Below are 224,950 nucleotides of genomic sequence, written 5' to 3' on the forward strand. Positions count from 1 at the left end.
GGCGGGACGGCGCTTGCCGGCCAGACACTGCTGGTCGAGCCGACCGGCGCGCAGACCCACATCGTCTTCGATCTCGCCGGCCATCCGGTGGTCGCGATCGTCGACGGCGAATATCCGGCCCGCTACGGCGCGCGGTTCGAAGCCAACATCCCGGCCGAACAGGTACATGTGTTCGACCGCGAAACGGGCGTGGCCCTCTAGTCAGGCATTGCCCGCAACAGACCTTAGAAGCTTTCGAGCCTGATGTCGGCCGGCCGCGAGTGGGTGAGGATGTAGCGGCCGTTCGGCAGGTCGTTGCCGTCGAGTTTCCAGGCAATCGCGGCTTCATCAAGCCCGTAATGGACCCAGCGCGCCTTGAGTCGCTCGCGGAGCACCTCTTCCGAGGGGCCGACAAAAATGGTGAAGTCGAACATCTCGGCGAGCTGCGACCAGGGCGCTTCGTCGATCAGCAGGTAGTTGCCTTCCGCCAGAACGATATGGGTGTCGGGGGAGATGGGGCGGGCCGAGGCGATGGCGATCTCGCGCGATCGATCGAAGACCGGTACCAGCACTTCCTCGTCTCCCTGCCGCACCGCTTTTAGGATGTCGGCAAAACCGCGCACGTCGAAAGTCTGCGGCGCGCCCTTGCGGGGCAACAGGCCGCGGGCTTCGAGGAGGCCATTGTCGAGGTGGAAGCCGTCCATCGGCAGGATTTCGGCGGTTTCCCCTCTCGCCAGCAGGGCTTCGTGCAGGGCGTCGGCGAGCGTGGATTTTCCGCCGCCCGGCGGGCCGGCGACCGCAACGATGAAACGTCGCCTGTCGCTCGCCCGCTCGATGACGGTGTTGGTGATGTCGTCCAGTGTCATTGCGTCGACGCCTCGTATTTCATCTTGTCGAAATGAACTTCTAGCGTCCCGCAATGCGTTCAGGCAATCCACGAAGGCATGGATGCGGCGCGCGCGGATGAGGTCTTATCGAGCGTTCTCCCTGGCCGTCTTCAGGGCGTCCCAAACCCTGTAAGGTGTCGCGGGCATATCGAAATCCTCGACGCCGGCCGAGCGAAGCGCATCTAGGACGGCGTTCATCAGCGTCGGCAGCGCCCCGGTCGTGCCGGCCTCACCGCCGCCCTTGACGCCGAGCACGTTGGTGGGCGAGGGCGTCGGCAGGTCGAAGAAACGCGGTGTCGGCATGAAGTCGGCGCGCGGCATGAAATAATCCATGAAGCTGGCAGTCAGCATCTGGCCGCTGTCGCGGTCATAAACGATATGCTCGCCGAAGACTTGGCCCGCGCCCTGGGCAAGACCGCCATGCATCTGGCCTTCGAGCAGCGTGTGATTGATGACATGCCCGGCATCGTCGACGCCGATATAGGAGGTGACTTTGGTCTCGCCGGTATTCGGGTCGATCTCCACTTCGGCCACATGCACGCCGCCGGGGAAATTTCGCTCCGGCTGGATCGAGGCGAGCGTATCCAGTGCGTTGCCATCCGGCGTGAGGTTGCGGGCGGCCAGTTCCAGAAGCGAGATCGACATGTTGGTGCCGGCCACCTTGTAGTGGCCGTCATCGAATTCGATGTCGGTCTCAGAGGCTTCCAGCGCCTCGGCGGCGAGCTTCAGGCCCTTTTTCACCACCTCGCGGGAGGTGATCGTCAGCGAGGCGCCGTGCGAGGCCATGGTCCGCGACCCCATCGTGCCGGCACCCTTGAGCTTGTGAGGCGCATGAACGCTGTTGGCGCGCAGGTTGATCAGGTTCTCGTCGATGCCGAGTTCCTTGGCAACCAGCCGCGGCAGCACCGTCTCGTGGCCCTGGCCCGCGGAACCGGACAGCGTGTAGAGCGTCAGCGTGCCGTCCGCCTCGAAGCGGATCTCGGTTTCTTCCGGCATATGGCCGCCGCCGGACGGTTCGACGAAGACGCCCATGCCGATACCGCGCAGATGGCCGCGGTTCTCGGACTCCGTCCGGCGGGCTTCGAAACCTTTCCAATCGGAAACCGATACAGCCTCTTCCAGCATCGCGACATAGCCGCCGCTGTCGTAGACCGTGGTCGGTGTCGTGTAGGGATAGGCGTCGTCGGGGATCAGGTTCTTCCGGCGGATTTCGATCCGGTCCATGCCGAGATCGGTTGCGGCCTGATCCACCAGCCGCTCGACGAAATAGTTGATGTCCGGACGGCCCGCGCCGCGATAGGCGGCGATCGGCGAGGTATTGGTGAAGGCGAGGCGGTTGAGGCCGAAGATAGCGGGAATGCGGTAGCAGCCGGTGCCGGTCAGCATCGGGTTCAGGACGTTGATCAGCGCGCCGGCCGGCGAATGGTAGGCGCCGAGATCGCAGACGACGTTCATCCTTATGCCGAGGAATTCGCCGGCTTCGCTGAGCGCCATCTCCCCGGTGAACCGGACGGCGCGGCCGTGATAATCGGCAAGGAAGCTTTCGGTGCGGCTGGCGGTCCAGCGCACCGGCCGACAGAGTTTCCTGGCTGCTAGCATGATCGCCGCATATTCCGGATAGGCCGCGCCACGGATGCCGAAGCTGCCGCCGACATCACCCATGTGGTGCCGCACCTTTTCCGGCGGATGGCCGGAGAAGCGGGCAAGGCCATCGGCAAGGCCCGTGCCCTGGCTGGCGGAATAGACGTCGAAGACCTCCGTTTCGGCGTCGTATGCCGCCATGAAGGATTTGAGTTCGAGCGGGTTGGCGGCGACGCGCTGCGACTCGACCGTCAGCGTCGAGATATGCGCGGCCTTGGCGAAGGCTTCATCGGCTACCGCCGTGTCACCGAAACTGTGCAGGAAAACCAGGTTGCCCGGCACCTCGTCGAAAAGCTGCGGCGCGCCATCTTCCAGCGCGGCCTCCGGATCGATGATCGCCGGCAGGTCCTCGTAATCGACCGCGATCAGCTCGACCGCATCGGCAGCCGCCTCGGCGCTGTCGGCCACGACCATGGCAACCGGTTCGCCGACGAAACGGACGCGGTCGGTCGACAAAGCATAACGGTGTGGTGCCTTGATCTTCATGCCATCGACGCCGGGGAAGGAGACCAGCGGGCCGGGGGCGATCAGGTTCGCTTCGAGCGCATCCTTGCCGGTCAGCACGATATGAACGCCCGGTGCATCAAGCGCCGCCTCGACATCGATCGAAACGATGCGCGCATGCGGCTGGTCGGCTCTCAAGAATGCGGCGTAAAGCTGGTTATCCAGCACCTTGTCTGCGGTATATGCGCCCTGGCCGGTAACAAGTCTTATGTCTTCCCGGCGACCGGTGAAGACCTCGTGATCACTGCTCAAAACCACTCTCCCACGCCATGCAATTTTCTGCCGGAGATATCTCTACCGCCTCTGAGCCGCGAATGGAAAGCCGCCTCTGGTATACCTTTTCTACTTCGTCACATCGATCACCACACGCCCGCGGATTTTCCCCGCAATAATATCCTCGGCGAGTTGCGGCAGGTTGGACATCGGCTCCGTCGTGGTGATTTCGGAAAGCTTGGCCGGATCGAGATCGCGGGCGAGCCGCGCCCATGCCGACAGCCGTTGTTCGCGAGTGGCGATGACGCTGTCGACCCCGATCAGCGTCACGGCGCGCAGGATATGCGGCAGCACGGTGCCCGGAAGGTCGGCCCCGCCGGCAAGGCCGCAGGCGGCGATGGCGCAGCCGCGCATCGTCTGGGAGAGCGCGGTGACGAGCGTCGTCGAGCCGATGCTATCCACGCCGCCCGTCCAGCGTTCCTTTTGCAGCGGGCCGCCTTTTTCGGCAAGCACGGCGCGGTCGATGAAGTTGGAGGCGCCGAGCGAGGCGAGGTAGTCGTGGGTTTCCGGCCGTCCCGTAGAGGCGGTGACATTGTAGCCGCGGGCTGCCAGCAGGGCGATGGCGACCGAACCGACGCCGCCGGCAGCACCCGTCACCAGCACTTCGCCCTCGCCGGGCTTGATCGAACCCCATTTTTCCAAGGCGTCGACGCAGAGCGCCGCGGTATAACCTGCGGTGCCGATTGCCATCGCCTGTTCCATCGAAAAGGCATCGGGCAGGCGGATCAGCCATTCCGGCTTGACGCGCTGGTAGCGGCCGAAGGCGCCCCATTCGGTTTCGGAAAGGCCCCAGCCGTTCAGCACGACCTTGTCGCCGGCCTTCCATTCCGGCGAGAGAGATTCGACGACGGTGCCGGAGAGGTCGATGCCGCCGATCATCGGCATGCGCCTGGCGATGCGGCCCTTGCCTGATATCGCCAAGCCGTCCTTGTAGTTCAGCGTCGAATAGGCGATCTCGACCAGCACGTCATTGTCGGGCAGATCGGCGATCGAGATCTCCCTGAAGGCGCCTTTCGGCTTGCCGTCGACGGCGTCGATGACCATGGCGGTGAAGGTCTCGGTCATGTCTCTCTCCCGATATCGTGGCGATGTTGGTTTTTAAGCGGAGGCCTGTGCGGCGTCATCGCGCTTGGCGCGCGCGTCGAGCACGGCGGAATAACTTTCGCGCACATAGGCCAGCAGCCGGGCCAGCGCATCTGCTGCCTTGGCATCCTCGCGGCTGCGCACCGCATCGACGATTTCCTGATGCAGCGAGGCGACGTGGCGCCGTTCGCGAACCCGGAAGACGATCATGTTGGTGATCGGAATGAAGGCCTCGATGACGGTGTACATCATCAGTTTCAGCGGGCCGTTGCCGGTCGATTCCACCAGCGCTCTGTGGAAACGCACGTCCGAAGCGCAGAAATCCTCGTCGCTAACAGCCTCGTCGAGCTGCACCGCGATTTCCGCTTCCATCGCAGCGAGGTCGGCTTCGCCGCGATTTGCGGCGGCCAGCCGGCAGCAGACGGCTTCCGTTTCCAGCCTGGCGGTGATGATCTCTTCGATGTCGAAGGCACCGATGCCGACCAGAAGGGTGGCGGCGCCCGTGATTGCCTTGGAAAGACCTTCCGGGTCCGGCCGCTTGACGAAATTACCGCCGGTCGGGCCGCGTTTGGAATGGATGAGGTTCTGGGCGGCGAGGCGTTTCAGGGCCTCGCGCACCGTCGGGCGGGAAATGCCGAAGCTTCGGGCAAGTTCCTCCTCGGTCGGCAGGCGCTCATCGATCTTCAGTCGGCCGTCCATGATTGCCGAACGGATATTGTCCGATACCTGTCTCGCGATGCCCGTGCGGACGACCTCGTCGTATTTGAGGATCATGTCACCCTTCCCATGGTTCCTGCCATAGTGATGCCACGGGAGGGGCAAAAAGGCTACTGCTTTTTAAATATAGGTTTGACAAATAGGGGAATGGGAATAACCTCGCACCCAACAAGCAAGGGGAACGAGAGAATGGGCGTAATCGCATTCGGCCGAGCCGGAGCGCAGGGCTGCGACGCCGGGTTTTGCGGGGGAGGCGGGCTTTGTCCTCTGACCGCGTGAACCGTCTTGTTTCCAGTCTCGAAAACAGGCTGGATGCCGCTGCGATCCTCACCGGCGATGCGATTTCGGATGGTTATGCCGCGGATGCGACCGCCCGAGGCAGCCGGCCAGCAGCCGTCCTGCGTCCGCGCAATACCGAAGACGTTTCCGCCATTCTTTCCACCGCCAACGACCTTCGCCAGCCGATCGTCGTGCAGGGCGGCCGCACCGGGCTTTCCGGTTCTTCCCGGCCCGTCGAGGGCGAAATTTCCATCTCGCTCGAACGGATGAACGGGATCGAGTCGATCGACGTCGCGGCACAGACGATGATCGTCAAGGCGGGCACCCCGCTGCAGGTCGTCCAGCAGGCGGCGAGCGACGCGGGCCTGTTCTTCGGCGTCGATATCGGTGCGCGCGGTACCGCCACGATCGGCGGCAATATCGGCACCAATGCCGGCGGCATCCGGGTCCTGCGCTACGGCATGTACCGGGCGCAGGTCATGGGGCTGGAGGCGGTGTTGCCGGACGGCACGATCCTCTCCTCGCTGAAGGGCCTGCCGAAGGACAATTCCGGCTACGACCTCGATCCACTGTTCATCGGCACCGAAGGCACGATCGGGGTCGTGACACGCGCCTGCCTGAAACTGCATCCGAAGCCGCAGATCGAGCGCAACGCCTTCATCGCCCTGCCGTCGCTGAAGGCGGCGCAGGAACTGCTGGCGCGGCTGCGCGTGGAACTCTCCGGCCTCATCTCCGCCTTCGAGGCGATCTTTCCGAATGTCTACGAAGGCACGGTCGACCATATGGGAATCCGCCCGCCGGTCGAAAAAGGGGCCGGCATGTATGCGATGGTCGAGATCCAGGGCCAGGCGCCGGATCAGGACAACGAGCGTTTCGAGGCGGCACTTGCCGCCGCGCTGGAGGACGGGCTTGCCACCGACGTGGTGCTCTCCAACTCACTGCGCGAGTTCAACGGGCTGTGGGGCATTCGCGACGGCATCAACGACTACCTGTTCGGCAATGGAGTGACGATCGGCTTCGATATTTCCGTGCCGCTGTCCCGCATGCAGGAATTTCTCGACAGGGCCGCTCTCGCCATCGACGAGATCGATCCGGATGCGCGGACCTATATCTTCGGCCACCTGGGCGACGGCAACCTGCACTACTGCATGTTCAGCCAGCATGAGAAAAAGGTCGCCGAGGCGATATTTTCCGGCATAGAAGCGGTCGGCGGTGGTGTTTCCGCCGAGCACGGCATCGGCACCGACAAGGTGAAATACTTGAAATACGCCCGCAGCGAAGCCGAGATCGCCACAATGCGCCGGCTGAAAACCGCATTCGATCCGAACTACATTCTCAATCGCGGCCGGGTCTTCGAGGCGCCGGTGTCCATGCAGCAGGCGGAGCGCGCGTAGATGTCGATCCATACCGCGCCGGATACGAGCCCCTCGAACAGCAAGGTCAGCCTCGACGACCGCTACACGCTGGAAAAAGGCCGCATCCTGGTGTCGGGCACGCAGGCTCTGGTGCGCCTGCCGATGATCCAGCGCCAGCGGGACCTGGCGCGAGGCCTGAATACGGCCGGTTACGTGTCCGGTTACCGTGGCTCGCCGCTCGCCGGATTCGACCGTGAGATGGCGCGCGCGAAAAAGTTTCTCGATGCCGCGCATATAAAATTCCATCCGGCTCTCAACGAGGACATGGCGGCGACTGCCGTCTGGGGCACCCAGCAGACCGGCATGTTTCAGGGCTCGCGTTATGACGGCGTGTTCGGCATGTGGTACGGCAAGGGGCCGGGCGTCGACCGCAGCATGGATGTGATCCGCCACGCCAACGCGATCGGCACCAACCCGAATGGCGGCGTGCTGCTGCTGGTCGGTGACGACCACGGCGCGGTTTCCTCCACCCTGCCGCACCAGAGCGAGCACAATCTCATCTCGGCCATGGTGCCGCTGCTGTCGCCGGCCGGCGTCGGCGAATATATCGAATACGGCCTGCTCGGTTTTGCGATGAGCCGCTATTCCGGCGCCTGGATAGGCTTCAAGTGCCAGACCGAGATTGTCGAATGCTCGGCAACGGTCGATCTCGATCCGGACAAGCCGCAGATAGTTATCCCCGACGAGACCTTTGCGCCCGACGGCTTGTCGCTGCGCTGGCCGGACGGACCGCATGCGATGGAGTTGCGGCTCGAGCGCAAGATGCTCGCCGTGCAGGCTTTCGCCCGCGCCAACCGGCTGGACCGCGCCATCTGGGGAACCACCGGCCGCGCTCGGCTTGGGATCGTCTCGACCGGCAAGTCCTGGCTCGATCTTCTGGGTGCTCTGGCGCTGCTCGGCATCAACGAAGCCCGCGCCGCCGAACTCGGCATCGCGCTCTACAAGGTCGGCATGGTCTGGCCACTGGAGCCGCAGGGGATCGCGGAGTTCGCTTCCCGCGTCGACGAACTGCTCGTGGTCGAGGAAAAGCGCTCGATCCTCGAGGACCAGATCAAGGCACAGCTTTTCAACCTGTCCACGGAGCGGCGCCCACGCGTCTTTGGCAAGGCCGGCGAGAACGGCGCGGCGCTGCTGCAGGCGATCGGCGAGATCGGTACGCTGTCGGTCGCCAAGGCCATCCTTTCCCGGCTCGGTTATCTCGATGAGGCGCTGCAGGCCAAGGCCCGGTTCATCGAGGAAATGTCGATCGCCATGGGCGTCGAGGCGACGGCCCTGAAGCGCGACGCCTATTTCTGCTCCGGCTGTCCGCACAGCGTCTCGACCCGCTTGCCGGAGGGAAGCCGTGCCTCGACCGGCATCGGCTGCCACATGATGATCATCGGCAACGAGGACCGCAATACTTCGACCTTTACCCAGATGGGCGGTGAGGGCGGGTCCTGGATCGGCCTGTCGCCCTTCACCGACGAGAAACATATCTTCGTCAACATGGGCGACGGCACCTATTTTCATTCCGGCCTGCTCGCCATCCGCGCTGGGATCGCGGCACGAGTCAACGCCACCTACAAGATCCTCTATAACGACGCGGTCGCCATGACAGGTGGCCAGAAACATGACGGCGATGTCACCGTGCCGGGCATTGTCGGGCAGATGCTGGCGGAAGGTGCTGCGCGTGTCGTGGTGGTCGCCGAGCGGCCGGAGGTCTGGCAGGGCAATCTTCCGCGCGAAGTCTCCATCCATCACCGCGACGAACTCGACGCCGTCCAGCGGGAGCTGCGCGACATCCCCGGCGTCACCGTGCTGGTCTACGATCAGGTCTGCGCCGCCGAAAAGCGCCGCCGCCGCAAGCGCGGCGCCTATCCGGTCTCGGACAAGCGCGCCTTCATCAACGAACTGGTCTGCGAGGGCTGCGGCGACTGTTCCGCCGTCTCCAACTGCATCTCCATCGAGCCGCAGGAAACCGAATTCGGCCGCAAGCGCCGCATCAACCAGTCGAGCTGCAATACCGATCTTTCCTGCATCAAGGGCTTCTGTCCGAGCTTCGTTACCGTCGAGGGCGGCAGCATCCGCAAGCCGGCGGCGAAGTCGAAGGTGGTGAAGACCGATGACCTGCCGCTACCCACGTTCACCGCGACTTTCGAGACGCCCTACAGCATGCTGCTCGCCGGCATCGGCGGCACCGGTGTCATCACGGTCAGCGCCATTTTAGCTCAAGCAGCGCTTCTTGATGGTTTGGCTCTGGTGACCCTCGACCAGACCGGGCTCGCCCAGAAGAACGGCTCGGTCGTTTCGCATATACGGCTGGCAAAGGACCCGGCGCAGATCAATGCGGTGCGCGTCGGCCCCGGCGAAAGCGACCTCGTGCTCGGCTTCGATATCGTCGTTGCCGCCCAGAAGAACTCGCTTGCCTCGTTTGCGAAGAACAAGACGCGCGCGGTCATCGACGACCATTTTGCGCCGACGGCGTCCTTCGTGAAGGACACGACGATTGATTTCCGGCAGGAGGCGACGCTGAAATCGCTGCGCCGTGCCGCCGGAGATGAAGCTGTCGAGACGGTTGCCGCGACCGACATGGCAACCGCGCTGCTGGGTGACGCGATCGCTGCGAACATGTTCCTGCTCGGCCATGCCTGGCAGCGCGGGCTGGTGCCGATCAGCCTTGCCGCCATCGACAAGGCGATCGAGCTCAACGGCACCGGCATCGCCATGAACCGCGCCGCCTTCGGCTGGGGTCGTCGTGCCGCCGTCGATCCCGAAGCCGTCGCCCGCGAGGCTGGCCTCGTGAAGCCGGAACGGACGGCCGAGACGCTGGAGGAGATGGTTGCCAAGCGCGTCACCTTCCTGACCGATTACCAGAATGCCGCCTATGCCGAGCGCTACAAGGGTTTGGTGGATGTCGCGAAATCGGCCGAGGCGCAGTTGCGCGGCGTGACCGGTTTTGCCGAGGCGGTGGCCAAAAACGCTTTTAAGCTGATGGCTTACAAGGACGAATACGAGGTCGCCCGCCTGCATCGCGACCGGAGTTTTGAAAAGAAGCTTGCGGAGCAGTTCGAAGGCGATTTCAAGATCAAGCATCATCTTGCGCCGCCGATGATCGCTAGGATCGATCAGCGCACCGGCCATCCCGCCAAGATCGCCTTTGGCGCCTGGATCCGCCCCGCCTTCGGCGTACTGGAAAAACTGAAACTCCTGCGCGGCACGCCCTTCGATCCCTTTGGCCGCACGGCCGAGCGGCGGATGGAGCGGCAGCTGATCGAGGACTATTTCGATCTCGTGGCAGAGCTTTCGGCCGGGCTCAATATCGGCAACCATGCGCTTGCCGTCGAGCTCGCCGGCCTGCCGGATATGGTTCGCGGCTTCGGCCATGTAAAGCTCGCATCCGTCGAGCGTTTCGAAAAGCGTAAAACCGATCTCGTTGCGAAATGGCGGGCGAGGGAGCCGCTCACCCATGTCGCATAACCGTTCCCGTATCCGAGAGTGACCCGCATGGCAGAGAAGATCATCATCGATACCGACCCCGGCCAGGACGACGCGCTGGCCATCCTGCTGGCGCTCGCCAGCCCGGAAATCGACGTGCTGGGGATCGTTGCTGCCGCAGGCAACGTCCCGTTGTCGCTGACGACGAAGAACATCCGCAAGATCTGCGAACTCGCCGGCCGTGCGGACATCAAGGTATTCGCCGGCTGCAGCCAGCCGATGACCGGGCCGCTCGTCACCGCCGAACATGTCCACGGTGCGACGGGTCTCGACGGCGCCGATCTTCCCGAACCGACCATGCCGCTTCAGGAACAGCAGGGTATCGATTTCATCGTCGAGACGCTCACAAGCGAACCGGCCGGTACCGTCACCGTCTGCACGCTCGGCCCGCTCACCAATCTCGGCAAGGCTTTGACCCGGGCGCCCGAAATCGCCGCGCGCATCAAACAGATCGTGCTGATGGGAGGCGGGCTGTTCGAGGGCGGCAACATCACGCCGGCAGCGGAATTCAACATCTATGTCGATCCGCAGGCTGCGGCCGTCGTGTTCGGTTCTGGCGTGCCGATCGTGATGATGCCGCTCGACGTCACCCACCAGACGCTGACGACCCGCGCTCGCGTTGCCGCAATCCAGGCAATCGGCACGCCGCTTTCCGACGCCGTGGTGGGCTGGCTGGATTACTTCGAGCGCTTCGACGTGGCGAAATACGGCAGCGACGGCGGGCCGCTGCACGATCCGAACGTGATCGCCTACCTCGTAAAGCCCGGGCTCTATTCCGGCCGGCTCTGCAACGTGGAGATCGAGACGGAGTCGGAACTCACCAAGGGCATGACGGTCGCCGACTGGTGGGGCGTTTCCGGCCGGCCGAAGAACGCGATGTTCATGCGCGACGTCGATGCCGACGGCTTTTATGCGCTGCTGACCGAGCGGCTCTCATGGTTCGGACGCGCGGAGAATATGGCTCCGCCGAAGCTGCGGCTGGTCTGATCAGTCGCGCTTCCGCGGGATGATCAGCGCGTCGAGGATGCGCACGCCTTTGCCCTCGGGCAAGACCGCGACCGGATTGAGATCGATCGCCTTGATATCGTCGCCGTATTGCGCGGCAAACTCCGATACCTTGACCAGCAGCTCGGCGAGTGCCCTGCGATCTGCCTTCGGCGCGCCGCGATAGCCTTCCAGCAGCGATGCCAGTTTCGTTTCCCCGATCATCGCCTCGGCGCGGGCAAGGTCAATCGGCAGGAGGTCGAAGGCGCTGTCCTTCACCAGTTCGACCAGCACGCCGCCGATGCCGACGACGAGGCCGAAACCGAAGGGTTCGTGGCGCACGAGGCCGACCAGTGCCTCGACACCGCCCGTCACCATCTCCTGCACCGAGACGCCGCGCAGCGCGGCGTCGGGAGCATAGGTACGGGCGCCTGCCATGATGGCGTCGAAAGCGGCGCGAGCTTCGCTCTCCGAGCCGATTCCGAGTTTCACGCCGCCGGCTTCGGTCTTGTGCAGGATATCCGGAGACTCGATCTTCATGACCACCGGGAATCCGAGTTGTCTGGCTGCTTCGGTAGCGGCGTCCGCGCTGCTGACGAGTTGTTCCTTTGGGACCGGCAGTCCTTCGGCGGCGAGCAATTGCTTCGCCTCGCGCTCGGTCAAAGCGCCAGGGGGGAAGGTTTTCCTGGTCGCTGCCACCTTGTCAGGCCAGGAGACGGCCGTATTCCGGATGATCAGGCTGCGGACGGCCGTCAGCGCGCTTCTTGTGCCGCGCAGGACTGGCACATTCGGCAGTTTCGCCTCAACATCCGGGTGATGGCCGGAGGAGAGGTTGCTCATGAACACGACCGGCACCTTGCCCGTCCCTGCATAATCGGAAACCGCCTCGGCGATGCCGAGATATTCGGAGGCGCAGAAATCGTCCAAGCCAACGGGTGCGTCCTGGGTCGCGACGATCAGGCCGACCGAAGCATCGTCGGCAAGCGCGTGCAGGACATCGCGATAGATCCCGCTATCGGCAAAGACGACGCCCGTCGTGTCGAGCGGGTTCTGGGGTGTGGCAAAGGGCGGCAGCAACGCCTCTAACCGTGCGACCGTTTCAGGCTGCAGGCCGGGCAGCGATAGGCCGATCTCATCGGCGATATCGGAGACATGTGCCACACCGCCGCCGGAAACGCCGACGATCGCGACGCCCGGCTTGGCGGGACGGTCCTTCAGGTCCAGGCAGAGCGTCGCCGTTTCCATGAAGCCGTCCATGTCCGAGACCTCGATAATGCCGGTCCGGCGGAAGAAGGCGCGATAGGCGTCGTTGCTGCCGGCGAGCGAACCGGTATGGGCGGCGGTCGCCTGGGCTCCGCGTTCGGAGCGGCCGGCGCGAAGGGCGATCACCGGCTTGTTGGCGGCGTGCATCTTCTCCATCGCGGCCACCAGTCTTTCCGGCTCGCGGATAGCCTCGAGGACGATGCCGACGGCGCTGGTCTCGTCATCCGTTGCGAGGAATTCGAGGTAGTCGGGAATATCGGTCGCGGCGCTATTGCCGGAGGAGACGATGTGGCTGAGGCCGAACCGGCCGGTATTGCCCAGAGCAATCGCACTGGCCCCGGAATGGGAAAGGATCGCGAAGCGGCCCTTTTCGAGATTGATCGAGAGGCTGGAGGAATAGAGTGCGGCACCGGAGCTCAGGTTGAAGAGGCCGAGGCAGCTCGGGCCGCAGATCGCCATGCCATAGCGCTCAGCGATCTCGATCAGTTGCCGCTGGCGTTCACGACCGGCCTCGTCCAACTCGGCGAAACCGGAGGCCAGCACGACCGCCGCCTTGACGCCGGTGCTGCCGGCCTCTTCGAGGGCCGCGATCACCTTGTCGGCGGCGATGCCGATCACCGCGACATCGGGTGCATTGGTCAGTGCGGAGAGGGAGGGCGAGGCGGGAAGCCCGAAGATTGTCCCGCGCCTCGGATGCACCGGAATGATCCGTCCCTGATAGCCGAAGCGCATCAGGTTCTTCATCACGTAGCTGGAGGAGGCGTCGGCGCGCTCGGTGGCGCCGACGACCGCGACGGAGCGCGGTGCCATCAGGGCTCGCATCGCTTCCGCAGTATTGGCCCTCATGACCAAAACCTCAGTCGAGGCCCTTAAAGGGGTCGTCACGGAAGGCGAGATATTCCTTCAGCGACATCTTGGCGAGGTTTGCCATCCACTCGCGGCCCTGGCGGGTGACGTGGAGGGCGGCAATCGCTTCGATATTGTACTGGAACGACGGCATCAGGCCGGCGACCATCTGCTGATTGTTGATTGAGGCCTTGGTATATCTCAGCGCCGGCACCGGCATGCGGGCAAGCTTGCGGGCGAGATTCTCGGTCTTTTCCTTGAGCTGGTCGGCCGGCACCACCTTGTTGATCAGGTGCATGCGCAGCGCCTCTTGCGCATCCACCATGTCGCCGGTGAACATCAGCCAGCGCACGTCGCGAGTGGCGAGCAGCCAGGGCATCATCAGCGCCGGCGGGCCGGAATTGTGGCGCACTTCCGGTTCGCCGAACTTGGCGTTGTCGGCGGCGATCGCCAGATCGCAGCACATCATCAGCTCGAGTGCGCCTGCAAGCGCGTAACCGTTGACTGACGCAATGACGGGGATCGGCGCGCGCCAGATGTTGAGCAGGGCTTCGGCATTTTCCGACATGTCCACGCGCCAGAAGTCGATATCGACATCGAAATCGCCGCCCTGCAGATCGTATCCGGAGGAGAAGGCGCGCCCGGTGCCGGTGATGACGAGCGCATTGACGTCCGGATCGGCGACGGCTGCGGCAACCGCCGCGTCGATCTCGCGGATCACCGTCTTGTTCATGGCGTTCATCTTGTCGGGGCGATTGATGGTGATCGTCGCGAACTTGTCAGTCAAATCCTTCTCGTAAAGGATCGTCTCGTAGCTGTTCATTTGCGGGTTCATGGGCAGTTCCCCTTGTTCTTGAACTATTTGCCGGCCTTCTTCAGCGCCGCGTAGGCGACGGCCATCTTTGCGGCGAGACGCGCGTTGTTCTTCACCAGCTCGATATTGGCCTTGAGGCTCTCGCCCTTGGAAAGCTCGTTGATGCGGGCGAGAAGGAAGGGCGTCAGTTCCTTGCGTCCGATGCCGCGCTCTTCCGCCTCGCGCACGGCGTCCGAGATCGTTCCGTCGATGAATTCCGGCGTCAGGGCTGCGGCTTCCGGGATCGGGTTGGCGATCAAGAGGCCGGTGCCGGTGCCGAGCTGGTGGTGCAGATACATGGCCTTGGTGATCTCTTCGGCCGTATCGAGCCGATGGTCGGCCTTGAAACCGCTTTTCCGCGTGAAGAAGGCGGGGAAATCGTCGGTGCCGTAAGCGATGACCGGAACGCGCTGGGTTTCGAGATACTCCAGCGTCTTGGCGATATCGAGGATCGACTTGACGCCGGCGCAGACAACGGCAGTCCTGGTGCGGCCGAGCTCCGTCAGGTCGGCGGAAATGTCGAACGTCTGTTCGGCGCCGCGATGCACGCCGCCGACGCCGCCAGTTGCAAAGATGTCGATGCCGGCGAGATCGGCCATCAGCATGGTGGCGGAAACCGTGGTGCCGGCAGACTGGCCGCGGACCATGGCGACGGCGAGGTCGCGGCCGGATGCCTTCACGACGCCCTTGGCCTGGGCCAGTTCTTCCAGTTCGCTATGTTCGAGGCCGACACGCAGCTCGCCGTTGACGACGGCGATGGTCGCCGGGATCGCGCCGTTCTCGCGGATCACCGCCTCGACGCCGAGTGCGGTTTCGAGATTGGCGGGATAGGGCATGCCATGGGTGATGATCGTCGATTCCAGCGCCACGACTGGGCCACCGGCTGCGATCGTTTCGGCCACTTCGCGGCTCAGCTTCGGTTTGATGAGGGCCATTTCGGTATTCCTTAAATCGTTTTCGATCAGCCGAAGGTCAGCCGGCCAATCGGTGCATATTGGCTTCCAGGAAGCGTTCGGACAGGTCCGTATGGACGCTTGCGGTGCTTTCGGTGGTCAGCGTGCCGAGCAGCGCGCCGGTGCGGGCCGCATTGTAGGTGTCCTCGCCGTGCAGGATCCTGTGCAGCGTGCCCGCGATCATCGCATCGCCTGCGCCAGTGATATCGACCGGCCGGGCGTGGACTGCCGGGAAGGTGCGGGCACCCTCGGTGCCGGCGACGGCAATGCCGCGCGGACCCATGGTGACGACCGCCTCGCGGGCGCCGGCGGCCTGCAATGCAAGCGCCGCCTCCTTGGCGTCGTCGATCGTCTCGTGCGCATTGCGCCCGAGGACCGCGTTTGCCTCATCGATGTTCATGAACAGCAGATCGACGCCGGTGAGATCTTTTGGCAAGCGGGCTGCCTTGGGCGTCGAGACGGCGTCGATCGCCAGCCGGAAACGGGCGCCCTGTCGTTTGGCGATCAGAGCCGAAAGCGTTTCGGCCGGCAGGTTGCAGTCGGAAAACACCCAGCTTGCGGCGGCGAGATGCGGCCAGATGCGCTCGATATGGCTCGGCAGCAGCAGGTCGAAAATGCTCATGTCGGCAATGCCGAGCACAAGATCGCCCTTGGTATCGAGGATGGCGGCATATTCCGCCGTCGGGCGCTCGGTGGTGGTGATGATCTGGCTGACATCGATGCCGCGATCGCGCATGTGCTTCACCACGGCCCGGCCGCCTTCGTCGTCGCCGACGATCGACACGAAACTGGTCGTGGTGCCGAGAAGGGCGAGGTTTTCAGCGACGTTGCGGGCAACGCCACCGAGGCTGCGCACGCCGTCGACCGGGTTCGAAGTCTCGAAGACGAACTCCTGCTTGGCGCGGTATTTGCGGTCGAGCACCGCGCCGCCGATGCAGACTGCGCGGGTTTCGGCGGGCATCACGTAACCGCGGCCGAGGATGTAACCCTTCTGCATCAGCTGGACGATGTGGGCGGCGACCGTCGAACGGGCCAGCCCGAGCATGGTGGCGATCTCCTGCTGGCCCGCGAACGGGTTGTCCTTGATGATTGCCAGGACGGCCGCTTCCTGTGGCGCAAGGTCATCCATTTTTCGTCGATCGTCCTTGGGTCGAAAACCGCATTGCAACTTCGTTCATTTTGATATGGACAACAACAGATGTTTTTGTCAACATCTGTTTGTCAGATGTGAATTGGAGGAAGGCATGTCCTTAACGAGCGCCAATCCTGCGTCATCCAATGATGCCGCTCCTGGCATTCCGGTGATCGATGTCGGCCCCTTCATCCGCAACGAGGCAGGCGCGGCCGCCGTCGTGAAGACGATCGAAACCGCCTGCCGCGATACCGGTTTCTTTCTTGTGACCGGCCACGGTGTTTCGCCCGAAGTGACGTCGAGGCTCTACAATCTCGCCCGCGTCTTCTTCGATTATCCGCAGGACTGGAAGAAAACCCAGGGCCGCGGCGCCGGCGTGATGGGCGGCGTCGCCTTTTCGCCGATCGCCGAGGAGGCGCTCGCCGCCACGCTCGGCATCAAGACGCCCGGCGACTACAAGGAAAGCCTGAATTTTGGCGAGAACCTGCCCGGCGACACCTGGCCGGACCGGCCGGATGGCCTGGAACAGGCGTTCCGCGATTATTTCAAGGAAATGGAAACCCTCGCCAAGCACATGCGCCGCATCTTCTGCCAGGCGATCGGGCTCGACCAGGACTATTTCGAGCCTTCCTTCGAAAACCATCTCTCGGCGCTGCGCGTCATCAACTATCCGGAACAGGAAGAATCTCCGCTGCCGGGCCAAATGCGTGCCGGCGTACATACCGACTACGGCTTCATGACCATTCTGCGCTCGGAGGCCTCGGCCGGTGGGCTGCAGGTGCGCAACCGCAACGGCGACTGGCTGGACGCCCCGTCGATCGAGGGCGCCTATGTGATCAACATCGCCGATGCCTTCATGCGCTGGACGAATGACGAATGGGTCTCGACGCCGCACCGCGTCGCCAATCCACCGACCGGTTTCAAGGGCACGGCCCGCCGTCAGTCGATCCCGTTCTTCCTCAATCCGTCGAAGGATACGGTGATCGAGTGCCTGGCCCCGTTCGTAAAGGGCGGTGCCAAATATGAGCCGATCACCTATGGCGACTATATTGACCTGAAGACGAAGCAGGCCTTTTCGAAAGGCTGATCACCGACCGATTTCGTGCGCAGAAGCGGAGAACCGCCGGCACAGCAAGGTCTCGAAAGACCGCAACAAGGGGAACTGAACATGATGGATTTGACAAAGCGGCAAACGCTTGCCGGAATGGGCGCACTTGCTGCGGCCGGACTTTTCGGCCTTCCGGCGCGGGCTCAAGGGAAGGCGCTGGTCGTGCCGACGCTCGGCGGGGTGTGGGAACAATACTGGCGTTCGACCGTCGGTCCCGCCTTCACCAAGCAGACCGGCGCCGCCGTGACGCTCGACGTCGGCAACGGCCGCGTCTGGGGCGCCAATCTGCGTGCGGCGGGCGCCGCCAAGCCTCCCTATTCGATCGTGATGACCAACGAGGTTTTCGCCTCCGGCCTGCGCAAGGAGGGCTTTTTCGAAAAGCTCGATCTCACCAAGCTCTCGAACTACAACGATCTTTATCCGCTCGCTAAGAAGACCGATGGCTGGGGCGCGATCGGCGCCGTTTCGCCGATCGGCATCGGCTACCGCACGGACCTCGTGAAGACCAAGCCGAAGTCCTGGAAGGATCTCTGGAACAACCCGGAATTCAAGGGCAAGATCGGCCTCTACAACTTCGCCAACAGCGCTGGCAAGATGGAACTGCTGCTGTTTTCGAAGATTTTCGGCAAGGACCAATATGACGTCGATGCCGGTTTCGCGGCGCTGCAGAAGCTCGGCTCGGTGATCCAGGTGGACTTCAACATGTCGACGGGCCTCGCCTCCGGCGAAATTGTCGTCGCGCCTTTCGATTTCGGCGAAATCGCTCGCCTGCGCCGCCAGGGCCTGCCGGTCGACTGTATCATCCCGGAGGAAGGGATGTTCATGTTCGACCAGACCATCAACATCCTCGCCAACGCGCCGGAAAAGGAGCTGGCCTACCAGTACGCCAACTTCCTGCTGTCGCCGGAAGTGCAGGGGATGATGATGAAGGAGTTCTTCATTTCGCCGACCAATTCCAAAGTGATCGTGCCAGCCGAACTCAAGGTCGACGTACCGGTTTCCGGCGCCGACATGGACAAGATCCTCACCTGGGACTGGAACTTCGTCAACGAAAAGCAGGGCGAACTCGCCGAACGCTGGGCGAAGACCATCAAGTGATTTCCCCCGCTGCGATCATGGTCTGCCTTCGAAAGCAGGCCATGATCGGCTTTTTTTCGGGTCAGGCTCTTCAATTGGAAAGTGAAATTTCATGACAGAGGTTAGCATCGAAAAGCTGACCAAGGACTACGGGCAGGGTCCTGCGGTCAACAGCATTTCGATCAGGATCGCCGAGGGCGAGTTCATCTCGCTGCTCGGGCCGTCGGGTTGCGGCAAGACGACGACGCTCAAGATGATCGCCGGTTTCGAGGACGCGACCGCAGGGGCGATCCGCTTCGACGGCCGCGACGTGGTGCATGTGCCGGTCGAAAAGCGCGATATTGGGATGGTCTTCCAGAACTACGCGCTGTTTCCGCATATGACGGTCGAAAAGAACCTCGCCTTCGGGCTCGAGATGCGGAAGCTTGCAAAGGACGAGATCCGCACCCGCATCGCCAAGGTGCTGGATATGGTGCAGCTCACCGGTTATTCGGAGCGTTATCCGCGCCAGCTTTCGGGCGGCCAGCAGCAGCGCGTGGCGCTTGCCCGCGCTCTGGTCATCGAGCCGAAGATCCTGCTGCTCGACGAACCGCTTGCCAATCTCGACGCCAAGCTGCGCGAGGAGATGCGTGTCTTCATCCGCGACCTGCAGCGCCGCGTCGGCATTACCACGGTCTACGTCACCCACGACCAAGCCGAGGCGATGACCATGTCCGATCGGGTGGTGGTGATGTTCGGCGGCCGCATCGCCCAGATCGGCGCACCATCGGATATCTATGAGCGGCCTGCCAATCTGGAAGTCGCCGAGTTCGTCGGGCAGGTGAACATCATTCGCGGCAAGGTCGGCAACCGCGTCGTTTCGACGGCCTTCGGCGACGTGCCGGTCAGCGGAGATTTCGCCGATGGCGCCGAGCTGATGCTGGCTCTGCGCCCGGAAGCGGTCGAGCTGCTGCCGATCAACTCAGGTGCGACCGGGGCGCCGGCAAAGGTTCTCTCCAGCTACTATTCCGGCAGTCTCGTCGATTATCGGCTGGAGCTTGCGACTGGTGCGGTCGTCAACGTCCAGACGTTTCCACGCACCCGGTTTGCCGATGGCGACCAGGTGCTGGTGCATGCGCCGTCCGATCGCTTCTGGCCGCTAGGGACCGTGGCATGATTGTCCCGCCCAGAAAAAGGTTCGGACCGCTGCTGCTGATCGCGCCTGCCGCGATCCTGCTCGGCGTCTTCCTCGTGCTGCCCTATCTCAATATCGTTGTCATGAGCTTCCGTATGCCGGGGCAGGGCACGCCCTATGGGCCAGGCTTCACGCTTGGCAACTACGGCAAGTTCTTCTCGGACTTCTTCTATGTCCAACAGGTCATCAACACGTTGTGGATCGGCTTCCTGACCACCTTCATCTGCCTGGTTCTCGGTTATCCCGTCGCCTGGCAGCTTGCGCGCGGGGCCTCGACCTTCCGCGCGCTGGGTTATGCGCTGGTGCTCTCGCCGCTGCTCGTCGGCATCGTCATCCGCAGTTATGGCTGGACGATCCTGCTCGGCAATAACGGCATCATCAACCGCACCCTGACCGGCTGGGGGCTGATCGATGGGCCGCTGCCGCTGATGTACAATGCGCTCGGCATCATCATCGCGCTGGTGCATGTCTTCCTGCCCTTCATGATCCTGCCGATCATGAGCGCCATCCAGGGCATCGATCCGTCGCTCGAAGCAGCGGCCCGGTCGCTGGGCGCGTCTAAGGTCACCTCCTTCCGGCGCATCACCCTGCCGCTGTCGCTGCCGGGCATCCAGGCCGGCTGCATCCTCGTCTTCGTCCTGTCGCTCAGCGCCTATGTGACGCCGTCGCTGATCGGCGGCTTGCGCGTGAAAACCATGGCGGTGACGGTGGTGGATGCGCTGATCGATACGTTCCAGTGGCCGTTCGGTTCGGCGCTGGCGCTGATGTTGTCGGTTACCGGGGCGATCTTCGTCGTCATCTTCGGGCGGCTGACCGTCATGAAATGGAAGGCATAGAGGCATGTCGAAACCGTTCTTCACCGTCTATTGCCTGCTCATCTACGCTTTCCTGCTGGCGCCGATCGCAGTCGTGGTGATCGCCTCGTTCAATGCCGGTGCCTTCCTGACCTTCCCGCCGCAGGGGTTTTCCTTCCGCTGGTATCTCGTCTTCTTCAACAACGAGGTGTTCATGCGGGCGATCCGCACCTCGCTGTGGATCGCGACGCTCACCATGGTGATCTCCGGCATCATCGGCACGATGGCCGCGATGTTCTACGTGACCCATGCCGGCAGGCTGAAGGAAACAGTACGGGTCGCCATGCTGGCGCCGCTCTTGCTGCCGGAAGTGCTGACGGCGATCTCGCTGCTGTTCTTCGTTTATTCGGTCGGCCTCGGCACGCAGAACCTGGTCGGCATGATCGTCGGGCATGTGCTGATCACGCTGCCCTTCGTGTTCATCAACGTGTCGGCCTCGATGGAAAGCTACGACCCCGCCTGGAGCCTTGCGGCGCAGAGCCTTGGGGCAGGGCGGTTCACCCGTTTCCGGCGGATCATGCTGCCGCTGATCAAGCCGGGCGTCATCGGAGGCTGCCTGTTCGCCTTTATCATCTCGTTCGACGTCTTCACCATCTCCTTCATGCTGAAGGGTGTCGGCATGTCGACGCTGCCGATCCAGCTGTTCGATTACCTGCGCACCAATTTCACGCCGGAAGCGGCGGCCGTCTCGACCTGCTCGATCGTGCTGACGATGGCGGTGGTGGTCATCTCGGAAAAGGTGCTGGGCCTGCGCATTCACCGGTTCTAGTAGAGCTTGCCCCGGGCGGTAGCAGGCCACAGCGCTTCGACGCGACCGTTCCGGACGCAGACGTACCAGTCGTAGAGATTGCAGGTCGGGTCGCAATGGCCGGGCACGAGGCGCAGTCGGTCGTTGAGCTTCAGCGTATCCTCCGGGTCTTCGATCTTGCCGTGCTCGTCCGAGGCGCTGACGAACTTGAGGTCCGGTCGTTCGAACACCATCGGCAGGCCGCTGTCGATCGAGTGCGCCTTGAGACCCGCATCGCAGATGGCGCGGCCGGAGGCAGGCTTGCTCATGATCGAGGTCAGCACGAACAGCGCATGTTCGAAACCGCCGACCGTGCCGCTGCCTTCGGTCGCGCGGACACGGCCGTAATCCGCATCCATGAAAATGTAGGAGCCGGGCTGGATTTCGTTATAGACGCCGGATGCTCCTTCGAGATCGTGGGTACCGGTGCCCGCGCCGGTGACGATTTTCGGATCCAGCTCTGCGTCGCGCAGCAGTTCCGCGGTCTCCCGCGCCATGCCGACCGCCTTGTCGATCGCGGCGCGGCGCTCCGCCGGATCGTAGATATGCTGGGCGCTGCCGTGATAGGCCTGGATGCCGGCGAAGGCGAGGTTCGGCGCGGCGGCGACCGTCTTTGCGAGTTCGACGGCCGGTGCGCCGGGTAGTACGCCGCAGCGGCGGGCCCCGCAATCGATCTCCACAAGCACGTCGAGCGTGACACCATGCCGGATGGCGGCATCCGAAAGTGCCGCAACGACCGTGGGATCGTCGACGCACACGGAGACACGGGCGCTCCTTGCGAGCCGCGCCAGCCGGTCGATCTTTTTCGGATCGGCCACCTCGTTGGCGACGAGCACATCGGTGATGCCGCCGCGCACCAGCGCTTCCGCTTCGGATACTTTCTGGCAGCAGATGCCGACTGCGCCGCCGTTCTCGATCTGGTAGAGCGCGACATCCGCCGATTTGTGGGTCTTTGCATGCGGGCGAAGCCGCACGCCCATCGCCCCGGCGTGATCCTTCATCCGCGCGACATTCCGCTCGAAGGCATCGAGATCGATGATCAGCGCCGGCGTCTGGATGTCGGCGATATTATCGCCGACGGCGGCCGGCACGTCGTAGCCGATGTCGATGTCGTCGGGAGAGGAGGTCATGAGGTCGGGTCCGCAATCAGATGGCGCGACGATAGGTTCGCCGCCGCATCCAGGCAATCGTCCGCCTGCAATTTCGTTCAAGATCGATGTGGCGCTCTCCGATAGCTGTGGGAAAACATCTCCAAAGGATCGCCCATGAGCCCGGAATTCCTGATCACCTCCTTCATCGTCGTCGCCTCGCCCGGTACCGGCGTGCTGATCACGCTTGCCGCCGGCCTGTCGCGAGGCGCGCGAGCAAGCCTCGTTGCCGCGCTCGGCTGTACCCTCGGCATCCTGCCGCACATGATCGCGGCGGTCTCGGGCCTTGCCGCGCTGCTGCATGCCAGCGCCTTGGCCTTCGAGATCATCAAATATCTCGGCGTCACGTACCTGCTGTTCATGGCCTGGCAGGTCCTGAAAGAAAGGGGGGCGCTGACCGTGGAGGCGGACAAGACGCCGAAATCCGTTGGCCAAGTCATCGTCTCGGCTATCCTTGCCAATCTGCTCAATCCGAAACTGTCGATCTTCTTCTTTGCCTTCCTGCCGCAGTTCGTCGCCCATGACGAAGCTGCGCCGGTTCTGCGCATGACCGAGCTCAGCCTCGTCTTCATGCTGATGACGTTTGGCGTCTTCGTCGTCTACGGCCTGTTTGCCGCCTCGGTGCGGAACCACGTGATCTCGCGGCCGAATATCCTTGCCTGGATGGGCCGCATTTTCGCCGGTGCCTTCGTGGTGCTTGGCGCGAGACTTGCGCTTTCGGCGCGATAGTTATTACCTGCCGCGTAATTGAGACGATGCAGCCGCTCCGGCATGTTCGCCCTGCCTGCAACCAGCAGGGCGATTTCCAGGAGAAAAGACATGACCGATGCGAACACCAATGCCGAACGTTATCTTGCCATCTGGAACGAAACGGATGCCGTTCGCCGCAAGGCGATGATCGCCGAGACCTGGGCGGAAGACGGGCTTTACGTCGATCCGCTGATGCGCGGCGAAGGCCATGAGGGCGTCGATCGCCTGGTCGAAGGCGTCCAGGCGCGGTTTCCGGGTTTCCGCTTCACGCTGATCGGCACGCCCGACGGCTATGATGACAATCTGCGATTTTCTTGGGGGCTTGGCCCCGTGGACGGCGAGGCGCTGATCAAGGGCACGGATTTCGCCGTGCTGGAAAACGGCCGGCTGAAGTCGGTCTGCGGTTTCCTCGACCAGGTCCCGGCCGCCGCATGACGACCCTCGCACACGCCCGCCCCCTCGGTGATTTCCTGCGCGAATGGCGCCGCCGCCGGCGCATGAGCCAGCTCGACCTGGCGTTGGAGGCCGAAATCTCGCAGCGTCATCTGAGCTTCATCGAAAGCGGGCGGGCGACCCCCAGCCGCGACATGCTGCTGCATCTCGCGGAGCGGCTCGAAGTACCGCTTCGCGAGCGCAATCCGATGCTGCTCGCCGCCGGTTTCGCGCCGGTGTTTGCCGAGCGCAAACTCGACGATCCGGCACTCCAGCCGGCGCGCCGGGCGATCGATATGGTGCTGAAGGGCCACGAGCCCTTCCCTGCACTCGCGGTCGACCGGCACTGGACCCTGGTGGCCGCCAACGCCGCGGTGGCGCCGCTGCTTGCTGATGTCGCGGACCCATCGCTGATCGAGGGACCGGTCAACGTGCTGCGGCTCAGCCTGCATCCGCAGGGCCTTGCGCCTCACATCGCCAATCTTGTCGAATGGCGCAATCACCTGCTCGAACGGCTGCACCAGCAGATCGCCGCGACGGGCGACCGTATTCTTCAGAAACTGCTGGAAGAGCTCTCGGGATATCCGATCCCGGAAGGGGCTTCGAAATCCACGTCAAAGCATGATTATGCGGGCATCGCCGTGCCGATGGAATTGCGGACGGAGGCGGGGCTTTTGTCCTTCATCTCGACCACGACGGTCTTCGGAACCCCGGTGGATGTGACGCTGTCGGAACTGGCGGTCGAATCCTTCTTTCCCGCCAATGACGAAACGGCCCGGCTTCTGCGCCAGATGGCGGAGGCCGGGCCGTCGAAGAGCGACGGTTAGAGATTTAAGATCGCGGGCGGATCAGAATTCGGTCCACTGCGATTCCGCCGTTGCGGCAGCCGCCGCACCGCCGAAGGACTTGCTGACGCGCTGCGCAAGGCGGCGCGCCGGCGATTCCTGCGGAGCCGCATTGCGGCCGGCGGGCGCCGGGCCGGAGCCGTAGGCCGGCCGCTGCTGCATTCCGGAACGCTGGCCGCCGTCGGAGAGCTTGAAGCGGGTGAGGAGGTCACGCAGCTTGGTGCTTTCCGATGCGAGATTGGCGCCGGCGGCGTTGGTTTCCTCGACCATCGCGGCGTTCTGCTGGGTCACCTGGTCCATCTGGTTGACGGCAGTATTGACTTCGGCGAGACCGAGCGACTGTTCGCGGGCTGCGGTAGCGATCGCATTGATATGCTCGTTGATGGTGACGACGTGGCTTTCGATCGTCTTCAGCGCATCGCCAGTCTCGCGGACGAGCTTCACGCCGTTCTGGACCTCGGCACCCGACTTGCGGATGAGATCCTTGATCTCCTTGGCCGCATTCGCGGATCGCTGGGCGAGTTCGCGGACTTCCTGTGCGACGACCGCAAAACCCTTGCCGGCCTCACCGGCGCGGGCCGCCTCGACGCCGGCATTCAGCGCGAGAAGGTTGGTCTGGAAGGCGATCTCGTCGATCACGCCGATGATGTTGGAGATCTGGCTGGACGACTGCTCGATGCGCTGCATGGCATCGACGGCGTTGGCGACGACCGCGCCCGACTGGGCGGCGCTGGAATTTGCCTGGAGGGCGATCGTCTTTGCCTCGTCCGCACGCTTGGAAGAATTCGAGACGTTGGCGGTGATTTCGTCGAGGGCCGCGGCGGTCTCTTCAAGCGAAGCGGCCTGCTGTTCGGTCCGCTTGGAAAGGTCGTCGGCGCTCTGGCTGACTTCACGCGAACCGCTGTCGATCGACTGGGCGGAGCCGGCGACTTCGGAAAGCGCTGCGCCGAGGCCGGACACGGCGGAGTTCAGGTCTTCGCGCAGAGCTTCGAAATCCGGAGCGAAGGGTTCGTTGAGCTGGAAGGCGAGATCGCCGGAGGCAAGGCGGCGCAGGCCGGCGGCGAGGCCGGAGGTCGCTTGCTGGAGGCGGGCCTGAGCGGAGGCTTCCGCCTCTTCCTGCGCGCGGATACGGTCGGCTTCGGCTTGGGCGCGGGCTTCTTCGGCCTGTTCCTGAAGCTGCCTGTTGGAGATCGCGGCCTGGCGGAAGACTTCCACGGCACCGGCCATAGCCCCGACTTCGTCCTTGCGTCCTGCAAAGGGGATCTCGGTCGCGGTGTCGCCCGCGGCAAGGCCGCTCATCGAGGCGGTGATGCGCTGGATGGGTCGGGCAATACCGGACAGCACGTAGACGGCGGCACCGACGATCAGCAGGAAGACGACGCCGAGGATGATTTCCATGGTGGTGAGCGCGGTGGAATAGGTCGTCTCCGCCTTGGCGGTTTCGAGGGCCGCCTCGTCCGTGTTCGACTTGACCAGCTTGGTAACGGCTTCCATGACCGGCTGGATTGTGACGCGCATCTTTTCCATTTCGACGCGGGCGCGGGCGTCGGAGGCCTTGCGGGAGAAGTCCAGCATCTTCTGCCCGCTGAGGACGTATTTATCGATGCCGGTCTGGATCTGGTCGATGATCTGCTTTTCCTGATCGCTGGAGATCAGCGGCCTGTAGGTCTGGAGAGCAACCCTGAGCGCGTCGGACTGCTGGGCGATCAGCTTTTCCGCAGTCTCCATGCCGAAGTCCGACGTCGTCGTCAAATGGCCCATATAGGCGACCGTCATTCCGAGGATGGCCGTCTCTATATTCTTCGAGGCCTGAACGCTCGGCATCGAGTTTTGCGAGATCGTGGTGAGATTTCCAGCGACATTGGAGAGCGAGGAAATGGCCGCCCAGGCGAGAACGGCGACGAGCGCCGCAATCGCGCCGAAGACGGCGATAAGCGAACTGCGAATGGAGAGACGGGACATGAGGTTCGGCTCCGGATTGGTGAAGCCTCGAAAGAGGCGACGCGTTTTCACGCGCAGATCTGATATCTGGCGGTGTGGGAAAAGAACCGGTCTCATACCAGCTCTTGCGCTACACCTGATGGCGGTCGCGCGGTAGCCGGAGCTTAGGGTGAAACTCTTTAACGACAGATTGAATTTTGATAATGTGCAACGACTTTTGACGATTTTCGGGGCAAAAAATTCGAAATTGATCCCCAGCTATCCGTTTATTTTATAACAATAATATTGAAATCGGCTGACCTGAGTAACAGGTCGCCTGTCAATCTGGGATTGCTTGATTTTCCGTTCAAACGGGATGCGAAATCTAGCCTATCCGGCCGGCCGATACGGGCCGGATACGAGGCGTTATCTTCGGGTTCGCAGGCCGTCCATCAGCAGGCCGATCAGGCGATGCGACCGCTCACGCCATTCGGGCGATTCCGGCATGGAATAGATGCTCGACAGCGCGTGCAGGAGATCGGTCGTTTCGATGTCGCGGCGGATATATCCTCCATCGCCTGCAGTCTTCAAAAGACTTTCCAGCGCGCCACGAATGAGGCCGGAGCCCTCGGAAAAAAGGGAGGAGTTGGAGGTCATGAGGATGCGCAGGCTGTTGGCCATGCCGCGCTTGGTGGCGATGTAGCCGACGAAGCGCCGCATCCATTCCTCGAGCGCCATGTCCGGCGAATGGAGCCTGGCAAGCTCGGTGGCGGCGCTCGCCAGGCCTTCGAGCTCGCGGCGATAGACCACCTCGACGAGATGCTCGCGGCTTGGAAAATGGCGGTAAAGCGTGCCGATGCCGACGCCGGCCTGCCGTGCTATATCTTCCAGCGAAGTTTCGACGCCCTTTTCCGCAAAGGCCGCGGCCGCCACCTCGACCAGCTTTTCGCGGTTGCGGCGGGCATCGGCGCGAAGCCTGGTCGATGCGGGCGATGTCGTCTTCGGCTCGGCCGAGGCCAAAATACTGCTCCAGGCAAATGAGGGCTTGACGAAAATCCGGAAGCCACTAGTTTAAACGGAGGCGCCTCCGGTTATTTGGAGTGCCTTCCACTTCTTAGTCCAGAGGGGGACGGATGTCATGCCGAAATGTGCCGGTGCTTCTCTCAGCCTGGCATCATCTAGCGCATCACAGCCAGTTGGCCAGTCCGTCCCGGGCTTTAAAGTTCTCATTATCGTGACAATGGCAGGAGCTTGATCCATGACACGAACCATCCATCTTTCGCTCGATATCAACGGAAGGCGGTACGACCTCGACGTCGAACCGCGCGTCACCCTGCTCGATGCCCTGCGCGAACATCTGGCGCTGACCGGCACCAAGAAAGGTTGCGACCAGGGCCAGTGCGGCGCCTGCACCTGTCATGTCGACGGCAGCCGTGTGCTTTCCTGTCTGACGCTCGCAGCCCAGGTCGAAGGCCGGCAGATCACCACGATCGAAGGGATCGCCACTGAGAACGGCGAGCTTCACCCCGTTCAGGCGGCTTTCGTGGAACATGACGCGTTCCAATGCGGCTATTGCACGCCGGGCCAGATCATGTCGGCGGTCGCCTGCATCCGCGAAGGCCATGCGGGATCCGACGAGGAAATCCGCGAATACATGTCCGGCAATCTCTGTCGGTGCGGAGCCTATAACAGCATCGTCGCGGCGGTGCGCGAAGCGGCGGAGATGGCGTGATGAGAGACTTTTCCTATCTCCGCGCCTCTTCGGCCGACGAGGCCCGCCAAGCGGCGCTTCAGGCCGGTTCCGCGCTGCTTGCCGGCGGCACGACGCTGCTCGATCTCGCAAAATGTGGCGTGATGGAGCCGGAAACGGTCATCGACATCACCCACCTCTCGGGCCTCGGCGGGATCACCGTCGATGCCGGCGGCGCCACGATCGGTGCGCTTGCCAAGATGGGCGAGGTTGCCGACCACGCAGGCATCCGCGCTGCTTTCCCGGCGGTTTCGGAATCGCTGTCGCTGGCGGCCTCCGCCCAGCTCCGCAACATGGCGACGATCGGCGGCAACCTCATGCAGCGGACACGCTGTTCGTATTTCCGCGAGCCGGACGTGTTTCCGGCCTGCCACAAGCGCAATCCCGGCTCGGGCTGTTCGGCGCTCGGCGGCGTCACCCGCAACCATGCCGTTCTCGGCACCAGCGATGCCTGCATCGCCAGTTATCCGGGTGACCTGGCCGTGGCACTGGTTGCCTTTGACGCCGTGGTCGATCTTGGGGGGCGGACGGCGTCGATCGACGACTTTTTCCTGACGCCGGGCAATACGCCGGAGCGGGAAACCGTGCTTGGACGCGGCGAGATGATCACCGCGATCACCGTGCCGGCCTCGGCGGCGGCAAAGAACTCGACCTATCTCAAAGTCCGCGACCGCCAGTCATACGAGTTCGCCGCAGCGAGTGCCGCAGTCGGGCTGGAATTCGAAGCGGACGGCAAGACGGTGCGCGATATCCGCGTCGCTCTCGGCGGCGTCGCCACCAAGCCGTGGCGGGCTCGCAACGTCGAACAGGCGCTGATTGGCAAGGTGCTCAGCCCCGAAACCGTCGAGGCGGCGAGCCGGCTCGCTGTGGAAGGTGCCGTTTCGCACGGCGCCAATCACTACAAGATCGAACTTGCGCCGCGCGTCGTCGCCCGCGCCATCCTGAAAGTTGGAGGTCTCGCATGACCATCATGGAACCCCGCAAACACGGCGATGCCTCCGACGGGACCGTCGGCGGCCGTCAAACACGCTTCGAAGGCAATCTGAAGGTCACTGGTGGTGCGACCTATGCGCTGGAATATCCGCTCGAAGGCCTCGCCTACGCCATTCTCGTGCAGAGCACGATTCCGGCCGGCCGCGTCATTTCGGTCGATGCGGAAAAGGCGCTTGCGGCCCCGGGGGTGCTGATGGTGCTGACGCCGGATGACGACATGGGTCTCCTGGTCGCCTCCGACTGGGGTGGCAATCGCCCGGAAAACCAGCCCTATTATCCGCTGCCGCGGCAGGTGCAGTACAATGGCCAGTCGATCGCCGCCGTCGTCGCGGAAAGCCGCGAACAGGCGGTCGAGGCGGCAAGGCTGATCTGCATCACCTATGAGAGGGCACCGCATGTCGCAAGTTTCGACGATGCGGCTGCCGGCGAAGGCAAGGTGATGGACAATCTCACCGCCGGATGGGGCGATGCCGAGGCCGCACTTGCGGCCGCACCGGTTCAGATCGAAGGCGAATATTCGACGCCGCGCGAATATCACGTCGCCATGGAGCCGCATGGGCTGACCGTGAAGTGGGATGGCGACCGGATCACGGTCTGGGAGCCGAGCCAGTGGTCGCATGGTATGGCGCGCAGCTATTCCGAATGGTTCGGCATTCCTTACGAAAATGTCCGCCTGGTCTCGCCGTTCATCGGCGGCGGGTTCGGTTCAAAGGGGGCGGCGCTCGCCCATGGCGCGGTGGCGGCTTTCGCTTCCAGAAAACTCGGCCGGCCGGTCAAGCTTGCGCTCACGAGACCGCAGAATTTCACCAACTATGGCGGCCGCGCCGCGACGCGCCAGCGGATCAAGATCGGCGCAACGGAAGACGGCATCCTGCAGGCGATCGTCCATCGCGGCGCCAGCGAGACCTCCACCTATGCGGACTGGCCCGAGCAGACGGGTGCCGCGACGCCGATCCTCTACAGGATAGAGAATTTCTCGTCGCAGCACCGGGTCGTGCCGGTCAATACCGTCACGCCGGGTGCGTTGCGCGGACCGGGCAAGAACCCCAGCGCCTTCGGCATCGAAAGTGCGATGGAGGAACTCGCCTACAAGCTCGGCATCGACCCGCTCGAACTGCGGCTGAAAAACTACGCCGACCACGACTACCAGTCGGGAAAACCCTGGTCGACCCGCCGGCTGCGCGAAGCGCTGACCGAAGGTGCCGAGGCCTTCGGCTGGTCGAGGCGCAGCCATGAACCGCGCTCCATGCGCGAGGGCAAAACCCTGATCGGCTGGGGCATCGGCTGCGGCACGTTCCCGGTCCTTCAGGCGCCCAGCGAGGCGATGATCCGCATCCTGCGCAATGGCCGTGTCGAGGTCGTCAGCGGTGCGATCGACATGGGGCAGGGGACCTATACGATCCTTGCCCAGACGGTGGCCGAAGTGTTCGGCATTCCCGTCGACCAGGTCGAGGTTCATCTCGGCGATTCCCGGCTGCCGGGCTCGGCGATCGCCGGCGGCTCGATGCTGGCGGGCTCCATTCTCGGCGCCGTGCACAAGGCGGCGACGGCGGCCCGTGACGAACTGATCGGACTGGCGCTCAACGACGAGAAGTCGCCGCTGCGCGATACCGGGGCCAATACGCTGACCTTCAGCGGCGGCCGAATTGCCGTTCCCCGCGACCAGGGTCCGTCGCTCACGCTTTCGGAACTGATGGCGGCGCTCGGTCGCGACGAGATCGAGATTCTCAGGAATACGCTGCCGGAAGGTGCTACCGCCCAGGAGCAACATCAGGCGTGGACGAGCATGGCAAAGGTCCAGGGGCCGACCATGGGCGAATATTCCATGCATAGCTGGTGCGCCCATTTCGCCGAAGTGCGGGTGGACGAGGATTTTGGAACGGTGCGGGTGTCCCGCATCGTCTCGGCCTTCGATTGCGGCCGGCTCTACAATCCGCGGCTGGTGGAAAGCCAGTGGCGGGGCGGCATCATCATGGGCATCGGCCAGGCGCTCCTGGAAGAAGGTCTCGTCGACCAGCGCAACGGCCGCACCGTCAACAGCAACATGGGCGACTATCTCGTGCCGACCAATGCGGACGTGCCACATATCGAGGTGATCTCGGTCGGCATTCCCGACTATGGCGCCTCGGCGCTGGGCGGCAAGGGCGTCGGCGAAGTCGGCATCGTCGGCGTCGCGCCGGCAATCGCCAACGCGGTCTTCCATGCTACCGGCAAACGCGTCCGCGACCTGCCGATCACGCTCGAAAAGCTGATCTGACCGATCCCGCGCATCCGGCGTCAGTCGGGTGCGCCTATCTTCGCTTCGGCATGTTCGATGCCCCGAGGCTGCCGGCAAAACGTTCGGCCAGACCTTCCTTCCGGAAATGCTCGACCACGAAGTCGACAAAGACGCGGGTCTTCGCCGGCAACAGAGTCTTGCTGGCATAGTAGATCGAGATCGGCCCGATATCCGCATACCAGTCGGGCAGCAGGCGGACGAGCGTACCGCTCTCCATATATGATAAGGCATCGGGCATCGCGATCATGGCGGCGCCGAGGCCGAGGTTTGCCGCGTGGGCAACGGCGGCTGGATCGTTGAGCGCCATCTTTTCCTTCAGTGCCACCGGCACTTCGTCTCCGCCGGCATTTCGCATCACCCATTGGCGGATGCGGCCGGTATTGGAAGAACGCAGATGGATGCCGTCGAGGCTCGCAAGGTCCGCCGGATGGGCCGGCATGAGCCTGTCCCTCATGTAGGCTGGTGAGGCGACCAGAACGATATGGGCCGGCGCCAGCACCCGGGCGACCGCGCCTGGCGTCAGCTCAAATCCGCCGCCGATCGCTGCGTCATATCCCTCGGCGATCAGATCGACCTGCCGGTTTTCGAAGGACCAGTCCGGACGGATCAGCGGGTAACGCGCCATGAACTCCGGCAGCAGCGGCAGGATATACCCTGTTCCGAAATGCGGGCTCATGCTGACCTTCAACACACCCGCCGGTTCTGCGCCTTCCGAAGAGACCTCGGTGATCGCCGTCTGCAGCGCCTCGACGTGGTCGCGGATCTCCGACAGGAAACGTTCGCCCGCTTCCGTCAGCGTCAGCCTTCGCGTGCTGCGCTGGAAGAGGCGGATGCCGAGGTTCCTCTCGAGCATCGCGACATTGCGGCTGACGGCTGCGGGCGTCAGTGCCAACCGCCTCGCCGCAGCCGAGAAACCGCCGAGCTCGGCGCTGCGCATGAAGGATTCGAGATTGGCGAGGCTTTCCACGGCGGGGCTATTCTCAACGGTTGCTTGAAGATGATTGGCATTATTACCGGCTAATCAAGCGCCAATCCAGAGGCGATATTCCTGACATCGAAACCACTGGAGTATCGCAATCATGACCATCGGTATCATCGGCGCCGGCAATATCGGCGCAGCCTTCGCCCGCACTCTTGCAAGAAACGGCGTGCGCGCCACCATCGCCAACAGCCGCGGCCCGGCTTCGCTCGAAACACTGACGGCTGAACTGTCACCCTGGATTTCCGCCGGCACGATCGAAGAGGCCGCAAGTGCGGACATGGTGCTGATCGCGGTTCCATGGTCGAAGCTGCCGGCTGCCCTTGCCGGGTTGCCGGACTGGAACGGCCGGATCGTCATCGATGCAAACAATCCGATCGAGTCGCCGCTCTACAAACCGGCCGAACTCAACGGCCGTCTTTCCAGCGAGATCGTCGCCGACCTCGTGCCGGGCGCCCGGGTGGTAAAGGCCTTCAATCATCTGTTCGCGAAGCTGCTCGAGGCTGATCCTGCTTCCGAGGGCGGCAAGCGCGTGCTGTTCTATTCGGGCGACGATGCGGCGGCAAAGACGGAAGTCGCCGCCTTGACGGAGAAGCTCGGCTTTTTCGGCATAGACCTCGGGCCGCTTGCTGTCGGGGCCAAGCTGGCGCAGTTTCCGGGAGGCCCGCTGCCGGGACTGAACCTCGTCAACTTCGGCTGACACTCAGTCGTCCGAATAACGCTCCTCGGACCAGGGGTCGCCGCGCATGTGGTAACCGTTCTTCTCCCAGAAGCCGGCCTGGTCCCGGTCGAGGAACTCGATGCGGTTGAGCCATTTGGCGCTCTTCCAGAAATAAAGGTGCGGCACCACCAGCCGCACCGGCCCGCCATGCTCCTCGGTGAGCGGCTTGCCTTCCCACTCGGTGACGATGATCGCTTCCGGCGAGGCGAAATCCGAGAGCAGCAGGTTGGTAGTATAGCCGTCATAGCTGGTCAGCATGACGGCAACCGCCTCGTCCTGCGGATCGACGAGATCGAGGAAATCGTGTGTTGAGACTCCTTTCCAGTTGTTGTCGTAACGCGACCAGGTGGTCACGCAATGGATGTCGGAGCGCATCCCTGTCTGCGGCAAAGCCTGGAAGGCCGTCCAGTCCAAGGTCCTGCGGTTGTTGACGAGGCCGCGCACGTCGAGTTTCCAGCGCTCGGTCGAGACCTGCGGCTGCTGGCCGAGATCGAGTACCGGCCAGTTCTTGACCAGGTGCTGGCCGGGCGGCAGGCGGTCGGTTTCCGGCCTGGTGATCCTGCCTGTCAGGAACTTGCCCTGTTCCGCCCATTTCCGCTTGGTGATGGTGAGCTTCGAATCCTCGGGCTCAATCTCGTCGGCCATATCCGGTTCTCCTTGCGTCGTCCGATAATCTGATAAACAAGAAATGCAATCAATCACCTGTTCGGAAAATCCTGTTCTCGGAAGATCATGCCTGCCTTCAATCCGCTTATCGAAAAGCTCAGCCCTCCGCCCGTTCCCTCCGTCGCCGCCTGGGGGCGTGCCTATGACGGGTCCAAAGGTCCGTTGATCGACCTCTCTCAGGCCGTACCGGGTTATCCGACCCATCCGGACATGCTGAAGCTGCTCGGCGAGACCGGCTCCTCGAAAGCCTTTACCGGATATGGGCCGATCGAGGGCGAGCCGGAACTTCGGACAGCCTATGCGGCGCATGTCTCGGATGTTTACGGCGCAGGCATCGGGCTCAGGAACATCCACATCACGTCGGGCTGCAACCAGGCCTTCGTCTGTGCGGCGATGACGGTGGCCGGTCCCGGCAATACGGTGCTGATGACCGAGCCCTTCTATTTCAACCATGAAACGACGCTGGCGATGATGGGCGTCAAGACCGCTTTCGTCGCCTGCGATGCGGCGAACGGTTTCCTGCCGGATCTCGTTGGACTTGAAGCGGCGATTACCGGCGAGGTGCGGGCGCTGGCGCTCGTTTCGCCCAACAATCCGACCGGGGCGATCTATCCGCCGTCGCTGCTCGAAGCGATCTTCAAGCTCTGCCGGAACAAGGGCATCTGGCTGATTCTCGACGAGACCTATCGCGACTTTCTCCCAGCCGCGGACCAGGCGCCGCACACGCTGTTCAGCCTCGACGGCTGGGATGATACACTGATCAGCCTCTACAGCTTTTCGAAGTCCTTCTGCATCCCCGGCCACCGGCTCGGGGCGATCACCGCCGGTCCGTTCGCGGTCGAACAGATCGCCAAGATCATGGACAACCTGCAGATCTGCGCGCCGCGGGCGGCCCAGGCTGCCGTCGCCAAGGCGCTGCCGCTGCTTGCCGACTGGCGCGAGGAAAACCGCCAGGAGATCGGCCACCGTGCCGATGCGCTGAAGGCGGTGATGCGCTCCGTCAACGACTGGAAGCTCGATGCGATCGGCGCCTATTTCGCCTTCGTGCGGCATCCGTTCCCGGGCAGAAGTTCAGCGGAGGTAGCGGAAAAGCTTGCCAGACAGGCGGGGGTGATCTGCATTCCCGGCGCCTATTTCGGCGACAGTCAGCAGAACTATCTGCGCTTCGCCTTCGCCAATGCGGACGTGCCGACGATCGGACTGTTGCGAGAACGTTTGCAGAACTTTTCCCTATCGTGAGCCCGGGCATCCGTATATAAGCGGATCATGGTTCAAAGAGCAGGCAGCGCCGATCTCCCGCTTCACGGCGGCCGGGTTCCCCGGTGGCTCGGCGAGCGCATGACCAAGCTCGGTGCCGTGATCACCGAGGCGATCGTCATCGAATACGGCCGCGACGAACTTCTGCGGCGGCTGGCGCATCCCTTCTGGTTCCAGTCCTTTGGTTGCGTCATGGGCATGGACTGGCATTCGTCCGGCATTACCACCAGCGTCCTCGGCGCACTCAAGCGCGGGCTGACCCCGATGGCCGGCGAACTCGGCATCCATGTCTGCGGTGGCCGCGGTCAGAGCTCCCGCAAGACGCCGGACGAGTTGATCGCCGTCGGCAACCGTGTCGGCATCGACGGCAGCGGCCTTGCGACGACCAGCCGGCTGGTCGCCAAGGTGGACAGCGCGGCGGTTCAGGACGGGTTCGATCTTTACCTGCACGGGTTCATCGTCACCGACGATGGCAAATGGGTGGTGGTGCAACAGGGCATGAACGGCGACAAGCGCCAGGCGCGGCGTTACCACTGGATCTCGGAGGGCTTGAAAAGCTTCGTCGATTCCCCGCATGCGGCGATCGAAGGCCGCGGGCAGGGCGAAATCGTCAATCTCGCCGACCACCGTGCCGAAGCCTCCCGAAAGGGCCAGCTCGATCTGCTCGCGACGCTCGGGCCGGACCGGATCGTCCGTGAGGTGATCGCCATCGAACCGGCCCGCAAGGTGAAGGAACCGGCGCAGCCGATGCTGCCGCATCTGGTCATGCCGGCGCATCACGATGTCCGCGAGGAGGACGTCAACATGAGGCGGCTGCATGGCACGCTGGCGGCGGCTGCCGATCGAGGCCCGGAGGATTTCGAGAACCTGCTGCTGATGCCGGGTGTCGGCGCGCGGACGGTCAAGGCTTTGGCCATGGTCGCCGAGGTGGTGCATGGCGCGCCCTGCCGTTTTTCCGATCCGGCGCGGTTTTCTCTCGCCCATGGCGGCAAGGACCGGCATCCGTTTCCGGTGCCGCTGAAGGTTTATGACGAGACGATCAAGGTGATGAAATCTGCCGTCGGCAAGGCCCGGCTCGGCCGCGAGGAGGAGCTGCAGGCGCTGAAGCGGCTCGACGACCAGGCCCGCCAGATGGAACGGTATGTGACTGGCCCGGACCTCAAGGAGATCGTCGCCGGCGAATTCCGCCGCTCGCACGAATGGGGCGGCCGCAGCGTCTTCGGCTGGGAGCCGCCGGCGGAGGAGACCGCCAATTTTCCGGGATCAGTCGATTACTTGAAGGGATCGTAACCGGGCTTTTTGTAGACAAGCTCCGGATGCCCCTGGATATCCGGCACGTAGACCTTGTCGGTCCAGGCGTCCCTCGGAAAGTCCTGGATTGCGACCGACACGGAACTCTCAGCGGAGCCGAGAGCGGTCATGACCGCCTTCGTCACCTCAGCCGTCAGCGCCTGCTTCTGCTCCTCGGAGCGGCCCTCGATCATTTTGACGATAACATGGGGCATGTTGCGCTCCTCCGATGGGCAGTTTTCAAATCAACCGAGGGTTAGGATAGACCGTCTTGCTCTGGGAGATCAATTGGGAACTGCCGAAAGGACCCATATCAGAATCTCAGCATGTAGAGGAGCGCGCGACGTCAGTCTGACTTACGCAAACTGGATGCAAAGATGCCCAAACTAGTACCATAACCCTCGATAATCACATGATCACCGGCGCTGAGAGTGTTCCACTGATCTTTTGATATTCGGCAGAATGAGTCAAACATGAACGGCAAATTCTGGACATAAACCCCGGATTTACAGCCCTTCTCGCTCGCCCTCTCCGAGATGGTGAATGGAAGTTCCACATTCCGGCCAGCGACTAATGCGAGAATTACCGCCAAGGAAATGACAATTGCCGTTCTTCCCATGAAGTAGATGATCAGCAGAAAAGTGAATGCAGCGCAGACCTTCGCTGCACCGCTTGGCAAGCCATTTCCGCCTCGCCGGATGACCCACAAGCTTGTTCCGGCACAAGCCAATCCGACTCCATGTCCAAGGAGGTTGGTTGAAGAAACCCAACTGGACGAAGGTAGGAATTGGTAGCCAAATATACCGGTGAGCAAGGGCAAGAATCCAATTAGAATCCAGAAGCGGAGTATGCAAATACCTATCCTCAAACGAGGACCTGTGGCTTTCTGAATCTCAGTGGCTAGCGAGTTGGACGCTTCGCGCAAGCGCGGATCTACCATTTTCACCCCATTGAACGTTGAGCAACCACAGGGTTGCATAGCAACCGCCACATATTCAAGACCGAGAGTAGCCCAAAAGTCCCGCCTGGAAAGTGCCGCAGCCGATGCCCTCACGCCATCGGGGTTGTCGCGCGGTCTCTGCCAGTGGGTGCGATGCGGCCGGCTAGGTCGGCGATACGGTCCATGGCGGTTGCAACCACATCGTCCGGGACCGTCAGCGAGATGCGCAGGAAACCTGCGGCCTGGTCGCCGAAGGAGGTGCCGGGCATGACGGCCACTTTCTCCTCGCGCAGCAGTTCCCAGGCGAATTCCTCGCCGTTGAGGCCGGTGGCGGTGACGTCGAGCAGGACGAACATGCCGCCTTCCGGCGGCATCGGCTTGACGAGATTGCTGCCGGCAAAGGCCTTCTCGACGATCGTGGCACGGCGGCGATAATTTTCCCGCATCACGTCGGCGGTGTCGAAATGCTGCGACAGCGCCATGGCGGTCATGTCGGAGATGAAGGGCTGCACGCCGAACAGCATGGTTTCGGACACCGGCAGCAGTCTTTCACAGAACTCTTCCGGGCCGGCGGCCCAGCCGCTGCGGAAGCCGGGGGCTGCGTGAGATTTCGAGATCGACGAGACTGCGATGGTACGTTCGGCCAGTGCCGGAACATCGAAGGGGGAGGCGAAGGGGGTGCCTTCGAAGATCAACTGCTCATAGACCTCGTCCGACACGATCCAGAGGTCATGCTTGCGGCAGACCTCGCCGATCGCGGCGATCTCGGCGGCGGTCAGTACCGCGCCGGTCGGGTTGTGCGGCGTGTTGAGAAGGAGCACGCGAGCCTCCGGCGTGATCGCCCGTTCGAGATCCTCGGCCTGCAGGTGGAATTTCTTTTCCGGACGCAGCGGCACGGGGATCATGTGCGCGCCGGTGGACTGGATGACGCCTTCATAGGTCGCATAGAGGGGATCGCCGACGAGCACGCCGTCGCCGGCTTCGACGAGGCCGGTCATGACGGCATAGAGAGCGGTCTGGGTGCCGGGGAAGCAGAGGAAATTACGCTCGGTGACACCTGGCCGGCGCTTCGAATATTTCTCGACCAGCGCCTTCAGCACCGGCGGCTCGCCGCGGCCATTGGAATAACGGGTGCGGCCGGCATACATGGCGCGCGCCGCCTCGTCGAGCAGAGCCTTGTCAGGCTTGACGTCCGGCTCGCCGATGGTGAGTTCGATGATGTCCTCGCCCGATGCCTGCATGCGGCGTGCTGTCGAGTGGAGTGCCCAGCGGCCGGAGCCGAGATGGGCGAGACGGTCGGTGATCGAGGCATAACGCATCGGTGGTTCCTTTTCTTATCGTTGTTCGGCCGAAAGCTCGCCGGGCTGCAGGCGCAGCAGCGCTTCCACCGAGATCAGGGCATTTTCTGCGAGTTCGTGTTCCGCAAACGTATCGGCCGCAAGCGTTCCCTCCAGCCAGAGGCCATCGACGAGCGCGTTGACCCCGATCGCATAGGTGCGGCATTGGGCGGGGCTCAGAGCCCGCGTCTCCTCGACGAAGAAGGCGGACAGCAGCGTCTCCAGCGCTTCCAGGAAGGAGAGATAGTTTTCGCGGTGGATGGCAGCGAAGCTCTGGTCGATCTGGATATGGCTGATGAAGGCGGCCCAGAGCGACAGCGTGCGCGGGTCGGTCACCGGCGGCGTCACATTGGCGACGATGAAGCGACGCAGGCGCGAGCGGGCCGTCTCGCCCTCGATGGCGGCAGCAACCGCCGCCTCGGTCATGCCCGCCATCACCTTGCGGTAGGCTGCCTGCAGCATCTGGTCCTTGCTGCTGAAATAGTGCCGGATCAACCCACCGGTGACGCCGGCGCGCATGGCGATCTGGCGGACCGTCGCGCCCTGAATGCCGAACTCGGCAATGCAATCGAGCGTCGCGGCAATCAGGTCCTCGCGCCGCTCGGCCTCGCTTGCCCTATGGTAGGTGCGGCGGTTCACGGGTCATCTCCTGAGGAACGGGCAGGCCGTTCTTCGCACGGCGTCAAGGCTTATTATACGCTCGAATAATTCGCGCAAGCAAATTCCTTGAGTGTCCGCCGTCGCTCGATCAGCGCCTTCCGCCGGCAAGCCGGATGGCCTCTGGCCTACGGCGCAGGATCAGCATCGAGGCGGCCCCGAAGATCGGCCCGACCGCCAGCAACGCGAACGTCCAGCGCCAGCCGCCGAGCAGCGCGGCCAGATGCGGCATCAGCCAGATCATGAAAATGGTCAGAGCAAAACCCATGCCCATCTGCAGCGATAGCGCCGTGCCGATGTAGTTGCGGTCGGCAAGCTCGGTCACCGCGGCGGAGAACTGGGCCGAATCTCCGATGATCGAAATACCCCAGACGATTACCACCAGCGCCAGCAGCCAGTAGGGGCCGTCGAAGACGAAGCCGATGGCCAGGGCGCAGGCGCCGGAGACGATCATCAGGCCGGCGGTGGTGGCGGTGCGGCCGAAGCGATCCGAGAGCACGCCGCCGGCGAAACAGCCGAGCACGCCTGATGCGACCGCGATGAAGGTGAGCAGCGAGGCTTCGTTGCTGATGCCGGTTCCACCCTCGTCGAGGGCTGCGGTCAGATAGGCGAGCAACCAGGCCCACATGGCATAAAGTTCCCACATGTGGCCGAGATAACCGCCGTTGACGAGCAGCAGGTTGCGGTCCTTCAGCACCCGGCCGATCTGGCGCGGGTCGAACAAAGCCTTCCCGAACGGATAAGGGCCTTCACGGGTGAAGAGGAGGAGAACGACGGCACCGACCACCGTCGCACCGCTCGATAAGAGGACGACATTGTGCCAGTCGACCGCCGACGACATGCCGCGGAAGAGATGCGGCAGCGACGAGCCGGCGGTAATCGCTCCGATGACGCCGGCCAGCGCCAGGCCACGTCCGGAAATGAACCAGGTGGAGACGAGTTTCAGCGCCGGCGGGTAGACGCCGGCAAGCGCAAAGCCTGTAACCATGCGGCAGAGGATGGCGCCGGTCGGGCCGGGCTCCAGAGCCAAGGCGGCGTTGGAGAGCGCGGCCAGCAGGGCGGAGGCCGCCATCAGCCGGTTCATGCGGATGAGGTCCGGCAGGTTGAAGAAGCTCGCCGCCAGAGCGCCGATCACGAAGCCGATCTGCACGCCGTTGGTAAGCCAGGCGGCGGCATTTTCGGACAGCGACCAGGCGCGTTTCAGCTCCGGCGCAATCGCGTTGGCGGAAAACCAGCAGGAGAAGGAGAGCACGACGGCGAGGCACAACAGCGCCAGCATCGACCAGCGGCCTGCGGCTGGCGTTTCCAGGGTCGTCGCGGTGCTCATCAGTTTATCCCGTGGTGCGATATCTGGCGGCGATATGCCGGCTCGGCAGGCGCTGTGTCCCGAACAGTTTTTCACGGAAGGGGCCTTCGCGATAGCCGGTCTTGTAGAGACCGCGTTCCTGCAGGATCGGGATCACCAGTTCGATGATATCATCAAAACACTCCGGAACGATGGTGCGCGACAGGTTGAAACCGTCGACGCCGGCCTGATCCATCCAGGCGACGAGGTTGTCGGCGATCTGTTCTGCGGAGCCGATCATCGGCGCCTGGCGGCTGCCGAGCACCATCTGTTCGAGCAGCTTGCGTTTGGTCCATTGCGGCCCGGCGGTGCGGGTCATAGCCTCGACATTGGAGACGATCGCAGAACTCTTGCCGGTCTCGATCGGTTCGTCGAGGTCGTATTTTGCAAAGTCGATGCCGAGCGAGCCGGCGGCATGCACGAGAGCACCTTCGGAGCTCGCATAGGCGCGATAGTCCTCGAACTTTTCGCGGGCTTCCTTTTCGGTTCGCGCGGTGACGATCGTGGCGCCGACGAAGACTTTGACGTCCTCCGCGTTGCGGCCATATTCAACTGCGCGAGCCCTGATGTCGTCGACGATGCCCTTGACGCCTTCGGTCTTCTGTCCGTTGACGAAGACGCACTCGGCATGGGTGGCGGCGAACTGCCGGCCGCGGGTCGAGGAGCCGGCCTGGTAGAGAACCGGGGTGCGCTGCGGCGAGGGTTCGCAGAGATGGATCGCCTCGATGCCGTATTGCTTGCCGCGGTGGTGGACCTTATGCACCTTGGCCGGGTCGGCATAGACGCGGTTTGCCCGGTCGAAGACCACCGCGTCGTCCTCCCAGCTTCCTTCCCACAGCCGGTACATGATCTCCATGTACTCGTCGGCGAGGTCGTAGCGGTCGTCATGGGCTGCCATCCCATCGAGGCCGATCGCCTTTGCGGCGCTGTCGAGATAACCGGTGACGATGTTCCAGCCGATCCGGCCGCCCGTCAGGTGATCGAGCGTCGACATGCGGCGCGCGAAGACGAAAGGCGGTTCGTGGGTGAGGTTGGCGGTAACGCCGAATGAGAGATGTTCGGTGACGGCTGCCATGGCCGGCACCAGCAGCAGCGGATCGTTGACCGGCACCTGTACCGCACCCTTCAGCGCTGCCGCATTGCTGCCGCCGAAGACGTCGTTGACGCCGAGAACGTCGGCGAGGAATATGCCGTCGAACATGCCCGCTTCCAGCCTTTTCGCATAGTCCGTCCAGTATCGCAGCTGCGCATAGCGGTGCGACTGGTCGCGCGGATGTGCCCAGAGCCCCTGCTGGATATGGCCGACGCAGTTCATGTCGAAGGCGTTGAAACGGATTTCGCGTGTCACGATCTTCCCTCTGAAGTCCCCATTGCCGACAAGGCTTGTCTCTTATAGGATGCCATCGTCCACTATAGAAGACGATTATCGAAAGGCAAGCCGCTTGCAGCAGATGGAGAACGACCCGGTCCAGGCGATCGCCACGCGGCTGAAGATCGAGCGGGAGGCGCGAGGCTGGTCCCTGGCCGAGCTTGCCGAACGCTCGGGCGTCTCCAAGGCGATGATCAGCAAGATCGAGCGCAGCGAGGCAAGCCCGACGGCGACGGTGCTCGGCCGGCTCTCTGGCGCCTTCGGCCTGCCGCTTTCGGTACTGCTGGCGCTTGCCGAGCGGGCGCAGGAGCGCGTTGCGCTGCAGGCGGAACAGCCGGTCTGGACCGATCCGGAGACGGGTTATACGCGACGCGCCGTCTCTCCGGCGAATTCCCCAATGGAGCTTCTGGATGTTTCGCTGCCATCAGGCGTGCGCGTGCCCTATCCGGCATCCGCCTTCGCCTTCCAGCACCAGCAGATCTGGGTTCTGTCAGGCCGGCTCGATTTTCGGGAGGGGTCGGTGATGCATCATCTCGCCGAAGGCGATTGCCTTCTGCTCGGGACCCCTGCCGATTGCGTCTTCTTCAATCCGGGCACGGAGCCGGCGCGTTATGTGGTGGCGCTGACCCGGCGCTAGGCGCCGAGCCAGAATTTGATGACCAGACCGACGGTGCCGACAGTCGCGACTCCGGCCACCCAGAGACCCACGAACCAGGCGAGCCGCCTGAAGGTTTCGCCGCCCGCCATCAGTGATAACCCTCTTCCGGGTCGACCTTGCCGCGGAAGACCCAATAGGCATAGCTCGTATAGGCAAGGATCAGCGGCACCAAGATCAGCGCGCCGACCAGCAGGAAGCCGAGGCTTTCGTCGGGGGCCGCCGCATCCCAGATCGTCACGGATGTCGGCACGATATAGGGATAGAAGCTGATGCCGATGCCGGCGTAACCCAGTATGAAAAGGCCGAGCGCCGCAAGGAAGGGCCGGCTGTCGCGGTTGTTTTTCAGGCCCGTGAGCAGAAGCCGGAAACAGCCGAGAACCAGCAGGGGTACGATGACGCTGAAGATCGCGGTCGGCCAGGAGAACCAGCGGTTCAGATAGAGCGGCTCGAGGAACGGCGTCCAGAGGCTGAAGACGCCCATGGCGGCGAGCGTCGCGAGGGCGGCGATATAGGAAAGGCTGCGGGCCTTGTCGCGAAGGTCGCCCGTCGTTTTCATCACCAGCCAGGTCGAGCCGAGTAGTGCGTAACCGATGACGACCGCAAGGCCGGTGGCGATCGAAAACGGAGTCAGCCAATCCCACCAGCCGCCGGAATAGGCGCGGTTTGCAACCGGAATGCCCTGCACCAGCGCCCCGAGCGCGATCCCTTGAGCCAACGCCGCCATGAATGAGCCGCCGGCAAAGGCCCAGTTCCAGAGATATTGCGCCCGGCCGGTGCGCCAGCGGTATTCGAAGGCGACGCCTCGAAAGATCAGTCCGAGCAGCATGGCGATGATAGGTGCATAGAGTGCCGGCAGGATCGTCGCATAGGCGAGCGGAAAGACTGCCATTAGCCCGCCGCCGCCGAGTACCAGCCAAGTCTCGTTGCCGTCCCAGACGGGGGCGACGCTGTTCATCATCACGTCGCGATGGCGCTTTTCCGGAAACAGCGGGAAGAGGATGCCGACGCCGAGGTCGAACCCGTCGAGGATGACATAGGCAAGCACCGCAAAGGCGATGATGGCCGCCCAGATGAAGGGAAGGTCAATGACCATGACGGCCTCCTGCAGGGAGCGTTGCGGCATGCGGGGCCGGCGTGATGCCAGCGGTTCGGATCGGGCCTTCGCCGAGATCGCCGCTCGGATCGCGCGGCAGGCGGGACATCAGCCGCAGGATATAGAAGGTGCCGGCGCCGAAGACGAGGAAATAGACGATGATGAAGGCGACCAGCGAGGAGCCCACGGCGGCTGCCGCGATCGGCGAGACGGAATTTGCGGTCAACAGGTGGCCGTAGACGGTATAGGGCTGGCGGCCGACCTCGGTCGTCACCCAGCCGGCGAGCACGGCGACGAAGCCGGCAGGTCCCATGACCATCGCGGCCCGGTGCAGCCATTCGGAGGTGTAGAGGCGGCGTTTCCATCGACAGTACAGGCTCCAGAGGCCGAGGCCCAGCATCGCGAAGCCGAGGCCAACCATGATGCGGAAGGACCAGAACACGATTGGCACCGGCGGCTGCAATTCGCGCGGTACGGTATCGAGGCCCTTGAGCGGCGCATCGAGGCTGTGTTTCAGGATGAGGCTCGAGAGCTTCGGGATCTCGATTGCGTAGTCGATTCGTTGTTCGGCGTGGTTCGGCAGGCCGAAGAGGATCAGTGGCGCGCCGTCCGGATGGCTCTGGTAATGGCCTTCCATCGCCATGACCTTGACCGGCTGGTGTTCCAGCGTGTTGAGGCCGTGCTGGTCGCCGGCAAAGATCTGGATCGGGGCGACAATTGTCAGCATCCACATCGCCATCGAGAACATCGTGCCAGCGCGCAAGGGGGCGGTGCGGCGCAGAAGATGCAGGCCGCCGACCGCGCCGACCACCAGCGCGGTGGTCAGATAGGCGGCGAGCACCATGTGGACGAGGCGATAGGGAAAGGACGGGTTGAAGATGACCGCCCACCAGTCGGCGGGGATGAACTGGCCCTTGTCGTTCATCGCAAAACCCTGCGGCGTCTGCATCCAGGAGTTTGCGGAAAGGATCCAGGTCGCCGAGATCAGCGTGCCGACCGCGACCATCAGCGTCGCGAAGAAATGCAGGCCAGGCCCGACGCGGTTGCGGCCGAATAGCATGATGCCGAGGAAGCCTGCCTCCAGGAAAAATGCCGAGAGCACTTCGTAACCCATCAGCGGGCCGATGACCGGGCCGACCTTATCGGAGAACACGCTCCAGTTCGTGCCGAACTGGTAGGACATGACGATACCGGAGACGACGCCCATGCCGAAGGCGAGCGCAAAAATCGTCTTCCAGAAGTCGAACAGCTCCAGATAGACGACCTGTTTCTTCCACAGCCAAAGACCTTCCAGCACCGCGAGATAACTCGCCAGCCCGATCGAAAACGCGGGAAAAATGATGTGGAACGAGACCGTGAAGGCGAACTGCATGCGCGCCAGCAGCGTCGCGTCGAAGGTCTCGAACATGGCGTCATCCCTTTTCTGGCGGGGGCCGGAAGCCCGTCCATCTCATCGGATGACAATCGGCGGAGGGCGTCAAGAGATCAATGCGCATCAATGCCGCGCGCCCGGATGCCGCGGCCCTGCGTTGAACCGCCGCAGTGAACGAAAAGGCGCTTCCCGGTGAGGGGAAGCGCCAAGTTGGGGAGGGTACTTATGACAATGTCGGCCGCGTGGAGGTCATGCGACCGACCCGCGTTGAACCCATGATCATCAGTTTTGTTCCCCCTTCGCTTGTTTTGGCGCGGAACCTTCGGTGGCGGTCCCGGTTCGGCAAGCAGGTACGGAAAGGAGAAAAGCACCATGAGCAAAGCCGTAGAAACCACCGATCACAAGGAAATCCGGCAATGGATCGAGGAACGCGGCGGCCATCCGGCCCGGGTGAAGGGCGCTAAGGAAGGCGGCATTCTGCGCGTCGATTTCGGGAAGCCGGAAGAATCCCTGGAGGAAATCGAATGGGACGACTTCTTCTCGATCTTCGATGAGAACAAGCTTGTCTTCCTTTTCCAGGAAGAAACGGAAGCCGGCAAAACCAGCCGGTTCAACAAATTCGTGTCCAGCACGAAACACTGAGGCCGCGGCCGAGACCGCGGTCCCTGAGCCAAGGAGGACGATCATGTCCACATCCAAACATTTCAAGACCCGCAAGCCCAGCGATGCCGACCTCAAGGAGGATCCCGGTATCGGCCAGTCGAAAGGGTTGAACCGCTTCACCGGCGCCGACGAGATCGCCGGCGACAATACCGAGGAAGGCGATGTCGGTAACGACACCACCCGTTTCGGCGGCGTCGATCCCAACCAACGCGGCCGGGCGAACAAATGACCTCTCAAGGAGGATAGATCATGCAAGGCAACAAAACCCACCAGCAGCAACGCAACATCATCGAAAAGCGGGAAAATACCGCCAATGCGCCGAAGGAGTTCGATCCCGGCCCCGACCTGCAGCGGAGCGAAGCGGCCAGGGATGCATTCCGCCGCGGCGATAACCTGGACATGCGGGCCGCGGAAGGTTCCCTCCACGACGACCCATCGATCGTTCGCGGCCGCAACCAGGAAAGCGAACACCACAAGGGCAAGCGCTCCTGACTCTTTTGGAGAGCACGGAACCCGAACCCCATCCTCACGGTTGTCGGACGCCCGCCCGGTGATATGATACGGTCGGGCTGGCATAAGAAACGAGTGCGGTGGCAGATGTTACCGCGCCATCCTGGGAGGATGATATGTTCGGTCTAAGCCCAACCTTTGCCGATCGCGAGGATGCCGGAAGGCAATTGGCGGAAGCCATGCAGGCGACGTTGCCGCCCGATCCGATCCTGATGGCGCTGCCGCGTGGCGGCGTGCCCGTGGCCTTCGAAGTCGCCCAGCGGCTCGGCCTGCCGCTCGATCTCCTTATCGTTCGCAAGATCGGTGCGCCCGGTCATCCCGAATATGGCATCGGCGCTGTCGTCGATGGGCGGGAGCCGCACGTGGTCGTCGACGAGGACGCCGCCCGTCGTTTCCATGTGCCGCCAGGCTATCTCGCGGCCGAGCGCGAACATCAGCTTGCCGAAATCGAGCGCCGCCACCGTATGTATTTCGGCGAGGACGAGCCGAGCGAGCATGATCACACGGGGCGGGACGTCATTCTCGTCGATGACGGGATTGCGAACGGCGTCTCGATCCGCGCCGGCATTCATGCGCTGAAAGACATGGGGGTTGCGTCGATCCGGATCGCGGTGCCGGTCGCGCCGCGCCAACTGCTGGAATCCCTGCAGGAAGAGGTGGACGATATCGTCTGCCTGTCGGCGCCGGATCGTATGGAGGCCGTCAGCCTGCACTACGGCGACTTCAGGGAAACGACCGACCAGGACGTGGTGCGCCTTCTGAAGGAGGCTCACCGGCTCAGCCGCACCCTCAGCCATTGAGGATCAGAGTTCGATAGTCACCAGAAGCGGCAGATGATCGGAGGCCCGGCGGGAAAGCGGGGTCGATACGACCTGCGTCGCGATCGGTGTGACTTCGCTGGAGGCGAACACGTGGTCGATCCTCAAAAGCGGCAGACGCGACGGGAAGGTGGCTTTGGGCCTGCCCCCGCTCAGGAGTGGCACGTCCGCCATCTGGCGGGCGACGGCCTTGTAGGTCGCGGTCACGGGAGTGGCGTTGAAATCGCCGATCAGGATCTTCGGCTTGCCGTGGCAATCCGGTGCCCCCATCCAGGACGGCCCGAGGATCTCGCCGATCTGGCGCATCCGGTCGCCGCCCAGCAGGCCGAGATGGGTATTGAAGACCTGCAGCTTGTGCTCGCCGACCTCTATTTCCACCCAGACGGCGCCGCGCTGCTCCCCATGCGAGGGCAGGCCGGCACCCTTGACCATTCTTGCCGGCAGGGCCGTCAGGATCGCATCGCCGTAACGCTCTTCGGCGACGTTGAGTGCAGCGTGGAAATGGGATTGCATCTGAAGAAGAGACGCAATCGCGTGCGCCTGGTCTATCCCGCCGGTGCGGCTGCGGCCGACATCCAATTCCTGCAATCCGATGATATCGGGTTCCAAGGCCGCGATGACCTCAGCCACCCGGGCGGGGTCGAGCCGGCGATCGGTACCGATGCAGCTATGCACATTATAGCTGAGAATTTTCAGGCGATGCCTTGTCTTCGAAGCCGGGGCCGGGGAGGGGCCGGCCTTGGCTGGCGATGTCTGATCAGTCATGGAGCTGGGAACACCTCGGTCCCGGTTTCGTTCCCATTGTTATACTGCCGTTTACGAGAGGGACCATGATCGCCAGACGCCATCTGCTCAAGTTTCTGATCGGCGCTGCGATCTGCCTGGCGGCCTTCCTCGTCTATCGCAGTCTTGGCCGCTACACGGTCGACGAGATCGAGGAATCGGTCCGGTCGATCGCCGCTTTCCGGCTCGCGACCGCATTTTTCTTCGTCGTCCTTTCCTATCTCTGCCTCGGCGGCTTCGATGCGCTTGCCGTGCGGTATGCGGGCAAGCCGCTTCTCTTGCGGCAGACCTCGCTCGCATCCTTCACGGCGCTGTCGATCGGTCACAATGTCGGGCTTTCCGCGCTCAGCAGCGGTGCCGTGCGCTACCGGTTCTACACGCGCTGGGGTCTGACCGGCGAGGACATCGCCAAGGTCATCGTCTTCTGCGGGGTGACCGTCGGTCTCGGTCTCGGAACGCTGGCCGGACTGGCGCTGCTGCTCCAGCCCGGCGACGCGGCGGACCTGCTCGGCCTCGACCGACCGGCGCGGCTTGTGGCCGGGATTTTCTGCCTGGCCGGCCCTGCCGCGTATCTGCTGATCTGCGCCTTCGTGCGCCGTCCTCTCGTCGTGCGCAGCTGGCGGTTCGAACCGCCGGCGATACAGCTTGCGCTCGGCCAGATCGTCATTGGCACGCTGAACTTCGCCTGCGTCACGGCTTCCATCCAGCAGCTTCTCGCAAGCTTTACCGATGCCGGTTACCTGGCTGTGGCCAGCGCCTATGTCACCGCCAACATAGCCTCGCTGCTCAGCCATGTGCCGGGCGGGCTCGGTGTGCTGGAGGCGACCATGCTCGGGATACTGCCGACATCCGCGTCGATCGGTGCGCTGATCGCCTTCCGCGTGCTCTATTTTTTCGTGCCGCTCACGGTCGGGGTGCCGACATTTCTCGTCGCCGAGGCTTATTATCGTCATCGGGGCGGCAAGTTCCTAGAGCAGACGGTGATGTGACAGGCGGGCGAAAAGCCGCCTGAGACCAGCCTTGATTTCCGGAATCGGCCAGAAGGGCTGTTTCGGGTCGATGATCCCCGTGCCGACCAGAGATTCCGTTTCGCCTTTGTCCGCATCGACGTCGTAGCTTCGCAGGCCGCGCGGCTTGAAGTTCAGCCGGTCGACGGCCGCCAGAATGGAGCCGGTTTCCGCGACGATCCGCGCAACTTCCGCCGGTTGGGCGTCGAGATGTTCGGCGATCAGCTCGTTGCGGAGCGCGGCGATCGCCTGCCGGCCCGCCGGGTCCGACGTTTCGATCGCAAGGTCCGCCTCGGTGTCCAGCCCTTCGGAGCGGTTGTTGAGATTGGAAGAGCCGACCCGCACGAACTGGTCGTCGACGATGATCAGCTTGGAATGAACGATGATCTCCTGCTCGCCACCGTTGCCGTCGGAAACCGCGGCAAAGAAAACCCGCAGACGCCCATAACGATCTGCGCGCTTGAGGCGACGGATCAGCCGGTTGCGGTTGTGGCCCATCATCAGCTTTTCCAGGAAGCCATGGGATTCGCACGTGACGATCACCAGGATTTCCGGGCCGTCGGCTTTCCTCAACCGTTTGGCGAGGGTGCGCGCCACGCCGAAGGAGGCGAGATATTGCGTCTCGATATAGAGGTGGTGTTTGGCCGCCTTCAGCGCGTCATGGGTCAGCCGGATCGCCTCGCGGTGGCCGCGATGGCCCTTCCATTTCCACGCCTCGGTGAGCGCCAGGCCGGTGTTGCAGTCGGTCAGCGCCGGTTCCAGGTCTGCCGGCCAGGGATTTTTGCCTGGCATATCGAGGGGTGAAAGGACCTGGCGGGTCGCCTTTTTCCACCGACGGCGTGCGACGTCGCCGATCAGCTTTGCCGTATCGCCGGTCACGATCGCCTGTATGTCGTGGACGGAGCCATAGGTGGTTCCGTCGGGCGCCCGGCGCAGCGGGTTGTCGATCGCATGGCTGCGGTCGTCCCAGCGGCGGGCGGTCAGGTCGATGCCGCCGAGGAAGGCGGTCCGGTCGTCGATCGCGACGATTTTCTGATGATGGCTGGCGCGCAGCGGATGTTCGAAATCGAAATTCAGGAAGATGCGCGGATGGTCCTTCCAATCCATCTTGCCGAACATTTTGAGGCTCTTGCCGGAATAGACAGGCCCCATGCCCCAAACCAGGATGCGGATTTCAAGCGAGGGCTTTTCCTCGACAATCTTGCGCAGCAGAGCACCGAGCGTTTCGCCGTCTGGGTCGCGCGGACGAAGGACGATGTCCGGATCGAAATCCCACCCGATGATGAAGATAGAACGTTCCGCCAGCCTCAAGACCTGATCGAGCCGTCGAAAATAGTCTTCGCCGTCGATCAGGAAGGCGAGCTTTTCCGCCTTCGCTCTTCGCCAGGCATTCCGGCCGGGCCGGATGATGGGTTCGAATGGGAATCCCGTGTCTCGGGTCGGGATCGATTGCGTCGTTACATCCACCTGGCCACCTCATCATGGAATGGCAGATGAACGCGCGGATTTTGTCCTTTGTTCCAAGGCTGTATTCCCGCCCATAGCCGGATGGAGTGGCCGGATGGAGTGGAAGGTGAGGGCGCTACTCGATAACGGTCTGTTGAGCCGGGCTGGGTGCGATGAAATTGTTGTTGCCGTCTCTGAAGACTTCCATTGCGACGATAAGCACGAGAAGGATGAGAGCTGCAGCACCCATCAGCTTCCAGAGCCCGCCCGTCGTGGGGTTCCGTCGGCTCTCTTCCTGCGCTTGCCTGTGCTCTGCACGTGTATGGCCATGGATGTTCATAATCGATCTACCGGCGGTTTCGCGCCGGTACCTCTTCAACTGGAGGCCAGATTGCCGGGCGGCATATAGACTGGCGGATTGGGATTTTCGTCGGGATTGGGCAACGGCGTCTCATCCGGCAGCCGATCCGGTTCCGGTTCGTCGATCGGCGGGTCCGGCTTCCAGATGGGCGCCGGCATGGGCGGTCGTTCACTTGGTTCGCGAGGATCGGGTATCATGGAAAACTCCCTGTTACTCATCTCACAACCGCCCGGCATGTCGATTGTTCCTCGCAAACTGGCCCTAACGGTTGGTGGAGCCGGTGCTGGTCGGGTCTGTTCCCGGAGCCGGCGTCTGCGCCCTGTCGCTGGTCGCAGGAGGTGCCGGAACCTGCGCCGTATCATCCGACCTGCCGGTGAAATAATAGCCGACAGCCATCAGGAGGAGCACTATGGTGATCCCTCCGATGATGGAATTTGCCCTCATCTCGCGTGACATGATCTTCGCTTCTGTGGCTCGTGATTTTGCTACTGGACAATTCGCAAACGGCGGCAATGTTCCAGACTTCGAGGCGAAGAGGAACTTCGCCTGCTTTCAGGGGTTGAATCAGGCTGGCTTGCGTTCCCCAAAGCAATCGATTTGGGCAACCAGTTTGCGAGGAGAAGCGAATGACCCATGCCCGAGACAATTTCCTCGCGTGGCTACGAGCCGCCCATGCCATGGAGGAACAGGCGATCACGACGCTTACCGCCCAATCCCGGCGGATCGAGAGCTATCCCGACCTCAAGACCCGCATCGTGCAGCACCTGCACGAGACGGAGGAACACGCCCAGGCGCTGAAGACGCTCCTCGATCATTTTTCGGCAACCGGCGGCGTGTCGGCGATCAAGGACATCGCCGCAAAGTTGGCGGCCAAGGCGCAGGGCGTCGGCGGCATGTTGACCAGTGACGAGGTCGTCAAGGGAGCGATGGCAAGTTACGCCTTCGAGCACATGGAAATCGCCAGCTACCGGGTCCTGATTGCCGCGGCCGACGAGCTGGATGAGATGGAGGCGAAGACGGTTTTCGAACGCATTCTTGGCGAAGAGATCGCCATGGCCAACTGGCTGGAAGCCAATCTCGACGCCATCACCCGCATATTCCTGATGCGTGACGAACGAGACCTGATGGCCAAGAGGTAAGGGGCGAAGCGATGGGGCGGCGGCCAGCCGCTGCGATGGCGGCTGGCAGGGGATGTCAGGTTCTCAAGGGTGCATCCGGATCCAGATGGATCTGCAAATCTCGCGGATCGCGTACGCCCTGTTGATAAAGCTGAATGATCTGTGCTGCGAGATCGTTTGCGGCGAGGCTGCCGCCGGCAAGTCCACGCTCCGCGCAGATCTCGTCGAACAGGCGTTGGAGAAATGCCAGTTCCGTCGGTTCGAAAGTGTTGGTCAGGACTGCTGCATTCATCTTTTCAGCCTCCCAAATGGTGGCGAAAGCGCTTCCTGTCTTCCAGTTGCCGGCGCGCGCTTGTTTTTAAGCCGGCGATAGCCAAAGACTACTACTTCTCTTCCACTTTGCAAGGGAGGAAAGCCGGATGGGCGCAGCAGTGGGTTGCTCGAAATCCGTTCTCAAGCAGTCGTGAATGTAAGTGGTTTTTCAATCCTTAAGATGGTTCGCCCCGTGGTCGTGAAACTGTTCGGTCTGCACCGTTTTGCTATCCAGTCCGCGCTCCCTCGAATGCTGTGCCTTGTCCCGGTTCGACAGAACTTTGTTTTCGGGAAGGGCCGCCTTGTCGATCTCCGTCATTGCCCCGTTTCCGCTGTTTTTCCCCTGCGCTCCCGCGCCCATCCGCTTCGAACTCGCTTTGGCCATGATGTCTGCCTCCTGCTTCTTGTTTTCACTCAAAGGGTAGAACCGCGCAGGCGAGTTTTTGATCCGCGAAAAGTCGGATAGGAGAAATCTGAACGATCTCCCTGCACAGATTTTAAGATTTCAGCTCTAGGGTCCGGCGCATGAGGCACGAATTCAGCTCAGCTTTTCCAAAAGCTGCCGATACCCTAATTCCTTCGGGGAAGCGGATTCTCCAACTCGTAACCCATGACAAGATGGGGGGCGTGCGTACCCTTGTGCAGATGGTGGAGACCGGCTTGCACGCCCGCGGTTTCGAGGTGCAGACGCTGCCTCTCGACACCGGTCATGGAACGGTCGCCACGCTTCGCAATCTTGCACGCCTTGGCTGGACCATCCTGTCGGGAAAATACGACGCGATCTTCACCTACCAGGCTGCGGCCTCCGTCTTCGGCGGCTTTTTCGGCTTTTTAGGCCGCGTGCCGGTGCGTGCCGCCCATCACACCGCAGCGCCGGAGGGTATTCGCCGGCATTGGAAGGCACTTGACTGGCTGTTCGGATCGGCCGGGATATTCACCCATTTCGTATCGAATTCCGTGTCCACCAGCGCATCGTTCGGCAAATGGCCCGCTGCCTACCGGCGACGGTTCATTCTGATCCCGCATGGTGTCGATCCCATTCCGCCGGCTCGCGCAGCGGTCGACTGGCGGCAGCGCCTTTCCATTGCGCCAGATGCTTTCGTGCTGGTCGCGACCGGGAGGCTGGTGGATCAGAAGGATCACGCAGTCCTGATTGAGGCGCTCGGGACGTTGCCGGGCATGCACCTGATCATCGCCGGCGACGGCCCGAACCGGGAGGCTCTGGAGGGCAAAGCGCGCACTCTGGGTGTGGCGGAGCGCGTCCATCTGGTCGGCTCGATCGAGCGGGATGCGCTCGGCGACATCCTGGCGGCGGGAAATATCTATGTGTTCCCGTCGATCTGGGAAACTTTCGGCCTTGCCGGGGTGGAGGCTTCGATGGCCGGGCTGCCGGTCGTCGCGTCGGATCTCCCGGTTCTGCGGGAGGTGCTGTGCATCGGCGACGGGCATGACAACGCAGCCATGACGCGGTTCCATCCGCCCTGCGATCCGGCCAGCCTTGCCGATGCGGTCAGAGATCTCGCTGCGAATTATCCCGCTGCGCAGCTTCGGAACGATTTTGCGCGATTGCACCGTGAGCATCACAGTCGTGAGCTCATGCTGGAGCGCTATACGAATTTCCTGCACTCCGAGAGCGGCGTCTAACCGCGTCGCGGATAAAACCGCTGAAGCAGCGAGCGGGCGTCGAACAGGTTCCAGCGCAGCGCGATATAGGCGCTGGCGATGCCGATCAGGACGAAGTTGATGGCGCTTGCAGCCGGCTCTTCCGCCAGGAGTTGGACACCTTTGCCGACGGCGACCACAGCTATGCCGAGAGCCAGCAGCAGGCCCCCGCGGGGCAGGTCGAGAGGCATGCGCAGGTTTCCCGACGCGTAGACCAGGCAGATCAACAGCGCCGCCGCCTGCCCAAGCGTGAAGGCGATGGCGGCGCCCATTGCCGCATATGAGGGGATCAGCAGGTAGCTCAACGTTCCGGTGACCGCCAGCATCGCGACAGACGCGACCAGTTCCAGGTTGGTCGTCCCGCTGAAATAAATGATCTGACCGAAATAGTGGGCGCGCATGACGAGAATGGCATTCGCGACGAGCAGGATCGGCATGATCTGGGTGACGACCGGCAGATAGCTCGGAGCAAGCAGGATCCCGAAGATGACGTCGCCGAGCAGGATGAAAGATGCGGTGCCAAAAATGACGATATAGCAATGCGTGATGAAGGCGCGCTTGAGAGTATGCCGCGCTTCGGTCCCTTTCCCCTCCGTATGGAAGTTCTTGGCGCTCGAAATATATCCTGCGCTGATCGCCTCGGCCAAGACCAGGAACGTCTGCTTCATCAGGTCGAGTACGGTCCCGTAAGGAGCGACGGTGCTGGTATTGTAGAGGCCCGCCAGCAGCAGCCGGTCGACGTTCATGGCGGCGGCCGAGGCGCCGAAGGCGATGGCAAGCGGCCAGCCGTAACGCCACATCCGCCGCACGTCGCTGCTCCGGGGCCAGACAAAGCCGGACGCCCATATGGTGCGGCTGAAATGCCGGAAAACCGGCACGGAGCCCAGCGCATAACCTAGCCCCACGCCTGCCAGCAATGCGCCGGGCGTGTCGAATTCGAGGACGGCGATATAACCGAACAACAGCGAGAAGACTGCACGGGCGATGGTCGCGATTGCAACGAGCCGGACAAGAAGGTGGGCGCGGCTGATTTCGACGGCGACGAAATACAAGGTGAAGCAAACCACCAGCAGGCTGCTGCTGACGGCAACATCGGCATGCAATGTTCCAAACAGGTAGAACAGGTATATGAAGCCGATCGCCGGCAACATCACCACCCCTGAAACCAGCAGCAGCGCACCTGCGAGCCGATCGGCCTCCTTCGGGTCGTATCGTCCGAAATGGGCGAATACGATCCACTGGACGCCCAGGCTGTAGACCATCATGCATATCGAAAACCCGACGATATATTGGCCGTACACTTCGGCGCTGGTCATGCGCGTGAAGATGGAAACCGACACGAGATTGATGATGGCCGAGGTCGCCCGCGAGGCTAAATACACCGAGGCATGTCTATCGCTCAATTTCGTCGCCCAATAATATGCATTTGGTCAGAATTAACCGCTAACCCTCTAGGGTAGGCCCGATCGCCGGGAGTGACGTAGATCCTTCCTTAGCAGGAACAAACGCAATAATCATAGGGCATGTGATGATTATGAATAGCTCTCGGATTGTTGATCCGGTCGCAGCCCGAATCTGCTTTCTCGTGCGTGGTTTCGATGGCGGCGGTGCCCAACGCGACGCCATCCTGCTGGCAAACGAACTGCAGGGCCAGGGATTTCCGAGCGCAATCGTTACGCTTCAGAGTTCGGGGCCGTTGCGAGACCTGATCCGCGCCGACGTGCCCGTCATCGATCTCGGCAACGGCCGCAAACTGCGCCTCGCCTTTGCGCCCGCCGCATTGCGAAGGTTGCTGGTCACGGGGCGTCCGAGGGCGCTTGTGTCTTCCGAGGCGGCGGCGAATGTCCTGGTGATCCTGGCCTCGCGAGGGCTTGCGAGGGAAACGCGGCCGTCGATTGTCCTGCGCGAGGTGGCAAGCCCCCTGCAGGCGCGAACCGGCGATCCCTACTGGCAGAACCGGCTGGCCTACAGGCTGATCCGGTTTGCCTACCCGCGCGCCGATCTGGTCCTGACGCTGACGGCCGGTGCGCGAAACGACCTCATCGACCGTTTTGGCGTGCCGGCCGCGAAAGTCGCCAATCTCGGGACCAATGCCGTGCTGACACCGCAGATGCGGAAGCGGATCGAGCAACTGGGCCACGCCCCGGAACCGGGCCACATCGTCTCGGTCGGAAGGCTCTCTCCGGAAAAGGGGTATGCGACGCTGATCGAGGCCTTTGCGCAGCTCCGGCGGATGCGGGCCGCGCGGCTGACGATTGTCGGGGAAGGCGACGAACGCGGCAATCTGGAGGCTTTGGTCGAAGCGCTAAATCTATCGCAGGATGTCAGTTTGCCGGGACACAATCCGGACCCGTTGTCGATCGTGTCGCAGGCTTCGCTTTTCGTATCGTCCTCCTCGCACGAGGGGCTGGGGAACGCCCTGATCGAGGCCATGGCCTGCGGCGTACCTGTCGTCGCGACGGACGCGCCCTACGGTCCGCGTGAGATCCTCCAGGACGGCAGGCTTGGGCGGCTGGTGCCGGTCGGTGATGCGACCGCGCTTGCGCAGGCCATGGCGATGACGCTCGAACAGCCGCCCGAAAGCGCGGTTCTTCAGGCCCGCGCTGCGGAGTTCAGCGTCGAGAAATCGGCCGAAAGGTTCATCCATCTTCTTCAGGCGGCGGGGATCGCGGGAAATGCCGTTTCTGCGGCGCCGGAGATTGAGACAACCGTAAGTATTTGAGATTATGTACTGAAGCTCTGGGAGATCCGACTGCAATGGATGGGGGTAGATGACAAAGCCGAAACTCTGGGAGATGTCCGGTTCCGAGATACTGGCGGGAGTATCCCGCAAGATCGGGCGGCACGTATATTTTCGCCCGCACCTGTTGAAGCTGGATGCGCCTGTGGTTGCTTTCACGTTCGACGACTTTCCTGTCTCGGTCTTCGAAAATGCGGCGCCCGCTCTTGAGGATGCCGGCATGCTCGGCACGTTCTATCTTGCAAGCGGCCTGATGCAGCGCGTCGAAAACGGCCAGCTGATCGTCGATGAGGAGATGGTCGCGACACTTTCGGACAGGGGACACGAGATCGGCGGTCACACCCATGGCCATATCAATGTCCAGAAAACGCCCCGTCGCGACCTGATGGCCGATGTCAGACGAAACGACGAGGAAATCGCCCGGATCGTAGGTTCCGCAAAGCCGGTTTCCTTCGCCTATCCTTTCGGGATGATTTCGGTCCCGTCCAAGCTGGCGCTGATGCATCACTATCCGGGCCTGCGCGGTATCAAGGTCGGCACCAATTCCGGCCTCATCGATCTTGCCCATCTGAAAGCGCAGGAACTCTATGACTGCAGCAACGATTCCGCTTCGATCGACAGGATGCTGGACGATGTCGAGCGGCGCTGCGGCTGGCTGATCTTCTATACCCACGATGTGCGCGAAGACCCGACGAATATAGGCTGTTCGCCGGCCTTCTTCTCGCAGGTGGTCGACAAGGTGCGCCGGCGCGGCATCAAGGTGGAGACGGTGATCGATACGCTGAAGCGGATCGGGGTCGCCTAACGGGTCTTGTCCGTGTCGGGGCGGTCCGCCGTCAGATCCTTGTAGACGGCCCAGCAGAATGCCCAGGACGTGACGAAATATCGCCGTGCCAGGCGGCGCGGTTCCGTCGCGACGCGCCAGAGAAATTCCAGCCCGGCTTTCCGCAGGAAGACCGGAGCACGCGATTTGACGCCGGCATAAAAATCCAGCCCGGCGCCGAAACCGAAGCCGTAGCAATCGGGAAGGTCGGCGCGGTGCTTGTCCATCCAGATCTCGGACTTCGGGGCGCCAATGCCGAAGAAGATATGCGTGACGCGTCTTTCCCGGAGCATCGCCACCAATTCGCGTCCAAAGGTCTCATTCTGCTCGAAAGCCGGAGGGGCAGTGACGATGCCATGCTCGGAAAAACCGAGCGCCTTCAGCTTGTTGTCGAGAATCGCTGCCGTGGTTTCGCTCGAGCATAGGAGCAGGGGCCGGTGGGTGCCCGGCTTGAGGCGCTCGATGATCTCGGGAAACAGGTCGGCGCCGGTGATGCGGCCGGGAACGGCAAGCCCGCGCAACCGCGCATAGAGGAGGACGGGGGCACCGTCGACGGTGGTCAGCCAGGCCTTGTCATAGGCGGCCCTGAAGGCGGGGTTCCTGTTCAGCTGCACGATGTGATCGAGATTGGCGGTCACCAGCAGCCGCAGGCCTTCGCCGGCCGGCACCGGTTCGGAGACGATCGTATCGACGATCCTGCCTGCGTCCCAGGTGGAGAACTCGATGCCGAAGGCGGACGTCCGCTGCCGCTGTTTTACCGGTGCTTGCTCGGACATTTCAGGCGTACGCTGGTCCATAGGCGGGCTCGGCCTTCCTCGAGGCTATGATGCGGTAGCGGGCCTGGTAACCAAGGCCGAACATAGCAACCATCATCGTGAACCAGATAGGCCCCGACCGGGCGAGGAACACGCTTTCGAGGCAGGCGAGGAAGATCGAGAAAAGCCAGATCCTCAAGAAAAGCCTCGTGAGCGGCGTGAAGTTCTTTGCGGCGTCGATTGCCGCCAGATTTTTAAGGGGAGTAGCCAAGACCCATATCACCATCAATATCAATCCCGGTATGCCGGCGTTCATGGCGGCATCGACATATGCATTGTGGGCATCCACCGCACGCACGGCCCAGTTCAAGCTGCGCATGTCGCTGTTGACGAGGCTCTCCGCCCCCCAGAAAGAGCCGAAGCCATAACCGGTGATCGGTTGCTGTGCAATAGCATCGAGTGCCAGCCGCCAGATGTCGGCGCGTGCCGTATAGGTGGTATCGATCCCGGTTGCCGCGACAATCTCCCGCAGCGGCGCAATCGTCGACACGCCGACGGTCGCCAGATTGAGCAGGCCGACCCCGCCGAAGACGACGGGAACGCGGATCCAGCGCCAGCGCTCAAAAAAAATGCTGAGGATGAAGATGCCGGGCAGCATGGCGGTCGAGGTCTTGGCGCCGGTCTTCAGCAGGAACAGGCAGCTTGCCGCGATCAGGAGCAGTCCGATGATCCGGGACCATGCCGACATCAGATAGATGCCGACGAAGCAGGAGAGCGCCATGACGACGCCGGTCTCGTTCTTCTGGACGTAAATTCCCTTCCAGAGCCCCGCATGCTGCGGCTCAAGAAAGTCGGTCAGCTGATGGACGGCAAGCCTCGGGAGAAACAGCACGCCGAAATAGCAAAGGCCGACGATCAGCATGACGCCGCCCCCGGCAAGCCGAGCAAACTGGCTCTCGCCCTTCGGCAGCATCAGAAATGCACTGGCGCTGATGCAGACGGTGAGGGCAATCAGGACGCGCCTGACGGCACCGAGCGGGTCGACCGAAAGCGCCGCGGTCAGAAACAGCCACCCGAATACCAACGCAAGCAGCAGGCGGGGCTGGAAGATGACGCTCCGCACCCTCGGGGTCATCGCGTAGACAACCACGATCAGGAACAACATATAGGCGAGCAGCTGGCTCCAGAGAGCAGGCTTCGCCAGGGCAGGGTTGAGGCTGGTGTCGACGAAAGGCGTCAGGGTGATCCAGTAGAAGCACCCGACACAGCAGAACAGCAGCTTTGCGCCGAAATTTCCAGAAGACGCAACTTCGTCCGTGTCTCTCGCCATCCACCCGCCGCCGCGTTCTGTTCGCGCGCGAATCGTAACAGAAACCGCAGAATCTCGCCAGCATCCATATCCGCCGGCCACTGCTGCGAAGTTCGTCGAGAGCGGCAGAAGCCTGGCTTCGAGGGCCGTGACTGCGATAGCGCGAGATCTCGGCCATTCATCATAACTGCATAAATTTAACCGGTTTGCTTGACCTTGACGGTGTCGAACCAGAACTTGCGCTCGTCCTGCAATCCTTGGCAGGCTTGCAGGCGCCCGTGGAGACTTCGAATGCTGGAAATATTTTGTCGGCTTGCCGGATCTCTCATGCTGATGGCACTCGGAATTGCTGGTGCGCAGGCGCAGAATTTCGTGCTGAAGCCGTTTGCGGAAGCCCACGCCCCTGAAATTGCCGGATTGACGGCGGCCGAGCAGAGCAAGGCGCTGGGGCGAGGGGTCAATTTCGGGGGGACGCTGGAGGCGCCGAGCGAAGGCGCTTGGGGAGGCAGGCTTTCCACAGAGCTGTTCGAGGCCGTCAGGCAAGGCGGGTTCCAGACCATCCGTCTGCCGATCCGCTTCAGCAGCCATGCGGCCCTTTCGGAACCCTACAAGCTCGACGAGGCTTTCATGAAGCGGGTCGATTTTGCGATCAACAACGCGCTGTCCCGGGGCCTCAACATCATTATCGACTTCCACCACTATCATGAGATGGATGGCGATCCCCTGGAGGCGGAGGAGGTCGCGATCGGCGTGGAGAAGAGCCGCGAGCGTTTTCTGGCGATCTGGGAACAGCTGGCGCGGCGATACCAGAGCCTGCCCAACGACAAGGTGCTGTTCGAGATCTACAACGAACCGCACGGCAAGACGGAGGAGGTCTGGAACGATCTGCTCGCCAAGGCGCTTGCGGTGATCCGCAAGACAAATCCCTACCGCTTCCTGATTGTCGATCCGGCGGAATGGAGCACGGCCTGGGGGCTCGAAAAGCTGGCGCTGCCTCCAGACGACCGCCGCCTGATCGTCACCATACACAATTATGCACCGTTCAAATTCACCATGCAGGGCGCCAGCTGGGTCGAAGGATCCAGGCCCTGGCTTGGAACATCCTGCTGCGAGAAGGCGCAGATCGAGGAGATCGGCACGCCGCTCGACATGGCGGTCGAATGGGGGAAAAAGAACGACCGGCCGATCTTTGTCGGGGAATTCGGCTCCAATTCGCTCGCCTATTATCCCGACCGGGTGATCTATACGCGGATCATGCGGGAGGAGATCGAGAAACGCGGCATGAGCTGGGCCTACTGGGATTTCGCGTCCCACGAATTCGGCCCCTGGGACCCCACCACCAAGTCATGGCTGCCGGAACTGCACGAGGCGCTGGTTCCGAAGAAGTAGAAGGTTCAGGCGAACTCGCGGCCGGCTTCGCGCATATGGCCGAACAGGCCGAGTGTGAGTGCCATCAGCACGCCGAAAATGGCGCCGGCGAAAGCCCCGCCGATCAGCAGCAGCACCGAACTCGGCGGCCAGCTCTTCGACTGCGGCGGCACCGGCGGCGAGATCACCCGGACATTGCTGGTGTCGATCTGTTGACGCTCGCTGATCTGGTGCGTCCGCGACAGATAGGTCTCGTATACGGCGGCCTTGGATCGGGCATCCCGCTCCAGTTCGCGCAGGCGCACCTGCGCGTCGTTTTCGGTAAACACGGTCGATCGCGAAGCGTCGGACTTGCGGCGCAGTTCCTGAAGGGCGCTATTGGCCTGATCGACATCGGTCTTGGCGGACTGGAGAAGACGGGCGGCTTCCTCGGAGATCGCGCGGTCGACGGAAGCAAGCTCCGACTGCAGAGCGACGAGGCGCGGGTGCCGGCTGCCGTAGACGAGCGTCATCGAGCTGATCTGCTGCTGCAACGCGCTATAGCTGGCGCGCAGGGTGATCATGCTGGCAGAATCGAACACCGCCGAATTCGCAACCCGCCTGTCGGCATAGGCCGCCTGGAGCTGCTTATAGCGGGTATCGGCCTGGATCAGCCGCTGCTGGGCGTCGAGAACCTGCGTATCGAGAGCGCCGGAAATACGGGTGCTGGTGAGTTCGCCGGCGGTCGATTGCAGGTCGTTCTGGCGCTTGAACTGCTCGACCTTCTCCTCGGCTTCCGTCACCGAGCGGCGCAGTTCGTCGAGCCGGCTGTTGAGGCCGATTGCGAGCTGGCCGACGCTATCCGACGAGGATTTGAACAACTCGCCTTCAAAGGCCGAGACGATCGCGTTCGACAGCTTGATCGACTTCTCGGCGTCTTCTGTCCACACCGAAAGGACGACGACGAACGAGCCATCGTCGCGGTTCGCGGTAATCTGCTTTTCGAGCTGGCGCAGCACGCTCAATTGCCTGTTTTCGGGCGCGGTCGGCGACGAGATGAGGCGGCGCAACCCGTCGAGCCGTCCGGGGCGGTTGAACTCGGGGTCTTCGGTGAGGTTGAGCCCGTTGATGACCTTGGTCAGCACGTTGCGCGACGTCAGGACCCGCAACTTGCTCTCGACTTCCAGAAGCTGGGAATCCCGCTGCGGGTTGGCGGAGAAGACGTCGTCGGAAACGAGGTTCAGGTTGGAGGGATCGATGATGATCTCCGTATTGACGGTATAGCGCGGCGAGGCAATGGCGGCGTAGAGCAGCGCAAGGACGGCGCCGAGGATCGCCGCGGCGATGATCCGCAGAAAGCCCCTGCGCAGCCACCGGATGATATCGGTGAAATGGATATCCGTCAGGCTGTGTAGCTGTGCCTCGATCCGTTTCTCAAACGGAATGTCCTCGTATCGCATCCGGTCGTCATCTTCCCGTTCGTGGGCGGGCGGGTCACGATGATAGTCCGAACGGGTTCGATAGTCAGGTACAGAAGAAGGACGAGGCCGATTGCGCGGCGAGGGGCGTTCTTCCGGTTCCTCTTCGACGATTGGATGATCCAGGAGGGAGCTCTGGTATTCGCTGCGATGACGCAACGCCCGGGCCGATGCCGACCGCCGAGTATGGGGCTCCTTCGGCTCGTACATGGACTACCTCCGCTCTTCCGCCACAGCGAAAGAACCTACAATTGGACACACTCAGGCGATCATGCCGAATTGACGTGAATTTTAAGTTAATTGAAGACTTTCAACAGCTAATAAGCAGCCTTGCGAACGGGATGTGCCTCGTCCGCGGCGGATCGGGTAAAGCCCTTCAGCCAGAGCTGGGTGGACAATATGCCGACGAAAGCGGCGTTGTCGCGGAACCCGGAGATCGGGGCCAGGCGGCATTTCTGATGGAGTTTTGCAACGGCCTTCGGATTGAAGAGGCCTGAGGCGGCGATTGCCTGTTCGCCGAGCATCTCGCCGACATAGGCCTGCGCGTTATTGCCGGTAAAGGAACGGCTGTCCGGTGCCCGGTAGGGCTGTTTCGGACGCTTGCGGATGACATCCGGCAGCAGGTCCCTGGCGACGCGGCGCAGGATGTGCTTTTCGTCGAGGCCCTTGAGCTTCATGCCCGGCGCGAGGCGGCTCGCGAACTCCACGAGCCGGTGGTCGAGGAAGGGAAAACGGCCTTCGATCCCGTGCGCCATCGCCATGCGGTCGCCTTGGCTCGACAGGATGTAGCCGGGTAGCAGGAAACGGCTTTCGAGATATTGAGCCTGATGCAGCGGGTGCCAGCGGGAGAAATTCGCCGGCAGTCGGGAGGCAAGTTCTTCGGCCGCATCATAGCTGCCGAGCGTGGCGCGGAGTTCGTCGGAATAGAAGATCTTGGCCGCGGCCGTCGAGCGGAAGCGCGGGCGATGGGAGAACAGCGGATCGCCCGCCGGATCGTTGCCGGCGCCGAAGAAAGCGGCAAGATATTCCGCCGACTGCTGCTTCAGCCCGGGCAGATAGGGATAGAGCTTGCGGAAAAGATGCGGCCGCATCTTCGACCCCGGCTGGCGGGCACAGAAACGGCGCACGCGCGCCTCGCGAAAAATGTCGTAGCCGGCGAATACCTCGTCGGCGCCTTCGCCGGTCAGCACCACCTTCATGCCCGCATCGCGGACAAGGCCCGAGAGGCGGTAGAGCGGCGCGGGCGCGGTGCGCAGGACCGGCCGCTCGGTGAAACGGATCACATCCGGGAAACTCGCGGCGATATCGGCCGAGCCGCTGGCGACGGCGTGGTGACGGGTGCCGAGCGCTTCTGCGACCTGCCGCTGGAAGGCGCTTTCGTCGTGCTCGGCATCGTCGAAGGTCACCGAGAACGTGTTGAGGCCATTTGGAGCCATCGGTGCGGCGAGTGCCGCGATCAGCGAGGAGTCCAGTCCGCCGGAGAGGTAGGCGCCGACGGGCACGTCGGCGCGCATGCGCAGCCGCGTCGCATCGGTCAACAGCGCCCGCAATTCCTCTTCCCTGACAGACTGGTCGGCCTCGGCGTGATCGCCTGCATCCGGAAAATCGAGCACCCAATAGGGCCGGGTCTCGGTTCGGCCGTTCCTGGCGACCATCAGGTGGCCGGGTTCGAGCTCGAGAACGCCCTTGAAAGCGGTGCGCGGCGCGATCGGCGTCCAGAGCGTGAAGATCTGGTCGAGCGCCACGGGATCGAGTTCGGCCTCGATGCCCGGCACTTCCAGCAGCGCCTTGATCTCGGAGGCGAAATACAGCGAGCCCTTGTGCTCCGTATAAAAGAGTGGCCTGACCCCCATCCGGTCGCGGGCGAGCATCAGCCGGCGCTCGCGGTGATCCCAGATCGCAAAGGCATAATCGCCGTTGAGGCGCGCGAGGCAGGCTTCGCCATAGGTCGCGTAAAGCTGCAGCAGGACTTCGGTGTCGCTACCGGTGCGGAAGGCGACGCCGCGCGCCTTCAGTTCGTCGCGCAGTTCGACATAGTTGAAGATCTCGCCGTTGAAGGCGATGGTAAAGCGGTTTTCGGCATCCGTCATCGGCTGCTGGCCGTCGGAAAGCCCGACGATCGACAGCCGGACATGGGCAAGGCCAATGCCGGGTGAGGCGAACACGCCTTGTCCGTCCGGCCCGCGATGGGCGATCGCCTGTGCCATGGAAGACAGCAGGGCCTCCGGATTTCCGGAGCCGAATGCCTCACCGATGTAGCCCGCAAAACCGCACATCTGTTTCCATCATCAACAGGTACACACTGACGCTCACGGTCATAGACGGAAATGCTTGCCGGCCGCTTCAGGCGATCGATAAAATTGTAGTCGTGTCCCAAAAAGGGTTTCAGGCCGGCTTCATTCCGAGCACTACGGTCGGCCAGAATTCCGAGACCGTCGGATGGATCGGCACCGCCCAGCGCAGCGTATCGTAGGTGGCGCGGGCATTCATCATGTCGAGCACGCCGTGGATCGATTCGTCGCCGCCGGTGCCGAGGATGGCGGCGCCGAGGATCTCGTGCGTGTCCGCATCGGCCACGAATTTCATCAGGCCCTGCGTTTCGCCCTTTTCGACCGCGCGGCCGACCCTTGCCATGGACTGGCGGCCAACCAGAACCTTGCGGCCGGATTTGCGCGCCTCCGCCTCGGTCATGCCGATCCGGCCGAGCGGCGGGTCGATATAAAGCGCGTAGCCGACCAGCCGGTCGGAGACCTTGCGGCTCTCGCCGTCGAAGAGGTTGGCGGCGATGATCTCGAAGTCGTTATAGGCGGTGTGGGTGAAGGCGCCGCGGCCGTTGCAGTCGCCCATCGCCCAGATGCCCTCGACATTGGTCGAGAGATCGTCGCCGACCTTGATGTAGCCCTTCGCGTCCAGTTCGACGCCGGCCTTGTCGAGGCCGAGATCGTCGGTGTTCGGACGGCGGCCGACCGCGAGCAGAACGTCGGAGCCGATCACTTCCGGAGCGCCTTGGGTGCAATCGACGCCGACGGCGACGCCGTCTTCGTGCTTCCTGAAACGGATGCATTCGGCGCCGGTGCGGATATGGATGCCTTCGGCTTCGAGGATTTCGCGGATTGCCTGCGAAATCTCCTCGTCTTCGCGCCCGACCAGACGCGGGCCTTTTTCGACGACGGTCACCTCGGCCCCGAAGCGGCGGTAGATCTGCGCGAATTCCAACCCGATATAGCTGCCGCCGATGATGACCAGATGTTTTGGCACCCGGTCGAGCAGAACGATGTCGCTGTTGGTCATGTAGGGCACGTCGCCGACGCCAGGGAAGTCCGGGATTGCGGCACGACCGCCGACGTTCAGGAAGATCTGCGGCGCGGTCAGAAGCTCGTCGCCGACGCGGATCGTGTTCTTATCCTCGAACCGCGCGTGGCCGCGAATCAGAGTGCAGTTGGGCATGCCTTCGAGCCAGCTCTCGTTGCCATGGCGCGAGTCGAGGGTCACCTTGTGCGAACGCCGCATGACGGTCGGCATGTCGATGTTCACCGGGCCATCGAGCACCACGCCATAATCACCGCCGCGGCGGGCGACGTGGGCGGCATAGGCGCTGGCGACGAGCGTCTTGGTCGGCTTGCATCCGGTATTGACGCAGGTGCCGCCGACATGTTTGCGCTCGATGATCGCAACTGTCTTGCGGGCGTCATTGAAGCGCCCTGCGAGCGAGGGGCCGGCCTGGCCCGCCCCTATGATGATTGCGTCGAAGGTCTTCATACCGCGGCCGCGACAGGTAGGGACGCGATGATGATGTAGGCCGCGACGATCGCGACAGCATCCTCGATGAAGGCGGCCGGCGGATCCTTGCCGAAGCTGGCGGCAAGCTTGGCGCGGACGGCGGCGCCACCATAGGTACCGATCGCGGCGCCGACGATGCCGGCGACGAGGCCGACGATCCAGCCGCCATATGGCGTGCCGATCGCGGCGCCCGTGAGTGCCCCCATGATCAGGCGGGCGCCGAACTGCTGCGGCACCTTGCGGCTCGGCGTCGAGGGGAGCTGATCGGTGACCAGTTCGACGACGGCAAGAATGGTGAAGATGCCGACGGCCCAGATCGTGCCCATGAAGGAGAGCCAGGAACCGGAGAGATTGAGCCAGCCGAGATAGGCAGCCCAGGCAATTGCTGCAGGTGCGGTCATGGCGCGCAGGCCGGCAACGACACCGATCAAAAGTGCAAGTATATAGACCATTAAAAACCCCTTGCGCCGCCCTTGCGGCTTTCCCCGTTTGCGGCTGTGATCGAAGCACGATCAGTCGTGAAGTCAAGCGCCAGGTAGAAATTATTGCGAGAATACGAGGAATGCTTGCACGATTCGATCACGCCCGCTGGCTCCTCCAAATATCCCCAGCGACCATCATCCCAGATGCCGGTCAAACATGCCGGAAGGATTTTATGGAAATCAGCAGTGCAGCGGTTAGAATGCCGCTTTCCCGTCATCCCGGCCGGGAAAATGAGCGGAGGAACCCGGGCCTGTTGAGATATCGTATTCTTCTGCCTTTGGCCCTGCTTGCGGCGATCGGTCTTGCGCTGGTCTTCAAGGGCAGCGATATCCTCGCGCGGGGCTATATCGAGGAGGCCGAGGTCCAGGCGGGCACGACGCTGCGCCTGGCGGTGTCGGCGCTCGACGGCCATCTGAAGCGCTACGAGGCGCTGCCGGCTCTGATCGCCGATCAGCAGAATATCGAGGCGGTGATCCTCGATCCGAAGAACGAGACGCTGCGGGCGACGACCAACGCCTATCTCAAGGAGATCAACGGGCTTCTGAAATCCTCCGACATTTATGTGATGACGATGGACGGCGAGACCATCGCAGCCAGCAATTATGACAGCCCGGTCAGCTTTGTCGGCGAGAATTTCACCTATCGCCCCTATTTCCAGGATGCGGCGGAGGGCCGCCAGTCCCGCTTCTACGCGCTCGGCACGACGTCTTTGAAGCGCGGTTACTATTTCGGTTCACCGATCGAGATCGGCGGCGCCATTCGCGGCGTGATCGTCTTCAAGGTGGATATCGACAGCCTCGAAGGCTCCTGGGGCGGTGGCGACGACCGGATTTTCGTGTCGGACCCCGAAGGCATCATCTTCATGACCGGCAGTCCGGAATGGCTTTATGCGAGCATCCTGCCGCTGACGCCCGACCGGATCGCCCGCACCGAGGCTTCGCGGCGGTATGCGGACGCCAAGCTCCGCGAATTGCCGGTCGAGCGCGGCAGCTTCGCAGGACGCGATGTCATGACCATCCGGGACGGCGGGATCCAAAAGGAATATCTCGTCGTATCGCAACCGATGCCGGATGCGGGCTGGACCGTCAACGTGCTGATGGATACCGGTTCGGTGCATACCCAGGCGAAGACCGCGGCGGTTGCGGCACTTTTGACGCTCTGCCTTGCCGGCCTCGGGCTCGCCATCGTTCTTCAGCGCCGTGCGCGGCTCAACGAACGCCTGATGCTGCAGGCCGAGGCGCGCAACGAGCTCGAGCACCGCGTGGCCGAGCGCACCGCCGATCTCGCCCGCGTCAACAGCCGCATCGAGGAGGAGATCGCCGAGCGGCGGCTCACCGAACAGCGGTTGCGCCAGACCCAGGCGGACCTCATCCAGGCGGGCAAGCTCGCAGGCCTCGGCCAGATGTCGGCGGCCCTGTCGCACGAACTCAACCAGCCTCTCGCCGCGGCCAAGACCTATGCGGAAACGGCCGGCGTGCTGATCGATCTCGGACGCACCGACGACGCGCGGGACAATGTCCGGCGCATTTCGGCGCTCATCGACCGCATGGCGTCGATCAGCAGGCATTTGCGCAACTTTGCCCGCAAGCCGAACGAAAAGCTCGGGCCTGTTGCGCTCGACGACGTGATGCGCGACACGCTGGAGATCGTCGCAGCGCGTCTGAAGGCGGCGGATGCGGAACTGGGCATCGAGATCGATCCCGCTATTCCCGCGGTCAAGGCAGGCGCAGTGCGGCTTCAACAGGTGCTGGTCAACATCATTACCAATGCCGCCGATGCCGTCGAAGGCCTCGACGACCGGCGGATCACTGTCTCCGCCGAACAGGCGGGCAACAGGGTCATGGTGTCGGTGCGCGATCGCGGGCCGGGCGTCGCGGCGGCCATCCACGAACGCATCTTCGATCCGTTCTTCACGACCAAGGGCGTCGGCAGGGGCCTGGGGCTGGGTCTGTCGATCTCCTACAACATCATCAAGGATTTCGGCGGCAGCCTGAGCGTTGCCGATCATCCGGAAGGCGGCGCCGTCTTCCGGATCGAACTCGAAGTTGCCGACGGCAATCTTCTGGAGGCAGCCGAGTGAGTGAGCAAAGGGTTCTGCTGGTCGACGACGAGGAGGAGCTGCGCCGTTCGACGGCGCAGGCGCTGGAGCTTTTCGGCCTGGCGGTCCTGACCTTTTCCAATGCCGATCATGTGCTGGAACTGACGGGCTTCGGGTTCGACGGCGTCGTCGTCAGCGATATCCGCATGCCGGGAACCGACGGCATGACGCTGCTCCAGAAGATCCGCGAGCTCGATGCGGAGATTCCGGTTATCCTGGTCACCGGTCATGGCGACGTGCAGCTCGCGGTCAAGGCCATGCGGGAAGGCGCCTACGATTTTCTGGAAAAGCCGTTCACACCGCAGCATCTCGCCGGCATCATCCGGCGTGCGCTCGACCGGCGCAGCCTGGTGCTGGAAAACCGCCGCCTGAGGGCCGTTGCCGGCAAGCGCGACGATGTCGAGGCCCGGCTCCCCGGCCGCACCCAGGTCATGGTCGATCTGCGCTACAGGATCCGCGCCATCGGCGCCACGGATGCCGATACGCTGATCATCGGCGAAACCGGCGCCGGCAAAGAAGTGGTGGCGCGGGGGCTCCACGACATCAGTTCGCGCGCCAACCGACCCTTCATCGCCATCAATTGCGCAGCCCTTCCCGACAACCTGATCGAGAGCGAGCTTTTCGGCCATGAGGCCGGCGCCTTTCCAGGCGCGCTGAGGCCCCGCTACGGCAAGTTCGAACATGGCCGCGGCGGCACGATCCTGCTTGACGAGATCGGCTCGATGCCGGTCGACCTGCAGGCGAAGTTCCTGCGCGTGCTGCAGGAGCGGGTCATCACCCGGCTCGGCTCCAACGAAACCGTGCCGCTGGACGTACGCTTCATCGCCACCAGCAAGGTGGATCTGGAAGCGGAAGTGGCGGCGGGGCGGTTCCGCGCCGATCTTCTTTACCGGCTCAACGTTGCCACCATCCATGTGCCGTCGCTGGCGCAGAGGCGATCGGATATTCCGCTTCTCTTTCTCCAGCTGGTGAGGGAAGCAGCGGCGCGCTATGGCCGCGACGACATGGAAGTGCCGGCCGATGTGATTTCGGCGATTGCCCAGCGCGACTGGCCGGGCAATGTCCGGGAACTGCGCAACGCCGCCGACCGGCTGGTGCTCGGTCTCGACCCGAAGCCCGGCGAAACCAGCGGCGCGAAGGATGGGGCAGGGCGGCTTGCAGACAAGGTTGCAGCCTTCGAGCGCAACCTGATCGCCGGCGAGATCGCAGCGCACGGCGGCGCGCTGAGACCGGTCTACGAATCCCTCGGCATCTCCCGCAAGACACTGTATGAAAAGATGCAGAAATACGGGCTAGACAAGAAGCTGCTCGGTCCGGAACACCTGCTGCAGGATGACCGGGACGGTTGACAACGGCAGCATGTGTGGATTTCCACCCATGCTTTTTGGCGATTGTTCCCGAATCCACCCATGTTGCGCCGCGGTATTTGCAGAAATGCTGTTTTAAGGCCTCCGCAACGATTGCGCGTGCTGCGCGCCCTGCCGCAGATGGTCCTCAGGTTGGCGCCGGAGGAACTGGGCGTCCGCTGTGCCACATTTCATCCTGGAGGAGCCCCGATGAAAATTCTGAACGCCCTTATCGGCGCGACCGCTCTTGCGGCGCTTTCCCTTTTCTCCGCTTCGGCGAATGCGCAAGGGTACCCCGAGCGCCAGATCACCATGGTCGTGCCATTTGCGGCCGGCGGCCCGACCGACACCGTCGCGCGCCTCGTCGCCGAATCCATGTCTAAGGATCTCGGCAAGCAGATCGTCGTTGAAAACGTCGGCGGCGCCGGCGGTACCCTCGGCGCTGCCCGCGTTGCCAATGCCGAAGCCGACGGCTACACCGTTCTCCTGCACCATATCGGTATGGCGACCAGCGCTTCGCTCTATCGCAAGCTGCCCTACGACACCTTGAACGCCTTCGACTATGTCGGCCTCGTCACCGACGTTCCGATGACGCTTCTCGCCCGCAAGGACATGCCGGCGACCGACCTCAAGGGTCTCATCGAATATGCGAAGGCCAACAGCGACAAGGTGACGGTTGCAAACGCTGGCATCGGCGCCGCTTCGCATCTGTGCGGCATGCTGTTCATGAGCTCGATCAAGACGTCGCTCGTCACCGTTCCCTACAAGGGCACCGGTCCTGCAATGACCGATCTTCTCGGCGGCCAGGTCGACATCATGTGCGACCAGACCACCAACACCACCAAGCAGATCCAGGGCGGCACGGTAAAGGCCTATGCGGTCACGTCCGCGGAACGTCTCGGCGTCCTGAAGGACATCCCGACCGTCAAGGAAGCCGGTCTGCCGGACATGCAGGTCGGCATCTGGCATGGTCTCTACGCGCCGAAAGGCACCCCGAAGGACGCGATCGACAAGCTCAACAAGGCCCTCAAGTCCGCCTTGAAGAACCCGAACGTCGCCGCTCGCTTCGCCGAGCTCGGTACCGAGCCGTCGCCGGACAACGACGCCACTCCGGCAGCCCTCAAGGCCAAGCTCGAAGGCGAAATCGCCCGCTGGAAGCCGGTCATCAATGCCGCCGGCCAATACGCGGACTAAGGTTTCCGCGGTCAGTCTCCCCTAACTCCGGTCCTCTCCCCGCTTGCGGGGAGGGGATGCCTAGCAAGCGGAGGAAGGGCACGTCCGGCAAAGCATCTCCCATGTCACGGAGACACCATGAATTCGCTGAAATTCGATACTGCCAATCTGATCTGCGGGCTGCTGCTGATCGCGACAGGCCTGTTCTTTGCCTACCAGTCGTTCGAACTGGAGCTCGGTACGGCGTTTCGCATGGGACCTGGCTATTTTCCGTTCATCCTCGCCTGCGCGCTCATCCTGTTCGGCGCGATCATCCTCATCCAGTCGATGCGGGTGGACGGAGGGCCGATCGGGGCGCTCGCATTGCGGGGCATGGTCTTCATCCTGCCGGCGCCGATCTTCTTCGGCCTTACCGTTCGGGGGCTGGGCTTCGTGCCGTCGATCTTCGTCACCGCATTGATCGCCTCCTTCGCCTCGGGCCGCATGAAACCGCTTACCGCACTCGTGCTGTCGGCGGCGCTGACGGTCTTCTCGGTCGCCGTCTTCAGCTATGGCCTCGGCCTTCCGTTCCGCCGTTTCGGGCCTTGGCTCGGTTATTGAGGTTTGAGTGATGGATCTTTTCAATAATCTCGCGCTTGGTTTCGCGACGGCGACATCGCTGGAAAACCTGTTCTTCTGCCTGATCGGGGTGCTGCTCGGCACGCTGATCGGGGTGCTACCCGGCATCGGGGCCACGGCGACGATCGCCATGCTTCTGCCGATCACCTTCCAACTCGAGCCGGTCTCGTCGCTGATCATGCTCGCCGGCATCTATTACGGCGCGCAATACGGCGGTTCGACCACGGCGATCCTGATCAACATGCCGGGCGAGTCCTCGTCTGCCGTCACCGCCATCGACGGTTACCAGATGGCGCGCAAGGGCCGGGCGGGAGCAGCTCTGGCGATCGCCGCGATCGGCTCGTTCTTTGCCGGCACCGTGTCGACCTTCCTCGTCGCGATCTTTGCGCCGCCGCTTACCCAGATCGCGCTGCAGTTCGGCGCGGCCGAATATTTCTCACTGATGGTGGTCGGCCTCGTCTCCTCGATCGCGCTCGCCCACGGTTCGATCGTCAAGGCTCTCGCGATGGTGGCGCTCGGCCTGCTGCTCGGACTCGTCGGCACCGATATCTACACCGGCACGCCGCGCTTCACGCTCGGGATCCGCGAATATGCGGACGGGCTGAACTTCGTGGCGGTGGCGGTCGGCGTCTTCGGCATCGCGGAAATCCTGCGCAATCTCGAAAACGAAAAAACCCGCTCGGTGCTGATGGCGAAAGTCAGCGAGCTCATGCCCTCGCGGGAGGATTTCAAGGCGATGGTCGGCCCGGTCCTGCGCGGCACGGCCATCGGCTCGATCCTCGGCATCCTGCCGGGTGGCGGCGCCATCCTTGCGGCGTTTGCCTCCTACACGGTCGAGAAGAAGGTTTCGAAACATCCGGAAGAATTCGGCCACGGGGCGGTCGCCGGTGTTGCCGGTCCGGAATCGGCCAACAATGCCGGTGCGCAGACCTCGTTCATCCCGCTGCTCACCCTCGGCATTCCGGCGAACCCGGTCATGGCGCTGATGATCGGCGCGATGATCATCCAGGGCATCGTACCGGGCCCGAACGTGGCGACCGAACAGCCGGCCCTCTTCTGGGGCATCATTGCCTCGATGTGGATCGGCAACCTGATGCTCGTCATCCTCAACCTGCCGCTCATCGGGCTGTGGGTGAAGCTGCTCACCATCCCCTACTACGTGCTGTTCCCGATCATCATGGCCTTCTGCTCGATCGGGGTCTACAGCGTCAACTCGAACGTCTACGACCTCTATGCCGTCGCCTTCTTCGGCCTCATCGGCTATGCGCTGTTGAAGCTGCGCTGCGAACCGGCGCCACTACTGCTCGGCTTCGTGCTCGGTCCGCTGCTGGAAGAGAATCTCCGACGGGCGATGATCCTTTCGCGGGGCGACCCTGCGACATTCGTCACGCGTCCGATCAGCGCGGCCCTTCTCTTCCTCGCGGCCCTCGTCCTCGTCATCGTCTTCTTGCCGAGTGTGAAGAAGAAGCGCGAGCAGGTCTTCGTCGAAGAGGACTGAGAAGCCGCGGACGGCGCTCCGGGCGGTCAAACCGTCTGGAGCGCCTGCAATTCCTGGATAGGGGCGGGGCCGGCGATCCGCTTCAACAGCAGCTTGCCCATCAGAAAACCTGCTTCCGTCAGATCTTCGTAGATCGTCTCCACGCGGGGGCGGATCTGGTCGAACAGGCCCGACGTCTGCTTGGCCACCAGCCTTATATCCCTGCCAAGTTCGAGACGGTGGTCGTAGGCGGATGCCATGACCGCGAGCGCCGATACCTCGCCGCCGCAGATATATCCGTCCGGGCGCTCCGGCTCGCCCATTCGGTGGAACAGATAGTCGCGGATGTCGTCCGACTTGCTGTCGAGCGTAACGCCCTTGGCGATTTCGAAGCCGATGCCTTCCTCGCGCACCGCCGCCATGAAGCCGTGCCTAAGGTGATGGGCGAAGGTGAAGCGCTCCGGCGGCAGGATGATCGAAAGCTTTCTCGCGCCCGCGGCGATCAGCTTTTTGGCGGCCTGATACGCGAAACTGTAATTGTCGTAGTCGACGTAAGGGTGAGCGGTCGCAAGCTCGGTCCGGCCGTGACAGATGAACGGGAAATTATTCTCCATCAACAACTTGACGCGTTCGTCCGCCGGTTCGGTGCGGGTGAAGACAATGCCGTCGGCCATGCGGTTGCGCATGATATGGCGCACCGGTTCGATCTGCGGCGTATCGGAAAAATGCGGCGTTATGACCAGATGATAGGCCGTGCCTCGCAACGCTTCGGTCAGGCCGTTGATCATCGAGGTGGCATAGCCGAGGATTTCCTCGTGCGGGTCGAGGACGAGGCTGATGACGTTGGTGCGGCCAGTGCGCAGGCGCTGTGCTGCCCGGTCCGGCAGGTAGCCGATATCGGCTGCGACCTTGCGGACGCGCAGACGTGTTTCGAGTGCGATCTGCGGCGCATCGGCAAGCGCGTGCGATACGGTCGTGACCGCAAGCCCGGTCAGCTCGGCGATCGTTTTAAGGGTGGGCTTCGCGCCAACGCCGGATTTTGCGGCTGCCCGCTCCGACTTCGCCCGCCGACCCTTGTCCCCCAGGTCTTCCAGCGACATATCCTCTTCTCCTCCGCTCCCGCCCCGGAACCGGAGCGAGCCTCATCTATATCGTTACAAATTTTTCCAAAGTCGCCAGGAGTTTTTCTCGATTCCTGAGTAAAAATTCGTCGATTACCAATTTTGCCAGCTTTTTCCTCATGTTACGCAGGTTTGCCTATGATCTAAAAAATCCCTTGGGCGGGTTGACACTGACTGTAATTATATCGTTATAAATCGCCATATCCGGAGAGGAGCCCGGATACAAAGGGAGATTCTCAATGAATATTCGAATGATTGCCAAACTCGCCGCCGGTGCGGCACTTATCGCCATGACCGCCGGTGCCGCCAAGGCCGCAGAACAGGTCGAAGTCCTGCATTGGTGGACTTCGGGTGGTGAAGCCGCAGCGCTCAACGTGCTGAAGGAAAACCTCCAGAAGCAGGGCGTTGCCTGGAAGGACATGCCGGTTGCCGGTGGTGCAGGCTCTGCCGCCATGACCGCGCTTCGCGCCCGCGTCACGGCCGGCGATCCGCCGACCGCCGTCCAGCTTCTCGGCTTCGACCTGAAGGACTGGGCCGAAATGGGCGTCGCCGCAAACCTCGACGACCTCGCCAAGAAGGAAGGCTGGGACAAGGTTATCCCCGCCGCTCTGCAGAACTTCTCGAAGTATGACGGCCACTGGATCGCCGCTCCGGTGAACATCCACTCCACCAACTGGCTGTGGATCAACAAGGCGGCACTCGACAAGGCCGGCGGCAAGGTTCCGACCAATATCGCCGAACTCATCACGCTACTCGACGCCTTCAAGGGCCAGGGCCTCACCGCTCTCGCTCACGGCGGCGTTCCGTGGCAGGACGGCACGCTCTGGGAAGCCGTCGTGCTTTCGACCGGCGGTCCGGAATTCTACAAGATGGCCGTTCTCGATCTCGATCCGGCAGCACTTTCCGGTGACACGATGAAGAAGGTCTTCGACACCATGTCGAAGCTGCGCACCTATTTCGACCCGAACTTCTCGGGCCGCGAATGGAACCTGTCGACGGCCCTCGTCATCGAAGGCAAGGCCGGCGCTCAGGAAATGGGCGACTGGTCCAAGGGCGAGTGGCTGCGCGCCAACAAGAAGCCGGGCACGGACTTCGTCTGCATCCGCTTCCCCGGCACGCAGGGCTCGGTCCTCTTCAACGCCGACCAGTTCATGATGTTCAACGTTGGCGGCGACGCCGAAAAGGCTCAGTTCAAGATGGCGTCCGCCGTCGAAGATCCGGCCTTCCAGATCGCCTTCAACACGGTCAAGGGTTCCGTTCCTGCCCGTACCGACGTCTCGAACGAAAAGTTCGACGATTGCGGCAAGAAGGGCATGGCGGACCTCACGGAAGCCTCTTCCAAGGGCACGCTGATGGGCTCGCTCGCCCACGGTTACGCTCAGCCGGCTGCCATCAAGGAAGCCATGCTGGACGTCATCACCCAGCACCTCAACGGCCAGCTGACCACCGAAGCAGCGCTGAAGCGCCTGCCGGAAGCGGTGAAGGCTGCCAAGTGATCGCGGTTCCGCGAAAATTCTGACATCGAGTGGCCGGGATAGTCTCCCGGCCACTTTTCAAATTCCGGCTCGCCGGTATCTCCTAGTTCTGGTGTCTGCCGGAGGTCATGATGACGACAATCGAACCGGTTCCCGTGCTTGAGCCGCAGCGAGAGCGCCGCTCGTTTGCGGACGGATTGCGCAACGCGCTGCCGAAGATCGTGCTGGCCCCGTCGTTCGCCGTGATCCTCGTCTTCGTCTACGGCTTCATCCTCTGGACGGTCTACCTTTCGTTCACGACCTCACGCATCCTGCCGGTCTACAAATGGGGCGGTTTCGACGCCTATTTCCGCCTCTGGTCGCAGCCGAACTGGTATGTGGCGATGCAGAACCTGGCGATCTTCGGGGTCCTCTATATCGGCATCTGTATCATCCTCGGGCTCGGCATCGCGATCCTCATGGACCAGCGGATCCGCGCCGAAGGCGTACTCCGGCCGATCTTCCTCTACCCGATGGCGCTCTCCTTCGTCGTCACGGGTACCGCGTGGAAATGGTTCCTCAATCCGGGTCTCGGGCTTGAGAACACCATGCACAATCTCGGCTGGACGAGCTTCAAGTTCGATTGGCTGGTCAATCCCAAGATGGCAATCTATACCGTCGTCATTGCCGGGGTCTGGCAGGCGTCAGGCTTCGTCATGGCGATGTTCCTGGCCGGGCTTCGCGGCATCGACGGCGAGATCATCAAGGCGGCCCAGATCGACGGCGCCTCGACGGTATCCATCTATCGACGCATCATCATTCCGCTGCTGCGGCCCGTCTTCCTTTCCGCCTTCATCGTGCTCGCGCATATGGCAATCAAGTCCTACGACCTGGTCATCGCGCTGACCGGCGGCGGACCGGGCAATGCGACCGAGCTGCCCTCGACCTTCATGTATTCCTACACGTTTACCCGTAACCAGATGAATGTCGGATCGGCGAGCGCCGTGATGATGCTTATGGGCATTACCGCGATCATCGTGCCCTATCTCTATTCGGAACTGCGGGAGAGAAAGCAATGAGCGCGACACAAGAAACCGTCAGCGCCGGCGGTGCCCGCACCGCCCGTTATTTCATCTATGCCGCGCTGGTCATCCTGGCACTCGTCTATCTTCTGCCGCTCTATGTCATGCTGTCGACGTCCCTGAAGTCGCTCGACGAAATCCGCGGCGGCGACATGCTGGCGTTGCCGCGCGATCCCTCGGTCTCTGCCTGGGTTCGTGCCTGGGGCGAGGCCTGCATCGGGGTCAGCTGCGTCGGCATCAAGGGCTACTTCTGGAATTCCATCAAGATGGTGGTTCCCGCGGTCCTGATCTCGACCCTGCTTGGTGCGCTCAACGGCTATGTGCTGACCAAGTGGCGTTTCCCTGGCCACAGGCTGGTCTTCGGCATGATGCTGTTTGCCTGCTTCATCCCGTTCCAGGCCGTCCTGATCCCGATGGCGCGCGTGCTCGGCACGTTCGGGCTGTCGAACTCCACCGCCGGCCTCGTCATCGTCCACGTGATCTACGGCCTCGGCTTCACCACGCTGTTCTTCCGCAATTATTACGAAGCCTTTCCGGATGAACTCGTGAAGGCCGCGATGATCGACGGCGCCGGGTTCTTCCGGATCTTCTGGCGCATCCTGCTGCCGAGTTCCGGACCGATCATCGTCGTGACGATCATCTACCAGTTCACCAACATCTGGAACGACTTCCTGTTCGGCGTGTCCTTCTCGTCCGGCACGTCCTCGCCGATGACGGTGGCGCTCAACAACCTCGTTGCCTCCTCCACCGGTGTCAAGGAATACAATGTCGATATGGCGGCTGCGGTGTTCGCAGCGCTTCCGACGCTGTTCGTCTATGTCGTCGCCGGACGCTATTTCGTGCGTGGCCTGATGGCCGGCGCAGTCAAGGGATAACCGCACATGAGCTTTCTTGAAATCAAGGATATTCGCAAGAAGATCGGCAATAACGAGATTCTGAAGGGCATCAATATCGAGCTCGAAAAGGGCGGCTTCCTGGTTCTCGTAGGCCCGTCCGGCTGCGGCAAGTCTACCTTGCTCAACGCGATCGCCGGCCTGCTTCCGCCGTCCTCGGGCGACATCGTCATCGATGGCCAGGTGGTCAACGACCTGCATCCGTCGCGGCGCGATATCGCCATGGTCTTCCAGTCCTACGCGCTCTATCCGAACATGACGGTGGAACAGAACATCGCGTTCGCGCTCGAAATGCGGGGCGTCGAGAAGACGCAGCGCGAGGCGGCGGTCAAGCAGGTCGCCAAGACGCTGCAGATCGAGCATCTCCTGAAGCGCCGTCCGAGCCAGCTCTCGGGTGGCCAGCGTCAGCGCGTCGCCATGGGCCGGGCGCTGGTTCGCCAGCCGCGCGTCTTCCTGTTCGACGAGCCGCTCTCCAATCTCGACGCCAAGCTGCGCGTCGAAGTACGCGCCGAAATCAAGGCTTTGCACCAGAATACCCACGCCACGATCGTCTATGTCACCCATGACCAGATCGAGGCGATGACGCTTGCCACCAAGATCGTCGTGCTGAAAGAAGGCATGGTGCAGCAGGTCGGCACGCCGGCGGAAATCTATGGCCGTCCGGCCAACCTCTTCGTTGCCGATTTCATGGGCTCGCCGGCAATGAACATGCTGAAGGGCAAGGTCTCCGGCGCCAATGGTCAGCAGAGCATCGCGCTGTTCGGAAATGACGGCGTCAGGGTCGCCATGCCGCCTTCCGTGACCACCAGCCTTCCGGATGGCAAGGACGTCATTTTGGGCCTGCGCCCGGAGACGATTACCGATGCCGGTCTCGTCGATCCGCAGGCCCGCGCCACCGCCCGGATCGAGGCGGAAGTGACGATGATCGAGCCGACCGGCTCCGATACGTTCGTCACGGGCAAGCTGGACGGCGCGACCTTCACCGCCCGTACCCGCTCCGACGTGCATGTCGAGCTCGGCCAGAAGTTCCCGTTCGCCTTCAATCTCGACAAGGCCGTGGTCTTCGATCCGCAGACGACCAGCCGTATCGAATAAGCGGGCAGACGCCTTTGACCTCCGCTGCTTTGCCTTATTTTAACGCAGCTATAACAATAGGTTAGGCACAAGAGGGGAACTTTTCCCTGCGGACTCGTATTTCCTTGGAACAGTTGCAGCCAAGGAGATGTCATGTCGCTGACGCGAGATTTTGCCCCGTTCGATTCGCGAAACGAAGGTTTTGCCCAGCCGTCCCGCCGCACGTTTCCCAAGTCCTGGGGCGCTGAATATCTGGGTGGCGGCGAGGTGCTTTTCCGGATCTGGGCGCCGGATCTGGAGCGCCTGCGGGTGCAGATCGCCGGTCACAATCGTGAGATGCTGCCGGCAGGCGAGGGCTGGTTCACGCTGACGACGGACGGCATCGCGCACGGCACACCCTATCGGTTCGTGATGCCCGACGGGGCCGTGATGGCGGACCCTGCGTCGCGAGCCCAGGCCGACGGCCTCGACGGACCTTCGCTGCTTGTCGATCCGACCACCTACCATTGGCATATGCCGGACTGGAGCGGACATGCCTGGGAGGAGGCGGTCCTCTACGAGATCCATATCGGCACGTTCACCCCGGAGGGGACCTTTCGCGCCGCGATCGAGCGGCTGCGGGAGATCGCCTCGCTCGGCGTGACGATGCTGCAGCTCATGCCGGTCAACCAATTCCGCGGAGACCGCGGCTGGGGTTACGACGGCGTGCTGCCCTATGCACCACATCACGCCTATGGTGAACCGGACGACATGAAGGCCTTCGTCGACGCGGCGCATCGGCACGGCCTCTCTGTCATGCTCGATGTCGTCTATACTCGCTTCGGCCCGCGCGGCAACCTGTTCCACGCCTATGTGCCGTCGTTTTTCGATCCGGATCGCGCGACGCCATCCGGACCGGCGATCAATTTCGGCCAACGCCCGGTGCGGCAGTTCTTCATCGAGAATGCGCTTTATTGGCTGGAGGAGTACAACCTCGACGGTCTGCGGCTGGATGCGGTCGATCAGATCGATGACGAGGCGTCACAGATGCACGTCCTGTGGGAACTGGCAAAGCGGGTTCAGCGCGAGGTGACGGGTCGGCGCCGGCATCTCGTGATGGATGACCATCGCAATATCACCCATTACCTAGAGCGCGGCGCGGCCGGCAGGGCCGCGCTCTATGACGCCGGGTGGAACCACGACGTTCGCCACGCCGCTCATGTTATCGCAACCGGCGAGACGGCCGGCTCTCTCGGCAGATTCGCGGAGGAACCGGTGCGCAGGCTTGCCCGGGGTCTCGCGGAAGGTTTCATCTGTCAGGGCGAAACCGGGCCGGATGGTGAAGCGCGCGGCGAACCGAGCGGTCACCTGTCTCCCGTTGCCTTCATCAACTTCCTCCAGAACCATGAGCAGATCGGCAATCGCCTTTCCGGCGAACGGCTGGTGTCGCTTGCCGATCCGCGGGTGCTGCGGGTGCTGACGGCGATCCTGATCCTGTCGCCGCAGATACCGCTGCTGTTCATGGGCGACGACTACTGCGAGACCCAGGATTTTCGGTTCTTCAGCGACTACGAAGGGTCGAACCCGGATGATATCTTTGACCTAAGCGCGGTGGAGGCGTTCGATCGCTCGAAGCTGCATTGGGATCGCGCTCGCACGCCGGAAGGGCAGCTGCATCGCGACCGCATGCGGACGCTGATCGCCAAACGGCGCGAGCATGTCGTTCCCGGACTTTTCGCCGTTCCTCCTCACTCGGGCAGGATGCTCGATACGGAAGACGGCGTGATTGCCGTCGATTGGCGGCTTGCGGACCGCCTGCTGCAACTTCGTGCCAATCTGACGGCGAGTGAGCAGGCGGCACCGCTCGTTTCCGGCACCGTCGTCCATGTCGAACCGGCGGAAATCGCCGCCGGTGGAATTCTTCCGGGCCTCTCCATGGTCGTGGCCGTTTCTCCCGATTGACCTCCGGCATTCCTCCTAAAAGGGGAACAATCCCGAGGAGGCGGGGTTGAGTCTGTGTCCCGTCGAAACGGGGCCAAACCAGACCGAGGAGACAGACAATGGCTAGTGGAAACTATTCCCAATCGGGTGGGTATCGAAACGACCGGATGCGCGACGAGCGTGATTTCGCGCGCGAGTCCTCCAGCGATTATCGCCCGGGCGATACGGGTTATGTGCGCGGTTCCAGCGAGGGTGATGCAAATCGGGAGGACGACCGTTCACGGTTTCCCCGCTACGGCCGCAGCGAACAATGGGCATCCGACGATGGCGGGTTCGAGGCCGGTTATGGTGATTCGGAGCGGTCGCAGGCCTGGGCCCGCGAATCCTATCGCGGCCGCCCTTCGTCGTTCAGCTACGAGCCCGGTCGCAACCGCGTCAACCAGGCCTATGGCGACCGATACGGCTCGGACTATCGTTTTGGCGGCGAAGGCCGTTCCGGTTCGGACAGCCGCTTCCGCGGCTCTGACGCCCATGAGCGCAGGCGCGGTTTCATGGAGCGCGCCGGTGATGAAGTCGCCTCCTGGTTCGGTGATGAAGATGCCGAACGTCGCCGGAAGATGGATGAGCATCGCGGCAAGGGTCCCAAGGGCTATCAGCGCTCCGACGCCCGTATCGAGGAGGACGTCAATGATCGCCTCAGCGACGACCCGGTGCTCGACGCATCGAACATCACCGTGACGGTCCAGGGGTCCGAAGTGACGCTCGACGGTTTCGTGTCGAGCCGCTGGGACAAGCGCAGAGCAGAGGACCTGGTGGACGACGTTTCGGGTGTCCGGCACGTCCAGAACAACCTGCGCGTCAACAATAGTTCGACCGATACGCTGACGGGCTCGACCACCGTCTGAAACCGGCGTGTGCCACGCGTCAGGCCGCTGTTGGTGGCCTGACCTCATTCGGGAAGGAGACGTCATGACCGAGAACAGCGAGAGCGCCAAAATCCACAAGGATGCCCAGGGGCAGTACGCCAAGTCCAAGGCCGACGGCAAGGCAAACGGCGTCGCAAGCGCCAAACCGACCGTGATCACCGGTTCCGACGACGCGACCAAACATCGTAACCCGCCCGGCGAAAAAGAGCCGGAAAAGGACTGGGACGTAAATTTCGACGTGTCGGAGCGGCCTCGGCACACCTGAGCCGCCCGTTTGGAAAACCATATCGCCGGCAATCAATCCTTGGCCCGGCCTTTAAAACCGGTTAGATAAGACCGGCTGGAATATTAGCGGATGGCGGGACACGGAAAATGAATAATGCCGGCAGGTGGCACAGGCACCTCCAGCTTTTTTCCATAAGGTAAAGACGCGGAATGTTTAGAGTTTCGCGGTTTTTTCCCACGGCGCCCATCGGCGCCTATCTGGTCGCTCTGGCGGCTGGCCTCGCTTTGCCATTGCTGATTTTCGTCGGTTACCTGATGATACAGCTGGAGGCGAACGAGCGGGAAATCCTTGCAGGCGAGACCGCGGAAGATGCTCAGCTGATCGCCCGCTCGATCGACCGTGAACTGCAGGACATGGCAACGACGCTTCGGCTGCTTGTCACTTCGCCGGAGCTTGAGGCCGGTGACCTCCGTGCCTTCCACAACCGAACCCAGAACAGCCTGCGGTCTGACTCCCTCTATATTCTCGTCGTCAATGCGGATGGGCAGCAGCGGCTCAACACCCGCGTGCCGTTCGACACGCCGCTTGGCAAGATCTCCAGCATGCAGGCGCTCCAATCGGCTGTGAACAGCGGCGTGACAGAGGTCTCCAACGTGTTTTTCGGCGCCACCAGCGGCAAGCACGTCTTCAACGTCACGATGCCGCTGCCCAAAGAAATTTCCCATTCCGGCGCCGCAATGATCATGACGCAGAACGCCGAGGACCTGCAGACGCTGATCTCGACGGAGGGACTTCCTGCCGGCTGGTCGGTGGCGGTCGTGGACGGGGCCGGAAAGGTGGTGACCTCCCTCGGCGCCCGTGCGCTCGCTTCCGGCACGGCGTTTCCCTCCGACATGCTCAAGCTGATGACAGGCTTCAAGGGTACGATCGAGGACGTCGACGGCAACCGCCGGCAGATGTACGGCTACGCCCAAATCACCGGCTGGACGTGGAAGGCCGTCGTCTGGGGGCCGATCGATGCGGCGCAGGCGAGCATCCTGACCACGTGGCGGCAGCTGATCGCCGGCGGTGCCATCTTCCTCGCTGTCGGCATGCTGATCGCCTGGCTCGTCGGTCGCCAGCTTCGCATCCCGATCCGGCAGATCGCCGAAATGGCCGAGCGGATCGGCAAGGGCGAGATCGTCTCTCCGGTGGAGACGAAGATCCGCGAGGCCAACCAGGTGGCGATCGCTCTTTCGAATGCCTCCTTCGACCGCAGCGAGGCGGAAGATCGGATTCACCTCATCCTGCATGAGCTGGTTCACCGGACCAAGAACATCCTGACGCTGATCCAGGCGATGATGCGCCAGCTGGCACGCCAGGACACCACAATGGAGGAATTCCAGAAGGCGATCAGCACCCGGCTGCAGGGCCTCGGCAAGTCCATCGAGGCGCTGGCGAAGGAGCAGTGGGCCGGGGTCTCGATCCGCCGCGTCATCGAAATCCACATGAGCACGTTCGCGGACGCCGCCGACCGGGTCGAGCTGCAGGGCACGGATTTTATCCTCAAGGCCGAAGCGGTCCAGAACCTTGGCCTCATCCTCCACGAGCTTGCGACCAACTCGGTGAAATACGGCGCGCTCTCGGTGCCGCAGGGTAGAGTGCTCATCGCCTGGAAGGACACGGTCGATGAAGATGACGGCGAAAGCCGGCTGGAGCTCGTCTGGGAAGAGAGGGACGGCCCTGCGGTCCACGAGCCTTCCCGCACCGGGTTCGGCACGACGATCATCAGGCGCCATGCGGCGGCGGCTTTCGCCGGCCAGGTCGAGGTCGACTTCCGCACCGAAGGGCTTCGCTGGTCCTTGAACGCGCCGCGCCTGGCCTTTGAACGAGGCGAGGGCGTCGAAACCCTCAAGGACATAGCCATCTAGCGGTAATCTCCGTCAGCGCCGGAACGAAGGTACCGTCCTCGCCGTTTGGTCGGCCATGGACGCCATGCTCACCACGATCGACATCGATCAGGATTCCCTCGAGACCATCGGCCTTACCTATGTCAGCGATACGGAGCCCGGCATCCGTCGGCTCAGACGCGGCAAGGGGTTTACCTACCGCCTGCCGGACGGCACCTTGCTCTCGGATCCGGAGCATCGCCTGCGGATCGCCTCGCTCGGACTGCCGCCTGCCTATGAGAACGTCTGGATCTGCCTCGATCCACGCGGGCATCTCCAGGCGACCGGTTACGATTCACGCGGCCGCAAGCAATATCGTTATCATGCCGACTGGCAGAATTTTCGCAGCGAACGCAAGTTCGACCAGCTCGCCCGGTTCGGCGAGGCTCTGCCGCGGATCCGCCGCAAGGCGAAACGCGATCTGGAGCTTGGCCTCGACAAATCGGATGCGGTGATCGCCGCATTGGTCGCCCTGATGGACGCGACCCATTTGCGGGTCGGCAACCGTCTTTACGCCAAGGAGAACAAGACCTACGGCGCGACCACGCTGCTGAAGCGCCACATGAGGCTGTCCGGGGAGGCGGTCACGTTGCGCTTCGTCGCCAAGGGCGGTCGGCGCGTGCAGCACACGCTGAAACATCCCCGCTTGCAGCGCATCCTCGAAGAGATCGCCGACCTGCCGGGCCGGCAGCTGTTTTCCTGGCCGGACGAGCAGGGCGTGCCGCGTCCGATCGATTCGGGCCGGCTCAACGCCTATCTTGCCAAGGCCGCAGGGTTTGCCGTCTCGGCCAAGACGTTCCGCACCTGGGGTGGCAGTCTTGCCGCGCTGATGGCGGCTTGGGAAGTGGTGGAGGAGGAGGGCCGGCGCCCGAAGATCAAGGGGATGTGCAAGGCGGCGGCGGAAGCCCTGCACAACACGCCGGCAGTCTGCCGCTCAAGCTACATCCACCCGAGCATTCTGGCACTCTCGGAGGATGTTTCGCCGCTGGAAAAGGTGATGCAGGACAAGGTGGCGCTGACGCGGCCGAAGGAGTTGCGCGCCAACGAACGGCGGCTTCTGGCTTTTCTGAAGCAGGTCTGACTTCCGTGTCGGCCGCCCGCGAGGAGGGTGCGGACGGCCGCAGCCGAGCTACGGCAAGTTACGCTGCCCGGCGATTGTGGCGCCCTTCCTGGACTTCCTCGACGATCTTTGCCACGAATTGCGGCAGATCCTCGGGCGAGCGCGAGGTGATGATCCCGTTGTCGACCACGACGGCCTCATCCTTCCAGGATGCGCCGGCATTGCGGATGTCGGTGCGGATCGAATGATAGGAGGTTGCCTTGCGACCGCGAAGGGCATCGGCCTCCACCAGCAACCATGGGCCATGGCAGATCGCTGCGACAGGCTTGCCGCTTTTCACGAAGTCCCGCACGACCTTCATGGCATCTTCGTTGTCACGCAGGATATCGGGGTTGATCTGGCCGCCAGGCAACACCAAAGCATCGAAGTCCTCCGCGTTGACGTTCCTGGCCTCCAGATCGACCGGGACGGTGTCGCCCCAGTCCTTCTTGTCCCAGCTTTTGATCTCGCCTGGCTTGATGGACGCGATCTTGACGCCGGCTCCACGTTTTTTCAGTTCCTCCAGCGGGACGCGCAGTTCCGATCGCTCATAGCCGTCGGCCGCGAGGATCAGGATGTTGGCGGACTCGATGGTGGTCATGCTGGTCTCCTTTTTGGAAAGCTCTGTTGTTCGCAAAGTCTCGGCCGGCCTCAAAGCCGGCCGGTGGAGAGGTCCCGGCCATTGATGGAGGCGGGGACGCTGATTTCCTCACGGGGCGACTTGGGCAACGGAAGGACGACGGCATCAGGTACGACGACCTGCAGTTCTTCCGGATGGGCCACGGCGAAAGTCTTCTTCTGGTGAGTGCCGGTGAGCCTGTTTCTGAGCATTGTTAGAAAGTGTCTCATGATTTTCTCCCGTCGCGAATGCCGGGCGATTGCCCGTTCACAGGGGAGCAAACCCATCGTCGGAGGATTCGTTCCATCTTTTTCACAGCCGGTTACATAAAGTTATCCGGCGGCTGGAACAAAATTCCCGATGGTACGTTCGGTGTCGAATTTTCCCGGCGCTGCGGCTTAAGCCCCGACCTCGGCATTCGGCGTGCTTCTTTCCCTTTCTCTCCATCCGCTTTACGGTGAAAGGCCGAGACATCTGCCTTCGCCGCGACGCTCCGCCGTTGCCGGCCGCGGGCGGGGGTGGCGTTGCTTGCACAGCGCCGGGCCAGGGTTTTGGGAGGAGTAGCCGGATGACGATCCGCTGGAAATATCTCGCGATCCTGGTGATCGTGGCGCCGCTTCTGGGACTTGGGTTCGCCTGGTCCGGACTGATGAGCGTCAAGGCAAGCACCGGTCATTGGGGGATCACGGATTGGTTCTTGCACTGGGTGATGCGCAATTCGATCCGTACCGCCGCTCTTTCCATCGAGGTACCGCCGCTCGAAAACCCGGCGCTGCTGCCGGCGGCGGCCGGGCACTTCGAGACCGGCTGCGCCATCTGTCATGGCTCGCCGGCGCAAAAGGCTTCAGGCGCCGCGCTCGCCATGCTGCCGCCGCCGCCGGATCTGAAGACGGTGGTTCCGAGCTGGAGCGATGCGGAGCTCTTCGAAATCGTCAAGCACGGGGTGCGCTTCACCGGCATGCCGGCCTGGCCGACGCAGGTGCGCGATGACGAGATCTGGGACATGGTGGCGTTCCTGCGAAAGCTGCCGGGCATGGACGGCAACGCCTATCTGCAGGCGTCCGGCCTGCATGGTATCGGCACCGCGGGCGAAGTCTCGCCGCTGCCGATCACCTGCGAAAGCTGCCATGCGGAAAAGCGGCTCAGCGGCAACAGCGTGATCCCGCGGCTCGCCGGGCAGTCGGAAGCCTACCTGCTCAACAGCCTGCGCGCCTATGCGCATGGCGAGCGGGCGAGCGGCGTCATGAAGGTCGCGGTCGGGACTTTGGCGGAGGAGGGCCTGCCGGAGCTGGCGGCCTATTATGCCAAGCAGGCGAGACCGCAAAGGCCTTCGGCGCCGGCTGATCTACAGCTCGTGGAAAGGGGCCGCGAGATCGCGGAAAGGGGAAGAGCGGCAGACAAAATTCCCGCCTGCCTCAGTTGCCACGAAAAGCCCGGCGGCAATCCTGCCTATCCGCGCATCTCGGGTCAAAACGCCCCTTATCTGGAGCGCCAGCTCCGCCTCTTCCATGCAGGTGTGCGAGGCGGGTCTTCCTTCAGCCACCTGATGACCGAGGTGGCAAAAAAATTGAATGAAGAAGATTTTGCCGCTCTCGCGGCCTTCTTTGCCGGCCGCGAGAGCAGTGGGCCTTAAATCAAGGCCTCTCTCCTCCCCAGGAGCTTGAAACTCAGACGGGGATGACCATCATGTAGCAGGCGGCGATCACCAGAACAAAGCCTGCTGCTTCTACCCATTCTCTGACCATCGTCGCCTCCATCGCTTTGGTCGTGAGTGAACGAGAAAGTCGCATTGTAGTTCCACGAAATGGCCATAAACGTGGCGGGATCGCCTTAAATGTGACTTGACGCGGTTAACGGGAGGTCAATTCGCGTCGGCTGCAGCCCTTGCACGTGCCGCGTCGAGGATCGACCGCACCTCGCGCGCCGCGGAATTCTCGATTGCGAATGCGCCCTCCGGCAACACGCCCGGATCCTCCTCATTGTCCTTGAACGTCGCGTCGTCACGCAGCCGCTGGAGCAGTGACGTGATGGTCACCTCGCCCCCGATCATCGCGGACAAGAGTTCGATCAGCAGTTCTCGGTGGGCATTCAGGCGCCCCTCCAGTTCATGCGGGGTCAGTGTTGACATGGTTTCCTCCTTGTCCCGTGCTTCGCTTCTTCAAGGAGATAGCGGAGGTTCTGACGGAGGGAACAATCGCCGGGACCGAAAGTTGACCCTTCAGCAGAAGATGGAGGAAGACGATGGCAGAATTCGCCAGATCGAAAGGCAGTCAGAGCCAGCGGGATGCGCGCGACCGGCTGATCCTTGCCCTTTACGCCCAGCTGAAGGCCGAGCGGCAGACCCGCGAGGCGCTGGAATACGTCATTCGCAACGGCGCGCTGGCGCCTGAAGTGCTTGAAGCCATCGCCGGCGATCCCATCCCGGCCGCAACCGCCGAGGATGTCGCCGCGGTCGAGAAGGTGATCGCGCTCGACGCGCATCGCCGGCAGGCCGCGTTTCACAAATCCCACGGAGAAAATGAGACATGAAGAGTTTCGTTATTGCGCTGTCGACCGTCGTGCTTCTGAGCGCCTGTAGCGACAGCGGCGAAAAACAGAGCGATCCGATTAACAACACGCCGCCACAGCAGTCCAGCAATACGGCGCCTGCGGATCGCAGCCCGTCGCCGCAGACGGGAACGGGTGGGCAGAGCCCGGCGACATCGCCATCTGGAACCACCAATACGACGCCGGGTAGCCCGCCGCCGGCGGCCGGATCGGGCAATCCATAGTTTTCCGCGAGGCGCAGGGAACGAAATGTTGTGCCGCACCATTATGACGCCAGTCTTTTAATTGGGTGCGGCATGGATACGAAATCAAACCACTTTGTCATCGAGCCCGGCTCCTGGCTTCAGCTCGGAGCCAATTTCGACGGTGAGGGTGTCAACTTCGCGATTTTCTCAGCCCATGCGGAACGGGTTGAGCTTTGCCTCTACGACCCGAGCGGCAAGATAGAGATCGCCAGGCTCGAGCTTCCCGAATACACCCATGAAATCTGGCATGGCTATGTGCCTGGATTGAAGCCGGGCGCCCTCTACGGCTATCGCGTACACGGTCCCTACGATCCAGAAAACGGTCATCGCTTCAACCCGAACAAGCTGCTGATAGACCCCTATGCGCGCGAATTCGTCGGCGAAGTCGATTGGAACGAGGCACATTTCGCCTACGATCTTCTGCACGAAGACAAGGATCTGACCTTCGACGAGCGCGACAGCGCGCCGTTCATGCCGAAAGGCCGGGTCATTGATCCGAACGAGTTCGACTGGAAGGACCAGAACCGGCCGAACATCGCCTGGCCGGCGACGATCATCTATGAAGCTCACGTGAAGGGCTTCACCCAGTTGAACCCGGCTATCCCGAAAGAGCTGCGGGGCACGTTCGAAGGGATGGGGCACAAGGCCTCGATCGACTACATCAAGAGCCTCGGCATCACCTCTGTTGAACTGATGCCGATTCATGAGTTCCCGGATGATCAGCATCTGCTCGAAAAGGGGCTGAAGAATTTCTGGGGCTACAATACGATCGGTTTCTTCGCACCCGCCTTGCGCTATTACGGTCCAAAGGGCATCCAGGGTTTCCGCGACATGGTACGCGCCTATCACGATGCCGGCATCGAGGTCATCCTTGACGTGGTCTATAACCACACCGCTGAGGGCAACGAACTTGGGCCGACGCTGTCCTTCAAGGGCATCGACAACTTCTCCTATTACCGCACGATGCCGGACCAGCATCGCTATTACATAAACGACACTGGCACTGGGAACACGGTCAATACATCCCACCCCCGGGTGTTGCAGTTCGTGATGGACTCGCTCCGCTACTGGGCAGAATCAATGCATATCGACGGTTTCCGCTTCGATCTTGGCACCATCCTTGGCCGGGAGCCGCAAGGTTTCGACCAGCGGGGAGGCTATTTCGACGCCATCACGCAGGATCCGGTTTTGTCGAAACTGAAGCTGATCGGCGAGCCGTGGGATATCGGTCCCGGCGGTTACCAGGTCGGCGGCTTTCCTCCCGGTTGGGCAGAGTGGAACGACAAGTATCGCGACACCGTGCGCGAATACTGGAAGGGCACCAATGTCTCGACGGACTTCGCAGCCCGCCTGCTCGGTTCCGGAGATCTCTACGACCAGCGCGGCCGCCGGCCGTGGGCAAGCGTCAACTTCATCGCCGCCCATGACGGCTTCACGCTGAACGATCTCGTTTCCTACAACGAGAAACACAACGAGGCGAATGGCGAGGACAATAACGACGGCCACAACGACAATCGCAGCTACAATTACGGCGCGGAAGGCCCAACTGAGGACGAGGGCATCAATGCGGTGCGCGATCGCCAGAAGCGCAATTTCCTCGCCACCCTGTTCTTCTCGCACGGCACGCCGATGCTGCTTGCCGGCGACGAGTTCGGCCGCAGCCAGATGGGCAACAACAACGGCTATTGCCAGGATAGCGACATTTCCTGGGTTCATTGGGACAGCCTGCCCGAGACCTGCGAGGAGCTGCGCGAGTTCACCCGCCAGATCATCAAGCTGCGACGCGAACAGCCGCTGCTGCGTCGCGAGAACTGGCGCGACGGCCTGGAGATCAAATGGTTCAACGCCGGTGGCGGTTTTCAGACGCCGGAGCAGTGGGACGAAGGCTCCACGCTCGGCCTCCATATCGGCCGAACCGATCTTCGGGAAGAGGAGGGCATCTGGCACGACGTGCTGCTGCTCTTCAACCCGTTCGAAGGCAATGTGCCGTTCCGCATCCCGCAGTTCGGCGAGGGCGGCTGGGTGCTTGAACTTACCACCTCCGACCTTTCGAAGCGCGGCCTGGTGATCACCAAGGAAAAGGATTTCGAGCTTGAAGGGCGCAGTCTGGCACTCTTCCGAAGGCCGTAAGGCCTTCGAACCTCTTCCCTTTACTCCATAAAAAACCGGCCTTCGAGCCGGTTTCTTTTTGTCCGCTGATGGGAGGGCTAGAGCGTGGCGCGACGGATATCCGAGCTTGTCGAGACGACATGACCGGACTTCAGCACAAGATTGGCATAAACGGCGGCATATTGCTGGGCACTGCGTTCCCAGGAGAATTTCGCCTTCATGCCCTGGTTCTGCAGCCGCGCCCACATTTTCGGGTCACCATAGGCGTGCAGCGCGCGGCGAAGCGCGAGCCTCAGTCCGTCCGTGGTCACGGGATGGAACTGAAAACCGGTTGCGACGCGCGCCGACATGGCCGCATCATTGGCATCGATGATCGTTTCCGAAAGTCCGCCGGTGCGGGAGACGACGGGGACGCAGCCGTAGCGCAACGCGTAGAGCTGAGTCAGCCCGCAGGGTTCGAAGCGGGAGGGCTGCACGATGGCGTCAGACCCGCCGTGGACCAGATGCGCCGTCGGTTCGTCGTAGCCGAAATGCACCGCCATCCGGCCCGGAAAACGCGCGGCGGTATCCGCCAGTGCCCGCTCGATCTCGCGGTCGCCCTGTCCGAAGACGATGACCTGGCCGCCGTGGCGGATGATCTCGTCCGCCGTATCGGCGAACATGTCGAATCCCTTCTGCCAGGTCAGGCGGCTGACGGCAGAAAACAGGGGGCCTTCATGCGCCGGGTTCAGCCCGAATTTTTGAAGCAGCACGGCGCGGTTCTCGCGCTTGCGGCGCAGCGTGCCGACATCGTAGTTGCGTGGCAGATGCGGATCCGTGGACGGGTCCCAGATATCGAGATCGATGCCGTTGACGATGCCGCGCAGGACGGAGACGCGGGCATTCAGGACCCCGTCCATGCCCATGCCGAAGCGCGGAGTGAGGATTTCGCGGGCATAGGTCGGGCTGACGGTGGTGATCGCATCGACCGTCTGCAGACCACCCTTCAGAAAACTGATATCGCCGAAATACTCCATGCGGTTCATGGAATAGGCCTCCGGCGGCAGGCCGATGCTCATCAGAACGCCGGCAGGATATTGGCCTTGGAAGGCGAGGTTGTGGATGGTCAGAACCACGGGCGTCTTGCAGCCGCGTTCGCGCATGTAGACCGAAGTCAGCGCAGACTGCCAGTCATGGGTATGAACCAGGTCCGGAACCCAGCCCGGCAGCAGTCCATCGGCGATTTCTGCTGCAGCGAGGGAAAGTGCGGCGAACCGTTTCCAGTTGTCGGGATGATCCATGCCCTCTTCATCGACATAAGGGCCGCCGGGCCGGTCGTAGAGAGCGGGGGCATCGAGGATGAAAAGGCTGAGACCTTCAACGCGGGTATGGAGGAGCGCTGCTTTTTCTCCGAGCAGACTATCGAAGGTAACCAGCGGCATGGCGCTCTTCAGCTGCTGCATGACCTGGGGATAACCGGGGATCAGGGAGGTGGTCTCGATGCCGAGGGGGCCGAGCGCCTTGGGCAGAGATCCGGTCACGTCTGCAAGGCCACCCGTCTTCACAAGGGGGAAGATTTCGGAGGTGACCGAAAGAATTCTCATGCCGGGAAGCCCCCGCTTTCCATAACCAGTATTGATCCCCTGTCCGCCCGAGCTCCGCTCATCTCGACGAGGTTCGCCGAACGGGACGTAAGCGTTCATCATGCGTGCCTCCGCCATCTGCCAGTCTCACCCTCCAGAACGTTTTCGCCTTGGCCAACGTTCCTCCGTTGGGGCAGAACCGAGACCAAGTTCAGACGCAAAAGCCATTTCGATTTTCCAGGATAAGCGAACCCGCGGCCGCGATGATGTCAGTCGCCGCGACCAGTAATGATGGTGATGAAGATGGGTGGCAGGCGGCGTCAGGCGCCAGCTGGAACCTTCTTGGAACGCTTCTTGGCCGGCTGGACGGCTTCCGGCATGGCAGCGGCCGGTGCCTTGGAAGTTGTCTTTGCCGGAGAAGCCTTGGCTGCAGCGGTTTTCGCTGCCGGTTTGGGAGTTGCGGACTTCGACCCCGCTTTTGGCGGCTTCACGGCGGTGGCGGACTTGCCGCCCGATCCTGCCGCAGACTTTTTCGAAGCGGTCGGCCCGAGCGTGGCATATTCCAGCTTGGCTCGTTCCCAATGCTCCCTATCCTTGCCCGAGGGATAGCCTTCTTCTTCCCACAACGTGTAGGCCCGCTTTCTGATCCAGATTTCTTCGGATTCCGCCATTCTTGTCTCCATTCGCCCAAGCGCCCCAACGTGTGCGGCGCAGAAAAGTTCCCTGGTAAAAACGAAAAATCGCAACCCGGCCGAGACGTGGCCAACACTCGAAAAAAAACTTCCCCGGAGGCGGAACTTTTGGCTGTCGAATGTACTTATGGCCGCCGGGAAGGAGACACATCCAATGGGAAAGTACTGCGATATCGTTCCACACGCAACCGGCTGGGTCTATGTCATAGACGGCGTGCAGTCTGCGTCTTATTACCACACCTATGAACTCGCCATGGAGGCCGCCAAAGCCCATGTGGCACGTGAGCGAACCGGTCGGGTGGAGATTTTTCGGCGACAGGCGCTGAACGGCGAGATGTTGCCAATTCCGACCATGCACGGACACCCCGACGCTTCGGTTTTGAGACGATCTTTCCCGGCTTGAGGAGGCCGGAAGGGAGGAAAAACCCGGCGGCAGCCGGGTTTTTTTATGTTGTTTTTTGTATGTTCGGGTCGAGAAAAAGACGCGGCCGAGGCCGCGTCCTTCTTCCGATCGCTCGAAGTGTCACGCAGCCTTCTGGGCAGCCGTGTTGACGGCGGTCTTGGCAAGGGCCGTCAGAGCCTCGTCGGTCTTGCTTTCCTCGGCGAGCGTCTGTTCGAGAAGCGTTACCGCATCCCGGTGACCGAGCTGCTGAGCCCAGGCGCGCAGGGTGCCATAACGGCTGATTTCGTAATGTTCGACCGCCTGCGCTGCGGCGAGCAGGCCGGCGTCGAGAGCCGGAGTGCCCTTAAACTCGTCAAGGATTTCCTCGCCTTCCTCGATGATGCCGTCGATGGCCGGGCAAGTTTTGCCCTGGGCCCGTTTGCCGATGATCTCGAAGACCTGCTTCAGGCGATCGATCTGGCCTTCGGTTTCTTCCCTGTGCTTTTCGAATGCCGCCTTCAGCTTCGGATCCTGGGCGCCCCGCGCCATCTTCGGCAGCGCCTTCACGATCTGGCGCTCGGCGTAATAGATGTCCTTCAGGGTTTCGTGGAAAAGGTCGTCGAGGGTCTTGTTGGCCATGGGTCTCTCTCCTTGTTGATGAGTATTCTTGAGGCAGGGATTGCGAGGCATCTAACGAGTGACCGCCTCACAGGTTCCACGCAGATCAGTGCCTTTCGGGGGCTATTCGAAGATTGTTGCGGCAGGCGGTGACACCCTGGATGTCGAGGACGACGTCCTGGGCGCGTGCCTTGTCCGCAAGGTGGGCCACGTATCCCTCCAGTGTCACTTCGCCGTTCTCCACCGAGACCGTCATGTTGGTCGGGTCGAGGAAGGCGTCCTGCGTCAGTTGCTCATTCACGTCCTGTGCGATCAGATCGTCGGGGCGGTCGTAACCGTCCGGTCCCTTGCCGATCTGCTTTTCCTGCTCCGGTCCCTCGGCAAAGATATTGGCTTCGCCCTGAAGATAACCGCTTGGGCGGCTTTCCGCCGGGCCCTCCCATCGAGGCCATTGCGAGGTCTCGCCGGGACGGCCAGCTTTCGGCTGCTCATTCTTCATCGGCTTTCTCCTTCTCAGGGGCATGATCGCCCGCAGCGGAGGAACCCATGGTTGCCGGAAAAGTTCCATGCGACTTGATGGAACCGGACCGCGCGGACCGCGTTTGATCGTCAACTAGAAAAATGCTTACGACGGGAGAGAGACATGCAGGACAGGCTGAAGATCTATCGGCTGGTGCCGACAGCTGCGCCAAAGGATCCGAACTGGCAGAACTCGCCACCGCATGGCGAAGTGGTGGTCCGGGCAAAGACCGCCGGCGATGCGCGGCTCGTGGCGAGCCAGGCGGAACTGGATTTCATGGAAATCGATGCTTCGCCCTGCGAGGGCAATTCGACCGAGATGGCGAGCGCCTTCCGCAGCGACAAGCTCTATACGGTGATCGAGGACAGTAGCGGCCGGTTCGCCCCGAACGGGCCGCGCTGCGTGATCGGCGGGCGTGTGCGCGTCGACAACCTGATTTCGACCCAGCTCTGATGGCGTGAGGCTGACCCATCCAGGACGGACAGTATCAATCGGTGCGGCCGTCGTTCTTTTCGTTGAGTGCCCTCTGCAGCTCGCGCGCCAGGTCGAGCAGCCGATCAGGAACCTCTTCCTTCTCGATTTCGGTCAGAAGGACCGAGACCTTGCGGTTGACCCGCCGTCCCATTCTGACGTCCTGTTCCGCAACCGGAGTGTCTTGTTTCGTCATCCCGACCTCTGACGTAATCACCGCCGGCACATCCGTTGCCGAACAATGTCCGCCCGCCATAACCTACATTAGCTTTCCATACATCATTACGGCTAACTTCGGATATCCCGAAAAAGTCACAGAGGACAAATGAAATAAAGCGACTCCCTATCCGGGAGCCGCTGCATTTGTTCCAGAGGTTTTTTGGAAACTCAGTGCCTGGGCGGTTTCGGCGTGCCCGACGGAATGGAGGTCACCGTGCTCGAGACGGGATCGCTCGCCGGAAAGGTATCTTCCAGCCCCTCGTTGAGCTGCTCGTCCAGCTCCTTCTTTTCGCCGCGCTCGCGAGCCGACTGCTCGGCTTTTTTGTGAGGGTTCTTCTGCACGGAGTTGGGAGTGCTGTTGGTGCTCATCTGATTTCTCCTGGCCTGTTTCATCACGAAAACGGTTTGGGTCCAACGTTTGTTCCGGAACCAAGCGGAGGCGGCGCGGGTTATCGGGCAAACGAAGGAGTTTACCGTGGCGCCGCGCGTATTCTGGAAAGGTTATCTGAAGCTCTCGCTGGTCACCTGTCGCGTGACGATGACGCCGGCCATCTCCGAAGGCGCCAAGGTCCGGTTCCACAATATCAACCGCAAGACCAACAATCGCGTCCTCAGCCAGTACGTCGATGCCGAGACCGGCGAGGCGGTCGAGGACGACGATCAGGTCAAGGGTTATCCCAAGGGCGAGGGCGACTACGTTCTTCTCGAAGACGAAGAGATCGAGGATGTCGGGCTCGAAAGCACGCGTACGATCGATATCGAGACTTTCGTGCCGGCGGGTTCGATCGGCTGGATCTGGTACGACCGACCGCACTACCTGGCGCCGGACGACGAGGTGAGCGCCGAGGCGTTTGCGGTGATCCGCGAGGCCATGGCAAAGACTGGGACCGGCGGCATTGCCCGGCTCGTCATGTATCGTCGAGAGCGCGCGGTTCTGCTGCTGCCCAAGGACAAGGGGATCGTGGTCTGGACCTTGCGTTACGGCGACGAAGTCCGCGACGCCGACGAATACGCCGTCGAAAAACCGAAGGAGAAGGCGGATGTCGAGCATCTGTCGATGATGAAGAAGATCATCGACGAGCGAACCGAAGCCTGGAAGCCTTCGATGGCCGACGATCCGGTCCAGGACCGGCTGCTCGAAATCATCGCCGAGCGGAAGAAGAGCCGGAAGACCAGGAAGAAGGTCGAGGACAAGGTGCCCGAGCGCAGCAGCAACGTGATCGATATCACCGCCGCGCTGAAGAAGAGCCTGGAGGCGGAGCGAAAGGCACCGAGGAAGTGAGCCTTTCCGGGGCTTCTACCGTTTCTTCTTTCCCTTGAATTCGATCGGGGCTTCCGCCTTGCGGAAATCTCCCCAGGGATCATTCGTCTGCTGGGCGATGCGGGCCGGGGCGTTGTTGACGGTGAAGTAGTTGGGGCCGATCGCGCCCCCGAGTTCGTCCCACGTGATCGGCATGGAGACCGGCGCGCCGGCGCGGGCACGGGTGGAATAGGGGGCGACCGCTGTCGCGCCGCGACCGTTGCGCAGGTAGTCGATGAGGATCTTGCCGCTTCGCTTCGACTTGGTGATGGTCGAGACATATTTGTCGGGATCGTCGCCGGCCATGCCGTCGGCGAGCGCCTTCATCGCCGCCTTCACCTCCGGCCATTCCGCCTTCTGCTTGACGGGGGCGACCACATGCAGGCCCTTGCCGCCCGAGGTTTTTACGAAGGCCACCAGACCCATGTCCTCGAAACGACGCTTCACCTCATGAGCGGCAGCGATGATATCGGTCCATGAGACGCCTTCGCCGGGGTCGAGGTCGATATTGACCATGTCCGGCTTTTCCCAGTCGTCGAGGGTCGAGCCCCAGGGGTGGATTTCCAGCGTCGCCCCTTGGACGAGGCCGAGCAATCCATCGAGGTCGCGGATGGTGATATCCTCTTCCGCCGGATCGGCGGGGTCCTTCACGAGCACGGCGTTCTTGGTCATGCCCTTCCAGCCATGTTTCTGGAAGAAGAGCGGTTTACCGATCCCATCCGGCCCACGCACCAGCGCCAGCGGGCGGTTGACGACGAACGGCGCCATCAGCCGCCAGACTTCGGTGTAGTAATCCGCAAGCCCGGCCTTGGTCACCCCCGCATCCGGCCAGTAGACCCGGTCGGGATGAGTGAGATTGACCGTCCGTTTCGGCGGCTTCGGTTCTTCCGCTGCATTCACAGGCCCGCCCTCCCGGACGATATCCTTCGGGTCCTTGTCTTCGCGCAAGCCCCGGAAGGCCGCGTGGCGGATATGCGCATCCGCCGTCCAGCCGCGGAATTCCACTTCCGCCACCAGCTCGGGCCGCACGAAAACGACATCCTTCTTTTCCACCGCCGCGAGCTTTTCGTCAAACGGGCTTTCGCCTGCCTGAATCTCCTGGAGACTCTTGAAGAGCGATTGCGCCACGGCGTTCGAATAACCGGTTCCGACACGGCCGGCATGCCGCAGCTTCCCCTTGTCGTAATATCCCATGACCAGCGATCCGATCGCCGTCCTCGAAACGGAGGAGGGGACAAACCCTGCGACCACGAATTCCTGCCGTGCCGAACATTTCGACTTTACCCAGTCGCGGCCGCGGCCTGGGCGATAGGGCGCATCCGATATCTTGGAGATGATGCCTTCGAGGCTCAGCCGGCAGGCATGTTTCAGAACCAGACCGCCTTCGTCGCCGAAGTGCTCGCTGTAGCGCAGGGCCGGGCCGCTGCCGGTCAGCAGGGTTTCCAGCGCCTCCTTGCGCTTCAGAAGCATCGCGCCGGTCAGGTCGTAACCGTCGAGATGAAGAATGTCGAAAGCGTAGAAGGTGAAGCGGTCGTCCCGGCCTTCGCTGAGGTCCTGCTGGAGCAGGGAAAAATCGGTGGCGCCGGAACCGGCCTCGACCGCCACTTCCCCGTCGATGATCGCATCGGTCGCACCAAGCTTTCCGAATTCCGCGACGATCTCGTCTCCGAACTTATGCGTCCAATCGAGCCCGGTGCGCGTCAACAGCTTTACCTTGCCATTTTCGACACGGGCCTGCAGACGATAGCCGTCGAGCTTGATTTCGTGGACCCAGCGTTTGCCGGAAGGGGCGCTCTTCACCAGCGTCGCAAGCTGCGGCTCGATGAAATCCGGGAGTTCTGCTTTCCGGGCGCCCTTGATCTTCGACGCTGCGATGTCGGATTGTTCCGGCTCGGGATCGGATTTCGCCTTCGCTTTCGGTTTGGCCGTACTCTTTGCTGGCGGTGCCTTGCGGCCCCAGATTTCGTCCAGCGTCTTGCCCGACTTCACCGAAAGCGGCATCTCGTCGAGAACGTCCTTGTCGCCCTCGGCGCGGGCGAATGCGTCCTCGCCCTTGACCAGCAGCCAGTTCTCGCGCTTTTCTCCCGGCCTCGGTGCCATGCGGATCAGGTGCCAGCGGCCCTCCAGCTTCTCGCCCTTCAGCTCGAATTCCATATGGCCTTTCTTATAGCCCTTGTGAGGATCGCCGATCGGGTCCCAGGTGCCTCGATCCCAGAGCAGCACGGCGCCGGCGCCGTAATTGCCTTTGGGGATCATGCCTTCGAAACCGCCATAGTCGAGCGGATGGTCCTCCACATGCACCGCAAGCCGCTTTTCGCCGGGCACGAAGCTCGGGCCGCGGGTGACGGCCCAGCTTTTCAGGACGCCGTCCATTTCCAGCCGGAAATCATAGTGCAGCCGGGTGGCATCGTGTTTCTGGATCACGAAACTGTTGCCGGATGCCTTGGCCTTGCGGCCGGAGACTTTCCCCTGGGGCTCCGGGGAAGCCTTGAAGTTCCGCTTTTGATTGTAGGTTTCGAGCGCCATGATCAGCTCGCCTTTCTCTGCGGGGCGGCAGTCTTAGGAGATACGGTTTTCTTGGCGGATTTCTTCGGTGCGGTCTTCTTGCTGCCGCCGGCGCTCTGACGCAGTGCGTCGAGCAGGCTGGAGACCTTCTTCGGTTCCGGCTTCGGCTGCTTCCTGAGCTTGCGGCCTTCGATCTTCGCCTTGATCAGCTCGGCAAGGGCTGCCTCGTAACGGTCGTCGAACTCGCTCGGGTCGAATTCGCCGCGTTTGGTGTCGATGATGTGTCGGGCGAGATCAAGCATCTCGCCCTCGATCTTGAAGCTCTTGATCTCGGAGAAGATGTCCTTCGCGGACCGGACCTCGTAGTCGTAGTTGAGCGTGCTGGCGATCAGCCCTTTCTCGCCCGGCCGGATCAGCAGCGTGCGCAACCGCCGGAAGAGCACGGTTCGGGCGAGTGCGGCGACATTCTTCTCCTTCAGTCCTTTTCGGATCAGCTCGAAGACCTCGGCGGAGGGTTTGTCGGCGGGCGCGAGATAATAGGGACGGTCAATAAAGATGGTATCGACGCCGTTGCAGGGGATGAAGGTCTCGAGCTCCAGCGTCTTGTCGCTCTCAGGCACCGCGGCCTTCACCTCGTCAGGTTCGAGGAAGACGTATTGGCCGCTCGAAACTTCGTAACCCTTGACGATGTCCTCACTTTCGACTTGCCTGCCGGTGTCGGCGTCCACCATCTGGCGGTGGACGCGGTTGCCGGTCTCGCGATTGATGATGTGGAAGCTGACGCGGTCGGACGTCGATGCAGCCGTATAAAGCGCCACCGGGCAGCTCAGTTCGCCGACCTTCAGATATCCTTTCCAGTTTGCACGCGGTGCCATATCCGAACTCCCGGCAGAACTCCGTGAAAGTCCTATCAACAGGCCTGCCGACCGGTTTGTTCCCTCAAGCGAAAGGGCGGTTTGCGTCACGAAGATGAACAGGGCATTCATCTTAGGGGAACCAAATACGCAAGGCATGCGTTTGCCCCCGTCATTCCAGCCATGAAGACTTCGGAGAGGTAGGCAACGGTGTCTGAATCACAGTTGAATGGTGATCCTGCACGTGCAGACATAGTAAGGCTTATTCCGGCTCTCCGCGCATTTGCCCGTACTTTCTGCCGCAATCCCAGCGATGCAGACGACTTGGTGCAGGAGACGCTGATGAAGGCGCTCGCCAATCTCGACAAGTTCGAGCCGGGCACCAAGCTGAAAAGCTGGCTTTTCACCATCATGCGCAACACCTTTTATACGCGTGCCAAGGTGCTTGGCCGCGAGGCGCCGGGGATCGAGGAGAACATATCCGGGGATACGCCGGTAGCGGCGAGCCAGGAGATGGCGGCGAGAGCTCGTGAGGTCCAGCGTGCGCTTCAGAAACTGCCGCCTCATTATCGTGAAGTGCTGACGCTGGTCGCGATCCTCGGGGAAAGTTACGAGGCGGCGGCGGAAATCTGCGATTGCGCGGTGGGCACGGTGAAAAGCCGCCTCAATCGGGCGCGGCATCAAATTCTGCAGGAACTGGGAGAAGAAACCAACTGAGCCGCCGCATCGCGACAGCTTTTTTCTTTGGAGGTCGTCATGAAGTTCACATTGATCGCGGTGGCGATCGTCCTGGTGACGATCGCCCCGGTTTTCGCGTTTATCTAGCCGATCAGACCGGATCCTGGTCGAGGTCCGGGTAGTGCCGGAATATGCCCGACTCGTTGAAGGCGAGCCGGCGCTTCGACTTGAGATAGGCTTTGATATTCGGACGTCTGGCGACCGCGTCGCGCAGCTTGGCGATGTTTGGATAATCGCTGTCAAAGTTTTTCATGGCGCGCGGGAAGGCGTAGTGGAGGCCCTCGGCGAGCTGGAAGAGCGACAGGTCGACATAACTCAGGACGTCACCCACCGGATGGCCGCTCTTTGTGGGGTTTGCGGTGATGACGCGATCGAAATAGCCGATAAATTTCGGCACCCGGTGCTTCAGAAAGGCCTTCGAACGAGCCTTGGCCTCCTGCCGCTGATCCTCATAATAATCGGCGGTGCTGATCGGGTGGTGCGTGTCGTGCACTTCCGTGATGAAATCGGTGATCGTCAGCTGCAGCCCATGGGCGAAAAGGCGGGATTTTTCGTCCTCCGGCACCAGATCCAGCTTCGGCCCGAGATAGTGGAGGATGTTGGCGACATGCGAGACGATCAGGTCGCCATCTTTAAGGAAGGGTGGCGCGAAGGGCATGTCGTAGCCATGCTTGCCGTGGATATAGTCCATCATCTTTCCCGTGCCGCGATCGGTACGGGCAACATCCACATAGTCAGCTCCGGCCTCTTCCAGCGCCAGCCGCACAAATTCGCCGCGGCCCTGAAGGCCGTTCCAATAATAAAGTTCGTAGGTCATCGTCACTCCAGAAATTCTGCGATCTTTTTCAAATCTTCGACGAAGCGGGCCCGGTTGAGCTCCGCATCCGGCTGATCCAACGTCCTCAGCAGTGCCGAAGGGTGGATGGTCACCAGCACCGGCAAGCCATCCGGCGATCTCAGGACCGTACCGCGGTCGCGTGTCACTTTCGCCTGCTTTCCCAGCAAGGCATAAAGCGCCGTCGCGCCAAGCGCTACGGCGAGTTTCGGGTGGACAAGGCGCAGCTCCGCCGCCAGCCACCAGGCACAGGCCCGGACTTCGCCGGCATTGGGCTTGGCGTGGATGCGGCGCTTGCCGCGCGGGGTGAACTTGAAATGCTTCACCGCATTGGTGACGTAGCAGATGTCGCGCTCGATGCCGGCCTCCTCCAGACAGCGATCGAGGAGCTTTCCCGCCGGCCCGACGAATGGCTTTCCCGCCTGATCCTCCTTGTCTCCCGGCTGCTCGCCGAGAAACACCACTTTCGCTTTCGGGGGTCCCTCGCCGAACACGAGATGCGTGGCGTTCTTGTAGAGGTCGCAACGGGTGCAGTTTTCCGCGTCCTGCCTGACGTCCGGCACCCTGCTACCATCCGCGCCCGGCGTCTCGAAGGCTGGTCCTTTGGCCGATGTCAGCATCCTTCCAACTCCTTGTGGCGATGCCAGAACCTGCTTGGTCGCGGGAGAGTTCCTTTAAATTTGCATCGCGGGAACACGAGCTGGAACTTTTGAACAAAGCTTGTGTTGAGGGCTCGGGGTACCGCGAGGTTTTCGCGCCCGGGGATTTTCCAGTTCGGATAGGGTTTTGATTATGGCTATCAGGATTACGGCGGTCGTTTTTATTTTGATCGGCTTGGCTCTGGCCGTTGGCGGCGGGCAACTGCTGCTGCTTGGAGGCAGCGCCTATTACATCATCTGCGGTCTAGGCTTCGTGCTGACCGGCATCCTGCTTTTCCTGAGGAGCGCCATGGCACTCAGGGTCTATGCCGTGATCGTGCTGGCCTCGCTCGCCTGGGCGATCTGGGAAGTCGGGCTCGACTGGTGGCAGCTCGGCCCGCGCGGCGGCCTGATCATCGTGCTAGGCCTCTGGCTTCTGACCCCCTGGGTCCGCACCCCGCTCGGCTTTTCAAGTCCGACCGGCATGCGCTACGGCGCCAGTGCCCTGCCGCTCGGTATTTCGCTGATGATCGCGATCGTCGTCGCCATAGTTTCGATGTTCCTCGATCCACTCGACCGCAGCGGCGAGCTTCCGCAACAGTCGGTCGCTGCCGCTCCGCCGATGGGCGGCAACGTGCCGCCCGGGGAATGGCATCAGTATGGACGGACGCCCTATGGCCAGCGTTATTCGCCGCTGGACCAGATCAAGGTCGACAATGTAGCCAAGCTCACGGAAGTCTGGCGCTACCAGACCGGGGACGTGAAACGGCCGGACGACGTGGGCGAGACCACCTATCAGGTGACGCCGCTCAAAGTCGGCAATTCGCTCTATCTCTGCACGCCGCACAATCTTGCGATCGCGCTCGATGCGACGACCGGCAAGGAGAAGTGGAAGTACGACCCTAATTCCGGCATGAACCCGGACCGCCAGCACCAGACCTGCCGCGGTGTCAGCTATTACAAGGACGCCGCCGCCGCTGCCGGCAGCCCGTGTGCGGAACGGGTCTACCTGCCGACATCGGACGCGCGGCTGATTGCGCTCGATGCCGCGAACGGCCAAGTCTGCACCTCTTTCGCAGACAACGGAACGCTGCAGCTCACCAGCGGCATGCGGTACAATCCGGCCGGTTACTACTACTCGACCTCGCCACCGGCGGTCGCCGGCAACAAGATCATCATCGGCGGGGCGGTCAACGACAACTATTCCACCCAGTCGCAGTCCGGCGTCATCCGCGCCTTCGACGTCAATACCGGGCAGTTGATCTGGAACTGGGATTCGGGAAACCCGTCTCAGACGCAGCCGCTGCAACCCGGCCAGACCTACACGACGAACTCCCCGAACAGCTGGTCGGTGTTCAGCGTCGACGAGGAACTGGGCCTCGTCTATATCCCGCTCGGCAACCAGGTGCCGGACCAGCTCGGCATGGGCCGCAGTGAGAATGTTGAGAAATATTCCTCCTCGATCGTCGCGCTCGACCTCAATACCGGCGCCGATCGATGGGTGCGCCAGACGGTGCATCACGATCTATGGGACATGGACGTCCCCGCTCAGCCGGTTCTCCTCAACATCACCAAGCAGGACAATACGGTCGTGCCGGCGCTGGTCGGCCCGACCAAGCAGGGCGACATCTACGTGCTCGACCGGCGCACCGGAGAACCGATCATCCCGATCACCGAGGAACCGGCGCCCGGAGGTGCCATCCCGGAAGATCGTACCGCGCCGACGCAGCCGACCTCGGCCTTGTCGTTCAAGCCAAGGCCGCTCGAGGAACGGGACATGTGGGGCATCACGATGTTCGACCAGATGGTTTGCCGCATCCGGTACCATCAATACAATTATCTCGGCCGATACACCCCGCCTTCGCTGAAGGGCTCTATCATCTATCCGGGCAATTTCGGCACGTTCAACTGGGGCAGCGTTGCGGTCGATCCGGAGCGGCAGGTGATGTTCGGCATGCCGACCTATCTCGCCTTCACCTCAAGGCTGGTGCCCCGATCTGAGATCGCGCCAAAAGGTCAGGGGGAGAAGGGCAGCGAACAGGGCCTCAACCGCAACGAAGGGGCGCCCTATGGCGTCTTCATGGGGCCTTTCCTTGGGCCGCTGCAAATCCCCTGCCAGGCGCCGCCGTGGGGCTACGTCTCGGGCGTCGACCTCAGGACCGGCCAGATCGCCTACAAACACCGCAACGGCACCGTCTATGACATGACGCCGCTGCCGCTGCCCTTCAAGGTCGGTGTGCCCGGCATCGGCGGGCCGATGATCACCAAGGGCGGCGTGGCGTTCCTCGGCGCTGCGGTCGACAACTACCTGCGCGCCTACAACCTCACCAACGGCCGCGAACTGTGGAAGGCGCGGCTGCCGGCCGGCGGGCAAGCGACGCCGATGACCTATGCGGTCGATGACGGACGCCAGTTCGTGGTGATGGTGGCCGGCGGGCACGGGTCGGTCGGCACCAAGCCCGGCGACTACGTGATCGCCTACGCGCTGCCGCGATAGGCAGGCCCCAATATAAAGGCCCCGAGCGTCCGACGCCCGGGGCCTTTTTGGTTCATCTTCGGTGTCGGGAGATCACCGCGGGCGGGTAAAACGGAGTTCGTTGTGCACGGAGGCCACTCCGGCGACGCCGAGCGCCACCTCCTCGGCTCGTGCAATCTCGCTTTCCAGTTGGACCGTGCCGCTCAACGTGACCTCGGAGCCACGGGCGATGACGGCGACGTCGCTTGCATCGATACCGCCGGCAGACGCCAGCGCATCGGAGACCGCCCCTTCGAGCGTTGCGCTTGGCGGAAACTCCGCCTCGACTTCAGGGGGCGTCTCGTGAAAATGCTGATGCTTGAAGACCATTGTCGTACTCCGTTCTGACACGGCACGACAACGCGCGGCGAGGGCGATTGGTTCAGCGCCCGCCGGCGAGAACCGTGGCGATGATCTCCTCAAGCTGGTTCTGCGAGAAGGGCTTCGGCAGGCGCGGCAGGCGGTTGTCGCCGCCGGTGGGCAGTTCTGCGTAGCCGGTTGCCAGCACCACCGGTAGGCCCGGTCTTTCTTCGCGGATGACGGCGGCCAGTTCGGAGCCGGTCATGCGCGGCATCGAATGATCGGTGATGACGAGATCAATGTCATGGGCGCCGCTTCTCAGCTCCTTCAGGGCGTCGGTGCCGCTATAGGCTTCGATCACGGTGTGGCCGAGATCCTCCAGCATCAGCGTGGTGTTCATCAGGACCAGCGCGTCGTCATCGACGGCGAGAATGGTCAGGCGTCCGCGGGGAGTTGCAACTGGCGAAGGCATGTTCTTCTCCGAAGACTGCGGACAATCGTTTGCATCTGCCGCAGGCAGATAGAGCGAAACAGTGGTGCCCTTGCCCTTTTGGCTTTCGATTTCGAGTTTGCCGCCCGACTGTTCGGTCAGGCCCTGCACCATGGAAAGTCCGAGCCCCGTCCCCTTGCCGACACCCTTGGTTGTGAAGAAAGGCGTCGTCGCCCGGATCAGGGTCTCCTCGTCCATGCCTTCGCCGCTATCGGCGACCGAGAGCCGGACATATCGGCCGGGCTTCAGCCTATCGGTCTTCTCGTCGGCCGAATACTCCTCGGCGCTGATGACGATCGTGCCGCCGCCGGCCATCGCGTCTCGGGCGTTGACGACAAGGTTCAGGAGCGCGGTCTCTAGCTGAACCGGGTCGCTCGCGATATGCGGCAGGTTCTTGGCAAACCGGGTTTCCACCGAGGCGGAGGCGCTGAGCGAGCGCTGAACGAAATCCATCATGCCGCGGACAAGTGCCGGCACGTCGATGGCCTGCATGTTCAATTCCTGGCGCCGGGAGAACGCCAGCATGCGCTGGGTGAGGGCAGCACCCCGCTCGGCACCCTGAATGGCATTGTCCAGCAGCGGCGTCAGCGCCGGATCGTCGGGCAGGCGTTTCTTCAGTATTTCCAGGCTGCCCAGCACGGCCATCAGCAGATTGTTGAAATCGTGGGCGACGCCACCGGTCAGCTGGCCGATCGCCTCCATCTTCTGGGATTGGAAAAGTTCCTCGCGCGCCTGGGTGAGGGCCTTCTGCGCCTCGACTTTTTCGGTGATGTCGCGGGTGATCTTGGCGAAACCGAGAAGCGTGCCTTCCTCGTTGCGGATCGCGTCGATGATCACATGCGCCCAGAAGCGCGTGCCATCCTTGCGCTGCCGCCAGGCCTCCCTCTCGAATCGCCCCTCCCGCCGTGCGGTCTCCAGGCTACGGTTGGGTTCGCCGCGCTCGCGATCTTCCGGCGTGTAGAATTTTGAAAAATGCTGGCCGACGATTTCGTCCGCCGTATAGCCCTTGATGCGCGCGGCACCCGCGTTCCAGTTGCTGACGCAACCGTCAGGGCCGAGCATGTAGAGGGCATAATCAGTGACCCCCTGAACGAGGAGCTGGAATTTCTCCTCGCTCAATCGAAGTTCCGTTTCGGCTTTTCTCCGTTCGGTCAGATCGCGGGTCACCTTGGCGAAGCCGAGAAGTTCGCCGGAACGGCCCCAGATAGGGTCGATGATGACATGAGCCCAGAAACGGCCGCCGTCCTTGCGGACCCGCCAGCCTTCCTTTTCGAAGCGGCCTTCCGTCGCAGCGGTCCGCAAAGCGTGCTCGGGCGCACGCGCCAACCGGTCCTCCGGTGTGTAGAAGCGGGAAAAGTGCTCACCGAGGATTTCCCATGCCTCGTATCCCTTGAAGCGCTGTGCGCCGGGATTCCAGCTGACGATCTTGCCCTCAGGGTCGATCATGTAGATCGCATAGTCTGTGATGGCGTCTATGAGAAGACGATAACGCTCCTCATCAAGCAACGAAACGTCATAACTTTGCGGCATACTCATCAATCGTCCCCGGCCCACGAAGTTTGTGGTCTAACGCGCTGTAACAACGAAAAGTTGTGACCATGCAGCAGGATCATTACTCTTCCCCACCCCACGAACCTCGTGGTCTAACGCGACCTAATGTCCAAGTCCCATTTTGGTTCCCTGTTTCCCACATTTTATCTTGCGCACCAACGGCGACGAGCCGACACGGTTGACGGGGAACAGGTTTTCCTTTACGAATGACGAAAGATGAAAATCGTCACACGTAAAACGAAAGACTTCAGCGGTATGGATACCAACGAAAATACCCTGGACACCTCACGGCAGGACAATGTCGCCCGCATCCTCGATGCGGCGGAGCGGCTGTTCAAGCATTACGGCTACACCAAGACGAACGTGGCGGATATCGCGCGCGATCTCGGCATGTCGCCCGCCAATATCTACCGTTTCTTCTCGTCTAAGGCCGATATCCATCAGGCCTTGGCACACCGCATGCTCGACGGCAGCTATCAGGCGGCACTCGCCAACGCGAAGCGGCCGGTGAGCGCAGCTGAACGGCTGCGTAATCACGTCCTGCAGCAGCACCGCTTCACGCTCGAGACCATGCTCGACGAGAAGAAGGTGCATGAGATGGTGGTGATCGCCATCGAGCAGCAATGGCCAGTCATCGAGCAGCATCTCGAACGCATCCGCCTCGTCATTGCTGACCTTATCAAGGACGGCATCGAAGCCGGCGAGTTCCGCGAGCAGGATCACCAGCTCGCAGCCGAATGCTTCATGTCGTCCGTGGTCATGCTTTGTCATCCGCAGCTCATTGCGGATTGCCTTCTGGAGACCCGGATCGGCAAGCCCGAGGATCTCGTGGAATTCGGCCTCAGGGCCCTCAGATAATTCGCCTGAAATAATTCCGGGGCGCCCAAAAGAGGCGTCTTGATCGAAAACCCGCCACCAGGAGTGCGGAACCATGTTTTTCGTAAAGACCAGACATAATGTCTCGTTTCTCATCAAAGGCCTTTTAGTCGCGACCGCGTTCGGCGCGCTGACGGCCTGCTCGGAAGAGAAGAAAGCCGAGGCCCCGGAAATCGTCCGTCCGGTCAAAGTGACCGAGGTTGCCGCTGCCGATCACGGCCGCAGGCTTCAATATTCCGGCTCCGTCAAGGCACGGACCGAAATGAACCTCGGCTTCCGCGTCGCCGGCAAGATCACAGAGCGGCTCGTCGATGTCGGCCAGCGCGTTCGCCCCGGCGACGTGCTCGCAAAGCTCGACGCCGTCGATTACCAGCTCGCGGTGCGCCGCGCCGAAGCCGATCTCGCCTCCGCCCAGAAGCAGGTGGAAATCTCCGGCCTCGCTCGTCGCCGGGCCGAGACGCTTGCCGAGAAGAGCATTTCCTCCCAATCGCAGTTCGAACAGGCGCAACTTGCCAACGACCAGGCCATCTCGCAGAGGGAATCGGCCCAGTCGGCGCTCGACCAGGCCCGCAACCAGGTCGCCTATACGGAATTGAAGTCGGACCAGAACGGCATCGTCACCACGGTCAGCGCCGATATCGGCCAGGTGGTCGCGTCCGGCACCCCGGTCCTCTCCGTCGCGGTCGAGGGCAGCAAGGAAGTGCAGATCGCCGTTCCGGAAATGGACGTCGCCCAGTTCAAGCCGGGCAAGACGGTGAAGGCTCGCTTCTGGTCGGCTACCGATCTCGTCCTTGACGGCAAGGTCCGCGAAGTGGCCGGCAGTGCCGATGCGCAATCGCGTACTTTTGCAGTTCGTGTCAGCCTGCCGGACGACCCGCGGGTCCTGCTCGGCATGACCGCGACGATCGAGGCGGACGAAGACAATGCCGTTGCCACCTATGCCGTTCCGCTTGCGGCGCTTTCCAAGAAGGACGGCCAGTCCGTCGTCTGGATCGTCGACCGCGGCAAGGGCACCGTCAGTTCGCGCGCCGTCAAGGTCGCCGACTTCTCCGACGACGGCGTTCGCGTTGCCGAAGGCATTGCCAAGGGCGACCTCGTCGTCTCGGCCGGCACCCAGTTCATGAAAGAAGACATGAAGGTCAAGCTGCCGGAAGCCATCGCCTCCCGCTTCGGCAGCGTCAGCAGCCTTACCACCGCATCGCTCGCGCCCTGATCGCCAGGCTTAAAGGACCCAAGACCATGAGCTCCTCTCATCAGGCCAATCCCCCGAAAAAGGGCGGGTTCAACCTGTCCCGCTGGGCGATCGCCCACCCGAGCATCGCCCGCTTCCTCTTCGGCCTCATCATCGTCATGGGCGCGCTTGGCGTCATGAACATGGGCCAGAAGGAAGATCCCGACTTCACCTTCCGCGTCATGGTCGTGCAGACCGTCTGGCCCGGCGCCTCCATCCAGGAGATGCAGGACCAGGTGGTCAACAAGGTCGAGCGCAAGCTGCAGGAAACCCCGCATCTCGACTGGGTCAAGTCCTATACCCGCGCCGGCGTGGCGATTACCACGGTGCAGATCAAGGGCGACACCAATACCGCCGAGGTCAACGACGCCTTCTACCAGGTCCGCAAGAAGATCGGGGACATCACACAGGATCTGCCGGCCGGCCTGCTTGGTCCCTATTTCAACGACGAGTTTGGTGATACCTACATCACCCTCAATTCGATCAGCGGCGAGGGCTACAGCTATCCTGAACTGAAGCAGTTCGCGATCCAGGCGCGCGACATGCTGCTCGCCACGCCCGGCGTCGAAAAGGCGGTCATTCTCGGCGACCAGCCGCAGAAGATCTTCATCGACGTTTCGTCCAAGGCGCTCGCCGAGCGCGGCCTCACCGTCCTCAACATCCGCGACGCGCTCTCCGGCCAGAACAATATCGATCCCGCCGGGAACATTGAGACTGCCGAGCGCTCGGTGCGAATTGCGGTCGAAGGCGGCGTCACGACGCCTGAAGATATCCGCGAGCTGCGCCTTCGCGCCGGCGACCAGGTGATCCGGCTCGGCGATATCGCCACCGTCACCAACGGTCTCGAAAACCCCTATCAGCGCAAGTTCCGCTTCAATGGCCACGACAGCGTCCAGCTTGGTGTCGTCATGGCGAAGGGCTTCAAGGTAACCGACGTCGGGCACGAGGTCGAAGCCACCTACGAGCGCTTCGAACAGACGCTGCCGGTCGGCGTTTCCGTCGAGCAGGTCTCCAACCAGCCGGAAGTCGTCACCGAAGCGGTCGGCGAGTTCACCCAGGCCCTGCTGGAAGCTCTCGTCATCGTCCTCATCGTCTCGCTGATCTCGATCGGCTGGCGTTCGGGCATCGTCATCGCCATCACCATTCCGCTGGTTCTGTCAGCCACGTTCGCGATCATGTTCTACATGGGCATCGAGCTGCAGCGCATCTCGCTCGGCGCGCTGATCATCGCGCTCGGCCTGCTCGTCGACGATGCGATGATCGTCGTCGAGATGATGGAACGGAAGCTGGAGGAGGGGCTCGCGCGCCTCGATGCCGCCACCTTCGCCTACTCGTCCACCGCCTTTCCGATGCTGACCGGCACATTGATCACCACTGCTGGCTTCATCCCGGTCGGGTTCGCCGATTCCACCGCCGGCGAATACGTGCGCTCGCTGTTCTACGTGGTGGGCATCGCGCTCGTCGTGTCGTGGTTCGTGGCCGTCTATTTCACTCCCTGGCTCGGCTACATGATCCTCAAGCAGCGGGCGCACGCAGGCACCCATCACGATGCCTACGACACCCGCATGTATCGCGGCGTCCGGCATGCGGTCGGCTGGTCCGTGCGTCACAAGGCTATCGTGCTGCTTCTCACCCTCGGCGCCTTCGTCGGCAGCCTGTGGTCGTTCCAGTTCATCCCGCAGAGCTTCTTCCCGCAGTCCTCGCGGCCGGAAATCCTGGTCGACATGTGGCTGCCGGAAGGCACGGCGATCGAGGAAGTCGAACGCCAGGCGAAAGCACTTGAAGACAAGATCCTGCCCGATGCGGACAAGACCTTCGTCGCGACCTATATCGGCGAGGGCGCGCCGCGCTTCTTCCTGCCGCTCGACCAGCAGCTCCGCAACCCCAACTATGCGCAGCTCCTGATCATGTCGAAGGACGTCGATGCCCGCGAGCGTCTGATCGTCAAGCTGCGCGCCATCCTTGCGCAGGACTTCCCGACCGTGCGTGGCAAGGTCGACCGCCTGTTCCTCGGCCCGCCGGTCGGCTGGCCTGTCCAGATGCGCGTCACCGGCCCGGACCCGGCGGAAGTGCGCCGCATCGCCGACCAGGTCAAGGAACGTTACCAGCAGCAGCCGCTGTTCGGCGCGATCCATGACGACTGGATGGAACCGGTGACAGCCATGAAACTGGTGATCGACCAGGATCGTGCCCGGGCTCTGGGCGTCACCTCGCAGCGTGTCCGCCAGATGCTGCAGACGGCAGTCTCCGGCGCTCCGGTCAGCGACTTCCGCGATGGCGAGGAGACCGTTTCGATCGTCGTCCGCGAGCCGGATGCAACCCGCAACCTGCTCTCTGCGGTCCAATCGGTCTATGTGCCGACGGATTTCGGCGGCTTCGTCCCGGTCTCGCAGATTGCCAAGGTCGTGCCGGTCCTCGAGCAGGGCATCGAATGGCGTCGTGACCGCCTGCCGACGATCACCGTCAAGGCAACGCTGCCGGATGGCATCGAACCGACCCAGGTGTCGATGAACCTCTACAGCAGCATGGCCGACCTGCGTGCCAGCCTGCCTGCCGGCTATCATGTCGAAATCCAGGGCGGTGCGGAAGATGCAGCCGAAAGCCAGAACTCGATCGCTGCCAAGGCGCCGATCATGCTTCTGGTCATCCTCGTGCTGCTGATGATCCAGCTGCAGCACTTCGGCAAGGCGATGATGGTGCTGGCAACCGGCCCGCTCGGCATCATCGGCGCTGCCATGGCGCTGCTTCTGACCGGCGCGCCGTTCGGCTTCGTGGCGATCCTCGGCGTCATCGCGCTGCTCGGCATCATCATCCGCAACTCGATCATCCTCGTCGACCAGATCGACCAGGACATCGCGGCGGGCATGGAGCGGATGGAGGCGATCGTCGGCGCAGCCGTACGCCGTTTCCGGCCGATCATGCTGACGGCGCTGACAGCCGTGCTGGCGCTGTACCCGATCTCGCGCGGCGTGTTCTGGGGGCCGCTCGCCTACGCAATGATGGGCGGTATCCTGGTTGCAACGGTGCTGACGATCCTCGTCCTGCCGGCTGCCTACGCCCTGTTCTTCGGCCGCGAGCCCAAGAAGAACAAGGACGACCGGTCGCCCGCCAATCAGGGCGACCTCTTCGAAAGCCGCGACGACCTGCCGATGGCAGCGGAGTAACGGCGAGCGCCTTCCTCGGGAGCCTGGTAACTCCTGAGGAAGGCGTCCTGATTGGCCTTGACGGACTGGAAGATATAATCCCTGACCATCCGCACCCGGGGAATCTGGCTCAGGTCACGATGGCACATCAGCCAGTAGCCGCGTCTCAGTTCCACCTCTTCCGGCAGCACGACCTCGAGATCCGGCCGCGTGCGGGTGATGAAGTTCGGCAGCACGCAAAGACCGAGACCGTTCAGCGTCGCGGTTAGCTGCGCAAAGATGCTGGAGCTCTGGAAACGCGCCTTGATGCCCGGATGGACGTCGCCAAGATAGTCTAGCCCGGGCGCGAAGATCATGTCCTCGATATAGCCGATGAAGGGATGCGACAGCAGATCCTGCCGGCAGCGGATCGGACCGGCCTTGGCCAGGTAGGATTTCGAGCCGTAGACGTTGAGATTGTAGTCGGTGAGCTTTTCCGTCAGATAAGGCCCGTCCTTCGGTGGATCGAGCGAGACGGCGATATCCGCTTCCTTGCGCGACAGCGACATGATCTGCTGGATCGTCACCAGCTCCAGCGAGATGTTCGGATGGCTGTCGCAGAAGCTCCGAATCTTGTCGGCGAAGAAGAAATTCGCAAACCCTTCCGGCGTGCTTAAGCGAACCACGCCGCGCTGCGCCGTGGTGCCGGAGGCGACATCCGCCTGCAGCCGGTCGGCCTCGGTCTCGATGCGCTCCGCCGTCTCGATGAAGCGCTGGCCCATGCCGGTCAGGACATAGCCACGTGGATTGCGCTCGAACAGTTTGACCTTGAGGGCGAATTCCAGCCGGTCGATGCGCCGGGACACGGTCGCGTGGCTGGTGCGCAATTGACGAGCCGCGGTGGACAGCTGTCCACTGCGGGCCACGGCCAGGAAATATTGCAGATCGTCCCAGGTGAAGTTCTGATTGTTGCTCAATGCGTTCCCGTCTGTTCAAAAATGCACAGATGCTGTTTGCAATTAATTACAGCGGCCTGCTTGCGTCAACGGCCGTTTTCCTGAACCATGCAATCTGGAGCAGCCGCTTTGAGGAGAACGGCTCACCAATTTTGAACAGACCCTTCAAATTTTCTGGGCCTATTCTCTGGGAGGAGAAATTATGCGCAAGACAATTATGACGTCACTTGTAACGTCCCTGGCCGTCGTTCTCGCAAGCAGCGCGGCATTCGCGCAGAGTGCGTCCGACAACAAGGTCAAGATCGGCATCCTGAACGACCAGTCGGGCGTCTATTCCGAGTTCGGCGGCAAGTCGTCGGTCGAGGCGGCGAAGATGGCGGTCGAGGATTTCGGCGGCAAGGTTCTCGGGGCTTCGATCGAGATCGTCGATGCCGACCACCAGAACAAGGCGGACATCGCCTCCAACATCGCCCGCCAGTGGTACGATACCCAGCAGGTCGATGCGATCATGGAGCTGACGACCTCGTCCGTGGCGCTCGCCGTGCAGGCGATCGGCAAGGAAAAGAAGAAGATCGACATCGTCACGGGCGCGGCGACCACCGATCTGACCGGCAAGGCCTGCAGCCCCTACGGCTTCCACTGGGCTTATGATACGCATGCGCTTGCGGTCGGCACCGGCGGCGCGCTCGTCAAGCAGGGCGGCGACAGCTGGTTCTTCCTCACCGCCGACTATGCCTTCGGTTATTCGCTCGAGCAGCAGACCGGCGACTTCGTGAAGTCCTCCGGCGGCAAGATTGTCGGCGCGGTCCGCCATCCGCTCGCCACCACCGATTTCTCGTCCTTCCTGTTGCAGGCACAGTCCTCCGGCGCCAAGGTCATCGGCCTTGCCAATGCCGGCCTCGACACGTCGAACGCCATCAAGCAGGCCGCGGAATTCGGCATCACCGCCGGCGGCCAGCGGCTTGCGGCACTGCTCTTCACGCTCGCCGAAGTGCACGGCCTCGGCCTGCAGGCGGCCCAGGGCCTGACCCTGACCGAGGGGTATTACTGGAACCTCGACGACAAGAGCCGCGAATTCGCGAAGAAGTTCTTCGCCCGCACCAAAAAGATGCCGAACATGGTTCATAGTGGCACCTATTCCGCCGTCACCCAGTATCTGAAGGCAATCCAGAAGGCCGGCAGCGACGACGCGGATGCCGTCTCCAAGGCGCTGCACGAAATGCCGGTCGACGATTTCTTCGCCCGCGGCGGCAAGGTCGCCAAGAACGGCCGGATGATCCACGACATGTACCTGCTGCAGGTCAAGAAGCCGGGCGAAAGCAAGGAGCCCTGGGATTATTTCACCGTACTCGCCACCATCCCGGGCAAGGACGCCTACATGGATCCCGCCAAGAGCGGCTGCGAACTGGTGAAGTAATGGCGGTTTCCGCAACAGCAAAACAAGAAGAGCCGCGGGTGGTATTATCCGCCCGCGGCCTCTCGAAAAGCTTCGGCGCCTTCATGGCGGTGAAAAACGTCGATCTCGACGTCTACGATGCGCGCGTCCATGCGCTGATCGGCCCGAACGGCGCAGGCAAGACGACCGTCTTCAACCTGCTCACCAAGTTCCTGCAGCCGACGGCGGGTTCGATCACGCTTCTGGGCACCGATATCACCAAAACGCCGCCGGACAGGATCGCCCGCATGGGGCTGGTCCGCTCCTTCCAGATTTCGGCAGTCTTTCCGCATCTGACGGTGCTCGACAACGTGCGCGTCGCGCTGCAGCGGACGAACGGGCTTTCGACGCAGTTCTGGCTGCCGGTCTCTTCGCTCGATCGGCTGAATGCGCGGGCAGACGAATTGATCGAGTCGGTCGGCCTGAAGCGCGAGCGCAATGCGCTCGCCGCCGACCTTTCCTATGGCCGAAAGCGCGTGCTGGAGATCGCCACGACGCTGGCGCTCGATCCCAAGGTGCTGCTGCTCGACGAGCCGATGGCCGGTATGGGGCAGGAGGATATCGGCACCGTTTCCAACATCATTCGCGAGGTGGCAAAGACCCGTGCGGTGCTGATGGTCGAGCACAATCTCTCCGTCGTCGCCGACATCTGCCACCATGTGACGGTGCTCCAGCGCGGCGAAATCCTCGCCGAGGGCGACTACGCCACCGTCAGCCAGGACCCGCGCGTCCGCACCGCCTATATGGGCACGGAGGAGGCTTGATGGCGCCCTTGTTGCAAGTTTCCAACCTCAACGCGTGGTATGGCGAAAGCCACGTCCTGCACGGAGTCGACATGACGGTCGGCGAGGGTGAGACGATCACCATTCTCGGCCGCAACGGCGTCGGCAAGACAACGACGCTCAGGACCATCGTCGGCATCATCCGCGAGCGCAAAGGCGAAATCCGTTTCGCGGGCAAGGATATGCTCGGCGTGCCGCTGCATCGCACGGCGCATAACGGCATCGGCTTCGTGCCGGAGGAGCGCGGCATCTTTTCGACCTTGACCGTCGAGGAAAACCTGATGCTGCCGCCGGTGGTGGCCGAAGGCGGCATGTCGCTCGCGGAGATCTACGAGCTCTTCCCCAACCTTGAGGAACGCCGCTCCAGCCCCGGCACGAAACTCTCCGGCGGCGAGCAGCAGATGCTGGCGATCGCCCGCATCCTGCGCACCGGCGTCAAGCTTTTGATATTGGACGAGCCGACCGAAGGCCTGGCGCCGGTCATCGTGCAGCGGATCGGCGAGGTGCTGAAGACGCTGAAGGAGCGTGGCATGACGGTGCTCCTGGTGGAGCAGAATTTCCGCTTCGCGAGCCGGGTCGCCGACCGGTTCTACCTGATGGACCATGGGCGGATGGTCGCGAATTTCCCGGTGGCTGAGCTGCCGGGCAAGATGGACATGCTGCATAAAGTGCTGGGAGTGTAACGTTATGACGATGATCTTCGGCATACCGCTTCAGGCCTTTCTCGGGCAGCTCCTGATCGGCCTGATCAACGGGTCCTTCTACGCGCTTCTGAGCCTCGGCCTGGCGGTCATCTTCGGCCTTCTGCGCGTCATCAACTTTGCCCATGGCGCGCAGTACATGCTCGGCGCCTTTGCGGCGATGCTGATGCTGGAGTATTTCGGCATCAACTACTGGGCCGCGCTGATCCTCGGGCCGATCGTCGTTGGCCTGTTCGGAGCCATCATCGAACGGACGATGCTGTCGCGGCTCTACGATCTCGATCCACTCTACGGCCTGCTCTTCACGTTCGGCCTGGCGCTGACCATCGAGGGCACGTTCCGCTATCTCTACGGCGCGGCCGGCCAGCCCTATTCGGTGCCGACGCAGCTTGCCGGCGGCACCAATCTCGGTTTCATGTTCCTGCCGATCTATCGCGGCTGGGTGGTCGTCGTGTCGCTGGTTGCCTGCATCGGTACATGGCTGCTGATCGAGAAGACCAAGCTCGGTGCCTATCTTCGTGCCGCGACCGAAAATCCGGTGCTTGTGCAGGCCTTCGGTGTCAACGTGCCGGTGCTCCTGACGCTCACCTACGGGCTCGGTGCGGCGCTCGCCGCCTTCGCGGGCGTGCTCGCCGCGCCGATCTACCAGGTCTCGCCGCTGATGGGCTCGAACATCATCATCGTGGTTTTCGCAGTGGTCGTGGTCGGCGGCATGGGCTCGATCATGGGCGCCATCGTCACCGGTTACATGCTCGGTATTGCAGAGGGCCTCACCAAGGTGTTCTATCCGGAAGCATCCAACATCGTGATCTTCGTGATCATGGCAATCGTGCTTCTGCTCCGGCCAGCCGGCCTTTTCGGACGGGATGCGTGAGATGAGCGAGATGACCCAAACCGCTGCCAAGCCGCGTATCGAGCGATCGGCCACCGCTTCCAGGACCTACACGATCTTCGTGATCATCGGCCTGGCGGCTCTGATCCTCGCGCCGATGTTCTTCTACCCGATCTTCCTGATGAAGCTCCTGTGCTTCGCGCTGTTTGCATGCGCCTTCAACCTGCTGCTCGGTTATACCGGGCTGCTCTCCTTCGGCCACGCGACCTTCTTCGGCGGCGCGGCTTATTTCACCGCCCATGTGGTCAAGGAATGGGGCTTTCCGCCGGAACTCGGTATCCTGACCGGCGTCGTCGGTGCAGCATTGCTCGGCCTGGTCATGGGGTTCTTCGCGATCCGCCGGCAGGGCATCTATTTCGCGATGATCACGCTCGCCCTGTCGCAGATGTTCTTCTTCTTCTGCCTGCAGGCGGAGTTCACCCAAGGCGAGGACGGCATCCAGTCGGTGCCGCGCGGCCATCTGTTCGGTTTCATCGGTCTCAACAGCTCGACCAACATGTATTACTTCGTGCTGGCCGTGTTCCTGATCGGCATGGTGATCATCTGGCGGTTCATCAACTCGCCCTTCGGCATGATCCTCCGGTCGATCCGCGAGAACGAGCCGCGCGCGATCTCGCTCGGCTACTCCGTCGCCCGCTACAAGCTCGGGGCCTTCGTGATGTCGGCGGCCCTGGCAGGCCTTGCGGGCGGGCTGAAGTCGCTGGTCTTCCAGTTCGCGACGCTGACGGATGTCGCCTGGCAGATGTCGGGCGAAGTGATCCTGATGACGCTTCTCGGCGGCATCGGCACGCTGATCGGGCCGATCTTCGGCGCGGGCCTGGTGGTCACGCTGCAAAACTATCTGGCGACGTCTCAATTCCCGGTGACCATCGTCACCGGCGTGATCTTCATGGTCTGCGTCCTCGTTTTCCGGCGGGGCATTATCGGGGAATTCTACGCCTCCCGGCTCGGCCGGAAGCTCGGTTTCGAGCATAGACGATAAGATAGAGGGAGGGCGCAGGGATGCGGCTTGCGGGCATGGCTCGCGGGGCGCTTCTCCCTGGAGCATAAGCATGGAAAATTACGACTACATCGTCATCGGGGCGGGCAGCGCCGGCTGCGTATTGGCCAATCGGCTATCGAAGGACCCGGGCAACCGGGTGCTGATCCTCGAAGCGGGCGGCAATGACAACTATCATTGGGTGCATATTCCTGTCGGTTACCTCTACTGCATCAACAATCCGCGCACCGATTGGTGTTTTACCACCGAAAAGGAAGAGGGGCTGAACGGCCGTTCGCTCTCCTATCCGCGCGGAAAGATCCTCGGCGGCTGCTCGTCGATCAACGGCATGATCTACATGCGCGGGCAGGCTTACGACTACGACATGTGGCGGCAGATGGGCTGCACCGGCTGGGGCTGGGACGATGTCCTGCCTATCTTCAAGAAATCGCAGGATTTCTACAAGGGCGCCGACGAGATGCACGGCGCTGGCGGCGAATGGCGCATCGAAAAGCAGCGTCTTCGCTGGGCCGTGCTCGACAGTTTCCAGAAGGCGGCGGAAGAGGCCGGGATCCCGATCGTCGACGACTTCAATCGCGGCAGCAACGAGGGCTCCAGCTATTTCGACGTCAACCAGCGCTCCGGGATCCGCTGGAACACGTCCAAGGCCTTCCTGCGCCCGGCGATGAAGCGGCCGAACCTCACCGTGCTCACCAAGGCGCATGTTCGAAAGCTGATCATCGAAAACGGCGAGGTGAAGGGCGTCGAGTTCCAGCACGACGGGGTGGCGAAGAAGGCCTATGCAAGACGCGAAACCGTGCTCAGCGCCGGCGCCATCGGCACGCCGCATATTCTAGAACTCTCCGGCATCGGCCGCGGCGATGTCCTGCAAGACGCGGGTGTCGAAGTGGTCAAGGAGGTCAAGGCTGTCGGCGAGAACCTGCAGGACCACCTGCAACTCCGCCTCGTCTACAAGGTGACCGGTGTTCCGACCCTCAACGAAAAGGCGTCGAGCCTGATCGGCAAGGCCTCGATCGGGCTGGAATACGCCTTCCGGCGCTCCGGGCCGATGTCGATGGCGCCGAGCCAGCTCGGCATCTTCACCAAATCCGGTCCCGACAAGGAGACGCCGGATCTCGAATATCACGTCCAGCCGGTGTCGCTCGACAAGTTCGGCGAACCGGTCCACTCGTTCCCGGCAATGACCGCGAGCGTCTGCAATCTTCGTCCCGAGAGCCGCGGGTCCGTGCATCTGAAAAGCCCGGATTTTGCCGCGGCTCCGGGCATCCATCCGAACTACCTGTCGACGGCCGCCGACCGCGACGTCGCCGTCAAGTCGATCCGGATCACCCGCGAGATCGTCAGGAAACCGGCATTTGCGCGCTATCATCCTGAAGAATACAGGCCCGGCCCCTCCTACGAGACCGATGCGGACCTCGAAAGGGCGGCCGGCGACATCGGCACGACGATCTTCCACCCGGTCGGCACCGCACGTATGGGATCCGATCCGGACAGCGTCGTCGATCCCCGGCTAAAAATGCGCGCAGTCGGAAAGCTGCGTATCGCCGATGCCTCGATCATGCCCAATATAGTCTCCGGCAACACCAATTCGCCGACGATCATGATCGCCGAAAAGGCGGCCGAGATGATCCTGGCGGACAATCGGTAGACCGGAGAAACGCATGCCCGATACCTCCATCCAGAGCGACGAAGTCCTCATCGACCGCATCGGTTCGGCCGCCATCATCGGGCTCAACCGGCCGAGGGCACTGAACAGCCTGAACTTCGCCATGGTGCGGGCGATGAAGCAGGCGCTGGAGCAGTTTGCGCGCGATCCGGAAATCTCCTGTGTCATCCTGAAAGGCGAGGGAGAGCGCGGTCTTTGCGCCGGAGGAGATATCCGGGTCATCTACGAGAGCGGCAAGTCGGACGATCCTGACGTCACGCGATTCTGGCGCGAGGAATTCCCGGTCAACTACATGATCTCCCGCTACGAAAAGCCGTATGTGGTGCTGATGGACGGCATCGTCATGGGCGGCGGCGTCGGCGTCGCCTCGCACGGAAAACACAGGATCGTCACGGAACGCACCCGTCTTGCCATGCCCGAGACAGGCATCGGCTACGTCCCGGATGTCGGTGCAACTTGGCTGCTCCCGCGCGCGCCCGGCGAGACCGGCACCTGGATGGGGCTGACGGGCGAGGTGATCGGCGCGGCAGACGCCATCTATACCAATCTTGCCGACGTGAACGTGCCCTCGGAACGGCTCGGCCTGCTTGTCGAGGCGCTGGGGGAACTGAAAGGCGGCGCGTCGGACGAGCAGGTGAGGGCGGTGATCGATCGTTTCGCCGTTACGCCGGGTGAAAGCCCACTCGAAGCCCATCGCGACCTGATCGACCGGGTTTTCCGCTTCGACACGGTCGAGGAGGTTGTGGAAGCCCTGAATAGAGAGGATGATGAATTCTCCACCAGGACGCGCGACATCATCGCCAAGCGCTCGCCGACCAGCCTCAAGCTCGCGCTTCGGCTCATCAGACTTGGCCGCGACAGTTCGGGCCTTGTCGAATGCCTGGAGCGGGAATTCACCGCCGGCGCCGAAATCCTGCGCAACCACGATTTCTACGAGGGCGTGCGCGCCGCGATCATCGACAAGGACCGCAATCCGAAATGGTCTCCGGCAACGCTGGAGGAGGTCGGCGATACGGATATCGACCGCTATTTCAGTGCGCGGCATCCGGTTCTGTTTCCGGATCACAGACTTTAAAACAACAACGACGACGGGAGGAAGACATGACCAAGATCGCTTTCGTGGGCCTTGGCAATATGGGTGGGCCGATGGCCGCCAATCTTGTGAAAGCCGGTCATGAGGTGCGCGGTTTCGACCTGTCGGAAGCGTCGGTGAAGGCGGCCGCCGAGACGGGCGTGAAGGCTGCCGGCGCACTGGCGGAGGCGGTGCGCGATGCGGAATGCGTCATCACCATGCTGCCGAAGGGGCAGCACGTCACGGCCGTGTGGACCGATCTCACCACGCTCATCCCCGAGGGCACTCTCGTCATCGACTGCTCGACCATCGACGTGGAAAGCGCCCGCAAGGCACATGAACTGGCGGATGTCATGAACTGCATCTCGCTCGATGCACCCGTCTCCGGCGGCACCGGCGGAGCGGCGGCCGGAACGCTCACCTTCATGGTCGGCGGTTCGGAAAAGGCTTTCGCCCTGGGCAAGCCGATCCTCGAGGGGATGGGAAAGAAGATCGTCCATTGTGGCGACGCCGGCGCCGGCCAGGCGGCAAAGATCTGCAACAACATGATATTGGGCATCTCGATGATCGGCGTCTGCGAAGCATTCGGCCTCGCGGAAAAGCTCGGCCTTTCGCATCAGGCGCTGTTCGACGTCGCCTCCACCTCGTCAGGCCAGTGCTGGTCTCTCACCACCTATTGCCCGGTGCCGGGTCCGGTGCCCACCTCGCCGGCGAATAACGACTACAGGCCGGGCTTTGCCGCAGCGCTGATGCTGAAAGACCTGGCGCTGTCGCAGGAGGCCGCAAGACAGTCTGGCGCCGCCACGCCGCTCGGTGCCCATGCGGCCGAGCTTTATGCCGAGTTTGAAAGGACGGGGCACGGCGCGGAGGATTTCTCCGCCATCATCCAGATGCTGCGGGAGAAGGCGGGCAGGACGAGCTAGGCCGATTGATCAGGCAGGCGGTGTTTGTTTCCTCTGCGCAAAGGGAGTAAATTCCCGTCCTCTGGCCAATCGGTTCAGGGCTTGTGATGGAGGCAGACATGGGACGCCAATACATCGATTGCCGCGAATTTCCGAGCGAGATGAAATGCACCGTTGCGATCTCGGCGGACAACGCGGATGAACTCGTCAATGCAGCCGTGCAGCATGCCATTTCCGTGCACGGTCACCACGACACTCCGGAATTCCGCACGGAGATCAGGAAGGCTATCCACGAGATGGATGTCCCGCGCGTCGTCGCCTGACGATGCAGCGACAGGGCTTTGCCGAGACTTCCGGTGCTGCCTCTTCCAATGACGCAGCGCCGGTTCGGATGACGCGCGAAAAGCTCCGCCGTTCATGGCGAATAATGGACAAAATTTCTAACGCCGTACCAAAGGAAAGTCCGCGGTTCCTCGCCGTTTGCTGGGCGTACCGGTAGTTTCACCGGCACAATCCAACACCGGAGACTTGCATGAACCGCCTCCTGATCCTCGGCACCGCGCTTATTGCGCCCTTGGCCGCGCTTTTTGTTACCCCCGCGCTGGCCCAGTCTCCGACGAAGCTGCTCAACGCCTCCTACGACGTTTCGCGCGAGCTGTTCGTCGCCGAGAATGAGGCCTTCATCAAGAGCCATCCGGGCGTCACCATCGACCAGTCGCATGCCGGCACCTCGAAGCAGGCCCGTTCGATCGCCGAAGGCCTTGAAGCCGACGTCGTGACCTTCAACCAGTCGACCGACATCGATTTTCTCGCCAAACAAGGTTTCGTTGCCAAGGACTGGACCAAGGCATTCCCGAACAACGCCTCGCCCTTCTATTCCTTCCCGTCGTTCCTGGTGCGCGCCGGCAATCCGAAGAACATCAAGGATTGGGGCGACCTCGCTCGCGCTGACGTGCATGCCGTTTTCCCGAACCCGAAGACCTCGGGCAACGCCCGCTATACCTATCTCGCCGCCTATGCCTGGGCCAAGGAAGCCTATAAGGGCGACGAAGAGAAGATCGATGCCTATATCACCAAGATCTTCGACAACGTCCCGGTCTTCGATACCGGCGGCCGGGCCTCCACCACCACCTTCGTCGAGCGCGAAACCGGCGACGTGCTGATCACATTCGAGGCCGAGACCCGCGGCATCGTCAAGCAGTACGGCGCCGACAAGGTGCAGAGCGTCATCCCGTCGGTCAGCCTGCTCGCCGAATTCCCGGTCGCGGTGGTCGACAAGGTCGCTAAGAAGCACGGCACCGAAGCCCTCGCGAAATCCTATCTCGACTTCCTCTATACGGAAGAAGGCCAGCGGATCGCTGCCCAGTTCGGCCATCGCGTCCAGAACGAAAAGGTCGCCGGCGAATTCAAGGATCAGTTCCCGGCGATCCGTCTCGTCAAGGTCGATGACGTCTTCGGCGGCTGGGACAAGATCCAGAAGGACCACTTCGCCTCCGGCGGCACTCTCGACAAGCTGTACGGCAGCCGCTAAGCGCAGACTGGACTTTAACCAAGCCTCGCCCGGCGAACGAAAGTTCGCCGGGCTTTGCCGTGCAAAGAGGAAACGACCGCTTGAGACGCAATGTCCTGCCCGGGTTACGCCTGTCGCTGGGGGTGACGCTGTTTTATGTCGGGCTGATCGTGGTCCTGCCTTTGGCAGCTCTGGTCTTCAAGGCCGCGAGCCTTGGCCCGGAGGATTACTGGCGGATCGTCTCCTCGTCCCGGGCGCTCGCGAGCTACCGCGTCACCGTGCTTTCGGCGCTCGGCGCCACTGTCTTCAACCTGTTCTTCGGCCTGGCGCTCGCCTGGGTGTTGACGCGCTATCGGTTCCCGGGCTGGCGGATCGTCGATGCCATGGTCGATCTGCCCTTCGCGCTGCCGACGGCGGTGGCCGGCATTGCCCTGACGGCGCTTTTCACCACCAATGGCTGGTTCGGTTCCATCCTTGCCGACCTCGGGATCAAGGTCGCCTATACGCCGCTCGGCATCATGATCGCGATGTGTTTCACCTCGCTGCCGTTCATCGTGCGCACGGTGCAGCCGGTGCTGGAAGATCTGGATCCGGCGCTGGAAGAGGCGGCGCAGTCGCTTGGCGGCTCGGACTGGGAGATTTTCCGGAAAGTCATCCTGCCGCTTCTGACCCCGGCGCTGCTCGCCGGGGTGTCGCTCTCCTTCGCCCGCTCGCTCGGTGAGTTCGGTGCGATCATCTTCATCGCCGGCAACCAGCCGATGTCGACGGAGATCACCGCACTTCTCGTCTTCATCCGGCTGGAGGAATACGATTACCAGGCCGCGGCGGCCATCGCCTCGGTGCTGCTGATTGCGGCCTTCGTCATGCTTGCGCTCACCAACTGGATGCAGTCGCGGGCGCTTCGTTACACGGTGAGGGGGTGACCATGGGCGCGACCCGTACAGGCAGAAAGCCGCCGCGCGTCGGCGACCAGCCGCTCTTCCGCCGAATGCTGATCGGCATCGTTCTGGTGATCGTCGCCCTGCTGATCGTTGCGCCGCTGGTGGTCATCGGCGTCGAGGCATTTTCGAAGGGGTGGGCTGTCTATCGCGACACGATCAGTCATCCGGATACGCTGCATGCGATCGGGCTCACGGTGTTTGCGGCAATCGTCGCAGTGCCGGTCAACACGGCTTTCGGTATCGCAGCCGCCTGGTCGATCACCAAGTTCGACTTCTGGGGCAGGCGTTTCCTGCTGGTCGTCATCGAGATCCCGTTTTCGGTCTCGCCGATCGTCGCGGGTGTCGCCTATCTCTTCGTCTACGGCCTGCAGGGCGTCTTCGGTCCGACGCTGGACGAATACGGGATCAAAGTCCTGTTCGCGATCCCCGGCATCATCCTCGCCTCGATGTTCGTCACCGCCCCCTTCGTCGCCCGCGAATTGATCCCGCTGATGCAGGCGCAGGGCCGCGATCTTGAGGAGGCCGCCACCTCGCTCGGCGCGTCCGGCTGGCGGACCTTCTTCTCGGTGACGCTGCCGAACATCAAATGGGCGCTGCTTTACGGCGTCGTGCTCTGCAACGCCCGCGTCATGGGCGAGTTCGGCGCGGTCTCCGTCGTCTCTGGCAATATTCGCGGGCAGACCAATACGCTGCCGCTGCATATCGAGCTGCTCTATCACGACTATCAGGCGGCCGGCGCCTTTGCCGCGGCCTCCATCCTGGCGCTCATCGCCGTCTTCACCATCATCGCCAAGGTGGCGCTGGAGCGCCAGGGGGCCGGCCGCGTCCGTCGCCCTGCTCTGGTCGCCAATCCCGCGGAGAAAACCCAATGAAAATCCGCCTCGAAAACGTCGTCAAAACCTTCGAGACCTTTCGCGCCGTGCGGGATGTCTCCCTCACGATCGAAAGCGGCGAACTCGTCGCGCTGCTCGGTCCGTCCGGTTCCGGCAAGACGACCATCCTGCGCATGGTCGCCGGCCTCGAATATGCCGATGGCGGCCACATCTATTTCGGCGACCAGGACGCCACCGACATTCCCGTGCGCGACCGCGGCGTCGGTTTCGTCTTCCAGCATTACGCGCTGTTTCCGCACATGACGGTGGCGGAAAACATCGCCTTCGGCATGAAGGTCTCGAAAGTGAAGCGCGAGAAGGCGGCGATCGATGCGCGTGTCGTAGAGCTGCTGAGATTGGTGCGCCTGGAAGGTCTCGGCGACCGGTTCCCGGCGCAGATTTCCGGCGGCCAGCGGCAGCGCGTGGCGCTGGCCCGGGCGCTGTCGGTCGATCCCAAGGTGTTGCTGCTCGATGAGCCGTTCGGCGCACTCGACGCAAACGTGCGCCATGACCTGCGCCGCTGGCTGCGTGAGATCCACCGCGAGCTCGGCATCACCACGATCTTCGTCACCCACGACCAGGAGGAGGCGCTGGATCTCGCCGATCGCGTCGTTATCCTCAAGGATGGCCACATCATCCAGCGGGGCACGGCGGAAGAAGTCTGCCGCAATCCGCAATCCGCCTTCGTGATGAAGTTCCTCGGCGATACCAACGTGCTCGCCGCCGAAGTGCGCGACGGCAAGGCCTATGCAAGCGGTGCTGCAATCGACGTTTCCGGCATTGCGGACGGCAAGGCGGAACTCTACGCCCGCCCCGCCGATCTCGACTGGTCCGGGCAGGGGCCGGGCATTCCGGCCAGCATCACCCGCGTGCTCGACCGCCCGGACGGACGGCGGGTGCTGGCGACCACCGAGACCGGCGAACAGCTGGAATTCGACGTCGAGCCGGAGCGGGCTGTGAAGGCGGGCGAGGGCGGTTTTGTGACGCTGCGGCGGGCGAAAGTGTTCGCGGTCTAGGCGGTTCTCGTTGGGTGACTTCGCCAAGAAGAGATTCTGACACTATAGGCACTGCGCCAGTGCCGCCCCCTCATCCGACCCTTCGGGCCACCTTCTCCCCGCTGCGGAGAAGGGGTTATGCAGCACGGTCTTCGTTGCCTTCTTTACCGAAGAGGGAAAAGGCCATCCTCTCCCCTTGGGGAGAGGTCCGCCGAGCGAAGCGGAGGCGGGGTGAGGGGGCCGCACCCGCCAACCTGGCCGAAAAAGCTTAAGCCAGAAGCTCGAACGCACCCTCGGCCAGCACCTCGCCGTTGACCACCAGCTCGACCGGATGTCGGCCGGCGTAGTGCACGCGAGTGGTAAAATCGCGGATGGCGCGGCTGATCGTGAGTTCGCAGCTCTCGCCGGCACCCAGCGTGATCTCCTTCCACTTGAAGACCTTCTTCGACGTGCCGCCGGCCTTCTTCACGTAGTGGACCGCATAGTCGATGACGAGCTTCTGCGGCGCCGACGCGGTCGATACCAACCTGGCCGATATCTTCACCGCGCCGCCGAGTTTCAGCGACGACGGCGTCACCGTGAAACTGTCGATATTTACCTCCGCCTTCTCGCCGGCGCCGAGATGGTGCAGCGCTTCCGCATCGCCCTTCTTGATCAGCGTGCGCAGCGCCTGTTTGATGATCCAAACGGTGCGCGGGTCGTCCTTCGGCCAGTCGGCGATCCTGTCGAGCACCCAGGCAGGATGGTCCTTGGTGATGTCGTTCAGATGGTTGGCGACGGATTTGCGCACGTAAAGGCTCGGGTCGCTCTTCAGGTTTTCGAGGATCGGCGCGACAGGCGAGGGGTCGGCAATCAGTTCCTTCAGCTGGAACGACCAGGGCAGGCGCGGCCGGCAGCCTTCGCTCGAAAGTCGGCGCACGTGCTCGTTGTCGTCCCGCGACCAGCGCTCCATCACCTTCAGCGTCCGGGCGAGGTCCTTCAGGAGGAAATGCCGGATGGCGAATTCCGACGAGCCGAAGCGGGTGAAGAAGGCGAGCGCATCCATCGACAGGTCGAAATGGTCATGGCCGTGGAGCGCCACATATTCCGGCAACACGATGGAGGCGAAGCCGTGGTTGATGCGCGGTGCCAGTGCCCGCAGGATGTCGATATTCTTTTCGAACCCGCCTGGCAGGACTGCGTGGTAGGCAATGGCGATCTGGCGCAGGCGCTGCATGATGCTCAGATCGTCGAGACCGGCGGAAGTGAGCGTCAGAAAGCGTTCGCCATCGAATCCGGGATGGATGGCCTTGGTCTCCGCCGCGAAATGCCCGAGGCGATCGCGGTTGAAGATTTCCTTCAGGAGCGGTGCTGCTTCAGTCTCGGCCATGGCGCTTCATCCGATGTTCACTGTTTGTTTTGGTATTTGACTCGAAGGACGCGGACAAGGGCAAAGAAAAACGCCGGCCGGTGCAGGGGCACCGACCGGCGTCGAGAAATCGGTTCGAAAAAACCGTCAAATCAGCTCATCTGGCTGACGAAGCGGGTTTCGAGATAGGCTTCGGTGGCTTCCGAGCCACCTTCCGTGCCGTAGCCAGAGTCCTTGATGCCGCCGAACGGTACTTCCGGCAGGGCCAGGCCGTTGTGGTTGATGGTCAGCATGCCGGCTTCCACCTGGCGGCTGAGCGCATGGGCGGTCTTGACCGAGCCGGTGAAGGCGTAGGAGGCGAGGCCGAAGGGCAGGCGGTTGGCTTCCGCGATCGCATCGTCGTAATGCGAGAAGCGGTTGATGATCGCGATCGGGCCGAAGGGCTCGTCGTTCATGATCTTGGCCGATGTCGGCACTTCGGAGAGCACCGTCGGCTCGAAGAAGTGGCCCTTGTTGCCGATGCGATGGCCGCCGGTCTTCAACTCGCCGCCATGGGTGATGGCGTCCTGAATCAAGGCTTCCATGGCCGGGATGCGGCGCTCGTTGGCGAGCGGACCCATGGTGACGCCGTCTTCCAGGCCGTTGCCGACCTTGATCGCCTGTGCCGCCTTGACGAAACCGGCGGTGAACTTGTCGGCGATACCGTCCTGCACGAGGAAGCGGGTCGGGGCGACGCAGACCTGGCCGGCATTGCGGAATTTCGACATGGCGGTGACTTCGATCGCCTTTTCGAGATCGGCATCGTCGAAGATCATCACCGGCGCATGGCCGCCGAGTTCCATCGTGGCGCGCTTCATGTGCTTGCCGGCAAGGGCGGCCAGATGCTTGCCGATCGGGGTAGAGCCGGTGAACGAGATCTTGCGGATGACCGGATGCGGGATCAGGTATTCGGAAATCTCGGCCGGAATGCCGTAGACGAGGTTGACGACGCCTGCAGGCACGCCAGCATCGATGAAGGCGCGGATCAGTTCGGCAGGCGAAGCGGGCGTTTCCTCAGGCGCCTTGACGATGATCGAGCAACCGGTCGCAAGAGCTGCGGAGAGCTTGCGGACCACCTGGTTGAGCGGGAAATTCCAGGGCGTGAAGGCGGCGACCGGGCCGACCGGCAGCTTGATCGCCATCTGCGAGACGCCGCTCATGCGGGCCGGGATGATCTGGCCATAGGTGCGGCGGGCTTCTTCGGCGAACCAGTCGATCGTGTCGGCGGCGCCCATGACTTCCATCTTCGACTGGGCGAGCGGCTTGCCCTGTTCGCGGGTCATGTAATAGGCGATCTGGTCGACGCGCTGGCGCAGCAGGTCAGCGGCCTTGCGCATCAGCTTCGAACGGTCGAAGGGCGAGGTGTCGCGCCAGATCTTGAAACCCTTTTCGGCGGCTTCCAGCGCCAGGTCCAGGTCCGCCTTGCGGGCATGGGCTATTTTCCCGATCACTTCTTCCGTCGCGGGATCGGAAACATCGATGGTTTCGCCGCCGATGGCATCGCGCCATTCGCCGTTGATGAAAAGCTTGACGTCGGGATAGCTGTGCATGGTGTCCACTTTCATTTCAAGGCTGGATACGCCGTTTTAAAGGCGTTAAGAGAGGGTCCGGGAATATCGGGTTCTGACCTAAAATAATTGACAGCAACAATCAACGTTGCTCTATCTTAAAGATAGGGTGGCGTGCAGGCACTTACCACCTCGCAACGCTCGGTTCCGACGTTACGATATCGGTGGGGCTGACGGCTGTCGAAAAGGAAGGCGTCGCCCTTCTTGAGGATGCGCGTCTGGCTGCCGACGGTCAGTTCCAGTTCGCCGGCGACGACCACGCCGCCTTCTTCCGCCTCATGCTGCAGCATGGTCTCGCCGGTATCGGCGCCGGGCTCGTAGAACTCGTGGAAAATCTGGACGCTGTGGGATTTGGCGTCGCCGACCTGCAGCAGCGTCAAAGCGCCGGTCGAAAGCGGCGTCAGTTCATCGGCGCGGTAGAATACCTGGTCGACCGGCGGCAGCGTCAGCGCGAAAAAGTCGGTCAGCGGATAGTTGATTGCTTCGAGGATCTTCTTCAGCGAGACGACCGAAGGGCTGACCTTGTTCTTCTCGATCAGCGAGACGAGGGAATGGGTGACGCCCGCCTTGACCGCCAGCGCCCGCTGCGACAGGCCGTGCTGCTTGCGCACCAGACAAAGACGCTCGCCGACATTGAAACCGCCACCGGCTCCTTCCGCCGAATTCTCCATGGCGTGCATTCTTCAAAACGACCTTTGTTTCATTTCCTCGCCGCCGATTACGGCAGCGTTTCACTGATACACCGAAGGCGGGAATTTCTCCAATGACGAAAAACGGCGCGGTTGGTGAGTGGATGCAAATTTTTTCAGCGGGATGTCGGATTAGCGAAAGCACGTGCGTCTTTAAGATATGGTCGCCGTCGACGGCCGCCCAACCAGGATTGAAAAGGGAGAAATGCAATGGCGAAGAACACGATCTGCTTATGGTTCGACAAGGACGCCGAGGAGGCTGCCCGCTTCTATGCAGAGACTTTTCCGGACAGCGCGGTCGGCGCCGTAATGCGCGCGCCCGGCGACTATCCGGATGGCAAGCAGGGAGACGTGCTGGTGGTGGAATTCACCGTTGCCGGAGTGGCATGCATCGGCCTGAACGGCGGCCCGACCTTCCAGCACAACGAAGCGTTTTCCTTCCAGATCTCGACCGAAGACCAGGAAGAGACCGATCGCTACTGGAACGCCATCGTCGGTAACGGCGGTCAGGAAAGCGAATGCGGCTGGTGCAAGGATAAATGGGGTATCTCCTGGCAGATCACGCCGCGCGTCCTCATGGAGGCAATGGCGGTCGGCGGCGGCGAGGCGAAACGTGCCTTCGATGCGATGATGACCATGAAGAAGATCGATGTCGCGACAATCGAAGCTGCCCGGCGTGGCTAGGGGGGACAACCGATGGACAAAAAGGTGAGCGGTGACCGCACGGCGGTCGAACGCAGATCGGAGCGCGAAGTCGCGGTGACGCGCACCTTCAACGCCCCGGTCGGCCTCGTGTTCGATGCATGGACCAAGCCCGAATTGTTCAAGCTGTGGTGGGCGCCCAAGTCCAGCGGCGTCCCGCTTCTCGCCTGCGAGATGGATGTCCGTGCCGGAAGGGGCTACAGCGTCACGTTCGGACATGACGCCGCAAGCTCCATGACCTTCTTCGGAAAATATCTCGAAGTATCGCCGCCCTCGCGCCTCGTCTGGACCAATGACGAAAGCGAAAACGGCTCCGTCACCACGGTCACCTTCGAGGGGGAGGAAGGCGGCAGGACGCTGCTGGTCCTGCACGAACGTTATCCTTCCAAGGAAGCGGCCGACGAATCCTGCGCCGGCATGGAAGGCGCGATGCCCGAACAGTTCGGGCAACTGGATGAACTTCTCGTCACCCTGGGCGCGCGTGTGTGAACTCGCGACCGCCAGCGGCTGAAACGCCGAGATCGCGATATAAAAGCCCGGCGCGCTGGAAGCGGCCGGGCTGATTGTCGAAGCGGTAAAGCTTCCGCTCAGAAAAACGCCTGGATACCCGTCTGGGCGCGGCCCAGGATCAGCGCGTGGACGTCGTGCGTGCCTTCGTAGGTGTTGACCGTTTCCAGGTTCTGCGAATGGCGCATGACGTGGTACTCGATCTGGATGCCGTTGCCGCCGTGCATGTCGCGGGCTTGCCTCGCGATATCCAGCGCCTTGCCGCAATTGTTGCGCTTGACGATGGAGATCATTTCAGGGGCCATCTTGTGCTGGTCCATCAGCTGGCCGACGCGGAGCGAAGCCTGCAGGCCGAGGGTGATTTCGGTCTGCATGTCGGCGAGCTTCTTCTGGTAGAGTTGCATGCCGGCAAGCGGCTTGCCGAACTGTTTTCTGTCGAGACCGTACTGGCGGGCGCGGAACCAGCAGTCTTCGGCCGCACCCATAACGCCCCAGGAAATGCCATAGCGGGCGCGGTTGAGGCAGCCGAAAGGACCCTTGAGGCCCGAAACATTCGGCAGGATCGCATCCTCGCCGACTTCGACGCTGTCCATGACGATCTCGCCGGTGATCGAGGCACGCAGCGACAGCTTGCCGCCGATCTTCGGCGCCGAGAGACCTTTCATGCCCTTTTCGAGCACGAAGCCGCGGATCTCGTTGTTGTGGGCTTCCGATTTGGCCCAGACGACGAAGACGTCGGCGATCGGCGCGTTGGAGATCCACATCTTCGAGCCGCGCAGGCGATAACCGCCTTCGATCTTTTCGGCGCGGGTCTTCATGCCGCCCGGATCTGAGCCGGCATCCGGCTCTGTCAGGCCGAAACAGCCGATCAGTTCGCCGGAGACGAGGCCGGGCAGATACTTCTTTTTCTGCTCGTCGGAGCCGTAGGCGAAGATCGGATAGATGACCAGCGAGGATTGCACGCTCATCATCGAGCGGTAGCCGCTGTCGATACGCTCGATCTCGCGGGCGACGAGGCCGTAGGCGACGTAGGAAGCATTGGCAGCGCCGTATTCTTCCGGCAGGGTCACACCGAGCAGGCCGGTCTGGCCCATCAGCTTGAAGAGGCCCTTATCGGTCGTCTCGTCGAGATAGGCTTCCTGGACGCGCGGCAGGAGTTCGGCCTTAGCGAAGGCGGCAGCCGCGTCACGGATCATCCGCTCCTCGTCGGTCAGCTGCTCTTCGAGAAGAAAGGGATCGTTCCAGGAAAAAGCCAAGGGTCTGCCTCCGGTTTGAAATCTGGCAAATTGAAGTTTAAAGAATTATCGCCAGCACAGTGCTCGAGAGCAAGCACCGTTTACTCATCAAGCCATGATCTATAGTAATAGGCAATGGTCAGCCTCTCGCGAAAATTGCTCCCCTCCACCTCCGCGCTCGCGGCCTTCGATTCCGTCGCCCGGCTAGGCAGTTTCTCAGGCGCGGCGGAAGAGCTGTCGCTGACGCAAGGAGCGATCAGCCGGCAGGTTTCCGGCCTGGAGGAGCAGTTGGGGATCCAGCTTTTCGACCGTACCAGCCGCGGCGTCAGCCTCACGTCGGCGGGTGCGGAATATGCCAAGGTGGTTGCGAACGCACTGTCGCAGATCCGTTCCGCTTCATTGCAGGTCATGACCAAACGGCATAGCGATCAGCTGAACCTCGCGATCCTGCCGACTTTCGGTACCCGTTGGCTGATGCCGCGCATTCCGCAATTCGTTGCAAGGCATCCGGAGATCACACTCAATTTCGCCACCCGCATCGGGGTCTTCGATTTCGATCGCGACGGCATCGACATGGCGATCCACATAGGGCCTAGGGGTGAAAAGGGGCCGGACTGGCCGGGCGCGGAATGCACCTTCCTGATGGAGGAAATGGTGGCGCCGGTCTCATCGCCGGCATTCCTCGCTTCGCACCCGATCAAAAAGGCAGAGGACCTGATGCGCCTGCCGTTGCTGCACATGGCCTCGCGGCCGGGCGCCTGGAACCACTGGTTCGAAAGCCTCGGCATCAGCGGAACGCCGTCGCAGGGCATGCGCTTCGAACAGTTCGGCAATGTCGCCCAGGCCTGTATCGCGGGCCTCGGCGTTGCGCTGATGCCGCTTTTCCTGATCGACTCGGAACTGGCGAACGGCCAGCTTGTCGAAGCGTACCCGCATCAGGTGACGAGCCCCAGCGCCTACTATGCGGTGGCGCCGCTCAGCAAGGTCGATTTCCGGCCGGTGGTGGCTTTTCGGGCGTGGCTGATCGAGGAGGTCGGGCGGTATCGAGAAGAAGTTGTGGGCTGGTAGGTCGGGTGCGAGGAGCCCCTCCCCCTTTTTGGGGAGGGGTTGGGGAGGGGAGTTCATCCAGCATCAAAACCCCTCCCGCCTGCCGGCCACCCTCCCCACAAGGGGGAGGGTTAAACACGCCGCGCCGCCTCGGTTAAAGCTTGGGCCGCCTGTCCAGCCAATCCGTGGCCGCTTCATAGGCAAGCGCAATCTCCAGCACCGCCTTGTCGGCGTGCGGCCGGCCGATGATCTGGATGCCGGCGGGCAGGCCGTTTGCGCCAAAGCCGGCGGGCATGGCGGCGACCGGCAGGCCGGCCATCGAGGCCGGGACCACCACTTCCATCCAGCGGTGATAGGTGTCCATCGTCCGGCCGCCGATCTCCTTCGGCCAATGGGTCTCCGCATCGAAGGGGAAGACCTGGGCGGACGGCAGGATCAGATAGTCGTACCGGTCGAACACGGTCAGCAGGTATTGATACCAGGCGCTGCGGCGTTTCGAGGCGAAATGCACCTCGCGCGCCGTCATGTCGAGCCCACGCTCGATTTCCCAGATGATCTCGGGCTTCATCTTGGCGCGCTTTTCCGGATCGTCGTAGTTGTCGCGCATGCCGCTCGCGGCCAGCCAGCTGCGCAGCGTTGTCCAGGAGCGCCAGAGGTCGTCCATGTCGAACTCCGGAGCGAACTCGTCCACCGTGCAGCCGATCTGTTCGAAAACCGGAAGCGTCGCGCGGCAGAGCTCCAGCACGCCTGCCTCGAACGGCAGGTAATCGCCGAGATCACCGAGCCAGGCGATGCGAGCGCCTGAAAAGTCGCGGCCACCCTTCGGCGTCAGGTCCTCGGTCGGCAGGGATAGCGGATCGCGCGGATCGTAACCGGCCTGAGTCGAAAGCAGGGCGGCGACATCGCGCACCGTGCGACCCATAGGTCCCAGGACGGAGAGCTGGCCCATGAAGTTCTCCAGCTTCAGGGAGGAGGGGACGCGGCCGAAACTCGGGCGGAAACCGACCACGTTGTTGAAGGCTGCGGGGTTGCGCAGCGAGCCCATCATGTCTCCGCCATCCGCGACCGGCAGGAGATGTGCCGAAAGGGCCGCCGCCGCGCCGCCGCTCGAACCGCCGACCGTCTTGGTCAGGTCGTAGGGGTTCCTGGTGATACCGTGCACCGGATTGTAGCTCTGCGAGCCGAGCCCCTGTTCGGGCGTGTTGGTCTTGCCGATGATGATCGCGCCGGCCGCGCGGATGCGCTCGACCATCACCTCGTCCTTCTCAGGCACGAAATCGGCAAAGATCGGCGATCCATAGGTGCAGCGTATGCCCTTCACTTCGCAGAGATCCTTGATGGCGATCGGCATGCCATGCATCCAGCCGCGCGATTTGCCCGAGGCAAGCTCTGCGTCGCGTTCCGTGGCTTCAGTCAGAAGCTCTTCCCGGCTGCGCAGGCTGACGATCGCGTTGATTGCGGGGTTGAGCCTGTCGATCCGTCCCAGATAGGCCGTCATCACTTCGGCGCAGGAGGCCCGGCCATCATGGATCGCTTCCGAAAGTGCCGTGGCGGAAAGGCCGGTTATCTCGTCGTCCTGCATTGCTGTTTCCTCATGAATACTTGAGGATTTCCACAGGTCGGGGCGGGGAAGTCAAGGCCGCATGTGGGGATATTCGGACCGCATTTACAAACGACTCGACAAAGGCCGTTGATCAAAGTATTCGTGCTTAAACGTTTAATCAGGGCATGATATGGCTTCACCCCGTCCCGGACCGAACATGAGCGCCATCGCTGCCGCCCTCGGCGTGTCGGCGGCGACCGTGTCGAATGCGCTTTCCGGCAAGGGACGCGTGTCGCCGGAGCTTATCGAGAAGGTGCGCGCCAAGGCAAGCGAGCTCGGTTATGTGCCGAGCCTGACCGCCCGGGCGCTGCGCACCGGCCGCACCGGCGTACTCGGGCTTGTCCTGCCGGATATCGCCAATCCGCTCTTCCCGCAGATTGCCCAGGCGATCGAGAACGCCGCCTCGAACGCCGGCTACGGCGTGCTCATCGCCGACTCCCGCGGCGATATCGCGGCGCAGACCGAGGCGATCGGCCGGCTTCTGGAACGCGGCGTCGATGGCATGGTCATCGTTCCCCGGCGTGGCACGCGGATCGCCGATGTCGGCTGTCCCGTTGCCGTGATCGATACGCCCTCCACGCCCGGCAATACCGTTTCCGCCGACCATTGGGACGGCGGCAGCCAGATGGGCCGCCATCTTGCGGAGCTTGGCCACCGCAAGGTGCTGCTGATCGGCACCAGCGCCTCCTCGAACGTGCAGAACGACCGGATCGGCGGGCTGAAGGCTGGCCTCGGCGCGCAGGTCGAATGCGATACGATGTGGATCGAGAAGGTCGAGGCAGTTTCGGGCGAAGGCTGCCCGCTCGGTCTGGCGGACAAGGCCAGGGCAGGTTTTACGGCCTTTGCGGCCGTCTCCGATCTTTCGGCGCTTCGGGCGCTGACGGAACTGCAGCGCGCCGGCATCGGCGTGCCGGAAACGGTCAGCGTCACCGGTTTCGACGATCTCATCTGGTCGGCGGTCGTCACGCCGGCGCTCACCACGGTACGCATGGACATGGCCACGATCGCCGATCTGGCGATTGCCGCGCTGATCCGCGCGATCGAGCCCGAGGGAGAGGCCGAGAACGGAGCCGAGGAGATTTCGACCGGCAACGTTACCTCCGAGACGGATCGCGTCCCGATGCAGCTCATCGTGCGCCAGTCGACGGCCGCCCCGCAGACCGGTCGCACTCCGAATTTGCATGCCCCAACCCTCAACAAGCCGACAGCAGGAGAAATCACATCATGAACAAGGTCATTCTTGCGTCGGGCACCGCCCTGATGCTCACCATGGGTGCCGCGCAGACCCCGGCCCTCGCCCAGGAAAAGACGCTGACGATTTCCGTCTATGCGCTGGCCCAGGACGAATACAAGCAGATCGTCTACGATCCCTTCCAGAAGATCTGCGGCTGCAAGCTGGTCGTCGAGACCGGCAACAGCGTCGAGCGCCTCGCCAAGATGGAAGCCAACAAGGCCAACCCGGTCGTCGACATGGCCGTCATTTCGATGGCGGATGCGCTCGCCGCCTCGCGCGCCGGCCTGACCGACAAGATCGATACTTCCAAGCTCTCGAATTTCAGCAAACTCTATGACGTTGCCAAGGATCCGAACGGCGACGGCATGAGCGTCGGCTACACGTTCTATGCAACCTCGATCGCCTACCGTTCGGACAAGATGAAGATCGACAGCTGGGCCGATCTGCTGAAGCCGGAATATGCAAGCCACGTCGCCTGGCCGAACGTCACCACTAACCAGGGCCCGCCGGCGCTCTACATGCTGGGCCTGGCCCTCGCCAAGGACACGCCGGACCTGAAGGCCCCGATCGAAGCGGTCGGCGCCAAGAAGGGCGAGATCGTCACCTTCTATGAGAAGTCGTCGCAGCTGGTGCAGCTGATGCAGCAGGAAGAAATCTGGGCAGCGCCGATCGGCCGCTTCACCTGGGCGCCCTTCACCAAGCTCGGTTTCCCGATCGCCTGGGCCACACCGAAGGAAGGCCAGACGGGCGGCATGAACGTCATGACGGTCACCAAGGGCTCCAAGAACCGCGACCTCGCGCTGCAGTTCATGGATTTCTGGCTCTCGACCGAAGTCCAGACCAAGCTCGCCGAAAAGCTGATCGACAGCCCGTCCAACAAGGATGTCAAACTTCGCGAAGCGATTGCCAACAGCCTCACCTATGGCGAGGAAACGGCAAAGAGCCTGAAGCTGATCCCGTCCGCCGTCGCACTCGACAACCGTGCCGGCTGGATCAAGACCTGGAACGAGAAGGTCGGCCAGTAAGGGCCAACGCAATCACGGAATAGCCTCCCAAGGCTGAGGGATGCGGGCAGCGCGCGAATGCCTGCCCGCATCCCGACTAGTTGAACAGGATCGAACCACCATGTTCCAGAACAGGGCTGAAGCGCTGGCACTCGCGCTGCCGGCCGCGATCTTCGCGGCGGCGGTGTTTCTCGTGCCTGTGGTGATCCTGCTATCGGATGGATTTCGCGTGCCGACCGGCGGCTGGACGATTTCCGCCTATACGGACTTCTTCTCCAATTCGCTGAACCAGACGGTCTTCCTGCGCACGCTCCGGCTCGGCGCCCTCGTTACCATCGCCTCGGCCGTGATCGGTTATGCGGCGGCGTTCGCGATCGTCAGCCTGGAACCCGGCGCCAAGGGCAAGGTCACAGGCCTCGTAGTGCTGCCGCTGATGATCTCGCCGGTCGCCCGCACCTATGCCTGGATCGTCATCCTCGGCCGCACCGGCATCGTCAACCAGGCTTTCCAGGCGCTCGGCATCACCGAAGCGCCGCTGCGCATCCTGTTCTCGGAGACGGCTATTTTCATCGGTCTGCTGCAGCTCTTCCTGCCGCTGATGATCATCTCGCTGATCTCCGCGCTCGAAAACATGCCGAAAGATGCCATTCCGGCGGCCCGCGTACTCGGCGCCAACTGGTTCCAGGTGTTCTGGAAGGTCGTGCTGCCGCTCACCAAGGAAGGCCTGGTCGTCGGCGGCACGCTGGTCTTCACCGGCTCGCTGACCGCCTATATCACCCCCGCCATCCTCGGCGGCTCAAAGGTGCTGATGCTGGAAACGCTGCTCTACCAGCAGGTCGCGGTCTCCAACAATTTCGTCGCTGCAAGCGTCATCGCCTTCATCCTGATCGTCATGAGCTTTGCCGCCAACATCCTTCTCAAGCGGGTCGCCACGGCGCGCAACAAGCAGAGGAGCCAGGCATGACGCTGCGCAGCCTCTTCATTCCGATCACGCTCCTCCTGGTGATCGCCTTCCTGATCGGGCCCTTCCTGATCATCGTCGCGGCATCCTTCTCGGCCGGCGAGACGCTAGCCTTCCCGCCGCAGGGATTTTCGCTGCGCTGGATCGCCAAGGTATTTACGGTCGAAAGTTTCCGCGCCTCGTTCGGCATGTCGCTGTTTTTGGCGATCGGCGGCACGGCGGCGGCGCTTGTCCTCGGCATCCCGGCCTCCTACGCCCTGTCGCGCTACAAGCTGCCGGGAGCCGAGATCGTCCGCACCATCGTCTCGGCGCCGATCATCGTGCCGGGCATCATCGTCGGCCTGGCGCTGCTGCGTTACATCGTCGTGCCGTTCCAGGTCGGAATCACGCTGGCGCTGTTCCTCGCCCACACGGCGCTGGTCCTGCCCTATGCGGTTCGGGTCGTCTCCGCCAGCCTCGACAACCTGCGCTCCGACATCGAGGAAGCGGCCGTGCTGCTCGGTTCCTCGCGGCTCGGCGCTTTCTTCCGGGTGGTAATGCCGAACATCCGCGGCGGCATCATGTCGGCCTTCATCCTCGGCTTCGTCACCAGCTTCAACCAGGTGCCGGTATCGCTGTTCCTCTCGGGGCCGGGCGTGCGCACCCTGCCGGTCGACATGATCGCCTATATGGAAATCGTCTTCGATCCCTCCGTCGCAGCGCTCTCGTCGCTGCTCGCCTTCCTCTCCATCGGCATCGTTTTCATTGCCGAACGTTTCCTGGGGTTCTCCCGCTATGTCTGATGCGTCCTATCTCTCGCTCGAAAAGCTGACGCTCGCCTATGGCGATTCCGTTGCCGTCGCCAACCTCGATCTCGATATCCGCAAGGGCGAGTTGATCGCGCTGCTCGGCCCTTCCGGCTGCGGCAAGACCACGACGATGCGGGCGATCGCCGGCCTGCTGGCGGTAAAGAGCGGCGATGTGCGCCTCGACGGCGCCGACATTACCCGGGTACCGGCGAACAAACGCGCCGTCGGCCTGATGTTCCAGTCCTACGCGCTCTTCCCGCATCTTTCCGTCTACGAGAACGTCGCCTTCGGGCTGAAGCTCAAGGGCATGCGCGGCACCGAACTCGATACCAAGGTCCAGTCCGGCCTGAAGTCCGTCGGACTGTCGGCCTTCGCCAACCGCAAGCCGGCCGAACTCTCCGGCGGCCAGCAGCAGCGCGTGGCGCTCGCCCGTTCGATGGTGATGGAACCGAAGGTGCTGCTGCTCGATGAGCCGCTGTCGAACCTCGACGCCCGCCTTCGCCTCGAAATGCGCACCGAGCTGCAGCGCGTCCAGAAGGAGACTGGGGTGACGATGATCTTCGTCACCCACGACCAGGCCGAAGCTTTGGCGCTCGCCGACCGCATTGTGGTCATGAAGAGCGGTAAGATAGAGCAGATCGGTTCGCCGGAAGACATCTACAACCGCCCGACATCGTCCTTCGTCGCGGACTTCGTCGGGTTCGAAAACATTTTCCCGCTCGAAAACGGAAAGATGAAGACCAGTGCCGGTCTCATCGACCTTTCAGGCGACGTTTCCAGCGGGGCCCCTTCAGCGGCGGGCCTTGCCTGGCGGCCGCGTATGGTGACCCTGGGGACAGGTCCTTTCCAGGGCACCGTGCGCGGTACATCCTTTGCCGGCGACGCACGGGAATACCTGCTCGACAGCTCCTTCGGTCCGATCAAGGCCGAGGTGGAGGCAAGCCAGCCGGCGCATGCGCTGGGCGATGCTCTTGCCTTCGACCTGCCGGCCGAAAAGGCCGCGCCGCTCTCGCGATTCGTGTAGGATCCGCCGACATGGGTATCTGGATCGACACGGACATGGGTTTCGACGACATCGCTGCGATCATGGTCGCAGCGCATGCGGGGCTCGGCGTCGACGGCGTTTCGCTGGTCTTCGGCAACGCGCCTATCGAGCATGTCCGCCGCAATGCAGCCGGCGCAGCCTCCGCTTTCGTCTGGCCCTTCCCGGTCCACGCGGGACGCGCGGCACCGGTGCTCGCAAAAATGGAGACCGCGACCGGTATCTTGGGCCAGACCGGCATCCCGACCGCCGGCCGGGCTCTGCCCGAAGCACCGGATGTATTTCATGCCGATGCCTTCGAAGTGCTCTGTTCCTGGCTCGAAAAGAGCAAAGGTGATGGTGAAGAGGGAGGCGAATGCCGCATCATGGCGCTTGGACCGCTCACCAATGTCGCGGCAGTGGCGCTCGCCCGACCGGATCTTGCAGCCAAGATCACCGATCTCACCTGGATGGGCGGCGGGGTCACCACCGGCAATCATACCGCATCCGCGGAGTTCAACGCCTTTGCCGATCCGGAAGCGTTGGCGATCGTGCTCGCTCACAAGATCCCGTTGCGGATGGTCGATCTCGATCTCTGCCGCAAGGTGCTCTGCGCGCCGGACGACGTTGCGCCGATCCGGGCTGCCGGCGGGCGCAATGCCGAACTGGTTGCCGATCTGCTCGCCGGGTTCGTGGCGATCGCCACCAGCCGCGGCCGGCCGGCCATGGCGCTCTACGATGCGGTCGCGGCCGTCGCCTTAGCCTTTCCGGAACATGTCACCTGGCGCGAAGCGCGCATCGATGTCGAACTGTCAGGCACGCTGACGCGCGGCCGCACCGTGGTCGAGACGCGCACCGGCCGGGGCGAATTCAATGCGGCCTATGGCGTCGATATCGATGTCGAAAAGGCGAGAGCCATCATTCTTGAAACACTGCGGGCAGAGGCAAGCTGGTGAAGAGTATCATCTCGAGCGTACAGGAATTCACCGAACCGGGCTTGCGTGACCGCGCCGTCACCGCGGCACGCGGCGACGCGCCGTTCGACATCCTGATATCGGGCGGCACGCTGGTCGACATGGTGACGGGCGAGCTGCGCCCGGCCGATATCGGCCTCGTCGGACCGGTAATCGCCAGCGTCCATGAGACCGGCTCCCGCTCGGATGCTGCGGAGATCATCGACGCGACGGGCATGTTTGTCTCGCCCGGCCTCATCGACACGCATATGCATATCGAAAGTTCGATGGTGACGCCGGCGACCTATGCGGGCGCCGTGCTGCCGCGCGGGGTGACGACCGTCGTCTGGGACCCGCATGAATTCGGCAATGTGCACGGGACCGAAGGTGTGGCATGGGCGCTCGAAGCGGTGAAGCCGCTGCCGCTGCGTGCCGTCGTTCTGGCGCCGTCCTGCGTGCCGTCGGCGCCCGGGCTCGAAATGGCCGGCGCCGATTTCGACGCGGCGACGATCGAGGAAATGCTGTTCTGGCCGAAGATCGGCGGGCTTGCCGAGGTCATGAACATGCGCGGCGTCATCGACCGCGATCCGCGCATGAGCGGCATCGTGCAGGCGGCGCTGGTGTCCGAAAAGCTGGTCTGCGGCCATGCCCGCAGCCTCGTCGGGCCGGATCTCGCAGCCTTCATGGCGTCCGGCATCACCTCCGACCACGAGCTCGTCTCCGGCGCCGACCTGATGGCCAAGCTGCGTGCGGGCCTGACGATCGAGATGCGCGGATCCCATGATCATCTGCTGCCGGAATTCGTCGAGGCACTCAACGCGCTCGGACGTTTGCCACAGACGGTGACGCTCTGCACCGACGACGTCTTTCCGGACGATCTCGTTCAGGGCGGCGGCCTCGACGACGTGGTGCGCCGGCTCGTACGTTACGGCATGAAACCGGAATGGGCGCTGCAGGCGGCGACGCTCAACGCTTCGGTCCGCATCGGCCGCGCCGATCTCGGCCTGATCGCCGCCGGTCGGCGAGGCGATATCGTCCTCTTCGAGGATCTCACGGATTTCCGCGCCCGCCATGTCTTTGCCAGCGGCACGCTGATTTCGCGTGACGGCGTCATGACGGTCGAACTCGATGCGACCGACCCCTGCGTTCTGCAGGATTCGGTCAAGCTCAAGCCGCTTCAGGCGGACGATTTCAAACTGCCCGCAAAGGGCCGCAAAGTCAGGCTCGCGACGATCGACCGTCCGCGCTTCACGAACTGGGGGCAGACGGATGCGGATGTCGTCGATGGTTACGTGGTACCCCCGGAGGGCACGACACTGATCGCCGTGACCCACCGCCACGGCCGGGCCGACAGCCGCACCCGTCTTGGGTTCGTGACCGGCTGGGGCACGTGGAAGGGCGCATTCGCCACCACGCTTGCCCATGACAGCCATAACCTCACCGTCTTCGGGTCCGACCCGGCCGACATGGCGGCTGCCGCCAATGCGGTGATCGAGGCCGGCGGCGGCATGGCTGTGGCAACCGGCGGCAAGGTCGAAGCCCTGTTGCCGCTGCCGCTTTCCGGCCTCGTCTCGGAGGCGCCGATGGCGGAGGTGGCCGAAGGTTTCCGGAAAATCCGCGCCGCCATGGACGGTCTCGTCGACTGGCAGCCCCCTTATCTCGTGTTCAAGGCCTGTTTCGGCGCAACCCTTGCCTGCAATCCCGGCCCGCACCAGACCGATCGCGGCATTGCCGACGTCGCCACCGGCAGGCTATTGGAATCGCCGATCCTCGAAATTCTCGAATAGGAAAAGCGAATGCAGCCGCATGATTTCTGGCAGGACGTCCATCCGGCAGGGTCGTTCGACCGGGCAGGGCCGTTTTCCGGCTTCTTCCCGGCCACGCTCGATGACGGCAGCCAGATCAGGCTGCCGATCCGGCCGCTTGCAGATGGGGAGCACGCGCTCGCCTCTCTGATCATCAATCAGGCGAGTTTCGATGTGCAGGACGCGCTTGCCGCCGACCTTGCGCCGAGGATCGCGGCCTTCCGCCCGGAAGTCATCGTCGGCCTGCCGACTTTGGGCCTGACCCTTGCCGCAGCCGTCGCCCGCGCGCTCGGCCACCTGCGTTATGTGCCGCTCGGGACCTCGCGAAAATTCTGGTACGACGAAAACCTGTCGGTGCCGCTCTCCTCGATCACCACACCCGAACAGCAGAAGCGCCTCTATGCCGATCCGCGGATGCTGCCGCTGATAAAGGGCAGGCGCGTGGCGCTGATCGATGACGTGATTTCCAGCGGCACCTCGATCGTCTCCGGGCTGACGCTGATGGTTTCGCTCGGGATCGAGCCGGTGGTCATCGGTGCGGCCATGCTGCAATCGGAGCGCTGGCACGGCAAGCTCGATGCGTTTGGCCCGGAATGGCGGCCGCGTGTGACAAGCGTTTTCAGGACCCCGATGCTGAAAAAGGCGGGTGAGGGGAGCTGGACGGCCTGACGCGTTTTCCGGCTTGCGAAAGAGGAGCGGCTGGCTAGGATCGCCGCATTGCTCACCTTGGTACTTTCACAAGACAATCGGGAATAAACTTCATGGAACTGGTGTTCGACGGCCATAACGACGTGCTCCTGCGGCTCTGGCGGAACATGAAGGCGGGCGGCGATCCGGTTGCGGAATTTGCCAAGGGTACGCCAGGCGGCCATATCGACGGGCCGCGCGCCAAAGCCGGCGGTCTCGCCGGCGGTCTCTGCGCCATCTATATCCCGTCCGGCGAACTGGTTCTGAAGGAACCCGATCAGAACGGCCATTACGTCACGCCGTTATCCGTCCCGCTCGATCATCTTCCGTCGCTGACGACCGCGCTCGAAATGGCGTCGATCGCACTGCGTCTCGACCGCGCCGGCGCCTGGCAGCTCTGCCGTTCGACCGCCGACATCCGCAAGGCGATGGACGACGGCATTTTTGCCGCCGTCATGCATATGGAAGGCTGCGAGGCGATCGATGCGGATCTCGACAATCTCGAAGTCTTCCACGCCGCCGGCCTGCGTTCGCTTGGGCCCGTCTGGAGCCGCCACAACATCTTCGGCCACGGCGTGCCCTTCGCCTATCCGATGTCGCCCGACACCGGACCGGGCCTCACCGACCATGGCTTCGAGCTGGTCAGGGCCTGCAACACGCTCGGCATCCTGATCGATCTCGCCCACATCACCGAGAAGGGGTTCTGGGATGTCGCCAGGACTTCCGACCAGCCGCTGATCGCCAGCCATTCGAACGCGCATGCGCTGACGCCGGTCGCCCGCAACCTCACCGACAAACAGCTCGATGCGGTCAAGGAAAGCGGCGGCCTCGTCGGTCTCAACTACGCGGTGACCATGCTGCGTCCCGACGGGCGCGACAATGTCGCCACGCCGCTTTCGGACATGGTGCGCCATATCGACCACATGGTGCAACGCATGGGCATCGATCACGTGGCGCTCGGATCGGACTTCGACGGCGCCTCGATTCCCGAAGAAATACATGATGCTGCGGGCAATCAAAATCTGGTTGCGGCGCTCAAGGGAGCGGGCTACGCTGACGCAGAGCTGAAAAAGCTATGCCGGGAAAACTGGCTCAGAGTTTTGGGGAAGGCCTGGCACGAATAGGCTTCTTTCCAAAGGTCCAACGAACAAAAACAGGGGAATGCAGACCATGATCAATACACTCAACAAGCGGCTCCGCGTGTTGTCCACGAGCGCGGCGTTGTCGCTGATGCTGCTCGCCGCACCGCAGGCCTTCGCGGTGACGCCGAAGGATACGCTCGTCATCGGGCTCGCCTTCGACGATATCATCACGCTCGATCCGGGCCAGGCATTCGAATTCTCGGCCGGCGAAGTCGGTGGCAATTCTTATGACCGTCTCGTCCGCCTCGACATCAACGACACGTCAAAGATCACCCCCGACCTTGCGGAAAGCTGGACCGTTTCCGACGACGGCCTGACCTATACGTTCAAGATCAAGTCGGGTCTGAAGTTTGCTTCCGGTAACCCGATCACCGCCGAAGACGTCGCTTATTCCTTCGAGCGCTCGGTGATGATCGATGGTCCGCCGGCCTTCATCCTCAACCAGTTCGGCCTGGAGAAGGATACCGTCAAGCAGAAGGCGGTTGCCAAGGACGCGAACACCTTCGTGCTCACCGTCGACCAGTCCTATGCGCCGTCCTTCGTGCTGAACTGCCTGACCGCAACGGTCGCTGCCGTGGTCGACAAGAAGGTCGTCATGGAGCATGTCAAGGACAACGATTACGGCAATGCCTGGCTGAAGACCAATTTCGCCGGCTCCGGTCCGTATAAGGTTCGCGAATGGCGCGCCAACGAAGTCGTCGTTATGGAGCGCAATGATAATTACTGGGGTGAGAAGGCAAAACTCGCCCGGGTCATCTATCGCCACATGAAGGAAAGTGCGGCCCAGCGCCTGGCGCTTGAGAACAACGACATCGACGTCGCCCGCAATCTTGAGCCGAACGATATCGACGCCGTCACCAAGAAAGGCACGACGGTCACCAGCGCGCCGAAGGGCTCGGTCTTCTATTTCAGCCTGAACCAGAAGAACCCGAACCTCAAGAAACCTGAAGTCGTCGAAGCGATGAAATATCTCGTCGACTACGACGCGATCGGCGCGACGCTGATCAAGGGCGTCGGGGAGATCCACCAGACCTTCCTGCCGAAGGGCATTCTCGGTTCGATCGACGACAAGCCCTACAAGTTCGACGTGGCCAAGGCCAAGGAACTGCTCGCCAAGGCAGGCCTGAAGGATGGCTTCACGGTCACCATGGACGTGCGCAACACGCAGCCGACCACCGGTATCGCTGAGTCCATCCAGCAGACCTTCGCCCAGGCCGGCATCAAGATGGAAATCATTCCCGGCGACGGCAAGCAGACGCTGACCAAGTATCGTGCCCGCACCCACGACATCTATATCGGCCTGTGGGGCGTCGACTATTGGGATCCGAATTCCAATGCCGAGACCTTCACGTCGAACCCGAACAATGCCGACGACGGCACCACGAAGACGCTCGCATGGCGTAACGCCTGGGACATTCCGGAACTGACCAAGGAGACCAAATCGGGCTTCGTGGAGCGTGATTCCGCCAAGCGTGCGACGATCTATGCGAACCTGCAAAAGAAGGTGCTGGCAACCGGTCCCTTCGTGCTCGTCTACCAGCAGACGGAAGTCGCCGGCGTCGGCAAGGGTGTAAAGAACTTCAAGCTCGGCCCGACATTCGATACCAACTACGTGTTCTCGGTTTCCAAGGATTAAGCCTGAGAGGCCAGTTCCTTGACCTTACCCGAAACATCCGTGGCGACACGGCGCAATAGGCGCCGTGCATCGTCTGCACTGGCCTCCGTCCTGCGTTTCGCGGTGACGGTGGTCACCACCATATTCGGCCTCCTGGTCGTCACCTTCTTCATCGGCCGGGTCATCCCTATCGACCCGGTGCTGGCGATCGTCGGCGACCGGGCGCCGGCCCATCTCGTTGAGCGGACCCGGATCGAGCTGGGGCTCAACCTGCCGCTCTACCAACAGTTCGTCATTTATACTAAACAGGCGCTTTCCGGTGATCTCGGAACCTCGGTGCTGACCAGCAATCCGGTGCTCGAAGATATCAAGCGGGTTTTCCCCGCCACCATGGAGCTTGCGACGATCGGTACGCTGATCGGTGCGACCCTCGGCATTCCGCTCGGTGTCCTCGCGGCAGTCCGGCGCGGCAGCATCGCCGACCAGATCGTCCGTGTCATCGGCCTGATCGGTTATTCCGTGCCGATCTTCTGGCTGGGCCTTCTGTCGCTCTTGCTCTTTTACGCGCAGCTCAGATGGGCGGCTTTCCCGGGCCGCATCGACATCGTCTACGAATACAGTTTCACACCTAAGACCGGCTTCTATCTTCTCGATGCCGCCATGCAGGGACAGTGGGATGTGGTCTGGGACCTCTTCCGGCACATCGCGCTGCCCGGGGCGCTGCTCGGCTATTTCTCGCTCGCCTATATCAGCCGCATGACCCGCTCCTTCATGCTGAACGAGCTTTCCCAGGAATATGTGGTGGCGGCACGCGCCAAAGGATTGTCGGAAACGCGGATCATCTGGTTCCACGCGCTACGCAACGCCGGCGTGCCGCTGGTGACGGTGATTGCGCTGTCCTATGCGAACCTGCTGGAAGGCTCGGTGCTGACCGAGACCATCTTCTCCTGGCCGGGGCTCGGCCTCTACATCACCAACTCGCTGCAGAATGCCGACATGAACGCGGTGCTCGGCGGCACGCTGGTGATCGGGGCGGTCTTCGTCGGCATCAACATCTTCTCCGATCTTCTCTATCGGACTTTGGACCCGAGGACGCGTAGCCGATGAGTGCGACCGAAACCTCTCTCAAACCCTACAGCCGCGAATGGCTCCTCTCCGACCGCCCGACCTCGCGCAAGCAGGCGCGTTTCGGTCGCGCCTATATCGTCTGGCGCCGGTTCGCAGAGAACCGGCTTGCGCTCCTGGGCCTAGCCATCATCGTGCTGCTGCTGGTGGTGGCTGCATTCGCCGACGTCCTGGCGCCGCATAACCCGGTGCAGGGCGACCTGCGTAATTCCCGCCTCTTGCCGCTCGGCTCCCCGGGCTATCTGCTCGGCACCGACGACCAGGGCCGCGATATCCTCTCACGGCTGCTCTACGGTTCGCGGCTGACGCTGCTGGTGGTGGTGCTGGTGGCGATCATCGCCGCTCCGATCGGGCTCATCGTCGGCACGGTCTCCGGTTATGCCGGCGGCTGGGTCGATGCGGTGCTGATGCGGATCACCGATATTTTCCTCGCCTTCCCGAAACTCGTGCTGGCGCTGGCGCTGGTCGCAGCCCTCGGGCCGGGCATCGAGAACGCGATCCTCGCGATCGCCGTCACTTCCTGGCCGCCCTATGCCCGTATCGCGCGGGCCGAAACGATGACCTTCCGCAATTCGGAATTCATCTCGGCGGTGAAGCTGATGGGCGCTTCGCCCTTCCGCATCGTGCTGCGCCACGTCATGCCGCTCTGTCTTTCGTCGCTGATCGTGCGCGTCACGCTCGACATGGCCGGCATCATCCTCACCGCCGCCGGCCTCGGCTTCCTCGGGCTCGGCGCCCAGCCGCCGCTTCCCGAATGGGGCGCGATGATCGCCTCGGGCCGCCGCTTCATCCTCGATCAATGGTGGGTCGCCGCCATGCCGGGTTTTGCGATCCTGATCGTCAGCCTCGGCTTCAACCTGCTCGGCGACGGCCTGCGCGATGCGCTCGATCCGAAGGAGGCAGGCCAATGACGGTGCCGGTCAAGCCGCTCCTGACGGTCGAGGATCTGCGCGTCACCTTCCCGACCCGTACCGGTGACGTGCAGGCGGTGCGCGGCGTCTCCTTCGCGCTCGGCCGCGAGCGGCTCGGCATCGTCGGCGAATCCGGTTCCGGCAAGTCGCAGACCGGGCGCGCGATCATGGGCCTGACCCCCGGCCACGCCAAGATCAGCGCGCGGAAGCTGGCTTTCGGCGACCGGGATCTCCTGGCCATGCCGGCCCGCGAGCGGCGCGACCTGCGCGGTAAGAAGGTGGCGATGATCCTGCAGGACCCGAAATATTCGCTGAACCCGGTGATGACCATCGGCCGGCAGATCGTCGAGACGCTGAAGACGCACGAGAAGATTTCGACCTCGGCGGCCAAGGCGCGGGCGCTCGCGATGCTGGAGGCGGTGCAGATCAACGATCCGGAACGGGTCTTCTCGCTCTATCCGCACGAGGTTTCCGGCGGCATGGGGCAGCGGGCGATGATTGCCATGATGCTGATCTGCGGCCCGGAACTGCTGATCGCCGACGAGCCGACATCGGCGCTCGACGTCACCGTGCAGCTCGAAGTGCTGGATATCCTCGACAAGCTGGTGGCCGACCGTGGCATGGGGCTGATCTTCATCTCCCATGATCTCAGGCTCGTCTCTTCCTTCTGCGACCGCGTCATCGTCATGTATGCGGGCCGGATCGTCGAGGAACTGTCGGCCGCCAATCTCGCCGATGCGCAGCATCCCTATACGCGCGGGCTGCTCAACTGCCTGCCGACCATTGGTTCCGACCGGCATCCGCTGCCCGTGCTCGACCGCAAGCCGGAGTGGGCGCTATGACATCGGCTCTCTCCATCCGCGACATGGTCGTCACATACGACGAGTTTGCGGCACTCGATCATGTGAACTTCGATATCGGCACGGGCGAATCCTTCGGCATCGTCGGCGAATCCGGGTCCGGCAAATCGACACTCCTGCGCGCCGTCTCGGGCCTTGCCTCCTTCGACCAGGGCACGCTCAGCGTCAACGGCCGCCCCTATTCCGGCCGCAAGCGCGACAAGGAGTTCTACCGCACCGTCCAGATGGTGTTCCAGGACCCCTATGGCTCGTTGCACCCGCGCCAGACGGTCGACCGGCTGCTGCTGGAACCGCTGGTCATCCACGGTTTCACCGATATCGAGACGCGCATCAACCGGGCGCTGGACGAGGTGGGTCTCGGGTCGGGCTTCCGGTTCCGCTATTCGCACCAGCTTTCGGGCGGCCAGCGGCAGCGCATCGCGATTGCCCGGGCGCTGATCCTGGAGCCGAAAATCCTGCTGCTCGACGAGCCGACCTCGGCGCTGGATGCCTCGATCCAGGCGGAAATCCTCAATCTGCTCGAACAGGCGCGTCGCGACCGCAACCTCACATTCGTGATGGTCAGCCACGATCTCGGCGTCATCAGCCATATGTGCGAGCGGCTGGCCGTGATGAAAAACGGCAAGGTGGTCGAGACGGTGCCGCGGAAAGCGCTGGAAAACCGCGAGTTTTCCGCCGATTATACCCGCCAGCTGCTCGTCGCCAGCGAAGGGTTTCGCCGCGGCTGACGAGCGTCTCGATTTTATCTATGTCGCTATCCCGAAACCGGTCCGCGTTTTCGGGCGACATGTTTCAGCCGGCAGGATCGCATGCAGCTTCGGGCGCTTATGTATTTCGACGAACTGGTCCGCACCAATTCGATGCGGGCGGCGGCCGAGAATCTCAACGTCGCTGCCACCGCGGTCTCGCGCCAGATCGAGAACCTCGAACACTATTTCGGCACGCCGCTCGTCGAGCGCAGCAATCGCGGCATCAAGCTGACCGCCGCTGGTGAGCTGCTGGCGGCGAGGGCAGGGCGGACGCTGCGCGAACTCGAACATGTCCACCAGCTGATCGACGACCTGCAGGGCCTGCAGCGCGGCAAGGTGGTGATCTATGCGAACGGCGCGACGGTCGCCAACCTGATCGCCCCGGTGCTTGCGGAATTCAGCCTGCGCTACCCGAAGCTGCGGTTCGAGGTGGCGATCACCAGTGCGCGCGAGGCGGTCGAGGCGCTCGCCGCCGCCGAGGCCGATCTGGTGGTGACGCTGTTTGCACCAAAGATTTCCGGGGTGAAGGTGCGACTGCGCTCCGAGATCACCTACGACGTCATCATGGCCGCCGACCATCCGTCCGCCGGTGCCAGTGAACTGACACTGCGCGATCTCGTCCGTATGCCGCTCGCTCTTCCCGACAAGAATTACGGCGCGCGACAGGCCTTCGAGGAACTGTTCGCCAAGGACGGGCTGGAGCTCGATCCGGTTTTCGTCACCGGTTCCCTGGAAATGCTGAAGGAACTGGTTCTGCGCCGTGCGGCGGTTACGCTGCTGCCAGCGCTCGCGGTGCAGCGCGAAATCGATGCCGGCCAGCTTGCGGCGGTACCGATCGCCGCCGGCAAGGCGGTGCGCACGCCGATCGATCTGTGCGTCGCGCCGGACCGCCAGTTATCGTTCGCGGCGGGCAAGCTCGTGGATTTCATCGAGCGCTTCATGCGCGGCGCGGATGCGCGCAACTCGGCGCCTAAAAGGGCAAGTGCCTAATTGCGTTCCGTGTAACGTTTTCGGCTACACAGGGAACACAAAATTCTGCATTGTGTGTGCACCTGCGAAATGACACACTTTTGGCAATCGACGATCCCGCAGGTGCCGATCAGGCGGGTCTCGTTCCAAAAAAGGGGATGACGGATGGGCAGGATGACGCTTTTGGGCTCTGCTACCATATTGAAGAGTGCAGCTGTTGGCCTTGCGATCAGCGCGGGCCTGCTTTTAGGGCAAACCGGCGCGGAGGCGGCGGCAAAGACCGCGATCACCGTCGGGATGACGGTCGAGCCGGCCGGCCTCGATCCGACGGTCGCCGCACCGGTGGCGATCGGCCAGGTGACCTGGCAGAACCTCTTCGAGGGCCTGACGGCCATCGATAGGGACGGCAAGATCAAGCCGCAGCTTGCCGAAAGCTGGCAGATCTCGCCGGATGGCCTGACCTACACGTTCAAGCTCCGCCAGGGCGTCAAGTTCCACAACGGCGTCGCCTTCGACAGCGCGGTTGCCAAGTTCTCGATCGACCGCGCCCGCGGTGCGGATTCGGTCAATCCGCAGAAGCGCTACTTCGCCTCGATCGATACGGTCGAGACGCCAGATGCTTCGACGCTGGTGCTGAAGCTCAAGCAGCCGGCCGGCAGCCTGCTTTACTGGCTCGGCTGGCCGTCCTCGACCATCGTCGAACCGAAATCGGCCGCCGACAACAAGACGACCCCGATCGGCACCGGCCCGTTCAAGTTCGTCAGCTGGTCGAAAGGCTCCAAGGTCGATCTTGCAAAGAATGCCGACTACTGGAACAAGGCCGTCTCCCTGAAGCTCGATACCGCGGCCTTCCGTTTCATCAGCGATCCGCAGGCCCAGGCTGCGGCGCTGAAGGCCGGCGACGTCGATGCCTTCCCGGAATTCGGGGCGCCCGAACTGATCAAGTCCTTCGAGGGCGACAAGCGGCTGACGACCGTTATCGGCAATACCGAGCTCAAGGTCGTCGCCGGCATGAACAATACCCGCAAGCCGTTCAGCGATAAAAAGGTGCGTCAGGCGCTGATGATGGCGGTCGACCGCGCCACCGTCGTCGAAGGTGCCTGGTCCGGTTTCGGCACGCCGATCGGCAGCCACTACACGCCGAACGACCGCGGCTACAAAGACCTGACCGGCGTCTATCCCTATGATGCGGCCAAGGCGAAGGCGCTGCTTGCCGAGGCCGGCTTTCCGAACGGCTTCACCTTCACCATCAAGGCGCCGCAGATGCCCTATGCGCAACGCACCTCGCAGGTGCTGCAGGCGATGTTTGCGGAAATCGGCGTGACGATGAACATCGAGACCACCGAATTTCCGGCGAAATGGGTGGCCGACGTGCTGAAGGCCGCCGATTACGACATGACCATCGTCGCCCATGCGGAGCCGATGGACATCGACATCTATTCCCGCGATCCCTACTATTTCAACTACAAGAACCCGGCCTTCAACGACGTGCTGAAAAAGGTCGAGATGACCTCCGATGCCGCCGGACAGGAAAAGCTCTACGGCGAGGCACAGACCATCCTCGCCAACGACGTGCCGGCGCTCTTCCTGTTCGTGATGCCGAAGCTCGGCGTCTGGGACGGCAAGGTGAAGGGTCTGTGGGAAAACGAACCGATCCCCTCGAACGTCCTGACGGATGTTCATTGGGTAGAGTGAAGTTTCACGCGATGAACTGGAGTGGCGCGCGCGCGACAGACCGATCTCCCCCCTTGAGGGGGAGATGCCCGGTAGGGCAGAGGGGGGTGACCTCTCAGCATATTCTTGAGTCATTGCGTTTGCCGCACCGTTGCCACCCCCCTCTGTCACCTCCGGTGACATCTCCCCCTCAAGGGGGGAGATCAGCGGGAGTGCGCCGCTCATGATCTCCATCGTCATCCGCCGAACCTTGAGTCTCGCCGTGACGCTGCTCATCGTCTCGCTGCTGATCTTCACCGTCATGGACCTGCTGCCTGGCGATCCGGCGGCGATCATGCTCGGCACTTCGGCGAGCCCGGAAACACTCGCGGCGCTGCAGAAACAACTGGGTCTCGACCAGCCGCTCCCCGTGCGTTACCTCGCCTGGCTCGCCGGGGTCTTCCGGGGCGATCTCGGGCAGTCCTATACGTATGGCGTGCCGGTTGCGGGGCTGATCGGGGAACGGCTTGCCGTCACCCTGCCGCTGGCGCTGATCGCCATCGTGCTCTCGGTGGCGATCGCCATTCCGCTCGGCGTTCAGGCGGCGCGCAAGCACAATGGGCCCTTTGATTTCGTCGCCGGCCTGTTCTCCTATATCAGTATCGCGGTGCCGGCCTTCTGGGTCGGGCTGCTGCTGATCATCCTGTTCTCCACCATGCTCGGCTGGATGCCGGCGGGCGGGTTTCCCGGCTGGGATGCCGGGCTGTTTGAAGGCCTCAAGGCGCTCCTCCTGCCGGCCGTGGCGCTCGCCCTGCCGCAGGCCGGCGTGCTGACGCGCGTGGCGCGGGCCGCGGTTCTGGAGGTGATGAACGAGGATTTCGTGCGCACCGCCCGCGCCAAGGGCCTGAGCGAGGGCATCGCCATCTGGCGGCACGCCGTCCCGAACGCGCTGGTGCCGGTGTTCACCATGCTCGGCCTGCAATTCACCTTCCTGATCGCCGGCGCGGTGCTGGTCGAGAACGTCTTCAACCTACCGGGCCTCGGGCGGCTTGCCTATCAGGCGCTCTCCCAGCGCGACATCATCGTCATGCAGGATGTCGTGCTGTTTTTTTCGGCCTTGGTGATCCTGATGAATTTCCTGGTCGATCTCGCCTATCTGGTCGTCGATCCGCGCCTCAGGGCCAATGCGCAATGAGGCGGGCGCAATGAGGAAACTGCTTCGCCGCCCTGTCTTCCTCGTCGGGCTCGTCATCACGCTGGCACTGTTTGCAGTGGCGCTGCTGTCGCTCGTCTGGACGCCGTTCCCGCCGACGAAAATGAACATCGTCCACAAGCTCAAGGCTCCTCTCGATTTCGGCCTCCTCGGCACCGACCAGTTCGGCCGCGACGTTGCCTCGATGCTGATGGTTGGAGCCTGGAATTCGCTCTCCACTTCCATCCTTGCCGTGCTTCTCGGCGCAAGCGTCGGCACGGCCATCGGCGTCGTCGTCGCCATGCGGCGGAGCTGGCTGGAACTCGTCGTCATGCGGGGCTGCGACATCATCTTCGCGGTTCCACCAATCCTCTCGGCGATGATGCTCGGCGCCTTCATCGGATCGGGCCGGTTCACGGCGATCATCGCCATCGGCGTGTTCATGGTGCCGGTGTTTGCGCGGCTCGCGCTCGGCGCTGCCCTGCAGATATGGACGCGGGACTACGTTACCGCCGCCGTCAGCATGGGCCGCCCGAAAGCCAAGATCACGCTCGTGCACGTGCTGCCGAACATCTCCAACCAGATCATCGTGCAGGTGACGATCCAGCTCGGCCTCGCGATCCTGACGGAAGCCGGCCTCTCCTTCCTCGGTCTCGGCATGCCGCCGCCAACGCCCACCTGGGGGCGGATGCTGGCCGACGCGCAGACGTTTCTCGGCCAGGCGCCGTGGCTGGCGCTGATGCCGGGGCTTGCCATCGCGCTCGCCGTGCTCGGCCTCAACATGCTCGGCGACGGCCTGCGCGACCTCCTCGATCCCCGCGACAATTCCTGATTTCGAAAAACGAAGATATTGCGATGAATGACCTCTTGAAATTGACGATCCGTGAGTTGCTCGATCTCTATTCGACCAGGAAGCTTTCACCCTCGGAATACTGGTTGGCGGTCGAGGACCGCATCGCCGCCTTCGAGCCGCATGTGCAGGCCCTCTATCTCTACGATCCGGACAGCGCCAGGGCGCAGGCCGCAGCCTCCACCGGTCGCTGGATGAAGGGTGCGAGGCTTGGGGCGCTCGACGGCATTCCGGTGACGCTGAAGGAACTGATCGCCACCAAGGGGCAGCCAGTGCCGCTCGGGACCGCCGCGGTCGAACTGGTGCCGGCCACGGAAGACGCGCCCATTGCCGCGCGGATGAGAGAGGACGGCGCGGTGATCTTTGCCAAGACCACCTGCCCGGACTACGGCATGCTGTCCTCCGGCTTGTCGAGCTTCCATCACCTCAGCCGCAATCCTTGGGATCTCACCCAGAACCCGGGCGGATCGAGCGCCGGCGCGTCGGCCGCCGGTGCCGCCGGTTTCGGCCCTCTGCATATCGGCACGGATATCGGCGGCTCGGTGCGCCTGCCGGCCGGCTGGACAGGGCTGTTCGGCTTCAAGCCGAGCCAGGGCCGTATTCCGGTCGATCCCTATTATGTCGGCCGTTGCGCGGGACCGATGACCCGCACCGTCGAAGATGCCGCCTTCTCCATGGCGACGCTGTCGCGTCCCGACTGGCGGGACGGCACCTCACTGCCGCCCAACGTTTTCGACTGGTTGGATTTCGGCGTCGACGTTAAGGGTCTAAAGATCGGCCTGATGCTCGACGCCGGCATCGGCCTTGCCGTCGAGGACGAGGTTCGCGATGCGGTCGTGGCCGCCGCCAAACGCTTCGAGGAGGCGGGGGCAATCATCATCCCCGTCGAACCGGTCATGAACCGCATCATGCTCGACGGGCTCGACAGTTTCTGGCGCTCGCGCTTCTGGGGCGATATCGAGAAAATGCCGGAAGAGCGCCGGGCGCTGATCCTCCCCTATATCTACCAGTGGGCGGAAGGCGGCACCTACATTTCCGGCGTCGAGGCGGTGCGCGGCTTCAACCAGACGATCGAAATGCGCAAGGCCTGCGGAAGGCTGTTCACCACCGTCGATGCGGTGATCTCGCCGTCCAATCCGATCGTTTCCTATCCGGCTGAATGGGCCTCGCCGACCAACGATCCGTCGAAGCCTTTCGAGCATATCGGCTTCACCGTGCCGTGGAACATGTCGGAACAGCCGGCCTCGTCGATCAACTGCGGTTTTTCGAAATCCGGCATGCCGATCGGCCTGCAGATCGTCGGCCCGCGCTACGATGACCTGCTCGTGCTGAAGCTCTCCAGAGCCTTTGAACAATGGACCGGGGGCGTTTCCGCCTGGCCCGAGCCGCCGGCCGCCTGAGTCTCCAGACCTTCGGGCGATTTCTGCTTCGGTGCAACCGCGCCGGGGAACAATCGCGCTGTTGCCGCGTTCACCGGCGTCGACAGGACCGTGAATTGCGTGGCGTTCGCCGCTCGCTTGGGACCGATCCCGTTCCACGTTTCCGACGCCGTTTGATTCCGCGCAAAGCCTTCCGCGGCGCGCATCCTCTAAGGTCCGCAAAACAGGAGATCCGATATGCCCGCAGCCAACCCCACGACCGACTTCGCCCGCAACGGCACAGGCCAGAATTCGTCAGCCAGCAAGGATGTCGAAGCCCAGATCCAGCAGCTCCGCGACGATATCGCAGCGCTTACCCGCAGCGTTGCTGCCGTGGGAAATGAGAAGGCCAGCGAATACAAAGGCAAGGCTCGTCGTGTCGCCAGCGACGCCGCCGACGCCTCGATGCAGATGGTGGAAGCTGCACGCGACCAGGCACTGTCGATGGAAAGAGACCTGGAGCGTCAGATCCGCGCCAACCCTATTCAGGCCGTCGCCATCGCCGCCGGCGTCGGCTTCCTGTTCGCGCTGCTGACGCGCCGCTGATGATGGCAGGAATTGGTCCCCTGTTGGCTTCGCTCGCCGCGATGGATGTCGCGGCGTTCACGCGCAGGCTCAAAAGAAATGCGATCCTCTATGCGATGGTGCTGCTTTTCCTGCTGACCGCCTATGGGCTGCTGGTGGCGGCGCTCGCCGTCTATCTCGCCAGCATATGGGGGGTACCGATGGCGTTGCTGGCAGTCGCCGGGGGCGCGCTTGTGCTGGCACTCGCCGTCTATTTGTGGGTCGTGATCGCCAACGGTGCCGAACAGCGCCGCAAACGTGAAGCCGCAGCCTCCAACAGTTCCAAGGCGCTGATGATGACGGCGGCTCTGACGGCGTTGCCGCTGCTCGTCAAATCCCGCCCGCTGCTGCTTGCCGCAGTGGTCGGCGGTCTCGGCTTCCTGGCGACCAAAACGATGGGCGCTTCGGGCCGCCGATATTCCGAACCGGCCGAATAGCGGATTTTTCGGCCGCCCGACACGTTAACGGTCGCCTGCCTCGCGCAGGCGGCCTTATTCTGCGTCAGGGCCTGCCCTCGACGAAAGAGCGGACTTGGCGGGAAATAGCAGGCGGTTTGTGATCGCCCTGTGTCTTTTGTAAATGACTGGGCGTTCTTTCGGTGGTCTAGCCGATTTTCGTTGTCGAATCTCGGGCGGACTTAATTGTTGCGAATCCTCGTTGTCGATCGGGAGTTTCTGGTGGCCATGGAAGTGGAAACCGTTCTCACCGAGGCGCTTGCCTGCGAGGTTAAGATCGCTACGCCGCGCACCTATGCAATGGATCTGGAACAGGACCTCTTCGACGTCGTCGTCATCGACTCCGCCCTAGTTCGGGGGGAGAGCGAGGATACTGCGCTTCGGTTGAGAGCCTGCGGGGCGGGACTGGTTTTTACCACGCTCAGTGTCGACGACATGGACGGTCTGAAGGGTTGGGACGGAATAGCCGTCGTCGCAAAACCGTTCGACGACCACCACCTCGTCGATGCAGTCAAAAACGCCGCCCGGTTGTGAGCGGCGTTTTCTCAAGTTTGCAAGATCAGCTGCCGAAGGCGCGGGAGGTGATCGCCGCGTCGCCTGCGTCCGGACCGTAGTCGCCCTCGCCGGAGACGCCGAGCAGCTCCTGGAGACGGGTGCGGGCGCGGCTGACGCGGCTCTTGATCGTGCCGACGGCACAGCCGCAGATCGCGGCCGCTTCCTCATAGGCGAAACCGGCGGCCCCCACGAGGATGATCGCTTCGCGCTGATCGTCGGGCAGCTTGTCGAGGGCCTTGCGGAAATCCTGCAGGTCGAGCCGGCCGTACTGTTCCGGATGGACCGAAAACCGCTCGCTGAACAGGCCGTCGCTATCCTGCACCTCGCGCCCGCGCTTGCGCATCTGGCTGTAGAATTCGTTGCGAAGGATGGTGAACAGCCAGGCCCGCATGTTGGTGCCGGCGGTAAAGCTGGTCTGGTTGGCCCAGGCTTTCATGATCGTATCCTGCACAAGGTCGTCCGCCTTGTCGTGACGGCCCGTCAGGGATACCGCGAATGCGCGCAGGTTGGGCAGCGACGCGAGGAGGTCGCGCTTGAAGCCGCGATCGTCGATCTCGTCTTCCTTGCTCATTTTGCGTTCACCGGCTTGGCATTCTTCTCCGCCTGCTCAAGACGCTCAAGAAGATCGAGAAAACGATCCGGAATCCCTTCTTCCTGTACGGCGTCGTAGAAGTCCCGTAACTTGCGGGATATGGATGCGTTCGGCGGCACCGCTCCGGGTCTGACTTCTTGGGATTGGATTGCTGTCATCTCTTCTTTTTTTCTGTTGTCGTCACTCATCACGCGGGCAGCCTGTTGCGATATCGTCGGGCAAAGGAATTCCTGGCGGCAAAAAAAGTTCCACTCTTGCGGAACTTTTTTTCCAGGCCCACGTTCATAGCAGGTCAATTGCCCGCTGGGCACCGAGGGAGATTTTGTATGTCACTCACCACACGCGTTGCGTCTCACCTTCCATATCTGCGTCGGTATGCTCGCGCCGTCACCGGATCACAGACTTCGGGAGACGCTTATGTCGCCGCGGTCCTGGAAGCGTTGATCGCAGACGTTTCAATATTCCCCGAAACGTCCAAGGACCGTGTCTCGCTCTATAAACTCTTTGTTACAATTTTTGGTTCCACGAACATTGAGATTCGCCCCATCGAATCGCCGTTCGCCTGGGAGCAACGTGCGGCAGCCAATCTCTCGATGCTTCCCTCTCAGTCGCGGCATGCGTTTCTGCTGGTCTCGGTCGAAGGCTTCAGCATTGAGGAGGCCGCCGAGGTCCTGGACGTCAGCACTGCCGAGGTGAACCGCCTGCTCGAAGACGCGACGCGCGAAATCTCGCGGCAGGTGGCGACCGACATCATGATCATCGAGGACGAGCCGCTGATCGCGCTCGACATCGAGCAGATGGTGCAGGATCTCGGCCACCGGGTCACGGGCATCGCCCGCACACACAAGGAAGCGGTATCGCTGTTCCAGTCCTCGCACCCGAAAATGGTGCTAGCCGACATCCAGCTTGCTGACGGCAGCTCCGGGATCGATGCAGTCAACGAAATCCTGAAGTCTTCCAGCGTGCCGGTGATCTTCATCACCGCCTTCCCGGAACGGCTTCTGACCGGCGAACGCCCGGAACCGGCTTTCCTGGTCACCAAGCCGTTCAATCCGGACATGGTGAAGGCCTTGATCAGCCAGGCGCTGTTCTTCAACGAAGCCGTCAAGGCGGCCGCTTGATCCCATCGGCGGCGGTCGGGCCGGCAGGCCGGAACAATATGCAACAGGTGGGCGTTCTGGCGCATCCGAAGAGGAAAACCCATGTTGTATTATGCTCTTGTCTGCCTGCTCGTGGCGATCATCACCGGTGCGCTCGGCTTCAGCGGCATTGCGGGAACGGCAACGGGTCTCGCTCAGCTCCTGTTTTTCCTCTTTCTCGCACTGCTGCTGATATCGCTGGTCGTCGGGTTGTTCCGGCGCGTTTGACGTCCTATAAAAGGCGGATAATCATGCTCATAAATGCGGGTATCTATGCGTTCAGCAGGCGCCCGGTCTTCCCAGCTAGCCCGCGGACGGAGTGAGGAATTTGGTGCATCCCCTGACATGGCAGCAGGCTGGTCAGAGTGATGACAAGTTACGTGAATTTTTCATGCCGGCACTGTTGGATCTCGGCGCCAGCATCATGATCCAGGATGCCGGGAGGAATTACCTCTTCGTCACGCATCTTCCGGAGGTCTGGGCTGTCGAGCATGTCAGGACACCCACCGATGTCAGCCTGTTCGGCGAGGAGGTCGGAGCAAAGCTCGCGATCCTCAAGGACGGCATGACGGAAGCCGGGCGCAAGGGCCATATCGAGATCACCATCGGCACCGAGCAGATCTACGAGTTCCGGGTCCAGACGGTGGAGTTTTCCAATGGCGGCCTGCATTTCGTCACCACGATCATCGACCGTTCCGAGGAGCGTCACCGCGAGCGGCTGCTGCGCGCGCTGCTGCGGGAAGTCAGCCACCGGTCCAAGAACCTGCTTGCCATCATCCAGAGCATCGCGCTGCAGACGGCCCGTTATTCGGGCTCGCTGGAACTGTTCCTGCACAAGTTCCGGGGGCGGCTCTATTCCCTTTCGCAGAGCCAGGACCTGATCACCGATTCCAGCTGGCGCGGCGCCTATTTCTTCGAGCTGGTGCAGCAGCAGACGGAAAAATACCTGCCCGAGAACAAGCATCTGGTGCGCGTCCACGGCGACAATATTCTTCTGACGCCGAACGCTTCGCTGCATATCGGGCTGGCGCTGCATGAGCTGATCGTCAACGCCGTCAGCCACGGCTCGCTTTTGCGCAGCGGCAGGGTGATCAACGTCACCTGCACCCGCATGCATCTCAACGGCTATGACTCGCTCGAGATGATCTGGGACGAGGTGCTGGACGCCAGCCGGAGTCCCGAGGATAACGACGATTCGCTGAAGGCGCATTTCGGCAGCACGGTGCTGGAACGGGTCGTGCCGGCCTCCGTCAACGGCAAGGCGCAATACGTCATTTCCAGCGACCGCATCAGCTACCGGCTGGTATTCCCGCTGGAGAGCGGCGGGGACTGAAAGAGAGTCAGTAGCGATTGGGCGTTGGTGAGTAGTTTTCGGTTGGGCTGACGTCTCGCAACGAAGGTATTTGCCGAAATCCCGCGCTCTGTCGTAGCGATCATCACCCACTACCCATAAAACTGAGCTGGCTCGGTTCCGATTGACGGAGCCGAGCCAGTTCGTCTCTTCGAGGGGGATTGAAGAGTAGGTCCGAAGGCTTTGTAGGGCGGGGGACGGGGGGTCGCCTTCGAACATTCATATAACGAGCGCCCCGGAAATAGGTTCCGACGGTTCGAAACTTTTTTTGAAAATTTTTTGAGGGCTCGTTTTGGGCTGGAGCCGAATAAAAAATGGCAGCTTTGCAGCCGCCATTCTGATCGGGCCCGCGTCGCGAGATTAGTGCTTGAGCGCCCTCGGGTCGAGCGCGTCGCGGATAGCGTCTCCCATGTAGTTGACGCTGAGCACAGTGGCGGAGATTGCCAGCCCCGGCCACAAAACGCGCGAGGGCGTGAGTTGCAGGAAGTTGGCCCCGTCGAACAACAGCCGTCCCCAGGTCGGGAAATCCGAGGGAAAGCCGAGGCCGAGGAAGCTCAGCGCCGATTCAGTGATGATCGCCGAGGCGATGCCCAAGGTCGCGGAAACCATGATCGAACTCAGCACGTTCGGCAGGATGTGCTTGAGGATGATCCGATATTCCCGCATGCCGCTCGATTTCGCCGCCAGGATGAATTCCTGGCTTTTGACGGCCAGCACGTCGCCGCGCACGATGCGGGCGGTATGCATCCAGCTAGTGATCCCGATCACGAAGACGATCAGGATGAAAATGCCGGTTTCGGGTCCGAATGCAGCCCGCAGGGTATCGCGGAACAGCATCAGGATGACGAGCAGCAACGGCAGCAGCGGCAAGGCCAGGAACAGGTCGGTGATGCGCATCAGCGGTCCGTCGAGCTTGCGGATATAGCCGGAAACCACTCCGACCAGCGTTCCGAGGAAGAGCGCCAGCAGCATGGCCGTGATGCCGACCGCAAGCGAGATGCGGCCGCCGGCAAGCACCTGGGCGAGCATGTCCTTGCCCAGGTTGTCGGTACCGAACGGATGAGCCAGTGATGGCCATTGGTTCTTGTCGCGGATGTTGATAGCGTTCGGGGCCACGCGGTGGATATACGGGCCGACGAAGACCGCCAGGACTATGAAGGTAAAGACGATAAGCCCGACGACGCCGCCTCTATGGGCACGGAACTGGCGCCAGATGTCTGCGAGGGCCGATCGGGTGGGAGTGGCCGCCTTGGCGGGCGGCGCGGTTGCGATGGTCGCATCAGTCATAACGGATCCTCGGGTCAAGAATGCCGTAAAGCACATCGGCGATAAGGTTGAAGAGCACGATCAGCACCGCGAAGATGAAGGTCAGGGTCTGGACGAGCGGGATATCGGCCCCCTGGACGGCGATGATCAGAAGTTGGCCTAGGCCATTCACGCGAAAGATCTGCTCGGTGATGATGGCGCCCGAGAAGATCGTCGGCACGCCGAGCGCGATCACGGTGACGACCGGGATCAGGCTGTTGCGCAAAACGTGGATGAGCAGGACCGATTTTTCCTTGACGCCCTTGGCTCGCGCCGTGCGCACGTAGTCCTGGTGCAGGTTGTCCAGCATCGAGGCCCGCACGAAGCGGGTGATCTGCGACGCGTTGAAGAGCGACAGCACCGCCACCGGCAAGGCCATCTGCTTGATCTGCTGGACGAAGCTCGAGAAGTCGGTGACGACAAGGTTGGTGTCATAGACCGACGGGAACCATTGCAGATACGAGGAGAAGATCACCACCAGCAGCACGCCGGTGAAGAAGGTCGGTACCGAATACCCGACCATCGACACGAACGTGCCGATCTGGTCGAAGATCGAATACTGCTTGTAGGCGGAGATGACGCCGATCGGAACGGCGATCAGCACTCCGAACACATAGGCGAGACCGACGACCCACAGGGTCTGGGGCAGGCGCTGGACGATCAGGTCGACCACCGGGCTTCTGGTCGCCCAGGAAAGCACCCGCATGCGGTTCCCGTCGCCGAACTGCCAACCCGTCATACGTTCGAGGATGTTGAGCGGTTCGTTGATGAAGAATTGCTGCAGCCAGTAGAGGTAGCGGAAGAAGAACGGCTGATCGAGGCCGAGCGATGCGCGGATCTGCTCGCGGACCTCCGGCGGGATCGTCAACGGCAGGTCGCCGGTGGGATCGTTGGGTGCAAGATCAAGCAGCGCGAAAATGACGAAGCTGATAATCAGCAGCGTCGGGATTGCGAAGAGCAATCGCCGCAAAGTGTATGTGAACATGCATAAGTCTCCAGACTAGCACGGAGAAGAAAATGCGGGCGCCGGGCCTGCTCCAGGGGCAGGCCCGGCGATCGGCATTACTTCGCGCGCGACCAGTCGGCGACGTTCCACAGTTCGCTATCCCACGCATTCATCTTCACGCCGGCGAGCTTGAGAGAATGCGAGGAGACGCTGCCGCGGTGGACGAGCGGGATATGCGCGCCTTCCTCGGTCAGCATGTCGTTGAGCTGCTTGGCAAGCGTTGCGCGCTTGTCGAGCTCGGCGGTCTTCGAAAGCTCGCCGAGCAGCTTGTCATAGGCCGGGTTGCAGTAACGCGGGATGTTCTGACCCTGCCAGCCGTTCGCCGGGCCGGGAACCTTGTCGCACAGCCATTCTGCGAGATACTTTTCCGGGTCGGTGCCGTCGAAGTTGTTCGTGTACATTTCGACGTCGGCATAGAACTTCTGGAAGGTGTCCGGGCTTGCCGGATCGCCGCCGAAGAAGACCGAGGCGCTGGCATTGCGCAATTCGGCGCCGACGCCGATCTGTGACCACATGTCCTTCACCAGTTCCTGGGTCGCCTGGCGAACCGAGTTGGTGGAGGTGGCGTAGAGGTAAGAGAGCTTCACGCCGTTCTTGGCGCGGATGCCATCCGGACCCTTCTTCCAGCCGGCATCGTCAAGCAGCTTGTTGGCTGCCACGAGGTCCTGCTTCAGGCACCAGCTGTCGTTCTTGGTGGAAGCGACTGCTGCCGGTGCGGGCACGATGTTGCAGGTCGCCTTGCCGGCTGCGCCGTAACCGGCCTCGACGATGATGTCGCGGTCGATGGCGAGCGAAAGCGCGCGGCGGACCGCCGGGTCGGAAAGCGACGGATGCGGGCCAGCTTCCTTGGTGGAGCGCTTTGCGCCAAGCGAGGGATCTGCGTTGTAGTGGTTGAGGTTGATACGCTCGACCTGGGTGCCGAACGCGGTTTCCAGCTTGCCCTTGCCGGCGGCGACCATCTTGGCGAGAATTTCCGGCTCTACCTGCATGTTCCAGGCATAGTCGTATTCGCCGGTTTCGAGAACGGCGCGCGCGGCCGAGGCAGCATCACCGCCGCCCTTGAGGGTGACCGTCGCGAAGGCCGGCTTTGCCGCATCGCGGTAGTTCGTGTTGGCGGTCAGCGTGATGACGTCGTTCGGCTTGAATTCCTTGACGACGAAAGGACCGGTGCCGATCGGGCCGAAATTGGCCGAGGTGCAGCCCGGTGCCTTGGCGCCGACGCAGTTTTCGAACTGCTTCTTCTGGATGACAGGAGACTGCGCGCCGACGAAGGCGCTGTAGGGATAGGGCTTCGGTTCGGTGAAGGTGATCTTGACCGTCTGCGGATCGGGCGCCTCGACGCTCTTGACGCCCTCGTACTGGGCGGCCTGGGCGCAACCGCCGTCCGGCGCGATGCAGTATTTCCAGGTGAAGATGACGTCGTCAGCCGTAAAAGGCGTACCGTCCGACCACTTGACCCCCGGCTTGATCTTCCAGGTCATGCTGAGCAAGTCCTTGGCGACGCCGCCGTTCTGGACGGTCGGAATCTCGGTGACCAGCGTCGGTACGAGTTCGCCCTTTTCGTCGTAGCGGGCGAGCGGTTCGATCACCATCGAGGACGCGTAGACTTCCTTGGTGCCGCCGGAGAGGTAGGGGTTCATTGTCGAAACGGCCTGCCAGAACAGGATCTTCAGATCGCCGTCGGTGCCGCGGGCGGCGTAGGCGGCCGAGCCTGCGAAGGCCAGGGCGGCTGCGGTGCCGGCCAGAAGAAGTTTGAGGTTTTTCATGCTGCTATTCCCCTTGTCGTTCTCTTATGAGTTGTGGTTGGGCATGCCGGTCAAGCCGGCTTTTTATGCCTCGGGACTGCGAAGTCACCTTCCTCAACTTATTGACTTCGCAGCGTATTTCCTGTCCGTTCCTCCTCCGAAACTACTTCAAGAACAAGTTACATCCTGCCGCTTTTGGCGAGCATGATCAAATTTTGAGCCATCTAAGCATAGGCCTATTTTCCGTTCAAGCCGGAAAATTGAAGCTTGCAAAATCGTGTCTTCGCGTCGCAATATCCGCTCCGACCAGAGTGGGAAACAGCAAGAAAACAATGAGGTCTGCGTAATGCCAGTCATCAATCGCGTCGCGGAAATGCAGGATCAGGTCGCCGAATGGCGGCGCCATCTTCACGAGAATCCGGAGCTGCTCTACGACGTTCACGAGACCTCGAAATTCGTCGCCGAGAAGCTGCGGGCCTTCGGTTGCGACGTCGTCGAGACCGGCATCGGCAGGACCGGCGTCGTCGGCATCATCAAGGGCAGCCAGGGCGGCGGGCCGGTGATCGGTTTCCGCGCCGACATGGACGCGCTGCCGATCCTCGAAACCTCCGGCAAGCCCTGGGCTTCCAAGACCCCCGGCAAGGCGCATTCCTGCGGCCATGACGGCCATACCGCCATGCTGCTCGGCGCGGCCCAATACCTTGCCGAGACCCGCAATTTCAAAGGTTCGGTCGCCGTGATCTTCCAGCCGGCGGAAGAGGGCGGCGCGGGCGCGCTGGCGATGATCAACGACGGCATGATGGAGAGGTTCGGCATCAAGGAAGTCTACGGCATGCATAACGAGCCGAAGCTTCCGGTCGGCAGTTTCTCCACCCGCAAGGGCGGCATCATGGCGGCGGCCGACACGTTCGAAATCACCGTCCACGGTCGCGGTAGCCATGCCGCACAGCCGCACAATTCGATCGACCCGATCCTGATCTCCTCGCATATCGTGCTGGCGCTGCAGTCGATCGTGTCGCGCGAGACCGACCCCCTGAAGTCGCTCGTCGTCACCGTCGCCTCGATCCATGGCGGCGAGGCGAGCAACGTCATCCCCGCCTATGTCAAGATGGCCGGAACGGTGCGCACGCTGCTGCCGGAAACCCGCGATTTTGCCGAGAAACGCCTGAGCGAAGTGGCTCAATCGACCGCGATCGCCCATGGCGCGACGGCCGACATCATGTATCGCCGCGGTTATCCGGTCACTTTCAACCACGACAACGAGACGGATTTTGCCATCGAGATCGCGGCCAAGGTTGCCGGTCCCAAGGCGGTGCAGACCGGTATGGCGCCGCATATGGGCGCGGAGGATTTTTCCTACATGCTGGAGAAGCGCCCCGGCGCCTTCATCTTCATCGGCAATGGCGATACCGCCAGCCTCCACAACGCTGCCTACGATTTCAACGACGAGGCAATCCCCTTTGGCGTCAGCTACTGGGTCACGCTCGCCGAAACCGCGCTCGCCGCCTGATCCGAAGGAGATTTCCATGCTGCTTTCCGGCACTTCCATGGAACAGGGCGGTGGTTCGGTGACCCCCGTCCTGTCTGTCCGCAATCTTTCAACCTCGTTCCGGGTGAACGACGAATGGCGCACCGTGGTGCGCAACATCTCGTTCAACGTCGCGCCGCGCGAGACGGTGGCGATCGTCGGCGAATCGGGCTCGGGCAAGAGCGTCACCTCGCTGTCGATCATGCGGCTGCTGCCGAAGAATTCGAGCAGGATCGAAGGCCAGGTCTTCCTCAACGGCCGCGAATTGCTGTCGCTGCAGGAAGAGCAGATGCGCCGCGTGCGCGGCAAAGACATCTCGATGATCTTCCAGGAGCCGATGACCTCGCTCAACCCGATCTTCCCGATCGGCAAGCAGATCGCCGAGGCGCTGACGGTCCATACCGACATCAGCAATGCCGAGGCGAAGAAGGAAGTCATCCGCCTGCTCGAAAAGGTGCGTATCCCCAACGCCTCGTCGCGTTTCGATGAATATCCGCACCAGTTTTCCGGCGGCATGCGCCAGCGCGTTATGATCGCCATGGCACTGGCGGCGAGACCTAAGTTGCTGATCGCCGACGAGCCGACCACCGCGCTCGACGTCACCATCCAGGGCCAGATCCTCGACCTCATCAAGGTGCTGCAGGAAGAGGAGGGCATGTCGGTCCTCTTCATCACCCATGACATGGGCGTGGTGGCCGAAGTCGCCGACCGCACCATCGTCATGTATCGCGGCGATGCGGTGGAGACGGGCGAGACCGGCGACATCTTCCACCGCGGCCAGCATCCCTATACCCGCGCGCTTCTGTCCGCCGTGCCGCGGCTCGGCTCGATGGGCGAGCGCAAGCTGCCGCTGCGGTTCCCGATCGTCGATATCAAGACCGGCGAACAGATGCTGCTTGCCGACGTTACCGACACGGTCGGCAAGGGCAAGACGCCGATCCTGGACGTCAGGGACCTGACCACCCGGTTCGACATCCATTCCGGCCTGTTCGGGCGCAAGTCCGGCGCGGTGCACGCGGTCGAAAAGGTCTCCTTCGATCTGTTCCCGGGCGAGACGCTGTCGCTCGTTGGCGAATCGGGCTGCGGCAAGTCGACCACCGGCCGCTCCGTCACCCGCCTGATCACGCCGACCAGCGGCGAGGTTACGCTCGACGGCTATGAGGTCATGAAGCTCGACCAGCCGACGCTGCGCCAGATGCGCCGGTCGATCCAGATGGTCTTCCAGGATCCGTTCGCCTCATTGAACCCGCGCATGAGCGTCGGTGCCGCGGTCATGGAGCCCTATGTCGAGCACAGCCTCGGCACCAAACAGCAGGCGCGCGACAAGGCGGCGAGCCTGATGGAGAAGGTCGGCCTTTCTGCCGACATGATGAAGCGCTTCCCGCACGAGTTTTCTGGCGGCCAGCGCCAGCGTATCGCAATCGCCCGCGCCTTGATGCTCGACCCGAAGATCATCGTGGCCGACGAAGCGGTCTCGGCGCTCGACGTGTCCATCAAGGCGCAGGTCTGCAACCTGCTCCTCGACCTGCAGCAAAGCCTCAATCTCGCCTTCCTGTTCATCAGCCATGACATGGCGGTGGTCGAGCGGGTCAGCCATCGCGTCGCGGTCATGTATCTCGGCGAGATCGTCGAGATTGGCCCGCGTGCGGCGGTGTTCGAAAACCCGCAGCATCCTTACACGAGGAAGCTGATGTCCGCCGTGCCGATTCCGGATCCGTCCCGCCGGCGGATCAAGCGCAACATGTCGACCGACGAGATCAAGAGCCCGATCCGCCCGGTCAACTACGTGCCGCCGAAGCGGGAGTACCGCGAGGTGAGTGCGGGGCATGTGGTGCAGGTGGCGTAGCACATCGAGGCGGTTGAGAGCCTATGCTCGTGACATCAAACCCCGCACGATCCGGATCGTGCGGGTTATCGACGGGGGGCGCCGGCTGTTCCACCGCCGTCGTCATCCGTATCTTCAGCGGCCATCGTCTTTTCCAGCCGGACAACGGCATCCACGAATGATGGAAATGCTTCGCGAATTCGATCCAGGTTCTCGATCACCTTGTCGGCTTTCAGGTCGAATCCGTATCGGTGCCGAACGAGATGGCGGAAGGCTTTCAGTTCCGTCAGAGACTCGTATAGCTCCGCGTCGATAACGGACGGCCGTATGCCGTCGATTTCGGCCGACATCTGGTCCAGAACATCCTGATGCATTGTCGGTCCGCTGGGAACGAGACCGTCCACGTCCCGTGCCAGGCTCAGAAGACTGTCCTCAATGCCGTTATAGACGTTATGGATACCCAATGAGATGGCTGACAGTGCGCCCCATTCTCCATCGGAAACCTCCTGGGAATGTCGCGCGAAAAAGATTTCGAGCTGTTCCAGCTCCCGTTCCGCGCGCGCGATCTTTGGTGACAAGCGTGAAAAAGCCGGAAGGCTAAACGCAGCCATCTAAAAGCTCCTGTACCCTGTCGGCGGTCATATCGGCCGCGAAGATCAGATCGTAGGGAATATCTGTCCCTCGCATGTGATCCGCGACGAGTCGTTCGATAAAAAGTCTGCGCGCAGGATCGACCGGGCCGCTCACCAGGAAGTCGACATCAGAATGTAAATGAAAGCTGCGCTTCGCCAAGGAGCCGATGGTGCGCATTTCGACGCCATGCTTGCGGGCGTCTTCAAGTATGCGTTCAGCGCGAACCGACGCGGTTTTATATCGCATTTCCGTTCGACGTTCGATCAGCGCTTCCATCCGGTTCATGCACGGGTTCCCGGCTATTACCATTCTTCTTCAGCCTATATCATTTCTCAGCAGGCTCAAAGGCAGCGCAACGGTCACACGAGGGTATGCGCGGCGACGATGCAGGTGCAATGTGGCCGCGATGGCAACCGTTTGACAGACCATCCGAAACCATGGCAGCAACATGCGGAGGAGAATTTCTGCCATGGCAAAACGGTCTGATACGCAAGGGCGGCTCGACGATGCGGCGCGGGCCGGCTGGCTCTACTACGTCGCGGGGCGAACCCAGGACGAGATCGCCGCGGCCATGAGCATTTCGCGGCAGTCGGCCCAGCGGCTGGTGTCGCTCGCGGTTGCCGAACGGCTGATCAAGGTGCGCCTCGACCATCCGATTGCAGCCTGCCTGGAACTCGCCGAGGGCTTGCGCAAGAAATACGATCTCAAGCATGTCGAAGTGGTGCCGAGCGATCCGGTGGGGGGCTCCAGCACCGTCGGGATCGCCGAAGCCGGCGCCGCCGAGATCGAACGCTGGCTGAAGCGCCCGGACCCGATCGTCATCGCGGTCGGCACGGGCCGGACGCTGAAGGCTGCCGTCGACCAGCTGCCGCCGATGGAGTGCCCGCAGCACCGTATCGTGTCGCTGACCGGCAATATCGGACCGGACGGATCGGCCGCCTTCTACAACGTCATCTTCTCGATGGCGGACGCCATCAAGGCGCGGCATTTTCCGATGCCGCTGCCGGTTCTCTGTTCCTCCGCCGAGGAGCGCGAGACCCTGCACGACCAGGCGTTGGTGCGCTCGACGCTCGAACTCGGGGCGCAGGCGGACGTTACCTTCGTCGGCATCGGCGAACTTGGGCCCGACGGGCCACTCTGCGTCGACGGCTTCCTCGGCAAAGAGGAAATGCAAAAACTCGTCCGGGAAGGTGCAGCCGGCGAGATCTGCGGCTGGGTCTATGACAATCAGGGCCGGCTTCTCGCCAATTCCATCAACGATCGCGTCGCCAGCGTGCCGATCCCCTCGCGGGAGACCTCCTCGGTCATCGGTCTGGCGCAGGGACGCCGGAAGTTCCAGGCGATTTCCGCTGCGCTCAAGGGCAATATCATCAACGGCGTGATCACCGACGAGGCGACTGCGGAGCAATTGCTCGGTCGCTGAGCAAAAATTACATGTAACGAAATCAATCAGATAACCAATGTCTGCTGCATTGCAGCGACGATTGGAGGTTGACTTCCTTCACCATTATGTGGGTAATTGCCCATGAGCAAAGCGAATGCTCGTTACTCATCTTCTGGGAGGAAGATATGACATTGAAGACGATTTTGCTGGGCGCCTGCTCGGCGCTGGCGCTTGCCGGCATTTTCTCCACCGCGGCTTCGGCTGAAACCCTCACCATCGCGACGGTCAACAACGGCGACATGGTCCGCATGCAGGGCCTGACTTCCGAGTTCACCAAGGCGAACCCGGATATCCAGATCAACTGGGTCACGCTTGAAGAAAACGTGCTGCGCGAGCGTGTCACCACCGACATCGCTACCAAGGGCGGCCAGTACGACATCCTGACGATCGGCAATTACGAAGTTCCGATCTGGGCCAAGCAGGGCTGGCTGCTCGAACTCAACAAGCTCGGTGACAAGTACGACACCAACGACATCCTGCCGGCGATCAAGGGCGGTCTGACCGTCAACGGCAAGCTCTATGCGGCGCCGTTCTACGGCGAGTCGGCGATGATCATGTATCGCAAGGACCTGTTCGAGAAGGCCGGCCTCAAGATGCCGGAAAACCCGACCTGGGAATTCATCGGCGATGCGGCTCGCAAGATCACCGACCGCAAGACCGACGTGAACGGCATCTGCCTGCGCGGCAAGGCCGGCTGGGGCGAGAACATGGCGTTCATCACGGCGCTCACCAACTCGTTTGGCGGCCGCTGGTTCGACGAAAAGTGGACCCCGCAGTTCGACCAGCCGGAATGGAAGGCAGCCCTGCAGTTCTATGTGGACCTGATGAAGGATGCCGGCCCGTCCGGTGCCTCCTCGAACGGCTTCAACGAAAACCTGACGCTGTTCCAGCAGGGTAAATGCGGCATGTGGATGGACGCCACCGTGGCTGCCTCCTTCGTCTCCAACCCGAAGGATTCCAAGGTTGCCGACAAGGTGGGTTACGCGCTCTTCCCGACCAAGGGCGAGATGAAGAACCATGGCAACTGGCTGTGGTCCTGGAACCTCGCCGTTCCGAATTCTTCGAAGAAGGCTGACTCGGCGCAGAAGTTCATCTCCTGGGCAACCAGCAAGGAATATACCCAGCTCGTCGCCGCCAAGGAAGGCTGGGCCAACGTTCCTCCGGGCACCCGCACCTCGCTCTACAACAATGCGGACTATCAGAAGGCTGCCGCCTTCGCAGCCCCGACCCTTGCTGCGATGGGTGCTGCCGATATCACCAAGCCGACCGTCAAGCCGGTGCCCTATACCGGCGGCCAGTTCGTCGCGATCCCTGAATTCCAGGCGATCGGCACGAATGTCGGCCAGTTGTTCTCGGCAGTCGTCGCCGGCCAGTCCACGGTCGCCGATGCGCTTGCCCAGGCCCAGACGGCTACGACGCGCGAAATGAAGCGCGCCGGTTATCCGAAATAAGCTCCAGAGCCACGGCTGTCCGGCAACCCTGCGCCGGACAGCCGGATCTTGGCCGAGATCATCCGCCTTGAGGGTTTGAGGCGGGCCGACGATCGGGCAGGGCAATCCGGCTATAACCAGACAACAACAAAAACCTGCATCCTGCGTCGGTCTCCTTCCCCAAAAGAAAAAGGCGCGGGATAACTGGAACGACCACGTTCCATGGGAGGGCGTCGATATGGCAACGCAAAACACCAAGACGTTGGCGCGCCTGATGATGGCGCCCTCCGTTCTGCTTCTTCTCGTCTGGATGATCGTGCCGCTGGCGATGACGCTGTGGTTCTCGTTCCAGAATTACAATCTGCTCGATCCGTCCAATGTCAGCTTCACGGGTCTGTTCAACTACGAGTTCTTCTATACCGACCCCGCCTTCTTCCAGTCGATCTGGAACACGCTGGTCATCGTCGGCGGAGTGCTGCTGATCACCGTCATCGGCGGTATCGCCATCGCACTCCTCCTGGACCAGCCGATCTTCGGGCAGGGTATCGTCCGCATTCTGATCATATCGCCTTTCTTCGTGATGCCGCCGGTTGCGGCGCTCGTCTGGAAGAACATGATCATGAATCCGAGCTACGGGGTGTTTGCCGATATCTCAAGGTTCTTCGGGCTCCGGCCGGTCGACTGGTTCGCGCAATATCCGCTGTTTTCGATCGTCGTCATCGTCGCCTGGCAATGGCTGCCGTTCGCAACGCTCATCCTGTTGACCGCGCTGCAGTCGCTCGACGGCGAGCAGAAGGAAGCGGCGGAAATGGACGGCGCCAATTTCCTCAACCGGTTCGTCTATCTCGTGCTGCCGCATCTCGCCCGGTCGATCACCGTCGTCATCCTCATCCAGACGATCTTCCTGCTCGGCGTCTATGCGGAAATCCTGGTCACCACCAATGGTGGCCCCGGTTACGCCTCCACCAACCTCGCCTTCCTGATCTACCGCACGGCGCTCCTCGGCTATGACGTCGGCGGCGCCTCTGCAGGCGGCATTATCGCAGTCGTGCTCGCCAATATCGTCGCCTTCTTCCTGATGCGCGCCGTCGGCAAGAACTTGGACCGGTAGGAGAAGATCATGGCACGCAACGTTACAACAAGACACAAGGTCACCGCCACCGCCGCCGCCTGGATCGTCGCGCTGATCATCTTCTTCCCGATCCTCTATACGATCATCACCAGCATCAAGACCGAGCCGGAAGCGATCGCAGGCTTCAGCCTGTGGCCATCGGGCACGTTCGAGAACTACATCACCGTGCAGACGCAACGCGATTACCTGAAGCCGTTCATGAACTCGGTGATCCTGTCGGTCGGCTCCACCATCCTGGCGCTGATCATCGCGATCCCGTCGGCCTGGGCCATGGCGTTCTCGCCGACCAAGCGCACCAAGGACGTCCTGATGTGGATGCTTTCCACCAAGATGATGCCGGCGGTCGCGGTTCTGGTGCCGATCTACCTTCTGTTCCGCGATTTCGGCCTGCTCGACAGCCGCATCGGCCTGACAGTGATGCTGACGCTGATCAACCTGCCGATCGTGGTGTGGATGCTCTACACCTACTTCCGCGAAATTCCGGGCGAAATCCTGGAAGCGGCGCGGATGGACGGGGCGGGGCTCTGGCAGGAGATCGTCTACGTGCTGACACCGATGGCGGTGCCGGGCATCGCCTCGACGCTGCTCCTCAACATCATCCTCGCCTGGAACGAGTCGTTCTGGACGATCCGGCTGTCGACCACCAATGCGGCGCCGCTGACGGCCTTCATCGCCTCGTTCTCCAGCCCGCAAGGCCTGTTCTGGGCAAAACTCTCGGCAGCCTCGACCATGGCGATCGCGCCGATCCTCATCCTCGGCTGGTTCTCACAGAAACAACTCGTTCGCGGCCTCACGTTTGGCGCGGTTAAGTAAGGAAAACGGACATGGGCAGCATCACGCTCCAAAAAGTGTCGAAAGTGTTCGGCGAGGCCAAGGTCATTCCGTCGATCGATCTCGAAATCACTGACGGCGAATTCGTCGTCTTCGTCGGCCCGTCCGGCTGCGGTAAGTCCACGCTGCTGCGCCTGATTGCAGGGCTGGAAGATGTGTCCGGCGGCCAAATCCTGATCGACGGCAAGGACGTCACCCAGGCCGCCCCCGCTGAACGCGGCCTGGCGATGGTGTTCCAGTCCTACGCGCTCTATCCGCATATGAGCGTGCGCAACAACATCGCCTTCCCGTTGAAGATGGCGAAAATGGAGAAATCAGCGATCGACAAGAAGGTGACGGATGCGGCCCGCGTGCTGAACCTCACCGACTATCTCGAACGGCGCCCCTCGCAGCTCTCCGGCGGCCAGCGCCAGCGCGTCGCGATCGGCCGGGCGATCGTCCGCGAGCCTTCGGCCTTCCTGTTCGACGAGCCGCTTTCCAACCTCGACGCAGCATTGCGCGGAACGATGCGGCTGGAGATCAGCGACCTGCACCACCAGCTCAAGACGACGATGGTCTATGTCACCCACGACCAGGTCGAAGCGATGACCATGGCCGACAAGATCGTGGTGCTGAACCGCGGCAATATCGAGCAGGTCGGCTCGCCGCTCGAACTCTACAAGAGCCCGCGCAACCTGTTCGTCGCCGGCTTCATCGGTTCGCCGCACATGAACTTCGTCGACGGTGCCTATGCGCAGTCGAAGAATGCCAAGACTGCCGGCATCCGGCCGGAACACTTGAACCTTTCCAAGGACAGCGGCATCTGGCGCGGCACCGTGAAGGTCGCCGAACATCTCGGTGCCGACACGTTCCTGCATCTCGATGTCGAGGGCATCGGTCAGATCACCGCGCGCTGCGACGGGGAATTCGGCGCCTATCACGGTGACACCGTCTACATGACGCCCGATGAGGCCAAGCTCCATCGGTTCGACGACAAGGGCCTCGCCCTGAAGGCCTGACGGGCCATATCGGAGTAAAGACAATGACTGTGAAGCTTTCGCTGGCGAGCTTGAAGGACGCTGCGGCCACGGCCGCGGTGCCGGCCTATGACCCCAAGGGCCTGACTGCCGGCATCGTGCATTTCGGCGTCGGCAATTTCCACCGCGCCCACCAGGCGATCTATCTCGACGACCTGTTCAACACCGGCAAGGCCCATGACTGGGCGATCATTGGCGCCGGCGTGATGCCATCCGATGGCGCCATGCGCGACAAATTGAAGGCTCAGGATTTCCTCACCACCGTCGTCGAGCAGGACAATAATAGGACTGCTGCCCGCATCACCGCGCCGATGATCGACATCATCGCCCCCGGCGAGGTCGCGACCCTGATCGAGACGCTGGCGGACCCGAAAATCCGCGTCGTTTCGATGACGATCACCGAAGGCGGGTATTTCATCGACGCTTCCGGCCGGTTCAATCCCGCCCACCCGGCAATCACCGAGGACGGCAAAAATCCGACGAGCCCGAAGACCGTCTTCGGTCTGATCCTCGCCGGTCTCAAGGAGCGCAAGGCACGCGGCGTCAACCCCTTCACCATCATGTCCTGCGACAACATTCCCGGAAACGGCGAAGTGACGGAGAACGCGATCATCGGGCTTGCCCGGCTTTCCGATCCGGACTTCGCCCATTGGATTCACGAGAACGTCGCCTTCCCCAGCTCGATGGTCGACCGCATCACGCCGGCGACCGGCCAACGCGAGATCGACATCCTCAAGAACGATTTCGGCATCGACGACAACTGGCCGGTTTTCTGCGAGGAATTCAAGCAGTGGGTGATGGAGGACAAGTTCCCTGCCGGCCGGCCTCGGCTGGAAGAGGTCGGTGTCCAGTTCGTGCCCGACGTGGCGCCCTACGAGCTGATGAAGATACGCATCCTCAACGGCGGTCATGCGGCCATCGCATATCCAGCCGCCCTTCTCGACATCCATTTCGTGCACGAGGCGATGGAGCACAGGCTGATCCGCGGCTTTCTGGAAAAGCTGGAGAACGACGAGATCATTCCGGTCATCCCGCCGGTGCCGGATACCAACCTCGTCGATTACTACAAGCTGATCGAGCGGCGGTTCTCCAACCCGAAGATCGGCGATACCATCCCCAGGCTGGCGCAGGACGGCTCCAACCGCCAGCCGAAATTCATCCTGCCCTCGACGGCCGACCGGCTCGCCAAGGGCCAGGACATCATCGGCCTGTCGCTGGTCTCGGCGCTGTGGTGCCGCTATTTCGCGGGCACGTCCGACAGTGGCAAGGAGATCACCTTCAACGACGCCAGCGCCGACCGCCTGAACGCCGCGGCGCTGAAAGCCAAGGATAACCCGGACGCCTTCCTTGCGCTTGGCGATATCTTCGGCGACGTTGCGAAATCTGAGCTGTTCCGCACCCGCTTTGCGCATGCGCTGAAGACGCTCTGGGTTGAAGGGACGGCAAAGACGCTCGAGCTCTATCTCGACGGCAAGCTCGTCAAATAGCGGGTGATGGACGTGCAACAGTCGGCGGGACCACTGGTGATCTTCGATTGCGACGGGGTTCTCGTCGACAGCGAACCGGTTTCCGTGCGGGTGCTGGTCGATGCGCTGCGCCGCAAGGGGGTCGAGATGGATGCGGCGGAGGCCTATCGCCGCTTTCTCGGCCGCAGCCTCGGCACCGTCACCAAGACGATGCGCGAGGAATTCGGCGTCGAGGCCGACGATACGTTTCTCGAAGACATGCGCCACGATCTTTACGCCCGTTTCCGCGCCGAGTTGCAGCCGATGCCGGGCATAACCGAAGCGCTGGATGCCTTGAGTTTCCGCCGTTGCGTCGCCTCGTCCAGCCAACCGGAGCGCATCCGCCTGTCGCTGACGCTGACCGGCCTGATCGACAAGCTGGAGCCGAACATCTTTTCCGCCACGATGGTGGAAAAGGGCAAGCCGGCGCCGGATCTCTTCCTGCACGCGGCCAGCGAAATGAGCGCCGATCCCAAAAACTGCATCGTCATCGAGGACAGTCCCGCCGGTATTCAGGCGGGCCACAGCGCCGGCATGTCGGTCTTTGCCTTCGTCGGCGGTTCGCATGCCAGCGTTCCCGGCTACCGGGAGCAGATCGACGCGCTTTCGCCGGAAGTCGTGTTTGACGCCATGCCGGATTTGATCCACCTTGTCCAAAAACATATAGAGGGTCGCAGCGGCTCCGTTTCTTCGACCGTGCTTTAGTGCGATCCTTGGAACTGCTGGGCGACAAGGGACAGGAAACGAATCCGGATGCGTGATCACCTCGTTGCGGTCGATATCGGCACGGGCAGCGCCCGCGCCGGCGTCTTTGATCGCCACGGGCGCCTGCTTGCCAAGGCCAAGCACCCGATCGCGATGTTCCGCCCCAGGCAAAACCACGCCGAGCACGATTCCGAGGATATCTGGGCCGCCACCTGCCGCGCCGTCAGAGAGGCGATGGCGGAGGCAGGCATGACTGCCGACCGCATCGCCGCGATCGGCTTCGATGCCACCTGCTCGCTCGTCGCCCGCGACCGAGACGGCAGGCCGCTCACGGTATCCACCACCGGCAAGGCCAATCAGGACACCATTGTCTGGCTCGACCATCGGGCGATCAAACAAGCCGACCAGCTTTCCGCCACCGGCCACAAAGTGCTGGAATTTTCCGGCGGCTCGCTGTCGCCGGAGATGGAAATGCCCAAGCTGATGTGGCTGAAACAGCATCTGCCGCAAAGCTGGGCGAGGGCGGGTCATCTCTTCGACCTCGCCGATTTCCTCACCTGGAAGGCGACCGGCTCGCCCGCGCGTTCCCGCTGCACGCTGACAGCCAAGTGGAACTATCTCGCCCACGAAAACCCCGGCTGGAGTGCCGATTACCTGTCGCTTGCCGGCCTCGAAGACCTGCTCGAAAAGGGCGGTCTGCCGGACGAAACGATCGGCGTCGGGACAAGTCTGGGAAGCCTGAGCCGGCAGGCGGCCGATGGGCTCGGCCTCGACACGAAGGTGCAGGTGGCCCCCGGCATGATCGACGCCTATGCCGGTGCCTTCGGCGTGCTCGGCGGGGTGTCGGGTGGCGCCTTGGGCGGCTCGACGCTCGAGACCAGCGTGGCGTTGATCGGCGGCACCTCGAGTTGCATTGTCGCCTTCACGAAAGATTCCAAACCCGGCCGCAGCCTCTGGGGTCCGTATTACGAGGCGATCCTGCCGGGCCACTGGCTGGTCGAAGGCGGCCAATCGGCGGCGGGCGCGCTGCTCGATCATATCGTGATGATGCACGCGGCCGGTGGCGAACCGACGGCGGAGCTGCACGGCCGCATCATCGCCCGCGTCGGCGAGCTGCGCAGCGAGACCGAGGGCGATATCGCCCCGAACCTCCACGTCCTGCCGGATTTCCACGGCAACCGTTCGCCGCTTGCCGACCCGCACGCGACCGGCGTCATCAGCGGCCTGACGCTCGACACGTCTTTCGACGGCCTCTGCCGCCTCTACTGGCGGACCTGCGTCTCGATCGCGCTCGGCATCAGGCACATTCTTGATGCGCTTTCGGGTTACGGCTACCGCTTCGAAACCCTCCACGTCACCGGCGGCCACGTCAACAACCCGCTGCTGGTCGAACTCTACGCCGACGTCACCGGCCGCAAGGTGGTGATCCCGGAGAACCGCGACGCAGTGCTGCTCGGCACGGCGATGGCGGCCGCGGTTGCCGGCGGCGTGTTCGGCTCGCTGTTCGAAGCGGGGCAGGCGATGGACGGCGGGGGGACGGAGCTGCTGCCGGACCCGGCGCGGGCCGAGCAGTACGGGCTGGATTACCGCCGGTTCCTGGCGATGGTGCGGCATCGGGAGGAATTACGGGGGATGGCGTAGGGAGGATGCCCGGCACGGCAAGACCGGACGCTTCAGCGTATTTGCCGCCATTGCAACCGCCGGGACACCGCAGTCTAATAATTCATCAGCAGGTTTGGCGCGCCCGAAGATCCGAAACGGGGCTGTACGCCGAGCAATGGCGCTGATCGGCCGATGATCTCCTTGATCATAGGCGCGGCGGTGGATGCTGCTGTCCGTCCGCCGTGTTCGCCGGTCTGCGGAGCATCGATGATCGAAAGCACGATGTATTTGGGCCTGTCCATCGGGAAGGCTGCGACGAAGGCGTTGAAGTTGATATCCTTGGCATAACGTCCGTTGATCACCTTGTCGGCCGTGCCCGTCTTGCCGCCGACCTGGAAACCTTCGACCTGGGCACCGCGTCCGGAGCCTTTCACGCCGTTCCAGGTGAACAGGTAGCGCATATCGGCGCTGGTGCCCTGCTTTATCACCGGGCGAGAAACCTGTTCGGCCTCTTCCCGGGAGCGGGGAAGAAACGTGGGAGGAACAAGGGTACCTCCATTGATCAGAGCGGCGGCGGCAACCGCGGTCTGCAGTGGCGTGGTCGCCACGCCATGGCCGAACGAGATCGTGACCGAGTTGATCTTCTTCCATGTCCTCGGCTGGGTTGGCGTTGCCACGCCCGGCATTTCGGTTTCCATCCTGGAGAGGAGCCCGAGCTTGGTGAGGAATTGCTGGTGGCCTTCGATGCCGACCTTGTCCGCGACCGCCGCGGTGCCGATGTTCGATGAATACTGGAAGACTTCGGAGATCGTCAGCGGCCGGTTCTTTCCGCGGAAATCCTTGATGGTGAAGCCGCCCATGCGGATCGGCCGGGACGCATCAACGACGGAATTCAGGGTGATCTTGCCTTCGTCCAGCCCCATCGCCAGCGTGAAGCTCTTGAACGTCGAGCCCATCTCGAACGTGGCATTGCTTATCCGGTTGAACCAGCCCTTTTCGTAGTCCCTGTCGACACTACCGTCAGGCAGCATCCGGGACGGTTCGTTCGGGTCGTAGTCGGGCACCGATGCCATCGCCAGAACCTCGCCGGTATCGACATCAAGAACCACGGCGCCCGCAGCCTCGGCCTTATAGGCGGTCATCGCGTTGGCGACGACTTGGCGGACGATATTCTGGACGCGGAGATCGATGGACAGCCTGACGGGTTCGAGCGGGACCCCGCCGGTCAGCCCTGCCAGGCGAAGATCGCCAAGGCCCTGCTGATCCAGGTATCGCTCCATCCCGGCGAGGCCCTGGTTGTCGACATTCACATGGCCGACGATGTGAGAGGCGGTGACGCCGCCTGGATAGAACCGACGTTTCTCCGGTCTGAATCCGATGCCGGGAATGCCGAGCGCCAGAATATCCGCCTGCTGTTTCGGGGTGAGTTGCCGCTTCAGCCACTGGAATGCGGTCTGCGATCTCAGCTTCTTGTGAGTTTCGCTCCAGTCGAGGTTGGGGATGACGAAGGCAAGCTTTTCGACGACCTCGTCCGCATCGACGATCCGGCGCGGGTCGGCGTAGAGCGAGGTCATGTTGAGGTCGGTGGCCAGCAGCGCTCCGTTGCGGTCGACGATGTCCGGCCTGGATGCGACGGGATTGCTGGAAATTGCTCCCGTCGCGGCCGGTTCGGCAAGACCGTATTGGACAAGGCGCGCGCCGACAATGAAATAGATCGCAAGGAAGCCGGCGATCAGGATTCCGAGCCTCTGCCTTGCGTCTTTCTTCCGGCGCGCGCTTGCGCCCATGAAGGTCGCATTTTTCGCACCGACATTGCTCCTAACGATGAAATGTGCACGGCTTCTCAGCCGGACGACAAAAGAGATCATCCCGAACAAATCCAAAAAACATATCAGCCGAAGGCAAAAGTCGAGCGGTTCGTCAGCCGCTGGATTGCAGCCTGCACGCGGTTGAACCGGAAGCCAACAGGAGAGTTCCTGGCCTGGCGGAGATGTTTAAAGTTGTATTAATATACAATTAAAGTTGTATTCGGCTGCCCGCGGAAGGTTAACCGACGCTTGTCGGGATTGGACGTGCCATCGCCATCTCTCTCGTCTGCGCCGGTTGTGGTGGAGTACACGGCAACCTGTTCGAAGCAGGGAAGGCGATGGATGCCGCCGGGATGAGTTGCGTGGGATGGAGCCGGGCTCGGTACTCCGGAGCCTCCTCGCAGGGGCTAATGCAGATGCCTCAACTTGTCGGGATTGCGCACGATATAGATGGCCGTGATCTTCCCGTCCTCGATATCGAGTGCGGTCGTCTGCAGCTCACCGTCGGCCTCCATCGTGACGAAGCCCGGCAATCCGTTGACGAACCCGGCGCGAACGAGTGTGGAGCCGTTCTTCTGAAATTGATCCGCGAGAAAGGCGTGCACTTTCATCACCGCCTCGAAGCCGAGAACGGGCTCCGTGGCCGCAGGACGCTTGCCGCCACCGTCGGCATGAACGCTGACGTCTGCCGCCAACATGGCACCCAGCGCTGTCATGTCACCGCTGCGCGAGGCGGCGAAGAAGGCCTCGGCAAGCTCGATACCCTGTTTTTTGTCGACCTGGAAACGAGTTCTCGCCTCGCGAACATGGGTGCGCGCGCGGGCAGCAAGCTGGCGGCAGGCGGCCATGTCACGCTCGATGGTGGTTGCGACTTCCTCGAATCCCAGCCCGAAAACGTCGTGCAGCAGGAAGGCCGCGCGTTCGAGCGGCGAAAGGCGTTCGAGCGCCAGCATCAGCGGCAAGGTGACGTCCTCTTCCTTTTCCTCTTCCAGGACCGGATCGGGAAGCCAGGGTCCGATATAGGTCTCGCGCTGTCGCCGCGCCGATTTCAGCTGATCGAGGCAGAGCCGCGTTACGGTGCGGCGCAGGAATGCCTCCGGTTCGCGTATCTCTTGGCGATCGGCCTTCATCCAGCGGATGAAGGCCTCCTGCACCATGTCCTCGGCATCGGACACGGATCCGAGCATGCGGTAGGCGACCCGCATGAGCTTCGGACGCAGCGGGTCGAAGCTGGCTGCCGCGTCCGAATGGTCGAGACCCTGCATCAGGCGGCTGCCTGGGCGGTCTTGGCACCCGCGGCATTGTTCCAGAGGCCAAAGCCAACCGCCAGGCGGTTCCAGCCGTTGATGACATTGATCATCAAAGTCAGTTTCACCTGTTCCTCCTCCGTGAACTCGGCCTTCAGGGCCTCGTAGCCGCTTTCCGGCAAATGACCTTCCGACAGCCGGGTCAGGGCTTCGGTCCAACCTAGCGCAGCGCGCTCGCGATCGGAATAGCACGGAGCTTCACGCCAGGCGGACAGCAGGTAGATGCGCTGCTCGCTCTCGCCCCGCGCCCGCGCATCGATCGTGTGCATATTGATGCAGTTGGCGCAGCCGTTGATCTGCGAGGAGCGGATTTTTACGAGTTCGATGAGGTTATGCTCGAGGCTTTCGGCAACATCGGCGGACACACCCATCCAGGCCCTCATCAGAGAGGGAGCGGCGGTGAAAGGGTTAAGTTTGGCACTCATGGTTCGTTTCCTTCTGTTGGTTACGACACCATGACGAGACAGGATCCGCCGATGTGACATCTCCGCAAGATTTTTCCTGAATATCTGAGCGGGGAGCCGGCTGCGGTCGCTTCTCCCATATCCGTCATCTCGCCCCTCCTTGCTCCGCCGCTCCCTCCCACCTACATCTCTCCCGCCAACCTGGAGACGCCGATGATCCTCGACGCCGCACGCCTTTCGCTCGCCAACCTTTTCGCACCCGAAACCCGTTCCGTGTTCTGGAAGACGCTGGGTCTCACCGCCCTTGTGCTGATCGGTCTCTGGTTCGCCCTGCGCGAAGTCTTCATCTTTTATGCCTGGCCGTGGTTTGCAGCCTTTTTCTCGGACCTGCCGGATTGGGCGGGTTGGCTCACCCTGTTTGCGGCGATTGCCGCCGGCATCGGGCTGGCGTTGGCGCTCGCTCTGCTGATCGCGCCGATCACGGCGCTGATCGCCGGCCTGTTCCTCGACGACGTCGCCGAAGTGGTCGAGAAGCGCGATTATCCGACCGATGCGCCCGGCAAGGCGATGCCGCTCGCCCAGGCGATCACCGGCTCGATCCAGTTTCTGGGCGTCGTCATCGTCGGCAATATCGTCGCACTTTTCCTGTTGTTCATCCCCGGCATCAACCTGATCGCCTTCTTCATGGTGAACGGCTATCTGCTCGGCCGGGAATTTTTCGAGTTCGCGGCGATGCGGTTTCGCACGCCTGCGGAAGCACGCGCCTTCCGCTCGAAACATTCCTCCACCGTGTTCCTGGCCGGCCTTCTGATCGCGTGTTTCCTGGCGGTCCCGATCGTCAACCTGCTGACCCCGCTGTTTGCCGCGGGCCTGATGGTGCATCTCCACAAGGCGGTCTCAAAGCGCGATCCCGGCTTCAAGCTTTAGGCGGGCAGGGCAGAAGCGTCGTATAGGGCGGCGAATTCCGCGCTCGGCGGGATCGGGGTGATGATGTCGATCAGAACGCCGTTCGGGTCGGCGGTGATGAAATGCCGCTGGCCGAAGTTCTCGTCACGGATGTCGCGGCGGATCGGCAGACCGGCCGCCGTCAGACGCGCGTAGACCGCATCGACATCCTCCACCTCGAAGTTCAGCAGCAGCCCGGAGACCTTTCCGCGCCCGCTTTCCGGGATCGTCTCATGGCTGCCGTCGAGGATGGCGAGCGTCACGTGCTCGCTCTCCCTGGATTGCAGGTGCACGTACCAGTCGGCGGAAAACAGCGCCTCGAAGCCGAAATGCTCCCTGTAGAAGGCCGCCGTGCCGGCAACGTCGTCGGTCATGATGACGGGGTAGTAGCTGATCGCTTTCATGGCTTTCGATTCTCCAGGTTTCCTGATACATTCAGTCTGTATGTTTTATAGATACATTCTGTTTGTATGTAAATGGAGGAGGGTAGCGAAATGGCGCGCAGCAATCGCGAACGAACCGATGGGACGCGGACGGCGCTGCTGGATGCCGCGCGGGCGCTCTTCGTCGAGAAGGGCTATGCGGAAACGGCAACGCCTGAGATCGTCGCGGCGGCCAGGGTCACGCGCGGCGCTCTCTACCATCATTTCATCGACAAACGGGCTTTGTTCTGGGCGGTGATCGAGCGCGAGGCGAATGACGTCGCGGCGGATATCGAGGCGCGTTCGGCCGAGGGTTCCTCGGCACGGGAAGCCCTCCTGCGGGGTGCTTCCGCCTATTTCGACGCGATGGCGGTGGCGGGGCGAACGCGGCTGCTGTTGCGGGAGGCGCCGGCCCAGATGGCGATCGATTCAGGAGAGGGTGAGGACCCCGCCGAGTCGAGCCTCAAGGTGGGGCTTTCCCACCTGCTTGCCGGCTCCGGAGCGCTTTCGCTTCTCGACCCGCTGACGGTGCTGATCTCGGCTGCCTTCGAGCGGGCGGCGATAGCCATCGATTGCGGCGGCAATCGCGCGGACTACGAGGCCGCAATCGCCGCTTTACTCGACGGGCTCGCCGATTAGCTGCTGCGGCAACTCGACAAGCGGCGCCGGCACGTCGACGGTCTTTTCCGGCGAGCGGCAGAGATCGGCGATCACGCAGCGCTCGCATTCCGGTTTTCGCGCCTTGCAGCAATAACGGCCGTGCAGGATCAGCCAGTGGTGGGCGTGGAAGAGATACTGGTCGGGGATCACCTTCAGGAGGTTCTCCTCGACCTCGTCGGGCGTCTTGCCCGGTGCCATCAGCAGCCGGTTGGCAATGCGGAAGACATGCGTGTCGACCGCCAGCGTCGGCACGCCGAAGGCCATCGACATCACCACATTCGCCGTCTTGCGGCCGACGCCCGGCAGGCGGATCAGCTCTTCGCGCGTTTTCGGCACTTGGCTACCGAACTCGTCGATCAGCATGCGACAGAGTGCGATCACGTTCTTCGCTTTGTTGCGATAGAGCCCGATGGTCTTGATATACTGGGTGACGCCTTCTTCACCCAGCGCGAGCATCTTTTCGGGCGTATCGGCGACCTTGAACAGCGCCCGCGTCGCCTTGTTGACGCCCGCATCGGTCGCCTGGGCGGACAGTGCCACCGCCACCACCAGCGTGAACGGGTTCACGTGCTCCAGCTCGCCCTTCGGCTCCGGCCGCTGCACCGAAAAGCGGCGGAAAATCTCCTCCATTTCCGCCTTCGTATAGGCGGACTTGAAGCGCTTCGGCTTGGTCGCCACCTTGGGTGTGACCTTGCGCTCGGGCGCGTGATTTGACATTTGCGAGGTGCTGGTTTTGGATTTGATCTTTGGAGTCGCCATATGCCTGTATAGGCATCCCGCAGGAGGGAAATCAACGTGGACGTTTCCGAGGAACAGCCCGTTTTCGCAGCCGAACTGACGCCCTACCGTTCGCTTGGCAGGACGGGCTTTCGCGTCGTGCTGGTGCTGACGGGCGGCATCTGCCTTCTCTACGGCGGCTTTTTCCTGATTACCGGCGCCTATCCGATCGGTTTCTTCTTCGGGCTCGATTTCCTCGGCCTCTACATCGCCCTGAAGATGAGCTACCGCTCGGGCCGCGCGCGCGAGGAAGTGACTGTCTCGCGCAGCAACCTGTCGATCCGGAAATTCTCGCCGGCGGGACGCGTGGTGGAGCACCGTTTCAATCCGTTCTGGGTGCGCTTCAACGTCCGCCGCCACGAGGAGTTCGGCATCACGTCCATGTCTGTGACGGGCGAGGGGCGCGGCACCGATATCGGTTCCTTCCTCAATCCGGACGATCGGGAAAGTTTCGCCAAGGCCTTCAGAGGAGCTCTGGCAACCGTCAAGCAGCGGGTTTAAGCGGGTTGGAAAACCTGCAATAGGGGCAAGAAACGGGTGGTTTCGGTCAAGCCGAAGGCGCATCTAAGCAGCATACCAGTTGCACAGCGATTTTTGCGCGCCCAAGGTCCAGGTTGGCCGGTGCGCGGCGCTGCAGAGGAGATAGATCATGAACGCTCTCGCCCAGATCGATTCGCCGCCTATCGACGTGACGCCCGATGGTTCCGACTACGAAACCGTGCGCCGCGTCATCGAGATGATCACGCTCGATTATCGTGACCAGCCGTCGCTGGAGGCGATTGCCTCCGAGCTCGGCCAGTCGCCGACCCAGCTCCAGAAAGTATTCACCCGCTGGGCCGGGCTGTCGCCCAAGGCTTTCCTTCAGGCCGTGACCCTCGATCATGCCAAGCGCCTGCTCGGCAAGGAGGAACTGCCGCTGCTCGAAGCTTCCTACGAGCTCGGCTTGTCCGGTCCCGGCCGCCTTCACGACCTGTTCGTCACCCATGAGGCGATGTCGCCCGGCGAATGGAAGGCGCGCGGCGGCGGCCTGACGATCCGCTACGGTTTCCACCCGTCGCCCTTCGGCGAGGCACTGGTCATGGCGACGGATCGCGGCCTCTCTGGCCTTGCCTTTGCCGATCTCGGTCATGAGCAGGCGGCGCTAGACGACATGATGCGTCGCTGGCCGAATGCCGAATACGTTCCCGACCAGGAGATGACGGCGCCTTATGTCGGCCGCGTCTTTGACCGTGCGAACTGGTCCTGCGACCGGCCGCTGAAGGTCGTGCTGATCGGCACGGATTTCCAGGTGCGCGTCTGGCAGAGCCTGTTGAAAATCCCCTTCGGCAAGGCCGTCACCTATTCCGACGTCGCCAACGACATCGGCCAGCCGACCGCCAGCCGCGCGGTGGGTGCGGCTGTTGGAGCCAACCCGATCTCGTTCGTGGTGCCCTGCCACCGGGCCCTCGGCAAGAGCGGCGCGCTGACCGGATATCACTGGGGGCTGACGCGCAAGCGGGCGATCTTGGGATGGGAAGCGGGAAATGCGTAAGGAGCCGAACGCTTGATCTCAGCGTTTGGGTTCCATTGCCGGGCCGCAAGCCGGCCGGTACCAAGCGCCTGCAAAAGTCATGGACGGCCTCTGAGGATTGCGGGATTGCCCATTGGGGAATATAAGTGATGCCTGAAGTAATCGTCGAAGGATGCGGTCAGGTGCATGAGCGCAGATACCAGAGATCGAAAAGCTTTCTAGGCGCCAAGATCATCTTCAATGGCGATCATTCGGCCTTCGATTGCATCGTGAAGGAAATCTCGGCCGGCGGCGCGTTGATCAAGATCGAGAATGCCTTGTCCGTGCCGGAAAGCTTCGGCCTCGCCTTGTCGGATGGCCGGCGTTTCGAATGCGAAGTCCGCTGGCGGCGGATCAATTCCCTCGGAGTAGAGTTCCTGGCCGCTGCCTGACTGTCCGCCCGTCCAAGCGCAGCCAGTGGTGCAGCCAGTGGTCAGGCCGCCCCCTGTGCGCTCTCGGAGGGCTCGTTCAGCCGCAACAACTCCTTGGCCGCAGTCTCATCGGTGATCAGCGTATGGCACCCGATCCTGCGGATCGTGGCGCGGATCGCTACCGCCCGGTGCGCACCGCCCGACGACAGCACGATGTGCCGGGCCTTTTTCAGCGTATCGAGATCCACCGACATCACCCGCTCGTTCAGCTTCTGATCCACGGAGCGGCCTTCCTCGTCGAGAAAGTTGAACATCGTGTCGCAGACGCAGCCGGCTGCGATCAGCCGGTCGAGTTCCGCCTTTGAGATGAACCCTTCCGACAGCGAGGTGGAATGCGGGCCGATGTCGCCGCAGCTCACCACCGCGAGATCGAGGTTTTCGGCGAGGTCGTAGATGGTCTTCAGCCCGCATTCCTCGATCAGCGCCCGTTTGGTCTTGACAGAATCGACCAAGAGCGGTGCCAGGAACATGTAGCATTCGGCGCCGAGCTGGCCCGCGAAACGCCAAGTGTAGTCGATCGGATTGGTCTGGTGCACCGCGACGATGCCACCGAGCAGCGACACGACCTTGCAGTTCCTCCGCCGCGGCGGGCGAAAGCTGCCGAGCGAGGCGGTCATCGTGCGGCCCCAGCCGACCCCGATGGTCATGTCGTCCTGTACCACTTCGGAGAGGAATTGCCCGAGCGCCAGCCCGACCGAGCTGGCGAGTGCCGCAGCGCTGTTGTCGCGCGGCGCTGGCACGACCACGGCCTCGTCGAGGCCGTAAGCCTTTTCCAGCCGGATCGCCAGCTCGACGCAGGTATCGATGCCCTCGCTGATCCAGATCTGCACCTCGGAGCGCTTCATAGCCTCGTCGAGCAGGCGGATCACCGTCGAGCGGCTCAAGCCCAGCCGTTCGGCGACATCTTTCTGCGTCAATCCCTGGTTATAATAAAGCCACGCCGCCCGCAGCCTCATGGAGGCAGCTTCGGAATAGGCGGTATGGGTCTCGCGTCTGAGCCTAGCCAACGGGCCTCCGGGACGATGATGGACAAGCGAGATGATACTTGTTCCAACTGACACATATGTCAATTCCGAAGGACAAATGTCTTGACTTTTAAACCGCGGGCGGAGGATAGTTCCTACCAACGCGCCGGAGGAGCCAAATCGCGCAACAGGCGTTTAGTTCTCCATATATCGAGGAATATTCGGATGACGTCTAAACTAGAGCAGCTTCGTTCCATGACCACGGTCGTTGCCGATACCGGCGACATCGAGGCGGTCGCCCGCCTGAAGCCCGTGGATTGCACCACCAACCCGACCATCGTCCTGAAGGCGCTCGGCACGCCCATCTTCGCCGACAAGGTCAAGGAAGCGATCGCCTGGGGCCGCAAGCAGTCCGGCACTCCGGACGCCGTCGTGTCCGCCGTGGCCGACCGCCTGGCGATCACCGTCGGTGCCGCCCTGTCCGAGCTGGTCCCGGGCCGCGTTTCGACCGAAGTCGATGCCGACCTTTCCTTCGACACCGAAGCGTCGATTGCCAAGGCCCGCCAGATCATCGCCTCCTACAGGGAGCGCGGCATCGAGCGTGACCGCATCCTAATCAAGCTCGCCTCCACCTGGGAAGGCATCCGCGCCGCGGAAGTGCTGCAGAAGGAAGGCATCGACTGCAACCTGACGCTTCTGTTCTCCCAGGCCCAGGCAATCGCCTGCGCCGAAGCCAAAGTGTTTCTGATCTCGCCCTTCGTCGGCCGCATTCTCGACTGGTACAAGAAGTCGACCGGCCAGGACTACACCGCCGAGACCGATCCGGGCGTCGTCTCCGTGCGCGCCATCTACAACTACTACAAGGCGAACGGCATCAAGACGATCGTCATGGGCGCCTCCTTCCGCAATGCCGGCGAAATCGAAGCGCTGGCCGGTTGCGACCGCCTGACGATCAGCCCAGCTCTGCTCGACGAGCTCGACAAGGACACCGGCAAGCTGGAGCGCAAGCTCGTGCCGGAAACCTTCAACGCGGAGCCGTTGCAGTCGCTCGACGAGAAGTCCTTCCGCTGGATGATGAACGAGGACGCCATGGCGACCGAAAAGCTCTCCGAAGGTATTCGTGCCTTCGCCAAGGACCTCGCGTCGCTGCGCCAGATGGTCAAGAAAGAACTGACCCTCGCGGCCGCCTGATACCGATTTCCACCGCCGGCATGAAGAAAGGCCCGTCTCGCAACGGGCCTTTTTGTATTTGGCGAAGGCTCAGGTCCGCGCCGGGATCAGTCCGGCTTTCTGCTGATGAACAGGCCGGTTTCCTTCTCCACCTCGAGCACGCCGTGGCCGCGCTCGAATGCGGCGGCGATTGCTTCCCGGAACGCGTCCAGTTGAGTCTCGTCCGCGCCGTCGCCGGGCGGGTAGGAAGTCAGCGCCAGAAACACGTCCTCCGGCTCCGTGATCCGCATGCTGGCGGGATGCTGGGAGAAGGTCACATCGCCGAACCTCGCACGCATCAGCTCCTCGGCCTTGTCGTATCCGAAAATGGCCGCGCTCGGATCGAATGGCTCGCTGCCGAACACGGTGGTGAGTTCGTAGATGCCGCGCATGTTGCCCATGCCGTTGGTGGTGACCGCCAGCGAACCACCGGGCTTCAACACGCGGAACATTTCCGCGATTCCCGCTGCCGGATGGGCCACGTGGTAGAGCATGTGCATGGCGATGACGACATCGAAGCTATCGTCGCCGAAGGGCAGGGCGGTAGCTTCCGCCTGATGGCCCACGACCGATCCGAAGGGCAGGGGCGTGCAGCGCGCAAGGGCTTCTTCCACCATTCCGGAAGACTGATCGGCAAGCGTGAGGTCGAGATTTTCAGGTATATCGTTGATGACGGAGGCCCAGAACCAGGCCGGGCCACAGCCGATATCCAGGACCCGATCGCCCTCCCGCAGCGGCAGTTTCCGCGCAACCCAGGGAAACCAGCCGGTTTCGGCGATCGTATATTCCCTGTTGAGGCGTCCGCGAGCAGCGAGCTTGCTGCTGTCGGCATATTGAACGGCGTTGCCCGAAGTGATCGATGACATGGTGCCTCCCGCAGCGATGGCGGCGCGCTTTGCGCACCAAATATCATATCCGGCGAGTTTGCAGTTTTGCAACGGCAGGTAATCTCCGGCGGCGAAGGACCCCGCCGGAGAGGTGGGGCGTGATCAAACCGGCTGCGGCACCAGCTTGGCAGTACCCGGCTTGCGCAGCAGCAGGACGGAAACCGCGGCGATCATGCACATCACGCCGGCGATCTGCAGGGCGGGCATATAGGTGTTGAAGTCGCTCTTCAGGAACCCTGCACCGAATGCAGCGGTGGCTGCGCCGATCTGGTGGCCGGCAAACACCCAGCCGAAGATCAGGCCGGCCCGTTCGCGGCCGAATTCGGCCGCGGCGAGCTTTACGGTCGGCGGCACGGTCGCCACCCAGTCGAGGCCGTAGAAGATCGCGAAGACCGACAACTCGACGAAGCTGAAGCCCGAGAGGGACAGGTAGACCAGCGACAGGCCGCGCAGGCCGTAGAACCAGAACAGCAGCCAGCGATTGTCGTAGCGGTCCGACAGCCAGCCGGCGAAGATGGTGCCGAAGAAGTCGAAGATGCCGATCACTGCAAGCGTGCTGGCAGCGGTGACCGCTGCCATGCCGAAGTCGCCGCAGATCGAGATCCAGTGGGTCTGGATAAGCCCGTTTGTCGAGAGGCCGCAGACGAAGAACGTGCCGAACAGGACCCAGAAGGTGCCGCTCTTCGAGGCGTGGCGGAGCGCGCCGATCGGCGAATAGAGCGTCGCCAGGAACTTGTGGTCCTGCTTCGGCGCCGGCGTCACCGCAGTCTCGCCATAGGCCGGCAGGCCGACATCGGACGGATAGTCGCGCATCAGGAGCAGGACCAGCAACATCGCGGCGGAGATGACGACGACCGTAAAGGTGAGCGCGGTGCGCCAGCCATAGGCTTCCGTCATGGCGGCGAGCAGCGGCAGGAAGACGAGCTGGCCGGTGGCGTTGCTGGCGGTCATCAGGCCGACGACGAGGCCGCGGCTCTTGGAAAACCAGCGGGTCGCGACCGTTGCGCCGAGGACCAGCGCCGTCATGCCGGTGCCGACACCGATCACCACGCCCCAGAGCGCCACGAGCTGCCAGACCTGGGTCATGAACAACGACAGGACAATGCCGCTCATGATCAGCGTCAGGGCGAAGGTGACCACCTGGCGGACGCCGAAATGGTTCATGAAGGCTGCGGCGAACGGGCCGAGCAGTCCGAAAAGCACCAGGCGGACGGCCATGGCCGAAGAGATATCGGCGATATCCCAGCCGAACTCCTGATGCAGCGGCTGGATCATCACGCCGGCCGAGCCCATGGCGCCGGCGGTCGCCAGCATCGTCAGGAATGTGGTGATGGCGACCACCCATCCATAATGCAGATTTCTGGCCGCCATCCATTGGGCGGCGCGATTGGAGATCATGGTCTGTCCCTTTCCTGGTCGTTGCCGCACCGGCAGCTGATAAAATCGGGTATATACCCGCGTCTGGTTAAAAATCAGAGGGCTGCAAGCAGTTCCTGCAGTTGTCTGGTTTTCTCGGCCCCGAGCCGGGCCTCGATATCGTCCTGGACGCCGTCCCACAGCGGCGCCCCCTGTTTCAAGATCGCATGGCCCTGCGGCGCGACGGTCAACATCGCTTCCCGCTGATCCTCGCCATGGCCGATCGCCACCAGACCCATGCGCTCCAGCACCTTGGCATTGCGGCCGACAGTCGACCGGTCCAATTCCACCTGGACGGCGAGATCGGTCAGTGAGATCGGCGCCAGCCGATTGATGTTGCGCAACAGGCTGAACTGCCCGATGTTGACGCCGAGCGGCGCCAGGGCCTCGTCATAATAGGACGAGACCTTTCGGGAGGCCTTGCGCAGCAGAATGCAGTGGCAGGTGTCGTTCGGCATGGAGCGGGTATATACCCGCGGTTCGATTTGCGCAAGGGGCATGCATCAAAAGCAGGGACGTTCCGGAATGAAGCACGCCGGCTGCGAGAAAGAACTCCGGAGGGCGAAAAGAACCCTCCGGCTTAAAGCTTCCTCAACAAGAATAGGTGACTATCCCGGCACTATTCCATCCTGTTGTTCTGCGTAAAAATGGAGTTGACCATGCCGGAGTTCGGCAAGTGAAGGGTCTGAAGTTCCGGTTTTCCAAGAAGCTCGTCTTCATCCTCATGGGTGGTATCGTCGTGCTCGGCGGTGGCAGCGGCGCGGCGGCTGTGCTCATCGGCGCAGACAAGATCCTCGGCCCCTCCTATCTGGAGATCAACGGGCTGGAATGTACCGCGCTCGAAACGGTCAAGATCAAGCGGGACCAGCGTTACTGGATCCGCAAATATGTGGTGAGCGACGGAACCGGCGACGGTCTGGCGCGCATCCGCACGGCCTTGCGCGTCGCCAAGGCTGTCCAGGAGAAGGAAAAGGCTGATCTCGTCCAGGTGGCGATGATCGACAAGGCCGGCCCCCGCGATCGTGCCCAGATGCGCGGCCGCGCAATCGGCGCCCAGGTCGTCTATATCCCGGATCCTAAAAAGGCGCCCGAGGGCACCGACGCCCAGCTCTATTCGGCATACTACCTCGACGGTACCGCCAATTCGAACGGCGAATATTACGGCATGCGCATCGACCTGCCGCTCGAGGATGTCGAGGCGCTCACCGCCCGGCTGACCGATCACGCCGATTGCGTCGGCCCGGTCGTCGCCACGCCGGAGGGTGAACACGGCCAGAAACCGAAGGCTGACGGTCACGGCGCGCCGAGCGAACCCGCCGGCCACGGCGAACCGGTCGCCAAGGGTCATGGCGCCCCTGCGGACGCTCACGGCGCTCCCGCCGAGGGGCATAGCGGCGAGGTCGCGGCCAAGGAGAGCGGCGGTTTCTTCAGTTCCGTCACCGGCATGATCTTCGGCTCCGGGCAGGAAGCCCCCGCGCAAAGCCATGCACCGGCTGGCAATCCTGCCGCTTCTGAAACCCATGCCGCTGCCCCGGCAACCGCCGCCCACGTTGCCCCGGCAGCCGATGCGCATCCGGCACCCGCAGCACCGAACAAGTCTCTCGCCAATCAAGGCCCCAATCAGGGCCAGGGCAATCAGAAGCCGGCCGCGCCTGCCCAGGTCGCATCCGCCGAACCAAAAAAGGAAGAGGGCGGTTTTCTTGCCTCGATAATGGGCATGTTCTCCGGCAGCGGTGAGCAGGAAAAACCCGCTGCAACCCCGGTCGCCGCCAAGGCATCGGAACCCGCGCCCGCGCCCCGCACGTCTGCTGAAGGCGGCAAGCGCTGGTCGAAGCAGACCGATGGCGACGCCGTTCGTTCCGACGCCAAGCCGCCGGAAACGGCGCATGCGGAAGCAGCTCCGGCCAAGACCGCCGGCGCCACGGACGCGGACGCCGCCGGCGCCGAATGGCTTGCAAAGCTCAGGGGCCAACCGGCTCCGGCCGCGCCCGCGAAACCCGCCCAGGCGGCGGCGGCTTCGGATGCGAAGGATCCTGCCGCCAAAGTCGTGCATTGAGTAAGCGGGAGGCCTTAGCCTCCCCACGTCATCCTCGGGCTTGACCCGAGGATCCAGCATCCGCAGTGCCCAGCCGGTGGATCCTCGGGTCGAGCCCGAGGATGACGACCGTGGTGGCGGAGGCGAACCCTATCAATCCGCCTTGGCGCGTCTCGCCGGGAACAGGATCACGTCGCGGATCGACGGTGAATCCGTCAGCAGCATGACCAGGCGATCGACACCGATGCCGAGGCCGCCGGCGGGCGGCATGCCCTGGTCGATCGCATCCAGGAACTCGTCGTCGAGCTGCTTGTCCTTCTCGCCGCGGGCATGGGCCTGTTCGAGCTGCTCGACCATGCGCTTGCGCTGTTCTTCCGGGTCGTTGAGCTCGGAGAAGGCGTTGCCCAGTTCCCAGGCGTTGCAATAGGTTTCGAAACGTTCGACGAGGCGCGGTTCGCCCGGCACTTCCTTGGCGAAGGGCGAGATATCTTTCGGGAAATGCGTCACGTGGCTCGGCTGGATCAGCGTGCCCTCGACCTTTTCCTCGAAGATGAAGGCGAGGCATTCGCCCCAGGTCCAGTCCTTCTCGACCGCGAAGCCGGCGGCCTTGGCGGCGGTGCGGGCTTCCTCGTCGGTCTTCATGCTCAAGAAGTCGATACCGGTCGCTTCCTTGACGGCATCGGGCATGGGCACGCGCTTGAACGGCCCCTTGAAGGACAATTCCTTGTCGCCGAACTTCACTTCGGTGGTGCCGTGGATGGTCATGGCGAGCGTCGAGAACATGCGCTCGACGAGGTCCATCATGTCCTCGTAGTCGGCATAGGCCCAGTAGCACTCCATCATCGTGAATTCAGGATTGTGCCGGGTGGAGACGCCTTCGTTGCGGAAGTTGCGGTTGATCTCGAACACCTTGTCGGTGAGGCCCGAAACCAGCGTACGCTTCAGGAACAGTTCCGGCGCGATGCGCAGGTACATGTCGAGCTTCAGCGTGTTGTGGTGGGTCTTGAACGGTTCTGCGGTGGCGCCGCCGTAGATCGCCTGCAGCATCGGGGTCTCGACTTCCATGAAACCGTCGTTTTCCATGAAGCGGCGGATGCCCGAGACGATGCGGCTGCGCTGCTGGAAGCGGAGCTTGGACTCTTCGTTGGTCATGATGTCGAGATGGCGCTTGCGGTAGCGCAGTTCGACATCCGACAGGCCATGCCACTTCTCCGGCATAGGGAGCAGCGACTTCGTAAGCATGGTGATGTTCTGGGCGTTGATGGTCAACTCGCCGCGCTTGGTGCGGCGCACGACGCCCGTCACGCCGATGATGTCGCCGATATCGACCATCGGCAAAAGATCGCGGGCTTCCTGCGGCGTGGTGTCCTTGTGGGAGAAGATCTGCACCTTGCCCGACGCGTCATGGATGTCCATGAACATGCCGGAATTGCGCGAGGAATAGACCCGGCCGGCGACGGTGACGATGTCCTGCGTCTCGACGTCCGCTTCCAGGTTCTTGTATTTCTCGGCCAGTTCCGCATTGGTCATCGTCCGGTGGAAATGCGCCGGATAGACGTCGCCGATCTTTTCGCGAAGCAAAGCGAGTTTCTGGGCGCGCACCTGGGTGGCGTCGGAGGAGAGGGCGGTTTCGGTCGTCGTGTTGTCGGTCATCGTGCTTCGCCTTCTTCGGGCAGGTTTATGTTGTTTCGCCGGTGCGGCTGGCTCGGCGTAACCCTCCCCACAAGGGGGAGGGGACCTGTCGCGTATGCCTTTACTTTCCGTCGCCCACCATGGAGGCCACCACCGTCGAGGCGATCTTCAACCTCTGGCGCACCACCGAACGGCCGAGCAGCGCCATCGAGTCGAACAGCGGCAACGAGCGGGACGAACCCGACATGGCGACGAAGAGCGGCGGGGTGACGACACGCAGCTTTTTGCCGAGCTTGTCGGCGACGGCGCGGAGTTCCGCATCGATCGTCTCGACATTCCATTCGAGGATCTTTTCGAGATCCGTCTGAACGGTGGTGAGGATTTCCAGCGTCTCGGCCGGGCTGGTCTTCAGGCCTGCAAACGAAGCGGGCGTCAGGCCGACATCGGAGGACAGCAGGAAGCCGGCAAGGTTCGGCAGTTCGCCGAGCTTGGAGATACGGCTCTGCGAATGTTTCAGGCCTTCCGTCAGGCGGCTGTTCTCCATGGCCCATTCCAGAACGCGGGCGACGAATTCGTCCGGAGACAGCTTTTCGCGCAGCCAGCGGCCGTTCAGCCAGTCGAGCTTCTGGATGTCGAAGATCGCGCCGGCCTTGGAAAGGTTGTCCGGGTCGAACTTTTCGATCAGCTCGTCCATGGTCAGCATCTCTTCGCCCTCGGCGATCTGGATGAAGAACAGGCCCAAAAAGTTCATCAGCGCTTCCGGCAGGTAGCCGAGCGCGGAATAATAGGAGATCGAGGTCGGGTTCTTGCGCTTCGACAGCTTCGACTTGTCGGCATTCCGCATCAGGGAGAGGTGCATGAACACCGGCTGTTCCCACTCGAAATACCGGTAGAGCAGGATGTGCTTCGGCACCGATGCCAACCATTCCTCGCCGCGCGCGACGTGGGTGATCTTCATCAGATGGTCGTCGATGACGTTGGCCATGTGATAGGTCGGCATGCCGTCGCCCTTGATCAGCACCTGCATGTCGACCGAATCCCACGGGATCGAGACGTCGCCGTAAACCCCGTCATGGAAATCGCAGGAGCCTTCGGTCGGGATCTTCATGCGGATGACAGAGCCTTCGCCCGCCGCCATCTTGGAGGTCACTTCCTCGGCCGTCAGGTTCAGGCAAAGGCCGTCGTATTTCGGCGGCTTGCCGCTAGCGCGCTGGCCCTCGCGCATCTGCTCCAGGCGTTCCGGCGTGCAGAAGCAGCGGAAGGCGTGGCCCTTGTCGAGCAGCTGCTGGGCATAGGGCTGGTACATGTCCTTGCGGTCGGACTGGCGGTAAGGGCCATAGGGTCCGCCGACATCCGGGCCTTCGGCCCAGGTCAGGCCCGTCCAGCGCAGCGCGTCCAGAACCTTCTGCTCGAATTCCTGCGTCGAGCGCGTAGCATCGGTATCCTCGATGCGCAGGATGAATTCGCCACCATGTTTCTTGGCGAAGAGATAGTTGAAGAGCGCGATATAGGCGGTACCAACATGCGGCTCGCCGGTCGGCGAGGGGGCGATGCGGACGCGGGGCTTCGTGGCGATCATGAAGAATGCTCTATCTGTGGCGGCCGGGAAGGCGCCAAGCCTGTTTTTGAAATGCGGATTGGCGCAGGCTTAGGCCATATTCAGCCGCAAGCGTCAAGGTTTTTGGCGGCAAGGTACTTGGCCGCAGCCCTACCTCACCGGCCAGACATAGAGCAGCGCCGGCACGCTGACGAGGATGATCAGGAAAGAAAGCGGCAGGCCGAGCCTCGGATAGTCTGAGAACTTGTAGCCGCCGGGGCCGAAGACGAGCGTGTTGCACTGGTGGCCGACGGGGGTGAGGAAATCACAGCCGGCGCCGATCGCCACCGCCATCAGAAACGCCTCCGGCCGAAAGCCGAGACTGGTGGCGAAGCTCGCGGCGATCGGCCCCATGACGAGCACCGTCGCGGCGTTGTTGAGGAACGGCGTCACCGCCATGGCAGTGACAAGGATCAGCCCCAGGGCACCCCAGGCCGGAAGCGTCGCGGCCACCTGGCCGAGCCAGCCTGCGATGAGTTCGCTGCCACCGGTGGTCCTCAACGAATCCGAAACCGGGATCAGCGCTGCCAGCATGACGAGGATCGGCCCATCGACAGACTTGTAGAAGTCGTTGAGTGGGATCGCCCGGAAGACGACCATGCCGAGGGCAGCCGTGAAGAAGGCGACGGGGACCGGTGCGATGCCCACCGCGGTCGCGGCCATGGCAAGCGCCAGGATGACCAGCGGAATGAAGGCGCGTCGCTGTGTCCCGAGCAGGATTTCGCGCTGGGCGAGAGGCAGCAGGGAAAAATCCTGCAGCACCGCGGGCAGGTTCTTGCGGCTGCCCTGCAGCACCAGCACGTCGCCGGCCATCAGCGTCAGCTCGCCCAGCCGCTGCTTTAGCCGTTCGCCGCGTCGGCTGATCGCCAGAAGATTGACGCCGCGCGTGTAGGAGAGCGCCAGTTCCTTGGCGGACAGACCTTTAAGCGGCGATTCCTGGGTGATGATAGCCTCGACCGAGATCACGTCCGTCTGCGTCTGGCCGTTTTGCTTCAGCGGCTTCCCGGACAGTTTCAGCCTGCCGCCGGAGGCGATCCGATCGAGCGCCTTCGAAGGGCCTTCCAATATCACCACGTCGCCTTCGCGCAACGTCAGGTCCGGAAAGGGCGACATGCGGGACGTTCCGCGCAAAACGGCAGTGGCCAGCACCTCACGGTCGCCGAGCTTCAGAAGGTCGCTGAGCGGTTTTTCCAGCATCGTCGAGTCGGCGGTCAGGGAGACCTCTGACGTGTAGTTGGTGATCTCCACCGCCTCTTCGATCGAGCTGTTCTCCCGCGTGCGGCTCGGCACCAGCCAGTGAAAGAAGAGCAAGAAGGTGATGCCGACGACGGTCAGGATCGACCCCATTGGCGTGAAGTCGAACATCGTGAAAGACCTGCCGGTCAGCTCTTCGCGCAGCCGCGAGACCACGATGTTCGGCGAAGTGCCGATCTGTGTCATCAACCCGCCGAGCAGGGCGGCGAAAGCCATAGGCATCAGGTATTTCGACGGCGAGGCGCCCGATTTCCTGGCGAACTGGAAGGCGACCGGCATCATGATCGCCAGCGCCCCGATATTCTTGATGAAGGCGGAAAGCAGCGCCACGACGATCATCAGCAGCGCGAGCTGCGTGTGCAGCGTGTTGAGATTCGGGAAGAATTTCTTGATGGCAGTATCGACGATGCCCGAGCGCGCCACGCCGGCGCTGACCACCAGGGCGCTGCCGACGATGATGACGATGTCGTCCGAGAAGCCGGAAAACGCCTTGTCGACCGGGACGACGCCGAGCGCGACGGCCAGCACCAGCGCGCAGCAGGCGACGACGTCGTAGCGGAACCGATCCCAGATAAAGACCGCCATCATGATGGCGATGACGGAAAACGCGAGGATCTGCTGAGTGGTCATGCCGTCCTTGATGTCGAGAGGTCCAGCGGAACGGTGGCCGCTGGCAGAAGGATAAGGTGGCGCTGCCGCGCCGTCGGTCAATGCCGAGATGAGTTCAAAGTTCCGGAGCGCCCGCCAGCTCCGGAGGCGCCTGTCCACTGGACAACAGGGACCGCTTCGATAGGGTGTCGCGGCAAAACGACAGAATTGTTTTGAATGGAGATTTGTCGATGACTGATGTTTTGAACGTGCCGGTGAAGCTGGCCGATGGCCGCGAGACCACGCTTTCGGAATACAAAGGCAAGGTGATGCTGGTCGTCAACGTCGCCTCGAAATGCGGCCTGACCAAGCAATATGAAGGCCTCGAAAAACTCTACGAAGACAAGCGCGGCGATGGTTTCGTCATCACCGCCTTCCCGGCCAACAATTTCAAGGGCCAGGAGCCCGGCACCGACGCCGAGATCGTCGAATTCTGCCAGCTCACCTACGATGTAAAATTCCCGATCTTCTCGAAGATCTCCGTCAAGGGCGAAGACAAGCATCCGCTCTACCAGGGCCTTACCGGCTCCGGCGTGCCGACCACCGGCGACGGCCCGATGAAGGAAAAACTGCGGGGCTTCGGCATGGAAGTCGAAGACGGCGAGATCGTCTGGAACTTCGAAAAATTCCTGATCGGCCGCGACGGCGAGATCAAGGCACGCTTCGCGCCCGACGTCGACGCGCAGGACAGCCGGCTGGTCGATGCGGTCGAGCGGGAACTGGCGAAGAACTGAGATGAGATGTAACCGGAAACGCAACTCTTGATGGATTATCTTAAATGAGCTATATAGCGTAAATGAGATGGACGGTCGAGACTCATCGTGCCGTCGATGGGGAAATCGAGGCGTTGCCTTCCGGCCTTCAGGCGCGCCTCATCCGTCTTCTGGAAGCTATCGAGAATGTGGGCCTGGACAAACTACGGGAGCCCCACGTCAAACATCTCGAAGGTAAGCTTTGGGAGCTTCGCGCCAAAGCGTCCGAAGGAATAGCCCGCGGAATCTATGTCGTGGTGACCGGGCGCAAGGTCGTGGTCCTACATGTCTTCGTGAAGAAATCGCAGAAGACCCCGCAGAGAGCGCTCGACATAGCAAGGCAGCGAATGAAAGAGGTGCAGCCATGACCAAGATCGCAGACCTCAAGAAGAGGCTTATGAGCAATCCCGAATTTCGCGAGGAATACGAAAAGGCAGATGCCGAGTTTCGTCTTGTCGAGGAGTTGGTGCGTGCCCGGACGAAGGCTAACCTGTCACAAGCCGAACTGGCCAATAAAATCGGGACGACACAGTCTGCCATTGCCCGGCTGGAAGGCGGAGGCGTTTCGCCCTCGCTGTCGACGCTGCGGCGTTACGCGGAGGCCACGGGATCCAAGCTGGAAATCAATCTGGTCCCCAACTGAGAACGTTCGTAGCTAGAATAAAAGGGCGCCGCGAGGCGCCCTTCGTGTATCTGGATCAATGCAGCGTCGTTCCGCCGCCCTTCTTCTTGCGGGCGTTCTTGGCGAACATGTTGAGCGCTTCCACCGCCGCCGAGAAGGCCATGGCGGCGTAGATGTAGCCCTTTGGCACGTGCACGCCAAAACCTTCGACGATCAGGGTGCCGCCGATCATCAGCAGGAAGGCGAGCGCCAGCATCACGATGGTCGGGTTTTTCTCGATGAAGTTTGCAAGCGGGGTGGCGGCGATCAGCATGACGGTGACGGCGGCGAGGACGGCGACCACCATGATCGGCAGATGCGGGGTCATCCCGACGGCGGTGATGATGCTGTCGATCGAGAAGACGAGGTCGAGCAGCAGGATCTGGCCGATCGCAGACGCAAAGCTCATCTTGACCACGTCCTTGCCGGCGCCGACCAGGTCTTCCTTGTGGTCGTCGACATCGACGGAGTGGTGGATTTCCTTGGTTGCCTTCCAGACGAGGAACAGGCCGCCGGCGATCAGGATCAGATCCTTCCACGAGAAGCCGTGGCCGAAGGCCTCGAAGATCGGGTTGGTGAGCTGGACGATCCAGGCGACGGTGCCGAGCAGGGCGAGACGCATGACGAGCGCCAGGCCGATGCCGATCTTGCGGGCACGCTCACGGTTTTCGGGCGGCAGCTTGTTGGTGAGGATGGAGATGAAGATGAGGTTGTCGATGCCGAGCACGACTTCCATGACGACGAGGGTGACAAGCGCCACCCAGGCGGCCGGATCCTGAACCAGCACGACGATATCCTGCATCAACATTCCCTTCTTTCAATCTCAAGGCGTAATTGCCTGACCGATTTAAGGATTGATGAGCGGAAGACAAGAGGAGGTTGCGCTACAACCTCCTGAAATCAGGCATGTTCTTTCGTTTTTGCGGTCACGGAATTGTCATGAACGCCATAGGCTGCCATGAACACCCGGATCGCGCCCGTAACGACATGGTCGATCTCGTTGAACGGCGGTACGTCGTCGAGATCGCCGAAAAGGCGCAGTTTGAAGAAGGTGCCGCTCACCATGTCGACGAATTGACGGGCTGCGAGATCCGTATCTTCCACCTTGAGATTGCCGAGCTCCACGTGGCGCCTGATGAAATCCTCAAGCACGGTGCGCACGTTCTGGGACGGCGAATTGTAGAAATGCCGACAGAGGCTCGGCAGGCGATCGACGACGCCGATCACCGTACGCATCGCCTCGATCACCTGGGATGCGGTGATGTGCGTCGCAAAACCCATGCCGAAGCGGTAGAGGCCGTCCTCGACCTCTTCGCTGCCTGCAAGGATGTCTCGCATGCGCAGCGTGATCCGTTCGCGCTCACGGGCAATGATCGCGCCGAACAGGTCTTCCTTGTTCTGGAAGTAGACGTAGATCGTGCCTTTCGAAACGCCTGCCTCGCGGGTGATGTCGTTCATGCTCGCAGCGTCGAAGCCGAGCTTCATGAAGACGCTTTTCGCGCCGTCGATAATCTGCTCCCGTTTCGCCGGATCCTCGCCCGCTGCGAAACGTCCGGCGGGAACAGGATCACACCTTTCCAGTTTCCTAGTCTGCCTGGCCATTTCGATGCCCTTTTTTAACCTTTTCGAACCGAGCGGTTCGATTGCCCTTGATATGTGTCATCGATGGGTCTATGTCAAGCTCGCTGAACCGATCGGTTCGATGGAATAAGACGCTCCCAAGACGGTAGATATAAGATGACGTCCTCTCAGAATTCCGGCGCACTGCGCGCCGTGACGACGGAAAATGCTGGCCTTGCCAAGGTTGAGGCCCTCAAGGGCTCGCCGACCGCGGAACAGCCTGCGGCAGCCGAGGCGATTGCGGCCCCGGCTGTCGCCAAGGCGCCTGAAAAGAAGAAACGACGCGGTCTGCTGTTGCCTATCATTGCGCTTGCCCTCCTCGGTGGCGCCGGCTGGTATGGTTACAACTGGTGGATCGATGGTCGGTTCCTAGTTTCCACCGACGACGCGTATGTCGAAGGCGATATCGCGGTGATCTCGCCAAAAGTGTCCGGTTATGTCGCCAAGGTCAACGTTGTCGAGAACCAGGCCGTCAAGGCTGGCGAACCGCTCGTCACGCTCGACGACGGCGATTATCAGCTTGCACTTCGCAAGGCACAGACGGCTATCCAATCCGCCAATCTTGCTGTCTCCCGCATCGACGCGCAGATCGTCGGCGGCGAAGCGGCGGTGAAGCAGGCCCAAGCCCAGCAGGGCGCTCTCGAAGCCGCGGTTCGCGGTGCCGAGATCACCCAGAAGCGCGCGACGAGCCTGCAGGCAAGTGCGGTCGGCACCGCCGCCGCGCTCGACAATGCCGAGATTGCGCTTGAACAGGCCCGCGCCAATCTCGTCGCCGGTCAGGCGGCGGTCGCGTCGGCGCAGGCCAATATCGGCCTCCTGCGTGCCCAGCGCGACGAGGCGGTCAATACGATCCATACCCAGGAACTCGCCCGGGACCAGGCCCAGCGCGATCTGAACTTCACGGTCCTGAAGGCGCCCTATGACGGCGTCATCGGCAACCTCTCCGTCCAGACGGGCGATCTCGTCTCGACCGGCAAGCGGCTCGCGTCGCTGGTGCCGCTGACCGAGCTCTATATCGAGGCGAATTTCAAGGAAACCCAGCTCGGCAACCTGCAGCCGGGTTCCAAGGTCCGCGTGCATGTAGATGCCTACGAGGATCACAACATCACAGGCACGGTCGTGTCGATCGCGCCGGCCTCCGGTGCCGTCTTCTCGATGCTGCCGCCGGAAAACGCGACCGGCAACTTCACCAAGGTCGTGCAGCGCGTTCCGGTTCGCATCTCGATCCCGAAGGAAGACCTCGAACGCCAGCGCCTTCGCGCCGGGTTGAGCGTCGTCGTCGACGTCGATACCCGCACGGCGCCCGGCATCAACGCCGTCGCTGCCAAGTAAAGAGAACCAAGGAGAGCGGCCATGGCAGGAGCAACGGCCACGGCGGGTCCGCCCCCTATGGCGATGCCGGCCGACCAGCCGATGGACAGACGCAAGCTCATCGCCTTCTTCGCGATGGTCTTCGGCATGTTCATGTCGATCCTCGACATCCAGATCGTCTCGGCCTCGCTCGCGGAAATCCAGGCCGGCCTTTCCGCCGGTTCTGATGAAATCGCCTGGGTGCAGACCTCCTACCTGATCGCCGAAGTGATCATGATCCCGCTGTCGGGCACGCTTGCCCGGATCATGTCGACGCGCATCCTGTTCTCCATGTGTGCAGCCGGCTTCACGCTGGCCAGCATCCTTTGCGCCACTGCCACGAATATCGACGAGATGATCGTCTATCGCGCCATCCAGGGCTTCATCGGCGGCGGCATGATCCCTTCGGTCTTCGCGGCGGCCTTCACCATCTTCCCGCCGTCGAAGCGCAGCATCGTGTCGCCGATCATCGGCCTCGTCGCGACGCTCGCCCCGACGATCGGCCCGACGGTCGGCGGTTACCTTTCCAATTCCTTCTCCTGGCACTGGCTGTTCCTGGTCAACGTCATCCCCGGTATCATCGTCACCGTCGTCACCTTCACGCTGATCGATTTCGACAAGCCGCAGCTTCAGCTGATGAAGAAGTTCGACTGGTGGGGGCTCGCCTCCATGGCGGTCTTCCTCGGTGCGCTGGAATACGTGCTGGAAGAAGGCAACAACAAGGACTGGTTCAGCGACGACAAGATCGTCATCGGCACCGTCTTCATCGTCATCGGCGCCGTGGTGTTCTTCTGGCGTGCCTTCAAGGTCGAATTCCCGATCGTCGATCTCAGGGCGTTCGGCAACGCCAATTTCGCCTTCGGCTCGCTGTTCTCCTTCATCATGGGCGTCGGGCTCTACGGGCTCACCTATCTCTATCCGCTTTATCTCGGTCGCATCCGCCATTACGATTCGCTGATGATCGGGGAGACGATGTTCGTTTCCGGCATCGCCATGTTCGTCTCGGCGCCGCTCGTCGGGCGGCTGTCGAACAGTGTCGACCTGCGTATCCTGATGGCGGTCGGTTTCGGCTCGTTTGCGGCTGGTACCTGGCTGATGACCGGCATCACCGCCGATTGGGATTTCTACGAACTGTTGCTGCCGCAGATCCTGCGCGGGTTCGGGATGATGATGTGCATGGTGCCGATCAGCAATATCGCGCTCGGGACGCTCGCGCCGCAGCGCATCCAGGGCGCGTCCGGCCTTTTCAACCTGACCCGCAACCTCGGCGGTGCGGTCGGCCTTGCGGTCATCAACACGGCGCTGACCCAGCGTTCAGACGAGCACTACGCCCGGCTTTCCGAGCACGTCAACTACGGCAATCCGGCAGCGCTCAACTGGCTCGACAGCGTCGGCGCCAACTACAATTCCTTCGGCCTCGACGGCAGCGCCGTCGCGCTCCAGAGGCTCTCCGGCATCATCACTCAGCAGGCTCTGCTGCTTTCCTTCATGGATGTCTTCTTCATCCTGACGGGGCTGTTCGGCAGCCTGATCTTCTTCGTCTTCCTGATCGCCAAGCCGGCCCGCCCCGCGGGCGCCGGTGGCGGCGGGCATTGATTGCAGCATTCCACCGCCGGGAAAGGGGCCGCCACGCGAGTGACGGCCTTTTTCTTTGGGTGTTCGAGCTTGCGTGAAACACGTACCTCAAATTTTGATTTACGTACCTCAGAATTTCCGCTAACACGGTCGGCGGAGGAATTCATGAAGCCCACAGTCCACGACATCGCGAAGATCGCCGGCGTCAGCCTTGCGACTGTCGACCGGGTTCTCAACGGCCGGCCAGGCGTGCGTTCCGTCACCCGCGGCAAGGTCGAGGAGGCGATCACCTCGCTCGGTTACGTGCGGGATCTCGCCGCCGCCAATCTTGCCAAGAGCCGGACCTATTCCTTCGTGTTCATCCTGCCGGCTAACGACAACTCCTTCATGATCGGCCTCACCGAGGAAGTCCGCGGCGCCGTTGCCCGCTCCAGCTCGGAGCGCACCGACATCCGCATTGTCGACGTGCCGCCCTTCGATCCGGGCGCGCTGGTCGCAGCCTTGGAGGCAGTGCTCGCCGAAAAACCCGCGGGCGTCGCCTTCGTCGCCATCGACGCGCCGGAAGTCCGTGCGGCCGCCCGCCGCCTGAGCGAGGCCGGCATCCCGATGGTGACGCTCGTGTCGGATCTGCCGGAGTCCTCCCGCGATCATTATGCTGGCATCGACAATATCGCCGCCGGGCGCACCGCCGGCAGCCTGATGGGACGGTTCCTCAGCGGCCCGCTCATGGACGAACGGGGGGCGACCGTCGCGGTGCTTGCCGGCTCCATGCTGGTGCGCGACCATCGCGAGCGGCTCGAAGGGTTTTCGACCGTCATCGCAAACGCCTATCCGAACGTCCATATCCTATCCGTCCTCGAAGGCCGCGACGATCCGGCGCTGTCCGAGGCGATGGTCGCGGAGGCGCTGCGCCGCAATGCGGACATTGCCGGCATCTACAGTCTCGGTGCCGGCAACCGCGGCCTCATCCGCGCGCTGCAGACGGCGCACGGCCCCCGCCGGCCGCTCGTCATCGCCCACGAACTCACCGCCTCGACCCGTGCGGCACTTGCAGACGGTGTCATTGACGCGGTGCTGAACCAGGATGCGGGCCACGAGGTCAGAAGCGCGATCCGCGTGCTGAAGGCCAAGGCGGACGGCCTGCCGGTGCTCGCCGCCCAGGAACGCATCCGTATCGACATTTTTCTGAAAGACAATCTGCCCTGAGGGCAGAAGAGGGAGTAGCACCATGTATCTCGGTCTCGATCTCGGCACTTCGGGCGTCAAGGCGATGCTGATCGACGGTGATCAGAAGATCATCGGTTCGGCGAGCGGTTCGCTCGACGTCTCGCGCCCGCATTCCGGCTGGTCGGAGCAGGATCCTGCCCACTGGATCCGCGCCACCGAAGAAGCGGTCGCAGGTCTCAAGGCAAAATTCCCGAAGGAGCTGGCGGCGGTGAAGGGCATCGGCCTTTCCGGCCAGATGCACGGCGCGACGCTACTGGACAGCGAAGACAAGGTGCTGCGCCCCTGCATCCTCTGGAACGATACCCGTTCGCATCAGGAAGCTGCAGCCCTCGATGCCAACCCGATCTTCCGCAAGCTCACCGGCAATATCGTCTTCCCCGGTTTTACCGCCCCGAAGCTCGTCTGGGTCGCCAAAAACGAACCTGACATCTTCGCCAAGGTCGCCAAGGTCCTGCTGCCGAAGGATTACCTGCGCCTCTGGCTGACCGGCGAGCATATGTCCGAAATGTCGGATTCGGCCGGCACGTCCTGGCTCGATACCGGCGCCCGCAAGTGGTCGTCCGAACTGCTCGCCGCGACGGGCCTTGACGAAAAGCAGATGCCGTCGCTGGTCGAGGGCACCGAACAGGCCGGCAAGCTGCGCGGCGAACTTTCCTACAAGTGGGGCATGGCGGAAGGCGTCGTGATTGCCGGCGGGGCAGGGGATAATGCGGCGTCGGCCTGCGGCATGGGCACGGTCGCGGAGGGCCATGCCTTCGTGTCGCTCGGCACGTCCGGCGTGCTGTTTGCCGCCAACGCCTCCTATCTGCCGAAGCCGGAAAGCGCCGTGCATGCCTTCTGCCACGCGCTGCCGAAGACCTGGCACCAGATGGGCGTCATCCTGTCGGCGACCGACGCGCTCAACTGGTATTCGAATATTACCGGCAAGACGGCAGCCGATCTCACCCAGGAACTCGGCGATGCGCTGAAGGCTCCCTCCAGCGTCACCTTCCTGCCCTATCTCTCCGGCGAGCGCACGCCGCATAACGACGCGGCCATCCGCGGCGCCTTCATCGGCCTCGAACACGAAAGCAGCCGGTCGGTGCTGACACAGGCGGTCCTGGAAGGCGTGACCTTCGCGATCAGGGACAATCTCGAGGCGCTGAAATCCGCCGGCACCTCGATTTCCCGCGTTGCCGCCATCGGCGGCGGTTCGCGCTCGCGCTACTGGCTGCAGTCGATCGCCACCTCTCTCGGCGTGCCGGTGGATATTCCGGCCGACGGCGATTTCGGAGCTGCCTTCGGCGCCGCACGCCTCGGCCTCATCGCTGCCACCGGCGCCGACCCGCTTTCCGTCTGCTCGGCACCGAAAACCGATGAGACCATCGAGCCGGTCGCAGCACTCTCGGAAGCATACGACACCGCATACGCCCGCTACCGGACGCTCTATCCGGCGATCAGATCGCTGGCGCATTGAGCATCCTTACACATGGAGGTGCGTTGAAAAGACCCCTCCCCAACCCCTCCCCACAAGGGGGAGGGGCTTTATTGCCCCGAGTTCCGCTTTTCCGATTGGGCAAGGCGGTGCCACCAGCGTTCTCCCCCTTGTGGGGGAGATGCCGGCAGGCAGAAGGGGATCCTTGGCGCTCTCAAATACTCGATAGGAGAAACACCCCATGAGCACAGGCTTTTTCGGAGACATCCAGAAGATCAAATACGAAGGCCCGGACAGCACCAATCCGCTCGCCTTCCGCCACTACAATCCGGACGAGATCGTCGCCGGCAAGCGCATGGAGGATCACCTCCGCTTTGCCGTCGCCTACTGGCACACCTTCACCTGGCCGGGCGGTGACCCCTTCGGCGGCCAGACCTTCCAGCGCCCGTGGTTCTCCGACACGATGGAAGCGGCGAAGATGAAGGCCGATGTCGCCTTCGAATTCTTCCAGCTGCTCGGTTCGCCCTTCTACTGCTTCCACGATGCAGACGTGCGCCCGGAAGGCAATAACTTCGCCGAGAACACGAAGAACCTTAACGAGATCGTCGACTATTTCGAAAAGAAGCAGGCCGAGAGCGGCGTCAAGCTTCTCTGGGGCACGGCGAACCTTTTCTCCAACCGCCGCTACATGTCGGGTGCCGCCACCAATCCGGATCCGGACGTCTTTGCGTTTGCCGCTGCAACGGTGAAGACCTGCCTCGACGCCACCAAGAAGCTTGGCGGTGCTAACTACGTGCTGTGGGGCGGCCGCGAAGGTTACGAGACGCTGCTCAACACCGACCTGTCGCGCGAACTCGACCAGATGGGCCGCTTCCTCAATCTGGTGGTCGAATACAAGTACAAGATCGGCTTCGAAGGCACGATCCTGATCGAGCCGAAGCCGCAGGAGCCGACCAAGCACCAGTACGACTACGACGTCTCGACCGTCTATGCGTTCCTGCAGAAGAATGGGCTCGAGAAAGAGGTAAAGGTCAATATCGAGCAGGGCCACGCGATCCTTGCCGGCCACTCCTTCGAACACGAGATCGCTATGGCGAACGCCTTCGGCATTTTCGGTTCGATCGACATGAACCGCAACGACATGCAGTCCGGCTGGGATACCGACCAGTTCCCCAACAACGTGCCGGAAATGGCGCTTGCCTACTACCATGTGCTCGCCGGCGGTGGCTTCCAGAACGGCGGCACCAATTTCGACGCCAAGCTGCGCCGCCAGTCGCTCGATCCTGAAGACCTGCTGATCGGCCATATCGGCGGCATGGACTGCTGCGCCCGCGGCATGAAGGCAGCGGCGAAGATGCTCAACGATGGTGCGCTGAAGGCGCCGCTCGATGCCCGCTATGAGAAGTGGGACAGCCCCGAATACAGCAAGATGCTGCGCGGCGAATACAAGCTCGACGACATCGCCTCCTGGGTCGAGAAGCAGGACATCAACCCGGAACCGAAGTCCGGCCGCCAGGAATACCTGGAAAACGTCGTCAATCGTTACGTTTGACGAAGACAGAGGGTGAGGCGACGCCTCACCCTCACCAAGCTTGCGCCAGACGAGGTGGCGCCGCAATCACCAACCGGAAGATGATTTGCACAAAACCTTCCTGCACGTTCCCGCTTGGTTTACGGCAAATCTGCTTTACGTACCTCAGAATCTGGGCTAGCGTTCTCATGGGAGGAGCTTGGGTGCAGATTATCATATACAGGCGTGCTGTCGGTAACGCAGCGGTTCGCTGTCGGGCCGTGCGTTGCCCTATGGTCACGGGTGCCGCGCGATGAGTTCTGTGGAGGCGAGCCCAGCCGTGCCGCTCTTCGAAGCGACCGGCCTTTCCAAGACATTCGGCATTGTCGAGGTCCTCAAGGACATCAATATCAACGTCCGCGCCGGCGAGGTCCACGCAATCATCGGCGAGAACGGCGCCGGCAAGTCGACGCTGATGAAGATCATCGCCGGCAATTTGGCCCCGACCCGTGGCGAGATGAGGATAGACGGCGAGACCGTCACCTTTTTCGGTCCGGTCGATGCGGAACATCGCGGCATCGTGCTGGTGCACCAGGAAATCCTGCTGGCGCCGGACCTGACCGTCGCCCAGAACATCTATCTCGGCCGCGAGCTGCACAAGGGCGTTTTCATCGACGACCGCGCCATGAACGAGGGCGCCGCAAAAGCGGTCCGCGGGCTCGGCAGCGACATCGACCCGAACACGATCGTCAGCCGCCTCTCGATCGCCCAGCGCCAGCTGGTGCAGATCGCCCGCGTGCTGCTTGTGCCGCACCGGATCGTCATCTTCGACGAGCCGACCGCGTCGCTGACGCCGCACGAGACCGATGCGCTGCTGAAGGTCATCCGGCAGATCCGCGCCAAGGGCGTCGGCGTCCTTTACATTTCCCACCGTCTGCCCGAGGTGAAGGAGATTGCCGACCGGGTGACGGTCTTACGCGACGGAAAGCTCGTCGCCAGCCATGACGTCAGCGAGCTGCAGCCCGCCGACATGGCACGGCTGATGGTCGGCCGCGACGTCGCAAAACTCTATCCGGACCGCCACGCGGCCGAGGCGCGCGAGACGGTGCTCGAAGTCGAGCATCTCAACGTTCCGGGGTATGCGCAGGATGCGTCGTTCCAGCTGAAAAAGGGCGAGATCCTCGGTTTTGCCGGCCTCGTCGGTGCCGGCCGCACCGAGCTGATGGAGGGCATGGTCGGCCTTCGCACCAGCCGTGGCACCGTCCGCCATCTCGGCAAGCCAGTCAATTTCAGGGACGTGCATGCGAGCCTCAAGGCCGGCATCGTCTATCTGTCCGAAGACCGCAAGGGCAAGGGCCTGCTGCTCACCAAGGACCTGATCGTCAACCTGACGCTCGCCTCGCTCGGCAAGTTCATCGGCGCAATGCAGATCGACCGCAAGCGCGAAAGCGCCGCACTCGACAAGGCGATCCGCGATTTCGACATTCGAACCGGCCGCAAGGACATCCTCGCCGGCCAGCTATCCGGCGGCAACCAGCAAAAGCTGCTGCTCGCCAAGATGATGCTGCTCGATCCGTCGATCGTCATCATCGACGAGCCGACGCGCGGCATCGATATCGGCAACAAGGAACAGATCTACAAATTCATCGCCAAGCTGGCAGAGGAGGGGCGTTCGATCATCGTCGTCTCTTCCGAAATGCCGGAACTGATCGGTATCTGCGACCGCATCCTCGTCATGCGCTCCGGCCGGATCGTCGGCGAAGTGACGGGGGACCATATGAACGAAAACGAAATCGTCGTGCTGGCGACAGGCGTCAATAAAGAGGAGGCCGCGTGATGGCGAATGTCGCTACCGAACCGGCCAAGGCACCGAAGACCTCCAAGGACTGGGACATGGCGGCGATCGCGCCGTTCATCGCGCTCGCCCTTCTCCTGGTGCTCGGCTACTTCGCCAACCCGAACTTCATGACCTCCGCCAATCTTCTGAACGTGGTGACGCGCAGTTCTTTCATCGCCGTCATCGCTCTCGGCGCAACCTATGTGATCACTTCGGGCGGGCTCGATCTTTCGGTCGGCGCCATGCTCGCCTTCGTCGCCAGCCTGATGATCCTGTTCCTGAACTCGGGAACGGTCGCCGACCCGGCGCTGGCCCTGGCTGCCGGGATGGCGCTGGCGATTGCGATCGGCGCCGTCTGCGGGCTCGCAAACGGCCTGATCACCACGGTCGGCCGGATCGAGCCGTTCATCGCCACGCTCGGGACGATGGGCATCTATCGCGGCCTCACCACCTGGCTCAGCCAGGGCGGCGCCATCACCGTGCGTGACCGCGATATTCTGGCGCTTTACCGGCCGGTCTATTCCGGCTCGTTCGTCGGCGTGCCGATCCCGATCATCGTCATCTTCGTCACCGCCGCCATCGCCGCCTTCGTGCTTTACCGCACCCGTTACGGCCGGCATGTCACCGCGGTCGGCTCGAACGAGGACGTCGCGCGTTATTCCGGCATTTCGATCAACCGGGTGCGCACCGTCACCTATGTGATCCAGGGGCTCTGCGTCGCTGTCGCCGTGCTGCTCTACGTGCCGCGCCTCGGCTCGACGTCCGCCACGACCGGCAGCTTCTGGGAACTGCAGGCGATTACCGCCGTCGTCGTCGGCGGTACGGCGCTGCGGGGCGGGGTCGGCCGCATCTGGGGTACGATCTGCGGCGCCTTCATTCTGGAAATCGTCGGCAACATCATGCTGTTGTCCAACTTCGTCAGCGAATACCTGATCGGCGCCATCCAGGGGGCGATCATCATCATCGCCATGCTGGTTCAAAGGTCGCTGATGCGGAGATAGGCCGCTGAAGCGGATTAGCCCGCGAAAGCAGGCCAACGAGAACTGACCGAGCTGATGGGTCGCGCCCGGTCCTGAAATATTAAAGACCCTGATATTGTGGGAGAGAGAAACAATGCGCAGACAAATTTTGGGACTGGCCGTGGCGTCGCTGGCGCTTCTCGCCGGCACCGCCTTCGCACAGGACAAGAAGGTGACGATCGGCGTTTCCATTCCGGCCGCCGACCATGGCTGGACCGCCGGCGTCGTGTTCCATGCCGAACGCGTCGCCAAGCTCCTGATGAAGGAACATCCGGGCCTCAACGTCATCGTCAAGACCTCGCCGGACGCGGCAAGCCAGGCGAACGCCGTGCAGGATCTCGCGGTCCAGGGGCTCGACGCGCTGGTCATCCTGCCGTCCGATCCGGATCCGCTCGTCAACGCCATCCAGCAGGTCAAGGACAAGGGCACGTTCGTCGCGCTCGTCGACCGCGCGCCCTCCGTCAACGACAGCACCATCCGTGACCTCTACGTTGCCGGCAACAACCCGGCACTCGGCCAGGTCGCCGGCGAATACATCAAGAAGACCACGCCGGACGCCCAGGTCGTCGTCATCCGCGGCCTGCCGATCCCGATCGACCAGCAGCGCCAGGATGGTTTCGACAAGGGCATTGCCGGTTCCAAAGTGAAGGTGCTCGACCGCCAGTTCGGCAACTGGAGCCGCGACGACGCATTCAAGGTCATGCAGGACTTCCTGACCAAGCACCCGAAGATCGACGTGGTCTGGTGCCAGGACGACGACATGGCCGTCGGCGTTCTCGAAGCCATCGCTCAGTCCAAGCGCACGGACATCAAGTATGTGGTTGGCGGCGCGGGCTCCAAGGACATGGTGAAGAAGGTCATGGACGGCGACAAGATGATCCCGGTCGACGTGCTCTATCCGCCGGCAATGGTGGCAACCGCCATGGAACTCACCGCCGGCAATTTCTATGACAAGGTCCCGGTCAGCGGCACCTACATCCTCGACGCCACGCTGGTGACGAAGGACAATGCCAAGAACTTCTACTTCCCGGATTCGCCGTTCTGATAACGGCTTCCTGACGAAGATCGGCGGCGCCTGCTCATGTGGGCGCCGCTCCTCCCAACCCTCATTTCTGTGAGCACCACGGGAATGAGGGATTGAGGCTGCCATTTGCAGGTCATCCATTTCGGAAGAGGAAACATCATGAAGACGATCAAGGGCCCGGCCATCTTTCTTGGCCAGTTCGCGGGCGATGCGGCACCGTTCAATAGCTGGGACGGGATCACCAAATGGGCGGCGGACAAGGGTTATGTCGGCGTGCAGGTACCGACCTGGGCCGGCCAACTCATCGACCTCAAAAAGGCTGCCTCCTCCAAGGATTATTGCGACGAATTTGCCGGCGTGGCGCGGGCGAACGGCGTCGAGGTGACCGAGCTTTCCACCCATCTCCAGGGCCAGCTCGTCGCTGTGCATCCGGCCTATGACGAGGGGTTCGACGGGTTTGCTGCGCCAGAAGTGCGCGGTAATCCGAAGGCACGTCAGGCCTGGGCCGTCGAGCAGGTGAAAATGGCGCTGACGGCGTCGAAACATCTCGGCATCAAGGCGCATGCGACCTTTTCCGGCGCGCTCGCCTGGCCGTTCATCTACCCGTGGCCGCAACGCCCGGCCGGCCTGGTCGAGACCGCCTTCGACGAACTCGCCAAGCGCTGGACGCCGATCCTCGACCATGCCGATTCCTGCGGCGTCGACGTATGTTACGAAATCCATCCGGGCGAAGACCTGCATGACGGCGTCACATTCGAGATGTTCCTGGAGCGGGTGAAGAACCATCCGCGCGCCAACATGCTCTACGACCCGTCGCATTACGTGCTGCAATGCCTCGACTATCTCGACAACATCGACATCTACAAGGACCGGATCAAGATGTTCCACGTCAAGGACGCGGAATTCAACCCGACCGGCCGGCAGGGCGTTTATGGTGGTTACCAGGGCTGGGTCGGCCGCGCCGGCCGCTTCCGCTCGCCCGGCGACGGCCAGGTCGATTTCGGTTCGATCTTCTCGAAAATGGCCGCCAACGATTTCGACGGCTGGGCCGTGGTCGAATGGGAATGCGCGCTGAAGAACTCCGAGGACGGAGCCCGCGAAGGCGCCGAATTCGTGAAGGCGCACATCATCCGCGTCACCGAAAAGGCATTCGACGACTTTGCCAGCGGCGGAACGGACGAGGCAGCGAACAGGCGGATGCTGGGGCTTTGAGCGATAACGCGCCCCAGGCATTTCCCCTCACCCTAACCCTCTCCCCGTTTTGACGAGGAGAGGGGACGTGCTCCACGAGGCCGTCGAGGGACCGGCAGGCGGCGTCTTGCGTCCTTCTCCCCGCAAGCGGGGAGAAGGTGGCGGCAGCCGGATGAGGGGCATCCCACTGCAAGCAATTTTTCAGGAGAGATAGATGGCAATTGAAGGCAAGGACGAACAGGCGCGGCAGCCGCGCATCCGGCTTGGCATGGTCGGCGGCGGGGCGGGGGCGTTCATCGGGGCGGTGCATCGCATGGCGGCAAGGCTGGACGACCAGTTCGATCTGGTCGCCGGCGCGTTGTCGTCGACGCCGGAAAAGGCGATCGCCTCGGGCCGCGACCTTGGTCTCGATCCGTCGCGCACCTACGGCTCCTACAAGGAAATGGCGATCCGCGAGGCGCGGTTGAAGGACGGCATCGAGGCGGTGTCGATCGTGACGCCGAACCACGTGCATTTCGAGGCTGCCAAGGAATTTTTGAAGCGCGGCATCCACGTCATCTGCGACAAGCCGCTGACGTCCAACATCGCTGACGCAAAGAAACTCAAGAAGGCGGCCGACGAGAGCGGCGCGCTGTTTATCCTCACCCACAATTACACCGGCTATCCGATGGTGCGGCAGGCCCGTGAAATGGTCGCGAACGGCGATCTCGGAAAGATCCGCGTCGTGCAGGTCGAGTATCCGCAGGACTGGCTGACCGAGGCGGTCGAGCAGACGGGTGCCAAGCAGGCCGTCTGGCGCACCGATCCGGCTCAGTCGGGTGCCGGTGGTTCGACTGGCGATATCGGCACGCATGCCTATAACCTCGCCGCCTTCATTACCGGCCTGACGCTCGAAAGTCTCGCCGCCGATCTGGACAGTTTTGTCGAAGGCCGCCGTCTCGACGACAACGCCCATGTGATGCTGCGCTACGAGGGCGGTGCCAAGGGCATGCTCTGGTGCAGCCAGGTGGCGCCCGGCCACGAAAACGGCCTGAAAATCCGTGTCTACGGCACCAAGGGCGGCATCGAATGGGTGCAGGCGGATCCGAACTATCTGTGGTTTACGCCGTTCGGCGAACCGAAGCGCCTGATCACCCGCAACGGCGCCGGCTCCGGTGCCGCGGCAGGACGCGTCAGCCGCATTCCGTCCGGCCACCCGGAAGGTTATCTCGAAGCCTTTGCGACCATCTATACGGAAGCCGCCCGCGCCATCAACGCCGCCAGACAAGGCGTCGCGGTCGACAAGGCGGTGGTCTACCCGACCGTCGACGACGGCGTGAAGGGGGTTGCGTTCGTCGAGGCATGCGTGGCGTCCTCGAAGAAGAACGGGGCGTGGGTGAAGCTTTAGGCGACTAAATAGCAAGCATCCCCATGATTGGTTGCAATAAATCATGACTCTGTAACGCCTCTCGCCAAGGGAGAGGTAGCCCGAGGTAAGCGCGGCATCCCTAACCCTCCCCTTGTGGGGAGGGTGGCCGGCAGGCGGGAGGGGTTTTCCTGTAGAAGATCCTCACGAAAAAGAAGACCCCTCCCAAAATGGGGAGGGAGCAGGCAGCGGCTCTGCAACGTTTCAGAATTCTCATCTGTACAACTGCGCCCCGCTTGGTTAAACCGCCGCGAAAGGTGGTCCGGCAGACCCCTCGCGCAACAGATATGGCGGCATCCTCATGACCGATCCCAAGATGAGCAATCCCCAGCCTCGCAATCTCAAAACGCCCGCCGCCGAAAAATTCGCGGCAGGGTTTCCCGGTGATTTCCTCTGGGGCGTCGCGACGGCTTCCTACCAGATCGAAGGCTCGACCAAGGCGGATGGCCGCAAGCCCTCGATCTGGGATGCGTTCTCGAAGATGCCGGGCCGGGTCTATCAGGGGCACAACGGCGATGTCGCCTGCGATCATTACAATCGCTGGGAAGAGGACCTCGATCTCATCCAGGAGATGGGCGTCGAAGCCTACCGGTTCTCGATCGCCTGGCCGCGGATCATCCCGGACGGCACCGGGCGGATCAACGAGAAGGGGCTGGATTTCTACGATCGCCTCATCGACGGTTGTAAGGCGCGCGGCATCAAGACCTACGCGACGCTCTATCATTGGGACCTGCCGCTTTCGCTGATGGGCGAGGGTGGCTGGGCGGCACGCTCGACGGCCTATGCCTTCCAGCGTTACGCCAAGGTGGTGATGGCGCGGCTCGGCGACCGGCTGGATGCGGTTGCCACCTTCAACGAGCCCTGGTGCATCGTCTGGCTCAGCCACCTCTACGGCATCCATGCGCCGGGCGAGAAAAACATGCAGGCGGCGCTCGCCGCCATGCACCACGTCAATCTCGCGCACGGCCTCGGCGTCGAGGCGATCCGGCATATGACCCCGGACGTGCCGGTCGGCACCGTCATCAACGCCGCATCGATCATCGCCGGCTCCGAGAGCCCGGCCGATCTCGCAGCTGCTGAGCGCGCCCACCAGTTCCACAACGGCGCCTTCTTCGATCCGGTCTTCAAGGGCGAATATCCGGAAGCGTTCCTGGAAGCGCTCGGAGACCGCATGCCGGTCGTCGAAGACGGCGACCTGAAGGTCATCAACCAGAAACTCGACTGGTGGGGCCTCAACTACTACAAGCCGGACCGCGTCCATGACGAGCCCGCGCGCAGCGGCGATTTCCCCTGGACGATAGAGGCCAAGCCCGCCAGCGACGTCAAGACGGATATCGGCTGGGAAGTTTATGCGCCCGGTCTCAAGCTGCTGGTCGAGGATCTCTATCGCCGCTACGACCTGCCGGACTGCTACATCACCGAGAACGGCGCCTGCTACAATATGGAGCCGGTGGACGGCGAGGTGGATGATCAGCCGCGTCTGGACTATTATGTCCAGCACCTCTCGGTGGTCGCCGATCTTATCAAGGACGGTTATCCGATGAAGGGTTATTTCGCCTGGAGCCTGATGGACAATTTCGAATGGGCAGAGGGCTACCGCATGCGGTTCGGCCTCGTGCATGTGAACTACGAAACCCAGGAACGGACGATCAAGAAAAGCGGCAAGTGGTATCGCGAACTCGCTTCGTTATTCCCGAAGGGCAACCATAAACAGGGCTGATTTCGCAGGTGCGAGAAGATTTTTTCTGCTTTGCGAGATAATTGAAAAAACATCCCTGTCAAACGCAGGCGCATCCGGGCATTTATGCGGCATCGAAAAGGCCGCCGGCCTTACTATTGCCCTCTGGGAAAACGACCAAAATGCTCCGGAAAGTCGCCTGTCATCGAATGTGCCGCCTCGTCCGATAGCTGGACAGCGATAAATATCCGGTGTCGGTCGCCGGGATGATCCGACTTAAATCTGAGAGCTGAAATGACAATCCTTCATACTGCGGTCGAAACCGCGCCGTCTCCCTTGGTAACCGAAAGGCCGATGGTGGCGTTCGAGGCGGTAACCAAGCGGTTCGGCGGTGCCGACGACAAGAGCCAGTTCACCGCGCTCGACGGCATCGACCTTTCCGTGGCGCGGGGCGCGATCACCGGCATCATCGGCCGTTCGGGCGCCGGCAAGTCGACGTTGATCCGCCTCGTCAACGGGCTGGAAAAGGCGACCTCCGGCCGCGTCGTGGTGGATGGCGCGGAGGTGGGCGGCCTGTCCGAAAACGGGCTTCGGGATCTGCGCCGCCAGGTCGGCATGATCTTCCAGCACTTCAATCTTCTCTCGTCGCGCACGGCCTTCGACAATGTCGCGCTGCCGCTCGAGATCGCCGGCCTTTCCGCCAAGGAGATCCGCGACAAGGTGGCGCCGCTGATCGATCTGGTTGGCCTTGGCGACAAGTCGGACCGTTATCCGGCCGAGCTCTCCGGCGGCCAGAAGCAGCGCATCGGCATTGCCCGGGCGCTCGCCACTTCGCCGAAACTGCTGCTTTCGGACGAGGCGACCTCGGCGCTCGACCCGGAAACCACGCAGTCGATCCTGGCGCTGCTGAAGCGCATCAATGCAGAGCTTGGCCTCACCGTGCTGCTGATCACCCACGAGATGGAGGTGGTGAAGACCATCGCCTCCGACGTCGCGGTGATCGACCGCGGCAAGATCGTCGAGGCCGGCCGCACCTTCGACGTCTTTACCGGCGCCAGGCACGAGACGACCCGCTCGCTTCTGTCGGCGGCCCTTGGCACCACCCTGCCGGAATGGATCCGCTCGAACCTGAAGCCGCAGCCGTCTGTCGGCGACCGCGTGCTGGTGCGGCTGATCTTCTTCGGCTCGACGGCCTTTCAGCCGCTGACCGCCCGGCTGGTCACCGAACTCGGCGCCGACGTCAACATCCTCGCCGGCACGATCGAGGAAATCGCCGGCGAACCCTACGGCTCGCTGGTCGTCGCCTATCCGGCCGATCCTGCCGTCACGGAACGCGCCGAACGCTTCTATGCCGCAACCGGTCTTTCCACGGAGGTGCTCGGTTATGTCGCCTGACATGCTCTTCAACCTGCTCCTGAAAGCGCTCGGCCAGACGCTGCAGATGGTCGCGGTCGCCGGCCTGATCGGCGCACTGATCGGCCTGCCGATCGGCGTGTTCCTCGCAACCAGCGGTAAGGGCGAGCTTTTCCCCGCACCGGCCTTGAACCGCATCATCGGGGCGATCGTCAATGCGGCCCGCTCTACGCCGTTCATCATCCTGGTTGTGGCGATCATCCCGTTCACACGCCTCGTCACCGGTACCTCGATCGGTACCTATGCGGCGATCGTGCCGCTGACGGTCGCGACCATTCCCTTCGTGGCGCGCCTTGCCGAAGCGGCGATCCGCGAGGTCGACAAGGGCCTGATCGAGGCTGCGCGCGCCATGGGTGCGACGCCGCTGCAGATCGTCTTCAAGGTGCTGCTCGCCGAGGCCAAACCGGGCCTGACGCTGGCGCTGACGCTCACCCTCGTCAGCCTGGTCGGTTATTCGGCCATGGTCGGCGCGGTCGGCGGCGGAGGCCTTGGCGATCTCGGCATCCGTTACGGCTACCAGCGCTTCATGCCGGATGTGATGCTTGCCGTCGTCGTGGTGCTGATCGTGCTTGTCCAGGCGATCCAGAGCTTGGGCGACGCGCTTGCCCGCCGCTTCGACAAGCGCAACCGCAAGACCTGAAATTATTCCGAAAAACCAGCCTCCCAAGACGCAGACCCAAGAAGACTGGCGCATATAAACAAACCCAAGGAGACACTTATGAAGAAGCTCATCATCGCCGCGGCACTTGCCGCCTTCGCTGCCGCCCCGGCGCTTGCCGAAGACATCAAGATCGGCGTCACCCCCGGCCCGCATGCCCAGATCATGGAAAAGGTGAAGGAAGTCGCGGCCACCAAGGGCCTCAACATCCAGATCCTCGAATTCTCCGACTACGTCGTGCCGAACCAGGCGCTGGCCGATGGCGAACTCAACGCCAATTCCTTCCAGCACCAGCCTTATCTCGACAACCAGGTCAAGGATCGCAAGTTCGACATCGTCGGCGTCGCCCAGACCGTCAACTTCCCGATGGGCGTCTATTCGAAGAAGGTGAAGAGCCTCGCCGACCTGAAGCAGGGCGCCACCGTCGCCATCCCGAACGACCCGACCAATGGCGGCCGCGCGCTGCTCATCCTCGCCGACCAGGGCCTCATCAAGGTCAACGCCGCCAAGGGCCTGAAGATCGGCCCGGCCGACGTTACCGAAAACGCCAAGAAGATCGAGTTCGCCGAACTCGACGCCGCCCAGTTGCCGCGTTCGCTCGACGACGTCGACGCGTCGGTCATCAACACCAATTACGCATTGGAAGCCGGCCTCAACCCGAAGACCGATCCGATCGCCAAGGAAGGCGAAAAGGCCCCTTACATCAACATCATCGCCGTCAAGTCCAAGGACAAGGATGCGGCCTGGGTCAAGACGCTCGTGGAAGCCTATCACAGCGCTCCGGTGAAGGACTTCGTCAACACCCAGTTCAAGGGCGCCGTCATCGCCGCCTGGTAATAATATAGAATTTTCGAAAATACTTGGTGGGCCGGCTCTCAAGTGTGGGGGCCGGCCTTTTCCTTTAACGCTATCTGAAGGAATACCCGCGAAAGATGTAGGGCTTCATGAGGTCTTAGATGCGGCTTCTTCCATCCCGCTTTCGCCGCTCCGCAACACTTGGCCGTCGCTCCGCCGTGACGTCGATGCTACTTGCCTTCGCTGTGGTCGTGGTGCTGGTGACGATCTTCATCCTGACCGCGCTCGACCGCATCGCCGACTATGCCAATCGCCTCGACGACGAACGCTCGCGCGAGACGACCTCCGGCGCGATCCAGACGTTTCAGGAGCAGCTGCATGCGACGCTGAACGACTACGCGGCGTGGGATGACGCCGCCCAGTTCGTCTATGCCGGCGACGATGCCTGGGTCGTCGGCAACTACGGCGACATGACCGCCAACAGCGATCTTTTCGACCTGGCGCTCATCATGGATACGGACCGCAATGTTCTGATGGCCTATCAGGACGGCGCTCCCGTCACCTGGTCGCCGCAGAATTATTTCGACACCTCGCTCTGGACGCTGTTCGACAAGGCAAGCAGCGCCAGCGCCGAAACGGTGCCGGAGGCGGCGGGTTTCGTGGGGACCCAAAAAGGCGTGGCGGCCGTCGGCGTGGCACTCATCCGCCCGAAGTCCGGTGAGCTCGCCCAACCCGTCGAAGGGCGCCGGTTCCTGATCTTTGGCCGGCATCTCGACGAGAAGAAGATCCTGAAGCTCTCGGAAACCTATGTCATCGGGGGGCTTCGTTTTGCCGGTGCCGGCGATACGGTCCCCAACATGGTGGAGATTCGCAATATCCACGGCAAGGCGCTGCAGCGGCTCGTGTGGAATTCGCGCATGCCCGGCAATGCCGCCTATCTGCAGGTCCGGCCGCTTGTCTATTGCGCGTTGGCGATGGTCGGCCTGTTTTTCCTCCTCCTCTTCGTCAGCGGCAGCAATACGCTCAACCGCCTCAAGGCGGACGAGGCGGCGGCACGGCATCTGGCGATGAGCGACCGGCTGAGCGGGCTTCTCAACCGCGCCGGCTTTTTTGCAGCACTCGACGCGCTGGTCCAGCAAAGCCGCCGCAGCAACGAGGACGTGGCGCTGCTCTATCTCGATCTCGACGGGTTCAAGGAAGTCAACGACGCCTATGGCCATGGCACCGGAGACAAGCTGATCCGCGGGGTTGCGGCCGGCCTCAAGACGCTGGTCGGAGAGACGGCGATCCTTGCCCGCGTCGGCGGCGACGAATTCGCCATCGCGCTTACGGCCACGGATATCGGCCGGGCGGTGGAGACGCTGAGCGATCATATTCTCGGCTTCTTCGGCGAGCCCTTCGTGATCGGCGAAAGGGTTGCGACCATCGGCACCTGCATCGGCGTCGCCATCTCGCCGCGCGGCAAGGTCTCCGGCGAGGAACTGGTGCGGCGTTCCGACATGGCCATGTATCACGCCAAGGAAACCGGCCGCGGCCGGACCGAATATTATCGGCCGGAAATGGATGCCGAGCGCGAAGATCGCAACATGCTGGAGATCGACCTCAGGATCGCCATCGAGCGCCGCGAGGTCAACGTCGTCTACCAGCCGGTCGTCGATGCCAGGACATGGCGCATCATCGGCGTGGAGGCGCTGGCGCGCTGGCACCGCACCGGTTACGGCCCCGTGTCTCCCGACGTCTTCATTCCGATCGCCGAATCCACCGGCCTGATCGACCAGCTCGGCCTGTTCGTGCTGCACCGCGCCTGCGAGACGCTGACGCTGTGGCCGGAGCTCAAGCTCGCAGTCAACATCTCCCCCGGCCAGTTCCGCGATCCGGCGTTTGCCGTGCACGTCGCTTCGGTATTCCGCAAGACCGGTGCCGATCCTTCCCGCATCACGCTCGAAATGACCGAGGGCTATTTCATCCAGAACCCGGAACGCGCCCGTGCGGCACTTGCCAAGCTGAAGCAGCTCGGGGTGAAGATCGCGCTCGACGATTTCGGCGCCGGCTTTTCGAGCGTCGGCTATCTGCGCCAGTTCGGCTTCGACCGGATGAAGATCGACAAGTCGCTGGTGCACGCGCTGGAAGAGGGCGGCCGCGCCATCGATCTTCTGCAGGCGACCGTGGCGCTCGCTCGCTCGCTGGAAATCCCGGTCACCGCCGAGGGCGTCGAAACCGAGGCGCAGGCCATACAGCTGCGGCTGACCGGCTGCGACGAACTGCAGGGCTACATGTTCGGCAAGCCGATGTCGTCGCAGGAAATCGACATCATCTACCGCGGCAACCGCCTGCCGGGCGGGATGAGCGGAGCGGCGTAGTTTCATACGCCTTACGTGGGCCACTGCGTTCCGCAGACTTGACCCCGGATTCCATTTCGCCGGCTGAGCGGGTTATTCTCTCCTCTTGATGTTTTCAGGAACATACGCCACGTATGTCAATTGACATACGTGGCGTATGTTGAAATAGGAGACGTGCGCGGCGTATGTAAACGCCCGTATGACGAAGCCAAGGCCGGACATGAACCAAGCCGTGTGCACCATCCCCGGTGGCATCGCGCTGCGGAAACCGGCCTTCCAAAGAGGAATGAAGCAATGAGCTCACGCGAGGCAATCTTTCCCGCCGGTCGGCACGCACTCTATGAGCAGCACCGTTATTCGGCGGCCATCCGCTCGGGAGACCTTCTGTTCGTTTCCGGCCAGGTCGGCAGCCGGACGGACGGATCACCGGAGCCCGACTTCGAACGTCAGGTGCAGCTGGCCTTCGACAACCTGGAGGCCGTCCTGAAGGCTGCCGGCTGCACGTTTCGGGACGTCGTCGACGTCACGAGCTTCCATACCGATCCGCAGAGTCAATTCGAAACCATGATGGCCGTGCGGGAAAAGGTGCTCGGCGAGCCGCCCTATCCGACCTGGACGGCCGTCGGCGTCAACTGGCTTGCCGGTTTCGATTTCGAAATCAAGGTGATCGCCCGGATGCCGCAGGCGGCTTGAAACAGCCGTGATCCGCTCGCGCCAGCCCGTCTGGCGCGAACGAACTTCAGCCGCCGATATGCCTAACACCACGCTTTTTGGCGAGCGCGATCTGCAACTGGCGCTGGCGGTAGCGATCGCGGTCTTCCTCGGTGCGGGTCGGGTAGCAGGTCGAGCAGGAGACGCCTTCCTCGTAATGGGGCGAGCTCACTTCTTCAGCGGTGATCGGGCTGCGGCAGGCGTGGCAGAGCTTGTGGTTGCCCTCCTTGAGGCCGTGCTCGACTGAAACGCGTTCGTCGAAAACGAAGCAGGCGCCTTCCCAGAGACTTTCCTCCGCGGGCACTTCCTCCAGATATTTGAGGATGCCGCCCTTCAAGTGGAAAACCTCGTCGAACCCCTGTTCCTTCATGAAGGCGGTCGCCTTTTCGCAGCGGATGCCGCCGGTGCAGTACATGGCGATCTTCGGCTTGTTGTGCAGGCCGGGATTGTTCTTCACCCAGTCGGGAAACTCGCGAAAGGTCTTGGTTTGCGGATCGACGGCGCCCTTGAAGATGCCGATCGCCGTTTCGTAATCGTTGCGGGTGTCGATGACGATGGTTTCCGGATCGGAGATCAGTGCGTTCCAGTCCTTCGCCTCGACATAGGTGCCGACGATGCGCTTGGGGTCGATATCCTCGACGCCCATGGTGACGATTTCCTTCTTCGGCCGCACCTTCATGCGCAGGAAGGGCATCTTCGACGCGCGGCTTTCCTTGTGCTCGAGGCGTGCGAATTCCGGCTGGGCGCGCAGATAGGCGAGAAGGCCTGATATCGCCGCGTCGGAACCGGCAACCGTGCCGTTGATCCCCTCGCGGGCGATCAGCAGCGTGCCCTTGATGCCGTTTTCGTCGCAGAAGGCCTGCAACGGCTCGCGGAAGCTCTCATAGCGGTCGAAACGCGCAAAATGATAGAGCGCGGCAACGAGCCAGACGCCCGTCGCTTCCGGGCGGGTTTGAAAGATGTTTTCGGTCATGGCGCTGAAATACAGTTTCCGGACTATCCGCGCAACGCGGTTTCTTTCTCGTGCGCCGCGACAGCCCTGTGCAGCTTTGCCGCACGGCGCTCCTTGCGAGGTGCGGTGGCCGCCTTTTTCCATAGCAGCGCGATCAGGCCGCTTTCCATCTCGGCGCTGTCGGCAAACACGTGGTGGGCCGCCAGCAGGCCCTCGTGCCGTAGCGCCTGCTGGCGGGCGATGATGGCGCCGAGCACCCGGGCCAGCGTATCGCTGTCGCCGAACAGTTCCGGGTTTTCGTTGACGAGACCGGTCAGCACCGAAAGATCGTGTTCGTGGCCGAGCAGGTCGACCAGGGCCTTCGCCTGCTGCTGTTTGGCGAGCATGGCGGAAGGCCAGATCCCGCCGAGCAGCGACAGGTGCATCCAATAGGTCTGGCCGCATTTGCGCAGCTCGTGATAGGTCTCCGCATCGCCGTGTTCCTCGCAGCCGGCGAGGGCGCCGAGCGCCTTCTCGCGCTGGCTCTTCCAGGCTTTGGCGAGCCGTTTGGCCGTCTTGTGCGGATCGTCGTCGAGGTCGAGGTCGTCGAGGGCCGCGATCGCCGCGCGGCAGGTGGCGGCAGCGGCCGCCATCTTGGCCGGCAGGTCGTGTTCCGCCGAAGCGATCCGGTCGCGACGTTCGGTCAGCGCCTTGGAGGCCGCGGTGAGGGCGGCAAGCTCTTCGGGAGAACCTGCGTGGCCGGCGAGGTAGTCGACCGTCTCGACCAAAGCGGTGGCGTCGCGCACGGCCGACAGCGTCTGCGCCATGTCGCGGATACGGGTGTTTTCCTGCCGGCGGAACGTTTTTGCGTCCGGCTGGATCAGCCGGTAGAGCGCACGCACCCGCTTGAAGCGTTTTCGCGCGCCGTGCACCGCTTCGTGCGGCCCGTCCGGCTGGTCTTGCAGCAGCCGGATCGCGTGGGAAAGCTGGCTTTCCGCAACCGAGCGGAACTCGTCGGTGAAGGATTTAGCGGGCCGCAGACGGTACGCCATGACACAATTCTCCGCTCAAATCTTCGGTCGCCATCACCATGTTGGAATACCGCCGGTCGCCGGTGATCTCTTCGCCGATCCAGTCCGGAATGTCGGGCAGGGCGCCCTCGTCCTCCACCTCGACCTCGGCGACGACCAGTCCCTTGTAGGCTCCGTCATAGACATCCACCTCCCAGGTATAACCCTCGTGCCGGACCTCGTGGCGGGTCTTTTGGAGCACCACGCCGACGGCGGCGTTCGCCATCTCCTCGGCGTCGCCAAGCGGAATTTCGTATTCGAATTCGTCGCGGGCTAGCAGTTCCCGCCCGATCTTGATGGCCAGCTTGGCGCGCTTGCCGTCCATGATCCGCACCCGCACCGAACGGTCGTCGCCGGATGCGACATAGGCCTGCAGGAAATCGGAGGATGACGAGACCTCCGAGCGCCAGCCGTCGCTCTTCACCAGAAATTTCCGTTCGATTTCCTTGGCCATGCTCCACCCGCCGCCTCGGGAACTTCCACAATTGTTGCAACCCTAGTGCAAACTCCGCGTCCCGCAAACCCGTTCGACGTGGGAGGCCTGTTTTTTCTCGACAATGGCGGGCTTGAGGGGTATCTCGACCTCAAAGTTTCAATCGTTTCAGCGGAGACCTTACCATGACCGGCAAGACGGAAAAGCTGCTTTCCATCCTGAAACTGCAGCCGGTGGTACCGGTGCTGATCGTCGACGACGCCAAGTCGGCGGTGGGCCTTGCACGGGCGCTGGTCGCCGGCGGCCTGAGGGCCATCGAGATCACCATGCGCACGCCCGCCGCCCTCGATGCGGTCAAGGCGGTGGCCGCCGAGGTCGAAGGCGCCAATGTCGGCGCCGGCACCATTCTCAACGCCCGCGACTACGAGGCGGCTGTCAAGGCGGGCTCGACCTTCATCGTCTCGCCCGGCGTGACGCCCGGCGTGCTTTCCGCCGCCAAGGACTCTCCCGTGCCGCTTCTGCCGGGTGCTGCGACCGCCAGCGAAGTGATGACGCTGCGCGAAGCCGGCTACGAAGTGCTGAAATTTTTCCCCGCCGAACAGGCCGGCGGTGCCGCCTACCTGAAGGCGCTGTCTTCGCCGCTCGCCGGCACGCTGTTCTGCCCGACGGGCGGCATTTCGCTGAAGAACGCCAACGACTACCTGTCGCTGCCGAACGTCATCTGCGTCGGCGGCTCCTGGGTCGCGCCGAAAGAGCTGGTCTCGGCCGGCGACTGGG

At 62.5% G+C, this 224,950-nt stretch carries 213 protein-coding genes (2 of these 213 only partly in view); 133 read left to right on the forward strand and 80 right to left on the reverse strand.

Features of this window, described 5'->3' with window-relative positions; translation table 11 throughout:
- Positions 1-201, forward strand: the end of a protein-coding gene (locus C5L10_RS02450) for an ABC transporter ATP-binding protein (RefSeq protein WP_105428399.1). It extends 870 nt beyond the left edge of the window; 201 of the gene's 1,071 nt are visible here — the last part of the coding sequence; its start codon lies off the left edge, out of view; its stop codon occupies positions 199-201.
- A gap of 23 nt (positions 202-224) precedes the next feature.
- On the opposite strand, the gene C5L10_RS02455 is transcribed toward C5L10_RS02450, so the two are convergent.
- From C5L10_RS02455 to C5L10_RS02470, 4 genes are all read right to left on the reverse strand, one after another.
- Positions 225-845, reverse strand: coding sequence for a nucleoside triphosphate hydrolase (locus tag C5L10_RS02455; protein ID WP_105428400.1), 621 nt, complete (start codon positions 843-845; stop codon positions 225-227).
- 105 nt (positions 846-950) lie between these two features.
- Positions 951-3,263, reverse strand: a complete 2,313-nt coding sequence (locus tag C5L10_RS02460; protein ID WP_172716890.1) for a xanthine dehydrogenase family protein molybdopterin-binding subunit — start codon at positions 3,261-3,263, stop codon at positions 951-953.
- A gap of 90 nt (positions 3,264-3,353) precedes the next feature.
- A complete protein-coding gene (locus tag C5L10_RS02465; RefSeq protein WP_105428402.1) occupies positions 3,354-4,349 on the reverse strand; it encodes an MDR family oxidoreductase in 996 nt (331 codons plus the stop codon).
- 33 nt (positions 4,350-4,382) lie between these two features.
- A complete protein-coding gene (locus tag C5L10_RS02470) occupies positions 4,383-5,141 on the reverse strand; it encodes a FadR/GntR family transcriptional regulator (RefSeq protein WP_105428403.1) in 759 nt (252 codons plus the stop codon).
- 203 nt (positions 5,142-5,344) lie between these two features.
- Here C5L10_RS02470 and C5L10_RS02475 point away from each other — a divergent pair, with 203 nt between their 5' ends.
- Genes C5L10_RS02475 through C5L10_RS02485 form a run of 3 tightly spaced genes read left to right on the forward strand, consistent with a single transcriptional unit; the run spans position 5,345 to position 11,239 of the window.
- On the forward strand, positions 5,345-6,757 hold the full coding sequence (locus C5L10_RS02475; RefSeq protein WP_105428404.1) for an FAD-binding oxidoreductase: 1,413 nt from the start codon (positions 5,345-5,347) through the stop codon (positions 6,755-6,757).
- On the forward strand, positions 6,758-10,234 hold the full coding sequence (locus C5L10_RS02480; RefSeq protein WP_105428405.1) for an indolepyruvate ferredoxin oxidoreductase family protein: 3,477 nt from the start codon (positions 6,758-6,760) through the stop codon (positions 10,232-10,234).
- Positions 10,235-10,261: 27 nt separating this feature from the next.
- The gene (locus C5L10_RS02485; protein WP_105428406.1) at positions 10,262-11,239 is read left to right on the forward strand and encodes a nucleoside hydrolase; all 978 of its coding nucleotides are present in this window, start codon (positions 10,262-10,264) and stop codon (positions 11,237-11,239) included.
- On the opposite strand, the gene C5L10_RS02490 is transcribed toward C5L10_RS02485, so the two are convergent.
- From C5L10_RS02490 to C5L10_RS02505, 4 genes are read right to left on the reverse strand one after another with little or no spacing between them, the layout of a single operon-like run.
- The gene (locus C5L10_RS02490; protein WP_105428407.1) at positions 11,240-13,345 is read right to left on the reverse strand and encodes an acetate--CoA ligase family protein; all 2,106 of its coding nucleotides are present in this window, start codon (positions 13,343-13,345) and stop codon (positions 11,240-11,242) included.
- A 10-nt stretch (positions 13,346-13,355) separates the two neighbouring features.
- The gene (locus C5L10_RS02495; RefSeq protein ID WP_105428408.1) at positions 13,356-14,180 is read right to left on the reverse strand and encodes an enoyl-CoA hydratase/isomerase family protein; all 825 of its coding nucleotides are present in this window, start codon (positions 14,178-14,180) and stop codon (positions 13,356-13,358) included.
- A 23-nt stretch (positions 14,181-14,203) separates the two neighbouring features.
- Positions 14,204-15,133: a pseudouridine-5'-phosphate glycosidase gene (locus C5L10_RS02500; protein ID WP_105428409.1), complete on the reverse strand. Its 930-nt coding sequence runs from the start codon at positions 15,131-15,133 to the stop codon at positions 14,204-14,206.
- A 37-nt stretch (positions 15,134-15,170) separates the two neighbouring features.
- Positions 15,171-16,280 (reverse strand): carbohydrate kinase, encoded by a 1,110-nt coding sequence (locus tag C5L10_RS02505; RefSeq protein ID WP_046666414.1) that lies wholly within the window; start codon positions 16,278-16,280, stop codon positions 15,171-15,173.
- Between the two features lie 115 nt (positions 16,281-16,395).
- Here C5L10_RS02505 and C5L10_RS02510 point away from each other — a divergent pair, with 115 nt between their 5' ends.
- The 5 genes from C5L10_RS02510 (at position 16,396) to C5L10_RS02530 (ending at position 21,265) form a co-directional block, all read left to right on the forward strand.
- A complete protein-coding gene (locus tag C5L10_RS02510) occupies positions 16,396-17,370 on the forward strand; it encodes an isopenicillin N synthase family oxygenase (protein ID WP_105428410.1) in 975 nt (324 codons plus the stop codon).
- Positions 17,371-17,451: 81 nt separating this feature from the next.
- Positions 17,452-18,489, forward strand: coding sequence for an ABC transporter substrate-binding protein (locus C5L10_RS02515; protein WP_105428411.1), 1,038 nt, complete (start codon positions 17,452-17,454; stop codon positions 18,487-18,489).
- Between the two features lie 91 nt (positions 18,490-18,580).
- Positions 18,581-19,624: an ABC transporter ATP-binding protein gene (locus tag C5L10_RS02520; protein ID WP_105428412.1), complete on the forward strand. Its 1,044-nt coding sequence runs from the start codon at positions 18,581-18,583 to the stop codon at positions 19,622-19,624.
- Complete coding sequence (locus tag C5L10_RS02525) at positions 19,621-20,478, forward strand: ABC transporter permease (protein ID WP_038545833.1); 858 nt, start codon at positions 19,621-19,623, stop codon at positions 20,476-20,478. Before C5L10_RS02520 ends, C5L10_RS02525 begins: the two co-directional genes overlap by 4 nt.
- A gap of 4 nt (positions 20,479-20,482) precedes the next feature.
- On the forward strand, positions 20,483-21,265 hold the full coding sequence (locus tag C5L10_RS02530) for an ABC transporter permease (RefSeq protein WP_105428413.1): 783 nt from the start codon (positions 20,483-20,485) through the stop codon (positions 21,263-21,265).
- On the opposite strand, the gene C5L10_RS02535 is transcribed toward C5L10_RS02530, so the two are convergent.
- Positions 21,262-22,413, reverse strand: a complete 1,152-nt coding sequence (locus C5L10_RS02535) for a DSD1 family PLP-dependent enzyme (RefSeq protein ID WP_105428414.1) — start codon at positions 22,411-22,413, stop codon at positions 21,262-21,264. The genes C5L10_RS02530 and C5L10_RS02535 overlap by 4 nt on opposite strands.
- Before the next feature lie 135 nt (positions 22,414-22,548).
- Here C5L10_RS02535 and C5L10_RS02540 point away from each other — a divergent pair, with 135 nt between their 5' ends.
- From C5L10_RS02540 to C5L10_RS02550, 3 genes are all read left to right on the forward strand, one after another.
- Complete coding sequence (locus C5L10_RS02540; protein WP_105428415.1) at positions 22,549-23,160, forward strand: LysE family translocator; 612 nt, start codon at positions 22,549-22,551, stop codon at positions 23,158-23,160.
- 90 nt (positions 23,161-23,250) lie between these two features.
- Entirely contained in the window at positions 23,251-23,616 is a 366-nt protein-coding gene (locus C5L10_RS02545; RefSeq protein ID WP_105428416.1) for a nuclear transport factor 2 family protein, read from the forward strand.
- Complete coding sequence (locus C5L10_RS02550) at positions 23,613-24,440, forward strand: helix-turn-helix domain-containing protein (protein ID WP_105428417.1); 828 nt, start codon at positions 23,613-23,615, stop codon at positions 24,438-24,440. Before C5L10_RS02545 ends, C5L10_RS02550 begins: the two co-directional genes overlap by 4 nt.
- Positions 24,441-24,461: 21 nt before the next feature.
- Here C5L10_RS02550 and C5L10_RS02555 read toward each other — a convergent pair whose 3' ends face one another.
- Both C5L10_RS02555 and C5L10_RS02560 read right to left on the reverse strand, forming a co-directional pair.
- Positions 24,462-26,420, reverse strand: a complete 1,959-nt coding sequence (locus C5L10_RS02555; protein ID WP_105428674.1) for a methyl-accepting chemotaxis protein — start codon at positions 26,418-26,420, stop codon at positions 24,462-24,464.
- Positions 26,421-26,804: 384 nt separating this feature from the next.
- Complete coding sequence (locus C5L10_RS02560; RefSeq protein ID WP_105428418.1) at positions 26,805-27,398, reverse strand: TetR/AcrR family transcriptional regulator; 594 nt, start codon at positions 27,396-27,398, stop codon at positions 26,805-26,807.
- A 238-nt stretch (positions 27,399-27,636) separates the two neighbouring features.
- On the opposite strand from C5L10_RS02560, the gene C5L10_RS02565 reads away from it, so the two are divergent.
- Genes C5L10_RS02565 through C5L10_RS02575 form a run of 3 tightly spaced genes read left to right on the forward strand, consistent with a single transcriptional unit; the run spans position 27,637 to position 31,378 of the window.
- Entirely contained in the window at positions 27,637-28,110 is a 474-nt protein-coding gene (locus C5L10_RS02565) for a (2Fe-2S)-binding protein (RefSeq protein WP_046634260.1), read from the forward strand.
- Positions 28,110-29,093, forward strand: a complete 984-nt coding sequence (locus C5L10_RS02570) for a xanthine dehydrogenase family protein subunit M (protein WP_105428419.1) — start codon at positions 28,110-28,112, stop codon at positions 29,091-29,093. The genes C5L10_RS02565 and C5L10_RS02570 overlap by 1 nt, the downstream gene beginning before the upstream one ends.
- A complete protein-coding gene (locus tag C5L10_RS02575; RefSeq protein ID WP_105428420.1) occupies positions 29,090-31,378 on the forward strand; it encodes a xanthine dehydrogenase family protein molybdopterin-binding subunit in 2,289 nt (762 codons plus the stop codon). The genes C5L10_RS02570 and C5L10_RS02575 overlap by 4 nt, the downstream gene beginning before the upstream one ends.
- A 34-nt stretch (positions 31,379-31,412) precedes the next feature.
- Here the strand turns inward: C5L10_RS02575 and C5L10_RS02580 are convergent, their stop codons facing one another.
- A complete protein-coding gene (locus C5L10_RS02580; RefSeq protein ID WP_105428421.1) occupies positions 31,413-32,366 on the reverse strand; it encodes a LysR family transcriptional regulator in 954 nt (317 codons plus the stop codon).
- A 112-nt stretch (positions 32,367-32,478) separates the two neighbouring features.
- Between C5L10_RS02580 and C5L10_RS02585 the strand changes: the two genes are divergently transcribed.
- Entirely contained in the window at positions 32,479-33,078 is a 600-nt protein-coding gene (locus C5L10_RS02585) for an NADPH-dependent F420 reductase (RefSeq protein WP_105428422.1), read from the forward strand.
- A gap of 3 nt (positions 33,079-33,081) precedes the next feature.
- Here C5L10_RS02585 and C5L10_RS02590 read toward each other — a convergent pair whose 3' ends face one another.
- Positions 33,082-33,744: a sulfite oxidase-like oxidoreductase gene (locus tag C5L10_RS02590; RefSeq protein ID WP_105428423.1), complete on the reverse strand. Its 663-nt coding sequence runs from the start codon at positions 33,742-33,744 to the stop codon at positions 33,082-33,084.
- Positions 33,745-33,831: 87 nt separating this feature from the next.
- Between C5L10_RS02590 and C5L10_RS02595 the strand changes: the two genes are divergently transcribed.
- Both C5L10_RS02595 and C5L10_RS02600 read left to right on the forward strand, forming a co-directional pair.
- A complete protein-coding gene (locus C5L10_RS02595) occupies positions 33,832-35,004 on the forward strand; it encodes an aminotransferase (protein ID WP_105428424.1) in 1,173 nt (390 codons plus the stop codon).
- 27 nt (positions 35,005-35,031) lie between these two features.
- A complete protein-coding gene (locus C5L10_RS02600; protein ID WP_105428425.1) occupies positions 35,032-36,312 on the forward strand; it encodes a DUF763 domain-containing protein in 1,281 nt (426 codons plus the stop codon).
- Here C5L10_RS02600 and C5L10_RS02605 read toward each other — a convergent pair.
- From C5L10_RS02605 to C5L10_RS02630, 6 genes are all read right to left on the reverse strand, one after another.
- Positions 36,294-36,527, reverse strand: a complete 234-nt coding sequence (locus C5L10_RS02605; protein ID WP_105428426.1) for a tautomerase family protein — start codon at positions 36,525-36,527, stop codon at positions 36,294-36,296. The genes C5L10_RS02600 and C5L10_RS02605 overlap by 19 nt on opposite strands.
- 131 nt (positions 36,528-36,658) lie before the next feature.
- Complete coding sequence (locus C5L10_RS33500) at positions 36,659-37,252, reverse strand: hypothetical protein (RefSeq protein WP_172716891.1); 594 nt, start codon at positions 37,250-37,252, stop codon at positions 36,659-36,661.
- 110 nt (positions 37,253-37,362) lie between these two features.
- Entirely contained in the window at positions 37,363-38,571 is a 1,209-nt protein-coding gene (locus tag C5L10_RS02615) for a pyridoxal phosphate-dependent aminotransferase (protein WP_105428428.1), read from the reverse strand.
- A gap of 15 nt (positions 38,572-38,586) precedes the next feature.
- Positions 38,587-39,228, reverse strand: a complete 642-nt coding sequence (locus tag C5L10_RS02620) for a TetR family transcriptional regulator C-terminal domain-containing protein (protein WP_105428429.1) — start codon at positions 39,226-39,228, stop codon at positions 38,587-38,589.
- 109 nt (positions 39,229-39,337) lie between these two features.
- Positions 39,338-40,573, reverse strand: a complete 1,236-nt coding sequence (locus tag C5L10_RS02625; protein ID WP_105428430.1) for a nitrate/nitrite transporter — start codon at positions 40,571-40,573, stop codon at positions 39,338-39,340.
- 4 nt (positions 40,574-40,577) lie between these two features.
- Complete coding sequence (locus C5L10_RS02630) at positions 40,578-41,939, reverse strand: LLM class flavin-dependent oxidoreductase (protein ID WP_105428431.1); 1,362 nt, start codon at positions 41,937-41,939, stop codon at positions 40,578-40,580.
- A 103-nt stretch (positions 41,940-42,042) separates the two neighbouring features.
- Between C5L10_RS02630 and C5L10_RS02635 the strand changes: the two genes are divergently transcribed.
- Positions 42,043-42,597 carry an XRE family transcriptional regulator gene (locus C5L10_RS02635; RefSeq protein ID WP_105428432.1) on the forward strand — a complete coding sequence of 185 codons (555 nt, stop codon included), beginning with the start codon at positions 42,043-42,045 and terminating at the stop codon, positions 42,595-42,597.
- Between the two features lie 109 nt (positions 42,598-42,706).
- Here the strand turns inward: C5L10_RS02635 and cydB are convergent, their stop codons facing one another.
- Together cydB and C5L10_RS02645 are read right to left on the reverse strand one after the other, a co-directional pair.
- A complete protein-coding gene (gene cydB / locus C5L10_RS02640; RefSeq protein WP_105428433.1) occupies positions 42,707-43,711 on the reverse strand; it encodes a cytochrome d ubiquinol oxidase subunit II in 1,005 nt (334 codons plus the stop codon).
- Positions 43,701-45,119 carry a cytochrome ubiquinol oxidase subunit I gene (locus tag C5L10_RS02645; RefSeq protein WP_105428434.1) on the reverse strand — a complete coding sequence of 473 codons (1,419 nt, stop codon included), beginning with the start codon at positions 45,117-45,119 and terminating at the stop codon, positions 43,701-43,703. The genes cydB and C5L10_RS02645 overlap by 11 nt, the downstream gene beginning before the upstream one ends.
- 336 nt (positions 45,120-45,455) lie before the next feature.
- Between C5L10_RS02645 and C5L10_RS02650 the strand changes: the two genes are divergently transcribed.
- The 4 genes from C5L10_RS02650 (at position 45,456) to C5L10_RS02665 (ending at position 47,056) form a co-directional block, all read left to right on the forward strand.
- Positions 45,456-45,725, forward strand: a complete 270-nt coding sequence (locus tag C5L10_RS02650; protein ID WP_105428435.1) for a hypothetical protein — start codon at positions 45,456-45,458, stop codon at positions 45,723-45,725.
- Positions 45,726-45,768: 43 nt separating this feature from the next.
- On the forward strand, positions 45,769-45,975 hold the full coding sequence (locus C5L10_RS02655) for a hypothetical protein (RefSeq protein WP_105428436.1): 207 nt from the start codon (positions 45,769-45,771) through the stop codon (positions 45,973-45,975).
- A gap of 20 nt (positions 45,976-45,995) precedes the next feature.
- A complete protein-coding gene (locus tag C5L10_RS02660) occupies positions 45,996-46,238 on the forward strand; it encodes a hypothetical protein (RefSeq protein WP_105428437.1) in 243 nt (80 codons plus the stop codon).
- Positions 46,239-46,372: 134 nt separating this feature from the next.
- The gene (locus C5L10_RS02665; RefSeq protein ID WP_105428438.1) at positions 46,373-47,056 is read left to right on the forward strand and encodes a phosphoribosyltransferase; all 684 of its coding nucleotides are present in this window, start codon (positions 46,373-46,375) and stop codon (positions 47,054-47,056) included.
- A gap of 3 nt (positions 47,057-47,059) precedes the next feature.
- Here the strand turns inward: C5L10_RS02665 and C5L10_RS02670 are convergent, their stop codons facing one another.
- Positions 47,060-47,839 carry an endonuclease/exonuclease/phosphatase family protein gene (locus C5L10_RS02670; protein ID WP_105428439.1) on the reverse strand — a complete coding sequence of 260 codons (780 nt, stop codon included), beginning with the start codon at positions 47,837-47,839 and terminating at the stop codon, positions 47,060-47,062.
- Positions 47,840-47,904: 65 nt separating this feature from the next.
- On the opposite strand from C5L10_RS02670, the gene C5L10_RS02675 reads away from it, so the two are divergent.
- Positions 47,905-48,846 (forward strand): UPF0104 family protein, encoded by a 942-nt coding sequence (locus C5L10_RS02675; protein WP_105428440.1) that lies wholly within the window; start codon positions 47,905-47,907, stop codon positions 48,844-48,846.
- On the opposite strand, the gene C5L10_RS02680 is transcribed toward C5L10_RS02675, so the two are convergent.
- From C5L10_RS02680 to C5L10_RS02695, 3 genes are all read right to left on the reverse strand, one after another.
- Positions 48,826-50,331 (reverse strand): phospholipase D-like domain-containing protein, encoded by a 1,506-nt coding sequence (locus C5L10_RS02680; protein ID WP_105428441.1) that lies wholly within the window; start codon positions 50,329-50,331, stop codon positions 48,826-48,828. The genes C5L10_RS02675 and C5L10_RS02680 overlap by 21 nt on opposite strands.
- A 354-nt stretch (positions 50,332-50,685) precedes the next feature.
- Entirely contained in the window at positions 50,686-50,868 is a 183-nt protein-coding gene (locus C5L10_RS02690) for a hypothetical protein (protein ID WP_046608292.1), read from the reverse strand.
- Positions 50,869-50,932: 64 nt separating this feature from the next.
- Positions 50,933-51,127: a hypothetical protein gene (locus tag C5L10_RS02695; protein WP_046604365.1), complete on the reverse strand. Its 195-nt coding sequence runs from the start codon at positions 51,125-51,127 to the stop codon at positions 50,933-50,935.
- Positions 51,128-51,297: 170 nt separating this feature from the next.
- Between C5L10_RS02695 and C5L10_RS02700 the strand changes: the two genes are divergently transcribed.
- A complete protein-coding gene (locus C5L10_RS02700) occupies positions 51,298-51,810 on the forward strand; it encodes a ferritin-like domain-containing protein (RefSeq protein WP_105428443.1) in 513 nt (170 codons plus the stop codon).
- Positions 51,811-51,865: 55 nt separating this feature from the next.
- Here C5L10_RS02700 and C5L10_RS02705 read toward each other — a convergent pair whose 3' ends face one another.
- Together C5L10_RS02705 and C5L10_RS02710 are read right to left on the reverse strand one after the other, a co-directional pair.
- Positions 51,866-52,081, reverse strand: coding sequence for a hypothetical protein (locus C5L10_RS02705; protein ID WP_105428444.1), 216 nt, complete (start codon positions 52,079-52,081; stop codon positions 51,866-51,868).
- A 189-nt stretch (positions 52,082-52,270) separates the two neighbouring features.
- On the reverse strand, positions 52,271-52,486 hold the full coding sequence (locus C5L10_RS02710) for a hypothetical protein (protein WP_046634309.1): 216 nt from the start codon (positions 52,484-52,486) through the stop codon (positions 52,271-52,273).
- 242 nt (positions 52,487-52,728) lie between these two features.
- On the opposite strand from C5L10_RS02710, the gene C5L10_RS02715 reads away from it, so the two are divergent.
- Positions 52,729-53,745, forward strand: coding sequence for a glycosyltransferase family 4 protein (locus C5L10_RS02715; protein ID WP_172716892.1), 1,017 nt, complete (start codon positions 52,729-52,731; stop codon positions 53,743-53,745).
- Here the strand turns inward: C5L10_RS02715 and C5L10_RS02720 are convergent.
- A complete protein-coding gene (locus C5L10_RS02720; RefSeq protein WP_080951097.1) occupies positions 53,742-55,166 on the reverse strand; it encodes a lipopolysaccharide biosynthesis protein in 1,425 nt (474 codons plus the stop codon). The genes C5L10_RS02715 and C5L10_RS02720 overlap by 4 nt on opposite strands.
- Positions 55,167-55,297: 131 nt before the next feature.
- On the opposite strand from C5L10_RS02720, the gene C5L10_RS02725 reads away from it, so the two are divergent.
- Both C5L10_RS02725 and C5L10_RS02730 read left to right on the forward strand, forming a co-directional pair.
- Positions 55,298-56,485, forward strand: a complete 1,188-nt coding sequence (locus C5L10_RS02725; protein WP_172716893.1) for a glycosyltransferase — start codon at positions 55,298-55,300, stop codon at positions 56,483-56,485.
- A 49-nt stretch (positions 56,486-56,534) separates the two neighbouring features.
- Positions 56,535-57,308, forward strand: a complete 774-nt coding sequence (locus C5L10_RS02730; protein WP_105428447.1) for a polysaccharide deacetylase family protein — start codon at positions 56,535-56,537, stop codon at positions 57,306-57,308.
- Here C5L10_RS02730 and C5L10_RS02735 read toward each other — a convergent pair.
- On the reverse strand, positions 57,305-58,123 hold the full coding sequence (locus C5L10_RS02735; RefSeq protein ID WP_105428448.1) for a WecB/TagA/CpsF family glycosyltransferase: 819 nt from the start codon (positions 58,121-58,123) through the stop codon (positions 57,305-57,307). The genes C5L10_RS02730 and C5L10_RS02735 overlap by 4 nt on opposite strands.
- On the reverse strand, positions 58,104-59,411 hold the full coding sequence (locus C5L10_RS02740; RefSeq protein ID WP_172716894.1) for an O-antigen ligase: 1,308 nt from the start codon (positions 59,409-59,411) through the stop codon (positions 58,104-58,106). Before C5L10_RS02740 ends, C5L10_RS02735 begins: the two co-directional genes overlap by 20 nt.
- A gap of 270 nt (positions 59,412-59,681) precedes the next feature.
- Here C5L10_RS02740 and C5L10_RS02745 point away from each other — a divergent pair, with 270 nt between their 5' ends.
- A complete protein-coding gene (locus C5L10_RS02745) occupies positions 59,682-60,779 on the forward strand; it encodes a glycoside hydrolase family 5 protein (RefSeq protein WP_105428449.1) in 1,098 nt (365 codons plus the stop codon).
- 5 nt (positions 60,780-60,784) lie between these two features.
- Here C5L10_RS02745 and C5L10_RS02750 read toward each other — a convergent pair whose 3' ends face one another.
- The 4 genes from C5L10_RS02750 to C5L10_RS02765 all read right to left on the reverse strand — a co-directional run bounded on the left by C5L10_RS02750 (position 60,785) and on the right by C5L10_RS02765 (position 66,447).
- Positions 60,785-62,425 (reverse strand): GumC family protein, encoded by a 1,641-nt coding sequence (locus C5L10_RS02750; protein ID WP_245447907.1) that lies wholly within the window; start codon positions 62,423-62,425, stop codon positions 60,785-60,787.
- A 107-nt stretch (positions 62,426-62,532) separates the two neighbouring features.
- The gene (gene asnB / locus C5L10_RS02755) at positions 62,533-64,491 is read right to left on the reverse strand and encodes an asparagine synthase (glutamine-hydrolyzing) (protein ID WP_105428451.1); all 1,959 of its coding nucleotides are present in this window, start codon (positions 64,489-64,491) and stop codon (positions 62,533-62,535) included.
- 109 nt (positions 64,492-64,600) lie between these two features.
- Complete coding sequence (locus C5L10_RS02760; protein ID WP_105428452.1) at positions 64,601-65,974, reverse strand: FAD-containing oxidoreductase; 1,374 nt, start codon at positions 65,972-65,974, stop codon at positions 64,601-64,603.
- Positions 65,971-66,447 (reverse strand): DUF4126 family protein, encoded by a 477-nt coding sequence (locus C5L10_RS02765; RefSeq protein WP_046634319.1) that lies wholly within the window; start codon positions 66,445-66,447, stop codon positions 65,971-65,973. The genes C5L10_RS02760 and C5L10_RS02765 overlap by 4 nt, the downstream gene beginning before the upstream one ends.
- A 284-nt stretch (positions 66,448-66,731) precedes the next feature.
- On the opposite strand from C5L10_RS02765, the gene C5L10_RS02770 reads away from it, so the two are divergent.
- From C5L10_RS02770 to C5L10_RS02790, 5 genes are all read left to right on the forward strand, one after another.
- Positions 66,732-68,558, forward strand: a complete 1,827-nt coding sequence (locus C5L10_RS02770) for a sensor histidine kinase (RefSeq protein ID WP_245447908.1) — start codon at positions 66,732-66,734, stop codon at positions 68,556-68,558.
- Positions 68,555-69,925: a sigma-54 dependent transcriptional regulator gene (locus C5L10_RS02775; RefSeq protein WP_105428454.1), complete on the forward strand. Its 1,371-nt coding sequence runs from the start codon at positions 68,555-68,557 to the stop codon at positions 69,923-69,925. The genes C5L10_RS02770 and C5L10_RS02775 overlap by 4 nt, the downstream gene beginning before the upstream one ends.
- 207 nt (positions 69,926-70,132) lie before the next feature.
- Positions 70,133-71,116, forward strand: coding sequence for a tripartite tricarboxylate transporter substrate-binding protein (locus C5L10_RS02780; RefSeq protein ID WP_046634325.1), 984 nt, complete (start codon positions 70,133-70,135; stop codon positions 71,114-71,116).
- A 117-nt stretch (positions 71,117-71,233) separates the two neighbouring features.
- Positions 71,234-71,695, forward strand: coding sequence for a tripartite tricarboxylate transporter TctB family protein (locus tag C5L10_RS02785; RefSeq protein ID WP_105399994.1), 462 nt, complete (start codon positions 71,234-71,236; stop codon positions 71,693-71,695).
- Positions 71,696-71,705: 10 nt separating this feature from the next.
- On the forward strand, positions 71,706-73,211 hold the full coding sequence (locus C5L10_RS02790; RefSeq protein WP_046666458.1) for a tripartite tricarboxylate transporter permease: 1,506 nt from the start codon (positions 71,706-71,708) through the stop codon (positions 73,209-73,211).
- Between the two features lie 26 nt (positions 73,212-73,237).
- Here the strand turns inward: C5L10_RS02790 and C5L10_RS02795 are convergent, their stop codons facing one another.
- Positions 73,238-74,290, reverse strand: a complete 1,053-nt coding sequence (locus C5L10_RS02795; protein ID WP_105428455.1) for a LacI family transcriptional regulator — start codon at positions 74,288-74,290, stop codon at positions 73,238-73,240.
- A 266-nt stretch (positions 74,291-74,556) separates the two neighbouring features.
- Here C5L10_RS02795 and C5L10_RS02800 point away from each other — a divergent pair, with 266 nt between their 5' ends.
- The 9 genes from C5L10_RS02800 (at position 74,557) to C5L10_RS02840 (ending at position 84,895) form a co-directional block, all read left to right on the forward strand.
- Positions 74,557-75,807 (forward strand): ABC transporter substrate-binding protein, encoded by a 1,251-nt coding sequence (locus C5L10_RS02800; RefSeq protein WP_205837017.1) that lies wholly within the window; start codon positions 74,557-74,559, stop codon positions 75,805-75,807.
- 107 nt (positions 75,808-75,914) lie between these two features.
- Entirely contained in the window at positions 75,915-76,844 is a 930-nt protein-coding gene (locus C5L10_RS02805; RefSeq protein WP_371411909.1) for a carbohydrate ABC transporter permease, read from the forward strand.
- Positions 76,841-77,722 carry a carbohydrate ABC transporter permease gene (locus tag C5L10_RS02810; protein ID WP_046666462.1) on the forward strand — a complete coding sequence of 294 codons (882 nt, stop codon included), beginning with the start codon at positions 76,841-76,843 and terminating at the stop codon, positions 77,720-77,722. The genes C5L10_RS02805 and C5L10_RS02810 overlap by 4 nt, the downstream gene beginning before the upstream one ends.
- Before the next feature lie 6 nt (positions 77,723-77,728).
- Entirely contained in the window at positions 77,729-78,835 is a 1,107-nt protein-coding gene (locus C5L10_RS02815; RefSeq protein ID WP_105428457.1) for an ABC transporter ATP-binding protein, read from the forward strand.
- Between the two features lie 132 nt (positions 78,836-78,967).
- Positions 78,968-80,755, forward strand: a complete 1,788-nt coding sequence (treZ, locus tag C5L10_RS02820; protein WP_105428458.1) for a malto-oligosyltrehalose trehalohydrolase — start codon at positions 78,968-78,970, stop codon at positions 80,753-80,755.
- 98 nt (positions 80,756-80,853) lie between these two features.
- The gene (locus C5L10_RS02825; protein ID WP_245447909.1) at positions 80,854-81,639 is read left to right on the forward strand and encodes a BON domain-containing protein; all 786 of its coding nucleotides are present in this window, start codon (positions 80,854-80,856) and stop codon (positions 81,637-81,639) included.
- 64 nt (positions 81,640-81,703) lie between these two features.
- A complete protein-coding gene (locus tag C5L10_RS02830) occupies positions 81,704-81,925 on the forward strand; it encodes a hypothetical protein (protein WP_105428460.1) in 222 nt (73 codons plus the stop codon).
- 170 nt (positions 81,926-82,095) lie between these two features.
- Complete coding sequence (locus C5L10_RS02835) at positions 82,096-83,796, forward strand: sensor histidine kinase (RefSeq protein ID WP_105428461.1); 1,701 nt, start codon at positions 82,096-82,098, stop codon at positions 83,794-83,796.
- An 82-nt stretch (positions 83,797-83,878) separates the two neighbouring features.
- Positions 83,879-84,895 carry a DNA topoisomerase IB gene (locus tag C5L10_RS02840; RefSeq protein ID WP_172716907.1) on the forward strand — a complete coding sequence of 339 codons (1,017 nt, stop codon included), beginning with the start codon at positions 83,879-83,881 and terminating at the stop codon, positions 84,893-84,895.
- Between the two features lie 58 nt (positions 84,896-84,953).
- Here C5L10_RS02840 and C5L10_RS02845 read toward each other — a convergent pair whose 3' ends face one another.
- Both C5L10_RS02845 and C5L10_RS02850 read right to left on the reverse strand, forming a co-directional pair.
- Entirely contained in the window at positions 84,954-85,514 is a 561-nt protein-coding gene (locus tag C5L10_RS02845; protein WP_046634345.1) for a type 1 glutamine amidotransferase domain-containing protein, read from the reverse strand.
- Between the two features lie 50 nt (positions 85,515-85,564).
- Entirely contained in the window at positions 85,565-85,762 is a 198-nt protein-coding gene (locus tag C5L10_RS02850; RefSeq protein WP_105419837.1) for a hypothetical protein, read from the reverse strand.
- 338 nt (positions 85,763-86,100) lie between these two features.
- Here C5L10_RS02850 and C5L10_RS02855 point away from each other — a divergent pair, with 338 nt between their 5' ends.
- Entirely contained in the window at positions 86,101-87,165 is a 1,065-nt protein-coding gene (locus tag C5L10_RS02855) for a c-type cytochrome (protein WP_105428463.1), read from the forward strand.
- Between the two features lie 228 nt (positions 87,166-87,393).
- Here C5L10_RS02855 and C5L10_RS02860 read toward each other — a convergent pair whose 3' ends face one another.
- On the reverse strand, positions 87,394-87,660 hold the full coding sequence (locus tag C5L10_RS02860; RefSeq protein WP_105428464.1) for a hypothetical protein: 267 nt from the start codon (positions 87,658-87,660) through the stop codon (positions 87,394-87,396).
- 113 nt (positions 87,661-87,773) lie between these two features.
- Here C5L10_RS02860 and C5L10_RS02865 point away from each other — a divergent pair, with 113 nt between their 5' ends.
- From C5L10_RS02865 to glgX, 3 genes are all read left to right on the forward strand, one after another.
- The gene (locus tag C5L10_RS02865) at positions 87,774-88,061 is read left to right on the forward strand and encodes a hypothetical protein (protein WP_105428465.1); all 288 of its coding nucleotides are present in this window, start codon (positions 87,774-87,776) and stop codon (positions 88,059-88,061) included.
- Positions 88,058-88,303: a hypothetical protein gene (locus tag C5L10_RS02870; RefSeq protein WP_046666470.1), complete on the forward strand. Its 246-nt coding sequence runs from the start codon at positions 88,058-88,060 to the stop codon at positions 88,301-88,303. Before C5L10_RS02865 ends, C5L10_RS02870 begins: the two co-directional genes overlap by 4 nt.
- Before the next feature lie 72 nt (positions 88,304-88,375).
- Positions 88,376-90,454: a glycogen debranching protein GlgX gene (gene glgX / locus C5L10_RS02875; protein WP_105428466.1), complete on the forward strand. Its 2,079-nt coding sequence runs from the start codon at positions 88,376-88,378 to the stop codon at positions 90,452-90,454.
- Positions 90,455-90,531: 77 nt separating this feature from the next.
- On the opposite strand, the gene glgA is transcribed toward glgX, so the two are convergent.
- Positions 90,532-92,016, reverse strand: a complete 1,485-nt coding sequence (gene glgA / locus C5L10_RS02880; RefSeq protein WP_172716895.1) for a glycogen synthase GlgA — start codon at positions 92,014-92,016, stop codon at positions 90,532-90,534.
- Between the two features lie 299 nt (positions 92,017-92,315).
- A complete protein-coding gene (locus tag C5L10_RS02885) occupies positions 92,316-92,666 on the reverse strand; it encodes a DUF2934 domain-containing protein (protein WP_046666473.1) in 351 nt (116 codons plus the stop codon).
- A 175-nt stretch (positions 92,667-92,841) separates the two neighbouring features.
- Between C5L10_RS02885 and C5L10_RS02890 the strand changes: the two genes are divergently transcribed.
- Entirely contained in the window at positions 92,842-93,090 is a 249-nt protein-coding gene (locus C5L10_RS02890) for a hypothetical protein (RefSeq protein ID WP_046666474.1), read from the forward strand.
- Between the two features lie 120 nt (positions 93,091-93,210).
- On the opposite strand, the gene C5L10_RS02895 is transcribed toward C5L10_RS02890, so the two are convergent.
- Both C5L10_RS02895 and C5L10_RS02900 read right to left on the reverse strand, forming a co-directional pair.
- The gene (locus tag C5L10_RS02895) at positions 93,211-93,708 is read right to left on the reverse strand and encodes a ferritin-like domain-containing protein (protein ID WP_046666475.1); all 498 of its coding nucleotides are present in this window, start codon (positions 93,706-93,708) and stop codon (positions 93,211-93,213) included.
- Between the two features lie 85 nt (positions 93,709-93,793).
- On the reverse strand, positions 93,794-94,186 hold the full coding sequence (locus C5L10_RS02900; RefSeq protein WP_172716896.1) for a BON domain-containing protein: 393 nt from the start codon (positions 94,184-94,186) through the stop codon (positions 93,794-93,796).
- A gap of 144 nt (positions 94,187-94,330) precedes the next feature.
- On the opposite strand from C5L10_RS02900, the gene C5L10_RS02905 reads away from it, so the two are divergent.
- Positions 94,331-94,660 (forward strand): hypothetical protein, encoded by a 330-nt coding sequence (locus C5L10_RS02905; RefSeq protein ID WP_046666476.1) that lies wholly within the window; start codon positions 94,331-94,333, stop codon positions 94,658-94,660.
- 34 nt (positions 94,661-94,694) lie between these two features.
- Here C5L10_RS02905 and C5L10_RS33505 read toward each other — a convergent pair whose 3' ends face one another.
- Positions 94,695-94,874 (reverse strand): hypothetical protein, encoded by a 180-nt coding sequence (locus C5L10_RS33505; RefSeq protein WP_172716885.1) that lies wholly within the window; start codon positions 94,872-94,874, stop codon positions 94,695-94,697.
- 191 nt (positions 94,875-95,065) lie between these two features.
- The gene (locus tag C5L10_RS02910; RefSeq protein ID WP_105428468.1) at positions 95,066-95,266 is read right to left on the reverse strand and encodes a hypothetical protein; all 201 of its coding nucleotides are present in this window, start codon (positions 95,264-95,266) and stop codon (positions 95,066-95,068) included.
- A gap of 106 nt (positions 95,267-95,372) precedes the next feature.
- Here C5L10_RS02910 and C5L10_RS02915 point away from each other — a divergent pair, with 106 nt between their 5' ends.
- A complete protein-coding gene (locus tag C5L10_RS02915) occupies positions 95,373-96,179 on the forward strand; it encodes a Ku protein (RefSeq protein WP_105428678.1) in 807 nt (268 codons plus the stop codon).
- 15 nt (positions 96,180-96,194) lie between these two features.
- Here C5L10_RS02915 and ligD read toward each other — a convergent pair whose 3' ends face one another.
- Together ligD and C5L10_RS02925 are read right to left on the reverse strand one after the other, a co-directional pair.
- Positions 96,195-98,723 (reverse strand): DNA ligase D, encoded by a 2,529-nt coding sequence (ligD, locus tag C5L10_RS02920; protein WP_105428469.1) that lies wholly within the window; start codon positions 98,721-98,723, stop codon positions 96,195-96,197.
- 2 nt (positions 98,724-98,725) lie between these two features.
- Positions 98,726-99,577 (reverse strand): Ku protein, encoded by an 852-nt coding sequence (locus C5L10_RS02925; RefSeq protein ID WP_105428470.1) that lies wholly within the window; start codon positions 99,575-99,577, stop codon positions 98,726-98,728.
- Positions 99,578-99,781: 204 nt separating this feature from the next.
- Between C5L10_RS02925 and C5L10_RS02930 the strand changes: the two genes are divergently transcribed.
- Complete coding sequence (locus tag C5L10_RS02930; protein ID WP_105428471.1) at positions 99,782-100,273, forward strand: sigma-70 family RNA polymerase sigma factor; 492 nt, start codon at positions 99,782-99,784, stop codon at positions 100,271-100,273.
- A gap of 112 nt (positions 100,274-100,385) precedes the next feature.
- Here the strand turns inward: C5L10_RS02930 and C5L10_RS02935 are convergent, their stop codons facing one another.
- Both C5L10_RS02935 and C5L10_RS02940 read right to left on the reverse strand, forming a co-directional pair.
- Positions 100,386-101,111 carry a glutathione S-transferase gene (locus tag C5L10_RS02935; protein ID WP_105428472.1) on the reverse strand — a complete coding sequence of 242 codons (726 nt, stop codon included), beginning with the start codon at positions 101,109-101,111 and terminating at the stop codon, positions 100,386-100,388.
- A 2-nt stretch (positions 101,112-101,113) separates the two neighbouring features.
- The gene (locus C5L10_RS02940) at positions 101,114-101,749 is read right to left on the reverse strand and encodes a UdgX family uracil-DNA binding protein (RefSeq protein ID WP_105428473.1); all 636 of its coding nucleotides are present in this window, start codon (positions 101,747-101,749) and stop codon (positions 101,114-101,116) included.
- 172 nt (positions 101,750-101,921) lie between these two features.
- Between C5L10_RS02940 and C5L10_RS02945 the strand changes: the two genes are divergently transcribed.
- Positions 101,922-104,264 carry a glucose/quinate/shikimate family membrane-bound PQQ-dependent dehydrogenase gene (locus C5L10_RS02945; RefSeq protein WP_105428474.1) on the forward strand — a complete coding sequence of 781 codons (2,343 nt, stop codon included), beginning with the start codon at positions 101,922-101,924 and terminating at the stop codon, positions 104,262-104,264.
- A gap of 72 nt (positions 104,265-104,336) precedes the next feature.
- Here C5L10_RS02945 and C5L10_RS02950 read toward each other — a convergent pair whose 3' ends face one another.
- Positions 104,337-104,612, reverse strand: a complete 276-nt coding sequence (locus C5L10_RS02950; RefSeq protein WP_105428475.1) for a BON domain-containing protein — start codon at positions 104,610-104,612, stop codon at positions 104,337-104,339.
- Positions 104,613-104,664: 52 nt separating this feature from the next.
- Positions 104,665-106,608 carry a PAS domain-containing sensor histidine kinase gene (locus C5L10_RS02955; protein WP_105428476.1) on the reverse strand — a complete coding sequence of 648 codons (1,944 nt, stop codon included), beginning with the start codon at positions 106,606-106,608 and terminating at the stop codon, positions 104,665-104,667.
- Positions 106,609-106,878: 270 nt separating this feature from the next.
- Between C5L10_RS02955 and C5L10_RS02960 the strand changes: the two genes are divergently transcribed.
- The 3 genes from C5L10_RS02960 (at position 106,879) to C5L10_RS02970 (ending at position 111,894) form a co-directional block, all read left to right on the forward strand.
- Positions 106,879-107,481: a TetR family transcriptional regulator gene (locus tag C5L10_RS02960; protein ID WP_105428477.1), complete on the forward strand. Its 603-nt coding sequence runs from the start codon at positions 106,879-106,881 to the stop codon at positions 107,479-107,481.
- Between the two features lie 73 nt (positions 107,482-107,554).
- Positions 107,555-108,712 carry an efflux RND transporter periplasmic adaptor subunit gene (locus C5L10_RS02965; protein ID WP_105428478.1) on the forward strand — a complete coding sequence of 386 codons (1,158 nt, stop codon included), beginning with the start codon at positions 107,555-107,557 and terminating at the stop codon, positions 108,710-108,712.
- A gap of 26 nt (positions 108,713-108,738) precedes the next feature.
- A complete protein-coding gene (locus C5L10_RS02970) occupies positions 108,739-111,894 on the forward strand; it encodes an efflux RND transporter permease subunit (protein WP_105428479.1) in 3,156 nt (1,051 codons plus the stop codon).
- Here C5L10_RS02970 and C5L10_RS02975 read toward each other — a convergent pair.
- Positions 111,843-112,829 carry a LysR family transcriptional regulator gene (locus C5L10_RS02975; protein WP_105428480.1) on the reverse strand — a complete coding sequence of 329 codons (987 nt, stop codon included), beginning with the start codon at positions 112,827-112,829 and terminating at the stop codon, positions 111,843-111,845. The genes C5L10_RS02970 and C5L10_RS02975 overlap by 52 nt on opposite strands.
- 196 nt (positions 112,830-113,025) lie before the next feature.
- On the opposite strand from C5L10_RS02975, the gene C5L10_RS02980 reads away from it, so the two are divergent.
- From C5L10_RS02980 to C5L10_RS03040, 13 genes are all read left to right on the forward strand, one after another.
- On the forward strand, positions 113,026-114,225 hold the full coding sequence (locus C5L10_RS02980) for an ABC transporter substrate-binding protein (protein ID WP_371411912.1): 1,200 nt from the start codon (positions 113,026-113,028) through the stop codon (positions 114,223-114,225).
- Positions 114,225-115,007 (forward strand): ABC transporter ATP-binding protein, encoded by a 783-nt coding sequence (locus C5L10_RS02985; RefSeq protein ID WP_046666490.1) that lies wholly within the window; start codon positions 114,225-114,227, stop codon positions 115,005-115,007. The genes C5L10_RS02980 and C5L10_RS02985 overlap by 1 nt, the downstream gene beginning before the upstream one ends.
- Positions 115,007-115,708, forward strand: coding sequence for an ABC transporter ATP-binding protein (locus tag C5L10_RS02990; RefSeq protein WP_046666491.1), 702 nt, complete (start codon positions 115,007-115,009; stop codon positions 115,706-115,708). Before C5L10_RS02985 ends, C5L10_RS02990 begins: the two co-directional genes overlap by 1 nt.
- Positions 115,709-115,712: 4 nt before the next feature.
- A complete protein-coding gene (locus tag C5L10_RS02995) occupies positions 115,713-116,600 on the forward strand; it encodes a branched-chain amino acid ABC transporter permease (RefSeq protein ID WP_046666492.1) in 888 nt (295 codons plus the stop codon).
- Between the two features lies 1 nt (position 116,601).
- Positions 116,602-117,600: a branched-chain amino acid ABC transporter permease gene (locus tag C5L10_RS03000; RefSeq protein WP_105428481.1), complete on the forward strand. Its 999-nt coding sequence runs from the start codon at positions 116,602-116,604 to the stop codon at positions 117,598-117,600.
- A gap of 70 nt (positions 117,601-117,670) precedes the next feature.
- Positions 117,671-119,266, forward strand: a complete 1,596-nt coding sequence (locus C5L10_RS03005; RefSeq protein WP_105428482.1) for a GMC family oxidoreductase — start codon at positions 117,671-117,673, stop codon at positions 119,264-119,266.
- Positions 119,267-119,279: 13 nt separating this feature from the next.
- Positions 119,280-120,359 (forward strand): enoyl-CoA hydratase/isomerase family protein, encoded by a 1,080-nt coding sequence (locus tag C5L10_RS03010; RefSeq protein ID WP_105428483.1) that lies wholly within the window; start codon positions 119,280-119,282, stop codon positions 120,357-120,359.
- Positions 120,360-120,385: 26 nt separating this feature from the next.
- On the forward strand, positions 120,386-121,279 hold the full coding sequence (gene mmsB / locus C5L10_RS03015; RefSeq protein WP_105428484.1) for a 3-hydroxyisobutyrate dehydrogenase: 894 nt from the start codon (positions 120,386-120,388) through the stop codon (positions 121,277-121,279).
- A gap of 98 nt (positions 121,280-121,377) precedes the next feature.
- Complete coding sequence (locus tag C5L10_RS03020) at positions 121,378-121,581, forward strand: DUF1059 domain-containing protein (protein ID WP_038545604.1); 204 nt, start codon at positions 121,378-121,380, stop codon at positions 121,579-121,581.
- A gap of 209 nt (positions 121,582-121,790) precedes the next feature.
- Positions 121,791-122,789 carry a thiosulfate ABC transporter substrate-binding protein CysP gene (gene cysP / locus C5L10_RS03025; RefSeq protein ID WP_046666498.1) on the forward strand — a complete coding sequence of 333 codons (999 nt, stop codon included), beginning with the start codon at positions 121,791-121,793 and terminating at the stop codon, positions 122,787-122,789.
- 80 nt (positions 122,790-122,869) lie between these two features.
- Positions 122,870-123,691: a sulfate ABC transporter permease subunit CysT gene (gene cysT, locus C5L10_RS03030; protein ID WP_046634406.1), complete on the forward strand. Its 822-nt coding sequence runs from the start codon at positions 122,870-122,872 to the stop codon at positions 123,689-123,691.
- Between the two features lie 2 nt (positions 123,692-123,693).
- Positions 123,694-124,581, forward strand: coding sequence for a sulfate ABC transporter permease subunit CysW (gene cysW, locus C5L10_RS03035; RefSeq protein ID WP_105428485.1), 888 nt, complete (start codon positions 123,694-123,696; stop codon positions 124,579-124,581).
- Positions 124,578-125,597, forward strand: a complete 1,020-nt coding sequence (locus tag C5L10_RS03040) for a sulfate/molybdate ABC transporter ATP-binding protein (RefSeq protein WP_105428486.1) — start codon at positions 124,578-124,580, stop codon at positions 125,595-125,597. The genes cysW and C5L10_RS03040 overlap by 4 nt, the downstream gene beginning before the upstream one ends.
- A 247-nt stretch (positions 125,598-125,844) precedes the next feature.
- Here C5L10_RS03040 and C5L10_RS03045 read toward each other — a convergent pair whose 3' ends face one another.
- The 3 genes from C5L10_RS03045 to C5L10_RS03055 form a co-directional block, all read right to left on the reverse strand.
- A complete protein-coding gene (locus tag C5L10_RS03045) occupies positions 125,845-126,945 on the reverse strand; it encodes a DNA alkylation repair protein (RefSeq protein WP_105428487.1) in 1,101 nt (366 codons plus the stop codon).
- Between the two features lie 131 nt (positions 126,946-127,076).
- Positions 127,077-128,513 (reverse strand): NAD-dependent succinate-semialdehyde dehydrogenase, encoded by a 1,437-nt coding sequence (locus C5L10_RS03050; protein ID WP_038589985.1) that lies wholly within the window; start codon positions 128,511-128,513, stop codon positions 127,077-127,079.
- Positions 128,514-128,629: 116 nt separating this feature from the next.
- Complete coding sequence (locus C5L10_RS03055) at positions 128,630-129,211, reverse strand: cupin domain-containing protein (protein WP_105428488.1); 582 nt, start codon at positions 129,209-129,211, stop codon at positions 128,630-128,632.
- Positions 129,212-129,430: 219 nt separating this feature from the next.
- On the opposite strand from C5L10_RS03055, the gene C5L10_RS03060 reads away from it, so the two are divergent.
- Complete coding sequence (locus C5L10_RS03060) at positions 129,431-129,904, forward strand: VOC family protein (RefSeq protein ID WP_105428489.1); 474 nt, start codon at positions 129,431-129,433, stop codon at positions 129,902-129,904.
- A 12-nt stretch (positions 129,905-129,916) separates the two neighbouring features.
- The gene (locus C5L10_RS03065) at positions 129,917-130,411 is read left to right on the forward strand and encodes an SRPBCC family protein (RefSeq protein WP_105428490.1); all 495 of its coding nucleotides are present in this window, start codon (positions 129,917-129,919) and stop codon (positions 130,409-130,411) included.
- 98 nt (positions 130,412-130,509) lie between these two features.
- Here C5L10_RS03065 and C5L10_RS03070 read toward each other — a convergent pair whose 3' ends face one another.
- Positions 130,510-131,685: an acyl-CoA dehydrogenase gene (locus C5L10_RS03070; protein ID WP_046600012.1), complete on the reverse strand. Its 1,176-nt coding sequence runs from the start codon at positions 131,683-131,685 to the stop codon at positions 130,510-130,512.
- 114 nt (positions 131,686-131,799) lie between these two features.
- Here C5L10_RS03070 and C5L10_RS03075 point away from each other — a divergent pair, with 114 nt between their 5' ends.
- A complete protein-coding gene (locus C5L10_RS03075) occupies positions 131,800-132,732 on the forward strand; it encodes a LysR family transcriptional regulator (protein ID WP_105428491.1) in 933 nt (310 codons plus the stop codon).
- A 133-nt stretch (positions 132,733-132,865) separates the two neighbouring features.
- Here C5L10_RS03075 and C5L10_RS03080 read toward each other — a convergent pair whose 3' ends face one another.
- Complete coding sequence (locus C5L10_RS03080) at positions 132,866-134,293, reverse strand: amidase (protein WP_105428492.1); 1,428 nt, start codon at positions 134,291-134,293, stop codon at positions 132,866-132,868.
- Between the two features lie 151 nt (positions 134,294-134,444).
- Between C5L10_RS03080 and C5L10_RS03085 the strand changes: the two genes are divergently transcribed.
- From C5L10_RS03085 to C5L10_RS03190, 22 genes are all read left to right on the forward strand, one after another.
- Positions 134,445-135,542, forward strand: a complete 1,098-nt coding sequence (locus C5L10_RS03085; protein WP_105428493.1) for a LacI family DNA-binding transcriptional regulator — start codon at positions 134,445-134,447, stop codon at positions 135,540-135,542.
- On the forward strand, positions 135,539-136,573 hold the full coding sequence (locus C5L10_RS03090; RefSeq protein ID WP_105428494.1) for a PotD/PotF family extracellular solute-binding protein: 1,035 nt from the start codon (positions 135,539-135,541) through the stop codon (positions 136,571-136,573). Before C5L10_RS03085 ends, C5L10_RS03090 begins: the two co-directional genes overlap by 4 nt.
- 100 nt (positions 136,574-136,673) lie before the next feature.
- On the forward strand, positions 136,674-137,516 hold the full coding sequence (locus C5L10_RS03095) for an ABC transporter permease (protein WP_105400045.1): 843 nt from the start codon (positions 136,674-136,676) through the stop codon (positions 137,514-137,516).
- Positions 137,513-138,295 carry an ABC transporter permease gene (locus C5L10_RS03100; protein ID WP_046608344.1) on the forward strand — a complete coding sequence of 261 codons (783 nt, stop codon included), beginning with the start codon at positions 137,513-137,515 and terminating at the stop codon, positions 138,293-138,295. Before C5L10_RS03095 ends, C5L10_RS03100 begins: the two co-directional genes overlap by 4 nt.
- Positions 138,288-139,325, forward strand: coding sequence for an ABC transporter ATP-binding protein (locus C5L10_RS03105; RefSeq protein WP_105428495.1), 1,038 nt, complete (start codon positions 138,288-138,290; stop codon positions 139,323-139,325). The genes C5L10_RS03100 and C5L10_RS03105 overlap by 8 nt, the downstream gene beginning before the upstream one ends.
- 11 nt (positions 139,326-139,336) lie before the next feature.
- Complete coding sequence (locus C5L10_RS03110; RefSeq protein WP_105428496.1) at positions 139,337-140,278, forward strand: nucleoside hydrolase; 942 nt, start codon at positions 139,337-139,339, stop codon at positions 140,276-140,278.
- A complete protein-coding gene (locus C5L10_RS03115) occupies positions 140,275-142,062 on the forward strand; it encodes an adenine deaminase (RefSeq protein ID WP_245447910.1) in 1,788 nt (595 codons plus the stop codon). The genes C5L10_RS03110 and C5L10_RS03115 overlap by 4 nt, the downstream gene beginning before the upstream one ends.
- A 9-nt stretch (positions 142,063-142,071) precedes the next feature.
- Positions 142,072-142,749: a phosphoribosyltransferase gene (locus tag C5L10_RS03120; RefSeq protein ID WP_105428497.1), complete on the forward strand. Its 678-nt coding sequence runs from the start codon at positions 142,072-142,074 to the stop codon at positions 142,747-142,749.
- A 92-nt stretch (positions 142,750-142,841) separates the two neighbouring features.
- Positions 142,842-143,891, forward strand: coding sequence for a dipeptidase (locus C5L10_RS03125; RefSeq protein WP_105428498.1), 1,050 nt, complete (start codon positions 142,842-142,844; stop codon positions 143,889-143,891).
- A gap of 46 nt (positions 143,892-143,937) precedes the next feature.
- The gene (locus C5L10_RS03130; protein ID WP_105428680.1) at positions 143,938-145,545 is read left to right on the forward strand and encodes an ABC transporter substrate-binding protein; all 1,608 of its coding nucleotides are present in this window, start codon (positions 143,938-143,940) and stop codon (positions 145,543-145,545) included.
- A 39-nt stretch (positions 145,546-145,584) separates the two neighbouring features.
- A complete protein-coding gene (locus C5L10_RS03135) occupies positions 145,585-146,631 on the forward strand; it encodes an ABC transporter permease (protein WP_371411913.1) in 1,047 nt (348 codons plus the stop codon).
- Positions 146,628-147,560 carry an ABC transporter permease gene (locus C5L10_RS03140; protein ID WP_105425529.1) on the forward strand — a complete coding sequence of 311 codons (933 nt, stop codon included), beginning with the start codon at positions 146,628-146,630 and terminating at the stop codon, positions 147,558-147,560. The genes C5L10_RS03135 and C5L10_RS03140 overlap by 4 nt, the downstream gene beginning before the upstream one ends.
- The gene (locus tag C5L10_RS03145) at positions 147,557-148,402 is read left to right on the forward strand and encodes an ABC transporter ATP-binding protein (RefSeq protein ID WP_105428500.1); all 846 of its coding nucleotides are present in this window, start codon (positions 147,557-147,559) and stop codon (positions 148,400-148,402) included. Before C5L10_RS03140 ends, C5L10_RS03145 begins: the two co-directional genes overlap by 4 nt.
- Positions 148,399-149,148 carry an ABC transporter ATP-binding protein gene (locus tag C5L10_RS03150; protein ID WP_038589931.1) on the forward strand — a complete coding sequence of 250 codons (750 nt, stop codon included), beginning with the start codon at positions 148,399-148,401 and terminating at the stop codon, positions 149,146-149,148. Before C5L10_RS03145 ends, C5L10_RS03150 begins: the two co-directional genes overlap by 4 nt.
- 81 nt (positions 149,149-149,229) lie before the next feature.
- Entirely contained in the window at positions 149,230-150,159 is a 930-nt protein-coding gene (locus tag C5L10_RS03155; protein WP_105428501.1) for a LysR family transcriptional regulator, read from the forward strand.
- Between the two features lie 144 nt (positions 150,160-150,303).
- Positions 150,304-151,833 carry an ABC transporter substrate-binding protein gene (locus tag C5L10_RS03160; RefSeq protein ID WP_105428502.1) on the forward strand — a complete coding sequence of 510 codons (1,530 nt, stop codon included), beginning with the start codon at positions 150,304-150,306 and terminating at the stop codon, positions 151,831-151,833.
- A 202-nt stretch (positions 151,834-152,035) separates the two neighbouring features.
- The gene (locus tag C5L10_RS03165) at positions 152,036-152,986 is read left to right on the forward strand and encodes an ABC transporter permease (protein WP_105428503.1); all 951 of its coding nucleotides are present in this window, start codon (positions 152,036-152,038) and stop codon (positions 152,984-152,986) included.
- A 10-nt stretch (positions 152,987-152,996) separates the two neighbouring features.
- Entirely contained in the window at positions 152,997-153,815 is an 819-nt protein-coding gene (locus tag C5L10_RS03170; protein WP_105428504.1) for an ABC transporter permease, read from the forward strand.
- A 23-nt stretch (positions 153,816-153,838) separates the two neighbouring features.
- Positions 153,839-155,233, forward strand: coding sequence for an amidase (locus C5L10_RS03175; RefSeq protein WP_105428505.1), 1,395 nt, complete (start codon positions 153,839-153,841; stop codon positions 155,231-155,233).
- A gap of 216 nt (positions 155,234-155,449) precedes the next feature.
- Entirely contained in the window at positions 155,450-155,797 is a 348-nt protein-coding gene (locus C5L10_RS03180; RefSeq protein WP_046634459.1) for a YqjD family protein, read from the forward strand.
- Positions 155,798-155,820: 23 nt separating this feature from the next.
- Positions 155,821-156,252, forward strand: a complete 432-nt coding sequence (locus C5L10_RS03185) for a hypothetical protein (RefSeq protein WP_105428506.1) — start codon at positions 155,821-155,823, stop codon at positions 156,250-156,252.
- 240 nt (positions 156,253-156,492) lie between these two features.
- On the forward strand, positions 156,493-156,804 hold the full coding sequence (locus tag C5L10_RS03190) for a hypothetical protein (protein ID WP_172716898.1): 312 nt from the start codon (positions 156,493-156,495) through the stop codon (positions 156,802-156,804).
- A gap of 25 nt (positions 156,805-156,829) precedes the next feature.
- Here C5L10_RS03190 and C5L10_RS03195 read toward each other — a convergent pair whose 3' ends face one another.
- Positions 156,830-157,396 (reverse strand): RNA polymerase sigma factor, encoded by a 567-nt coding sequence (locus C5L10_RS03195; RefSeq protein ID WP_037077490.1) that lies wholly within the window; start codon positions 157,394-157,396, stop codon positions 156,830-156,832.
- Complete coding sequence (locus tag C5L10_RS03200) at positions 157,393-157,575, reverse strand: NepR family anti-sigma factor (RefSeq protein WP_037078171.1); 183 nt, start codon at positions 157,573-157,575, stop codon at positions 157,393-157,395. The genes C5L10_RS03195 and C5L10_RS03200 overlap by 4 nt, the downstream gene beginning before the upstream one ends.
- 168 nt (positions 157,576-157,743) lie before the next feature.
- Between C5L10_RS03200 and C5L10_RS03205 the strand changes: the two genes are divergently transcribed.
- From C5L10_RS03205 to C5L10_RS03215, 3 genes are all read left to right on the forward strand, one after another.
- Positions 157,744-158,538, forward strand: a complete 795-nt coding sequence (locus C5L10_RS03205) for a response regulator (RefSeq protein WP_046634461.1) — start codon at positions 157,744-157,746, stop codon at positions 158,536-158,538.
- Between the two features lie 81 nt (positions 158,539-158,619).
- Positions 158,620-158,784 carry a DUF1328 domain-containing protein gene (locus tag C5L10_RS03210; RefSeq protein WP_037077486.1) on the forward strand — a complete coding sequence of 55 codons (165 nt, stop codon included), beginning with the start codon at positions 158,620-158,622 and terminating at the stop codon, positions 158,782-158,784.
- A gap of 163 nt (positions 158,785-158,947) precedes the next feature.
- Positions 158,948-159,889: a sensor histidine kinase gene (locus C5L10_RS03215; RefSeq protein WP_245282831.1), complete on the forward strand. Its 942-nt coding sequence runs from the start codon at positions 158,948-158,950 to the stop codon at positions 159,887-159,889.
- Positions 159,890-160,267: 378 nt separating this feature from the next.
- Here C5L10_RS03215 and C5L10_RS03220 read toward each other — a convergent pair whose 3' ends face one another.
- The 3 genes from C5L10_RS03220 to C5L10_RS03230 form a co-directional block, all read right to left on the reverse strand.
- Positions 160,268-161,194: an ABC transporter permease gene (locus C5L10_RS03220; RefSeq protein WP_105428508.1), complete on the reverse strand. Its 927-nt coding sequence runs from the start codon at positions 161,192-161,194 to the stop codon at positions 160,268-160,270.
- On the reverse strand, positions 161,187-162,197 hold the full coding sequence (locus tag C5L10_RS03225; RefSeq protein ID WP_046604447.1) for an ABC transporter permease: 1,011 nt from the start codon (positions 162,195-162,197) through the stop codon (positions 161,187-161,189). The genes C5L10_RS03220 and C5L10_RS03225 overlap by 8 nt, the downstream gene beginning before the upstream one ends.
- A gap of 77 nt (positions 162,198-162,274) precedes the next feature.
- On the reverse strand, positions 162,275-163,984 hold the full coding sequence (locus C5L10_RS03230; protein WP_105428509.1) for a peptide ABC transporter substrate-binding protein: 1,710 nt from the start codon (positions 163,982-163,984) through the stop codon (positions 162,275-162,277).
- Positions 163,985-164,309: 325 nt separating this feature from the next.
- On the opposite strand from C5L10_RS03230, the gene C5L10_RS03235 reads away from it, so the two are divergent.
- Both C5L10_RS03235 and C5L10_RS03240 read left to right on the forward strand, forming a co-directional pair.
- Complete coding sequence (locus C5L10_RS03235) at positions 164,310-165,473, forward strand: M20 aminoacylase family protein (RefSeq protein WP_105428510.1); 1,164 nt, start codon at positions 164,310-164,312, stop codon at positions 165,471-165,473.
- Between the two features lie 16 nt (positions 165,474-165,489).
- The gene (locus C5L10_RS03240) at positions 165,490-167,337 is read left to right on the forward strand and encodes an ABC transporter ATP-binding protein (RefSeq protein WP_105428511.1); all 1,848 of its coding nucleotides are present in this window, start codon (positions 165,490-165,492) and stop codon (positions 167,335-167,337) included.
- 65 nt (positions 167,338-167,402) lie between these two features.
- On the opposite strand, the gene C5L10_RS03245 is transcribed toward C5L10_RS03240, so the two are convergent.
- Positions 167,403-167,927, reverse strand: coding sequence for a hypothetical protein (locus tag C5L10_RS03245; protein ID WP_245447911.1), 525 nt, complete (start codon positions 167,925-167,927; stop codon positions 167,403-167,405).
- Positions 167,914-168,234, reverse strand: coding sequence for a nucleotidyltransferase domain-containing protein (locus C5L10_RS03250; RefSeq protein ID WP_105428512.1), 321 nt, complete (start codon positions 168,232-168,234; stop codon positions 167,914-167,916). The genes C5L10_RS03245 and C5L10_RS03250 overlap by 14 nt, the downstream gene beginning before the upstream one ends.
- Positions 168,235-168,418: 184 nt before the next feature.
- On the opposite strand from C5L10_RS03250, the gene C5L10_RS03255 reads away from it, so the two are divergent.
- The 8 genes from C5L10_RS03255 to C5L10_RS03290 all read left to right on the forward strand — a co-directional run bounded on the left by C5L10_RS03255 (position 168,419) and on the right by C5L10_RS03290 (position 177,653).
- Complete coding sequence (locus C5L10_RS03255; protein WP_105428513.1) at positions 168,419-169,372, forward strand: sugar-binding transcriptional regulator; 954 nt, start codon at positions 168,419-168,421, stop codon at positions 169,370-169,372.
- A 146-nt stretch (positions 169,373-169,518) separates the two neighbouring features.
- Entirely contained in the window at positions 169,519-170,844 is a 1,326-nt protein-coding gene (locus C5L10_RS03260) for a sugar ABC transporter substrate-binding protein (RefSeq protein ID WP_105428514.1), read from the forward strand.
- 217 nt (positions 170,845-171,061) lie between these two features.
- The gene (locus C5L10_RS03265) at positions 171,062-171,934 is read left to right on the forward strand and encodes a carbohydrate ABC transporter permease (protein WP_105400071.1); all 873 of its coding nucleotides are present in this window, start codon (positions 171,062-171,064) and stop codon (positions 171,932-171,934) included.
- A 9-nt stretch (positions 171,935-171,943) separates the two neighbouring features.
- A complete protein-coding gene (locus tag C5L10_RS03270; RefSeq protein WP_046668337.1) occupies positions 171,944-172,768 on the forward strand; it encodes a carbohydrate ABC transporter permease in 825 nt (274 codons plus the stop codon).
- Between the two features lie 11 nt (positions 172,769-172,779).
- The gene (locus C5L10_RS03275) at positions 172,780-173,784 is read left to right on the forward strand and encodes an ABC transporter ATP-binding protein (RefSeq protein WP_105428515.1); all 1,005 of its coding nucleotides are present in this window, start codon (positions 172,780-172,782) and stop codon (positions 173,782-173,784) included.
- Positions 173,785-173,807: 23 nt separating this feature from the next.
- Positions 173,808-175,289, forward strand: a complete 1,482-nt coding sequence (locus C5L10_RS03280; RefSeq protein WP_105428516.1) for a mannitol dehydrogenase family protein — start codon at positions 173,808-173,810, stop codon at positions 175,287-175,289.
- Positions 175,290-175,295: 6 nt separating this feature from the next.
- Positions 175,296-176,012: an HAD family hydrolase gene (locus tag C5L10_RS03285; protein WP_105428517.1), complete on the forward strand. Its 717-nt coding sequence runs from the start codon at positions 175,296-175,298 to the stop codon at positions 176,010-176,012.
- A gap of 48 nt (positions 176,013-176,060) precedes the next feature.
- A complete protein-coding gene (locus tag C5L10_RS03290) occupies positions 176,061-177,653 on the forward strand; it encodes an FGGY-family carbohydrate kinase (protein ID WP_105428518.1) in 1,593 nt (530 codons plus the stop codon).
- 74 nt (positions 177,654-177,727) lie between these two features.
- Here C5L10_RS03290 and C5L10_RS03295 read toward each other — a convergent pair whose 3' ends face one another.
- From C5L10_RS03295 to C5L10_RS03305, 3 genes are all read right to left on the reverse strand, one after another.
- The gene (locus C5L10_RS03295; RefSeq protein ID WP_105428682.1) at positions 177,728-179,482 is read right to left on the reverse strand and encodes a penicillin-binding protein 2; all 1,755 of its coding nucleotides are present in this window, start codon (positions 179,480-179,482) and stop codon (positions 177,728-177,730) included.
- A 347-nt stretch (positions 179,483-179,829) separates the two neighbouring features.
- On the reverse strand, positions 179,830-180,687 hold the full coding sequence (locus C5L10_RS03300; protein ID WP_105428519.1) for a sigma-70 family RNA polymerase sigma factor: 858 nt from the start codon (positions 180,685-180,687) through the stop codon (positions 179,830-179,832).
- Complete coding sequence (locus C5L10_RS03305; protein WP_105428520.1) at positions 180,687-181,154, reverse strand: carboxymuconolactone decarboxylase family protein; 468 nt, start codon at positions 181,152-181,154, stop codon at positions 180,687-180,689. Before C5L10_RS03305 ends, C5L10_RS03300 begins: the two co-directional genes overlap by 1 nt.
- 192 nt (positions 181,155-181,346) lie before the next feature.
- Here C5L10_RS03305 and C5L10_RS03310 point away from each other — a divergent pair, with 192 nt between their 5' ends.
- Complete coding sequence (locus C5L10_RS03310; RefSeq protein WP_105428521.1) at positions 181,347-182,060, forward strand: sulfate transporter family protein; 714 nt, start codon at positions 181,347-181,349, stop codon at positions 182,058-182,060.
- Here C5L10_RS03310 and C5L10_RS03315 read toward each other — a convergent pair.
- The gene (locus C5L10_RS03315; RefSeq protein WP_105428522.1) at positions 182,057-182,482 is read right to left on the reverse strand and encodes a VOC family protein; all 426 of its coding nucleotides are present in this window, start codon (positions 182,480-182,482) and stop codon (positions 182,057-182,059) included. The genes C5L10_RS03310 and C5L10_RS03315 overlap by 4 nt on opposite strands.
- Before the next feature lie 90 nt (positions 182,483-182,572).
- Between C5L10_RS03315 and C5L10_RS03320 the strand changes: the two genes are divergently transcribed.
- Entirely contained in the window at positions 182,573-183,139 is a 567-nt protein-coding gene (locus tag C5L10_RS03320) for a TetR/AcrR family transcriptional regulator (protein ID WP_105428523.1), read from the forward strand.
- Here the strand turns inward: C5L10_RS03320 and nth are convergent.
- Positions 183,116-183,919 carry an endonuclease III gene (gene nth / locus C5L10_RS03325; protein ID WP_105428524.1) on the reverse strand — a complete coding sequence of 268 codons (804 nt, stop codon included), beginning with the start codon at positions 183,917-183,919 and terminating at the stop codon, positions 183,116-183,118. The genes C5L10_RS03320 and nth overlap by 24 nt on opposite strands.
- A gap of 36 nt (positions 183,920-183,955) precedes the next feature.
- Here nth and C5L10_RS03330 point away from each other — a divergent pair, with 36 nt between their 5' ends.
- The 3 genes from C5L10_RS03330 (at position 183,956) to C5L10_RS03340 (ending at position 185,878) form a co-directional block, all read left to right on the forward strand.
- On the forward strand, positions 183,956-184,438 hold the full coding sequence (locus tag C5L10_RS03330; RefSeq protein ID WP_105428525.1) for a DUF2244 domain-containing protein: 483 nt from the start codon (positions 183,956-183,958) through the stop codon (positions 184,436-184,438).
- A 148-nt stretch (positions 184,439-184,586) separates the two neighbouring features.
- On the forward strand, positions 184,587-185,468 hold the full coding sequence (locus tag C5L10_RS03335; RefSeq protein WP_046634498.1) for a bifunctional helix-turn-helix domain-containing protein/methylated-DNA--[protein]-cysteine S-methyltransferase: 882 nt from the start codon (positions 184,587-184,589) through the stop codon (positions 185,466-185,468).
- A 128-nt stretch (positions 185,469-185,596) separates the two neighbouring features.
- Positions 185,597-185,878, forward strand: a complete 282-nt coding sequence (locus C5L10_RS03340) for a PilZ domain-containing protein (protein ID WP_105428526.1) — start codon at positions 185,597-185,599, stop codon at positions 185,876-185,878.
- A 41-nt stretch (positions 185,879-185,919) separates the two neighbouring features.
- On the opposite strand, the gene C5L10_RS03345 is transcribed toward C5L10_RS03340, so the two are convergent.
- Positions 185,920-186,873: a sugar-binding transcriptional regulator gene (locus C5L10_RS03345; protein ID WP_371411914.1), complete on the reverse strand. Its 954-nt coding sequence runs from the start codon at positions 186,871-186,873 to the stop codon at positions 185,920-185,922.
- A gap of 234 nt (positions 186,874-187,107) precedes the next feature.
- On the opposite strand from C5L10_RS03345, the gene tal reads away from it, so the two are divergent.
- Positions 187,108-188,073 carry a transaldolase gene (gene tal / locus C5L10_RS03350; RefSeq protein ID WP_105428528.1) on the forward strand — a complete coding sequence of 322 codons (966 nt, stop codon included), beginning with the start codon at positions 187,108-187,110 and terminating at the stop codon, positions 188,071-188,073.
- Between the two features lie 86 nt (positions 188,074-188,159).
- Here tal and C5L10_RS03355 read toward each other — a convergent pair whose 3' ends face one another.
- The 3 genes from C5L10_RS03355 to C5L10_RS03365 form a co-directional block, all read right to left on the reverse strand.
- Complete coding sequence (locus tag C5L10_RS03355) at positions 188,160-188,957, reverse strand: class I SAM-dependent methyltransferase (protein ID WP_105428529.1); 798 nt, start codon at positions 188,955-188,957, stop codon at positions 188,160-188,162.
- Positions 188,958-189,080: 123 nt separating this feature from the next.
- Positions 189,081-190,376, reverse strand: a complete 1,296-nt coding sequence (locus tag C5L10_RS03360) for an MFS transporter (RefSeq protein WP_105428530.1) — start codon at positions 190,374-190,376, stop codon at positions 189,081-189,083.
- A gap of 74 nt (positions 190,377-190,450) precedes the next feature.
- Complete coding sequence (locus tag C5L10_RS03365; RefSeq protein ID WP_105400086.1) at positions 190,451-190,852, reverse strand: MarR family winged helix-turn-helix transcriptional regulator; 402 nt, start codon at positions 190,850-190,852, stop codon at positions 190,451-190,453.
- A gap of 218 nt (positions 190,853-191,070) precedes the next feature.
- On the opposite strand from C5L10_RS03365, the gene C5L10_RS34130 reads away from it, so the two are divergent.
- Complete coding sequence (locus C5L10_RS34130) at positions 191,071-192,450, forward strand: hypothetical protein (RefSeq protein ID WP_205837014.1); 1,380 nt, start codon at positions 191,071-191,073, stop codon at positions 192,448-192,450.
- 132 nt (positions 192,451-192,582) lie between these two features.
- Here C5L10_RS34130 and lysS read toward each other — a convergent pair whose 3' ends face one another.
- The 3 genes from lysS to C5L10_RS03395 all read right to left on the reverse strand — a co-directional run bounded on the left by lysS (position 192,583) and on the right by C5L10_RS03395 (position 197,542).
- A complete protein-coding gene (gene lysS / locus C5L10_RS03385) occupies positions 192,583-194,082 on the reverse strand; it encodes a lysine--tRNA ligase (protein WP_105428534.1) in 1,500 nt (499 codons plus the stop codon).
- Between the two features lie 100 nt (positions 194,083-194,182).
- The gene (gene gltX, locus C5L10_RS03390; RefSeq protein ID WP_105428535.1) at positions 194,183-195,640 is read right to left on the reverse strand and encodes a glutamate--tRNA ligase; all 1,458 of its coding nucleotides are present in this window, start codon (positions 195,638-195,640) and stop codon (positions 194,183-194,185) included.
- 129 nt (positions 195,641-195,769) lie between these two features.
- Positions 195,770-197,542 carry an SLC13 family permease gene (locus C5L10_RS03395; protein WP_105428683.1) on the reverse strand — a complete coding sequence of 591 codons (1,773 nt, stop codon included), beginning with the start codon at positions 197,540-197,542 and terminating at the stop codon, positions 195,770-195,772.
- A 209-nt stretch (positions 197,543-197,751) separates the two neighbouring features.
- On the opposite strand from C5L10_RS03395, the gene C5L10_RS03400 reads away from it, so the two are divergent.
- The 3 genes from C5L10_RS03400 to C5L10_RS03410 all read left to right on the forward strand — a co-directional run bounded on the left by C5L10_RS03400 (position 197,752) and on the right by C5L10_RS03410 (position 198,955).
- Positions 197,752-198,294: a glutathione peroxidase gene (locus C5L10_RS03400; RefSeq protein ID WP_046604471.1), complete on the forward strand. Its 543-nt coding sequence runs from the start codon at positions 197,752-197,754 to the stop codon at positions 198,292-198,294.
- A 62-nt stretch (positions 198,295-198,356) separates the two neighbouring features.
- Entirely contained in the window at positions 198,357-198,680 is a 324-nt protein-coding gene (locus tag C5L10_RS03405; protein ID WP_105428536.1) for a type II toxin-antitoxin system RelE/ParE family toxin, read from the forward strand.
- The gene (locus C5L10_RS03410) at positions 198,677-198,955 is read left to right on the forward strand and encodes a helix-turn-helix domain-containing protein (protein ID WP_046668319.1); all 279 of its coding nucleotides are present in this window, start codon (positions 198,677-198,679) and stop codon (positions 198,953-198,955) included. The genes C5L10_RS03405 and C5L10_RS03410 overlap by 4 nt, the downstream gene beginning before the upstream one ends.
- A gap of 55 nt (positions 198,956-199,010) precedes the next feature.
- Here C5L10_RS03410 and C5L10_RS03415 read toward each other — a convergent pair whose 3' ends face one another.
- Positions 199,011-199,775 carry a TerC family protein gene (locus tag C5L10_RS03415; protein ID WP_046668376.1) on the reverse strand — a complete coding sequence of 255 codons (765 nt, stop codon included), beginning with the start codon at positions 199,773-199,775 and terminating at the stop codon, positions 199,011-199,013.
- Positions 199,776-199,873: 98 nt separating this feature from the next.
- Positions 199,874-200,575 carry a TetR/AcrR family transcriptional regulator gene (locus tag C5L10_RS03420; RefSeq protein WP_105428537.1) on the reverse strand — a complete coding sequence of 234 codons (702 nt, stop codon included), beginning with the start codon at positions 200,573-200,575 and terminating at the stop codon, positions 199,874-199,876.
- 135 nt (positions 200,576-200,710) lie between these two features.
- Here C5L10_RS03420 and C5L10_RS03425 point away from each other — a divergent pair, with 135 nt between their 5' ends.
- The 16 genes from C5L10_RS03425 (at position 200,711) to C5L10_RS03505 (ending at position 221,721) form a co-directional block, all read left to right on the forward strand.
- On the forward strand, positions 200,711-201,925 hold the full coding sequence (locus tag C5L10_RS03425; protein WP_105428538.1) for an HlyD family secretion protein: 1,215 nt from the start codon (positions 200,711-200,713) through the stop codon (positions 201,923-201,925).
- 21 nt (positions 201,926-201,946) lie between these two features.
- Complete coding sequence (locus C5L10_RS03430) at positions 201,947-203,539, forward strand: DHA2 family efflux MFS transporter permease subunit (RefSeq protein ID WP_046668316.1); 1,593 nt, start codon at positions 201,947-201,949, stop codon at positions 203,537-203,539.
- A gap of 144 nt (positions 203,540-203,683) precedes the next feature.
- Positions 203,684-204,724 (forward strand): LacI family DNA-binding transcriptional regulator, encoded by a 1,041-nt coding sequence (locus C5L10_RS03435; RefSeq protein ID WP_105428540.1) that lies wholly within the window; start codon positions 203,684-203,686, stop codon positions 204,722-204,724.
- A 22-nt stretch (positions 204,725-204,746) separates the two neighbouring features.
- Positions 204,747-206,201 carry a xylulokinase gene (gene xylB, locus C5L10_RS03440; protein ID WP_105428541.1) on the forward strand — a complete coding sequence of 485 codons (1,455 nt, stop codon included), beginning with the start codon at positions 204,747-204,749 and terminating at the stop codon, positions 206,199-206,201.
- Between the two features lie 199 nt (positions 206,202-206,400).
- Positions 206,401-207,711: a xylose isomerase gene (gene xylA, locus C5L10_RS03445; protein WP_105428542.1), complete on the forward strand. Its 1,311-nt coding sequence runs from the start codon at positions 206,401-206,403 to the stop codon at positions 207,709-207,711.
- A 271-nt stretch (positions 207,712-207,982) separates the two neighbouring features.
- Positions 207,983-209,506, forward strand: coding sequence for a sugar ABC transporter ATP-binding protein (locus C5L10_RS03450; protein ID WP_105428543.1), 1,524 nt, complete (start codon positions 207,983-207,985; stop codon positions 209,504-209,506).
- On the forward strand, positions 209,506-210,507 hold the full coding sequence (locus tag C5L10_RS03455; RefSeq protein ID WP_046668311.1) for an ABC transporter permease: 1,002 nt from the start codon (positions 209,506-209,508) through the stop codon (positions 210,505-210,507). Before C5L10_RS03450 ends, C5L10_RS03455 begins: the two co-directional genes overlap by 1 nt.
- Before the next feature lie 112 nt (positions 210,508-210,619).
- Positions 210,620-211,570: a substrate-binding domain-containing protein gene (locus C5L10_RS03460; RefSeq protein WP_046668310.1), complete on the forward strand. Its 951-nt coding sequence runs from the start codon at positions 210,620-210,622 to the stop codon at positions 211,568-211,570.
- A gap of 138 nt (positions 211,571-211,708) precedes the next feature.
- Complete coding sequence (locus tag C5L10_RS03465; RefSeq protein ID WP_105428544.1) at positions 211,709-212,761, forward strand: sugar phosphate isomerase/epimerase; 1,053 nt, start codon at positions 211,709-211,711, stop codon at positions 212,759-212,761.
- A gap of 193 nt (positions 212,762-212,954) precedes the next feature.
- Positions 212,955-214,127: a Gfo/Idh/MocA family protein gene (locus C5L10_RS03475; RefSeq protein ID WP_105428545.1), complete on the forward strand. Its 1,173-nt coding sequence runs from the start codon at positions 212,955-212,957 to the stop codon at positions 214,125-214,127.
- A gap of 334 nt (positions 214,128-214,461) precedes the next feature.
- A complete protein-coding gene (locus C5L10_RS03480) occupies positions 214,462-215,865 on the forward strand; it encodes a GH1 family beta-glucosidase (protein ID WP_105428684.1) in 1,404 nt (467 codons plus the stop codon).
- Between the two features lie 312 nt (positions 215,866-216,177).
- Entirely contained in the window at positions 216,178-217,218 is a 1,041-nt protein-coding gene (locus C5L10_RS03485) for a methionine ABC transporter ATP-binding protein (RefSeq protein WP_105428685.1), read from the forward strand.
- A complete protein-coding gene (locus C5L10_RS03490; protein ID WP_046634549.1) occupies positions 217,208-217,876 on the forward strand; it encodes a methionine ABC transporter permease in 669 nt (222 codons plus the stop codon). Before C5L10_RS03485 ends, C5L10_RS03490 begins: the two co-directional genes overlap by 11 nt.
- Before the next feature lie 78 nt (positions 217,877-217,954).
- A complete protein-coding gene (locus C5L10_RS03495; protein ID WP_105428546.1) occupies positions 217,955-218,731 on the forward strand; it encodes a MetQ/NlpA family ABC transporter substrate-binding protein in 777 nt (258 codons plus the stop codon).
- Positions 218,732-218,850: 119 nt separating this feature from the next.
- Positions 218,851-221,049 carry an EAL domain-containing protein gene (locus C5L10_RS03500; protein WP_105428547.1) on the forward strand — a complete coding sequence of 733 codons (2,199 nt, stop codon included), beginning with the start codon at positions 218,851-218,853 and terminating at the stop codon, positions 221,047-221,049.
- Positions 221,050-221,322: 273 nt separating this feature from the next.
- On the forward strand, positions 221,323-221,721 hold the full coding sequence (locus C5L10_RS03505; protein ID WP_105428548.1) for a RidA family protein: 399 nt from the start codon (positions 221,323-221,325) through the stop codon (positions 221,719-221,721).
- 46 nt (positions 221,722-221,767) lie between these two features.
- On the opposite strand, the gene C5L10_RS03510 is transcribed toward C5L10_RS03505, so the two are convergent.
- From C5L10_RS03510 to C5L10_RS03520, 3 genes are read right to left on the reverse strand one after another with little or no spacing between them, the layout of a single operon-like run.
- Positions 221,768-222,712: a rhodanese-related sulfurtransferase gene (locus tag C5L10_RS03510; protein ID WP_105428549.1), complete on the reverse strand. Its 945-nt coding sequence runs from the start codon at positions 222,710-222,712 to the stop codon at positions 221,768-221,770.
- 23 nt (positions 222,713-222,735) lie between these two features.
- Complete coding sequence (locus C5L10_RS03515) at positions 222,736-223,722, reverse strand: CHAD domain-containing protein (protein ID WP_105428550.1); 987 nt, start codon at positions 223,720-223,722, stop codon at positions 222,736-222,738.
- A complete protein-coding gene (locus C5L10_RS03520) occupies positions 223,697-224,194 on the reverse strand; it encodes a CYTH domain-containing protein (RefSeq protein ID WP_105428551.1) in 498 nt (165 codons plus the stop codon). Before C5L10_RS03520 ends, C5L10_RS03515 begins: the two co-directional genes overlap by 26 nt.
- A 164-nt stretch (positions 224,195-224,358) precedes the next feature.
- On the opposite strand from C5L10_RS03520, the gene C5L10_RS03525 reads away from it, so the two are divergent.
- Positions 224,359-224,950: the 5' portion of a 2-dehydro-3-deoxy-phosphogluconate aldolase gene (locus C5L10_RS03525; protein ID WP_046629077.1), read on the forward strand. 47 nt of this gene lie beyond the right edge of the window; 592 of the gene's 639 nt are visible here — the first part of the coding sequence; the start codon lies at positions 224,359-224,361; the stop codon falls past the right edge of the window.

Source organism: Neorhizobium sp. T6_25 (assembly GCF_002968555.1).
GTDB lineage: Bacteria > Pseudomonadota > Alphaproteobacteria > Rhizobiales > Rhizobiaceae > Neorhizobium.

What these genes read in the sequence shown, in the direction of transcription:
- C5L10_RS02455 (WP_105428400.1), bottom strand. Translation starts at nt 845, where the DNA reads ATGACACTGGACGACATCACCAACACCGTCATCGAGCGGGCGAGCGAC.
- C5L10_RS02465 (WP_105428402.1), bottom strand. Translation starts at nt 4,349, where the DNA reads ATGACCGAGACCTTCACCGCCATGGTCATCGACGCCGTCGACGGCAAG.
- C5L10_RS02470 (WP_105428403.1), bottom strand. Translation starts at nt 5,141, where the DNA reads ATGATCCTCAAATACGACGAGGTCGTCCGCACGGGCATCGCGAGACAG.
- C5L10_RS02480 (WP_105428405.1), top strand. Translation starts at nt 6,758, where the DNA reads ATGTCGATCCATACCGCGCCGGATACGAGCCCCTCGAACAGCAAGGTC.
- C5L10_RS02485 (WP_105428406.1), top strand. Translation starts at nt 10,262, where the DNA reads ATGGCAGAGAAGATCATCATCGATACCGACCCCGGCCAGGACGACGCG.
- C5L10_RS02490 (WP_105428407.1), bottom strand. Translation starts at nt 13,345, where the DNA reads ATGAGGGCCAATACTGCGGAAGCGATGCGAGCCCTGATGGCACCGCGC.
- C5L10_RS02495 (WP_105428408.1), bottom strand. Translation starts at nt 14,180, where the DNA reads ATGAACCCGCAAATGAACAGCTACGAGACGATCCTTTACGAGAAGGAT.
- C5L10_RS02500 (WP_105428409.1), bottom strand. Translation starts at nt 15,133, where the DNA reads ATGGCCCTCATCAAACCGAAGCTGAGCCGCGAAGTGGCCGAAACGATC.
- C5L10_RS02505 (WP_046666414.1), bottom strand. Translation starts at nt 16,280, where the DNA reads ATGGATGACCTTGCGCCACAGGAAGCGGCCGTCCTGGCAATCATCAAG.
- C5L10_RS02510 (WP_105428410.1), top strand. Translation starts at nt 16,396, where the DNA reads ATGTCCTTAACGAGCGCCAATCCTGCGTCATCCAATGATGCCGCTCCT.
- C5L10_RS02515 (WP_105428411.1), top strand. Translation starts at nt 17,452, where the DNA reads ATGATGGATTTGACAAAGCGGCAAACGCTTGCCGGAATGGGCGCACTT.
- C5L10_RS02520 (WP_105428412.1), top strand. Translation starts at nt 18,581, where the DNA reads ATGACAGAGGTTAGCATCGAAAAGCTGACCAAGGACTACGGGCAGGGT.
- C5L10_RS02525 (WP_038545833.1), top strand. Translation starts at nt 19,621, where the DNA reads ATGATTGTCCCGCCCAGAAAAAGGTTCGGACCGCTGCTGCTGATCGCG.
- C5L10_RS02530 (WP_105428413.1), top strand. Translation starts at nt 20,483, where the DNA reads ATGTCGAAACCGTTCTTCACCGTCTATTGCCTGCTCATCTACGCTTTC.
- C5L10_RS02535 (WP_105428414.1), bottom strand. Translation starts at nt 22,413, where the DNA reads ATGACCTCCTCTCCCGACGACATCGACATCGGCTACGACGTGCCGGCC.
- C5L10_RS02540 (WP_105428415.1), top strand. Translation starts at nt 22,549, where the DNA reads ATGAGCCCGGAATTCCTGATCACCTCCTTCATCGTCGTCGCCTCGCCC.
- C5L10_RS02545 (WP_105428416.1), top strand. Translation starts at nt 23,251, where the DNA reads ATGACCGATGCGAACACCAATGCCGAACGTTATCTTGCCATCTGGAAC.
- C5L10_RS02550 (WP_105428417.1), top strand. Translation starts at nt 23,613, where the DNA reads ATGACGACCCTCGCACACGCCCGCCCCCTCGGTGATTTCCTGCGCGAA.
- C5L10_RS02555 (WP_105428674.1), bottom strand. Translation starts at nt 26,420, where the DNA reads ATGTCCCGTCTCTCCATTCGCAGTTCGCTTATCGCCGTCTTCGGCGCG.
- C5L10_RS02565 (WP_046634260.1), top strand. Translation starts at nt 27,637, where the DNA reads ATGACACGAACCATCCATCTTTCGCTCGATATCAACGGAAGGCGGTAC.
- C5L10_RS02570 (WP_105428419.1), top strand. Translation starts at nt 28,110, where the DNA reads ATGAGAGACTTTTCCTATCTCCGCGCCTCTTCGGCCGACGAGGCCCGC.
- C5L10_RS02575 (WP_105428420.1), top strand. Translation starts at nt 29,090, where the DNA reads ATGACCATCATGGAACCCCGCAAACACGGCGATGCCTCCGACGGGACC.
- C5L10_RS02585 (WP_105428422.1), top strand. Translation starts at nt 32,479, where the DNA reads ATGACCATCGGTATCATCGGCGCCGGCAATATCGGCGCAGCCTTCGCC.
- C5L10_RS02590 (WP_105428423.1), bottom strand. Translation starts at nt 33,744, where the DNA reads ATGGCCGACGAGATTGAGCCCGAGGATTCGAAGCTCACCATCACCAAG.
- C5L10_RS02595 (WP_105428424.1), top strand. Translation starts at nt 33,832, where the DNA reads ATGCCTGCCTTCAATCCGCTTATCGAAAAGCTCAGCCCTCCGCCCGTT.
- C5L10_RS02600 (WP_105428425.1), top strand. Translation starts at nt 35,032, where the DNA reads ATGGTTCAAAGAGCAGGCAGCGCCGATCTCCCGCTTCACGGCGGCCGG.
- C5L10_RS02605 (WP_105428426.1), bottom strand. Translation starts at nt 36,527, where the DNA reads ATGCCCCATGTTATCGTCAAAATGATCGAGGGCCGCTCCGAGGAGCAG.
- C5L10_RS33500 (WP_172716891.1), bottom strand. Translation starts at nt 37,252, where the DNA reads ATGGTAGATCCGCGCTTGCGCGAAGCGTCCAACTCGCTAGCCACTGAG.
- C5L10_RS02615 (WP_105428428.1), bottom strand. Translation starts at nt 38,571, where the DNA reads ATGCGTTATGCCTCGATCACCGACCGTCTCGCCCATCTCGGCTCCGGC.
- C5L10_RS02625 (WP_105428430.1), bottom strand. Translation starts at nt 40,573, where the DNA reads ATGAGCACCGCGACGACCCTGGAAACGCCAGCCGCAGGCCGCTGGTCG.
- C5L10_RS02635 (WP_105428432.1), top strand. Translation starts at nt 42,043, where the DNA reads ATGGAGAACGACCCGGTCCAGGCGATCGCCACGCGGCTGAAGATCGAG.
- cydB (WP_105428433.1), bottom strand. Translation starts at nt 43,711, where the DNA reads ATGGTCATTGACCTTCCCTTCATCTGGGCGGCCATCATCGCCTTTGCG.
- C5L10_RS02645 (WP_105428434.1), bottom strand. Translation starts at nt 45,119, where the DNA reads ATGTTCGAGACCTTCGACGCGACGCTGCTGGCGCGCATGCAGTTCGCC.
- C5L10_RS02650 (WP_105428435.1), top strand. Translation starts at nt 45,456, where the DNA reads ATGAGCAAAGCCGTAGAAACCACCGATCACAAGGAAATCCGGCAATGG.
- C5L10_RS02655 (WP_105428436.1), top strand. Translation starts at nt 45,769, where the DNA reads ATGTCCACATCCAAACATTTCAAGACCCGCAAGCCCAGCGATGCCGAC.
- C5L10_RS02660 (WP_105428437.1), top strand. Translation starts at nt 45,996, where the DNA reads ATGCAAGGCAACAAAACCCACCAGCAGCAACGCAACATCATCGAAAAG.
- C5L10_RS02665 (WP_105428438.1), top strand. Translation starts at nt 46,373, where the DNA reads ATGTTCGGTCTAAGCCCAACCTTTGCCGATCGCGAGGATGCCGGAAGG.
- C5L10_RS02670 (WP_105428439.1), bottom strand. Translation starts at nt 47,839, where the DNA reads ATGACTGATCAGACATCGCCAGCCAAGGCCGGCCCCTCCCCGGCCCCG.
- C5L10_RS02675 (WP_105428440.1), top strand. Translation starts at nt 47,905, where the DNA reads ATGATCGCCAGACGCCATCTGCTCAAGTTTCTGATCGGCGCTGCGATC.
- C5L10_RS02690 (WP_046608292.1), bottom strand. Translation starts at nt 50,868, where the DNA reads ATGATACCCGATCCTCGCGAACCAAGTGAACGACCGCCCATGCCGGCG.
- C5L10_RS02695 (WP_046604365.1), bottom strand. Translation starts at nt 51,127, where the DNA reads ATGTCACGCGAGATGAGGGCAAATTCCATCATCGGAGGGATCACCATA.
- C5L10_RS02700 (WP_105428443.1), top strand. Translation starts at nt 51,298, where the DNA reads ATGACCCATGCCCGAGACAATTTCCTCGCGTGGCTACGAGCCGCCCAT.
- C5L10_RS02705 (WP_105428444.1), bottom strand. Translation starts at nt 52,081, where the DNA reads ATGAATGCAGCAGTCCTGACCAACACTTTCGAACCGACGGAACTGGCA.
- C5L10_RS02710 (WP_046634309.1), bottom strand. Translation starts at nt 52,486, where the DNA reads ATGGCCAAAGCGAGTTCGAAGCGGATGGGCGCGGGAGCGCAGGGGAAA.
- C5L10_RS02725 (WP_172716893.1), top strand. Translation starts at nt 55,298, where the DNA reads ATGAATAGCTCTCGGATTGTTGATCCGGTCGCAGCCCGAATCTGCTTT.
- C5L10_RS02730 (WP_105428447.1), top strand. Translation starts at nt 56,535, where the DNA reads ATGACAAAGCCGAAACTCTGGGAGATGTCCGGTTCCGAGATACTGGCG.
- C5L10_RS02735 (WP_105428448.1), bottom strand. Translation starts at nt 58,123, where the DNA reads ATGGACCAGCGTACGCCTGAAATGTCCGAGCAAGCACCGGTAAAACAG.
- C5L10_RS02740 (WP_172716894.1), bottom strand. Translation starts at nt 59,411, where the DNA reads ATGGCGAGAGACACGGACGAAGTTGCGTCTTCTGGAAATTTCGGCGCA.
- C5L10_RS02745 (WP_105428449.1), top strand. Translation starts at nt 59,682, where the DNA reads ATGCTGGAAATATTTTGTCGGCTTGCCGGATCTCTCATGCTGATGGCA.
- C5L10_RS02750 (WP_245447907.1), bottom strand. Translation starts at nt 62,425, where the DNA reads ATGTACGAGCCGAAGGAGCCCCATACTCGGCGGTCGGCATCGGCCCGG.
- asnB (WP_105428451.1), bottom strand. Translation starts at nt 64,491, where the DNA reads ATGTGCGGTTTTGCGGGCTACATCGGTGAGGCATTCGGCTCCGGAAAT.
- C5L10_RS02760 (WP_105428452.1), bottom strand. Translation starts at nt 65,974, where the DNA reads ATGAAGACCTTCGACGCAATCATCATAGGGGCGGGCCAGGCCGGCCCC.
- C5L10_RS02765 (WP_046634319.1), bottom strand. Translation starts at nt 66,447, where the DNA reads ATGGTCTATATACTTGCACTTTTGATCGGTGTCGTTGCCGGCCTGCGC.
- C5L10_RS02780 (WP_046634325.1), top strand. Translation starts at nt 70,133, where the DNA reads ATGAAAATTCTGAACGCCCTTATCGGCGCGACCGCTCTTGCGGCGCTT.
- C5L10_RS02785 (WP_105399994.1), top strand. Translation starts at nt 71,234, where the DNA reads ATGAATTCGCTGAAATTCGATACTGCCAATCTGATCTGCGGGCTGCTG.
- C5L10_RS02790 (WP_046666458.1), top strand. Translation starts at nt 71,706, where the DNA reads ATGGATCTTTTCAATAATCTCGCGCTTGGTTTCGCGACGGCGACATCG.
- C5L10_RS02795 (WP_105428455.1), bottom strand. Translation starts at nt 74,290, where the DNA reads ATGTCGCTGGAAGACCTGGGGGACAAGGGTCGGCGGGCGAAGTCGGAG.
- C5L10_RS02805 (WP_371411909.1), top strand. Translation starts at nt 75,915, where the DNA reads ATGATGACGACAATCGAACCGGTTCCCGTGCTTGAGCCGCAGCGAGAG.
- C5L10_RS02810 (WP_046666462.1), top strand. Translation starts at nt 76,841, where the DNA reads ATGAGCGCGACACAAGAAACCGTCAGCGCCGGCGGTGCCCGCACCGCC.
- C5L10_RS02815 (WP_105428457.1), top strand. Translation starts at nt 77,729, where the DNA reads ATGAGCTTTCTTGAAATCAAGGATATTCGCAAGAAGATCGGCAATAAC.
- treZ (WP_105428458.1), top strand. Translation starts at nt 78,968, where the DNA reads ATGTCGCTGACGCGAGATTTTGCCCCGTTCGATTCGCGAAACGAAGGT.
- C5L10_RS02825 (WP_245447909.1), top strand. Translation starts at nt 80,854, where the DNA reads ATGGCTAGTGGAAACTATTCCCAATCGGGTGGGTATCGAAACGACCGG.
- C5L10_RS02830 (WP_105428460.1), top strand. Translation starts at nt 81,704, where the DNA reads ATGACCGAGAACAGCGAGAGCGCCAAAATCCACAAGGATGCCCAGGGG.
- C5L10_RS02835 (WP_105428461.1), top strand. Translation starts at nt 82,096, where the DNA reads ATGTTTAGAGTTTCGCGGTTTTTTCCCACGGCGCCCATCGGCGCCTAT.
- C5L10_RS02845 (WP_046634345.1), bottom strand. Translation starts at nt 85,514, where the DNA reads ATGACCACCATCGAGTCCGCCAACATCCTGATCCTCGCGGCCGACGGC.
- C5L10_RS02850 (WP_105419837.1), bottom strand. Translation starts at nt 85,762, where the DNA reads ATGAGACACTTTCTAACAATGCTCAGAAACAGGCTCACCGGCACTCAC.
- C5L10_RS02855 (WP_105428463.1), top strand. Translation starts at nt 86,101, where the DNA reads ATGACGATCCGCTGGAAATATCTCGCGATCCTGGTGATCGTGGCGCCG.
- C5L10_RS02860 (WP_105428464.1), bottom strand. Translation starts at nt 87,660, where the DNA reads ATGTCAACACTGACCCCGCATGAACTGGAGGGGCGCCTGAATGCCCAC.
- C5L10_RS02865 (WP_105428465.1), top strand. Translation starts at nt 87,774, where the DNA reads ATGGCAGAATTCGCCAGATCGAAAGGCAGTCAGAGCCAGCGGGATGCG.
- C5L10_RS02870 (WP_046666470.1), top strand. Translation starts at nt 88,058, where the DNA reads ATGAAGAGTTTCGTTATTGCGCTGTCGACCGTCGTGCTTCTGAGCGCC.
- glgX (WP_105428466.1), top strand. Translation starts at nt 88,376, where the DNA reads ATGGATACGAAATCAAACCACTTTGTCATCGAGCCCGGCTCCTGGCTT.
- glgA (WP_172716895.1), bottom strand. Translation starts at nt 92,016, where the DNA reads ATGAGAATTCTTTCGGTCACCTCCGAAATCTTCCCCCTTGTGAAGACG.
- C5L10_RS02885 (WP_046666473.1), bottom strand. Translation starts at nt 92,666, where the DNA reads ATGGCGGAATCCGAAGAAATCTGGATCAGAAAGCGGGCCTACACGTTG.
- C5L10_RS02890 (WP_046666474.1), top strand. Translation starts at nt 92,842, where the DNA reads ATGGGAAAGTACTGCGATATCGTTCCACACGCAACCGGCTGGGTCTAT.
- C5L10_RS02895 (WP_046666475.1), bottom strand. Translation starts at nt 93,708, where the DNA reads ATGGCCAACAAGACCCTCGACGACCTTTTCCACGAAACCCTGAAGGAC.
- C5L10_RS02900 (WP_172716896.1), bottom strand. Translation starts at nt 94,186, where the DNA reads ATGAAGAATGAGCAGCCGAAAGCTGGCCGTCCCGGCGAGACCTCGCAA.
- C5L10_RS02905 (WP_046666476.1), top strand. Translation starts at nt 94,331, where the DNA reads ATGCAGGACAGGCTGAAGATCTATCGGCTGGTGCCGACAGCTGCGCCA.
- C5L10_RS33505 (WP_172716885.1), bottom strand. Translation starts at nt 94,874, where the DNA reads ATGACGAAACAAGACACTCCGGTTGCGGAACAGGACGTCAGAATGGGA.
- C5L10_RS02910 (WP_105428468.1), bottom strand. Translation starts at nt 95,266, where the DNA reads ATGAGCACCAACAGCACTCCCAACTCCGTGCAGAAGAACCCTCACAAA.
- ligD (WP_105428469.1), bottom strand. Translation starts at nt 98,723, where the DNA reads ATGGCGCTCGAAACCTACAATCAAAAGCGGAACTTCAAGGCTTCCCCG.
- C5L10_RS02925 (WP_105428470.1), bottom strand. Translation starts at nt 99,577, where the DNA reads ATGGCACCGCGTGCAAACTGGAAAGGATATCTGAAGGTCGGCGAACTG.
- C5L10_RS02935 (WP_105428472.1), bottom strand. Translation starts at nt 101,111, where the DNA reads ATGACCTACGAACTTTATTATTGGAACGGCCTTCAGGGCCGCGGCGAA.
- C5L10_RS02940 (WP_105428473.1), bottom strand. Translation starts at nt 101,749, where the DNA reads ATGCTGACATCGGCCAAAGGACCAGCCTTCGAGACGCCGGGCGCGGAT.
- C5L10_RS02945 (WP_105428474.1), top strand. Translation starts at nt 101,922, where the DNA reads ATGGCTATCAGGATTACGGCGGTCGTTTTTATTTTGATCGGCTTGGCT.
- C5L10_RS02950 (WP_105428475.1), bottom strand. Translation starts at nt 104,612, where the DNA reads ATGGTCTTCAAGCATCAGCATTTTCACGAGACGCCCCCTGAAGTCGAG.
- C5L10_RS02955 (WP_105428476.1), bottom strand. Translation starts at nt 106,608, where the DNA reads ATGAGTATGCCGCAAAGTTATGACGTTTCGTTGCTTGATGAGGAGCGT.
- C5L10_RS02960 (WP_105428477.1), top strand. Translation starts at nt 106,879, where the DNA reads ATGGATACCAACGAAAATACCCTGGACACCTCACGGCAGGACAATGTC.
- C5L10_RS02965 (WP_105428478.1), top strand. Translation starts at nt 107,555, where the DNA reads ATGTTTTTCGTAAAGACCAGACATAATGTCTCGTTTCTCATCAAAGGC.
- C5L10_RS02970 (WP_105428479.1), top strand. Translation starts at nt 108,739, where the DNA reads ATGAGCTCCTCTCATCAGGCCAATCCCCCGAAAAAGGGCGGGTTCAAC.
- C5L10_RS02980 (WP_371411912.1), top strand. Translation starts at nt 113,026, where the DNA reads ATGACGTCACTTGTAACGTCCCTGGCCGTCGTTCTCGCAAGCAGCGCG.
- C5L10_RS02985 (WP_046666490.1), top strand. Translation starts at nt 114,225, where the DNA reads ATGGCGGTTTCCGCAACAGCAAAACAAGAAGAGCCGCGGGTGGTATTA.
- C5L10_RS02990 (WP_046666491.1), top strand. Translation starts at nt 115,007, where the DNA reads ATGGCGCCCTTGTTGCAAGTTTCCAACCTCAACGCGTGGTATGGCGAA.
- C5L10_RS02995 (WP_046666492.1), top strand. Translation starts at nt 115,713, where the DNA reads ATGACGATGATCTTCGGCATACCGCTTCAGGCCTTTCTCGGGCAGCTC.
- C5L10_RS03000 (WP_105428481.1), top strand. Translation starts at nt 116,602, where the DNA reads ATGAGCGAGATGACCCAAACCGCTGCCAAGCCGCGTATCGAGCGATCG.
- C5L10_RS03005 (WP_105428482.1), top strand. Translation starts at nt 117,671, where the DNA reads ATGGAAAATTACGACTACATCGTCATCGGGGCGGGCAGCGCCGGCTGC.
- C5L10_RS03010 (WP_105428483.1), top strand. Translation starts at nt 119,280, where the DNA reads ATGCCCGATACCTCCATCCAGAGCGACGAAGTCCTCATCGACCGCATC.
- mmsB (WP_105428484.1), top strand. Translation starts at nt 120,386, where the DNA reads ATGACCAAGATCGCTTTCGTGGGCCTTGGCAATATGGGTGGGCCGATG.
- C5L10_RS03020 (WP_038545604.1), top strand. Translation starts at nt 121,378, where the DNA reads ATGGGACGCCAATACATCGATTGCCGCGAATTTCCGAGCGAGATGAAA.
- cysP (WP_046666498.1), top strand. Translation starts at nt 121,791, where the DNA reads ATGAACCGCCTCCTGATCCTCGGCACCGCGCTTATTGCGCCCTTGGCC.
- cysW (WP_105428485.1), top strand. Translation starts at nt 123,694, where the DNA reads ATGGGCGCGACCCGTACAGGCAGAAAGCCGCCGCGCGTCGGCGACCAG.
- C5L10_RS03040 (WP_105428486.1), top strand. Translation starts at nt 124,578, where the DNA reads ATGAAAATCCGCCTCGAAAACGTCGTCAAAACCTTCGAGACCTTTCGC.
- C5L10_RS03045 (WP_105428487.1), bottom strand. Translation starts at nt 126,945, where the DNA reads ATGGCCGAGACTGAAGCAGCACCGCTCCTGAAGGAAATCTTCAACCGC.
- C5L10_RS03050 (WP_038589985.1), bottom strand. Translation starts at nt 128,513, where the DNA reads ATGCACAGCTATCCCGACGTCAAGCTTTTCATCAACGGCGAATGGCGC.
- C5L10_RS03055 (WP_105428488.1), bottom strand. Translation starts at nt 129,211, where the DNA reads ATGCACGCCATGGAGAATTCGGCGGAAGGAGCCGGTGGCGGTTTCAAT.
- C5L10_RS03060 (WP_105428489.1), top strand. Translation starts at nt 129,431, where the DNA reads ATGGCGAAGAACACGATCTGCTTATGGTTCGACAAGGACGCCGAGGAG.
- C5L10_RS03065 (WP_105428490.1), top strand. Translation starts at nt 129,917, where the DNA reads ATGGACAAAAAGGTGAGCGGTGACCGCACGGCGGTCGAACGCAGATCG.
- C5L10_RS03075 (WP_105428491.1), top strand. Translation starts at nt 131,800, where the DNA reads ATGGTCAGCCTCTCGCGAAAATTGCTCCCCTCCACCTCCGCGCTCGCG.
- C5L10_RS03080 (WP_105428492.1), bottom strand. Translation starts at nt 134,293, where the DNA reads ATGCAGGACGACGAGATAACCGGCCTTTCCGCCACGGCACTTTCGGAA.
- C5L10_RS03085 (WP_105428493.1), top strand. Translation starts at nt 134,445, where the DNA reads ATGGCTTCACCCCGTCCCGGACCGAACATGAGCGCCATCGCTGCCGCC.
- C5L10_RS03090 (WP_105428494.1), top strand. Translation starts at nt 135,539, where the DNA reads ATGAACAAGGTCATTCTTGCGTCGGGCACCGCCCTGATGCTCACCATG.
- C5L10_RS03095 (WP_105400045.1), top strand. Translation starts at nt 136,674, where the DNA reads ATGTTCCAGAACAGGGCTGAAGCGCTGGCACTCGCGCTGCCGGCCGCG.
- C5L10_RS03100 (WP_046608344.1), top strand. Translation starts at nt 137,513, where the DNA reads ATGACGCTGCGCAGCCTCTTCATTCCGATCACGCTCCTCCTGGTGATC.
- C5L10_RS03105 (WP_105428495.1), top strand. Translation starts at nt 138,288, where the DNA reads ATGTCTGATGCGTCCTATCTCTCGCTCGAAAAGCTGACGCTCGCCTAT.
- C5L10_RS03110 (WP_105428496.1), top strand. Translation starts at nt 139,337, where the DNA reads ATGGGTATCTGGATCGACACGGACATGGGTTTCGACGACATCGCTGCG.
- C5L10_RS03120 (WP_105428497.1), top strand. Translation starts at nt 142,072, where the DNA reads ATGCAGCCGCATGATTTCTGGCAGGACGTCCATCCGGCAGGGTCGTTC.
- C5L10_RS03125 (WP_105428498.1), top strand. Translation starts at nt 142,842, where the DNA reads ATGGAACTGGTGTTCGACGGCCATAACGACGTGCTCCTGCGGCTCTGG.
- C5L10_RS03130 (WP_105428680.1), top strand. Translation starts at nt 143,938, where the DNA reads ATGATCAATACACTCAACAAGCGGCTCCGCGTGTTGTCCACGAGCGCG.
- C5L10_RS03140 (WP_105425529.1), top strand. Translation starts at nt 146,628, where the DNA reads ATGAGTGCGACCGAAACCTCTCTCAAACCCTACAGCCGCGAATGGCTC.
- C5L10_RS03145 (WP_105428500.1), top strand. Translation starts at nt 147,557, where the DNA reads ATGACGGTGCCGGTCAAGCCGCTCCTGACGGTCGAGGATCTGCGCGTC.
- C5L10_RS03150 (WP_038589931.1), top strand. Translation starts at nt 148,399, where the DNA reads ATGACATCGGCTCTCTCCATCCGCGACATGGTCGTCACATACGACGAG.
- C5L10_RS03155 (WP_105428501.1), top strand. Translation starts at nt 149,230, where the DNA reads ATGCAGCTTCGGGCGCTTATGTATTTCGACGAACTGGTCCGCACCAAT.
- C5L10_RS03160 (WP_105428502.1), top strand. Translation starts at nt 150,304, where the DNA reads ATGGGCAGGATGACGCTTTTGGGCTCTGCTACCATATTGAAGAGTGCA.
- C5L10_RS03165 (WP_105428503.1), top strand. Translation starts at nt 152,036, where the DNA reads ATGATCTCCATCGTCATCCGCCGAACCTTGAGTCTCGCCGTGACGCTG.
- C5L10_RS03170 (WP_105428504.1), top strand. Translation starts at nt 152,997, where the DNA reads ATGAGGAAACTGCTTCGCCGCCCTGTCTTCCTCGTCGGGCTCGTCATC.
- C5L10_RS03175 (WP_105428505.1), top strand. Translation starts at nt 153,839, where the DNA reads ATGAATGACCTCTTGAAATTGACGATCCGTGAGTTGCTCGATCTCTAT.
- C5L10_RS03180 (WP_046634459.1), top strand. Translation starts at nt 155,450, where the DNA reads ATGCCCGCAGCCAACCCCACGACCGACTTCGCCCGCAACGGCACAGGC.
- C5L10_RS03195 (WP_037077490.1), bottom strand. Translation starts at nt 157,396, where the DNA reads ATGAGCAAGGAAGACGAGATCGACGATCGCGGCTTCAAGCGCGACCTC.
- C5L10_RS03200 (WP_037078171.1), bottom strand. Translation starts at nt 157,575, where the DNA reads ATGACAGCAATCCAATCCCAAGAAGTCAGACCCGGAGCGGTGCCGCCG.
- C5L10_RS03205 (WP_046634461.1), top strand. Translation starts at nt 157,744, where the DNA reads ATGTCACTCACCACACGCGTTGCGTCTCACCTTCCATATCTGCGTCGG.
- C5L10_RS03210 (WP_037077486.1), top strand. Translation starts at nt 158,620, where the DNA reads ATGTTGTATTATGCTCTTGTCTGCCTGCTCGTGGCGATCATCACCGGT.
- C5L10_RS03215 (WP_245282831.1), top strand. Translation starts at nt 158,948, where the DNA reads ATGCCGGCACTGTTGGATCTCGGCGCCAGCATCATGATCCAGGATGCC.
- C5L10_RS03220 (WP_105428508.1), bottom strand. Translation starts at nt 161,194, where the DNA reads ATGACTGATGCGACCATCGCAACCGCGCCGCCCGCCAAGGCGGCCACT.
- C5L10_RS03225 (WP_046604447.1), bottom strand. Translation starts at nt 162,197, where the DNA reads ATGTTCACATACACTTTGCGGCGATTGCTCTTCGCAATCCCGACGCTG.
- C5L10_RS03230 (WP_105428509.1), bottom strand. Translation starts at nt 163,984, where the DNA reads ATGAAAAACCTCAAACTTCTTCTGGCCGGCACCGCAGCCGCCCTGGCC.
- C5L10_RS03235 (WP_105428510.1), top strand. Translation starts at nt 164,310, where the DNA reads ATGCCAGTCATCAATCGCGTCGCGGAAATGCAGGATCAGGTCGCCGAA.
- C5L10_RS03240 (WP_105428511.1), top strand. Translation starts at nt 165,490, where the DNA reads ATGCTGCTTTCCGGCACTTCCATGGAACAGGGCGGTGGTTCGGTGACC.
- C5L10_RS03245 (WP_245447911.1), bottom strand. Translation starts at nt 167,927, where the DNA reads ATGGCTGCGTTTAGCCTTCCGGCTTTTTCACGCTTGTCACCAAAGATC.
- C5L10_RS03250 (WP_105428512.1), bottom strand. Translation starts at nt 168,234, where the DNA reads ATGAACCGGATGGAAGCGCTGATCGAACGTCGAACGGAAATGCGATAT.
- C5L10_RS03255 (WP_105428513.1), top strand. Translation starts at nt 168,419, where the DNA reads ATGGCAAAACGGTCTGATACGCAAGGGCGGCTCGACGATGCGGCGCGG.
- C5L10_RS03260 (WP_105428514.1), top strand. Translation starts at nt 169,519, where the DNA reads ATGACATTGAAGACGATTTTGCTGGGCGCCTGCTCGGCGCTGGCGCTT.
- C5L10_RS03265 (WP_105400071.1), top strand. Translation starts at nt 171,062, where the DNA reads ATGGCAACGCAAAACACCAAGACGTTGGCGCGCCTGATGATGGCGCCC.
- C5L10_RS03270 (WP_046668337.1), top strand. Translation starts at nt 171,944, where the DNA reads ATGGCACGCAACGTTACAACAAGACACAAGGTCACCGCCACCGCCGCC.
- C5L10_RS03275 (WP_105428515.1), top strand. Translation starts at nt 172,780, where the DNA reads ATGGGCAGCATCACGCTCCAAAAAGTGTCGAAAGTGTTCGGCGAGGCC.
- C5L10_RS03280 (WP_105428516.1), top strand. Translation starts at nt 173,808, where the DNA reads ATGACTGTGAAGCTTTCGCTGGCGAGCTTGAAGGACGCTGCGGCCACG.
- C5L10_RS03285 (WP_105428517.1), top strand. Translation starts at nt 175,296, where the DNA reads ATGGACGTGCAACAGTCGGCGGGACCACTGGTGATCTTCGATTGCGAC.
- C5L10_RS03290 (WP_105428518.1), top strand. Translation starts at nt 176,061, where the DNA reads ATGCGTGATCACCTCGTTGCGGTCGATATCGGCACGGGCAGCGCCCGC.
- C5L10_RS03295 (WP_105428682.1), bottom strand. Translation starts at nt 179,482, where the DNA reads ATGATCTCTTTTGTCGTCCGGCTGAGAAGCCGTGCACATTTCATCGTT.
- C5L10_RS03300 (WP_105428519.1), bottom strand. Translation starts at nt 180,687, where the DNA reads ATGCAGGGTCTCGACCATTCGGACGCGGCAGCCAGCTTCGACCCGCTG.
- C5L10_RS03305 (WP_105428520.1), bottom strand. Translation starts at nt 181,154, where the DNA reads ATGAGTGCCAAACTTAACCCTTTCACCGCCGCTCCCTCTCTGATGAGG.
- C5L10_RS03310 (WP_105428521.1), top strand. Translation starts at nt 181,347, where the DNA reads ATGATCCTCGACGCCGCACGCCTTTCGCTCGCCAACCTTTTCGCACCC.
- C5L10_RS03315 (WP_105428522.1), bottom strand. Translation starts at nt 182,482, where the DNA reads ATGAAAGCGATCAGCTACTACCCCGTCATCATGACCGACGACGTTGCC.
- C5L10_RS03320 (WP_105428523.1), top strand. Translation starts at nt 182,573, where the DNA reads ATGGCGCGCAGCAATCGCGAACGAACCGATGGGACGCGGACGGCGCTG.
- nth (WP_105428524.1), bottom strand. Translation starts at nt 183,919, where the DNA reads ATGGCGACTCCAAAGATCAAATCCAAAACCAGCACCTCGCAAATGTCA.
- C5L10_RS03335 (WP_046634498.1), top strand. Translation starts at nt 184,587, where the DNA reads ATGAACGCTCTCGCCCAGATCGATTCGCCGCCTATCGACGTGACGCCC.
- C5L10_RS03340 (WP_105428526.1), top strand. Translation starts at nt 185,597, where the DNA reads ATGCCTGAAGTAATCGTCGAAGGATGCGGTCAGGTGCATGAGCGCAGA.
- C5L10_RS03345 (WP_371411914.1), bottom strand. Translation starts at nt 186,873, where the DNA reads ATGAGGCTGCGGGCGGCGTGGCTTTATTATAACCAGGGATTGACGCAG.
- tal (WP_105428528.1), top strand. Translation starts at nt 187,108, where the DNA reads ATGACGTCTAAACTAGAGCAGCTTCGTTCCATGACCACGGTCGTTGCC.
- C5L10_RS03355 (WP_105428529.1), bottom strand. Translation starts at nt 188,957, where the DNA reads ATGTCATCGATCACTTCGGGCAACGCCGTTCAATATGCCGACAGCAGC.
- C5L10_RS03360 (WP_105428530.1), bottom strand. Translation starts at nt 190,376, where the DNA reads ATGATCTCCAATCGCGCCGCCCAATGGATGGCGGCCAGAAATCTGCAT.
- C5L10_RS03365 (WP_105400086.1), bottom strand. Translation starts at nt 190,852, where the DNA reads ATGCCGAACGACACCTGCCACTGCATTCTGCTGCGCAAGGCCTCCCGA.
- lysS (WP_105428534.1), bottom strand. Translation starts at nt 194,082, where the DNA reads ATGACCGACAACACGACGACCGAAACCGCCCTCTCCTCCGACGCCACC.
- gltX (WP_105428535.1), bottom strand. Translation starts at nt 195,640, where the DNA reads ATGATCGCCACGAAGCCCCGCGTCCGCATCGCCCCCTCGCCGACCGGC.
- C5L10_RS03395 (WP_105428683.1), bottom strand. Translation starts at nt 197,542, where the DNA reads ATGACCACTCAGCAGATCCTCGCGTTTTCCGTCATCGCCATCATGATG.
- C5L10_RS03400 (WP_046604471.1), top strand. Translation starts at nt 197,752, where the DNA reads ATGACTGATGTTTTGAACGTGCCGGTGAAGCTGGCCGATGGCCGCGAG.
- C5L10_RS03405 (WP_105428536.1), top strand. Translation starts at nt 198,357, where the DNA reads ATGAGATGGACGGTCGAGACTCATCGTGCCGTCGATGGGGAAATCGAG.
- C5L10_RS03410 (WP_046668319.1), top strand. Translation starts at nt 198,677, where the DNA reads ATGACCAAGATCGCAGACCTCAAGAAGAGGCTTATGAGCAATCCCGAA.
- C5L10_RS03415 (WP_046668376.1), bottom strand. Translation starts at nt 199,775, where the DNA reads ATGCAGGATATCGTCGTGCTGGTTCAGGATCCGGCCGCCTGGGTGGCG.
- C5L10_RS03420 (WP_105428537.1), bottom strand. Translation starts at nt 200,575, where the DNA reads ATGGCCAGGCAGACTAGGAAACTGGAAAGGTGTGATCCTGTTCCCGCC.
- C5L10_RS03425 (WP_105428538.1), top strand. Translation starts at nt 200,711, where the DNA reads ATGACGTCCTCTCAGAATTCCGGCGCACTGCGCGCCGTGACGACGGAA.
- C5L10_RS03430 (WP_046668316.1), top strand. Translation starts at nt 201,947, where the DNA reads ATGGCAGGAGCAACGGCCACGGCGGGTCCGCCCCCTATGGCGATGCCG.
- C5L10_RS03435 (WP_105428540.1), top strand. Translation starts at nt 203,684, where the DNA reads ATGAAGCCCACAGTCCACGACATCGCGAAGATCGCCGGCGTCAGCCTT.
- xylB (WP_105428541.1), top strand. Translation starts at nt 204,747, where the DNA reads ATGTATCTCGGTCTCGATCTCGGCACTTCGGGCGTCAAGGCGATGCTG.
- xylA (WP_105428542.1), top strand. Translation starts at nt 206,401, where the DNA reads ATGAGCACAGGCTTTTTCGGAGACATCCAGAAGATCAAATACGAAGGC.
- C5L10_RS03450 (WP_105428543.1), top strand. Translation starts at nt 207,983, where the DNA reads ATGAGTTCTGTGGAGGCGAGCCCAGCCGTGCCGCTCTTCGAAGCGACC.
- C5L10_RS03455 (WP_046668311.1), top strand. Translation starts at nt 209,506, where the DNA reads ATGGCGAATGTCGCTACCGAACCGGCCAAGGCACCGAAGACCTCCAAG.
- C5L10_RS03460 (WP_046668310.1), top strand. Translation starts at nt 210,620, where the DNA reads ATGCGCAGACAAATTTTGGGACTGGCCGTGGCGTCGCTGGCGCTTCTC.
- C5L10_RS03465 (WP_105428544.1), top strand. Translation starts at nt 211,709, where the DNA reads ATGAAGACGATCAAGGGCCCGGCCATCTTTCTTGGCCAGTTCGCGGGC.
- C5L10_RS03475 (WP_105428545.1), top strand. Translation starts at nt 212,955, where the DNA reads ATGGCAATTGAAGGCAAGGACGAACAGGCGCGGCAGCCGCGCATCCGG.
- C5L10_RS03480 (WP_105428684.1), top strand. Translation starts at nt 214,462, where the DNA reads ATGAGCAATCCCCAGCCTCGCAATCTCAAAACGCCCGCCGCCGAAAAA.
- C5L10_RS03485 (WP_105428685.1), top strand. Translation starts at nt 216,178, where the DNA reads ATGGTGGCGTTCGAGGCGGTAACCAAGCGGTTCGGCGGTGCCGACGAC.
- C5L10_RS03490 (WP_046634549.1), top strand. Translation starts at nt 217,208, where the DNA reads ATGTCGCCTGACATGCTCTTCAACCTGCTCCTGAAAGCGCTCGGCCAG.
- C5L10_RS03495 (WP_105428546.1), top strand. Translation starts at nt 217,955, where the DNA reads ATGAAGAAGCTCATCATCGCCGCGGCACTTGCCGCCTTCGCTGCCGCC.
- C5L10_RS03500 (WP_105428547.1), top strand. Translation starts at nt 218,851, where the DNA reads ATGCGGCTTCTTCCATCCCGCTTTCGCCGCTCCGCAACACTTGGCCGT.
- C5L10_RS03505 (WP_105428548.1), top strand. Translation starts at nt 221,323, where the DNA reads ATGAGCTCACGCGAGGCAATCTTTCCCGCCGGTCGGCACGCACTCTAT.
- C5L10_RS03510 (WP_105428549.1), bottom strand. Translation starts at nt 222,712, where the DNA reads ATGACCGAAAACATCTTTCAAACCCGCCCGGAAGCGACGGGCGTCTGG.
- C5L10_RS03515 (WP_105428550.1), bottom strand. Translation starts at nt 223,722, where the DNA reads ATGGCGTACCGTCTGCGGCCCGCTAAATCCTTCACCGACGAGTTCCGC.
- C5L10_RS03520 (WP_105428551.1), bottom strand. Translation starts at nt 224,194, where the DNA reads ATGGCCAAGGAAATCGAACGGAAATTTCTGGTGAAGAGCGACGGCTGG.